The sequence below is a fragment of the Geobacter anodireducens genome (assembly GCA_001628815.1).
Lineage (GTDB): Bacteria > Desulfobacterota > Desulfuromonadia > Geobacterales > Geobacteraceae > Geobacter > Geobacter anodireducens.
The window spans coordinates 1755586-1986271 of record CP014963.1; the positions used below are offsets into that span (position 1 = coordinate 1755586).

Annotated in this window: 175 protein-coding genes, 4 tRNA genes, 1 other RNA gene, 37 pseudogenes and 1 other annotated feature (2 of these 218 running past the window's edge); of the genes and pseudogenes, 96 read left to right on the plus strand and 121 right to left on the minus strand. The window is 58.7% G+C overall.

Annotation, left to right across the window (positions count from 1 at the left end; all coding sequences use genetic code 11):
* The 26 genes and pseudogenes from A2G06_07980 to A2G06_08105 form a co-directional block, all read left to right on the plus strand.
* Window positions 1-1046: pseudogene (locus A2G06_07980) on the plus strand (ATP-dependent Clp protease ATP-binding subunit ClpX) (it extends 207 nt beyond the left edge of the window).
* Window positions 1047-1060: 14 nt separating this feature from the next.
* On the plus strand, window positions 1061-3484 hold the full coding sequence (locus A2G06_07985; protein ID ANA40252.1) for an endopeptidase La: 2424 nt from the start codon (window positions 1061-1063) through the stop codon (window positions 3482-3484).
* A 137-nt stretch (window positions 3485-3621) separates the two neighbouring features.
* Window positions 3622-3698: transfer RNA gene (locus tag A2G06_07990), tRNA-Asp, on the plus strand.
* 11 nt (window positions 3699-3709) lie between these two features.
* Window positions 3710-3785: transfer RNA gene (locus A2G06_07995), tRNA-Val, on the plus strand.
* A gap of 59 nt (window positions 3786-3844) precedes the next feature.
* A tRNA-Asp gene (locus A2G06_08000) sits at window positions 3845-3921 on the plus strand.
* 225 nt (window positions 3922-4146) lie between these two features.
* The gene (locus A2G06_08005; GenBank protein ID ANA40253.1) at window positions 4147-4866 is read left to right on the plus strand and encodes a dolichyl-phosphate beta-D-mannosyltransferase; all 720 of its coding nucleotides are present in this window, start codon (window positions 4147-4149) and stop codon (window positions 4864-4866) included.
* Window positions 4867-5058: 192 nt separating this feature from the next.
* Complete coding sequence (locus A2G06_08010) at window positions 5059-6123, plus strand: hypothetical protein (GenBank protein ANA41632.1); 1065 nt, start codon at window positions 5059-5061, stop codon at window positions 6121-6123.
* A complete protein-coding gene (locus A2G06_08015) occupies window positions 6120-6959 on the plus strand; it encodes a cytochrome C (GenBank protein ID ANA40254.1) in 840 nt (279 codons plus the stop codon). Before A2G06_08010 ends, A2G06_08015 begins: the two co-directional genes overlap by 4 nt.
* Window positions 6960-6967: 8 nt before the next feature.
* Entirely contained in the window at window positions 6968-8059 is a 1092-nt protein-coding gene (locus A2G06_08020; protein ID ANA40255.1) for a cytochrome C, read from the plus strand.
* Window positions 8060-8062: 3 nt separating this feature from the next.
* A complete protein-coding gene (locus A2G06_08025) occupies window positions 8063-8506 on the plus strand; it encodes a cytochrome C (GenBank protein ANA40256.1) in 444 nt (147 codons plus the stop codon).
* Between the two features lie 101 nt (window positions 8507-8607).
* Window positions 8608-9816 (plus strand): type II secretion system protein, encoded by a 1209-nt coding sequence (locus tag A2G06_08030; protein ID ANA40257.1) that lies wholly within the window; start codon window positions 8608-8610, stop codon window positions 9814-9816.
* A gap of 44 nt (window positions 9817-9860) precedes the next feature.
* Window positions 9861-11584: pseudogene (locus A2G06_08035) on the plus strand (pilus assembly protein PilB).
* Between the two features lie 2 nt (window positions 11585-11586).
* A complete protein-coding gene (locus A2G06_08040; protein ANA40258.1) occupies window positions 11587-12513 on the plus strand; it encodes a pilus assembly protein PilM in 927 nt (308 codons plus the stop codon).
* Entirely contained in the window at window positions 12513-13052 is a 540-nt protein-coding gene (locus A2G06_08045) for a fimbrial protein (GenBank protein ANA40259.1), read from the plus strand. The genes A2G06_08040 and A2G06_08045 overlap by 1 nt, the downstream gene beginning before the upstream one ends.
* Window positions 13049-13594: a pilus assembly protein PilO gene (locus tag A2G06_08050; GenBank protein ID ANA40260.1), complete on the plus strand. Its 546-nt coding sequence runs from the start codon at window positions 13049-13051 to the stop codon at window positions 13592-13594. The genes A2G06_08045 and A2G06_08050 overlap by 4 nt, the downstream gene beginning before the upstream one ends.
* Window positions 13594-14199 (plus strand): annotated as a pseudogene (locus A2G06_08055) (type II secretion system protein PulP). Before A2G06_08050 ends, A2G06_08055 begins: the two are co-directional and overlap by 1 nt.
* 36 nt (window positions 14200-14235) lie before the next feature.
* Window positions 14236-16717: pseudogene (locus A2G06_08060) on the plus strand (type II secretion system protein).
* A gap of 16 nt (window positions 16718-16733) precedes the next feature.
* On the plus strand, window positions 16734-17237 hold the full coding sequence (locus A2G06_08065; protein ANA41633.1) for a general secretion pathway protein GspG: 504 nt from the start codon (window positions 16734-16736) through the stop codon (window positions 17235-17237).
* 6 nt (window positions 17238-17243) lie between these two features.
* Window positions 17244-17657: a general secretion pathway protein GspG gene (locus A2G06_08070; GenBank protein ANA40261.1), complete on the plus strand. Its 414-nt coding sequence runs from the start codon at window positions 17244-17246 to the stop codon at window positions 17655-17657.
* 54 nt (window positions 17658-17711) lie between these two features.
* Complete coding sequence (locus A2G06_08075; GenBank protein ID ANA40262.1) at window positions 17712-18392, plus strand: cell division ATP-binding protein FtsE; 681 nt, start codon at window positions 17712-17714, stop codon at window positions 18390-18392.
* Window positions 18370-19320 (plus strand): cell division protein, encoded by a 951-nt coding sequence (locus A2G06_08080; GenBank protein ANA40263.1) that lies wholly within the window; start codon window positions 18370-18372, stop codon window positions 19318-19320. Before A2G06_08075 ends, A2G06_08080 begins: the two co-directional genes overlap by 23 nt.
* A complete protein-coding gene (locus A2G06_08085; protein ID ANA40264.1) occupies window positions 19317-20492 on the plus strand; it encodes a peptidase M23 in 1176 nt (391 codons plus the stop codon). Before A2G06_08080 ends, A2G06_08085 begins: the two co-directional genes overlap by 4 nt.
* 26 nt (window positions 20493-20518) lie before the next feature.
* A pseudogene (locus A2G06_08090) lies at window positions 20519-21849 on the plus strand (peptidase S41).
* A 142-nt stretch (window positions 21850-21991) separates the two neighbouring features.
* Window positions 21992-22639: a DNA-binding protein gene (locus A2G06_08095; protein ID ANA40265.1), complete on the plus strand. Its 648-nt coding sequence runs from the start codon at window positions 21992-21994 to the stop codon at window positions 22637-22639.
* A gap of 286 nt (window positions 22640-22925) precedes the next feature.
* Complete coding sequence (locus A2G06_08100) at window positions 22926-24290, plus strand: hypothetical protein (GenBank protein ID ANA40266.1); 1365 nt, start codon at window positions 22926-22928, stop codon at window positions 24288-24290.
* 133 nt (window positions 24291-24423) lie between these two features.
* Window positions 24424-25367, plus strand: a pseudogene (locus A2G06_08105) (hypothetical protein).
* 8 nt (window positions 25368-25375) lie between these two features.
* Here the strand turns inward: A2G06_08105 and A2G06_08110 are convergent.
* On the minus strand, window positions 25376-26776 hold the full coding sequence (locus A2G06_08110) for a chromosome partitioning protein ParA (protein ID ANA40267.1): 1401 nt from the start codon (window positions 26774-26776) through the stop codon (window positions 25376-25378).
* A 97-nt stretch (window positions 26777-26873) separates the two neighbouring features.
* Here A2G06_08110 and A2G06_08115 point away from each other — a divergent pair, with 97 nt between their 5' ends.
* The 6 genes from A2G06_08115 to A2G06_08140 all read left to right on the plus strand — a co-directional run bounded on the left by A2G06_08115 (window position 26874) and on the right by A2G06_08140 (window position 32985).
* A complete protein-coding gene (locus A2G06_08115; GenBank protein ID ANA40268.1) occupies window positions 26874-28217 on the plus strand; it encodes an exodeoxyribonuclease VII large subunit in 1344 nt (447 codons plus the stop codon).
* A gap of 66 nt (window positions 28218-28283) precedes the next feature.
* Complete coding sequence (locus tag A2G06_08120) at window positions 28284-28514, plus strand: exodeoxyribonuclease VII small subunit (GenBank protein ANA40269.1); 231 nt, start codon at window positions 28284-28286, stop codon at window positions 28512-28514.
* 43 nt (window positions 28515-28557) lie between these two features.
* Window positions 28558-29451, plus strand: coding sequence for a polyprenyl synthetase (locus A2G06_08125; protein ID ANA40270.1), 894 nt, complete (start codon window positions 28558-28560; stop codon window positions 29449-29451).
* Window positions 29451-31331 carry a 1-deoxy-D-xylulose-5-phosphate synthase gene (locus tag A2G06_08130; protein ANA40271.1) on the plus strand — a complete coding sequence of 627 codons (1881 nt, stop codon included), beginning with the start codon at window positions 29451-29453 and terminating at the stop codon, window positions 31329-31331. The genes A2G06_08125 and A2G06_08130 overlap by 1 nt, the downstream gene beginning before the upstream one ends.
* 77 nt (window positions 31332-31408) lie before the next feature.
* Complete coding sequence (locus A2G06_08135; GenBank protein ANA40272.1) at window positions 31409-31699, plus strand: molecular chaperone DnaJ; 291 nt, start codon at window positions 31409-31411, stop codon at window positions 31697-31699.
* 56 nt (window positions 31700-31755) lie between these two features.
* The gene (locus A2G06_08140; GenBank protein ID ANA41634.1) at window positions 31756-32985 is read left to right on the plus strand and encodes a hypothetical protein; all 1230 of its coding nucleotides are present in this window, start codon (window positions 31756-31758) and stop codon (window positions 32983-32985) included.
* Between the two features lie 68 nt (window positions 32986-33053).
* Here the strand turns inward: A2G06_08140 and A2G06_08145 are convergent, their stop codons facing one another.
* The 4 genes from A2G06_08145 to A2G06_08160 form a co-directional block, all read right to left on the minus strand.
* A complete protein-coding gene (locus A2G06_08145; GenBank protein ANA40273.1) occupies window positions 33054-34514 on the minus strand; it encodes a cytochrome C in 1461 nt (486 codons plus the stop codon).
* A gap of 94 nt (window positions 34515-34608) precedes the next feature.
* Window positions 34609-34684, minus strand: a binding site (cyclic di-GMP riboswitch class I).
* A 237-nt stretch (window positions 34685-34921) separates the two neighbouring features.
* Complete coding sequence (locus A2G06_08150; protein ANA40274.1) at window positions 34922-35194, minus strand: cytochrome C; 273 nt, start codon at window positions 35192-35194, stop codon at window positions 34922-34924.
* Between the two features lie 46 nt (window positions 35195-35240).
* Window positions 35241-35864, minus strand: coding sequence for a phosphoribosylglycinamide formyltransferase (locus tag A2G06_08155; GenBank protein ANA40275.1), 624 nt, complete (start codon window positions 35862-35864; stop codon window positions 35241-35243).
* 27 nt (window positions 35865-35891) lie between these two features.
* A complete protein-coding gene (locus A2G06_08160; GenBank protein ID ANA40276.1) occupies window positions 35892-36938 on the minus strand; it encodes a phosphoribosylformylglycinamidine cyclo-ligase in 1047 nt (348 codons plus the stop codon).
* Window positions 36939-37071: 133 nt separating this feature from the next.
* Between A2G06_08160 and A2G06_08165 the strand changes: the two genes are divergently transcribed.
* From A2G06_08165 to A2G06_08180, 4 genes are all read left to right on the plus strand, one after another.
* Complete coding sequence (locus A2G06_08165; GenBank protein ID ANA40277.1) at window positions 37072-37554, plus strand: ribosomal-protein-alanine N-acetyltransferase RimI; 483 nt, start codon at window positions 37072-37074, stop codon at window positions 37552-37554.
* Entirely contained in the window at window positions 37544-38359 is an 816-nt protein-coding gene (locus tag A2G06_08170) for a dihydroorotate dehydrogenase (protein ANA40278.1), read from the plus strand. Before A2G06_08165 ends, A2G06_08170 begins: the two co-directional genes overlap by 11 nt.
* A 22-nt stretch (window positions 38360-38381) precedes the next feature.
* Window positions 38382-39299: a dihydroorotate dehydrogenase gene (locus tag A2G06_08175; GenBank protein ID ANA40279.1), complete on the plus strand. Its 918-nt coding sequence runs from the start codon at window positions 38382-38384 to the stop codon at window positions 39297-39299.
* An 83-nt stretch (window positions 39300-39382) separates the two neighbouring features.
* Window positions 39383-40444: a lysine 2,3-aminomutase gene (locus A2G06_08180; protein ANA40280.1), complete on the plus strand. Its 1062-nt coding sequence runs from the start codon at window positions 39383-39385 to the stop codon at window positions 40442-40444.
* Here A2G06_08180 and A2G06_08185 read toward each other — a convergent pair.
* The 3 genes from A2G06_08185 to infA form a co-directional block, all read right to left on the minus strand.
* Window positions 40425-41348: an EF-P lysine aminoacylase GenX gene (locus tag A2G06_08185; protein ID ANA40281.1), complete on the minus strand. Its 924-nt coding sequence runs from the start codon at window positions 41346-41348 to the stop codon at window positions 40425-40427. The two genes, A2G06_08180 and A2G06_08185, sit on opposite strands and share 20 nt — an antisense overlap.
* Window positions 41349-41353: 5 nt before the next feature.
* Window positions 41354-41917: an elongation factor P gene (locus A2G06_08190; protein ANA40282.1), complete on the minus strand. Its 564-nt coding sequence runs from the start codon at window positions 41915-41917 to the stop codon at window positions 41354-41356.
* Window positions 41918-42202: 285 nt separating this feature from the next.
* Window positions 42203-42421 (minus strand): translation initiation factor IF-1, encoded by a 219-nt coding sequence (gene infA, locus A2G06_08195; GenBank protein ANA40283.1) that lies wholly within the window; start codon window positions 42419-42421, stop codon window positions 42203-42205.
* 286 nt (window positions 42422-42707) lie between these two features.
* Between infA and A2G06_08200 the strand changes: the two genes are divergently transcribed.
* The 9 genes and pseudogenes from A2G06_08200 (at window position 42708) to A2G06_08240 (ending at window position 51435) form a co-directional block, all read left to right on the plus strand.
* Window positions 42708-43106: a hypothetical protein gene (locus A2G06_08200; protein ANA40284.1), complete on the plus strand. Its 399-nt coding sequence runs from the start codon at window positions 42708-42710 to the stop codon at window positions 43104-43106.
* A complete protein-coding gene (locus tag A2G06_08205; protein ANA40285.1) occupies window positions 43099-44415 on the plus strand; it encodes an RNA methyltransferase in 1317 nt (438 codons plus the stop codon). The genes A2G06_08200 and A2G06_08205 overlap by 8 nt, the downstream gene beginning before the upstream one ends.
* A gap of 191 nt (window positions 44416-44606) precedes the next feature.
* A complete protein-coding gene (locus A2G06_08210; GenBank protein ANA40286.1) occupies window positions 44607-45620 on the plus strand; it encodes a hypothetical protein in 1014 nt (337 codons plus the stop codon).
* A 121-nt stretch (window positions 45621-45741) separates the two neighbouring features.
* Complete coding sequence (locus A2G06_08215) at window positions 45742-46020, plus strand: integration host factor subunit beta (protein ANA40287.1); 279 nt, start codon at window positions 45742-45744, stop codon at window positions 46018-46020.
* 71 nt (window positions 46021-46091) lie between these two features.
* Window positions 46092-47665, plus strand: a pseudogene (locus A2G06_08220) (hypothetical protein).
* 3 nt (window positions 47666-47668) lie between these two features.
* Complete coding sequence (locus A2G06_08225; protein ID ANA40288.1) at window positions 47669-48109, plus strand: hypothetical protein; 441 nt, start codon at window positions 47669-47671, stop codon at window positions 48107-48109.
* Between the two features lie 109 nt (window positions 48110-48218).
* Window positions 48219-48860 carry a hypothetical protein gene (locus A2G06_08230; GenBank protein ID ANA40289.1) on the plus strand — a complete coding sequence of 214 codons (642 nt, stop codon included), beginning with the start codon at window positions 48219-48221 and terminating at the stop codon, window positions 48858-48860.
* Between the two features lie 21 nt (window positions 48861-48881).
* Window positions 48882-50512, plus strand: a pseudogene (locus A2G06_08235) (sodium:phosphate symporter).
* Window positions 50512-51435 carry an exopolyphosphatase gene (locus tag A2G06_08240; protein ID ANA40290.1) on the plus strand — a complete coding sequence of 308 codons (924 nt, stop codon included), beginning with the start codon at window positions 50512-50514 and terminating at the stop codon, window positions 51433-51435. The pseudogene A2G06_08235 and the gene A2G06_08240 overlap by 1 nt, the downstream one beginning before the upstream one ends.
* Here A2G06_08240 and A2G06_08245 read toward each other — a convergent pair whose 3' ends face one another.
* Window positions 51436-51759, minus strand: coding sequence for a cytochrome C (locus tag A2G06_08245; protein ID ANA40291.1), 324 nt, complete (start codon window positions 51757-51759; stop codon window positions 51436-51438).
* Between the two features lie 219 nt (window positions 51760-51978).
* On the opposite strand from A2G06_08245, the gene A2G06_08250 reads away from it, so the two are divergent.
* The 11 genes and pseudogenes from A2G06_08250 (at window position 51979) to A2G06_08300 (ending at window position 63210) form a co-directional block, all read left to right on the plus strand.
* Window positions 51979-53736 (plus strand): indolepyruvate ferredoxin oxidoreductase subunit alpha, encoded by a 1758-nt coding sequence (locus A2G06_08250; GenBank protein ID ANA40292.1) that lies wholly within the window; start codon window positions 51979-51981, stop codon window positions 53734-53736.
* A pseudogene (locus A2G06_08255) lies at window positions 53733-54310 on the plus strand (indolepyruvate oxidoreductase subunit beta). The gene A2G06_08250 and the pseudogene A2G06_08255 overlap by 4 nt, the downstream one beginning before the upstream one ends.
* Before the next feature lie 14 nt (window positions 54311-54324).
* On the plus strand, window positions 54325-55632 hold the full coding sequence (locus A2G06_08260) for a phenylacetate--CoA ligase (protein ANA40293.1): 1308 nt from the start codon (window positions 54325-54327) through the stop codon (window positions 55630-55632).
* 42 nt (window positions 55633-55674) lie between these two features.
* Window positions 55675-56106 (plus strand): amino acid-binding protein, encoded by a 432-nt coding sequence (locus A2G06_08265; protein ANA40294.1) that lies wholly within the window; start codon window positions 55675-55677, stop codon window positions 56104-56106.
* Between the two features lie 24 nt (window positions 56107-56130).
* Window positions 56131-57267 (plus strand): ABC transporter substrate-binding protein, encoded by a 1137-nt coding sequence (locus A2G06_08270; protein ID ANA40295.1) that lies wholly within the window; start codon window positions 56131-56133, stop codon window positions 57265-57267.
* A gap of 18 nt (window positions 57268-57285) precedes the next feature.
* A complete protein-coding gene (locus tag A2G06_08275) occupies window positions 57286-58428 on the plus strand; it encodes an ABC transporter substrate-binding protein (protein ID ANA40296.1) in 1143 nt (380 codons plus the stop codon).
* Window positions 58429-58515: 87 nt separating this feature from the next.
* Window positions 58516-59400, plus strand: a complete 885-nt coding sequence (locus A2G06_08280; protein ID ANA40297.1) for an ABC transporter permease — start codon at window positions 58516-58518, stop codon at window positions 59398-59400.
* Between the two features lie 20 nt (window positions 59401-59420).
* Window positions 59421-60400 (plus strand): annotated as a pseudogene (locus tag A2G06_08285) (branched-chain amino acid ABC transporter permease).
* Window positions 60393-61145 (plus strand): ABC transporter ATP-binding protein, encoded by a 753-nt coding sequence (gene livG / locus A2G06_08290; protein ANA40298.1) that lies wholly within the window; start codon window positions 60393-60395, stop codon window positions 61143-61145. Before A2G06_08285 ends, livG begins: the two are co-directional and overlap by 8 nt.
* Window positions 61146-61161: 16 nt before the next feature.
* Window positions 61162-61905 (plus strand): ABC transporter ATP-binding protein, encoded by a 744-nt coding sequence (gene livF / locus A2G06_08295; protein ID ANA40299.1) that lies wholly within the window; start codon window positions 61162-61164, stop codon window positions 61903-61905.
* Between the two features lie 4 nt (window positions 61906-61909).
* Window positions 61910-63210, plus strand: a pseudogene (locus tag A2G06_08300) (phenylacetate--CoA ligase).
* 6 nt (window positions 63211-63216) lie between these two features.
* Here A2G06_08300 and A2G06_08305 read toward each other — a convergent pair.
* A pseudogene (locus tag A2G06_08305) lies at window positions 63217-64226 on the minus strand (radical SAM protein).
* A gap of 386 nt (window positions 64227-64612) precedes the next feature.
* Between A2G06_08305 and A2G06_08310 the strand changes: the two are divergent.
* A complete protein-coding gene (locus tag A2G06_08310; GenBank protein ANA41635.1) occupies window positions 64613-65245 on the plus strand; it encodes a hypothetical protein in 633 nt (210 codons plus the stop codon).
* 292 nt (window positions 65246-65537) lie between these two features.
* Here A2G06_08310 and A2G06_08315 read toward each other — a convergent pair whose 3' ends face one another.
* From A2G06_08315 to A2G06_08350, 8 genes and pseudogenes are all read right to left on the minus strand, one after another.
* Window positions 65538-66023 (minus strand): hypothetical protein, encoded by a 486-nt coding sequence (locus A2G06_08315; GenBank protein ID ANA40300.1) that lies wholly within the window; start codon window positions 66021-66023, stop codon window positions 65538-65540.
* Window positions 66020-66235 carry a hypothetical protein gene (locus A2G06_08320; GenBank protein ANA40301.1) on the minus strand — a complete coding sequence of 72 codons (216 nt, stop codon included), beginning with the start codon at window positions 66233-66235 and terminating at the stop codon, window positions 66020-66022. Before A2G06_08320 ends, A2G06_08315 begins: the two co-directional genes overlap by 4 nt.
* Before the next feature lie 418 nt (window positions 66236-66653).
* Window positions 66654-66857, minus strand: a complete 204-nt coding sequence (locus A2G06_08325; GenBank protein ANA40302.1) for a hypothetical protein — start codon at window positions 66855-66857, stop codon at window positions 66654-66656.
* 149 nt (window positions 66858-67006) lie between these two features.
* A complete protein-coding gene (locus tag A2G06_08330; protein ANA40303.1) occupies window positions 67007-67489 on the minus strand; it encodes a hypothetical protein in 483 nt (160 codons plus the stop codon).
* A complete protein-coding gene (locus A2G06_08335; GenBank protein ANA40304.1) occupies window positions 67486-67695 on the minus strand; it encodes a hypothetical protein in 210 nt (69 codons plus the stop codon). Before A2G06_08335 ends, A2G06_08330 begins: the two co-directional genes overlap by 4 nt.
* Window positions 67696-68098: 403 nt before the next feature.
* Complete coding sequence (locus tag A2G06_08340) at window positions 68099-68293, minus strand: hypothetical protein (protein ID ANA40305.1); 195 nt, start codon at window positions 68291-68293, stop codon at window positions 68099-68101.
* A 168-nt stretch (window positions 68294-68461) separates the two neighbouring features.
* A complete protein-coding gene (locus A2G06_08345; GenBank protein ANA40306.1) occupies window positions 68462-70903 on the minus strand; it encodes a nuclease SbcCD subunit C in 2442 nt (813 codons plus the stop codon).
* Window positions 70903-72158: pseudogene (locus A2G06_08350) on the minus strand (nuclease SbcCD subunit D). The gene A2G06_08345 and the pseudogene A2G06_08350 overlap by 1 nt, the downstream one beginning before the upstream one ends.
* A gap of 312 nt (window positions 72159-72470) precedes the next feature.
* On the opposite strand from A2G06_08350, the gene A2G06_08355 reads away from it, so the two are divergent.
* Window positions 72471-74108: a mechanosensitive ion channel protein gene (locus A2G06_08355; GenBank protein ID ANA40307.1), complete on the plus strand. Its 1638-nt coding sequence runs from the start codon at window positions 72471-72473 to the stop codon at window positions 74106-74108.
* A gap of 54 nt (window positions 74109-74162) precedes the next feature.
* Here the strand turns inward: A2G06_08355 and A2G06_08360 are convergent, their stop codons facing one another.
* The 3 genes and pseudogenes from A2G06_08360 to A2G06_08370 form a co-directional block, all read right to left on the minus strand.
* Window positions 74163-74882 carry a creatinine amidohydrolase gene (locus A2G06_08360; GenBank protein ID ANA40308.1) on the minus strand — a complete coding sequence of 240 codons (720 nt, stop codon included), beginning with the start codon at window positions 74880-74882 and terminating at the stop codon, window positions 74163-74165.
* A gap of 22 nt (window positions 74883-74904) precedes the next feature.
* A pseudogene (locus tag A2G06_08365) lies at window positions 74905-75656 on the minus strand (radical SAM protein).
* Window positions 75649-76017, minus strand: a complete 369-nt coding sequence (locus A2G06_08370; GenBank protein ID ANA40309.1) for a 6-pyruvoyl tetrahydrobiopterin synthase — start codon at window positions 76015-76017, stop codon at window positions 75649-75651. The pseudogene A2G06_08365 and the gene A2G06_08370 overlap by 8 nt, the downstream one beginning before the upstream one ends.
* Before the next feature lie 176 nt (window positions 76018-76193).
* Here A2G06_08370 and A2G06_08375 point away from each other — a divergent pair.
* A pseudogene (locus A2G06_08375) lies at window positions 76194-76567 on the plus strand (hypothetical protein).
* A gap of 53 nt (window positions 76568-76620) precedes the next feature.
* Here the strand turns inward: A2G06_08375 and A2G06_08380 are convergent.
* The 3 genes and pseudogenes from A2G06_08380 to A2G06_08390 form a co-directional block, all read right to left on the minus strand.
* Window positions 76621-78171 carry an elongation factor Tu gene (locus A2G06_08380; protein ANA40310.1) on the minus strand — a complete coding sequence of 517 codons (1551 nt, stop codon included), beginning with the start codon at window positions 78169-78171 and terminating at the stop codon, window positions 76621-76623.
* Window positions 78172-78190: 19 nt separating this feature from the next.
* Window positions 78191-78994: a sulfate adenylyltransferase gene (locus A2G06_08385; GenBank protein ANA40311.1), complete on the minus strand. Its 804-nt coding sequence runs from the start codon at window positions 78992-78994 to the stop codon at window positions 78191-78193.
* A 34-nt stretch (window positions 78995-79028) separates the two neighbouring features.
* Window positions 79029-79735, minus strand: a pseudogene (locus A2G06_08390) (phosphoadenosine phosphosulfate reductase).
* A 154-nt stretch (window positions 79736-79889) separates the two neighbouring features.
* On the opposite strand from A2G06_08390, the pseudogene A2G06_08395 reads away from it, so the two are divergent.
* A pseudogene (locus tag A2G06_08395) lies at window positions 79890-80119 on the plus strand (hypothetical protein).
* A 390-nt stretch (window positions 80120-80509) separates the two neighbouring features.
* Here A2G06_08395 and A2G06_08400 read toward each other — a convergent pair.
* The 27 genes and pseudogenes from A2G06_08400 to A2G06_08530 all read right to left on the minus strand — a co-directional run bounded on the left by A2G06_08400 (window position 80510) and on the right by A2G06_08530 (window position 120821).
* Complete coding sequence (locus A2G06_08400) at window positions 80510-81691, minus strand: hypothetical protein (protein ANA40312.1); 1182 nt, start codon at window positions 81689-81691, stop codon at window positions 80510-80512.
* Window positions 81688-85052 (minus strand): annotated as a pseudogene (locus A2G06_08405) (ATP-dependent exonuclease SbcCD, C subunit-like protein). The gene A2G06_08400 and the pseudogene A2G06_08405 overlap by 4 nt, the downstream one beginning before the upstream one ends.
* Window positions 85045-85683, minus strand: a complete 639-nt coding sequence (locus A2G06_08410; GenBank protein ANA40313.1) for a hypothetical protein — start codon at window positions 85681-85683, stop codon at window positions 85045-85047. Before A2G06_08410 ends, A2G06_08405 begins: the two are co-directional and overlap by 8 nt.
* On the minus strand, window positions 85680-87128 hold the full coding sequence (locus A2G06_08415) for a hypothetical protein (GenBank protein ANA40314.1): 1449 nt from the start codon (window positions 87126-87128) through the stop codon (window positions 85680-85682). The genes A2G06_08410 and A2G06_08415 overlap by 4 nt, the downstream gene beginning before the upstream one ends.
* Window positions 87129-87169: 41 nt before the next feature.
* Entirely contained in the window at window positions 87170-88483 is a 1314-nt protein-coding gene (locus A2G06_08420) for a hypothetical protein (protein ANA40315.1), read from the minus strand.
* A 64-nt stretch (window positions 88484-88547) separates the two neighbouring features.
* Entirely contained in the window at window positions 88548-88733 is a 186-nt protein-coding gene (locus A2G06_08425) for a hypothetical protein (GenBank protein ID ANA40316.1), read from the minus strand.
* Complete coding sequence (locus A2G06_08430; protein ID ANA40317.1) at window positions 88730-89302, minus strand: hypothetical protein; 573 nt, start codon at window positions 89300-89302, stop codon at window positions 88730-88732. Before A2G06_08430 ends, A2G06_08425 begins: the two co-directional genes overlap by 4 nt.
* 838 nt (window positions 89303-90140) lie before the next feature.
* Complete coding sequence (locus A2G06_08435; protein ID ANA40318.1) at window positions 90141-96668, minus strand: hypothetical protein; 6528 nt, start codon at window positions 96666-96668, stop codon at window positions 90141-90143.
* Between the two features lie 113 nt (window positions 96669-96781).
* Window positions 96782-97393 carry a hypothetical protein gene (locus tag A2G06_08440; protein ID ANA40319.1) on the minus strand — a complete coding sequence of 204 codons (612 nt, stop codon included), beginning with the start codon at window positions 97391-97393 and terminating at the stop codon, window positions 96782-96784.
* Window positions 97390-98238, minus strand: coding sequence for a hypothetical protein (locus A2G06_08445; GenBank protein ANA40320.1), 849 nt, complete (start codon window positions 98236-98238; stop codon window positions 97390-97392). Before A2G06_08445 ends, A2G06_08440 begins: the two co-directional genes overlap by 4 nt.
* On the minus strand, window positions 98235-99617 hold the full coding sequence (locus A2G06_08450; protein ANA40321.1) for a hypothetical protein: 1383 nt from the start codon (window positions 99615-99617) through the stop codon (window positions 98235-98237). The genes A2G06_08445 and A2G06_08450 overlap by 4 nt, the downstream gene beginning before the upstream one ends.
* An 8-nt stretch (window positions 99618-99625) precedes the next feature.
* Window positions 99626-103231 carry a hypothetical protein gene (locus A2G06_08455; GenBank protein ANA40322.1) on the minus strand — a complete coding sequence of 1202 codons (3606 nt, stop codon included), beginning with the start codon at window positions 103229-103231 and terminating at the stop codon, window positions 99626-99628.
* Between the two features lie 3 nt (window positions 103232-103234).
* Window positions 103235-106483 (minus strand): helicase, encoded by a 3249-nt coding sequence (locus A2G06_08460; GenBank protein ID ANA40323.1) that lies wholly within the window; start codon window positions 106481-106483, stop codon window positions 103235-103237.
* Window positions 106483-106707: a transcriptional regulator gene (locus tag A2G06_08465; GenBank protein ANA40324.1), complete on the minus strand. Its 225-nt coding sequence runs from the start codon at window positions 106705-106707 to the stop codon at window positions 106483-106485. The genes A2G06_08460 and A2G06_08465 overlap by 1 nt, the downstream gene beginning before the upstream one ends.
* Before the next feature lie 258 nt (window positions 106708-106965).
* Window positions 106966-107376: a hypothetical protein gene (locus A2G06_08470; protein ANA40325.1), complete on the minus strand. Its 411-nt coding sequence runs from the start codon at window positions 107374-107376 to the stop codon at window positions 106966-106968.
* The gene (locus A2G06_08475; protein ANA40326.1) at window positions 107369-108346 is read right to left on the minus strand and encodes a hypothetical protein; all 978 of its coding nucleotides are present in this window, start codon (window positions 108344-108346) and stop codon (window positions 107369-107371) included. Before A2G06_08475 ends, A2G06_08470 begins: the two co-directional genes overlap by 8 nt.
* A 523-nt stretch (window positions 108347-108869) precedes the next feature.
* A pseudogene (locus tag A2G06_08480) lies at window positions 108870-110071 on the minus strand (integrase).
* 179 nt (window positions 110072-110250) lie between these two features.
* Window positions 110251-110607, minus strand: a transfer-messenger RNA (tmRNA) gene (gene ssrA, locus A2G06_08485).
* 13 nt (window positions 110608-110620) lie between these two features.
* Entirely contained in the window at window positions 110621-111082 is a 462-nt protein-coding gene (locus tag A2G06_08490; protein ANA40327.1) for an SsrA-binding protein, read from the minus strand.
* Window positions 111083-111159: 77 nt separating this feature from the next.
* Complete coding sequence (locus tag A2G06_08495) at window positions 111160-112422, minus strand: metal-dependent hydrolase (protein ID ANA40328.1); 1263 nt, start codon at window positions 112420-112422, stop codon at window positions 111160-111162.
* Between the two features lie 60 nt (window positions 112423-112482).
* Window positions 112483-114141 carry a glutamate decarboxylase gene (locus A2G06_08500; GenBank protein ID ANA40329.1) on the minus strand — a complete coding sequence of 553 codons (1659 nt, stop codon included), beginning with the start codon at window positions 114139-114141 and terminating at the stop codon, window positions 112483-112485.
* A gap of 55 nt (window positions 114142-114196) precedes the next feature.
* A complete protein-coding gene (locus A2G06_08505; protein ID ANA41636.1) occupies window positions 114197-115048 on the minus strand; it encodes a pantoate--beta-alanine ligase in 852 nt (283 codons plus the stop codon).
* 6 nt (window positions 115049-115054) lie between these two features.
* Window positions 115055-115852, minus strand: a pseudogene (locus A2G06_08510) (3-methyl-2-oxobutanoate hydroxymethyltransferase).
* Window positions 115853-116094: 242 nt separating this feature from the next.
* Window positions 116095-118086, minus strand: a complete 1992-nt coding sequence (locus A2G06_08515; GenBank protein ID ANA40330.1) for a chemotaxis protein — start codon at window positions 118084-118086, stop codon at window positions 116095-116097.
* Between the two features lie 163 nt (window positions 118087-118249).
* On the minus strand, window positions 118250-119341 hold the full coding sequence (locus A2G06_08520) for a 6-phosphofructokinase (protein ID ANA40331.1): 1092 nt from the start codon (window positions 119339-119341) through the stop codon (window positions 118250-118252).
* Window positions 119342-119379: 38 nt separating this feature from the next.
* A complete protein-coding gene (locus A2G06_08525) occupies window positions 119380-120336 on the minus strand; it encodes a sugar kinase (protein ID ANA40332.1) in 957 nt (318 codons plus the stop codon).
* On the minus strand, window positions 120333-120821 hold the full coding sequence (locus A2G06_08530) for an HIT family hydrolase (GenBank protein ID ANA40333.1): 489 nt from the start codon (window positions 120819-120821) through the stop codon (window positions 120333-120335). Before A2G06_08530 ends, A2G06_08525 begins: the two co-directional genes overlap by 4 nt.
* A gap of 290 nt (window positions 120822-121111) precedes the next feature.
* On the opposite strand from A2G06_08530, the gene A2G06_08535 reads away from it, so the two are divergent.
* Window positions 121112-123370 carry a malic enzyme gene (locus A2G06_08535; GenBank protein ANA40334.1) on the plus strand — a complete coding sequence of 753 codons (2259 nt, stop codon included), beginning with the start codon at window positions 121112-121114 and terminating at the stop codon, window positions 123368-123370.
* A gap of 150 nt (window positions 123371-123520) precedes the next feature.
* On the plus strand, window positions 123521-124234 hold the full coding sequence (locus A2G06_08540; protein ANA40335.1) for a TonB-dependent receptor: 714 nt from the start codon (window positions 123521-123523) through the stop codon (window positions 124232-124234).
* A 6-nt stretch (window positions 124235-124240) separates the two neighbouring features.
* Here A2G06_08540 and A2G06_08545 read toward each other — a convergent pair.
* From A2G06_08545 to A2G06_08560, 4 genes and pseudogenes are all read right to left on the minus strand, one after another.
* Window positions 124241-126093 (minus strand): annotated as a pseudogene (locus tag A2G06_08545) (hypothetical protein).
* 107 nt (window positions 126094-126200) lie between these two features.
* Window positions 126201-128129 carry a hypothetical protein gene (locus A2G06_08550; protein ID ANA40336.1) on the minus strand — a complete coding sequence of 643 codons (1929 nt, stop codon included), beginning with the start codon at window positions 128127-128129 and terminating at the stop codon, window positions 126201-126203.
* On the minus strand, window positions 128116-128985 hold the full coding sequence (locus tag A2G06_08555; protein ANA40337.1) for a hypothetical protein: 870 nt from the start codon (window positions 128983-128985) through the stop codon (window positions 128116-128118). The genes A2G06_08550 and A2G06_08555 overlap by 14 nt, the downstream gene beginning before the upstream one ends.
* Window positions 128982-129923 carry an AAA family ATPase gene (locus A2G06_08560; GenBank protein ANA40338.1) on the minus strand — a complete coding sequence of 314 codons (942 nt, stop codon included), beginning with the start codon at window positions 129921-129923 and terminating at the stop codon, window positions 128982-128984. Before A2G06_08560 ends, A2G06_08555 begins: the two co-directional genes overlap by 4 nt.
* A gap of 162 nt (window positions 129924-130085) precedes the next feature.
* Here A2G06_08560 and A2G06_08565 point away from each other — a divergent pair, with 162 nt between their 5' ends.
* Together A2G06_08565 and A2G06_08570 are read left to right on the plus strand one after the other, a co-directional pair.
* Window positions 130086-131471, plus strand: coding sequence for a threonine synthase (locus A2G06_08565; protein ID ANA40339.1), 1386 nt, complete (start codon window positions 130086-130088; stop codon window positions 131469-131471).
* 23 nt (window positions 131472-131494) lie between these two features.
* The gene (locus A2G06_08570) at window positions 131495-132181 is read left to right on the plus strand and encodes a haloacid dehalogenase (GenBank protein ID ANA40340.1); all 687 of its coding nucleotides are present in this window, start codon (window positions 131495-131497) and stop codon (window positions 132179-132181) included.
* Window positions 132182-132238: 57 nt separating this feature from the next.
* On the opposite strand, the gene A2G06_08575 is transcribed toward A2G06_08570, so the two are convergent.
* From A2G06_08575 to A2G06_08610, 8 genes and pseudogenes are all read right to left on the minus strand, one after another.
* Window positions 132239-133549, minus strand: coding sequence for a homoserine dehydrogenase (locus A2G06_08575; protein ANA40341.1), 1311 nt, complete (start codon window positions 133547-133549; stop codon window positions 132239-132241).
* A 40-nt stretch (window positions 133550-133589) separates the two neighbouring features.
* A complete protein-coding gene (locus A2G06_08580; protein ANA40342.1) occupies window positions 133590-134006 on the minus strand; it encodes a N utilization substance protein B in 417 nt (138 codons plus the stop codon).
* A pseudogene (gene ribH / locus A2G06_08585) lies at window positions 134006-134472 on the minus strand (6,7-dimethyl-8-ribityllumazine synthase). Before ribH ends, A2G06_08580 begins: the two are co-directional and overlap by 1 nt.
* 10 nt (window positions 134473-134482) lie before the next feature.
* Window positions 134483-135684, minus strand: a pseudogene (locus tag A2G06_08590) (bifunctional 3,4-dihydroxy-2-butanone 4-phosphate synthase/GTP cyclohydrolase II).
* Between the two features lie 39 nt (window positions 135685-135723).
* The gene (locus A2G06_08595; GenBank protein ID ANA40343.1) at window positions 135724-136377 is read right to left on the minus strand and encodes a riboflavin synthase subunit alpha; all 654 of its coding nucleotides are present in this window, start codon (window positions 136375-136377) and stop codon (window positions 135724-135726) included.
* On the minus strand, window positions 136362-137471 hold the full coding sequence (locus tag A2G06_08600; GenBank protein ANA40344.1) for a riboflavin biosynthesis protein RibD: 1110 nt from the start codon (window positions 137469-137471) through the stop codon (window positions 136362-136364). Before A2G06_08600 ends, A2G06_08595 begins: the two co-directional genes overlap by 16 nt.
* A gap of 13 nt (window positions 137472-137484) precedes the next feature.
* Entirely contained in the window at window positions 137485-137937 is a 453-nt protein-coding gene (locus A2G06_08605; GenBank protein ANA40345.1) for a transcriptional regulator NrdR, read from the minus strand.
* Window positions 137934-138398 carry a cytidine deaminase gene (locus A2G06_08610; GenBank protein ID ANA40346.1) on the minus strand — a complete coding sequence of 155 codons (465 nt, stop codon included), beginning with the start codon at window positions 138396-138398 and terminating at the stop codon, window positions 137934-137936. Before A2G06_08610 ends, A2G06_08605 begins: the two co-directional genes overlap by 4 nt.
* 166 nt (window positions 138399-138564) lie before the next feature.
* Between A2G06_08610 and A2G06_08615 the strand changes: the two genes are divergently transcribed.
* On the plus strand, window positions 138565-139110 hold the full coding sequence (locus A2G06_08615) for a phosphohydrolase (protein ID ANA40347.1): 546 nt from the start codon (window positions 138565-138567) through the stop codon (window positions 139108-139110).
* A gap of 43 nt (window positions 139111-139153) precedes the next feature.
* Window positions 139154-140611: an RNA-splicing ligase RtcB gene (locus A2G06_08620; GenBank protein ID ANA40348.1), complete on the plus strand. Its 1458-nt coding sequence runs from the start codon at window positions 139154-139156 to the stop codon at window positions 140609-140611.
* A gap of 44 nt (window positions 140612-140655) precedes the next feature.
* Here A2G06_08620 and A2G06_08625 read toward each other — a convergent pair whose 3' ends face one another.
* Entirely contained in the window at window positions 140656-141105 is a 450-nt protein-coding gene (locus A2G06_08625; GenBank protein ID ANA40349.1) for a hypothetical protein, read from the minus strand.
* The gene (locus A2G06_08630; protein ID ANA40350.1) at window positions 141102-141455 is read right to left on the minus strand and encodes a hypothetical protein; all 354 of its coding nucleotides are present in this window, start codon (window positions 141453-141455) and stop codon (window positions 141102-141104) included. The genes A2G06_08625 and A2G06_08630 overlap by 4 nt, the downstream gene beginning before the upstream one ends.
* Window positions 141456-141703: 248 nt before the next feature.
* Between A2G06_08630 and A2G06_08635 the strand changes: the two are divergent.
* The 3 genes and pseudogenes from A2G06_08635 (at window position 141704) to A2G06_08645 (ending at window position 144608) form a co-directional block, all read left to right on the plus strand.
* Window positions 141704-142794 (plus strand): annotated as a pseudogene (locus A2G06_08635) (cobyrinic acid a,c-diamide synthase).
* An 11-nt stretch (window positions 142795-142805) separates the two neighbouring features.
* Window positions 142806-143237, plus strand: coding sequence for a hypothetical protein (locus A2G06_08640; protein ID ANA40351.1), 432 nt, complete (start codon window positions 142806-142808; stop codon window positions 143235-143237).
* Between the two features lie 39 nt (window positions 143238-143276).
* On the plus strand, window positions 143277-144608 hold the full coding sequence (locus A2G06_08645; GenBank protein ANA41637.1) for a hypothetical protein: 1332 nt from the start codon (window positions 143277-143279) through the stop codon (window positions 144606-144608).
* Here the strand turns inward: A2G06_08645 and A2G06_08650 are convergent.
* The 4 genes and pseudogenes from A2G06_08650 to A2G06_08665 all read right to left on the minus strand — a co-directional run bounded on the left by A2G06_08650 (window position 144523) and on the right by A2G06_08665 (window position 150649).
* A pseudogene (locus tag A2G06_08650) lies at window positions 144523-147145 on the minus strand (ATPase). The gene A2G06_08645 and the pseudogene A2G06_08650 sit on opposite strands and share 86 nt — an antisense overlap.
* Complete coding sequence (locus A2G06_08655) at window positions 147146-149620, minus strand: AMP-binding protein (protein ANA40352.1); 2475 nt, start codon at window positions 149618-149620, stop codon at window positions 147146-147148. It lies immediately after the preceding pseudogene.
* 168 nt (window positions 149621-149788) lie between these two features.
* Window positions 149789-150253, minus strand: a complete 465-nt coding sequence (locus A2G06_08660) for a hypothetical protein (GenBank protein ID ANA40353.1) — start codon at window positions 150251-150253, stop codon at window positions 149789-149791.
* Window positions 150254-150355: 102 nt separating this feature from the next.
* Window positions 150356-150649 (minus strand): hypothetical protein, encoded by a 294-nt coding sequence (locus A2G06_08665; protein ID ANA40354.1) that lies wholly within the window; start codon window positions 150647-150649, stop codon window positions 150356-150358.
* Window positions 150650-150750: 101 nt separating this feature from the next.
* On the opposite strand from A2G06_08665, the gene A2G06_08670 reads away from it, so the two are divergent.
* Entirely contained in the window at window positions 150751-150897 is a 147-nt protein-coding gene (locus A2G06_08670) for a hypothetical protein (protein ID ANA40355.1), read from the plus strand.
* 190 nt (window positions 150898-151087) lie between these two features.
* Here A2G06_08670 and A2G06_08675 read toward each other — a convergent pair whose 3' ends face one another.
* Both A2G06_08675 and A2G06_08680 read right to left on the minus strand, forming a co-directional pair.
* Window positions 151088-151444: a hypothetical protein gene (locus tag A2G06_08675; GenBank protein ANA40356.1), complete on the minus strand. Its 357-nt coding sequence runs from the start codon at window positions 151442-151444 to the stop codon at window positions 151088-151090.
* A gap of 6 nt (window positions 151445-151450) precedes the next feature.
* Window positions 151451-151636, minus strand: coding sequence for a hypothetical protein (locus A2G06_08680; GenBank protein ANA40357.1), 186 nt, complete (start codon window positions 151634-151636; stop codon window positions 151451-151453).
* 241 nt (window positions 151637-151877) lie between these two features.
* On the opposite strand from A2G06_08680, the gene A2G06_08685 reads away from it, so the two are divergent.
* Entirely contained in the window at window positions 151878-152138 is a 261-nt protein-coding gene (locus A2G06_08685) for a hypothetical protein (GenBank protein ANA40358.1), read from the plus strand.
* A 19-nt stretch (window positions 152139-152157) separates the two neighbouring features.
* On the opposite strand, the gene A2G06_08690 is transcribed toward A2G06_08685, so the two are convergent.
* Both A2G06_08690 and A2G06_08695 read right to left on the minus strand, forming a co-directional pair.
* Complete coding sequence (locus A2G06_08690) at window positions 152158-152463, minus strand: hypothetical protein (protein ID ANA40359.1); 306 nt, start codon at window positions 152461-152463, stop codon at window positions 152158-152160.
* Window positions 152464-152466: 3 nt separating this feature from the next.
* Window positions 152467-152685 (minus strand): FeS-binding protein, encoded by a 219-nt coding sequence (locus tag A2G06_08695; protein ANA40360.1) that lies wholly within the window; start codon window positions 152683-152685, stop codon window positions 152467-152469.
* 135 nt (window positions 152686-152820) lie between these two features.
* Between A2G06_08695 and A2G06_08700 the strand changes: the two genes are divergently transcribed.
* Window positions 152821-153777: a rhomboid family intramembrane serine protease gene (locus tag A2G06_08700; GenBank protein ID ANA40361.1), complete on the plus strand. Its 957-nt coding sequence runs from the start codon at window positions 152821-152823 to the stop codon at window positions 153775-153777.
* A gap of 1 nt (window position 153778) precedes the next feature.
* Here the strand turns inward: A2G06_08700 and A2G06_08705 are convergent, their stop codons facing one another.
* From A2G06_08705 to A2G06_08715, 3 genes are all read right to left on the minus strand, one after another.
* Window positions 153779-154192, minus strand: a complete 414-nt coding sequence (locus A2G06_08705) for a hypothetical protein (GenBank protein ANA40362.1) — start codon at window positions 154190-154192, stop codon at window positions 153779-153781.
* Window positions 154193-154214: 22 nt separating this feature from the next.
* A complete protein-coding gene (locus tag A2G06_08710; GenBank protein ID ANA40363.1) occupies window positions 154215-154682 on the minus strand; it encodes a bacterioferritin in 468 nt (155 codons plus the stop codon).
* Window positions 154683-154773: 91 nt separating this feature from the next.
* Window positions 154774-155721 (minus strand): uridine phosphorylase, encoded by a 948-nt coding sequence (locus A2G06_08715; protein ID ANA41638.1) that lies wholly within the window; start codon window positions 155719-155721, stop codon window positions 154774-154776.
* 373 nt (window positions 155722-156094) lie between these two features.
* Here A2G06_08715 and A2G06_08720 point away from each other — a divergent pair, with 373 nt between their 5' ends.
* The gene (locus A2G06_08720) at window positions 156095-156721 is read left to right on the plus strand and encodes a hypothetical protein (protein ANA40364.1); all 627 of its coding nucleotides are present in this window, start codon (window positions 156095-156097) and stop codon (window positions 156719-156721) included.
* A gap of 112 nt (window positions 156722-156833) precedes the next feature.
* On the opposite strand, the gene A2G06_08725 is transcribed toward A2G06_08720, so the two are convergent.
* From A2G06_08725 to A2G06_08740, 4 genes are all read right to left on the minus strand, one after another.
* Window positions 156834-159377: an aconitate hydratase B gene (locus A2G06_08725; GenBank protein ANA40365.1), complete on the minus strand. Its 2544-nt coding sequence runs from the start codon at window positions 159375-159377 to the stop codon at window positions 156834-156836.
* A gap of 229 nt (window positions 159378-159606) precedes the next feature.
* The gene (locus A2G06_08730) at window positions 159607-160857 is read right to left on the minus strand and encodes a histidine--tRNA ligase (protein ANA40366.1); all 1251 of its coding nucleotides are present in this window, start codon (window positions 160855-160857) and stop codon (window positions 159607-159609) included.
* A gap of 42 nt (window positions 160858-160899) precedes the next feature.
* Window positions 160900-162276 carry a diguanylate cyclase response regulator gene (locus A2G06_08735; GenBank protein ID ANA40367.1) on the minus strand — a complete coding sequence of 459 codons (1377 nt, stop codon included), beginning with the start codon at window positions 162274-162276 and terminating at the stop codon, window positions 160900-160902.
* 60 nt (window positions 162277-162336) lie between these two features.
* Window positions 162337-164727, minus strand: a complete 2391-nt coding sequence (locus A2G06_08740; GenBank protein ANA40368.1) for a competence protein ComEC — start codon at window positions 164725-164727, stop codon at window positions 162337-162339.
* A 325-nt stretch (window positions 164728-165052) separates the two neighbouring features.
* Here A2G06_08740 and A2G06_08745 point away from each other — a divergent pair, with 325 nt between their 5' ends.
* The 5 genes and pseudogenes from A2G06_08745 (at window position 165053) to A2G06_08765 (ending at window position 171614) form a co-directional block, all read left to right on the plus strand.
* Entirely contained in the window at window positions 165053-166315 is a 1263-nt protein-coding gene (locus A2G06_08745) for a diguanylate cyclase (protein ID ANA40369.1), read from the plus strand.
* A gap of 158 nt (window positions 166316-166473) precedes the next feature.
* Window positions 166474-168948, plus strand: coding sequence for a hybrid sensor histidine kinase/response regulator (locus A2G06_08750; GenBank protein ID ANA40370.1), 2475 nt, complete (start codon window positions 166474-166476; stop codon window positions 168946-168948).
* A 28-nt stretch (window positions 168949-168976) separates the two neighbouring features.
* On the plus strand, window positions 168977-170026 hold the full coding sequence (locus A2G06_08755; protein ID ANA40371.1) for a two-component system response regulator: 1050 nt from the start codon (window positions 168977-168979) through the stop codon (window positions 170024-170026).
* Between the two features lie 546 nt (window positions 170027-170572).
* A pseudogene (locus A2G06_08760) lies at window positions 170573-171091 on the plus strand (YeeE/YedE family protein).
* Window positions 171088-171614, plus strand: a pseudogene (locus A2G06_08765) (YeeE/YedE family protein). Before A2G06_08760 ends, A2G06_08765 begins: the two co-directional pseudogenes overlap by 4 nt.
* Before the next feature lie 801 nt (window positions 171615-172415).
* On the opposite strand, the gene A2G06_08770 reads toward A2G06_08765, so the two are convergent.
* Window positions 172416-172685 carry a hypothetical protein gene (locus A2G06_08770; GenBank protein ID ANA41639.1) on the minus strand — a complete coding sequence of 90 codons (270 nt, stop codon included), beginning with the start codon at window positions 172683-172685 and terminating at the stop codon, window positions 172416-172418.
* Window positions 172686-172721: 36 nt separating this feature from the next.
* Complete coding sequence (locus A2G06_08775; protein ANA40372.1) at window positions 172722-173663, minus strand: fructose 1,6-bisphosphatase; 942 nt, start codon at window positions 173661-173663, stop codon at window positions 172722-172724.
* Between the two features lie 365 nt (window positions 173664-174028).
* On the opposite strand from A2G06_08775, the gene A2G06_08780 reads away from it, so the two are divergent.
* The 5 genes and pseudogenes from A2G06_08780 to A2G06_08800 all read left to right on the plus strand — a co-directional run bounded on the left by A2G06_08780 (window position 174029) and on the right by A2G06_08800 (window position 178080).
* The gene (locus tag A2G06_08780) at window positions 174029-174448 is read left to right on the plus strand and encodes a cytochrome B6 (GenBank protein ID ANA40373.1); all 420 of its coding nucleotides are present in this window, start codon (window positions 174029-174031) and stop codon (window positions 174446-174448) included.
* 8 nt (window positions 174449-174456) lie between these two features.
* On the plus strand, window positions 174457-175560 hold the full coding sequence (locus A2G06_08785) for a cytochrome B6 (protein ANA40374.1): 1104 nt from the start codon (window positions 174457-174459) through the stop codon (window positions 175558-175560).
* Window positions 175557-176367, plus strand: a pseudogene (locus A2G06_08790) (cytochrome C). The gene A2G06_08785 and the pseudogene A2G06_08790 overlap by 4 nt, the downstream one beginning before the upstream one ends.
* Window positions 176368-176647: 280 nt before the next feature.
* Complete coding sequence (locus A2G06_08795) at window positions 176648-176848, plus strand: hypothetical protein (GenBank protein ANA40375.1); 201 nt, start codon at window positions 176648-176650, stop codon at window positions 176846-176848.
* 209 nt (window positions 176849-177057) lie between these two features.
* Window positions 177058-178080, plus strand: a complete 1023-nt coding sequence (locus tag A2G06_08800) for a hypothetical protein (protein ANA40376.1) — start codon at window positions 177058-177060, stop codon at window positions 178078-178080.
* A 101-nt stretch (window positions 178081-178181) separates the two neighbouring features.
* On the opposite strand, the gene A2G06_08805 is transcribed toward A2G06_08800, so the two are convergent.
* Both A2G06_08805 and A2G06_08810 read right to left on the minus strand, forming a co-directional pair.
* On the minus strand, window positions 178182-179861 hold the full coding sequence (locus tag A2G06_08805; GenBank protein ANA40377.1) for an energy-dependent translational throttle protein EttA: 1680 nt from the start codon (window positions 179859-179861) through the stop codon (window positions 178182-178184).
* A gap of 39 nt (window positions 179862-179900) precedes the next feature.
* Complete coding sequence (locus A2G06_08810; protein ID ANA40378.1) at window positions 179901-180182, minus strand: hypothetical protein; 282 nt, start codon at window positions 180180-180182, stop codon at window positions 179901-179903.
* A gap of 74 nt (window positions 180183-180256) precedes the next feature.
* On the opposite strand from A2G06_08810, the pseudogene A2G06_08815 reads away from it, so the two are divergent.
* Window positions 180257-180750, plus strand: a pseudogene (locus A2G06_08815) (ferritin).
* A gap of 335 nt (window positions 180751-181085) precedes the next feature.
* Here A2G06_08815 and A2G06_08820 read toward each other — a convergent pair.
* The 12 genes and pseudogenes from A2G06_08820 to A2G06_08875 form a co-directional block, all read right to left on the minus strand.
* On the minus strand, window positions 181086-182114 hold the full coding sequence (locus tag A2G06_08820; protein ID ANA40379.1) for a cytochrome C oxidase assembly protein: 1029 nt from the start codon (window positions 182112-182114) through the stop codon (window positions 181086-181088).
* A gap of 1 nt (window position 182115) precedes the next feature.
* On the minus strand, window positions 182116-183468 hold the full coding sequence (locus tag A2G06_08825; protein ID ANA40380.1) for a cytochrome D ubiquinol oxidase subunit I: 1353 nt from the start codon (window positions 183466-183468) through the stop codon (window positions 182116-182118).
* A gap of 144 nt (window positions 183469-183612) precedes the next feature.
* Window positions 183613-184025, minus strand: a pseudogene (locus tag A2G06_08830) (Rrf2 family transcriptional regulator).
* 83 nt (window positions 184026-184108) lie between these two features.
* Window positions 184109-184807, minus strand: coding sequence for a hypothetical protein (locus A2G06_08835; GenBank protein ID ANA40381.1), 699 nt, complete (start codon window positions 184805-184807; stop codon window positions 184109-184111).
* A 73-nt stretch (window positions 184808-184880) separates the two neighbouring features.
* Window positions 184881-185429, minus strand: a complete 549-nt coding sequence (locus A2G06_08840) for an orotate phosphoribosyltransferase (GenBank protein ID ANA40382.1) — start codon at window positions 185427-185429, stop codon at window positions 184881-184883.
* 17 nt (window positions 185430-185446) lie between these two features.
* Window positions 185447-186847 (minus strand): amidophosphoribosyltransferase, encoded by a 1401-nt coding sequence (locus tag A2G06_08845; GenBank protein ID ANA40383.1) that lies wholly within the window; start codon window positions 186845-186847, stop codon window positions 185447-185449.
* A gap of 34 nt (window positions 186848-186881) precedes the next feature.
* Window positions 186882-187709, minus strand: coding sequence for a phosphoribosylformylglycinamidine synthase (locus A2G06_08850; protein ANA40384.1), 828 nt, complete (start codon window positions 187707-187709; stop codon window positions 186882-186884).
* 3 nt (window positions 187710-187712) lie between these two features.
* Entirely contained in the window at window positions 187713-190703 is a 2991-nt protein-coding gene (locus tag A2G06_08855) for a phosphoribosylformylglycinamidine synthase (GenBank protein ANA40385.1), read from the minus strand.
* Window positions 190704-191798 (minus strand): mechanosensitive ion channel protein MscS, encoded by a 1095-nt coding sequence (locus tag A2G06_08860; GenBank protein ID ANA40386.1) that lies wholly within the window; start codon window positions 191796-191798, stop codon window positions 190704-190706. It lies immediately after the preceding gene.
* Window positions 191791-193086, minus strand: a complete 1296-nt coding sequence (locus tag A2G06_08865) for an adenylosuccinate lyase (GenBank protein ID ANA40387.1) — start codon at window positions 193084-193086, stop codon at window positions 191791-191793. Before A2G06_08865 ends, A2G06_08860 begins: the two co-directional genes overlap by 8 nt.
* 121 nt (window positions 193087-193207) lie before the next feature.
* Window positions 193208-193978 carry an MBL fold metallo-hydrolase gene (locus tag A2G06_08870; GenBank protein ID ANA40388.1) on the minus strand — a complete coding sequence of 257 codons (771 nt, stop codon included), beginning with the start codon at window positions 193976-193978 and terminating at the stop codon, window positions 193208-193210.
* Between the two features lie 156 nt (window positions 193979-194134).
* Entirely contained in the window at window positions 194135-196207 is a 2073-nt protein-coding gene (locus tag A2G06_08875) for a PAS domain-containing sensor histidine kinase (GenBank protein ID ANA40389.1), read from the minus strand.
* A gap of 230 nt (window positions 196208-196437) precedes the next feature.
* On the opposite strand from A2G06_08875, the gene A2G06_08880 reads away from it, so the two are divergent.
* The 12 genes and pseudogenes from A2G06_08880 (at window position 196438) to A2G06_08935 (ending at window position 206729) form a co-directional block, all read left to right on the plus strand.
* A complete protein-coding gene (locus tag A2G06_08880; protein ID ANA40390.1) occupies window positions 196438-197439 on the plus strand; it encodes a type I glyceraldehyde-3-phosphate dehydrogenase in 1002 nt (333 codons plus the stop codon).
* 107 nt (window positions 197440-197546) lie between these two features.
* On the plus strand, window positions 197547-198743 hold the full coding sequence (gene pgk / locus A2G06_08885; GenBank protein ANA40391.1) for a phosphoglycerate kinase: 1197 nt from the start codon (window positions 197547-197549) through the stop codon (window positions 198741-198743).
* A gap of 11 nt (window positions 198744-198754) precedes the next feature.
* Window positions 198755-199510, plus strand: coding sequence for a triose-phosphate isomerase (gene tpiA / locus A2G06_08890; GenBank protein ANA40392.1), 756 nt, complete (start codon window positions 198755-198757; stop codon window positions 199508-199510).
* An 88-nt stretch (window positions 199511-199598) separates the two neighbouring features.
* On the plus strand, window positions 199599-199973 hold the full coding sequence (locus tag A2G06_08895) for a preprotein translocase subunit SecG (protein ID ANA40393.1): 375 nt from the start codon (window positions 199599-199601) through the stop codon (window positions 199971-199973).
* Window positions 199974-200082: 109 nt separating this feature from the next.
* Window positions 200083-200169 (plus strand) — tRNA-Leu (locus A2G06_08900).
* A 344-nt stretch (window positions 200170-200513) separates the two neighbouring features.
* On the plus strand, window positions 200514-200873 hold the full coding sequence (locus A2G06_08905; protein ID ANA40394.1) for a two-component system response regulator: 360 nt from the start codon (window positions 200514-200516) through the stop codon (window positions 200871-200873).
* A gap of 48 nt (window positions 200874-200921) precedes the next feature.
* A pseudogene (locus A2G06_08910) lies at window positions 200922-201784 on the plus strand (chemotaxis protein CheX).
* 221 nt (window positions 201785-202005) lie between these two features.
* Window positions 202006-202617, plus strand: a complete 612-nt coding sequence (locus A2G06_08915; protein ANA40395.1) for a LexA family transcriptional regulator — start codon at window positions 202006-202008, stop codon at window positions 202615-202617.
* A gap of 49 nt (window positions 202618-202666) precedes the next feature.
* Entirely contained in the window at window positions 202667-203896 is a 1230-nt protein-coding gene (locus A2G06_08920) for a DNA polymerase IV (protein ID ANA40396.1), read from the plus strand.
* 216 nt (window positions 203897-204112) lie between these two features.
* The gene (locus A2G06_08925) at window positions 204113-205390 is read left to right on the plus strand and encodes a hypothetical protein (GenBank protein ID ANA40397.1); all 1278 of its coding nucleotides are present in this window, start codon (window positions 204113-204115) and stop codon (window positions 205388-205390) included.
* 81 nt (window positions 205391-205471) lie between these two features.
* Window positions 205472-205875 (plus strand): annotated as a pseudogene (locus A2G06_08930) (CoA-binding protein).
* Entirely contained in the window at window positions 205872-206729 is an 858-nt protein-coding gene (locus A2G06_08935; GenBank protein ANA40398.1) for an endonuclease III, read from the plus strand. The pseudogene A2G06_08930 and the gene A2G06_08935 overlap by 4 nt, the downstream one beginning before the upstream one ends.
* Window positions 206730-206747: 18 nt before the next feature.
* On the opposite strand, the gene gpmA is transcribed toward A2G06_08935, so the two are convergent.
* From gpmA to A2G06_09060, 25 genes and pseudogenes are all read right to left on the minus strand, one after another.
* The gene (gene gpmA, locus A2G06_08940; GenBank protein ID ANA40399.1) at window positions 206748-207491 is read right to left on the minus strand and encodes a phosphoglyceromutase; all 744 of its coding nucleotides are present in this window, start codon (window positions 207489-207491) and stop codon (window positions 206748-206750) included.
* The gene (locus tag A2G06_08945) at window positions 207488-210586 is read right to left on the minus strand and encodes an acriflavine resistance protein B (protein ANA40400.1); all 3099 of its coding nucleotides are present in this window, start codon (window positions 210584-210586) and stop codon (window positions 207488-207490) included. The genes gpmA and A2G06_08945 overlap by 4 nt, the downstream gene beginning before the upstream one ends.
* Window positions 210583-211767 (minus strand): efflux transporter periplasmic adaptor subunit, encoded by a 1185-nt coding sequence (locus A2G06_08950; GenBank protein ANA40401.1) that lies wholly within the window; start codon window positions 211765-211767, stop codon window positions 210583-210585. Before A2G06_08950 ends, A2G06_08945 begins: the two co-directional genes overlap by 4 nt.
* Before the next feature lie 28 nt (window positions 211768-211795).
* The gene (locus A2G06_08955) at window positions 211796-213295 is read right to left on the minus strand and encodes an RND transporter (GenBank protein ANA40402.1); all 1500 of its coding nucleotides are present in this window, start codon (window positions 213293-213295) and stop codon (window positions 211796-211798) included.
* A gap of 186 nt (window positions 213296-213481) precedes the next feature.
* Window positions 213482-214255: a hypothetical protein gene (locus A2G06_08960; protein ANA40403.1), complete on the minus strand. Its 774-nt coding sequence runs from the start codon at window positions 214253-214255 to the stop codon at window positions 213482-213484.
* Between the two features lie 122 nt (window positions 214256-214377).
* Window positions 214378-215625, minus strand: a complete 1248-nt coding sequence (glyA, locus tag A2G06_08965; GenBank protein ANA40404.1) for a serine hydroxymethyltransferase — start codon at window positions 215623-215625, stop codon at window positions 214378-214380.
* Window positions 215626-215717: 92 nt separating this feature from the next.
* Window positions 215718-216164, minus strand: coding sequence for a ribose-5-phosphate isomerase (locus tag A2G06_08970; GenBank protein ID ANA40405.1), 447 nt, complete (start codon window positions 216162-216164; stop codon window positions 215718-215720).
* Between the two features lie 11 nt (window positions 216165-216175).
* Window positions 216176-217406: pseudogene (locus tag A2G06_08975) on the minus strand (beta-ketoacyl-[acyl-carrier-protein] synthase II).
* Between the two features lie 138 nt (window positions 217407-217544).
* A complete protein-coding gene (locus A2G06_08980) occupies window positions 217545-217778 on the minus strand; it encodes an acyl carrier protein (protein ID ANA40406.1) in 234 nt (77 codons plus the stop codon).
* A gap of 86 nt (window positions 217779-217864) precedes the next feature.
* Window positions 217865-218605 (minus strand): beta-ketoacyl-ACP reductase, encoded by a 741-nt coding sequence (locus tag A2G06_08985; GenBank protein ID ANA41640.1) that lies wholly within the window; start codon window positions 218603-218605, stop codon window positions 217865-217867.
* A 15-nt stretch (window positions 218606-218620) separates the two neighbouring features.
* Window positions 218621-219536: pseudogene (locus tag A2G06_08990) on the minus strand (malonyl CoA-acyl carrier protein transacylase).
* Between the two features lie 22 nt (window positions 219537-219558).
* On the minus strand, window positions 219559-220539 hold the full coding sequence (locus A2G06_08995; GenBank protein ANA40407.1) for a 3-oxoacyl-ACP synthase: 981 nt from the start codon (window positions 220537-220539) through the stop codon (window positions 219559-219561).
* Window positions 220540-220550: 11 nt separating this feature from the next.
* Window positions 220551-221590, minus strand: a pseudogene (locus tag A2G06_09000) (phosphate acyltransferase).
* Window positions 221591-221635: 45 nt separating this feature from the next.
* Window positions 221636-221818, minus strand: a complete 183-nt coding sequence (locus tag A2G06_09005; protein ANA40408.1) for a 50S ribosomal protein L32 — start codon at window positions 221816-221818, stop codon at window positions 221636-221638.
* Window positions 221819-221839: 21 nt separating this feature from the next.
* A pseudogene (locus tag A2G06_09010) lies at window positions 221840-222378 on the minus strand (hypothetical protein).
* A 183-nt stretch (window positions 222379-222561) separates the two neighbouring features.
* A complete protein-coding gene (locus A2G06_09015; GenBank protein ID ANA40409.1) occupies window positions 222562-222924 on the minus strand; it encodes a hypothetical protein in 363 nt (120 codons plus the stop codon).
* A 1-nt stretch (window position 222925) separates the two neighbouring features.
* Entirely contained in the window at window positions 222926-223537 is a 612-nt protein-coding gene (locus A2G06_09020) for a threonylcarbamoyl-AMP synthase (GenBank protein ANA40410.1), read from the minus strand.
* Window positions 223538-223581: 44 nt separating this feature from the next.
* Window positions 223582-224031 (minus strand): deoxyuridine 5'-triphosphate nucleotidohydrolase, encoded by a 450-nt coding sequence (locus tag A2G06_09025; protein ID ANA40411.1) that lies wholly within the window; start codon window positions 224029-224031, stop codon window positions 223582-223584.
* A gap of 11 nt (window positions 224032-224042) precedes the next feature.
* The gene (locus tag A2G06_09030) at window positions 224043-225299 is read right to left on the minus strand and encodes a zinc protease (protein ID ANA40412.1); all 1257 of its coding nucleotides are present in this window, start codon (window positions 225297-225299) and stop codon (window positions 224043-224045) included.
* Window positions 225300-225343: 44 nt separating this feature from the next.
* A pseudogene (locus A2G06_09035) lies at window positions 225344-227436 on the minus strand (polyribonucleotide nucleotidyltransferase).
* Between the two features lie 278 nt (window positions 227437-227714).
* Window positions 227715-227981 carry a 30S ribosomal protein S15 gene (locus A2G06_09040; protein ANA40413.1) on the minus strand — a complete coding sequence of 89 codons (267 nt, stop codon included), beginning with the start codon at window positions 227979-227981 and terminating at the stop codon, window positions 227715-227717.
* A 123-nt stretch (window positions 227982-228104) separates the two neighbouring features.
* Window positions 228105-229019, minus strand: a complete 915-nt coding sequence (locus A2G06_09045) for a pseudouridine synthase (protein ID ANA40414.1) — start codon at window positions 229017-229019, stop codon at window positions 228105-228107.
* Between the two features lie 5 nt (window positions 229020-229024).
* Window positions 229025-229975: a phosphoesterase gene (locus A2G06_09050; GenBank protein ANA40415.1), complete on the minus strand. Its 951-nt coding sequence runs from the start codon at window positions 229973-229975 to the stop codon at window positions 229025-229027.
* Window positions 229968-230324, minus strand: a complete 357-nt coding sequence (locus tag A2G06_09055) for a ribosome-binding factor A (GenBank protein ANA40416.1) — start codon at window positions 230322-230324, stop codon at window positions 229968-229970. The genes A2G06_09050 and A2G06_09055 overlap by 8 nt, the downstream gene beginning before the upstream one ends.
* Window positions 230325-230392: 68 nt before the next feature.
* Window positions 230393-230686, minus strand: partial view of a translation initiation factor IF-2 gene (locus tag A2G06_09060; protein ANA40417.1) — the 3' portion only. The gene runs 2358 nt beyond the window's last position; only the last 294 of its 2652 coding nucleotides appear in the window; its start codon lies off the right edge, out of view; its stop codon occupies window positions 230393-230395.

Here is a 230686-nt window from a genome sequence, read left to right on the forward strand (position 1 = left end):
AAGGATGTACTCGATGAATACGTGATTGGCCAGGACCAGGCAAAAAAAGTCCTCGCCGTTGCGGTTTACAATCACTACAAGCGCATCGAATCCATGGGCAAGCCGAGCGATGTGGAGATGCAGAAGAGCAACATACTTCTGCTGGGGCCCACCGGGTCCGGCAAGACCCTGTTGGCCCAGACCCTGGCCCGGATCCTCAAGGTTCCGTTCGCCATGGCCGATGCCACTAACCTCACTGAAGCTGGCTATGTGGGGGAAGATGTCGAGAACATCATTCTCAACCTCCTTCAGGCTGCCGACTATGACGTGGAACGTGCCCAGAAGGGCATCATCTACATTGATGAAATTGACAAGATAGCGCGTAAATCCGATTCTCCTTCCATTACCCGGGATGTGTCGGGGGAGGGGGTGCAGCAGGCACTGCTGAAAATTATTGAAGGAACCGTTGCCAGTGTTCCTCCCAAGGGAGGACGCAAGCACCCGCAGCAAGAGTTTTTGAAGGTCGACACGACGAATATTCTGTTTATCTGCGGCGGCGCGTTCGCGGGGCTCGACAGCATTATTCAGCAGCGTATCGGTGTGAAAAAGCTCGGTTTCGGTGCTGACGTGAAGAGCAAAGTCGAGAAGAGGGCAGGAGAGCTTCTCACGGAAGTCACCCCTGAAGACCTTCTCAAGTTCGGTTTCATCCCGGAATTCATCGGCCGTCTGCCCGTACTCGCCACCCTGCGCGAACTGGATGAGACTGCCATGGTTCAGATCCTGAAGGAGCCGAAAAACGCGCTTATCAAGCAATACCAGAAGCTGTTCGAAATGGAGCACGTGAAGCTCAAGTTTACCGACGGCTCTCTGGTCGCCATATCCCGGGAGGCGCTCAAGCGTAAGACGGCGCCCGCGGACTCCGGTCGATCCTTGAGAACGCCATGCTCGACATCATGTACGAAATCCCTTCGCAAACCATGGTGAAAGAGGTGGTCATTAATGAGGATGTCATCTACAACAAGGAAAAGCCGATCATCGTCTATGAAAATGTGGCTGAATCAGCCTGACCGCAAAGGACCCAATGAACGTTGACCATAGTATGGAAAGTCTGGAAAGAGGGGATCTGCAAAGATTCCCTCTTTTACCGTTAAGGGACATTGTTGTTTTCCCGCACATGGTAGTTCCTCTTTTTGTGGGGCGGGAGCGTTCGATCTCCGCCCTTGAGGCGGCCATGAACGGCAACAGGATGATCTTTCTCGCCGCCCAGAGAAATGCCAAAACGGAAGATCCCCGGCAGGAAGACATCTACACGACCGGTACCATCTCACAGATCATACAGCTCCTGAAGCTCCCCGACGGTACAGTCAAGGTGTTGGTTGAGGGCAAACAGCGGGGCAGTCTTGTTTCGTTCCTGCCTAACCCCGACTACTTCATGGCTGAAATACAGCCGCACCTTGAGTCCCTGGAAGCAAACACCGAGGTTGAAGCCCTAATCCGGAGCACAAAATCGGTGTTTGAAGGGTATGTGAAGCTGACCAAAGGCATTCCCCAAGAGGTGGTCAGTGCCGTAGGAGGGATTGTTGAGTCCGGCAAGCTTGCCGACACACTGGCGCCCCATTTGAATCTCAAGCTCGCCGACAAGCAGCAGCTTCTTGACATAGTGAATCCCCATGAACGGCTGGAGAAGCTCTTGTCTTTCATTGAGGCCGAGTTGGAGCTCCTCCAGTTGGAGAATAAGATCCGGACCCGCGTCAAGAAGCAGATGGAGAAGAACCAGAAGGAATATTATCTGAACGAGCAAATGCGAGCCATCCAGAAGGAGTTGGGAGCAAAAGACGATTTCCGACAAGAGCTTCTGGAACTGGAAGACAAGGCAACCAAAGGGAAGTTGTCCAAGGAAGCCCGTCAAAAGGCCCTCGCAGAACTTAAAAAACTGAAGCTCATGTCGCCGGCGTCTGCCGAAGCTGCCGTGGTGAGAAACTACGTTGACTGGCTTGTGTCGCTTCCGTGGGCAAAGATGACTCGTGAAAAACACGACATCCTCGGTGCTGAAGAGGTGTTGAACGCCGACCATTATGGTCTTGAAAAGGTCAAGGAGCGCATTTTGGAGTACCTCTCCGTCCAGGCGCTCGTTAAGAAGTTGAAGGGACCAATCCTCTGTCTGGTTGGTCCGCCCGGGGTGGGCAAGACCTCTCTTGCCCGGTCAATCGCCACGGCGACCGGTCGTCATTTTGTCAAAATGTCGCTCGGCGGGATGCGTGACGAAGCGGAGGTCCGTGGCCATCGCCGCACCTATGTGGGAGCCATGCCCGGCAAGATCATCCAGAATCTCAAAAAGGCGGGAAGTAACAACCCTGTCTTTCTGTTGGACGAGATTGACAAGATGAGCTCCGATTTCAGGGGTGATCCGGCTTCGGCACTGCTTGAAGTTCTCGATCCGGAGCAGAATGCCCATTTCAGCGATCATTTTCTCGACGTAGAGTATGATCTTTCCCACGTCATGTTCATTGCCACGGCCAACTCGACGCATTCGATTCCCCGTCCCCTGCTCGACCGGATGGAGGTGATTCGCCTGGAAGGCTACACTGAGCATGAAAAACTTGCCATTGCCGAACGCTATCTCATCGGCAAACAGATGGCAGCCAATGGCCTGTCCGAGCAACGGGTCAGCATTTCCGGGAAGGCTGTCAGTGAAATAATCCGCTATTACACGCGTGAAGCCGGTGTGCGCAACCTGGAGCGCGATATTGCGACGCTCTGTCGCAAGGCTGCTCATCGTGTGGTCAAGGGTGAGAAAAAGAAGATCGTAATTCAACCCAAGAATCTGCCCGGGTTCCTTGGACCTCGCAAGTACCGGATCGGGACGGCAGAGGACAAAGATGCTCCCGGCTATGCCACGGGTCTTGCCTGGACCGAAGTGGGCGGGGACCTGCTTACCATTGAGGTGGCAGTGGTGCCCGGCACCGGAAAGCTCCTCATTACCGGAAAGCTGGGGGAGGTCATGCAGGAGTCGGCACAGGCGGCCATGACCTATGTGCGCTCACGGGCGCAGATACTGGGTATTGACAAAGGGTTTCACCAGAAAGCGGATATACATATTCATGTGCCGGAAGGGGCAATCCCCAAGGATGGTCCATCGGCCGGCATTACCATGGCTACGGCAATAGTTTCGGCGCTGACCGGCAGGCCGGTGCGCCATGATCTTGCCATGACGGGTGAAATTACCCTCCGCGGCAACGTGCTTGTCATCGGGGGACTCAAGGAAAAGCTTCTGGCCGCAGGGCGAGGAGGGATTTCCACGGTTGTCATCCCAGAGGAAAACAGGAAGGATCTGGCGGAAATCCCACGGGAGGTTACGGTGGGGCTCACTATTGTTCCAGTACGCCATATGGACGAAGTGCTTTCCCACGCACTTCTGGCTGAAGGGGTTGCCGGCGGAGCTCCCTACCGTACCTCGGAGGGGCATCCGTTGATACCCGAAAAGGAAACAGTTACTGCTCACTGATGCACGAAAAAAGCGCTTGACACCTTTGTGAGGTCTCTGTTATAAGTTATGTCTCGCTTCAAGGCGGCAATAAATCAATATTTGTTGTAAAATTGATAGGTTGCTGTTCAAGTGTAGGTACAATTCATGCTGAAAACGGGGTCGTAGTTAAGTTGGTTATAACGCCGGCCTGTCACGCCGGAGGCCGCGGGTTCGAGCCCCGTCGACCCCGCCATTAATTAGTAAGGGCGAATAGCTCAGCTGGGAGAGCGCCAGCCTTACAAGCTGGATGTCGGGGGTTCGATCCCCTCTTCGCCCACCATATATGCTTCAAGGTAGTCGTTCTCTGAGTGGTGGCTACCCTAACTGAATATAACGAATGGGGTCGTAGTTAAGTTGGTTATAACGCCGGCCTGTCACGCCGGAGGCCGCGGGTTCGAGCCCCGTCGACCCCGCCATTAACAAAAAGGTCATGCTATGCATGGCCTTTTTGTTTTGAATAGGTGTAAGATCTGCGATGGTTCGCGGCAGACAGGCCTTCGGAAGGGTGTTTTCCTTGACGGGCGTGTGAATTGGCCGCTATTATCCATTAGTTATTAAGAGAATGTGAGCGCGCCGTTCATGAATGCCGATGACGCGCGTTTGCCTCACCTGGTTTCCACTCAATTCTCTGGAGGCACAACTTGAGAACCGTTGTCGTCATTCCGACGTACAATGAGCGTGATACGATCGAGCGACTGATCAACGACGTGCTGGCGCAGGACAAAGACATTCACGTACTGGTCGTGGACGACAACTCGCCGGACGGCACCGGAGAGATTGTGGACCGGTTGTCCGAGGGGATGGGACGGGTTCATGTGCTGCATCGTCCCGGCAAGATGGGCCTTGGCTCGGCGTATCGTCAGGGCTTCGCCGCGGCGCTTGCCATGGGGGCCGATTTCATTGTCGAAATGGATGCCGATTATTCCCATGACCCGGCAACACTGCCACGGTTCCTGGAGGCCATGGAGGGATGCGACCTGGTTATCGGCTCTCGATACCTGAATGGCATCAGCGTGGTCAACTGGCCCCTCCGGCGACTCATGCTGAGTTATTTCGCCAACTGGTACACGAGATTGATCACCGGTTTGCGCATTATGGATTGCACGAGCGGGTTCAAATGTTTTCGCCGTAGGGCGATCGAATCGATCGATATGAGGACTATTCGCTCTGATGGTTACTCGTTTCAGATTGAAATGAACTATCGGTGCGTGGAAAAGGGTTTTCAGGTGAAGGAAATCCCCATTATCTTCATCGACCGGCGCTCGGGCAGCTCCAAAATGTCCAAGAAAATCGTACGCGAAGCCGTGTTCATGGTGTGGAAACTCAAGCTCGGCTCTGTTTTCGGGGCATTGTTCCGCTAGGAGGGCGATATGCTCGACGTAACATGGGCGCTTGCCGCTCAGGTGGGTTTGTGGGGATGGATCGGTTCCATGGTAGGGTTCATTATGCGAGCCTTTCCCGCGGAGGGCGTGTTCGATCGCAGGGCTGCGAGTATCTGGGGGGGGGAGCGTAGTGCTCCTCTTCGCGTTATGGGTAGCAGGGATGATGATGGCATGAGACGAAGCCGCTGCGCGTCAGTTATACTTTTGTTGCTCGTGCTATCGTCACTCTTGCCGATCATGGGGTGCGGCGGGCCGTCAGCCTTGTCCGTCGCCTCCTTGCGGGACCCATCGGTGGATATGACATGGCCTCCTGCTCCTCATCCGGCCCGGATACGATTTCTCCGCGAAATTTCCGGGCCGGAACAGATCAAGGCTGAGCCGGGAGCACTTGCCCGCTTTCTGGAGTTTGTCACCGGTGAGCAGTTCCAGCCCGTCCCCTTTGTGACCCCCTACGGGGTTGTCTCGGATGGCGGGGCGCTTTTGTTTGTCTCCGATTCCTCGTCTGGTGTTGTTCATCGCATCGACCTGGCGCGACAAAAGGTTTCCTATATTGTTCAGGCAGGGGAGGAGTTCCTCTCAAGCCCGGTCGGTCTCGCCCTTTCTCCTTCGGGAGAAGTGTACGTCAGCGATTCGGTCAATGCCAAGGTGTACGTATTTTCACATCGAGGTGAGTTCTTGCACGTACTGGCCGATGGCCAGGTCGGCTTCAGGAGGCCGGCCGGCTTGGCCGTGAACAGTAAAGGTGTTCTTTTTGTGGTTGATGTTTTGGCACACAAATTGAAAGTCTTCGACAAGAATGAGCGTTACATGGGAGAATTTCCCGCCGACGATGGCGGAGGGGAATTGAACCTGCCCTCCCATGTTGCCGTTGATAAGGACGATAAAGTCTATGTTACCGATGCCCTGAATTTTACGGTAAAGATTTATGATGAAACCGGTCGTTACCTCCGAAGTATCGGTGAAATAGGAGATGCTCCTGGTTCTTTCGCGAGACCCCGTGGCGTCGCGGTCGACAGTGATCTCAATGTGTATGTGATCGATGCCGCGTTTGACAACTTTCAAATTTTCAACCAAGAGGGGCAGTTGCTCCTTTTCGTCGGAAAGCCCGGTAAAAAAACCGGAGAGTTTTATATGCCGAGCGGCATCCATATCGATCGAAACGACCGGATTTTCATCTCTGATTCGTACAACCGGCGGGTCCAGGTGTTCGAATACCTGAAAGAGGAAAACCGATGATGACGAGGATCTTTTTGGTCATGGGCGTGACGGCGCTCGTCATGGGCAGCGTCCGCCCGAATTACGGAGCCCCTGGGCCGAAATTCACCGATCCCGGTGGCGGAAACAAGCATAACCTTTCGTATTCCAACACCAATGTCAACTTCAAGGCCACCAATTCAACCGATATGCGTGCCAAGCAGATCTGTATTTTTTGTCACACGCCCCATAATGCACGTCCGCAGACAACGCTTTGGAACCGTAGCGACACTACTCAGAGTTTCGGGCACTATTCATCAAGCAGCCTGTCTCTTCACCTGGATGCAACCGCCCGCACGGCCAGCGATTATAAGGCGGAGCCCAATGGCTCGTCCCGGCTTTGCCTCAGTTGCCATGACGGGGTCACGGCTCTTGGTGCCGTGCTTTCAGGGGTGCCCATTGAGGTCAACGGCAGCATGTTCACAAAGATGACCGGCGACCATGTCTTTGATCGTGCCAAGATAACCAATTCCCATCATCCGGTTTCGTTCAAGTACACCGCAGAAGTGGTTGCACGTCTCAAGACCCTGGAAGGTCCGGTATCCGATTACTGGCTGCCGGCCGAAGCGCCGTCCCAGGAAAGTCCGGGCGCACCCGGCACCAACAAGGCCAGGCAATTCGTCCGGCTTGACAAGGAAAAGCGGATGCAGTGCACCACCTGTCATGATCCCCACCAGAGTCAGTATCACGACACGAATACCCCTCCGCTGACACCGTTCTGGGCCTATGACGGACGGGGCCTTTCTACCGTGAACGCCGATACCGTTCATGATGAAGTCTGTTACGCATGCCACAGCTTCAAGACGCCAAATCCTTAGGAGATGCAATGCCGGTAGCCGCAGCTCTTCTTTGTCTGGTGCTGTTCTCGGTCATGCCGGCCGTCGCGGCTGATTACACGGGGGGAGTCCATCTTGATCGGAGTAAAGTGCCCCGGGGATGTTCAACCTGTCACCTCAAGTTCAATTTCAAGGACGGCGGCGGCCCCGAAACCTGCATTGTCTGTCACGGTGATCCTTCCCGGCTGACACGCCAGTATGCCGGCATGCCCCGAGGTTTCGCTCCCCGTGAAGCCGATATGAAAAACGTTGAGGAAGAATTCCGCAAGCCTTTCCGTCATCCCACGTTTGATGCCCGCGGCGTCCATCGGGGCGGGGAGACCCTGCCGGAGAGGGATCCCCGCATGCCCCGCCACGCCGACTGCGTGGACTGCCACAATCCCCATCATGTTTCTTCAACAAATAAATTTGCGGGCATTAAAGGGCGCAGGGTCGGTAACCTGGTTTCGACCGTTACGACGGAATTCGAGCTTTGCTACCGGTGCCACGCCGAAAGCGCGAACCTTCCCGGCCGCTTCGGCAATAAAAGGGCCGAGTTTGCCGCCACCAACCCGTCGTTTCATCCGATCGAGGCTGAGGGAAAAAACGCGGCGGTTGTCAGTCTCATTCGTCCGTATAAAGAAAGGAAGGAAAGTCCGGGCGATGTCTCAACCATTTCCTGCGGCGACTGCCACGGCAGCGAGTCTTCTTCCGGCCCCCGCGGTCCCCATGGCTCTCTCAACGAGCACATCCTCGTGGAGAACTACTCGACACGAGACAACCAGCCGGAAAGCCCCCACGCCTACGCACTTTGTTACCGGTGCCACGATCGCAGCAGTATCCTCGGCAATGAAAGCTTCAAATTCCATGCAAGGCACATCCAGGGTACTGGCGGCATTGCCGGCTCAAATGGCACCTCCTGCTATACCTGTCACAATTCCCACGGCAGCGTTGAGTACAAGTACCTGATCCAGTTCAACAGGTCAGTGGTTTCTCCTAATTCCCAGGGCCAGCTCAAGTTCGTGGAAAAGGGGATCTCCACATTCAGGGGAGAGTGCTATCTTTCCTGTCACGGCGCAGACCACAATCCAAAGGTATATTGAGCCATGACCTCACCTGCGACGGGCTGTCAGATGCGATTGTTTTTCACCGCGGTTATGGTTGCGTTACTGTGGGGAACGTCAGGTGGGCAGTCAGTCCTGGCGGCCGAACACGTATCACCGCACGATGCACAAGGGGCATGCCTCTCGTGTCACATTGCCCCGGAACGTGATTTGAATGCCGACCGTTTTCCTTTCAGTGGGAAAAAGCAGTTAAAATACGGTGTTAACGGGGCATGTCTCCAGTGTCACGGTATTGATTTCGGCCATGGTGTCGGCAAAAAGCCGGAAATGAACCGCACGGGGCTGCCGCTCGACGGAGACGGGTTGATTGCCTGTGCCATCACGTGTCACGACATGCACGTGGTTGCCGCGGAAAATCCTCACCAGAAGGCATACCATCTGCGTGTGCCCGTGGAGGATCTCTGCTTTTCCTGCCATGACCGATAAGGTCGGCCATGTGGCGTGACGTATATGACGTTATCGTGCTACGAGTTTGTTTCTACCTGTTTTTATTTTTAATTTCGCCCATTTTGTGCTAAGAAAATCTAATGGCCCTATACCACTGTAAGCTCGGCTCCTCCGAGGGGCGAATCATAACCAGGGATCTGGAAGCCGCAAACCCTGAGATGCTTCGCGTCAGTTTGGAAGAGCAGGGTTTTTTTGTTTTCGAGATAAAAAAAAAGCCCCTGCAGTTTCTCTGGAACAAAGGGGGAGGGCGGCGCAAGGTAGACAACAAGGCCCTCCTTACCCTTAACCAGGAACTTCTCGTTCTGATCAAGGCCGGACTGCCGATTATCCAGGCGCTTGACACGGTACTGGAGCGGGTTGAGCGGGGAACTCTCTTTGACGTGCTGGCGGTTGTGCGCGAGGACGTCAAGGGTGGGATGGCTCTCTCTGATGCCTTGGAAAAGCACGCCAAGGTTTTTCCTCATCTTTACGTAGCTTCGGTGCGGGCCGGCGAGCGGACCGGAGACCTGCCGCTTACCATCCGGCGCTACATCGCGTTTCTCAAACGGGTAGAAGAGGTACGGAAACGATTCGTTTCCGCGCTGGTCTATCCTGCAATCCTCGTTACTGTGGCGACGTTGGCCATAACGTTTCTTCTGGTCTATGTGGTTCCGACCTTCAGCCAGGTTTATGCGGATGCCGGCTCCCAGCTTCCGCTTCCCACCAGGATGCTCATAGCGTTTTCCACATCCCTGAAACAGCTTTTCCCCCTGGTTATTGCGGCAGTTTTTGGCACTGTATTCATTTTTAGGCGATGGGCCGCCACCGAGGGGGGGCGGTATCGGGTCGATGATATAAAGATACGAATTCCCTTTATCGGTGATATTTTTTCCAAGTTTGCCGTAACCTCGTTCACTCGGACGCTGGCAACAGTCATCGGCAGCGGCATACCTATTGTCGAATCGCTCAAGATGTCGGTCGGCACGTTAAACAATCGCGTCCTCGAAAGGCGCATGCTTGAAGCCGTGGTCAAGATCGAGGAGGGAATGAGCCTGTCGGGCGCCATCGAATCGGCGAGGATCATGCCGCCTCTCGCGCTCCGGATGCTCGGCGTGGGTGAGACTACCGGTTCTCTTGAAGAGATGCTGGGTGATATTGCCGAATACTTCGAGGGAGAAATCGATGCCCGCCTCCACCTGCTGACAACCGCCATTGAACCCGCGATCATGATCGTCATGGGGCTGGTGGTCGGCGTCATTATCGTAACCATGTATCTGCCGGTGTTCAAGATTGCCGGTACCGTGGGGTGATTGTCGCTGCGCAGCCCATTACCGGCCCGGCTTGGAATGAAACAATGGAAAAGCAATCTTTCAGACGGAAAACCATCGGCCAGATTCTGGTTGAGCAAGGTAGCCTCAATCCTGATCAGATTCCCTATCTGGTCGAGAAGAGAAATGCGTCCACAAGGCGCTTCGGGGAAATCTGCGTCGCGGAGGGGCTCATTACCGAGGAGAACCTGGCACGGGCTCTTGCCGAGCAGTTCGGCCTCGATTATGTTGACGCCCGCGGCGTAAGGCTCAACGAGTCGCTCCTGACAACACTGCCGCCCGATGCCGTCTATCGCTACCAGTTTATCCCCCTGGAAGAGGACGACGAGACTCTGGTGGTTCTTATTGCCGATCCGACGGACGTTCTGAAGCTGGACGAGCTGGAGCTTCTGCTGGACCGGTCGTTCACCGTCAAACTGACCACTGAAACGGCCATCGCCACCATCCTCAAAAAGGGGGAAGCCACCAGCAGGGTCCTCAAGGAAGTCTCCGAGGACTTCATGCTCCAGTTGGTCAAGGAGAATGAAAAAGGCGAAGAGATCCTCTCCATGGAGAAGATCTCGGCCGACACGAGTCCCATCATCAAGCTCGTCAACTCCACCGTCATGGACGCGCTGACCCGCCGGGCAAGCGATATTCACATCGAAACCGCCCTGGAAGGGGTTATCATCAAATACCGGATCGACGGGGTCCTGTACCGGGCCACAGAACCCCTCGACATCCACTTCCAGGCACCGATCATTTCTCGCCTCAAGGTCATGAGCGAACTCGACATTTCCGAACGGCGCATCCCCCAGGACGGCCGTTTCAAGGTCCGGCTCAATGACAAGGCCATCGATTTCCGCGTATCGATCATGCCAAGCGCCTTTGGTGAGGACGCGGTTATCCGTATCCTTGACAAGGAGAGCATCGCTTCCGACCTGAAGGGGCTTACGCTTGAGACGCTCGGCATGCATCCGCGGGAAATGAAGCGTCTGAGAAGGAAAATTCGCGAACCTTACGGCATGGTCCTCGTAACGGGGCCGACCGGTTCGGGCAAGACGACCACCCTCTACGCCGCTCTCACCGAGATCCATACGGGCGAAGAGAAGATCATCACCATTGAAGACCCGGTCGAATACGTTCTGCGCGGGATTGTCCAGATCCCGGTGAACGAGAAAAAGGGTCTCACCTTTGCCCGCGGACTCCGCTCGATTCTTCGGCACGACCCGGACAAGATCATGGTCGGCGAGATCCGGGACCCCGAAACGGCACAAATCGCCGTCCAATCGGCCCTCACCGGGCACTTGGTCTTTACGACGGTCCACGCGAACAATGCCTTTGACGTTCTTGGCCGCTTCATTCACATGGGGATCGATCCCTACAACTTCGTGTCGTGCCTCAACTGCGTCATGGCCCAGCGTCTGGTGCGCAAGGCGTGCCCTCACTGCAAATACCCGGTGGAGCACCCGGACTCGGCCTTATCGAATCGGGACTTGACCCGGAGGAGTGTCGCGACGTAACGTTCTATGAATGCCGTGGCTGCGAGGAGTGCAATGGGACGGGGTATCGCGGACGGTCAGCCATCATTGAGCTTCTTGATCTGAATGACCAGATGCGGGAGTTGATCATGGCAAAGGCCCCTGCAGCCCAGCTCAAGGCGGCCGCCCGTGAGGCCGGCACGGTATTTCTGCGCGAATCGGCCATTGAAAAGGTCTTTGCCGGGGAAACGACCTTGCGCGAAATCAACCGGGTCACCTTTGTGGAGTAAGCATGTTTTTCACCCATAACGCCATAGGTATGGAGGTGTCGCAGCACGGGATCCGCTTCGCCGTGCTGGCTGGCGGCAAGGGGGCGCCGCGTCTCGTGACGCATGGCGGTGCCTCCTTTGCATCGGGGATCGTGCGGATTCTCCACCGCGAGCCCAATGTCGCCGATCCAAAGGCGTTTGTCGGCACGGTGCGCGAGGAATTTTGCAAACTGCTCGCCCGGACGAACCTCGTATCGGTTACACTGCCCGACGCGGTCGGCCGCATAATGATCATGGATTTCGACACGCGCTTCAAAAACAGGGAAGAGGGGCGCGACATGATCCGCTGGAAGCTCAAGAAGAGCCTTCCCCTTGACTCAGGGGACATGCATCTGGACTACCAGACCCTGCGTGAGCGTGACAATGGCAGCCTTTCGGTGCTGATTGCCGTTGTGGCGCGACAGGTCGTGACCCAGTACGAGGATTTGCTCCTTGAGGCGGGCATTCAGCCGAACCGGATCGATTTCAACACGTTTAATCTCTATCGCGTGGCGGCCAAGCGTGTTCCGTCTGAGGATACCGCGCTCTTTGTGGCCTTTCACCGGGGCATGCTGAGCATGCTCGTTCTAACCGACGGAGTCATCGATTTCTATCGAGCAAAAGAGATGGGCAGAGATGGTGTTGATCCGAACCGGATTTTCATGGAGGTCAACAGCTCACTCCTTGTCTATCGCGACAAAAACCCCGGCCGTGAGGTCAAGAGCGTGCTCTGTCTGGCTCCTCCGGATGGGGGGGAGTCCTTCTCCGGCATCGTTGCGGAAGCGAGCGGCGTCGATCCGGTCCTGTTCGCTCCGCAGACGTTCATAGCCAGTAACGGCTCAACTGCGGCGGCTCCCGCGTCACTTCATGACCTGGCAGCAGCCCTTGGTGCGGCCACGAGGAACCTCTGATGGATATCCGGATCAACCTTGCCACCCGTTATTTCTATAACACGAGGAAGGTGAACACGGGGATTGCCGCAGTGGTCCTGGTGCTTCTTCTCCTGCTGGCGTACAACATCGCATCGCTTGTGGCGAATGTTTCCACGGAGCGCGCGCTCAAGAAGGACATGGGGATTTTGCAGGCCCGTTTTGATGAGTCTGCCAAGGGAATTACCGAAAAGCAGTATCGGGATCTGCTCAAGAAGATTGCCGAAGCCAACGCCGTAATCGGCAAAAAGGCCTTTGACTGGTTGCTTCTTCTGAACCGTCTTGAGGAAGTAGTGCCCGAGGGGGTTGCACTCGGGGCCATAGATCCCAGCCTGAAGGACGGGACCCTTAAGCTTTCCGGTGCTGCCCGCTCGTTCGGCGCACTCAGATCGCTGATGGAGAACCTGGAGTCGTCAACCCACTTTACCGATGTTCTCCTGTTGAATCAGGGACAGCTGAGTGTCGGAGAAAAGCAGAAGGGTATTTCCTTTACCGTCACCTGCAAGGTCGACTTTACATGACGAAGCAGCAACTCATACAACTTATCACGTCCAGGAAGCGGACTGTGGTCGTCCTTCTTGTCTTGGCAACGGTGAATATCATCCTGACGATGTTCAAAGGCGTGTATCAAGAGCCGCGCATTGCCGAGCTGAGGGATGAGTGGACATCCAAGAGGTCGCTCAATACGGGTGCCAGACATGATGTGTCCTCCATCTACCGGCAAGGGACTGAGGATCTGAAGGCGTACCGGGAGCGCCTTACCCCCAAGCGGGGGTTCACCGCCCTCATGATGGAAGTGTTCGAGACCGCTGCTGACAACGGACTCACGGTCAAGGGGGTTACGTACAAGCCGAAGCAGGTGCCGGATCAAAAGCTCGTGGTCTATGATGTGGTTCTTTCGCTTGACGGAACCTACGCCGGGATCAAGAGCTTCCTCTCCGATCTCCAGTGTCACAGGTCAATGCTCGTGGTTGAATCTCTCTCACTCAACAGCGGCAGTGCCGTGGAGGAGGCGGTTGCACTGAAAGTGCAGCTTTCGGCCTACCTCCGGACGGAGGAATGATGAACCGTCAACGGCTCATTCTGGCTATTCTCCTGGTGCTGCTGGGCTTGTCGCTGATTTACAGCTACGTCAGAACACCCCGCCAGCAAACCGTTGCCTCGTCTCCGGCGACAAAGGCCAAGGCCCCGGCCCGCGACAAGAAGACGGCACCTGCCAAGCCTGTGGCAGATGAGACGCGGGTAAGGCTTGATCTTTTGGAATGCGGCAAGGGGCGTTTTGCCGGCTTCCGCCGGAATATCTTCCGGCCCATTTTCCATGACGAAACAAAGGTGCCGCCCGCACCGCCGGTTCTGCCGAAACCCATACCGCCACCAGTGCCGCCACGGCCGGTTCCGCCTCCGGTTCCGCCTGTGGCGCCTCCCCAACCGCCACCGGTAGTCCGCGACATGGCGCGTTTTACCTTCCTGGGCTTTCTCAAAAAAGAAAACCGGAAGACCATTTTTCTGGCCAAGGATAAAGAGATCATCCTCGTACGCCAGGGCGACAAGATCGCCGGGATCTACGAGGCTGTCAACATAACGGATGAGGCATTGTCGATCCGCTCGACCACAGACGGCAGCGAGATCGTCATCCCGCTTGTTGAAAATCGCCCGCTGAGCGGCAGATTCGCTGAATGCAACGATAACTCGAGGAGCAGTTCCATGAGAACCATAGCGAACATGGCCATTGCCGCGGTAGTACTGACTTTCCTCGCCGGGTGTACTGCCGGCCTGACCGCGTTCAACAAGGCTGAAAAGCTCGAAGAGGAAGGGAAGCTTGACGAGGCGGTCATGAAGTTTGCCGAGGCTGCTTCAACCAACCCTCAACAGACCGAGTACCGCATGAGGCTTCTCAAGGCGAGCGAAAAAGCCGCGTTCGAGCATCTCAAAAAAGGGGATACGGCCTATGAGCAGCAACTGCTAGACGAAGCCCTGCGGGAATATCAGGCGGCAGTTTCGCTCAACCCCGCCCTGGCGCGGGCAAAACAGCGCAGCGACGAACTGATTCGGGTGCGTAATTCACTGACCTACTATCGCGAAGGACTCGAGTTTGAAAAATCGAACAAGCCCCGCGAAGCCCTTCAGGCCTATCGCAAGGCTCTGGACCTCAACCCCGAGAACAAGGAAATAAAGGAAGCCCTTGAAAAGCTGCTCCAGACCAGGCGAACCAAGCTGGAAGGCTTTGAACTCAACCTCAAATCGACAAAGCCGATAACCCTCAAGTTCAAGGAAGCAAAGCTCAAGGACGTCTTCTATATCCTGTCCCAGCTTTCCGGAATCAATTTCATTTTCGATGAGGGAGTCAAGGAGCAAAACGTCACCATTTTGCTTGAAAATGCATCATTCAATCAGGCTTTTGATCTTCTTACGAGCATGAACAAGCTGGGGCGCAAAGTCCTCAATGAGGCACTATCCTCATTTTCCCCAAAACGCCGGAAAAGGCCAAACAGTATGAAGATCTGATGGTGAAGACTTTCTATCTGAACAGCCTTGATGCCAAGAAGGCCGTCAATCTTCTGCGTACGATGCTTCAGGTCAAGAAGATCTATGTGAACGAGGAACTCAACGCCCTCGTCATCAGGGATAATCCGGAACTGATCGATGTGGCGGGGAAGATTCTCGAAGCCAATGATGTGCCCGATGCCGAGGTATTGTTGGAAGTGGAGGTTATTCAGGTCTCCAAGAACAATTCCGAGTTGTTCGGCCTGGGGCTGAGCCGGTATGCCGTATCACTCAATGCCCGTACCCCCGGTTCGGGGGGCGATTTCTTTTCAGACACCTTTGATCCGAAGGTAACCACAACATCGAACGACACGACCACGGTGACCACTACGCAGGTGAAGAATCTCCTCAACCTCTTCAACTGGAACGGTTACCAGGGGTTCCTGACCGTTCCCAGCGCCACGTACAATTTCAGCAAGCAATTGTCCAACGCCGAGGTCCTGTCCAATCCCAAAATTCGCGTCAAGAACCGGGAAAAGTCCAAGTTTACCGTGGGTACGAGGGTGCCTATCACCACTACGTCCAGTACCGGCTCAGTGGGAGGGGTTACCGTCAACGTCCAGTATGTGGACGTGGGGGTCAAGCTCAATGCGGAGCCGGTGATTCAGTTGAACAACGAGGTCACCATAAAGCTTGGAGTCGAGGTCAGTTCCATCATCGGCGAGAAAACAGTCGGCAGCGGCGATGCCATTAGTTCGGTCGTGACCATCGGTACCCGCAACGTGGATACGGTTCTCAACTTGAAAGACGGGGAGACGAGCATCATCGGCGGCCTCATCGAGGACTCGAAGAGCAAGAGCAAGCAGAAGATATGGCTCCTTGGCGATATTCCCCTCATCGGCAGCCTGCTTTCCAGCCACAACGACAAGTATGACAAAAGCGAGCTGGTGCTTGCCATTACGCCACGCATTGTCCGGGCGGTATCCGTTCCCGAGGCGGATGTGGCGGCCTTCTGGTCGGGCAAGGAAGATGACCCGACAGCCGTAAGACCCTTTTCTTCCTTCGAACTGGAGCCGGAGTTCGCGGTCCAGCCGGCTGCCACGCCGGCTGCCAAAGGGGCGCCCGCTGCACCGGCGGCCAAGCCTGGCCCGGCGACACCCGCCGGGCAGCCGGCGGCTCCGGCTGCCGCTCCAGCCGCCGGTGGCCAACCGGCAGGGACCCCGGCGACCCCGGTGGCCGCTTCAACTGCCGCCGGAGCCCAGGCTGTTGCGGCACCGGTTCAGCCGCCATGCGTGGAAGCCTCAATATCGCCGCGCCGGCCGGTGTCGATCTCGGCGGTCAGTTCAAGGTGGAGGTCAAGGTGTCGGATGTCAAAGGTCTTGCCAAGGCACCGTTCATTCTACTCTATGACCCCATTTTCATCGAGTATGTCGGGGCGGCGGAAGGGAACTTCCTGAACCGGGACGGCAAGCCGACGACCTTCAACGCATTGGCTGACAAGGCGGCAGGTCGGGTGGTCGTCACGATGGATCGCAGTGCCGCCGGTGAGGGGGTCGACGGTTCGGGAACGCTCCTGACCGCTACCTTTACGGCAAAAAACAAGGGACCGGCCAGCCTCGGACTTCAGAATGTGAAATTCGCTGACCAGGCGAACAGGCCTCTGGACATTATCCCATACAACACGGTGGTTGAAGTCAAGTAGCATGGCGGCCCTGACTGTGCGCATCGGCAGGCGGTTCCGGGGAGACAGCCGGGGCCTGAGCCTCATTGAACTCGTTTTTACCGTGGCCATTCTCGGAATCCTGGCCATGGCCGTTGTCCCATTCACCCAGATGGCGGCTAAGCGCACCAAGGAGATTGAGCTGAGACGGGATTTGAGGGTAATACGCACCGCCATCGACGACTACAAGAAGGATTACGACAAGGCGATCAAGGACAAGAAAATTTTAGATGTTGCCAACAGGTCCGGTTATCCCGAGTCATTTGAAAAACTGATTGAGGGAGAGGATTTCGGCGGCCTCTATGCCTACAAGAAAAAGTACCTTCGCCGGATTCCCGTTGACCCGTTTCATTCTCCCGAGGCAGGGGAGCCGCCCATGTGGGGGATGCGCTCTTCTGTGGATGACCCCGAAAGCGATATCTGGGGAGGGGAAGACCTCTACGACGTGTATTCCTTGAGCGACGGGATCGCCATCGACGGAAGCAAATACAAGGACTGGTAGAAGCGGATGCTGAAATATCTTCGTAACCGCAAGGGATTCACCCTTATCGAACTGATGATCGTCGTGACCATCATCGGCATTCTCGCGGCCATTGCCGTACCCAACTACCGGTGGGGGCTCATCAGGGCCCGCGAGGCTGTCCTGCAGGAAAACCTCTACACCATGCGCAGTGCCATAGATCAGTACTATGCGGATCAGGGGAAATATCCCGATACCCTTGACGAGATGGCGGAAAAGCGGTATCTCAAATCGATTCCCTATGATCCCTTTACCGGTAAGAACGACACATGGGTTACAGTCAAGCCCATAGAACCCACCGGCGAAATCCATGCTGCCGAGGAGATCAAGGGTAACGTAGCTGATGTGCACAGCGGCTCAGACCTTGTCAGTTCAAAAGGAACTCCATACAAGGACTGGTAACAGAGGATACGGACAATAACAAACGGGTGTCAGCCGGTAGGAAGAAGGGAAACAATGATCCAGTTCCACAATGTATCCATGTCATACCAGCGCGACATGGCTGCCCTTAACGACGTAACTCTCAAGGTCCCCAAAGGGGACTTTGTTTTTGTGACCGGCCCGTCAGGGGCGGGGAAGTCGACCCTCCTGAAACTTGTCTATGCAGCCCTCAGTCCAAGCAAGGGGCAGGTGATCGTCGATGGTCAGAACGTCACGCGAATGACCCGCTCGCAGATCCCCTTGCTGAGGCGCTCCATCGGGGTGGTTTTCCAGGATTTCAAGCTTCTTCCCAACCGGACGGTGCTGGAAAACGTGGCGATTACCCTTGAGGTTCTCGGCTGGGGGAAACGGGATATCGGCAAGAAGGTGCACCATATTCTCAGGCTCATGGGGATAGAGCACAAGATCAACGCTACCCCCCTCAGGCTGTCGGGCGGCGAGCAGCAAAGAGTTGCCCTTGCCCGGGCGTTGGTGAACGATCCGAAGATTCTGCTGGCCGACGAACCGACTGGAAACCTTGATGATGAGAACAAGGAGCAGATCCTGACCATTTTCCGGGAGGCCAACATTCGTGGTACGACCGTCATGGTTGCGACTCATGACCGTCGTGTGATCGAAAACAGCCACAAGCGGGTGATTATCCTGGACAAGGGCCGCCTGGTGGAGGATAACGATGTCCCGAAACAAGAACTCTAAACGGCCCACCCTTTCCGGCGATGCTCCCGGAGGGCGGCTCGGCTATTTTCTCGGCAGGGCGATCCTCAATCTTCGCCAGAATGTCATGGTGAACGTGCTGACCATCGGCACCATATCGCTGGCGCTGCTCATCGTCTCACTGTTTCTGCTGGTGTTCGTAAACCTTGAGTCGACTGCCGAGGAGTGGAGCGGCAAAATCCAGGTGACCGCCTACTTTGACCAGGAGTTGCCCCCCCAGGAACTCAACCAGGTAATGAATCGCATCAAAGCCATTGAAGGGACTTCACAGGTTTCCTATGTGAACAAGAACGAGGCGATGAAGCGGTTCAGGTCCAGACTGAAGGGACAGGAAACCCTTCTGGACGGCGTGCCCGCCGACGTGTTGCCTGCGTCGGTGGAGATTGCCCTTAAACGGTCCAGCCGCCAGGAGGGCGCAATAGAACACTACGTTGCCCAGCTTAAAAAGATTCCGGGAATCAATGAGGTGCAATACGGGGAAGAGTGGGTCCGCCGGTTCAATGCCTTTATGAATTTCCTTCGTTTCCTCGGGGCGCTTTTGGGGGCGTTCCTTGTCCTGGCGGTGCTGTTTATCGTTTCTAATACCATCAGGCTCACCATTTACGCCCGGAAGGATGAACTGGAGGTTATGGAACTGGTTGGTGCCACGCGGTTTTTCATCAAGGCACCATTTCTCGTGGAGGGGATGATTCAGGGCGCGATCGGCTCAATCTGCACACTTATCATTCTTGTTGCCGCCTACTTCGGCTTCCTGCAGGGTGTACCCAATTTTATCCCCATATCAGGCACCTTTACCGGGTTCTCTTTCCTGCCGCCAGAGCATATTGCCGGTATTTTCATCGGCGGTATCGTGCTCGGACTTCTCGGAAGCCTCACCTCGCTCAGGCGTTTCAGTGATAGCCAATCATGAAACGAAGGTCTTGGATTTCCATAGTATTTCTCTTGGCCTGCGTTTCCGGAACGCTTGCCGCTGATGTGCACGATCAACTCAAGGGGGTGAGGAAGGAGATCAGCGAAAAGAAACGTCTTCTTCGAAAAACCGCTAAAGTAGAAAAACAGGTCACCGGTGAGTTGCTGGTGATCGACCGAAGTCTGAAGGAGAAACAATCCCAACTCGCGTCATTGAACAACGAACTCCACGGCGTTGAAGGAAATCTGTCCCGCACGACCGACGAGATCGAGCGCGTCAAGGATGAAACCGAGCGGAAAAAACAGGAGATCCAGAAGAGGCTTGTGTCGGTATATAAAGCCGGCGAGATTGGAAACCTTCGGGTCGTGTTTTCCTCCGAATCGTTTCCCCAGATGGTTGAGAGCCTGCGTTACATGAGCGCTGTCATCGGGAACGATCGTCGCCTCTTCAACGAATACTCGGACAAGATTGCCGAATTGTCGAACCTCAAACATAAACTGGAAAATGAGGTGCGGCGAAAAGAACGGATCGTTGCCGGAATCGCGAACAAGAAACGTGAGATTGAGGCGGAAAAAGACAAAAAGGCTGCCTACCTCACTAAAGTCAAACAAGATAAGAACGAATATCTCGCCTCGATCAGGGACCTCCAGGCTAACGCTCGCAGGCTGCAGTCCATGGTGGAAAAACTTGAAGCACAGAGTAGAAAGAGCTATACTCAGTCACGCGAAAAGAAAGGACTTCCGCCGGGTCTCCCCCCTTTGCCCGATTCAGGATTCGGTTCCCAGCGAGGGAGACTTTCCTTGCCGGTTTTCGGTGAAGTCATCGGAAGATTCGGGCGGCACAAGCATCCCGAATTCAACTCCTATACGGTCAGCAATGGTATTTCTATTGCTGCACCGGCTGGTTCCGATATCAGATCGGTCTATGAGGGCAAAGTCCTGTTTGCGGATTATTTCAAAGGTTATGGCAATATGGTCATTATTGATCATGGGGGCGGATTTTTCAGCCTCTACGCCCACGCATCACGAATCACAAAACGAGTTGGCGCACAGGTTTCCCGCAATGACGTAGTGGCCAGCGTCGGTGACGTTGATTCGACCCGCGGCCCGATGCTGTACTTCGAGTTACGTTACCAGGGACGACCGGTTGATCCGTCTCCGTGGTTCAGGTAGTCTGTTTCTCAACTCTGGGAGGAGTAATGTTCAAGATCATCAAAGGTAAACGCGTCGCACTGTTGCTTGCATCGCTTTGTGTTGTTGCCGTGCTCGGTGTCGTTGCCGTTCAGAAGCAGTGCGCAGCTGAAGGGGGAAACGATTACGAGTCCATCGAACTCTTCACGGATGTGTTGGCGATTGTCAAGAAAAGCTATGTTGAAGAGGTGGACACCAAGAAGCTCATTTACGGAGCCATCAACGGCATGCTCGCTTCCCTTGATCCTCACAGCTCCTTCATGCCTCCGGACATGTACAAGGAGATGAAGATCGATACGAAGGGGTCTTTCGGTGGTCTGGGAATCGAGATCACGATCAAGGATGGACTCCTCACGGTGATCTCTCCCATTGAGGATACCCCCGCCTTCAGGGCCGGCATCAAGGCAGGAGACCAGATCCTTAAGATCGAGGACCGCTTCACGAAGGATATGACCATCATGGATGCGGTCAAGAGAATGCGCGGCCCCAAGGGGACGAAAGTGACCCTTACCATCATGCGCGAAGGCTTCGACAAGCCGAAGGAATTCACGCTCGTTCGCGACACCATTCAGGTTAAGAGCGTGCGGTTCAGATCAATGGATCAGGGATATGGGTATATAAGAATCGCACAGTTCCAGGAAAAAACCGATGATGACCTGGTTAAGGCGCTCAAGGCGCTCAAAGAAGAGAACGGCGGAGAATTACGAGGGCTCGTACTCGACCTCCGCAACGATCCGGGCGGACTTCTCGATCAGGCTGTCAAGGTTGCCGACCACTTTATCGAGGATGGGCTCATTGTGTATACGGAGGGGCGGGAGAGGGAGTCGCGAATGCAGTTCAGCGCCCGCAAGTTAGGCACCGAGCCCAACTATCCGATGGTTGTGCTGATCAACAGCGGGAGCGCCAGTGCTTCCGAAATCGTTGCGGGTGCGTTGCAGGATCATAAACGTGCCGTTGTCATGGGGACCCAGAGTTTCGGAAAAGGGTCGGTTCAGACAATCATCCCGCTTTCCGACGAGTCTGGTCTCCGGCTCACCACGCGCGATATTTCACGCCAGGCGGTCGCTCCATACAAGCCAAAGGCATAACGCCGGACATCGTTGTCGAGCGCGCTGAAATTCAGTCCACGGAGAAGATGGAAGGCCATATTCGCGAAAAGGATCTGGAGAATCATTTCGATTCCGGCGCCCAGGACGGGTCGGACAAAAAACAAAAAGGGACTGATAAGAGCGCTTCAACAGCTTCCAAGGCCGATGAGCAACTGAAGAGCGATTACCAGGTAATGCGTGCACTGGATCTCCTTAAAGGATGGGAAATTCTGAAAACAATAAGTAAATGAAATGGTGCATCTCTCGGGAAAAGGGGGCGTATGCCCCCTTTTTCTTTTAAATCTGCTTAGTTCTATATTTATATTGACACTCCCGTAACGATGTAGTATTCAGTAAGTAGATTAACTATAGTTAAGGTAAGGGTCTATCGTAATGGTTGCACAGAGAAAAATAGCGATGACAGAGGAGAGGGGAGAAGAGGGGCCTGCTCTACACATCAATTCGTTTGGTGGCCTTTCCATTTCCTATCAGGTGACTCCCATAAGCATCGTTTGGGAAAGCCAGAAGGCCAGGATTCTTTTCTGTTATCTCCTTATTTCCTACGATCAGTGGCTGCACAGGGACAAACTCATTGAAATGATCTGGCCCGGCTGTGATCTTTCCTCCGGCGCAAAAAATTTCAAGACTACCCTCAGCAGGCTGCGCAAGTCATTTTCCGGCCCTCGCACCGTAAATCCCGTCTTAAGCCTGGGAGAAGCCATCAGGCTCGATTATTCCGTTTTTTCTCTTGATTCCAGCCAGTTTAAATATCATGCCTCTTCTGGCATAAAAATGCTGGCCCGGGGTGAGATCTCGCTGGCAAGGAAGTATCTGGAAACTGCTCAGGACCTTTACCGTGGGCCCTTTTTACCCGAAGAACCATTTGATCCCTATATTTCCGCGGAGCGCAACGAACTGGAGAAACTGCACACGTCCGTGCTGTCATCACTTGAGAAGGTATACCAAATTGAAGGCAATCAGGATGCTGTTGAGGCTATAACTCTCCTTAGGAATGTTGCGGGGATGGCTCACCAGTCCTGATGAGCCGTCTCATGCAGCAAATCTGTAAGTATTGACTGAAATATTCAGCACAACAGGTCTCGCCAACTCCTTTCCCTCTCCTCACTCTGTGACTGCTGCGCCTTTTTATCTTCCATTCGTACGAACTTTCTTTCGATTCACTTTGGTGGCACATCTAACCGTAATCCGTTACATTTTCCTTCGGGGATGTGAGCATCCGCGCTGTGTAGATTTTCTGCAAAGTTGCAGGGCTGTTTTGTGGTACGATGGCTCATATGAGCTTACCCGGTGATTGTGAGGAGTCGCAATGAATAAGTCCGCGATACGTGGCGCTCTGGCCTGTGCGTTTTTTATCCTTGCTGTCAAGACGCTTGCGTTCGGCGCCGGTGGCAGCCTTTCGGCGTACCCATCGGGGAGCGATGTGCTGATCTCCGCCACAGGGTTGTCCAATGTCAGTGGCATTGAAATCGATGCAACGTATGAACCTTCCTCGATAGGCAATGCCCAAGTGACGAAGCTGAGCGGTTTCCAATGGATGATTTTCGTCCCGAATACAACTGTTCAAGGTAAGTTTTACATTGCTATGCTGAGTGAGCCACCGCTGTCCGGGTCGGGTCCTCTTGTCAGAATCAGCTTTCCCACAACATTCAGTGGGGCGGTCATTATGACGATTAATTACAGGATAACCTTTAGCGATTATAGTATTCAGAGGAAGACTCTCAAGGTTACCCTTAATAGGGGGACAACACAGTCCAGTGACACCTCCACGACGCAATCGACCGACTCCCTCGTAACATCTGACCAGAGACAAAACCCTGCAGGCGATCCCGGTACCTCCGTAACGGATGGAACTGCTCAGGTGCCTTCGGCAGGCGCAACGTCGGGCGACGCTGCTCATCGAGGAGGAACCGTCGTATTGCCGGGGATGATAACGTCTGGGGCTGTTGATAACGATGCGCGTGTTTCCGCAGGGAAGCCGTCTGCTGCGGAACAGACCGCGCCGCCTGAAGAGCCTCCACAGGCGCAAGCGGACGGCGCGAATGAGAGCGGAGAACAGCACGCTTCGCCCCCAGAGGCCGAGCTGCCAGTGTCAGAGCCGGAAGTGAAACCTGCACCTGTGACCCAGGAGGGGTATGCCGTCCTCGGCAGCGTGGTTGCCCGCTTCCGCAACTACACGGGTGCGAGAGCCCCCAAGGCGCTCATGGCACTGTTCAAGGAACCCGTGGCAGATACCATCAGTCAGGAACCTGCAATCTGCCTCACTGACGGCAAAACCGCCGTTCGCATCACTGTGGATCTCACGGGGGGAGAAAAGGCCGCGCCCAACTTCGCATTGAGAGGAGCGGCGCTCAAGTCACTCAAAAAGGGGGGCGAGAACCGCTGGCTGGTGGAGGCGCTGCCGGAGGCCGGTGCTGTGGAGGCGACTCTCATCATCGTGACTGGCCGAAAGATGGTGGAGTATCCCCTCACCGTCGCGCCGCGGGCAGACGTCGACATGGACGGCAAAGGGCGCGTGACCGAGGCGGATTTCCTGCTCTTCCTTGCCCGGAAACCGGCGGGCTCGTCCCGCTCTTTTGATCTGAACGGCGATGGCAAGGTCGACTATCTCGATGATTACATTTATACAGCCAATTATCTTGTGGCCACGGAAGAACAAACGATGCGAAACTAGGCCGTATCCTCCATAGTCCATGAAAGCCCGCCTGCAGCCCACGGCGGGCTTTCATGTCTCGTCAGGATACGGTTTCACCCCTCGCTGAGCTATGGTATTATTATGGGCCGAATCTCCCAACCAAGGAGCCTCTGTGGCCTCACCACGTAAAACTGTCAGAACGAACCGCAGAAAACGGAATTCTTACCGCGTGCCACTTATTGGCATGGCTCTGGTCGTCATAGCGGTCATCGCCGCTGTTGTCTTCCTTGACCGTACGCACCGCAGACAGCCGGCCGTGCAGCAGGCTCCGCCTCCTGCGGTGGAGCGCCACAAGCTTCCCCCCCGCGGACCGGACCGGCCCGTTGTCCACGAGGATTACACAGGGGTCATTCACCACCCGGCCGAACCACAGCGCACACAACGCCCAACGGGACCGGGAACCTTGCCGTCGTCATCGACGACATGGGAAAGGGGCTCCCTGAAGCGCGCGCCCTGATGGATATCGGCATCCCGCTCACCTTTGCCATCATACCTGGCCTGCCGAAGGTCAGGCGGGTTGCAGAGGAGGCCCGGCAGCGGGGAATCGAGGTAATGGTGCACCTGCCTATGGAGCCCAAGGGATATCCCGAAAGGCGCCTTGAGGCGAACGGACTCCTCCTCTCCCTGGGCGACGATGAGATTGTCGGCCGGGTGAACGGTTACCTGAACGAGATCCCCCAGGCAGTCGGGGCGAATAATCACATGGGCTCGGAGTTCACGGAGAATCGTCAGAAAATGGCCGTGGTGATGGGGGTGCTGAAGGAGAGGGGGCTGTTCTTTGTGGACAGCAAGACGTCTCCGGTTTCGGTGGGGGATGCCGTGGCACGGGAAATGGGGGTGCGCACGGCGGTGCGGAACGTATTTCTCGACAATATCCAGGAGCCGGGTTACATCGCGAAACAACTTCGCCAGGCCGCTTCGATCGCCCGGAAGCGGGGCAGCGCCATAGCGATCTGCCATCCGCACCCGGCCACTATCCAGACCCTTGCCGCCGAGTTGCCGCGCCTGCGGGACGAGGGGATCACCTTTGTGTCGGTGTCGAGGCTGGTCAGGTAGCTGATACGCTATGACGAGGCGATCTGGGCCGCGATGTGCTGCTTGAGCCTGGTAAGGCCCCGGTAGCTCTCGTCCCGCAGAATCCCCTGGGGATTGTCCCGCATTACCGGGTGGACGAGGATGAAACGATCGGAGCTTCCTGCACCGGCTGTTCCCAACGCTTCGGTCATGAGGGTGTAAAGCCTGCTGCGTTCCCGCCGCAGCAACCCTCCTTCGTATTCCCTGAGGGGGTAATTCTTCTTGATCAGGAGCGTGCCGTCGAGACTGAACCGATGGAACTCCACGGCGCCACCGTTCGACGCCGGCCGGAAGACAAAGGCCGACTCCCGGGACGAATCGCGCATGAGATGAACCGTCGGGGCGTCATCCACCATGCTTACGTCCATGTTGTAGATGTTGGTCATGAGCATGGTGAGGAAGCACTCTTCCTCAAAGAATCCGGCCGCGCTGCCGTCGGACACCTCGAAGTAGAACGAGTGCCGGCCTTTTCCATCGTCGCTGGCCGGTTTGCCGCAAAGCAGGCACTGGCTCTTGATCCCTGAAAGCCGCGCGAAAAACTCTTCCTTCTTGCGACTTTCCTCGGTCTGGAGCCACTTGTGGAAGAGGAGAGAACGGGGCTCCGTGGTGGCGTGGTACTCGTTGATGAGAATCTGGGCCAACTGGGCGAACTGGCCGTGGACTTCGGTCCACTTGGCATGGGTCAGAATCGGATAGATTTTGCCGTCCGGGTTGGTAGTGAGGCTTTCCACCTTGGGACTCTTGGATATGTACACGTCGAGGCAACGGTACCCGCGGTTGATGGCGTAGGCCTTGAGCAGCGTTTTCTGGTCGTTGAAGGGACCGTCGAACTTGATCCGTTCGTCCACGAGGCAGGGGATGAGGCTGAGACTCTTGCGGTCGAGCCCCCGCTGTTCGAACAGCGCGAAGATGTTGCGGCAATTCTCCAGGCTCGGCATGTCCTTGACCGGGATGATGGCCCGATCCGCCGCGAACAGGGCATTCTGGGTGAACATGTCCAGGTCGGGCCTCGTGTCGATGATGAGAACACCGGGGATGCGCGAGGCGGCCAGGAGCCGCGCCAGGACCATGGGCCCCCGGATGGAGCCTTTCAGGTCGTTGAGACTGGATGACGAAGGGATGTAGCCGACTCCGTACTGACCGGTGTGGATCAGGTCGCGGGGCGGAGATTCCATGAGCAGGTCGGCCACGCTGCCGGTCAGCCTCTGCCCCTTGATCTCGAACATCCGGTCTACGGTGAAGTGGTTGTCGAAGGAAAAGATGGTAACCGGCAGATTCTCGTCGAGGGCCTTCAGATAGATTGCCAGGTTTGTGGCAAGAGTGGTCTTGCCGACCCCTCCCTTTTCCGAGGAGACAGTGATAACATAAGGGTAATTCTGCATGGGGCACATACTACACTGTCCGCCTGACAACGGTCAACCCGGTTTGACAGGCCATTGCCCCTGAATTGTATCTCTTTGATACTAAATGATTTTACTCGGGACGACCGTGGATATTTTTTCTGAAAAACGAATTTTGACCGTGTCCCAGCTCACCTCGCTCATCCGCGGGGTGCTCGAGGAAAACTTCGAGCACGTGTGGGTGGAAGGGGAGGTTTCCAATCTCGCCACGCCGGCTTCCGGCCACCTCTACTTCACTCTGAAGGACGGGGCGGCCCAGATCCGCTGCGTCATGTTCAGGGCATCATCCAGGGCACTGAAATTTCGCCCCCGGGACGGGATGGGCCTTATCGTCCGCGGGAGAGTCACGGTGTACGATCAGCGGGGAGAGTACCAACTGCTGGTGGAATACCTAGAACCTCGCGGCATCGGGGCCTTGCAACTGGCTTTCATCCAGTTGAAGGAACAGTTGGCCCGGGAGGGGCTGTTCGCTGACGAGCACAAGAAGCCCATTCCATCGCTGCCCCAGAAAATCGGAGTGGTCACCTCGGCCACGGGGGCGGCCATCCATGACATCCTCACCGTGCTGAACCGCCGTTTCGCCAACGTAGAGATCCTCATCCGCCCGGTCAAGGTCCAGGGGGAGGGGGCTGCGGAAGAAATCGCCGGGGCCATCGACGACTTCAACCGCTACGGCGCCATCGACGTGATGATCGTCGGGCGGGGGGGCGGATCGCTCGAAGATCTGTGGGCATTCAACGAGGAAACGGTGGCGCGGGCCATCCATCGCTCGCGTATCCCGGTGATCTCCGCCGTTGGGCACGAAGTGGACTTCACCATCGCCGACTTTGTCGCCGATCTGCGTGCCCCCACGCCGTCGGCGGCGGCCGAACTGGTGGTGAAGAGCAAAGAGGAGCTTGCCGCCCGTCTCGAATTCCTCAGGCACCGGCTTGTCCAGGGGGTGCGGCAGGTGCTGGCCGAGGGAAGAGCCGGGATCGACGGTCTCAGCCGCTCCCTGCGTGACCCGTCCATGCTGGTGGGACACCTGTCGCAGCGAATCGACGACCTGTCGGCCCGGCTTGAGCGCGGGGCAGCGAACAGTGTCCGCCGTCACCGCGGCAGTCTCGATCTGCTGACCACCAATCTGCGCCTCACCAACCCAGCCGTCAGGATCGAGCGGGCCCGTGAAAGGGCCATGGTCCTTGCCGGGCAAAACGAGGCGCTGCTCCGCCGCTTTCTGGACCATCTCAGGGAGGAGTCGCTCGTGGCGGCTGCGCGGCTCGATACGCTTTCGCCCCTGGCCACCATGGCCCGGGGATACAGTATCGTGCTGAAGCTTCCCGAGCGGCGCCTTGTTACCGACAGTGCCCGCCTGGCGCCGGGAGACCGGGTGGAATTGCGCCTTCGCCGCGGCCGGGTCGGCTGTTGCGTGGAATCCAGCAACGACACGTGACAAACCTTGACTCACCCTGTCCGGGCGCTATAATGACCCCTCCATTTTCATATTCGGGATAAAACAATGGCTGTTGAAAAATTCGAAACCGCGCTGAAAAAGCTGGAAGACGTGGTCAGGAAGCTGGAGGGAGGAGACCTTTCCCTCGACGATTCGCTCAAGGCCTTCGAAGAAGGGGTCAAAATGGCCTCTTTCTGCACGAAGAAACTGGACGAGGCCGAGAAAAAGGTGGAACTTCTCCTGAAAAAGAAAAACGGCACGTTCGTGCGCGAGGATTTCCGGCTGGACGACGAATAGGCCGGTTCCGCGCGCATGAACCCTCACGTGAAAGGATGGTCCGATGGATCTGAAAACGTATCTCAAAGAACGCTGTGCCCTGGTGGACGAGGCATTGGGACGCCATCTGCCGGCCGAAGACGATCTTCCATCCTCGGTGCACCGCGCCATGCGCTATTCGGTTTTTGCTGGTGGGAAGCGGGTCCGCCCGATCCTGATGCTGGCAGCCTGCGACGCCGTTGGAGGCGATACGGCGCTGGCCCTGCCGGCGGCCTGCGCCATGGAGATGATCCATACCTACTCTCTCATCCATGACGACCTGCCGGCAATGGATGACGATGATTTCCGCCGCGGGCGGCCAACGAATCACAAGGTGTTTGGCGAGGCCATTGCCATCCTTGCCGGAGACGCCCTGCTCACCGAGGCGTTTATTCTCATGAGCTCTCCCTCCTATGCTGCCGCGGTTGGAAACGATCGGCTCCTGCCAGTCATTCACGAGATTGCCCTCTGTGCCGGTTCCCGGGGAATGGTCGGCGGACAGGTGATCGACATGGAGAGCGAGGGGAACAAGGAGATCGATCTGGCAACGGTCCAGTACATTCACACCCGCAAGACCGGTGCCCTGATCAAGGCATCCATAAAGGCGGGAGCAGTGCTGGGCGGGGGCGATGCCGACGCTGTCAAGGCGATGACGCGCTATGGCGAAGCCATTGGCCTGGCGTTCCAGATTGCCGACGACATCCTCGATATCGAGGGAACCACCGAGCAGATCGGCAAGGACGCGGGCAGCGACGAAGCTCGGGGGAAAGCCACCTATCCGGCCGTGCTGGGCCTGTCCGAATCCAAGCGGCGCGCCCAGGAACTTCTCGATCTCGCCATTGAGGCCCTTTCGCCCTTTGACCACCGGGCTGACCCTCTCAGGGAAATCGCCCGGTACATCGTGTCACGGAAATCATGATGTCACGCATTCTCGACAGGATAGATTCTCCCTCGGACCTGAAGGGACTCTCTGTGGCCGACCTGGGGATCCTTGCAGAGGAGATCCGGCAGGAAATCATAGCCGTCTGCTCCCGCAATGGCGGTCACGTAGCTCCAAGTCTCGGCGTGGTGGAACTTACCCTGGCGCTGCACCGGGTATTCGCCTCGCCCGAGGATAAAATCGTCTGGGACGTGGGCCACCAGGCCTATGCCCACAAACTCGTGACCGGTCGCCGGGACCGGTTCGCAACCCTGCGGACCCTCGGAGGGATCAGCGGCTTCCTCAAGCGTGCCGAGTCGCCCCACGACGTGTTCGACGCCGGCCATGCGTCCACCTCCATTTCCGCCGCCTTGGGGCTTGCGGCTGCCCGTGACCTCGCCGGCAGGAAGAACAAGGTGGTGGCGGTCATCGGCGACGGCTCCATGACCGGCGGCATCGCCTACGAAGGGCTCAACCATGCGGGGCACCTGAACCGCGATCTGGTCGTGGTCCTGAACGACAACGAGATGTCCATCGCCGAGAACGTGGGGGCTCTCTCCAATTTCCTGAGCCGCACCGTTACCAGCGAGTTCGTTCATACCCTGAAGAAGGATGTGGAAAGCTTTCTCGAGGGGCTCGACCGGATCGGCCGGAACGTTCTCAAGGTGGCAAAGCGGGCAGAGGAGTCTCTCAAGGGGCTCTTTACGCCGGGTATGCTCTTCGAGGCCTTCGGGTTCGAGTATATCGGCCCCATCGACGGCCACGACATCGGCCGCCTCACGGAAACCTTCGAAAAGGTCAGGCGGTTCGATGACGCGGTCCTGGTCCATGTCCTGACCAAAAAGGGGAAGGGGTTTGCCCCGGCCGAAGCCAAACCGTCGCTTTTCCACGGGGTCGGCCCCTTTGACCCGGTCAGCGGTGAAATCGTAAAAGGGAAGGGCGGGGCCGCATCCTACACGGGTGTCTTCGGCCAAGCCCTGACACGGATTGCCGACGAAGACGAGCGGGTCGTCGCCATCACTGCGGCCATGCCCGACGGTACGGGCCTCGGCTCCTTTTCGGCCCGCCACCCCGCTCGCTTCTGCGATGTGGGGATTGCGGAGCAACACGGTGTAACCTTTGCCGCCGGCCTTGCAGCCGAGGGGTTCCGGCCGGTCTTCGCCATTTACTCTTCGTTCCTGCAGCGTGCCTATGACCAGCTCTTCCACGATGTCTGCCTCATGAACCTGCCGTTGACCTTTGCCATCGACCGCTCCGGCGTCGTGGGGAGCGACGGTCCGACCCACCACGGCCTTTTTGACCTGTCCTACCTGCGCACCCTGCCCAACATGGTCATCATGGCCCCCAAGGACGAAAACGAGCTGCAGCACATGCTCAAGACCGCCATCGCCCACGATGGCCCTGCAGCGGTCCGCTATCCCCGCGGCAATGGCCTGGGCGTTCCCCTTGACCAGTCACTGGTTCCGATCCCTCTGGGCACGTCGGAAGTGCTCCGTGCCGGCAACGGCACCTGCGTTGTGTTGGCGGTGGGCACCATGGTCGGGCCTGCCCTCGAAGCGGCCGCCACCCTTGAAGGTGAGGGCATTGACCTGACCGTGGTCAACGTCCGGTTTGTGAAGCCCCTCGACCGGGAACTCATTCTGTCGTATGCCGACCGGGCAGGAGTGCTGGTGACCATTGAGGAAAACGTCCTTCAGGGGGGGTTCGGCTCAGCCGTGCTCGAACTGCTTGCCGACGAAGGCGCAGAAGGCGTTGCCGTGCATCGGCTCGGTTTCCCGGACCGTTACGTGGAGCAGGGTGAGCAGCATGAACTGCGGTCACGCTACGGCCTCGATGCCGAGGGGATCGCCGGACGGATCAGGGTGTTGTCCACGCGCTAGCTGTGGATCCATACCTCCTGCCGGGCGCAATGGTTGGACTGACATGCGCTCCGGGCCATCATCGATGGGGGCAGCCGATGCACTATGCAGATCTCGTCAAGTCTCTGGAAATATTCGGACTATCCGACCGGGTGACGCTACGGGAGATCAAGGCCCGTCACCGGGAACTCGTGCGGCGCCATCATCCCGACACGGGAGAAGAGGGCGACCCTGAGCGAATCCGGCTCATCAACGGGGCCTATGCCCTGCTTCGCAAGTACGCCGACGGTTACCGCCTCTCTTTCTCCGAAGATGAGTTCTACGAGCAAAACCCCGATGAACGGCTTCGGATGCAGTTTGAAGATGCTCCTCTCTGGGGCATGCGTTGAACGCCATCCAGAAACACCGCCTGCGGTTTACCCTTCCCCTGCTGCTCGGTGGCTTTATGGCCGCCGTCCCGCCGGCAACCGGCGCCGACCCGATCGCCCAGAACAACTACGGTGTCCAACTCATTGAGCGCGGCGAGGTGGAAAAGGCCATAGAGCAACTGGAACAGGCCTTTTCTCTCTTTTCCCTGGACCCGACGCTGAGGGATAACCTTGCCGCGGCCCACGCCCTTCTCGGGCGGAAACTGCTGGAGAGCAAATCCTACGGGGAGGCGGCACGGCATTTCGGCCGCGGCAGCGAGCTCTATCCCGACGAACCCCGTTTTCATCTTTTGAGGGGAATCGCCTTTTCCCTGGCCAAGAATGGAGAAATGGCCCGTTACGAGCTTTCCCTGGCCCGGTCCCTCGGCGGAGATACGGCAGAAGGTCTGTATTTTCTGGGCAAAACATATTACGACACGGGTGAGACCGATCAGGCCATGGCTTTGTGGGAAAAAGCCGCGAACCTTGCGCCCTCCGAGTCCTTCCTGGCCGGACTGCTGGAAAAGGTGCGGCGTGAGCAGTCGGTCGAGGAACGGATGGAGCGGGGGCATAGTTCACGCTTCATTGTTTCTTACGACAGCGGAACGAAGACCGGCAGCGCCCTGGCAATTCTTGATCTGCTTGAGGAATTCTATAATTCGGTCGGCACCGATGTGGGGTATTTCCCCGCCTCACGGATTCCGGTCATACTCTATACCCGCCAGGACTACCGGGAGGTCACCCGGTCGCCCCACTGGTCGGGCGGATTGTATGACGGCAAAATCCGTCTCCCTGTCGGCGGCATAACCGAGATCACACCGGATATCCGGGCAACCCTGCGCCATGAATATGCTCATGCCGTCGTCATCGACCTGACCCGCGGCAATTGCCCCACCTGGCTGAACGAGGGGATTGCCGAAATCCAAGGGCGTCTGGAGTATAGCCCACCACTCGGCGAGTTGGGAAAGGCGGCTAAGCGTGGTGAGTTCTTGCCGCTGAAACGCCTCGAAGGATCATTTGCCGGACTTGAAGGTAACGAGGTGCGTCTTGCCTACGAGCAAAGCTATTCCCTTGTCAACTTTATCGTTTCCGCCCACGGATGGCATCGGGTTCGGATGGTCCTCGAATACCTGGGGAACGGCTTGCCGCTCGGCAAGGCCATGAACCGAGCGTTTGCCGACGTGGGGCTCGATTATGACGGTCTGTTTGCCCAATGGCGCGATCATGCGCTGAGAGAGTTTGGTGGCGGAGACGCTCCGGAGCGATAAGCCGGATTCCGGTAAAATAGAAAACGGCCTGCAAAAGCAGGCCGTTTTCTATTGGAGGTCAGTGCTGATCAGTTTGCGTTGACAAAGGTCTTAAGATTCGCAAGATCCGCGGCGGTGAGCGTAATTCCCTTGTGCCCCGAAACGCCGGCGGTGAACTTTCCGTCAATTTTCGTCCCGGCTTGGGAGAGGCTCGGAGCACTGCCGGAAGCGTCATAGGTGCCCAGGCGGTGACAGGATGCGCACCGGCTGTCGTAGACGGTCTTGCCCGGGTCGACGGTGGGCGTCGGAGTCGGCGTAGGGGTGGGCGTCGGTGTAGGTGTGACAGCCGATGCCAGCGAGGTGGCTATCGCCTGAACTTCAGCGGAAGTGAGGGTGGAAAGGAACCCCATGCCGCCACGATTGCCGGAGATGGCCGACTGGATTGCCGATACGGTTTTTGTCTGGATGTCAGAGTTCGCGAGTGAGCCATGGCATGCCTGACAGTTGCTTCCGTAGAGGGCCGACCCATCGGGCGCCGGAGTGGGCGTAGGCGTAGGGGTGGGTGTCGGGGTCGGCGTGGGAGCAGGAGCAGGCGCCAAGACGTCGACGATTGCCTGGAGCTGAGTTGCGGTCAGGGGAGAGAGGAACCCCATGCCTCCGGCATTCGCGCTTACGGCACTCTGGAGGCGCGCAAGCGTTGTGCCTTTTTTCTCAGAGGTGGCCAGGGCACCGTGACAGGCCGCACAATTGGCTGCGTAAAGTCCTTGTCCGTCTGTCGCCGGAGTGGGGGGAGCCGGCATGTTGCCCATGGTGAAGGTTCCGCCGTTAATGTTCGTCAGGGGAGCGCTGAAGATCGGCGCATTGGTGGACCTGTTGGCGACTACCATGGTGCCGGCACCGAGCTGAACCCGGATCACGTCCAGAACAGCGTCGAGACCGGTGTGGTTGGCCGTGAAGGGGGCGGTGATCGGGTGCACATTGGCACCGTATTGGTCGAGCAGGGGTTTGAGTTGGGTGCGCAGGGCAGCTACGGCAGCCGGCAGGTTGGCACTGATGATTTCGAGCATCGCAGGGGATGGGGATGCATAGACTGTCGCGGCCGGGTCGCTTACGCCGGCGGCGCTGGCCAGTGCCGCATTGGATAGCGGATTGATGTTCGCGGTGCCGGGGCCGGATGCAAACGAACAGATGGTTACGGCAGTCCCGCCGGAGGTGCCGTCCGCCTTCAGGATATACGGCGGCGTCAAACCGGTAACGTCGATGGTGAAGGAGCCGTCTGCGGAGGAAGTGGTGGTTTTTTCCACCGCCGGTGATGAAGAGTCCTTGAGGCGGATCGTGCCCACGAGGGGGGCTCCGGTGGCTGCCACCCCCGATACCGTAGCAGTTGTCGGCGTGGCCGTCGAGGTAGCAGTGGTGGAACCGCCTCCGCCGCCACAGCCGCCAAGTGCCATAAGTGCCGTGATCATGAGCATGATCAGGCTGGTGAACGTTTTCCGGGGCAGCGTGCCCTGTCGTGTCTGGAGCGAAATAAGCCCGTTACGTGCGGTCATTCAGTTTCCTCCCTGAGCGCGTGGTAGTGTACCGGACCAGAACGATCCGGCAGCCCGAGCACACAAAAGCCGGGGCCTGATATCGTTCAGATATTTCGGCGACCCGGCTGTCTCAGGGAGACCCTTAGGCTTTCCGCCCCATCCTCGCGGATGGTTTAGTATTGTCGTGTATCTGATTCGGTTGGTGAATTGCTGACTATAGAACTAACAAACCTCGTATTTGAATGTCAACACAAAATGTTTTTTGAATGTTACCTTATTGAAATGACAAGTGATTGTAAGGTGTTGAATGGCTGAGTTTTGTGCCGTTTTGCGCTGGACGAATCGAGGTTTTCCTTTTTTGCAATGAAAAAGCCGGTCACCCAAAGGATAACCGGCTTCACGTTTCTCTTCTCTTGCGGGCGGGGCTAGCCCCTGTGGCAGAGCTTGCACTTCGTGGGCCCCGCCCCCCGTACCTCGTGGCACCCCTTGCAGGTCTTGTGGGCGTATTCTTTGCCGAAATTTGTTATTTTGCCAGGGGTTTTCTCGTGACAGTTCCTGCATTCCCTGATGAATTCCGAGTGTCGTTTGTGGGTGAAGGTGACGGCGCCGCTTTTGGACGGGAACAGGATGACATCAGCCGCGAGGCCGGCAGAGGCGGTTAGAAGCATGGCAGCGAAGAGAATGACCGTTCGTTTCATGGCACCGTTCCTCAATGGCGGAGTATCCGGAGGACATGTTGCGTGATCAGGCCCCCGGCGGAAGCATGGACACCTTTCTCCCCTCGATCCTGAGGCGTCTCTCAGCAAAGAGCCGGACAGCCTCGGGATAGGTCCGGTGCTCTTCGACCTGGATACGGGCCGAAAGGGAGGCTTCATCGTCATCATCCAGAACCGGAACAACCGCCTGGATGATGATCGGTCCCGTGTCGGTGCCTTCGTCGACAAAGTGCACGGTGCATCCGGAGAACTTGACTCCGTACCGGAGCGCCTGGGCCTGGGCGTGGAGCCCGGGAAAGGCGGGCAGAAGGGCGGGATGGATATTCATGACCGCATTGGGGAAGGCGTCAAGCAGCACCGAAGTAACGATACGCATGAATCCCGCCAGGACGACGAGTTGGACCCCGTGGCCGCGCAGGGTCTCCACCAGGGCCGCGTCATAGGATTCACGGCCGCCATGGGCCCTGTGATCGATATGGATGGCGGGTATGCCGTGCTTTCTTGCCCGTTCGAGGCCAAAGGCGTCAGCCTTGTTGCTGATGACGCAGGCAATTCTCACCGGAAGCGAGTCAGCCTCGATCCGGTCGATGATCGCCTGGAGGTTCGAGCCATTGCCCGAAACGAGAACTCCGACTGCAAGCGGTTCGATCATAGGGCCTCCCACGATGCCACGTCTCCGTTATACGAGTTCGACCATCTCGGCGCCGGGCTCGCACTTGACGACCTCGCCGATGACGAAGGCCTTCTCCTGGAGTCCCGAAAGGCGGATGAGTATCTCGTCGGCCTCGTTTTCGGGTACGGCCAGCACCATGCCGATTCCACAGTTGAACGTGCGGTACATTTCATCCCGCTCAACGGATCCTGCTTCCTGAAGCAGGGAGAAAAGGGGCGGGAGCGGGCATCTGTCCAGATGTACCAAGGCCTTGCAGCCGTTGGGGAGCACGCGGGGAACGTTTTCCAGCAGGCCGCCGCCGGTAATGTGCGCGATGCCGTTCACGTGGAAGTCCCTCAGCAGGTTGAGGATGGACTTGACGTAGATTTTGGTTGGGGTGAGCAGGGCATCGGCCACGGAGGTGCCGAGCCCAGGCAGAATGGAGTCGATGCCGAGCCCCATGGATTCAAAGATAATCTTGCGGGCGAGCGAATAGCCGTTGCTGTGCAGGCCGCTGGAGGCGATGCCCACGAGACGGTTGCCCACCGTGATCGACGATCCGTCGATGATGTTGTCGCGCTCGACCACGCCCACGGTGAACCCGGCAAGGTCGTATTCGCCGGGCTGATAGAAACCGGGCATCTCCGCCGTCTCGCCGCCGATAAGGGCACAGCCGGCCTGGACGCATCCCTCCGAGATCCCTTTGACCACCGCGGCTCCCCGCTGGGGATCCAGTTTGCCCGTGGCGAAATAGTCGAGGAAAAAGAGCGGTTCGGCTCCCTGGACGACGATGTCGTTGACGCACATGGCCACCAGGTCGATGCCAATGGTATCATGCCGATCGGCCATCATGGCTATCTTGAGCTTGGTGCCGACGCCGTCGGTTCCCGAAACCAGGACGGGGTTGCGATACTTGTTGGTGTTCAGGGAAAAGAGCCCGCCAAAGCCGCCGATGTCCGAGATGACCTCGGGCCTGGAAGTGGCTTTCACGAACGGCTTGATGAGCCCCACAAACGTGTTGCCGGCATCGATGTCGACACCGGCGTCCTTATAGGTAAAACCTTTCTTTGTCACTACGTTTCCTCCCGTTAAAAGAAGTGAAAATCTATCGCATGAACCGGTAAATGTCAAACCCTATCTGGCGCGGTTTGAGGCCCGAAAAAAGGGTTTACAAGGGGGTATCCTTCGCCTATGATGCGTACGCTCGATGAATACCGCAGATTACCCGACAATAATGCCCATGACCGCAGGCGATCTGGACGAGGTTCTGAAGATCGAATCCGACTCGTTCCCCCGCCCCTGGACCAGGGATCACTTCGTTGCAGAACTCGCATCCCCCCGTTCTTTCCCCGTTGTCGCCCGGTCGCCGGATGGGCTCGTGGCGGGGTATATCTGTCCGTCACTCCTTTTCGACGAGGGCGAGATACTCGATGTGGCCGTGCGCCGGGATTTTCGCGGGCAGGGTATTGGCGCTCTGCTGGTGACCCATGTCCTGGCAGAGCTTGCCGGGCGGGGCGCCCGGACCGTTCACCTGGAGGTCCGCGTGTCGAATGCCGCCGCCAGGGCGCTTTACCGCCGCCTCGGATTTGCCGAAACCGGCCGACGGCCGGGATACTATGAAAACGGCGAGGATGCCGTGCTGATGACCTATTCAATTAACGAAGGAGAGGGCTCACCCCATGCAGTTTAAGGCGATGATCATCTCGAACCACGAGGTTTCTCCCGGCTACTTCCGCATGAGAGTGTCCGCGCCTCCCGAACTGGCCGATTCCAGACCGGGACAGTTCATCATGGTGCGGGTCCGGGACGCCATCGACCCCCTGTTGCGGCGCCCCTTCGGCATCTTCGACGTGGGTACCGTGGCTTCCGAGTTCTCCGGCTGCGGACCGCAGACCTATGTGGAAATGCTGTACAAGGTGGTGGGGAAGGGGACCGCAACACTCTCCACCTATCACCATGGCGACCACGTGGACCTTCTGGCCCCTCTCGGCACCGGCTTCGACCTGGGCGATCCGGACGAAGAGAAGATTCTCGTGGGCGGAGGCATCGGTATCGCCCCGCTCTACTATCTGGCCAAAAAGCTGGTGGAGCACTCGCGGGTCCGTTTCTTTCTGGGCGGCAGGACCCGGGACGACATCCTTTGCGTGACCGAGTTCGAACGGCTCGGCGTGGAAACCTACGTGGCGACCGACGACGGCACCCTCGGCGACCGGGGCTTCGTGACGGACGTCATGGAGCGCCACATCCGGGGCGCGGCGGGCAGGAGAACCATCTATGCCTGCGGCCCCATGCCCATGCTTCAGGCCGTGGCCGGCATCGCCGAGCGAACCGGCGTATCCTGTCAGGTTTCCCTTGAAGCGTATATGGCATGCGGCATGGGGGCGTGCCTTGGTTGCGTGGTGAAGGGGAAGGAGCATTCCGACGAGTCGCCGGACTACCGTTGCGTGTGCAAGGATGGCCCGGTTTTCGCCTTTGATCAGTTGAAATGGGTATAGCGCCCCGGAGCGAGGAGCACTAATGCAGAAACCTGACCTTTCCGTTGATGTTGCGGGTATCACGCTGAGAAACCCGGTCATGACCGCTTCGGGAACCTTTGGCTACGGCGAGGAGTTCTCGGAGTACGTGAACCTGGAGGCCATCGGCGCCATCATTACCAAGGGGCTGTCCCTGAGGCCCAAGGCCGGCAATCCGACCCCGCGCATCGTTGAAACCACCGGCGGAATGCTGAACGCCATCGGTTTGCAGAATGTGGGCATTGATGCCTTTATCGAAAAAAAGGTGCCTTTTTTCCGCACGGTTGCCACGCCGGTCATTGTCAACTTTTTCGGAAACACCCTTGAAGAATACGCCGAGCTCGCCGAGCGCCTGGACCGGATACCCGAAGTGGCCGCCGTTGAAATCAACATCTCGTGCCCGAACGTCAAACATGGCGGGATCGTTTTCGGCACAGACCCCAAGGCCGCCTATTCGGTGGTAAAGGCCGTGCGGGAGTCCACCATCAAGCCGGTGATCGTCAAGTTGTCGCCCAATGTGACCGACATCGTGGAGATGGCCTGGGCCTGTGCCGATGCGGAAGCCGACGCACTTTCCCTTATTAATACCCTCACCGGCATGGCCATTGATCTGGACAAGCGCCGTCCAATCCTGGCCAACGTGACCGGTGGCCTCTCCGGGCCGGCGGTGAAACCGATCGCGCTGCGCATGGTCTGGCAGGTTGCCAGGGCGGTGAAGATTCCGGTTATCGGCATCGGGGGCATCATGACCGGCATCGATGCTCTGGAGTTCATGCTTGCCGGCGCAACGGCCGTGCAGGTTGGCACCGCCAACTTCCTGGATCCGGGCGCTGCGGGCCGGATTGCGGCGGAAATGGAGCGGTACTTGGCGGATAACGGTATCGCCGATGTCAAGGAAATGATCGGCGCCCTGGAGGTCTGACGCCGGCAGCCAGCATGCATACCGATGCCAGAGGCGGGGACCGGTGTCTCCGCCTCTGGCCGTTTGCGGGAGGAGCAGAACGTATGGAAACCTGGCGGCGGCTGCTCGCCGACGCGGTCACCACAGCCGATGAGCTTGCCGGGCGGTTAGGGATCGAGGACGAACAGCTCGCGCCGGTCATCCGCCGCTACCCGATGCGGATCACTCCCGGCTACCTGCGTCTTGTTGAGGCGCCGGGAGATCCGATCTGGCGGCAATGCATCCCCGATCCGGCCGAACTGTGCGACGACCAGCAGGCCGACCCCCTACACGAGGAACGTCTCTCGCCGGTGCCGGGGCTCATCCATCGTTATCCCGATCGCGTCGTGTGGGTTGTATCGGGGGAGTGCGCGGTCTACTGCCGTTTCTGCATGCGGAAGCGTCAGGTGGGGTGCATGGTCTCCCGCCACAGCGAAGATCCCTTCAGCGAACCGTTGCGCTACATTTCCGAAACACCGGCGATTCGCGACGTGATCCTGTCGGGCGGGGATCCGCTTCTGCTGGACGATGAGCAGTTGGAGGAAATCCTTGCCCGCTTGGCTGCCATTCCCCACGTGGAAATGGTCCGCATCGGAACCCGAACCCCCGTTACGCTGCCCGAGCGAATCACGGCCAGGCTCTGTCGCATGCTCAAACGGTATCATCCCCTCTATGTGAACACCCACTTCAATCATCCCCGGGAGGTCACCGCCGAGGCGGCCAAGGCATGTGCGCGGCTTGCCGACGCAGGCATCCCCCTGGGCAACCAGTCCGTGCTCCTGGCCGGCGTCAATGACGACCCGGCAGTGATGACACGGCTCATGCAACTGCTTCTTTCCATCCGGGTCCGCCCTTACTACATCCACCAGATGGACCTTGTCCGGGGCACAGGACACTTCAGGACGCCGGTGGCAACGGGGCTGGAGATTCTCACGGCATTGCGGGGGAACACGTCGGGCATGGCCACTCCCCACTACGTAATTGATGCACCAGGGGGCAAGGGAAAGATACCGCTGCTCCCGGACTGCGTAAGCCGCCGGGGTGACCTGTGGCTGTTACGCACCTACACGGGGGAAACCATCGAATACCGTGATGTGGGGCAGCCGGCTACAGTTCTTCCGGGGTAAAGGCGACTACGTCGTCAATGGACTCAACATTGAGGAGAAGCATCACCAGGCGGTCGATGCCGAGGGCGATGCCGGCGGTGGGCGGCAGGTGGCGGAGTTCCGCGAGAAAGGGCTCGGGCAGGGGAATGACGCTTTTGCCGCGGGACTCCCGGAACCGTTTTTCCTGCTCGAAGCGGCTTCTCTGTTCAACGGGATCGGTCAGTTCCGAAAAGGCGTTGGCGAGCTCGACGCCGGCGATGTATAACTCAAACCGTTCGGCCAGTGACGGTTCATCCTGTTTCATGCGGGCGAGGGCACCGCGGTCGGCGGGATAGTCACAGATGAAGGTTGGTGTCGCGAAGCCGAGGCGCGGCTCAATGTCGTTAACCATGCACTCGTCGAAGGTATCGCTGGCCAGGGCCTCCTCCATGGTGCGGTCGCAGTGGCGTTCGAAGGCTTCTGCCACGGAGAGGCGCTCCCACGGCGCGCCGAGACGGATGTCTTTCCCCCTGACGTTCAGCACTTCCCCTATGCCGAGGGCTGCCGCCACGGCGCCGACGAGTTCCTCGCACTCGTCCATGAGCCCTTGGTAGTCTGTCCCGGCACGATACCATTCGAGCATGGTGAACTCGGGCAGATGCATGCTCCCCCGCTCGCCATCTCGCCAGCACCGCGAAATCTGGAACACCCTCTCGTACCCCGCTGCCACCAGCCGTTTCATGCACAGTTCGGGCGAAGTCTGGAGAAACCACGGACCGGAAGACACCGGATCGATGTGGGACTCGGGCGCAGGTGCCGGAATGCGAAGGGGGGTCTCGACTTCGAGATACCCCCCTTCAGTAAAAAAACGTCTGATTCCCGCAAGAATGCGGGCCCTGGCCCAGAGCGCTGAGCGCCTGCGGGCCAGGTTCCAGTTGCCGGTCATGGAGCCTATCCTTTGACCCGTGTTGAATATTCGCCTGAACGGGTATCGATGACGATCATCTCACCCTCCTCGATGAACGGGGGGACGCGGAGAGCATAGCCCGTCTCGACGGTGGCGGGCTTGGAATCGCTGCCCGAGGTATCGCCCTTGACCCATGGGTCGGTCTGGACAACGCGGAGATTGACGAAGTTGGGAAGCGTTACGCCGATTGCTTTCTCGCCGAAGAGAAGGATATCCACTTCAAGGTTGTCGATGAGGAAGTTTTTGGCATCGCCCACGGCATCTTCGTCCATCTGTACCTGTTCGAAGGTCTGGTTGTCCATGAAGGTGTAGTGGGTGTCTTCCTTGTACAGGTACTGCATCCGGCGCTCTTCGAGGCGCGCCGGCTCGAAGGTTTCCCCGGAACGGTAGGTGCGGTCGAGAATGACGCCGGTAATCATGTTACGCATCTTGGTGCGGTAGAGGGCCTGACCCTTGCCCGGCTTGGAGAATTCGAACGCAATGACCAGGTAGGGATCTCCGTCGAGGGTAAGCTTGAGTCCCTTCTTCAGATCGGCAACTGTGTACATAGATACTATCCTCTTTTCATGGGGGTATGTATTCCGAAACGGTATTTTTTATCCTAAAACCCAGCGGTTGTTAAGAAAAAAATACGGTGTCCGGCACCGGTCCATCACCTTTGTGCATTGATTCCCGTTATGAGTACGGACAGAACAGATAGCAGCAGGGCAGGAGAGGGGGCTCTGTTATCCGACGCCTGCGATACCACCGTGGCAGGAGGTCATCGGAAAAGACGGCGCGGTGAAAGAGGAGCGGACACGTGAGGGGGCCTGACGCCCCCTGGCGGGCTGCCGTTATTTGGCGCGATAGGTTATGCGACCACGGGTAAGGTCATAGGGGGAAAGCTCTACCGTGACCTTGTCGCCCGGAAGTATCTTGATGAAATACTTGCGCATCTTCCCCGAAATATGGGCAAGCACCACGTGTCCGTTTTCGAGCTCTACCCTGAACATGGCGTTCGGGAGGGGTTCGATGACGGTGCCTTCTACTTCAATTGCTTCTTCTTTGCTCATGGGGTGACCACTGCTCCTTAGCGCGGATGAATGATTGATTCGTATCAAACTTTGCTAAAGTACCCGCTGCTGCATTAAAATGCAAGCCGTTTTTCCAGCCGGCGGGGGCTTTGCGGCATCGTCGACCGGCCGGGAAAGCCCATGCGTAACCTCTGTCCTGGTCTGTTGCCGGAAGCGCCAACGGGGGAGATTGGCGGAGGATTATCACCTTTACTTCCATGGGGCAGGCGTATTATGCTCAATGCGTCATCACGAGATCCCCCAGCGAAGGTCAACTTAATACACTATGGCTACGGTATTGCGCGAAGTTCCCCTCCAGAACGGCCTCACGGTTCGTTTTTTGGACCATACGCGTCATTATTTCGGTGATTTTCACCTGGTGCGGCTGGAAATTGCCTGTGACATCCGGCTCGATGCCGCTCATTTCGACAATGCCGCCGCCTTCGAGGAGGCCCGCCGCCTTCTGGGCGATCACGTAAGCTACCGTCGTTTCGTCGAGCAGATGGGGGTTCCCACCTCCTCTACGGACGATGTGAAGCAGCAACTGATGGCGCATTTTACGAGCCATTCGCTCAGGTATGTTTCGTCTCACGCCTTCCCGGCACGGTTCGTTCACTCGGAGTTGGAACGCGCCCGCGGCAAACGGCTGAAAGCACCGGTGTTCCTTGTTTCCGGCCATGACTGAGGCGCGTGTCCGCATTGAATCCCTCGCCTTTGGCGGGGCCGGTTTCGGGCGGCTTGAAGGCAAGGCCTGCTTCGTGCCGTTTACCGCTCCGGGCGACCTCGTCCGCATCCGGGTTGCCGTGGACAAGCCGTCCTATCTGGAGGGCGAGGCACTGGAGATTCTTGAACCGTCCGCCGACCGCACCGCACCGCCGTGCCCGGTCTTCGGAATCTGTGGCGGGTGCTCGTGGCAGCACCTGCGCTACGATGCCCAGACGGAAGCCAAGGAACGCATCTTCGCAGATGCTCTGTGGCGTTTCGGACGGGTCGAGCGGGATGCCGTCGCCCCCTTTGCCGTTGCGAACAATCCCTTTGGCTATCGGTGCCGGGCCCAGTTCAAGGTGCGGTGGAGCGGCGGGCGCCTGCACATGGGCTTCTATCGCAGGGGATCCCACTATGTAATCGATGCGCCCGACGAATGCGCCATCTGTGCCCCTGCCATCAATCAGTCCCTGCGGGACCTGAGATCGGTTCTGCCGGATTTTCCCGAGCCGGACAAGATTCCCCAGATCGACGCTGCAACCGGCGAAGACGGGCAGGTTCTTCTGGTCGTACACTATATCGGAGACGATCCCGGTCGAACCAATGACTTTTTCCGCTCGATCCGGCCCAACCTGGCTTCGGTGACCGGCATTCATCTCCAGTGCGGACGCAAGGACTCCATCATGCCCGTCTGGGGAGCCGATTCGCTATCGTACGCCGTCCCCGGCCTGGGCGACAAGGGGCGCCCCCTGTCCCTGTCGTTCAGAAGGGGAGGGTTCTCCCAGGTTAACTATCGCCAGAATCGGGTGCTGGTGAGCAAAGCCCTGCAACTGGCAGGAGTGGAGCGTGGTCGGCGGGTGCTCGATCTGTTTTGCGGCAACGGCAATTTTTCGCTTCCCCTGGCATCCGGCGGAGCGCGGCTCGTCGGAATCGAGGACTACGGGCCATCAATCGACGACGCACGGAAAAACGCGGACTTCAACGGGATCAATGACGTGGAGTTTGTCGTAATCGACGCCGCAGACGGCACCCGCCGCCTGAGAGCGGCGGGTGAGCATTTCGACACGGTGCTCCTGGATCCTCCCCGGACCGGTGCCCGGAATGCGGTCGGCGAAGTGGCGATGCTGGCCCCGGAACGCATCGTGTATGTCTCCTGCGATCCGCCGACGCTCGGGCGCGATCTCGGGACGCTGCGCAAGGCGGGATACCGCGTGGTCGGCAGTCATGGCGTCGACATGTTTCCCCAGACCTACCACATAGAGAGCGTGACACTTCTGGTCCGCTCCTGACGTTACGCAGCAATGGCCCGACCCCGGTCGGCCAGATATTTGTTACTTTGGTGGCTAACCACATAAACGGCAAGCGCTTGCTTCGTTCTATCGGGGCGCGGAACGCAGCGAGCTGCCGCAGTGATTGAATGGTTAGTCACGGGATCAATAGTCATTAAGTACACCAAGTTAAGATTTTTCGGGAGGTAGTCATGTTTTTCAGGAAGCTGTTTCGCAAAGACCCCGCCAAATGTATGGAAAAGGGGGACAAGTTTCTTGCTGCCGGACGCTACGCCGATGCACGGGTAGCATTTGATGACGCGCTGGAAGCTCTTGACGCATCCGATCCGTCATCTGCGGGCCTGTCGGCTGCCATCAGGGAAAAGATGGCCATGGCCGGCAACCGCCTGGCGGAAGCCAATATCGAGGAGGCCGAGGCCTGCATCCGGGGGGGTGACATGCACAAGGCCGAGGATCACCTTAAATTGTCACTGGAGTTGGCAGATGACGTAACCATACGGGAAAAGACGGGAAAACTTCTCTCGTCACTGGAATCAGCTCCCCAGCCAGCCACGCATGTCCATTCAAAGAACTGTGGCGGGGGATGCTCGTCCTCAAGTTGCCATCCTAGCGATTCTGCGGAGATTTCAGAAGACGGCCTCTCTGAGTCGGACCGGTTTGAGCTCCTGGTTCGCCCCTTGCCGGGTGATTTGCCGGAGCGATATCTCGGTTTGGGAAAGGAATTTGCAGAAGGCTATTTGGCCGCTCACGACGGAGACCTCGGCACGGCATGGGTCATCTTTGAGCGTCTGCTTGCCCAGGGCGAAAACGATGTGCTCCTCTACGAGCTTTCACTCCTCTCGCACCGCGAGGGAGACCGTAGACGGTGTGAAGCGCTTCTGCGCCGCTGTTTGCAGCTCAACGAGGGAAATCCCCTCGGCAACCTGGGGCTTGTCCAGTTCCTGGCCGAGAGCAACCGCTTTGACGAGGCGATCGCTCTGCTGGAAAGCATGGTCGAACGGGACATTCTCCCTGAACAGGCAGAATTGTTCCTGGGAGACCTTCGGCAGGCCCGGGGAGAGCATGACGCGGCCATTGAGCATTACTCCCGGCTCCTTGGCGGCGCACTGAAAAAGGAGGCCGCACAACGGCTCGTACCAATGCTTGAGGCGAGCGGGCGCCACGCTGATGCTGCGTACGTGGCGAAACAACTGCGATGTTGTTGAAATTATTTGGACTTCATCGGTAAAGTTTCGCTCCTGCCCGCCGAAAAGATAGTAACGGATACTGTTCTCGCTTTCATGCGATGCAGATCGTAGTCTATTCACTTTATTGAGGAGGACGGGAATGAACAAATCCGAACTGATTGAGGCATTGGCGGCGGAGAAGGGCCTCACCTACAAAAAGGCTGAGGAAGTCGTCAATATTGTATTCGACGCCATGAGTAGTGCGATGATCCGCAATGAGCGAATTGAGATTCGCGGTTTCGGGAGTTTTGTCGTCAAGGATTACAAGTCCTATACGGGGCGCAATCCCAAAACCGGCGAACCCATAGAGGTCAAACCCAAGAAACTTCCATTTTTCAAGGTCGGCAAGGAGCTGAAGGAGCGCGTAGATAGTAACTGATTCCTGCTTGCACATCTGGTGAGTCGGTGGTCAAACTTCTATCTAGTCAGCGTTCCGGATGACACCTCTTAATGCAGAGACTTCGGGTAATTCTTACAATCTTCCTCTCGCTGCTCGCCACAGAGGTTTTTGCTAACCCATCCATCAGCGGCGAGACGGGACTCGTTGTGGTCCCGTCGGCCGAAACCCTCGATGCGGGCAACATCTGCGTCGGATTGTGGGGGATAGGCACCGGTACGCAGACTGATAACGCCCTGACCCTCCCCGCTTCGCTCACGCTCGGCATTGGTTCGTTCTGGGAAATATACGGCAGCTATCCGAACCTGTTGTTCAACGGCGATGAGGACAGGTCCGGCCGAGGCTATGCCGAAATCGGGACCAAACTCCGTTTTCTCGGCACGAGAAGCTCCCCCCTGAAGGCCGCAGTCGATCTCTTTGTGCAACGAGAGATATCCGAAGACCCCGATGTGGATGGAACGACCCACGGCGGCGGCCGGATCATTACCTCCTATTCCACTGAACAGCTCGGCGTGCACGGCAACCTGGGCTACCTCTTCACAGGCTCTCCCGCCAACAGGCCGGTTGACGATGAAATACTCTACGGCTTCGGCATCGACTATACGCCTGCAACCCGCATGAGGTTCACGGCGGAGCTGACGGGAAGCACCGGGCGCTTCGCAGATCAAGACGCTCCCCTGGAGGGGCTCCTCGGGCTCCAGTACTATATCTCGCCGCACCTCACCCTCAACCTTGCCGGCGGGCTCGGTCTTTCCGATGCCAGCCAGATTGGCGCGCCGTGGCCGGTCTCACCGCCTGTCAAGGCGTCGGTACCTATATCAAGCCCGTCCCTCGCCTGGGGGGCGGTGACTTCGAAGGTGAAAAGCAAAAGAAGCAAGAACCTGCGAAGATCAGAAAGATCATTCCGATCTCACCCCTCCTGATCAGCTCCCTTTCCCAGCCGGCTCCGGTCAGCACGCTTGAGGTCCCCCTCGGCCAGGACAGGGAAGATATCGTTATCAAGCCATACGGAAAGGTGACCCTTGCCGCCCAGGCCGCAAATGCCCCCGTTGCGGTGGCAGCCGCCTCCGAAGAGGTGGCGCTGGGGCAGGGGGGCGAGGAGGTGCGCCTGGCCACCCGATCCGTTGACGGTCACGAGAATGTGGCCCTTGAATACACCCTGAGCAGGCTGGAAGGGGTTACCCCCCTGTACAGCGTCGATGTCAAGGGCCAGAATTTCCAGGTGGCATCCGCCGCGCACGAGAATATTCCGGAAGCAATGACCGTTTACCGGAAATTCCGCTTTCCCGACGTTTCCTTCGATTTCGATCAGTGGAACCTTTCCGCTGAAGGGAAAAAGGCTCTTTCCGAGGTCGCCGAGCAGATCCGCAGGGACAAGCGGTGGGTCTATCTCCGGATCGACGGCCATACGGACAACATCGGCTCGGCCGGCTACAACATGGATCTGTCGCTCAAACGTGCCATTTCCGTGGCCAGCTATCTCATTGCCCGAGAGGGGATCGACCCGACCCGCCTTTTTGTGAAGGGGCTCGGCAAATCCAGGCCCATTGGCGACAACAAGACTGCCGAAGGGAGAAAGTTCAACCGCCGGGGCGAGATCCTATTTCTGATTGCCAAGGAAGAGTAGGCCGTGAGACACGTACTTACATTTCTGGCCATCGCCTTCGGTGTCCTGGCCGGCATTGCTGCTTTCGCTGCCGAGAGACAGCCGCGGGAAGAGGTGGCATTCATACGCCCCTCGGGCGAAACGTTCTGCCTTGACCGCTCGGTCCGCAAGCAACTGGACGCGGCGGCAGCCAGGGTAGCAGTCCTTGACGGCCGGCGCATCGTCATGATCGAAGGGTTTGCTTCCCGTGGAGCCGACGGTGAGGAGCGGGTGCGCAATTCCCTCAGCCTTGCCCTGCTGGCTGAAAAATACCTCAGGAGCAGCCACTCCCTCACCCAAGAGATCTTTCTTGCCGCGGCACCGGAATCAGCGGGCAATGGACGCGAATTCATCCGGATTCTGACGCTCTCCGACGATTTTGCGGCAGTGCATGTATCGCGGGCCGGTACGCCGTCCCGGCCATAATCCGCACGGATGAGCGGGGCTTCATTTCTATCCGGCAATCTCGCAGGGACAGCCGGGTCGAAACATGCTACACTCTTTCCTGTTCGCCAGCCATTCAGGGGGTCCTGCCATGAAAGCCCACATGTTAGCCTTTTTCATCGCGGTGCTGCTTCTCGCCGGTTGCAGCGGCATCAAGGTCATTCCCCAGCAGGTACCGCAGGGAGTCGTGAACCTCTCCGACAACTCCCAGACCGTCGCCAAAGACGGTGTATCCATCACTGTGGCAAATTCCAACACGGAGATGGTGTCCTACAATCTTGATGGGACAGTGACTGCCTTCGTGGTCACCATCGACAACCAGTCCCCGCGGGAAATCGGGTTCGATGCGGGTTCTTTCGTGCTGCTTGACGACCAGAATCGCCAGTACCTCCCCCTGACTCCCGAAAAGGTCAAAGAGCTGATGAGCCGGGATTCCTACTATCTCATTCCCTATCCCTACGTCGGGTTCTATTATCTGGAAGACTACGAGCGGACCTCCTTCTACAACACCACTGAGTCGCAGCTTCCCTACTACTACGAGGTGTATCCCCAGGACATCCAGACCCGCGCGCTGGCGGCCGACCCGGTGATCCCCGGAGCAAAGACGACCGGACTCGTCTACTTCCGGATCGATCTCGGCGCCGTCAAGGAAGTGAAGCTTTTCATCTACCGCAGCGGCAGCTCAAAGTCGGCGGCGCCCGACTTCCTCTTCCCCTTCGTGGTCGGCAAGTAGCTTCCGCCCGTAACCGGACCCATGCAGTACCTCTCCATCCTAGAAGCCCTGGGCGGGCTCGGCGTTTTCATCCTCGGCATGAAGACCATGTCCGAGGGGCTCCAGAAGATTGCCGGCGACCGGTTTCGGCGCCACCTGGAGCGCATTGCCGGAAACCGCCTGACCGCAGCCCTTCTCGGCAGCACCCTGTCGTCGCTCCTCCAGTCGTCCAGCGCCGCGTGCATCATCACGGTCGGGTTCATCAATGCGGGGCTCATCTCTCTCTACCAGGCCCTGGGCATCCTCCTGGGAACCGGCATCGGCACGACCCTTGCCGTCCAGTTCATCGCCTTCAAGATCAGCTCCTTTGCCCTGCCGGCCGTTTTCGTGGGGGTCTGTCTGCGTTGTTTCCTCCGCCGGCGGAGGTGGGTGAATGCCGGTGAACTCATTCTGGGCGCCGGGCTCCTGTTCCTTGGACTTCGCATCATGGAGTCGAATCTCCAGCCGCTCCAGGAATATGCCATTGTGTTCACCCACCAGGGTTTGTTCATCCCCAAACGGCTGCCGCCGTTCTGTTCGGTGCGACGCTCACCTTGCTCGTCCAGTCGGGAAGCACCGCCATCGCCGTGATCATGGCCCTGGCGGGGAGCAGCCTGGTCTCCTTCGAAACCGGAGCCGCCATGGTGATCGGCGAACTCCTCGGGACTTCTGTAATCACGGCCTTTGCCTCGATCGGCGGAACACTTGAGGCGAAGCGGACGGTCTTTTTCTACTTCATGGTAAACGTCCTTGCCGTCGTGGTGGTGATGCTGGTATTTCCCTCGTACCTTTCCTTTGTCACCTACATCTCTCCGGAGGATATCGCATCATCCGCCGGCATCTCCCGGGTCCTGGCCAATACCCACACCCTGTTCAGCATCATGAGCGCGGTTATTTTCCTGCCGCTCATCGGCTTTTTCGCACGCACCGCGCCGCGCATCATTCCCGGCAGCGAGCGGGCATCCAGCGTGGAGGCCCGCACCGTGTTCATCGATCCGCGGGTGCTCAATACACCGACGATTGCACTGCTGCAGGCGCGCAGCGAGTTGAGGCGCATGGCAGGCATCTCCCGGACCATGTATTGTGAAATGGTCGAGCAGTTTTTCCGCTACGATGCCCGAAAGGCCGTGGGCATCCGCCAGAAGGAGATCGCGGTCGATATCCTCCAGCGGGACCTGACCGATTTTCTCGTCTCACTGTCGCGGCGTGAGCTCGCGCCCGAGGAATCAATGGAAATCCCGGTCATGCTCCAGTTGATCGGCGAACTGGAACATGTGGCGGACCAGAGCGAGGCGGTCCTCGACTATCTGAGGCGCAAGAAGGAGGAAAAGCTCCTCTTTTCCAACGCTGCCATGACCGAGATCAGGCACCTCGCCCGGACAGTGGAGAAGCTCGTTGACCTGGCGGTCGAGACTATGGATAATCCGCCGCCCGATGCCGTCGAGCAGGGCCGGACGCTGCGCAACGAAGTGGGCCGGCAGCGCGAGGCAATGCTTGATGGACACATCAAGCGCCTCTCGGCAGGCAAGTGCTCTGTTCGCGCTGGCATAATCTACGCTGACATGATCACTGCCTTTGTGAAGGCCGCCGACTCGAGCGTCACCATCATCGAAACCAGGAAGGAGTTCACCTGATGTCGTTCCCGGCAGCCTCCATCGACCTTGGCACCAATACGGCCCGCCTCCTGATCGGGAAAGTAGAGGAGGGCCGGATTGAGCACCTGCTCGTAAGGCGTCACATAACCCGACTTGGTGGAGGGTTTACAGATGAGCGGGGGATTTCGCGGGTGGCGTGGGACCGCTCACTGGCCGCTCTTGTCGACTTTGCGGACGAGATGCGCCGCGCGGGCGTCGTCCGTGTGCGGGCCGTGGCGACCAGCGCGGTTCGGGACGCCGTGAACGGCGCGGATTTTTGCGCCCACGTGGTCGAGCGGACCGGCATCAGCCTGGAAGTGATCGACGGGGAAGAGGAGGGGCTTCTGACTCTGGCGGGGGTCCTGTCGGGCCTCGACCGGAAGGAGGGACGATTCTTCGTTTTTGACGTGGGGGGAGGGAGCACCGAATACACCCTTGCCAACGGGAACGCTCCCCTGTACACCGAGAGTCTTCCCCTGGGGGTGGTGAGGTTGACGGAAGGCAAGCCCGACCTGCCGGCCATGGAGGAGAAGGTCGGGCGCGAACTCGCCGGGCTCAGGGAACGGCTGGCCGGCAGGGCACTCGATGGACAGCTTGCGGGAGCGACGCTGGTGGGCACTGCCGGCACGGCAACGACCCTGGCCGCCATCAGCCTGGGAATGACCGATTACGATTATCGGCGAGTCAACAACCACCTGCTGTCCCGTGATGAAATCGCGCGTATTCTGGCCCTGCTTCTTCCCCTTTCCCCGGCCGAACGCCTGACGGTGCCCGGCCTGGAAAAGGGGAGGGAAGATCTTATCGTGGCCGGAACGCTCATAACACTTGCCACTATGGACCTGTTCGGCTTCGAAACCATGACCGTCAGCGACTTCGGCTTGCTGGAAGGTGCCCTGATCGGCCTTGCCCGCACCGTTGAATAGTTAGCCCCCGGGATTCCCAAAGCTCCTGATGTGCTGCATAAGGGCCTTCATGTCTTCTCCGTCCGGGTCGAGCGGTTTCCCCTTGAGGGCCTTTTCAATGCAACGGTTTACAATTGCGGCAAGCTTCGCGTCATCGTAGCTGGAGCCGGCCCATTCGAGCTTTTTCCCGCCGGGATGACAACTGCTGCAGCTTGTGCCGCTCGTTCCCAGTTGTGTACTTTCAAAAAGCTCCCTGCCCCTGTCCGCCGGCCCAGCGGCATCAGCAGACAATGCAAGCGCACACAGGCCCAGTCCCACTGCTGCTTCCCGAATAACCCGCTTCATAGTGACCTCCCCATTGCTGAATTACTTCGTTTTCTTCACATGGTACGGGAGTATGCCGCACTGTCAACAGGTCGGGCGAGTTTGGTCCGACCAAACAGTTCTTTGGCAGTAAAAACCCGTTTTACAAAGCAGTTGACTTACAATCCCCTTATTTGTATAGTCTTTGCACCTTTTTAGGGGGGCATGCCCCTTATTTTATTTTTCAGGAACCAGACAACCATGAAGGAAATTCTATCCGGCAACGAAGCCATCGCCCGAGGAGCCTTCGAGGCGGGGGTGAAGGTTGCCAGTGCCTATCCGGGTACCCCCTCCACCGAAATTCTCGAAACCATCGTCAACTACAAGGAAATTGACGCTTCATGGGCACCCAACGAAAAGGTTGCCCTGGAGGTCGCGATCGGCGCCTCGTTCGGCGGCGGCCGTTCCATCGCCTGCATGAAGCACGTGGGAGTCAACGTGGCGGCCGACCCGCTCTTCACCCTGTCGTACACCGGGGTGGGTGGCGGATTGGTGCTGGTCGTGGCGGATGACCCCGAGATGCATTCGTCCCAGGACGAGCAGGACAGCCGCAACTATGCACGGTTCGCCAAGGTCCCGATGCTGGAGCCGGCTGATTCCCAGGAGTGCAAGGATTTCACCAGGCTTGCATTCGAGATTTCGGAGCAATTCGATACCCCGGTCATGCTCCGCAGTTGCACCCGGATATCCCACGGCAAATCGATCGTGGAGCTGGGTGAACCGGCAACCGGCCTCCCCACGCCGAAGCTCGTCAAGAATCCCGCCAAGCTCGTCATGCTCCCCGGCAATGCCCGGGTGCGGCACCCCTTTGTGGAAGAGCGGCTCCTGAAGCTTGCGGACTATGGTCGCACCGCTGCCGTCAACCGGGTGGAGATGCGCGACACGGAACTCGGCATCATAACCGCGGGGGTGTCTTACCAGTATGTTCGCGAGGTGTTCCCCAACGCCTCGGTGCTCAAGCTCGGCATGGTGTATCCTCTCCCCATGGAGCTTGTCAGGGAGTTTGCCTCGAAGGTCTCGAAGCTTATCGTGGTGGAGGAGCTGGACGCGTTTATCGAGGATCAGGTGAAGGCTGCCGGCATCAGCGTCACCGGCAAGGACGTCATCCCCCTGTGCGGAGAACTGACACCGGGTCGGCTGCGTGCCGCCTTCGGCATCCCCGGTGCCCCCCAGGTGACGGTGGAGAATCTTCCGGGCCGTCCGCCGAACATGTGCCCCGGCTGTCCCCATCGCGGCGTCTTTTTCACACTCAACCAGTTGAAGGCCTATGTGACCGGTGACATAGGCTGCTACACACTCGGCTTCATGCCGCCCCTCAACGCCATGGATACCTGTGTCTGCATGGGGGCGAGCATCAGCAGCGCCAGCGGCATCGTGCGCGTCCTTTCGGACGAGGAGAAGAAAAAGGTCGTGGCAGTGATCGGCGACTCGACCTTCCTCCACACGGGCGTCAACAGCCTCATGGAGATGGCCTACAATAAAGCCCCCGCAACGGTGGTGATTCTCGACAACAGGATCACGGCCATGACGGGGCGCCAGGACAATCCGGCGTCCGGCTGGACCCTGATGAACGATTCCACCAACGCGGTGGATCTGGTCCAGCTCTGCACGGCCCTCGGCATCCAGCACGTGCGGGTGGTGGACCCCCTGGACCTCGACCAGACCCGCGCGGCTCTTCAGGAGGAGATGAACCGTCCCGAGCCGTCGGTGATCATCACCAACCGTCCCTGCGTGCTGGTGAAGCGGGAAGGGGTCTTCCAGAAGGGGCTCGTCCTGTCCGTCGACCAGGACCACTGCACCGGCTGCAAGGCGTGCCTGAAGATCGGTTGCCCGGCAATTGAATGGATTCCCGCGCCGGACGGCAAAAAGGGGAAGGCCAAGATCGACCCCCTGCTCTGCAACGGCTGCGATGTCTGCCGCCAGCTCTGTAAGTTCGATGCCATCGGGAGGGCCCAATGAGCGACACCATCACCAACATCCTCCTGGTGGGCGTGGGCGGGCAGGGAATCCTGCTCGCGTCCGAAATCCTCTCCGAGGCATTCATGCTGGCCGGGTTCGACGTGAAAAAGAGCGAGATCCACGGCATGTCCCAGCGGGGAGGGAGCGTTGTCTCCCATGTCCGCTACGGCAAGGAAGTCCATTCGCCCATCGTGCCCGAAGGGAGGGGGACATCCTCTTCGGCTTCGAGCTGATGGAAACCTATCGCTATCTGCCCCTGCTCAGGAAGGGGGGTACCGTGGTGGCCAACGACCTGCGCATTTCGCCGCCGTCGGTGCTCCTGGGGCAGGCGAGCTACCCCGATGATCTGCCGGACAGGATTCGGACGCTGTTCCCCGATTTTCTTCTTGTGGACGGACAGCACCTCGCCGCCGAGGCCGGCAATGTCAGGGCCGCCAACACGGTGCTCCTGGGTGCCGTGGCCAAGCGACTCGACATCCCTGACGAATGCTGGCACAAGGCCCTGGAGCGGATGGTTCCCCCCAAGGCGCTCGATGTGAACCGTAAGGCCTTCCAGTTGGGCAGAGCCCTGTAACAGTCGAGGTTGCCATGAGTTACCACAACGAAGAGTTTGAAACGCTTCCCCGCAAGGCACTGGAAGCCGTGCAGCTCAAGCGCCTCCAGGCGGCCGTTGCCCGCGTTCAGACAGCCGTGCCGTTCTACCGCCAGAGCTTCGAGCGCGCCGGCATTACCTCCGGCTGTATCAAATCCCTTGACGATCTCCGGCGGCTTCCCTTTACCGTGAAGCAGGACATGCGCGACAGTTACCCCTACGGCCTGTTTGCCGCCTCCATGGACGACATCGTGCGGATCCATGCGTCGAGCGGGACCACCGGCAAGCCGACCGTGGTCGGTTACACACGGAAAGACATCGAAATCTGGTCGGAACTCATGGCGCGCTCCTTTGCCGCCGCCGGCGTCCACAAGGGTGACATCATTCACAACGCCTACGGCTACGGACTCTTTACCGGCGGCCTCGGCGCCCACTACGGTGCCGAGCGACTGGGAGCCTCGGTCATTCCCATGTCCGGCGGCAACACCAAGAAGCAGATCATGATCATGAAGGACTTCGGCTCGACGGTCCTTACCTGCACCCCTTCCTACTCTCTGTTCATGGCCGAGGCTGCCCGGGAGGAAGGGGTTGACTTCCGCCAGCTCAAGCTTCACGTGGGCATCTTCGGCGCCGAGCCGTGGTCCGAATCGATGCGCACCGAGATCGAACAGAAGCTCAACCTCTGTGCCATTGACATCTACGGCCTGTCGGAGATCATGGGGCCCGGCGTGGCCATCGAGTGCCGCGAAGCCAAGAAGGGCCTCCATATCTGGGAGGACCACTTCATTCCCGAGATCATCAATCCCGACACGGGCGAGGTGCTGCCCGAGGGGGAGCGGGGCGAACTGGTCATCACCACCATCACCAAGGAAGGCATCCCTCTTATCCGCTACCGCACCCGGGACATCACGAGCCTCACCTACGAGCCGTGCAGTTGCGGACGCACCCATGCCCGCCTCTCGCGCATGACGGGGCGCAGCGACGATATGCTCATCATCCGCGGGGTCAACGTGTTCCCGTCCCAGATCGAATCGATCCTCATGCGGATCGAAGGGGTCGAGCCCCACTACCTCCTCATCATCGATCGCAAGGACAACCTGGACACTCTTGAAGTGCAGGTCGAGGTGGACGAGCAGCTCTTCTCGGACGAGATCAAGGTGCTCCAGGCCCTTTCGCACAGCATCGAGAAGGAGATCAAGGACCTGCTCGGCGTCACCTGCAAGGTGAGGCTGGTGGAGCCCCAGACCATCGCCCGGAGCGAGGGTAAGGCAAAAAGGGTCATCGACAACCGGCTGATCAGTTGACAATGCATCACGCAACCATTCCGGCCTCACGGGGAGGAAGCCATGAAAGTAGAGCAGATTTCGATCTTCATAGAAAACAAGTCGGGCCGCCTGGCGGAAGTGACGCGCATCCTCGGCGAGGCAGGGGTCAACATCAGGGCCCTGTCCCTGGCCGACACCTCGGATTTCGGCATCCTTCGACTCATCGTCAATGACCGGGAGAAGGCCAAGCAGGTCCTAAAAGACAGGGGGTTCACGGTCAGCAAGACCGAAGTTGTGGCCGTCGAAGTCCCGGACCGGCCCGGCGGGCTGTCCCAGATCCTCCAGTCGCTGGACCGGGAGAGTATCAATGTGGAATACATGTATGCTTTCGTGGAGCGGTGCGGCGAGAACGCGGTGATCATCTTCCGTTTCGATGAGACCGAGAAGGCCATCACGGCCCTCATCAGCAGCGGATTCACTGTCCTTGAGGGAGAGCGCCTGTACGCGATGTAATCGCATCAGGGAGGAGGGGGGAGCATGAACAGAATCTTCGCCGTTATCGTCGGTATCGTCGGCCTGCTGGTGGCCGGCATGGCCTCGGCAGCCGAGCCGTTCAGGATCGGGGCGCTTTTTTCCATAACCGGCCCCGCCTCGTTTCTGGGTGAGCCCGAGAAAAACACCCTGGAGATGCTGGTGAAGGACGCCAATGCCAGGGGTGGGGTCGGCGGCCGCAAGCTCGAACTGGTGGTCTACGACACCCAGGGAGACGTGACCAAGGCGGTTCAGCTGGCCAACAAACTGATCAAGAACGACAAGGTGAGCGTCATCGTGGGGCCGAGCACCACCGGCGAAACAATGGCGGTCATACCCCTGGCGGAAAAGGAGAGAATTCCGCTCATTTCCTGCGCCGCCGGCATCAAGATTACCGAACCGGTCAAGAAGTGGGTGTTCAAGACCCCGGCCAATGACCATGTGGCTGCCGAAAAGATCCTGATCCAGGCGGCCAGGCTGAAGCAGAAGTCTCTTGCCATTATTACCGTTTCCGACGGCTTCGGCTCCTCGGGGCGCGAACAGCTCAAGGCCCTGGCCGGCCAGAAGGGCTTCAGGATTGTGGCCGATGAAGTGTACGGCCCCAAGGATACCGACATGACCGCCCAGCTCACCAAGATCAAGGCTGCCAAGCCCGACGCGGTTATCTGCTGGGGAACCAATCCGGGGCCTGCGCTCATTGCCCGCAACATGAAGCAGCTCGGGATCAAGGTTCCGCTCTACATGAGCCACGGTGTCGCGTCCAAAAAGTTCATCGAACTGGCCGGGGCTGACGCCGCCGAGGGAATCATGTTGCCGGCGGGCAAGCTTGCCATTTTCGACAAGCTTCCCAAGAACGATCACCAGTACAAGCTGCTCAAGTCCTATGATGAATCCTATCGCAAGGCGTACGGCGTGGAGGCTTCGACCTTCGGCGGCTATGCCTATGATGCGTTCCTCCTGATTAGCGGTGCCATGAAAAAGGGAACCGCTCCCCAGCAGATCAGGGACGGCCTTGAGCAGACCCGGAAACTGGTCAGCGTCTCGGGGATCTTCACCATGTCTCCCGCGGATCATAACGGTCTGGATCTCTCGGCCTTTGAGATGGTCCGTGTGACCAAAGGCGACTGGGAACTGGTCAAATAACACATGGGGAGGGGTGTGATGCTGAAAAGAGGATCCTTTATCCTGACGCTCGCCGCATCGTTCATGGTGCTGGCTGCCAACGTGTTTGCCGCGTCTCCCATCCGGATCGGCGCACTCTTCGCCGTGACCGGACCAGCATCGTTCCTGGGGGAGCCGGAACGGAACACCGCCCAGATGATGGTCAACAAGATCAACGCCTCCGGCGGCATCAAGGGAAGAAAAGTCGAACTGATCGTCTATGACACGCAGGGCGACGCCACCAAGGCCGTGCAAGCGGCCAACCGGCTCATCAAGGATGACAAGGTGGTTGCCATCATCGGCCCCAGCACGACCGGGGACACCATGGCGGTCATCCCCATCGTTGAAAAGGCGCAGATTCCCCTCATTTCCTGCGCTGCCGGCAGCAAGATCACCGAACCAGCGAAAAAATGGGTCTTCAAGACCGCCCAGAACGACGGGCTTGCGGTGGCAAAGATCTATGAGAACCTCAACCGCCTCAGGATGAGCAAGGTGGCGATCCTGACGGTGTCCGACGGGTTCGGCTCTTCCGGGCGCGAGCAGCTCAAGGCCCAGGCGGCGCAACACGGCATCCAGATCGTTTCCGATGACACGTATGGGCCCAAGGACACGGATATGACGGCCCAGCTCACCAAGATCCGCGGCAGCGGCGCCCAGGCAGTGATCTGCTGGGGCACCAACCCCGGCCCCGCCGTCATTGCCCGCAACGCCAGGCAGCTTGGGCTCGCCATTCCCGTCTACATGAGCCATGGCGTCTCATCCAAGAAGTTCATCGAGCTTGCCGGCGAAGCTGCCGAAGGAATCATGCTGCCGTCGGGACGGGTCATCGTCGCCGACCTGCTCCCCGCCGCGGACAAGCAGAAGAAGTCGCTCATGGCATACGTCAAGGACTACCAGAAGCAATTCAGGGCCGAGGGTGACCATTTCGGCGGCCATGCCTGGGATGCGGTGATGCTGCTGAAGGGAGCCCTGGAGCGCGGAGGCGACAGGCCTGCCGCCATCCGTGACCAACTGGAGAAGACCAGAAACTTCGCGGGCATTGGAGGCATCTTTACCTACTCTGCCGCCGACCATGCCGGTCTCGGCAAGGATGCCTTTGTCCTCGTGACCATCCACAACAAGGACTTTGCCCTCGTCAAGTAGCGCACGTTCCACGCCCTATCGACCGAATCATGGGAGCGCAGGCTGTCCCGGCCTGCGCTCCCTCATTGTGAGCCGGATGCAAACACCATGAATTTAGGCCATCAGCTAGCACAGTATCTCCTTTCCGGACTTTCCACGGGGGCCATTTATTCCCTGATCGGGGTGGGATTCGCCATTATTCATAACGCCACCGGCATCATCAATTTCGCCCAGGGCGAACTCGTGATGCTCGGCGGCATGTTTACGCTCTTCTTTCTGACGGCCCTGAATCTGCCGCTGCTGGCAGCCATAATCCTGGCAATCGGCGCCACCACCCTCGTGGGAGTGGTGTTCGAACGCCTCGCCATCCGTCCCATGAAGAATGCCTCGCCCATCAGCCTCGTCATCATCACCATCGGCGGCAGCATTCTCATCCGCGGTATTGCCATGATCATCTGGGGCAAGGACACCCACGCCATTCCCACATTCTCGGGCAATGAGCCGATCCATCTGGGGGAGGCGACCATCCTGCCTCAGCACCTCTGGATCTTTACGGTGACCATCGTTGTCATGATCTGCAGCAAGCTCTACTTCAACTACACCATCAGCGGCAAGGCTATGCGGGCTTGCGCCTATAACCGCCGGGCCGCCGGCCTGGTGGGGATCGATGTGCGGCGCATGGTGCTCTTTTCCTTTGCCATCAGCTCGGCAATGGGTTCCCTGGCCGGCATCATCATCGCTCCGCTCACCATGACCTCCTACGATGTGGGCATCATGCTCGGCCTCAAAGGATTCTGCGCCGCCATCATCGGCGGCATGAGCAGCGGCCTCGGCACCATCCTGGGTGGCATTCTCCTCGGCATCCTGGAATCGCTTGGCGCGGGACTCTTTTCCTCCGGCTACAAGGACGCCATTGCCTTTATCATCCTGTTGCTGATTCTCTTTGTCCGTCCCCAGGGATTGTTCCGCAAGGGCGAGACCGAGCGCGTGTAACTGAACGGAAAATCAACATGATGCATGTATTATCTCTAGCAAAACTTCAGAGTGCGAGATTCATCGCCTTCTCACTGTTGATCATGGCGCTGCCGGTACTGATCTCTGAGGGCTACCTGCTTAATGTTTTTGTCTTTGTCGGCATCCACACCATGCTCGCCGTTGCACTCAACCTGCTTCTGGGCTATGCCGGGCAGATATCTCTGGGGCAGGCCGCATTCTTCGGGCTCGGCGCCTATGCCTCGGGCATCCTCACCGCGACCTATGGCTGGAATCCATGGCTTGCCATGGTGGCAGTCGCGGGCGCGGTCGGCATTCTTGCATTTGCCATCGGCTTCCCGATCCTGAAACTCAAGGGACACTACCTGGCCATGGCCACCCTCGGCTTCGGGATCATCGTCTACATCATCTTCAACGAGGCAGTGGAGTTGACGGGCGGCCCCTCGGGGTTCCCCGGGATCCCGAATCTGGAGGTCGGCTCCGTGACCTTTGACTCGGACCTGAAAAACTACTATCTCATCTGGGGCATCGCCCTGGTAACCATTCTTCTCTCCGTCAACCTGGTCAATTCGCGTATCGGCAGGGGGCTGCGCGCCATTCACGACTCCGAAGTGGCTGCCCGGGTCATGGGGGTCAACGTGCGCCTCCTGAAGGTACAGGTGTTCGCCCTGTCGGCGGTCATCTCCTCGGTGGCCGGGAGCCTCTATGCCCATACCATGACCTTTGTCTCGCCCACGTCGTTCGGGTTCAATTTTTCAGTGGAACTGGTCACCATGGTAATCATCGGCGGGCTCGGAAGCATCTATGGCTCATTCCTCGGCGCCACGCTCCTGACCCTTCTCCCCGAACTGCTCAGGGCGTTCCAGGACTATGATATCGTGGTGTACGGCCTGCTCCTCATCTTCATGACCATGTTCATGCCCGGCGGCTCGTGCGCGGCATCCCGGATCTGCTGCACCGGTTCCGCTCCCGCGTGGATAAGGGGACTGCCGATGCTTGAGGTCCGTGGAATCACCCAGCGCTTCGGCGGCGTTACGGCTCTTGACGATGTTTCCTTTACCATTCAGGGTGGAGGCATCACCGGTATCATCGGGCCCAACGGGGCCGGCAAGACCACGCTGTTCAATATCGTGACCGGCATCTACACCCCCACTGCCGGAACAGTCCTGCTGGACGGCAGAAACGTGACCCGCCTGGCGCCGGAGAAACTCGCCACCCTCGGCATGGTCCGCACCTTTCAGAACATCGAGCTCTTCGGCAAGATGACGGTGCTTGAAAACGTCATGGTGGGACTCCATACAAAGGGGAAAAGCGGCATCTTCGCCTCGGCGCTTCGCGCTCCCTGGCAGATGGCCGAAGAGCGGCGGCTGCGCGAACGGGCGCTGCACTGGCTCGAATTCACCGGCATTGCCGACCTGGCCGACGTGGATGCCGCCAATCTTCCCTTCGGCAAGGGGCGACTCCTTGAAATTGCACGCTCCATGGCGTTGGAGCCGAAGCTCATCCTCATGGATGAGCCTGCCGCGGGCCTCAACAGTCGTGAAACCCTGGAGTTGGCGCGCCTGATTCAGAAGATCCGCGAGTCGGGCGTTACCGTGGCCCTGGTCGAGCACGACATGGAGCTTGTGATGGACATCTGCGAGGCGATAGTGGTACTGAACCTGGGACGCACGCTTGCCCAGGGGACGCCGCGTGAGATCCAGGAAAATCCCGACGTCATAGCGGCCTATCTGGGCGAAGGCTAGGCATACCCGGTCATTTATGTTAACGATCAAGAACGTCAATACCTACTACGGCAAGGTCCATGCGCTCAAGAATATCTCCCTGCATCTCAACAGGGGGGAGATCGTTACGCTGATCGGCGCCAACGGCGCCGGCAAGACCACCATGCTCAACTCCATTTCCGCGGTCACGCCGCCGGCAGCGGGCAAGATCCTCTTCGAGGACCAGGACCTGGCCGGACTCGGGCCGGACCGGATCGTGAAACTCGGCATCTGCCAGGTCCCCGAAGGGCGCCAGGTGTTCAAGCCCCTGTCGGTGGAGGACAACCTTGAGCTGGGCGCTTATCTCCGGTATCGCGGCAGGGAAGGGCGGGGCAACATCCGCAAAGACCTGGATGACATTTACGCGCTGTTCCCCCGTCTGCACGAACGCCGCAAGCAGGCTGCCGGCACCCTTTCCGGCGGCGAACAGCAGATGCTCGCCATGGGCAGGGCCCTCATGGCACGGCCCAAGCTGCTGCTGCTGGATGAACCGTCCATGGGGTTGGCTCCCCTGGTAGTGCAAGAGATTTTCAAGGTTATCGAGCAGCTGCGACGTGATCGGGGGACAACCGTGCTTCTGGTCGAGCAGAACGCCAAGGCAGCCCTCAAGATGGCCGACCGGGGCTACGTCATAGAGACAGGTAAAGTGATACTTGAAGGGATGGCCCCTGACCTATTGGAAAACAAAGAGGTTCAGCGCGCATACTTAGGCAAGGACAAAAAGGAGATCTGGGAGAGATAAGCGTATGCAGATCTGGGATCAACAGTACGAATGCATGCAGAGGGAGGAGCTTGAGCAACTCCAGCTTGAACGGCTCCAGGCAACACTCAACAGGGCGTTCAAGAACGTAACCTGTTACCGCAACAAGTTCACCGAACGTGGCATTGTTCCCGAAGACATCCAGTCGCTGGAGGATCTGAAGAAACTCCCGTTCACCACCAAGGAAGATCTGCGCCTGAACTACCCCTACGGCATGTTCGCGGTCCCCCTGCGGGAAGTGGTGCGGATCCACTCGTCATCCGGGACCACCGGCAAACCGACCGTGGTCGGCTACACCAAGCACGACATCAAGGTCTGGTCCAACCTGGTGGCCCGCTTCATGACCGCCGCAGGCGTCACCCACGATGACGTGGTCCAGATCGCCTTCGGCTACGGCCTGTTCACCGGCGCTTCGGTCTCCACTACGGCGCGGAGGCCATCGGCGCGTCGGTCATCCCCATGAGCGCCGGCAATACCGAAAAGCAGATTATGATCATGCAGGACTACAAGACCACGGCCCTTGTCTGCACCCCCAGCTATGCCATCACCATTGCCGACCGGATGGAAAAGATGGGGATCGATCCGAAAAGCCTTTCGCTGAAGGTTGGTCTCTTCGGGGCAGAGCCTTGGTCCGAGGCCATGCGCAGAGAGATCGAAAACCGCCTTTTCGTCAGCGCCACCGACAACTATGGCCTGTCCGAGATCATCGGCCCGGGCGTGGCCGGCGACTGCGAGTACAAGTGTGGCATGCACATCTCCGAGGATGCCTTTATCGCGGAAATCATCGACCCGGAAACAGGGGAAGTGCTGCCGCCTGGAAGCATCGGAGAGCTGGTGCTGACCACCCTCACCAAAGAAGCGTTCCCCATGATCCGTTACCGGACCCGCGACATCACGAGCCTGGACTATGCCCCCTGCGCGTGCGGCAGAACCAATGTGCGGATGAAGAAGACCATGGGCCGAAGCGACGACATGCTCATCGTCAAAGGGGTCAACGTCTTCCCCTCCCAGATCGAAGAGATCCTCTTCGCCATCGAAGGATGCGAGCCCCATTACCAGATCGTCCTGGAGCGTCACGGAGCTCAGGATGTGCTCGAAGTGCACATCGAGGTGACCGAGAACATCTTCTTCGACGAGATGAAGAAGCAGAAGGCCTTCCTGGAGATGGTGGAAAAGCGGATAGACTCGGTCCTCGGCGTGGGGGCAACAGTGAAGCTCGTGGAGCCCAACAGCATCCCGCGTCACGAGGGCAAGGCCCAGCGGGTCATCGACAACCGGAAGATCTGACAGCGGTCACATGCCGATGCCGGCGATGACCGCGCCGCAGTCGGGACAGGCTCCGTTTTCGATCCTGTTCCTTTCAATGAGATATCCGTGGCGGCCGATCAGCAGGGCGGCACAGGAAGGGCAAAAAGTATTCTCTCCCCCTCACCGGGGACATTTCCTTCGTACACATAGCGCAACCCTGCCGCCTTGCCGATGTCCCGTGCCCGGCGCAGGGTTGCCACCGGGGTCCGGGGCCGGTCGGTCAACTGGTAGGTGGGGTAGAACTGGGTCACATGCCAGGGGGTATCCACCCCCAGATTGCCCGCTATGAACGAGGCGATACCCTGCAGTTCCTCATCGGAATCATTCAATCCCGGGATGACGAGCGTGGTCAGTTCAAGCCAGATACCGAGCTTCCGGTGCTCCACGATCGAGTCGAGCACTTCGGAAAGGCGGGCATGGATGTAGTCGCGGTAGAATCCCTCGCTGAACCCCTTCAGGTCGATATTCGCCGCATCCAGGTACGGCGCCGCTGTAGTCAGCGCCTTTTTCGTGATATAGCCGTTGGTGACGAACGTATTCAGCAGCTCGGCCTCCTTGGCGAGGCGGGCGGTGTCATAGGCAAACTCGAAGAAAATGGTTGGTTCGGTGTAGGTGTAAGCAATGGAGCGGCAGCCCGTGGCTTGAGCCTTCCGGATCACGGACTGGGGCGAGTGATCCTCGCCCAGGATGGGAGCTTTGGGGGGCACCTGAGAAATCGAGTAGTTCTGACAATGGCGGCAGCGGAAATTGCATCCCACCGTAGCTATGGAAAAGGATCTGCTCCCCGGCAGCACGTGAAACAGAGGTTTTTTCTCGATGGGGTCAACGTTTTCCGCCACCAGCTTGCCGTAGACGAGAGAATAGAGGGTTCCTCCCCGATTTTCCCGCACCGCGCAGATGCCACGGGCACCGTCGCCGATCTGGCAACGATGCCGGCAGAGACCGCAACGGACAAGGTTATCGTTCAGCCGCTCGTAGAACATCGCTTCCCGCATGGTCGCCTCCCGCGCCGTACTCGTCAGAGGGTCACGCCCGATCCATGGGGCGGACCTTTCTGCCGGGCCTGACAACTGACGCAATGCGTCGCATACGAAACCACCCGCAGCCGCTCCTCCACGATCTCAGCACCACACTCCTCGCAAACCGTTTCGCAAGACGCTCATGGCACTCTCTTGGCAATCGCACCATGATCCCCTCCGGAATCGTACCGCCCCACCCTGTACCGACTCAGAACGGGGAGGGCGGCAACTGGGGAAAACATCATGAGTATCTGGATACAATAGAGTATACCACCATCCGGCGTCGACTCCGGGTTTCGTAAACCGAACCATGGGGTGCCCGTGTGTAACTCTGCCAACGCCTTGATATACTGTAAATGTATATGAGAGAAGACAGAATTCGGCAACTCATTGCGCAGGAAGCGGCCCGCCTCATGTATGCCGAGGGGGTGAGCGAATACCGCGACGCCAAACGAAAGGCGGCGAGACGTTTCGGGCCGGAAAAGAGCCTCTCGCTCGGTTCGCATCTGCCCAGCAATGCTGAGATCCATAAGGAGCTCCAGCGACTCATCGCAATCCATGAAGAGAAGACTCTCCCGGAGCGGCTGCACCAGATGCGCTGCACAGCCCTGCGCTGTATGGAAATGCTGGCGCTGTTCCGTCCGTTTCTGGTCGGGTCGGTGCTCACTGGGGCAGTAACCGCTGCAAGCGACATCGACCTGCATCTGTTTGCTGAGTCAAGCGAAGAGGTGGAGGAGTTTCTGCGCAGTAGGAACATTGCCTATGAAACAGATGTCGTAACTATTCGACGAGGAGGCTCGTTTGTCGATTATTCACATATATACTTAAAAGAAGGTAAAGTGATAATCGAATGTACCATCTATGCGCTTGGCGACATTTACCGGGTACCCAAAAGCAGCATCACCGGCAAACCAATGGAGCGCGCCACCATAACGAAGCTGAGAAAGCTGATTGCCGACACGGCCAGGGCCGAAGCCAACCCTGCAAATGTCTAGGACGTCTGCCACCGACAGAGCGAATGACCAACGGAGGGGGACCCTGGCGTTTTTCATGGTGTCACATCCGGACGTTGTTAACGTCCCATAAGATATAATCTATGTAACTGATTTTGTTGGTTAATGCAGCTTTCCCTTACCTGAAATGACAGCGGTTACTTGTCTGCCTTTTTAGGACGTTTGTCTGTCATTGTCTATCGGTTTTTTCGATACGCCTGTTGTTCCTGTTTCTTCAGCCAGACGAGCCAGTCGAGCCATTGAAATGGCCGATAGCTCAAGGGAGGTTCACGAATCATCGTTTCACCCCCTTCCGCCGCCGAAATCGTCCCGCAGATCGGAGAACGCTCGAAATGGTCTCATAGGTCGCCCAAGGGGAGCCGGAAGCCTTCAGGGCGGAATTCGTGCGCCTGACTGCCTCTTTCACTTCCACGCCGTCAGCGGTGAGTTGGTCGAAGATCTCGCAGACCTCTTTGTGGAAGTCTTTCTGCATCACTTCCACTTTCTCAAGCTCAGCCGGATCGTGAGCCTTGACGATGGCGGAAGCGGAACGGGCCTTGATGTCCACGAAGCGGAAGAAACCGGCCATGGACTGAAGGAACGAGACGAAAAGCCGGGTCATGCCTTCCGGGAGGGCAAAGGAGACGTAGACGAGGCCGTCCTGGGCGCCGGAGACGTGGAAGTCCAGCAGGAACTCAGGGCGTAACGGGTTGAACTGGGTGTTCACGTCCAAGAGCAGCCGGTCGATATCAACCGGGAGAGCAGGGCGGGCCTCGATCATGGCATACCTCTGAGACGCGCAACGGACGTGGGGTTATTGCGCCGCTGATCTTCCAGGAAGCGGACCACGAGGTGTCGGACAAGGAACGAGACCGAGGCGTGAAGGGTATCGGCGCAAGACTCAAGCTCCTGGTGGTGTTTTGCATCGAGGCGAAAGGTAACCTTGTGGGTCATCCCCCCCCTCTTTACGTCGCTGAACTGTGACTTTTCCACATTTCCCCTCCGAATTTTGTCCGACATTTTAACTGTCGGTTATTATTAGTGAATATGGCTTCCGATATATTCCCGTGTTTTGCCGTAAACCCTTGTGTGGTGCCCTCTCCGACCGAATCTGAATGAAGTGCCAATTTGGCAGTAAAGTGACGTGTTACTATACCCGTCACTTTCCGGGAGCCTTCCCGATCCGGGGCAGCGGTCGGGGTTGTTGAAGGGGTCGGTACCCTCCCAGACCCCGAGGCTGTTGACCGGGGGGACACGTCCCCCCGCTGGCCCCCCTTGAAACCCCATGGGGTTTCATATGCCGTGGCCGGCACAACCGGCCCCGGCTGTTGCCGATCCGTCGCCCCCGCTGGAGCCGCTGGGAGCGACGGTACGACACAGGAGAAAGGGCGGTGATTCACCGCATTGCTGTTCATTCGGCGAACTCAGGAGGCATGCGGATAGCACCGTTGGCATCAAGGAAAGCATGGAAGCTACAGCGTTGTTCCGGAGACCAATGCGTGATGTCGTAGGTTTCGACGTTGTTGCCGCAGTCGTGAGCATAGGGCCACTCGACAAGCTCGACGGTGATCCGTTCGGGGGAGTGATCGACGGGGGATGTTGCGGTGCTTTTCATGGTGTCACCTCCAGACGTTATTTACGTCCCATAAGATATAGTTTATGTCACTTAAATCGTTGAAGAATACAGCTTGCCCCTACCCAAGAAGTCAGCACGACTTTGTCTGACTTTTTAGGTCGATTGTCGGTCAATGTCTATCGTTTTTTTCAATACCCCCCTTTCTGGCGCCGAAATCGCCCCTCAGAGCGTAAGACCTTCTGGACCGTCTCGAATGTCGCCCAAGGGTGCTGTCTTGCCTTCAAGGTCGAATTCGTGCGTTTGGTGGCCTCTTTCAGGTCGAGTCCCTGACCCCGGAAGCCGTCAAAGATCTCGCAGACCTCTTTGTGGAAGTCTTTCCGGATCACTTCCACCTTTTCCCGTTCAGCCGGATCATGGGCCTTGGTGATCGCGGAAGCGGAACGGGCCTTGATGTCCACGAAGCGGAAGAACCCCGCCATGGACTGGAGGAAGGAGACGAAAAGGCGCGTCATGCCTTCGGGCAGGGAGAAGGAGACGTAGACGAGGCCGTCCCTGGCCCCGGAGACGTGGAAGTCAAGAAGGAACTCGGAGCGCAGGGGGTTGAACTGAGTGTTCACGTCCAGGAGCAGCCGGTCCATGTCGATCGGGAGAGCAGGGCGAGGGTCGATCATGGCATCCCCCCGAGACGCGCAACGGAAGAGGGGTTATTGCGCCGCTGATCTTCCAGGAACCGGACCACCAAGTGCCGGACCAGGAACGAGACCGAGGCCCCGAAGTTAAGGGAACAGGTTTCCAGTTCTTCGAGGTGTTTTTCGTCAAGCCGGAAGGTGATCTTGCGGGCCATCCTCCCGCCTTTGATGTCGTTGAACCGAGCCATAAAACCTCCAAAATTTGTCGGACACGGTAACGTGCCGGAATTGTTAAGTATCTTCAAAACGCCATTTTCGGTAAATCTGCCGTAAACCCGCGCGGTGTCTGCCTCTCCGTTGTCGAGGGGGTGAGTCTCAGAAATGAGACTAAAGGACCGTGTTACTAGGCCGGTCCTTCCCTGATCCGGGGCAGCGGTCGGGGCTGTTGAAGGGGGTCGTTTCACTCCCAAAAAACTGAGCTGTTGACCGGGGGGGCTGGCCCCCCCGCTGGCCCCCCTCGAAACCCCATGGGGTTTCGTATGCCGGGGCCGGCACAACCGGCCCCGGCAGTGGCCGAGCCGTCGCCCCCGCTGGAGCCGCTGGGTCGACGGCACGTCACCGAGAAAGGGCGGTGATTCACCGCATTGCTGTTCACTCGGCGATCTCCGATGGAATGCGGACAGCGCCGTTGGTTTCGAGGAAGGCATGGAGATCACGCCGTTGATCAGGAGACCAGTGGGTGATGTCATAGGAGTCGCTGGTGGTGCCGCAATCGTTAACGAAGTGCCAGTCAACGAATTCAATCGTGATCTTTTCGACGGGGAGTGTTGCGGTGGGATTTTTCATAATAGACCTCCGGGATTTTACGTCCCATAAGATATATTATGTAAAGTTTATGATGTGCGTTGAAGGATAGCCTGAGACCCGCCATTTCACCGCTGTCGGACTAAAGGCATTGATCGGGGCCGTATGCCGTTACACTGGTATGTGGTTACGCTTGCATGATCACCGAGATCACTCGCCCAGTTGAATCATCTGATCCGTAATCTCGGTAAAGGCCACATCATGGCTGATGAGGAATAGCTGGTCGTACCAGTGCTCGGTAACCTCTTCCCGACCGACGTCGATGGCGCGGAAGGCAGTGGCGAGGTTTTCCCGCCTGGAAGCGTCAAGATTCGACGTTGGCTCGTCGAAGAACGCGATCCGGGCGCCGATGGTCTGAAGCAGCGCCAACCGCAGTGCTACCACGGCGCTCATGGTCTGGCCGCCGGAGAGCTGGTCGTCACTCCGTTCGCGGACAACGCCGTCCGCCATGTCCCGAAGGACGATCTGGTAGTTCTCGCCCCAGACCAGTTCCTCATCGGTCTCGGCAATGGTGCGGTAGATCCGGTCGGCGCGGAGGCTGATTTCCTCCCGGAACCGCTCCGAGAGTTGGGCTGAGACGTTCTTGAAGACCTGGTTGCGGAGGAACTTGACGAGTTTCTCTTTCAGCTCGAAGGAATTCCGTTCGGACTGTTTCCGTGCGATCTCGTCTTTAAGCAGCTTCAGTTTGCCGATTTCATCCTCAAGGCGCTTTTGGTCCTTCTCCAGATTCTCGATCTGCTGGGCCAGCGAGGCGACTTGCGCTACCAGGCGGTCTTTCTGGTCACGGGCATCCTTGTGCCGGTCCGGGTTATAGATTTCCTGAAGCCGGGCAAGTTCTTCTTTCTTCCCGATGAGGTGCTTCTGCAACTCTTCCAGGAGTCGGAGCATCTTTTCCAGGGTCTGGCGCCGGTTATCCAGATCCAGGGCATCCTTTTCGTGGGCATGGTAGGCATCGCGGTCGGCCTGGAACCGGCCCCGCTCCGCAGTTGCATTTTCAATCTCGCGGTCGAGGCCGACAAAAACCTGAAGATCTTCCTTGCGAACTTTTGCCCGGGCGGCCGCTTCGGCCTGTTGCGTTGACAGTGCCAACAACGTCGCGGCGCGCTTCTCATTTCTGGCGCGGCGTTCAGCCAGGGCCGTCGCCTGCTTGTCCAGTTCCCGGCTCCGGACTGCCAGGGCGGCAAGCTGCTTCTCGGCCGCCTCGGCGTCAGCCACCTCTACGGACAGTTTGCCCAAGGCCTCGGTGAGTGCCTGCATCTTCCGGTCAAGCGCGGCAATCCTCGTGGTGAACACGTCTTTCGGCGTGGTTCCGGCCACGTTCCGGCAAGGCTCCTTGAAAAAGGGGCACGACCCTTCGCCGAGCTTCTCCTGCCCCTCCAGAAGTCCGATACGGCGCCCTTCCAAGAGTCCCTTTTCCGAGCGAACGCCATTGACCTCGTCGCGAAGTCCTGACAGTCGGCCAGCCGTGTCCACCACCATCCGGTCCGGCTTGAGTTCGCTCCGGGCCTTGGCAAGGGCGTCCTCTTCCTCATTGAGGCGGCGCCCCTCCCCTTCTATCTCCTTCTGCTCATGTTCGACTGCCTGGGTCAGGCGCTGGGTCTCATTTTCAAGGCGGGCAACGTCCTTCTCGATTTCTCGACGCTGTTTGTCCTTACTCACCAACTCCGCCAGCCGCGACTCGGCCCGTTCGAAAGCCTCCTTGCCTGGACGCGTCTGATCCAGAACCCCGCTGGCCTTCTCCGCCTCCCCTACCCGTTGCCTCTGATCCCTGATCTTGCCCTCGCCATCAGTGATGCGGTTGGCAAGGATCTGGATCTCGGCCTGGAGCGCGGCGATTCCTTTTTCCTGGCCATCGAGCTCGATAAGCTGTTTCTCCACGTCCCGCAGGGCATCCGTTTGTGATGAAAGGACTTTCCGGAGTGCCTCGGCATCGGTCTTTATTTTTGCCAGCTCATCTTCACGCTCGGGCAGGACCACAACCTGGGCTTCTTTCGCCTCGATCTCCACGGCGATAATCTTGATCTTTTCCTGCACAGCGGAGAGGAGCGCGCTGGTGCTCTTGTAGGTCTTACGCCAGGCATCGATGCCGAGGATCTCGTCGAATGCCTCCTGGCGTTTGGTGGGCTGTTTGATGACGAAGGGGCCGAGGAATTCGTTCTGGAACGGGCCGATTACCAGCTTGAACTGCTCCGCCAGGGGCCGGCCGTTATTGAGCCCGAGGAGTTCGGCAATGCGGGCTTCGGTCTCTTCGAGCCGGGCGTGCTCCTCCACCTCGAAGGCTCCACCCTGCGCTTTGGCCAGAAGCCACTTGGTCGGGGTGCCGACGGTGCGGGTCACCCGCCAGGTCTCGTTGGCGTCGGTGCTGAAGGTGACGGCGATCTCTCCCTTCTTGGTACCGATGGAGAGAAACCGGTCCACGTTGGAGACGAAGTCCCGGGCGTCCACCCCGAACAGGGCGTAGCCGATCGCCTCGAACACCGTGCTCTTGCCGACGCCGTTGGGGCCGGAAAGGACGTTGATCCCGGCGGAGAAGGTAAGCTCCGTGTCGCGGTGGGATTTTATGTTCTTCAGATGGATGGAGAGTATCCGCATCAGGCAGGCTCCCGCATCAGAAGACCCAGCAACTCTTCGCCGTCCGTCTCCCCCTTGAGCACCTGGTCGCGGATCGCCAGGGAAAGCCGCACCAGTTCATCCTCCCGCCCCTTGTACTCGCTCTTGGCGGATATCAACTCCCTGAGCACCTCCCGCTCGATCTCGGCGAGGCTCTTCTTCTCGGATTCTGCGCCACCGCCGGCAGTGACCAGGGAGAGGTGGTTCTTGATCTCCACATGGAGAGGGTTGCAGATCTCCTCAAGGGCCAGACGAAGCCGTTCCCGCCCCAGTTCGAAGGGGTGGAAGCCGACCCGGCCGGTGAGCTTGACCTCCAGGAGCGGCTGGCGGTCATCGCTGAACGATGCGATCTTTGCGGCAACCTCGTTGCGGAACCGTGCCAGGGCTGCTTCCGCATCTCCGGCACCATCCAGGTCAATGGTGGTCACCAGCATGGGGCGGGGACTGGTCGGGCGGAACTCGTGGGTGAAGACACCATCCTCCACGGTAACCAGGTAATACCCCTTGTCGTATTTTTCCTCGCCGAAGTTGACGCATTCGGGGGAGCCGGGATTGAAGGCGTAGGGACGGCCTCGGGGGTGGCGATGATATAGGGTTTATGGCCGTGGCCCAGGGCCACGTAGTCGAAGACATCGGCCAGGGGGATCGCTTCTTCCGGTTTCATGTTGCCGATCTCCACCGGTGAGTAGGTCCAGACCCCCACATGGAAGAGGAGGATGTTGTTCGTGGTGGTGATAGCATCGCAGATGCGTGCTACATGGGCGCCGGCCTGGGTGCCGATGTAGCCAAGGCCGTAGATGTTGAGCCCGTTGACCTCGATGTGGCCACCCATCCCCTGCTCGTAATCGAAGGTATCAAAGCGGTAGCCGCCGGTCTCGGTGCGGCTGGGGCGCAGCAGGTGGATGTACCCCATCTGCGACAGGGCCTCCATCCAGGAGATGCTGTCGCGGCGGTGAATCCAGTCGTGGTTGCCCTCCACGGCAATGCAAGGGATGCGGGCGTCTTTGAGCGGCTGAAGTATCTCGATGGTGCGGGCGAAGGTTCGGGGGAGGATCTGGCCGGTGTGGAACAGGTCGCCGGCGATGAGGACGAAATTGACCCTCTCCGTGATGGCGCCGGACACAATGCTGCCGAGCATGCGGAAGAAGTCTTCGTAGCGTTCAGCCTCACCGGTGGAGGTGCGGTAGGTTTTGCCGAGGTGGATGTCGGCGGTGTGGAGGAAACGGCATCTTGTCATGCTGCTTGTGTCCTTTTAGCGTCAACATACAGTTAACCGACGGCATTGTTCAAGGGCAAAGTCGGGTTGAGTCTTTCCGGTTCAGAAGCCGCTCCCTTGAACATTGAACCAGACTTCGTTGATCGACTGCCACTCCAGCTTAGGACACGAATCAGGCAGGAGGCGGTAAGGATAGCTCTCCCAGCTTATGGTAAGCTTAAAACGATTCACTCCAGCTTCAGGCCCAGAGCTTCGACTCGTACCCACACCTGAAATTGTTTCAATACAGTTGGCTGGTCCCCTGCTCACAGCCTCTACCCCGTCAGAGGAACAATGCGCTTCGTGATCGTGATAGTCGCCCTGCTGGCTGGCTTGCTGGCGACCCCACTGTATTCGGCAGACATGCCGGTGGTGAGCGAGCATTCCCTGGCCCAGGCTCCGGCGGCCGTGACATTGAATGGAAAGCCCCTCTTTTACGTGCGGCACCGCGCTCTGTCGCTGATGCCCCGGGAGCGGGCCGCGCTCATCTCCGAGCGGTTGGTGCGCCTTGCGCGTTCGCCTCTGGTGTCTCCGGCAGATGTTCATGCCGTTGAGGCCGAGACGGTTACCGATATCATCGCGGGTGACACGTTGATCCTGACCGTAACCGATGACGATGCCCGCGCCGAAGGGAAGACAAGGCACGAGCTGGTGCAATCGTATCTTGACGTCATTCGCAAGGCATTGGAGGACTATCACAATGACTATTCGGTCCAGAGCCTGATCAAGGGGGCCGGCTTGACCATTGCTGCCACGATCCTGCTGGCTCTGCTGCTCCTGATCATCAAGCGGTCGTACCCCGTGGTGCGAAACACCATCGAGTCATGGAGCGGTACCAGGATCCGGGATCTGAAAATCCAGTCCTTCGAGATTGTCTCAGCCGGTCGGATAACTCAGGTCATCCTCAGCGCGGTCCGGTGGATCAGGATCCTGGCTGTTTTCCTGCTCGTGTGCGTCTACCTCCTGTCGGTGCTGAGCTTTTTCCCCTGGACCAGGCGGTTTGCCCCTCTGCTCCTGCATTACCTGACCAACCCGCTGGTTACCGCGGTTAAAGCCGTGGCCGATTATCTGCCCAACCTGTTCTTCATCGCGGTCATCGTTGTGATTGCCTACTTCATCAGCCGATTGATGAAGGTTATCATCGGCGAAATTGGCAAGGGTACCATATCCATTCCCGGCTTTTACCCCGAATGGGCGGAACCGACCTACAAAATCTGCCGCTTTCTGGTCATCGCATTCGCGGTTACCGTGGCGTTCCCCTATCTGCCCGGCTCGGAATCCCCGGCATTCAAGGGGATATCCATCTTTCTCGGGGTTCTCTTTTCACTGGGGTCGACGTCGGCGGTAGCCAATGTGGTGGCGGGGATCATCATTACCTACATGCGGGCATACCATATCGGGGACCGGATCAAGGTGGGTGATACGGTAGGAGACGTGGTGGAGAAAAATCTGCTCATAACACGGCTGAGAACGATCAAAAACGTGGACGTGACCATACCCAACTCGCTGCTGCTTTCCAGCCACGTGCTCAACTACAGTTCTTCGGCCCAGGAATACGGGCTGATCCTCAATACCAGCGTCACCATCGGGTATGACACACCTTGGCGGCAGGTCCACGAGCTGCTGATCAGTGCCGCCCGCCGTACCGAGCACGTGCTTGAGCTGCCCGAGCCGTTCATTCTCCAGACAGCGCTCAACGATTTCTATGTGACCTATGAACTGAACGCTTACACGGACAAGCCGAACCGGATGGCAAACCTGTATTCGCAGCTTCACCAGAATATTCAGGATACGTTCAATGAGGCCGGGGTCGAGATCATGTCGCCCCACTACTCCCAGCTGCGCGACGGCAACACGGTTACGGTTCCGGAGCAGTTCCGGCCGGCCGGCTACGTGCCGCCATCGTTCCGGGTGAGCAAGACGGATGACTGACGGGCAGCATGCCCTGGTTCGATGGGAGGGATGCTCGTACTGCGGCGGGAGAAGCTATTCCTCAAACGCCTCCAGGGTCCGGGCGAGCTGGACGACTTTGGCAACCACCAGGTCTTCGATCAGACGGCCTTTTTCCACGCTGGCCTTGGAAGGATCGCCCCACACGCCGCCGGGCCAGTATTTCCGTTTGTTGCGCACCAGCAGGCCCGGCGGAAAGCTGGGGAATTCCCGCTCGGCACAGCCCTTAACCAGGTCCGGATGGGAGTGCATGATGCGGGAGGTTTCAATCTCGCCGGCATGGGAGTCGTCCACGGTTTCGATGATGCTTTTCCCCTCGCGGTACGCCAGTTCGTATTCGGTGACAACGGCGATGTTCAGCTCCGGCAGTTCGGGCAGGAGCTCCTCACCCGCGTCCTGGAGAGCCATCCGGTGAGAACCGCCGGCATGGCCGGTCAGGATGATGACGTTGCGCAGCCCCTGCTGGTAGAGCGACCGGACGATGTCCTTCATGAGGGATTTCAGGGTGGCGGTGGTGATGGAGATGGTGCCCGGATGGCATGAGGTGGAACGGCACGAGCCGTAGTGGACCGGCGGGGCCACGAACAGCGGGATGAGACGCGCAGCTTTTTTGCCCACTTCATAGGCCTGGATGGTGTCCGTGGAAAGCGGCAGGTGCGAACCGTGTTCCTCAACCGAGCCGAACGGGACCAGCACGGTCCGGGTGGCCCGGAGCCCTTCTTCGAATTCGACCATGGTCATGGTTTCGATGATCATGTGCCGCTCCTCCCGCGCAGACTTACAGCTGCCCCATGAACCGGTGGGTCTGGGGGATGATCCGGACCTCGGCCAGGTACCGGCAGGCCAGCTCCTGCAGCTCCAGCGCCTTGACCGGCTTGATGCCGAGGGTGTCGCCGGCCCGGGTGACCGGCTGGAGGATCAGGGGGATGTCCCGATTCACGCCGGCTATGATCTCGCCGGCCCGGGTGATTTCCCAGTCTTCCGTTTCCTCCCCCACGACGATTTTGATGAACGCCCGGCGAGTGTTCGCTATTTCGAGGAATTGGCGGTGGTCGTCCCAGAGGTCGGTACAGCCCGAGGTGGACGGGATTTTGATGTCCATGCCGATGATGTCGACGTGGTTGATCACCAGTCCCAGGGCCGCGTGCATGACGCCGTTGGTTTCAAGGTAGACGGAAGATGCTCTCTCAGAACCGGCAGCCACTGCATGAGAATATCGTGCCTCAGGAGCGGTTCGCCGCCGGTGATGCTGATGGAATCGTGCACCCCGGGCCAGCCCCGCTGCCACCCTTCCACCAGCGCCGCCACCCGATCGAGGGCGACCGGGTTATCCACGGGAACGAAGTCGCGCCGGCCCGGGGTCTGCTCGATACGACACGGCTCGGCCGGCGTACCCGCCGGGGTGTCGCAGTAGTCGCAGGTCAGGTTGCACCCCCGGAACCGGATGAACACCTGGCGCAGGCCGATGAGCATCCCCTCCCCCTGGACCGAGGAGAAAACCTCCTCAAGTTCGGCTCCGGGCTTACTCATAGTAGGTGGCCGCAGCGTTGTCCGACTCCCAGACGGTGATGCTTTCAACTGTCACGTTGCCGTCATTGAGGCGGCGGGACAGCTCGTGGTAGAGGTAGCAGGAGATGTTTTCGGACGACGGCGATATCTCTTTGAACGGCTCCAGTTCATTGAGGTACTTGTGGTCCAGAGTCCGCAGCAGGCCGTTGGTTTCCTGCTTGAGCACCTTGAAATCGATACCCAGTCCGGCCTTGTCCAGTTCGCGGGCCGTGACCGAAACTTCTACGCGCCAATTGTGGCCGTGCAGATTCTCGCAGTCTCCCTGATAATTGATGAGGCAGTGTGCCGCGGCGAACGAGGTGTGAATCGTCAGTCTATACATGGCGCAATCCTTGATTCTGAAGTTGTCAACGTTGCGAATAGTACCACGGGGATGCATAAAATGCAAAAGCGACTGCCTCGCCGCACTGTTTAGATATTTACTTAGGTAAGTATGAACATGTATGATTCCGGCTTGCCGGTACGGCTCACAAACCATGTGCACAAAGGAGACCATGGATGAGTGCGGAGCTTCTCGAAGGCCAGATGCCCCTGTTCGACGTCCCTGCCCCTGTTGAAAAAAGTGAAGCACCCGCTGCCGAACCGGCAGTGAAGGAAGCGCGAAAGCCGACAAAGAAGAAGGCGGCGCCGGAGCCGGTAACGACTGCGCGGCGTGCAAAGGAAAAACCGAAAAAAGCGCCGGCCAGGAGCAGTGCGAAGGCGGTTGGCCCCCGGGGAGGCAGAGGACTGTCGGGGCTTGTGCCGAAGGGGACGTGCGGCTTACGGCCAACATGAGAGAGGATATCCACCTGAAGCTCAAGATAGCCGCGGCCCGTCAACGGACGACCATTGGCGAGATACTTGAAGAGTTGGTGGAAAAATATATTAAATAACAGCGGTTTCCTCCGGCTGGCCATGGCCTGCCAAAGGAAACCGCCCTGCCCTGTCAGGCGGCGGCACGCGCCTCCACACCCCTGTCCCGTTCCCGGTACAGCACCACGTTCACCCGGTCGCGATCGCGACTGAACACGAAGCCGAGGTTATGTTCATAGGCCAGGAGGGCCACCGGCTCGATCTGGACGGGGTCCCTCAGCCTCACGATCAGTCGGTTGCCGGCGGAGAGGTGATCAAGGAAGCCCGGCGTCACATCCAGTTCAACACCGTTTCGCTCAAGAGAGAGATCCACCACGCGCGCGCCGTCTGCGCCGACCTGGAAGTCGTCCAGGCTGAAGCGCCGGACCGCGCTGTCCGCGTCACCCTCCACAGTCTGAATGGTTCCGCCCCCGCCGATCTGGAGGCTGTCCTGAATAACGAAGCGGCCCGTTCGGACGTTCTCGCCGTACCTGTCCACTGCCAGCGGCGTCTTGAGGCTGAACAGGACGGTTCCCACCTCGGTCGGCTGCAACTCGGGCTCATGGCGGCCGATCACCTCCAGGGTCGAGGAATCGAGCCGTTCCTCGATGTCTACCGCCACTGCCTGCACCTCGGCTGTTGCGAGTTTTATGGTGTAGGTGGCTCCTGCCCTGAAGGGCGTATCGGCGAGCCAGAAGATGCTGGCCCGGAATTCCCGGGTGCGGATGGGTGCTTGCTGCGGGCGGGCTATGATCTCTCCCCGTTCCACGAACAGCTCATCCTCGGTGGTGATGCCGACGCACTCACCGGCCCCGGCCCGTTCCAGCCCCGGCTCGCGCCACTTTTCCACACTCTTGACCCGGGTAACCTTTCCCGAAGGCTGAAAGATCACCTCATCTCCCTGCCGGATCTCGCCGGTCTCGACCCGCCCCGCGTAGATCCTGCGGCCGTCCCACGTGTAGACATCCTGAACCGGCAGACGAAGGGGCAGCGTTGCGTCCCCCCGCACGTCGCCAAAGGCATCCAGTGCCTCCAGTATCGTGGGGCCCGCGTACCAGGCAGTGTGCCCCTGGCGGCCGGCCATGTTTTCCCCTTCCCTCGCAGAGATGGGGACGACGTGGGCCGGCACGATGTGGAGCGAATGGAGGAAGGCCCGGATGTCGTTCTCCACCTCTTGGAACCGTTGCCGGTCATAGTCGATCATGTCCAGCTTGTTGACCGCCACCACCACCTGGCGGATGCCGAGGAGCGACAGGACATGGGCATGGCGCTTGGTCTGCTCACGGACCCCTTCGGTGCCGTCCACCAGCAGGATTGCCGCGTCCGCGCTGGCTGCGCCGGTGATCATGTTCTTGAGGAACTGCTTGTGGCCCGGCGCATCGATAATCACGTACCGGCGGCGAGATGTGGAAAAGAAGCTGGATGCCGTATCAATGGTGATATTCTGAACCCGTTCCTCTTCCAGCGCGTCCATGAGGTAGGCGAACTCGAAGGGACGTCCCTGGGCCTTGCAGGTTGCGGCGATCTCCTGGCGGCGGGATTCGGGAATGCTGCCGGTGTCGTAGAAAAGGCGGCCGATCAGGGTTGATTTACCGTGGTCCACATGCCCCACAATGACTATCTTCAGTGTTTCGGACTGGCTCATATCGTATCTCCTTACCCGCTTACATGTAGCCCTTGGCCCGCAGCTTCTGCATGGCATAGGTGTTTTCCTGGTCCTGGGCCCGGCCGGCCCGCTCCGGTGTCTTGATGGCGCGGAGCTCCTCGATGATCTCCTCCACCGTGACGGCGTTCGACTGGATGGGGCCGGTGCAGGGCATGCAGCCGAGGGAGCGGAACCGTTTGCCGTCCCGGGCGAAGTACAGGGGGCAGAGTTCGATCCCTTCCCGCTGGATGTAGAGCCAGATGTCCAGTTCGGTCCAGTGCAGGATCGGGTGGACCCGTATGTGGGTGCCCGGCGCAAAGGTCGTGTTGAACTGGTCCCACAGTTCGGGCGGCTGGTCCTTATAGGACCACTCGAAGTTCTTGTCCCGGGGCGAAAAGACCCGCTCCTTGGCCCGGCTTCCCTCCTCGTCCCGGCGGATGCCGAGAAAGAGGCCGTTGAAACCGTGACGCTCGATGGTCTGGCTCAGCCCGTCGGTCTTGAGCTTGGCGCAGCAGTCGAGTCTCCCCTGTTCGGGCCCCGTGCCGGCGGCAATGGCCGCTTCGTTGCGCCCGACGATCAGATCCGCGCCCCACTCCCGTGCCATGCGGTCCCGATATTCGATCATTTCCGGATACTTGTAGGTGGTGTCGATGTGCACCAGCGGAAAGGGAATCCGTCCGAAAAAGGCCTTGCGGGCCAGATGGATCATGGTGGTGGAGTCTTTGCCCACCGAATAGAGCATGGCGAGATTCTCGAACTTCCGGTATGCCTCGCGAAAGATGTAGATGGATTGCGCTTCGAGTTCATCAAGATGGCTGTTCATGGTTCATTCTCTCCGATTTGATGCCTTGTTCGCCTCACCGGCGGTGCAGCCCACATTCCTTGTGTTCAGGATCTTCCCACCACCAGCGCCCCGACCGGGGGGGCTGGCCCGGGGTAACGGCCCGGGTGCAGGGGGCGCAGCCGATGGACGGATACCCCTGATGATGGAGGCGATTCACCGGCAGTTGCCTGGCCTCCGCATATTCCCATACCTGGCGTCGGTCCAATCCAGGAGGGGGTTGATCTTCACGATTCCGCCGTTGGTGCCGTCGATCTCAAGAGGAGCGAGGTTCGCCCGTGTCACACCGTGAGCCCGCCGCACGCCCGTCACCCAGCCGGCCAGCCCCGCCAGGGCGCGCTCAAGCGGCTCCACTTTGCGGATATGACAACACTGGAGGCGATTGGCAAGGCTTTCACGGAACGAAAACGGCCCTTTCTCCCGCAGCAGCCGCTCCACCTCGTCGTGGCGGGGGAAATACCAATCAATGCCCACCCCGTACCGGGAGACGATAGCCTCGGCGACCTCATGGGTTTCCTCGGGAAGCCGCCCGGTGTCTATGGCGAAGATTCCCACCGGAAGATCATGGGACGTGATCAGGTCGATGATGATCACGTCCTCGACTGAAAAGGAGCAGGCAAGGCTCACGGCACCGCCCGCCGCTTCGATGCCAATTATGAGTATCTCCAGCGGAGTGGCGTCTCCAGGGACCCGGGGCGGTGATGAAAGCTTCTCTGTGGCCATGAACTATTCCCTTCTTGATCTTGGTTCCGGCTAAACACGAACAACAAAATAAACAAACTTGCAAACACAAACCAGTAAACTTGATATATTTGATAATAAAATACCCACTAAAAGTCAACAAGCAAAATAACAAATAAAACTAAAATCGCGTAAAATTCTCGACAAAATATGCATAAATTGTGCACAAATGCAATATAACATATTTAAATATTTAAACAATTGCCCTACCATACAAAGTATTGGTCACAGGCGGGCGTTACTGAGGGGCTTATTGGTACCTCCATGGATTTACATGGTATTTCGTCTCAGTTATCCACTTTTCTTCCTCGTTGGGATATTGACCGGTTCCGCCAGATTCGGCATGCTGGCAAAAATAGTTATTGACACGTAGATTCAGACGGTTACAGCCTGTGCCCATAAGTTATGCATGATGTAAAAGTGCCCAATGATACGTAACAATTTTGTGACTTATCCACAGATGCACCGGGGTTATCCACATCACCCGTGGATAGCTGCCGGTGCCTGTGAAAACCGTCTGCACACCGCCCGTGCAACCGGATAAAGCACAAAAGAAAAGGCCACGATTTCTCGTGGCCTTTCGCTCCTGTCCGACCTTGGCCGGACATTTAAATGGGGTGGCGTCAATCGAACTGATTGTCTATATGGTTATTTTTAAGTATCTTTCCAGAACATAATTTTTAACTTTACCCCCATTTCTACCCCCCCAGGGGAGAGGCTTTGGACCGTCAGAGCTCTCATTGAAGCCGGCCACCACTACTCAGCCAGCTTTTTCAGCGCTTCAACCACCCAATCAAACCCGATTTTCTCCTGTTCAAGGCGCACCCGGTCGCCCAGCCGATTCCGGCGCAGGTCATCGTATAGGGCGTTTTCCTCATGGGTCAATCGCAACAGGTCGCGGGTCTCGGGCTGCAGTTCGGAACCCCAGTGCGGCCGGTGGGCCAGCACGGTCTCCCGGTCCATCAGAAAGGAAGCGGTCCGGGGAAAATGGGCCCGCAGTTGGTCGAGGATGGCAAAGCCGTGGGTGTCGAGGTCGCCCCAGTAGTGGATTTCCCTCTCCCGCAGCCAGCCGGCTTCGGCCAGGGTCTCGAACCCGTAGCCGGCGCCGAAGAGGACCAGGCTCAGGGATGCCGGGGGAAAGGCGAGAAAGTTGATTTCGTTCTCGGTGATGAAGACCCTTTTCACCGGCAGATCCAGGCTGGCAAAGGTGTCGTGGGTGACGGCGAGGTCCTGGTCGGTTCCGGTGGAAAGCAGGGCAAGGCTCGGATCGAGGATGCGAAACCTCAGGCGCAGGGGTTTGTCCCGGAATCCGTACCGGCGGCAGAACCCGCCGACGCCACCGGCAGTGGTATCGATGACATCTGGCTCCAGCACCAGGTCGAGAAGCTCCGCCAGCACAGCCCGGTGCCCCTCGATGAACTTGCTGTGCACTCCGGGAATGTCCACTTGGCGCAGATAGATCCCGGGTCGGGGATGATTCTGCAGCCAGACCACGATGTCGAGAAGGCGTGCCCAGTCTTCGGCCAGCTCCAGAGCGCGCAGCGGCCGTCTGGCCAGCCAGGCCATCAGCTCGGAGCGACGTTCCCGCGTCAGCGAGACCTGCGCGGCAAACCGTTCGGCATCCCGGCGTCGGCCGATCAGCCCGAGGGCATCGTCTAGGGAGTCGATCCAGACCTCGTCCGGTACCCGGTTTTCGCCCAGGATACGGTGATTGACGCTTCGCCATGCTACCCTGTAGTGCTTCGCCTCGCCGTCGAGCCGAGCGATCCAGTCGCGCACCTCGGAGAAGCGCTCGGCCAGTTCCCGGGAGGTCGGCCCTTTCAGGTTCAGGCGCCGGGGGAAGAGCTCCTCGCCGCCGGCCAGACCGGCCAGCAGGCTCCCCCTGTCCCACAGTCTCTGCACCTGGGCGCGAAGGTCGACGGGAGTCGTCCAGGTCATGCCAGCTGCCTCGCTTTCTCAGCCCGGTACTCCTCGATGGTGAGGTTGCGCAGGACCGAAGCTCGACCGTCCTCGTTGTGGACGAAACCGACGCCGGCGACGAAGGGCTCGATGATGTGAATCTTCTGCAGCGGGGTGACGATCAGCAGTTGCAGGTTGAGCTGGGCGAAGAGCCGCAGACCGTACTGGGCCGATTCGTCCGAGCCGCGCCCGAAGGCCTCGTCGATGACCACGAAGCGGAAGGAGCGCGACCGGACCGCCCCCCATTCCAGGCCGAACTGGTAGGCCAAGCTGGCCGCCAGGACGGTGTAGGCGAGCTTTTCCTTCTGCCCTCCGGATTTGCCGCCCGAATCGACGTAGTGCTCATGTTCGCTGTCGTCCTCGCGCCAGCGCTCGCTGGCGGCGAAGACGAACCAGTTGCGCACGTCGGTCACCTTGGCCGTCCAGCGCCGGTCGGCTTCCGACTGTCCCTCGCGACCGCGGAACCGTTCGATGATGCGCCGCACCTGAAGAAACTTGGCCTCCGAATACTGCGCGTCATCCGAGCCGGTGAGCGCTCCTTCGGTACAGGCGCGCAGTTCGGTCTGAAAGTCGCGGATGTCGGCATCAACGGCGGCCTGCGCCTCTAATACGATATAGCGTCCGGGGTTGTAATCGATCTGGGTAAGCGACTCGTTGATGTGGGCAATGCGTTCCCGAATGGTCTCCCTCTCTCGCGCCAGCTGCGACTGGAAATTGGCCACCTCGCGGATGGTGTTCTCGTTGAGCAGCTCCTTGAAGCGCGCCTCGAACCGCGGCAGATCGTCGGCCCGCAACTGCTCCAGCATGGCTCGGTATTCAAAACCGGCCTCGATACTGATGTCGACATCTTGAGTCTCGAGCTTCCATTCTTCCTTATACTCGGTCATCGCCTTGACGATCTTTTCCCTCAACCGACCAAGCTTCTTGTCCTCCGCGTCGATCCTGGTCTGGATCCAGTCGCGCATCTCCCGCTCCCGGTTGTCGCAGGATTCGACGGTGAGCTGATGTTCGCCGAGCGCCTCGTCGCGAAGCACTGCAAGCCGCCCGAAATGCCCGGCATGGCTCGGACCGGATTCTTCCACCAGGGTCCGGGTCTGCTGCATCAACTCCTCGGCGTCGCTTTTCCTTTGTTCAGCCTTGGAACGCTTGTCGTTGCGTTCTTTAAGCTGGCGTTCGGTCTCGGTCAGCGCGGCTTCCACCTCCCTGAGCTGGCCGGAGAGGGCCTGGAGAAGGTCGGAGGCGGCCTCCAGCTGGCGTTTTTCCTCCTCGAGCCTGGCGATCTCCACCGCCAGCGGCCGCCAGTCCAGGTCGCGGAAGTCCCGGTATTCGTCCAGCTTGGAGAGGGTTGCCAGCCGCTCCTTGAGGGTTTTCTGCTGCTCCTGAAGCGTACTGATACGGGTCCCGATTTCCCCCAGATGCGCCTCCAAGCGTCGGGCCTTCTCCTCGAGCACGGCGATCTTGGCCGCATTGCTCCAGCCCAGAACGTAACGGCTGCGGTCGTCGATACGGTGGCGGTCGTCCTTTTCGTGTCGCTCGCCGGTTGCCTTGATCTGACCGGCCCTGGTGATGGCCTTCGTTTCGCGCCGGAACTGCTCTTGCGTGACGCAGCAGGCCACATCGAAACGGTGAGCGACCTCCCGCTCCAGCCAGTCGTAACAGGGCGAATCGGGCTTGAGGGCCAGCTTGCGCACCAGGGAATCGGGATGGAGGGAGGGAAGATCCGTCCGGATGCCGGCGCGCACCCGGAAGTAGACCAGCCGCCCCTTGAGGTGGGTCCTGTCCACCCAGTCGGCGACCCGGGCGTAATGGCAATCCGGCACCAGCAGAGAGAGACCGAAATTGCGCAGCAGCCGTTCGATGGCCCCTTCCCAGTCGCGCTCATCCTCGCGCACCTGAAGCAGCTCCCCGGCAAAGGGAGATCCTCTTCAAGGATCTCCAGGGCGCCGCACAGGGCACGGCGCAGGGCGATCTGCTTCTCGTCGATATTGCTGCGCCGAGCCCTCAAACCGTTGATTTCGGCCAGCAACTGGCCATGCTCACGGCGCCCCTGGGCGAAGAAGACCCCGGCCTCGTTGAGCTCGTTCTGCACCCCGGCTTCCTCTTCCGCCGTCTGCTCCCGAAGCTCTGCGCACTGCCGGCGCTGGGCAAGGAAGGGCTCCTCGGCCTCGGCCGCAGGAATTCCCAGAGGGCGCACCAGATCGGCATAGCGCCCGGCCTTCTGTCTGCGGCGCCCCTGCTCCTCTTCCTTTTGCCGGATCGCCTCGCCGATGCTCTCGATCCGGTCGCCGCCGTTTTCGGCGATGGTGCGACGCAGCTCCCGTTCCCGCCCCTGCTGCGCCCGGCGCTGCTCCTCCAGGCGTTCGATATGGACATGGTGGCGGGCCAGTTCCTCCCCGAGGGTGGCGAGGCGCTTTTCCAGAAGTTCCTGTTTGAGACCGGCAAACCAGGGGCGAAGGGCTTCCCGGCAGGCGCGCAGCTCCTCGGTCGCCTTGACCAGTTCCCCGTGCCGGTCGCAATCGGCCACCAGGGGCTGAAGCATCTCCACCTGGCGCTTGGCCTTGAGCACGGCCTCGTGGGCCCTGTTGAGGTCGTCGAAGTGGTGGAGAAGCGCGGCGATGCGCGGCGCGACGTCGAAGGGCTCGAGCATGTGGCTGCGCACGAAATCGGTGAGATTCCCCACCGACTTGAGGGAAACGGTCTGATGAAAGAGATCCAGGGCCTGTTCGTTGTCGATGCCAAAGCGCCGGCGGAACCATGCCCCGTAGGGCGGAAAGCTGTCGAAGAGCTCCGCCCCGGCCCCGCGCAGGCGCTTGCGCAGAGCGCCGATCTCGGTGCCGAAGCGGGAAAAGTCGGAGGCGATGGAGAGATCTCGCTCGCAGGCCGCATAGAGGCGGGCCGGCTGACCGGCGGCGTCCTTCATCCAGAAGACCTGGGCCAGGGTCACCGTCTTGTTGTAGCCGGCGTTGTGGAAAACCCCGAGGACCACCGAATAGCTGTTGTGGTCGCGCAGGGCGACCGGCTTGGCGCTGCCGAGCGTGTCGTGGCGCTCCGACTTGTAGTACCCCAGGGTGTAGGAACGCAAGGTGCGCTCACGGGTGTCGGCCCCGGCCGCCTTGTTGTAGGCGATGCGATGGCTCGGCACCAGCAGCGTGGTAACGGCATCGACCAGGGTCGACTTGCCGGAGCCGATATCCCCCGTCAGCAGGGCATTCCTGCCGCCCAACTGCAGCGTCCAAACCCTGCCGTCGAAGGTCCCCCAGTTGAACACCTCAAGTCGCTGCAGACGGAAGCCGGCCAGTCTGTCGTCGCCGATGAATTCAAGCTCCAGGGTCTCAGCCATCGGCCGCCTCATCGCTCTGTCCCAACTGACTCTGATAGGCCGCCAGCCGCTGATCGAATTCGGCCAGCCACTGGGCATCGACAAAAGCCTTTAGTATGCGCCGGACCTCGAACATCCGCTCCTGCCCGCGCAGCCGGCGCACGAAACCGAGGTCGACGATCCTGTTCAGATGACCGTCGACCTGGTCGATCAACTTCGTCTCGTTGCTCCCGGCGGGGAGAAAGACCCGGACCAGTTCCACCACCTCGTCCCGGGAGAGGATCAGGCGCGTCTCCCCTCCGCCGGCGTCGAACTCCGCCAGCTTCTTGCGCAGAAGCGCCAGCAGCAGGCTGACCGGGAAGGAGAGCTGTCGACGGGCCACCAGACGCGGCAGGTTGCCTGCGGCACTCTCGTCCTCCTGCTCGGGTTTCGAGCGCAGGAACGCATACCCCTCGGCTTCGTCCAGCATCAGCTCCAGGCCGAGCACGGCCACATAGTCGCGCACCCTGGCCTGCAGGTTCAGCAGCGAATTCCACAGGCCGGGGCTGTCCTCCAGGTAGAGAACGCCCTTCAGAAGCGGCACGACAACCACCGAAAGGTCGTGCGTGGCGCCGGAGGGTGCATCCATTTGTGGATTTGAAGCGTCCATCATCCGTTCCTTACGAAAATAACGCGCGGCATCCGTGCGCGTCGGACCGTTCCGTCGTCGGTTTGCCACTCCACCAGGTCCTGCTGTTCCTCATCCGCAGCGGCATGGGGCCACTCACCGGCCAGTTGCAGATAGGCCACGAGTTCCGCCAGCCCGTGGCGCAGAGGATGCCGGGAGATCACCTCGCCCAGGCTGATCTGGGAGCGCGCTTGCAACGCCTGGCGGATGTGCCGGGAGAGCTCCGCCCGGTCGACCACCACCTGGGCATAGAGCGCCGCCGTGTCGACATCGGCATCGCCTTCTTCCAGTTCCACATCGGCGATCATCGGCTTGACCGGCGGGCGGTAGAGGGGCCGCTCCAGCGGCAGTTCAATGCTCGCGGCGGTATCGGCCAGCTGCATGAAGTCGCCGGCAGGAGGCGCCTCGCGCACCGCCAGGGCCCGGGCCTCAATATCATGGAGGATATCCATGATGCGGCGGTTCTCCAACCAGGCCTGATCGTCGAGGAAACGCCGGAGTTGCTGGGAGAGGCGGGCCACGGTGCGCTGGGTGTGTTCGCCGGCTTCCAGCCAGTCGTAGTGCACGCGCTGCAACCGGGCTTCCGGGCGCATCGCGACGACCGGCGGCAGGGACAGCACCTGTTCCAGCAGGCGGCTGAGTTCCTCCTGCCGGGTCTGGGACATGAGAAAATCCCAGAAGGCGCGGAAGCTTTTCCCCTGATCCGAATCGGCGATGGCGTCGCGTTCGCCCATGATCTCTTCGAGCAACGCGCCCTTGGCCCCCTCCCAGAGGGCGATGCGCTCGCGCACCCGCCGGTCGAGGGTGCGAAAGTTATGCTCGACCTCGCGGAAGTCAGTCAAAAGGTCCCGCGCCAGCTGCAGAAACTGCTGGAAACGATCCTTCAGCGCCGTGTCGTCCAGCAGGGGGATATCCCCGGCAAGGATCCGGGAGATTTCGGCGTCGATCTCGTCCCGGCGTTTGTGCAGCTCGGCGATCCGCGCCTGGGGATCGGTCTGGCTCCCTTCGCTCATCTGCCGCAACAGCTCGAAGAGCGTCAACAGTCGCGACTCGGTGCCGACAAACGCCCGCTCGGTCAGGCTCGCCAGCCAGGCCAGCGCCTTTTCCGTGGCCGGTGTCAGGTCGAAATGGGGCTCGTCCGACCCGGCCGGATAATACTTGCGCAGCCACCCCTTGTTGTTGTCCGCCCAGTCGTTGAGATAGCTCTGGGCCGAGCCGGGAAACGCCTCGGGACCGTGTTGCTCGCGCAGGGCGAAGAGTTCGTCCTCCAGCGCCTCGGCCAGATCGGCCTGGGCCATAAACCGCACATTCGGGGCGATAAATACCCGGTGCAGAAAACTCGCCACCAGGGGGGCATGTTTGGCGCACAGCAGCCTCCAGGCCGGATGGCTCTGGCGCAGCAATTCCAGTGTGCCGTAATCGAGGGTCATGTGCTGGGGAACCTCAGCTTAAGCGTAAACAGAAGACAGGGTCACCGCTCATCGGGTGATCTCCATTCCATGAAATGGTCAAGAGCATCTACGCTGCCGACCAATTCGCGCGCCAGTTTCAGCCTCTCCAACATCTTGAGCTTTTCGTCGCCGCACAACTCAGCCGCTCGTCGCTCAGCATCTTGGAAAAATTGCTCGATGCGGTTTGCTTCTGCCCATCCGGCGATGATTTGCAGAAGTTCTTCCTTGCTCTTTTGGAGCGCCTCGGCGGCCCGGCGCTCAGCCTCTTGCCGGCGCCGCTCCTCTTGCTGTGCCTCCCATTCTCGGCGCTCGATCTCAGCTTGACGCTCCCCTTCCTCGACAAGACGGGCAATCTCCACCGTTGCCCGCTCGAGCTCTTTGACAATCGCCTTCGTTTGACTAACCAGGTCACGATTGTTGGTTTCCTGCCACCGGCAGACCCACCCAGCCCTCGGATAAGGTGAATAGGCCTGCAACCTCAGTCTGCCCGTGGGGAAATCTTTTTTCGTCGTCCAGCCGCGATCGAATCCGTAGCCTCTCCGCTTGGACGGAACGTAATCCTTTTCCCGAATGTATTTACCATCGACGTAGCGGACTTCAACTTCCTCCACCATCTCGATTATGGTCAAACCGATCGCAACGGTTCCGACATATACAACGGTACATCTATAAGGGCACCAGAGATTGTTAAAGTCATAGCCGCCCCGCTTCCTGGGAACTTCGTACTCATCAACTTTCGCCCTGTGAAAAGACTCTGTTTTTGGCGAAAGAACAACCCGATGGCCCCGCTCTTCAAGAAGAAGGAACAACTGGTTGGCAAATGTCAGTGCTTTGTCGAGAGCTGTCTTGGTAACAATCAGATCAACCAGCAACCTCTTGGCGGGCTTCAGATAGCCCACCTCATAAGACAAGCGTCCGGATTCGAAAAGCGCCTTTGCCCCGTTGAGCAATGGATGTTGATCAGATCGAACTACTGTTGGCTTTGCTTTCCGTTTTGGCCTTTTGGATGGCGGGCGAGGGAGCGGCCTGTCTACTTTGACGGTTTCGCCATCCCGTGACCACACCAGCTCATCGCCCGGCTGTGCATCAGGCAAAGGAGGTTTCGGCGGAGCCTTGCCGACCGCCAGCTTGGCCCAATAGCCGCGTTCTGGCCTTGGAACGTTGAGGAGGGTGCAGATTCTAGCCATGTAGCTCGATGAGACACCGAACCTTGCGGCGACCTTGAGCATGGGCTCCGACCAGACGAGAGCGTACAGGTCCTCACGCGTCAGCGGAGTGGATGGCGTCGTATCGTTTACATCGTGGTTGGAAGAGCCAGTATCTTCTTTTCCCATGATATGGAAGGTCCAGATCTGGGTTCATCTTGCCAACGTGGAGGAGCGACCCCGAGCCCCAACCCTAGGAATGTTTCCTGTCGACTTCGGGGGCGTCTTCACCAACCATGACCGGCTTGCCGTTCTGCCAGATCACGGCGTACTGGCCGAGACGTCTTTTCTTTTCAAGCGCCTGCGCCACCGCGCTCTTCAATGTTGCCAGCTCTATCTGGCCCTTCTCCGAAGGAACAGCCTTCCGGGTTGCATTCATAGTCCAGCCCCTTGCAGCAATTGGTTGTAATGGAAATCGTCAATAATATTCAGATCTTCACCCCGTTGCTCGAACACCAACACCGGGTTTTCGCCATCGTTCATGAAACAGATACAGCGATCAACCGCATGGCTGAACGCATGAAGCAGATTTTTCAGACTGCGGGGAAAACGCCGCTCGATATCCTTTTGCGGAATGTTGTGTCCGCCGTGGGCCACCCGCTCGACGACGCGGAGTTTCGACATCTCTACGCTGGGCAGGGCCAGATAGATCAACTCCACCTGCCAACCGCCGCTTTGCAGGCGTTCGATCAGCCGCAGATAGGTGCGCCCCGCGAGGGTCGTCTCAAAGGCAAAGTCGTCTCGGCGGGCGATGTACTCCTCGATCTCGCGCAAGAAGATCCGGCTTGCAGCAATCAATTCCCGTTCAGGAGCCAGGGGAGACAACCCCGCGGCGATAAGGTCGGCGTTGATGAAGTTGGTGCAGCCCGCCACCTTGGGCAGATATTCCAGGGCAAAGGTGGTTTTGCCCGCGCCGTTGGGGCCGGCGATGATCCAGCAGGTGGGCACTACCTTCCCTCCTTCTTTTGTCGCATTTCCTCGCGGGTCATACCGCTATCGTTCTCTCTTTGCCGAACATGATCAAAGTCAAGATGGCAAACCTGACACCGAGTATCTGAAACCTGGGTAATCGAGGCCGAGGTAGACGGGTTAAAAGTTGGGGCTCGCTCCCAATTGGGTAGATACGTAGCCAAGTGGTAGTTGTCATTTCTTTCGGTGGTCCTTTGAATCTACTGCGTCTATTTGGGATTGCATAAGTAATTTTCTCAGATTCGACGCGAGCGCTTCAGCCCTTGCCTTAAAATCATCAAGCCGCTTAACTCGATCCTCAAGTTGCTTTCTCTGCTTTGCTTCTGGGTTAGATTGCATAAGCTTATTTTCATCGTAAATAATTCGAAGAACTGTAAAATCAAGGCCATCGTCTAAACCTGCGGCCTCGGCAAGTGCAACCCAATCCCTTGAACTGTCCAAGGCAGTATGAGAGGCCTGTGTTAAGCAATAGGATATTAGTAATTTCGCTGAGTAATCCAAGGCATCTGCAAGTTCAAGCCACTTTCTAGTTTCTGGGCTCTCCTCGGATTCGTCGACAGCGTTTCTTACTGCCCGAAAATATCGGGGCGTTTTGTCGGAAGGATCAAGACTCTTAAGAGCCCTCAGGATAGGCCCCAAATCCTCAAAAGGACGATTGCCGTTTGGCAATTGGTGGCGGTGTTTCCAAAGGGCGAGAATAGCATCGGCGCATTTAGCCAACTTTTCTGGTCGGTCTTCTACACTGGCGGTCTCCGCATCCTTAATCAGTTCCGCAATATAGTGAGCCATCCAGCGACTTAGCGTATCTTCGCCCGGATCAAGACCCAGCTCTTTGACTAATGCCCGACCAAGTGCCAATACGTCCTTTGGCATCTGCGATGGAGCCGTCTGCTTTGAGGAGGAGGATTTTGTTGTGCGTCTTCTCTTTTTCGGCTGATTCATATGCCCGTCCATATTCTTTGCGGAGCTCGCGCTCGATTTGCACTTCGCTGATTAAATCCCATCCACCTTCAGCAAGGAAATTCTGTATTTTTTCAACGTTGGCCCACAAACGCCAGCCACTCGAGCGAATCCGTCGGGGGTAATAGTCGTCCTCTGGGGCCGGTTCGTCACACCAAGCTTCGTATATGAATACGGCTTCACCAGTGTCATTGCATATCCATGCTCGATTGCAATTGGCCAGGGATACCAGTGGTACGAGTCCAAGAGCCTCTTCCGGCTTGCGCCCTGGTGTAGCCCTTATCTGGCCAACGTCATATCTGAAGGGATCGTTATCATCGAAGCGCAAATCCCCTCCCATATGCGAAAGCCAGCCCAGAAGACAATAAGGATACGAATTGATCTGTAGGTCGTCGTTCTCATTCGGAAGTCTAAGACCCCAAATGTTTCGTTCCGATTGAAGCGCACGAGCAAGTGCGGAGCCAGATTCAGGTGATACAAGGGCTGAACCAATCCGAATGGTTGTCTCTCGTTTAGCGAAATACACGCTATAGTCACCTTTGACAACGATCCATCCCTCGCGGTAAGGCGTGGAGACTCCGGCCTCGGCAAGGAATTCCTGCCTGCTTACATTGTTAACCCAGCCCTTATCGGAACGTGGGTCTTCTTGCCACATCCGAGGTTCAAGTGGCGTTGCGCCCCGATTATCGACGAGCCATTCAGATATTTCCGTAGGTAGAACTTTTTCAAGCCAGTAGTCGAAACGGTCAAAGTAGTCCTCTTCATTGCTGGAAATTGGATGAGTATTAAGCAATTCACCCACAACACAATACACTGCATTCCACTCCAGATGTCGGCCGTAGCGTTCAACTATTGGAAAGGACCCGTGGCGGTGCGACCATAAGGCGTACCCCCGCTCACTGTAGCGACCTTTTCTTGGCTCCATGTCCCAATAATTGGCCTTCGGGTGGGCCTCCCATTCGTCAATAATCCACCTCTCGGCCATATCAAGAATATCATCCTGAGATGCCGTGGGGAAAATACGGAGGATGGGATTAAACCAGTAGGGGATTGTATCTGTGTCATCAAATTTGAACCTGCGGCTTTCACTTCGTGTGCGACTGAATGTCCGAGAATGACTCTGTTTCCCAGCTGACTCCCCCTTGAGGGCAGTGTTAACTCGGTTGATTTTATCTCTCTCTTTGGATGTCAGCGAAATTACACCTGCTGATTCCAATTGAATCAAGGTGCGTTTGGCATATTCCCGAATTCCAACATGAGGTAATTCGGAAGAGGTCGCAAGGTCGAAGATCTGATCTTTGCAAGCGCTCAGCGCTTCAGGCGTTTCGGAGCTGATTCGATGCAGTGATATCGCCAGCCAAAGTTTTGCCGCCAGAAAGTAGAAGGGTGCGGTAGGGTCACGGAAAGCAACATCCTTGACACGGCTCGATTGCAGGATCGTTGCCTCAACGACATCGTAACAACCGAGGTTTGCCATGCAGCGCAATGCATGAGCAGATTTCCATCGAACTCGTGTGTCGATATCACTCATGAGCGCAAACAGAAAGCGGGCAACCGCTTCCATTGGGTCTTGAGGTATATCGGAAAGAATACACAAGGCATGATCTACAGCCGGAAGCCGATTCCGAAGGCGCTCTGTATACCAAGACAATTGCTCGCCTGCTTCTCCTTCATCAAGAGCACGCGCAATTTCTTCGGCAATGGCGAACAAAGCACGGCTGTTCAGAGCTTCGCCAGCTTTCGCGACTCCTGCGAGAAAGATGCGAAGGCGACCCTCGACATCCAAGCCGGTGTGATCCAATAGCTTATGCAGGGCGGCGTCTCCCTCTTTAAGCCATCGTGTAGCACCATAGAAATGTGTGACTAATACTGACGGCAGAGTCTCGATGCACCAACGATCAACTGCGGGGGTGCCTTTCCAGGCATCCAATGTGTCACGAAGCAAATCAATCCGGGTGCTCTCCCAAATTGCGTCATCAGGCACATTCGCAAGCGCGCTCAGGAAGGAAACTCTGTCTCTGATGTGCGAAGAGGCATCCCTCATTCTTCTAAGAAGGTCACCATCATGATGGCGTAGACCAGAGGTTTCCGCTTCTTGCAAGACTTCCGCAATAGACTCCGGGGTAGTGAAAGATCTCCCTTGTGGATCAAACTCGAACTCCTTGGGATAATCACGACCGTTGTCCAGCGAAAGCACATTGTCCTGCAAATCCGTTGCTGACTCTTCAGACTTATTGAAATTGGGTTGTTTCAGTAATTCGACTGTCTTCCTAAGGAGCTCAAGCCAATCACCGTCTCGGCTTATATCTGTAGATATTTTTTCAACAATCTCTTCCCCTGAATTAAGCCTCCCGTGTTGGGGTAAGAAAAGAAGCGTTTCCTTTGCCAGTTCTTCGATAATTCCTCTGTAATGTAAAGGATTCTCCGCTGCTCTGGCGACAAGATCCTTCCGAAGATCACCGGCAGCCCCTCCAATTATCAAGGCCAGGGATGTTGCCATTTCAGGGTTAATAATGCCTCTTTGCAAGGCAGTCAGAAGATATCGATCTAAAGTATTTTCGAGCCTTACAGTTCCATCGTCGGCCCATCGACAGAGCGCCGCTAGTGCAGCTGCGTCATCCACACTAGTAAGGGCGTGTATAGCGGATCTCCATGGAAAGCCATCTCGACCCGAAAGACGCTCAGCTGCGCCAGTGACAAAGGCAAAGATATCTCCTGCTACCGTCTTGCGGTTGTGTTGCCCCGGTATGCGGGCACGTTCAGCCAGAACCGATACGAAATCTATTTGGTCAATGGCTTCCTGATCGATCTCCTTTGCAATACTGACGGCATCATTAAAGACTGACGCAGCATCGTCCCGGCTTACTGGCAGTATGAGCCTGGACAAACGGATCAGCGCATCAAGTTTATCTGACGAAGCCTCGCGAAGGTTTTTTATGCTTTCCGCGGTTTGTGCGACCAGCTTTACAAGTTCTACAGTCTCTGTGGTGCGAAGCCTCATCAGGGACAGAAATTTTTGGAGATTACTTGCGAACAAGTCACTGTATCGCCCCTTGGCCAGAGTGTTCGCATGCTCGACGAGTTCGGAGGCTTTGATGCTATCTACAATCAACAAACCCATTATGCTTTGAGCGGCCATTACACGCAGTTTAGAGCTATCGTGATCATGATCGAAGTCGTATGCATGTGAGGCAAGTTTTTCGAGCCTATTCAATTGCGATTTTTCAATATGCTGTTTCTCTCTTGCGCGCGAAAGAACTTCAAGACGTTCAGAGTAAATTGGAAACAAGGCTCGCATTTTCTTGTTGAGCCGTTCGATCTCCCTATCATCCCTCTGTTGATCTTGAGCTGATTTTTTTGACTTTTTCCCACTACCCTGTTTTTCTTCGTTGGGCTCTGGACTGAGAGAATGAACATAGGAAATGAAATTTTCAACTTTTGCAGACCTCTCGACAAGCTTCTCCCTGAGGAGCCAGCAGCGGAAAAGGCCGTCAATTCGACTTACGTCAAAGAGATACAGACGTCGCTTCTGCTCCCCTTCGAGAGAAAGCAGAATTTGGTTTACGGCAGAAAGAATGATCTGGCTATCCAAAGCCATCTTAAAGGCTAACTCGCAAGCGGAGATGAAGGTGTCGAGAAGGGACTTTTGCCAGTGTTCTTGGCTGTGTGAGACACCAAAGGCATTGACGTCGGGAACGAAACGTCGCCGGAGCTTTTTAAGTGATTTTTGGATCGCCGGGCCAGAAACGGATTCCCCCGCCATCGCTAGTGGTACCCACAAAAGCAAGTCCCATGGACTGGGAGGCGAGCATTCCGTTAGGAGAGCCCTGAGATGATGAATTTTATCGGCTGCGATAAGTTGAGGCACAAGAATAAAAGCGACGCGTAGCGAAACATCGCGTGGGCTCCATCGCATTAGCTCGGTAAATGCTGCTTCCGGACCAGCAAGTTCCAGAATCGTCTCGACACGTGCCGAAACATCACGATCCGTTACGGCCCAGTTATTAAGCTTCTCTTTCTCGATCTCGCGACGACGATTAAGCCATGCGTCGTGAAAGTGTAGCTGCTCTATGGCCGTTATACGGTCGCCCGATCGGATTGCCCGTACAGCGTCTTGGGCAAGAAATGATCCCTGTTCCTCGATGCGATCAGGGTCCATAAGGATCGTTCGGCGCAGCGATGGGCCGGCGAATTCCACCGACAGGTCCAGCTCTTTTTCGAGTACTTCACATAATGTGCTGTCATCACGCTCGGCCTCAGCGCTGATCAGAACGGTCCTAAGGGCATCCGCCGCTGATCCCGCTTCTCGGCACGCGGCGAGCGAAAGCTTAAGCCGTCTGACCTGGACCTGACGGCGCAAAATTGGGTCGCTAATCGCTATCACCTGTGGGTCGCGCTCAACAATGGATAAAACATCGCGCGCCCTATCGGCATTTATCAGCGCATCAGCAACATGAAGCGCGCAGTAGGGGTCGGTTTGGAAAAATGCCATGAAGTCTTCAGCAATATTTGAAATTATGGCACTTCGATTGGCTGAAGCACTGCTGGCAATGAAAGCCTCGAAGTCTTCGTCAGCAATAGTTATAGAGGCTTGGTGAAGTCGAAGTCCGGGAGTAAGTTCGAGAACGAAGTCACGAACAGTGTCCTCGCTACAGCCTGAAATGCGAGCCACTGAGGACACGGAAACGGGAGCAGGTAAAAATGCCAATGAGCCGATGAGTTTTTCAAATAGATCAGGCTGACCGAGTTTCTTTAGCGCAGTTTTGAAGCTTGCACTGAGGATGTCAGGCAGGTTTTTACCCCCCGGACGGAGTGCATCGAGGAGCTGAGCTGGGTCGCCTTTGGCAGAGGCAATTGCATAAGCCTGAACACGCGGATTTTGATTCGACAGATGATGAAATTGCTCAACAAAGCTGTCAGGCAAACAAGGGAATATAGTTTCAAGATGCTGATTGGTTTCCCCCAAAGTAAATGGCGGGCAAATGACCTCTGGTGTATCTGGTGGTAACCGGAGTGAAGCACGACGTGTTGGGTCGGTTCTGCATGAAATTATGAAATGCACGTTTTTCGGCAAATCCGACAAATTGGCGTCGATAAGGTCGTGAACGAAAGCCTTTTCAGGTGGGTTGGCGTTGTTGGCTGCTGCAACTGCATTATCTGCTGCATCGACAATGATCAGAAGCATTCCGTTTGGGATAATATGCCCGAGTGCTTCACCCGCCGACCGAAGCTTTTGCATGAGCAACTTTATGTTGGCCGGATATTTTGTGTTTCGCGGGATGAACAAAGGGAGACGGAGTGTTACGGCGAGTTCGTTGGTTAGTTGAAGAAAGGCATTTTCTGCCAGGTGTCTCTTGTCATCGGCATGAATATAGCGACCTCCACCGAAACAGTCGAAAAAGATCGTCGCTGATCCATCGGGCAAACGGTCGGCAATCTGTCGCATGAGCGTCGTTTTTCCACAGCCTCCAGCGCCATGAACCAAAACAAGGCGCTCCCCTTTTTTCAGCAAGCTGACAGCTTCTTCAGCAGCAGAGCGCTTCACCGCCTTGTCGGGTATGCGAACATCTGGAGCGCATGGGAACAAACCATCGCGGCCACATAGGCCGAACCAAAGAAAAAGATCCTTTTCGGTGACGGTCTCCCTGCTGCGCTCCGGTATCATCAATTCGCGAACTCGGACTTGGAGTTCTCGCACTTCTGAAGACACATCATTGCCTAGAAGCTCTGCAACCGAGGCCACCACTTTTTCCCTCACAGCGAAGCGAGAGTGATAGCCGCACTCCTTGAGATCCAGTGTTTCGAGAAAACTCTGAAACTCTTTTTCAACGATGCCGGACGCAGTAATCAGGCGTTTGAGGTTGTCCTTAATAGTTTGATCGATATCGGCCTTTTTAAGTGACCCCGACCAGCGGGTACCAAGCGCCTCCTTGAGCTCTTCTGCTACTTCTTGATTACTGACAAGCCGAATGGTCAGCGGTGCGCCTGACTTCATGCGCAATTTAGCGCTTTTGAAATCATCAGCCATCTTGCGGATGACAGAGTTATTTGCTTTTTTTGCAGTATTTTCCGTCAGCCGCGCAACCGACCAATTCTTTTCAGGATTGGCAGAGGAATATTTGAGCTGGGCGAACTCTACCCGATCTGCGGTTTCAAGCGACGTTCCTCCGTAGTACAGTGCACAATCGACACCGTCCCAGGTGGGATTGTCGGCAGCCTGTGCAGGAGTGTCCGTCCTGACCCCTTCAACACCGATAGCCTTTAACTCAGTTTCCGGGCGCAGAAGTTCGAGCACCTGCTGTAATGCCCACAGTTCGTGAAACTGGTCACCAGTGTTGGAACCGCGAGCGCCACGGTAATCGACGCTTGAAGAAATACTCGTCACTTACTTCTCTCCCAACCCTTCGGCGTCAATCTCAAACAGCTGCACCGATCCGCCGCCGCGCCATGAGGTCGAAAAACGCGGGCACGGCTGCTGCACAGAGATGCACCCGGAAATCATAGCTTTGCCAACTCGCCCTTAAGATTTTTCACCGCCTGGATGGCGCTGATCAGTTCGGTTTTGATCTCATGCCGCTCTGTGTTGTAGTGGCTGAAGGCATTGAGTACCAACGGGCGATAGGTTTCGATATCATTTCGGGTTGGCACGGGAATATCGTCCTTGATGACATCCCAAAAATCTTCCGTTGTGTAATCCTTCAGGCGGGATTTGAAGACCACAGCTTTTTTCTTCTTCTCGCAGTGTTTGCGGATCAGCTTTTCGAAAGCGGAACGCGTATAGACAGCCGCCGCCTTGTAGTCGCACTGAGACAGGTGTGTTTCAGCTTTCGAAATGAAGTCTTTATCGTCAACGATCATGGGCGTCTCGGTGCCATCCACACAGGGCTGGGCATAGAACTCCATGGTCTTCCAGTCGGCCTTCTGCTCCAGAAATCCGCGGGCATGCTCGAACCAAGGCTTGTCGTAGGTTGTGATGAAGATCTGGTAATCGGGGAATTCGGTTTCGAGGATAGTCAGCAGCGGCAGGCGGTTGGCGATATCGAGGCCGATAAAGATGTCGTCAAGGAACAGAATTTTGCAGGGGATCCCCTGGACGTGGCGTTTGATCATGCCAGATAAATCGAGATGGCGATTGCCGACAGCCGTGCCTCGTTCAGGAAGAGATGGGGTTTGTCGATCGGTTTGCCGGCATAGGTGAGTTCGACATGAACCTGGTCCCCTTCCAGACCCACGTAATCACCGGTCGGGCGTACCTGGGGAAAGCGCAGACGCAGATCGACATTGTGGCTGAAGTAATCGAGGAACGGTCGGGCATGTTTGAGAATGTATTCGGGGCTTTCAGGCTTGAACAATTCCCCGAATGCTCCGTTAAACGCCTTGATGGCGGCATTGACGACCGCCTTTTTCATATTGATGGGATACTCTTTACCGGTGTCGCGGGCAATAGCCTCTTGAACTTCCGCCCAGAGCTCCCCCAGCTCCTTGCCACCGGTCAGGGAGTATCTGAAGTGCTTGAGCACCCCCTTGACCAACAGGTCGAACAGATTGATGGCCTCGTCTTTTTTCAGATGATGGATGGCCAGCAGGTGCTTGTATGTGAGAAAACTCTTGAGCTTGTTGCCGTCTCGGATGCTGGTATCGCCTGCGGTGCGGGAATCGTTCCTGCCGGCGTTAAACAGATAGGATTTCTTCCGGTTTTGGCCCTGGCTGTCGGGCTTGAAGGTCACCTTGATGGAGGTTTTCCCCTTGTCGGCCGCCAGCACAAAGGCGTTTTCCAGCTCCGCGAGGTCGATATCCTCGATGGAGGCCTGGAAGAAATCCTTCAGAGCGTAATAGAGCGAACTCTTGCCGCTGCCATTCTCGCCGTAGATGAAGAGATTCTTGCCGCCCACGTTGAGCTGGTGAGTGCCGAGAAAGGCCTTGTAGTTGGTGATTTCGATGGCCTGGATTTTCATTCGAGCACCTCCCAACGGCCACCTTTTTTGGGACCGACATAGCGAAGTTTTCCGGCCTTGATCAGTTTGGCGCTGGCCCGTTCAACGGCCCTTATCGACTTCCCGATGGCGTCTGCTACCTCGGCTAGTGTCCGCTGTGGGTCTTCCCGGAATGCCGACAAAACCAAGTCTGGCGTTTTTACCGTCGTTTCTACCGGCGTTTTTACCGTCGTTTCTACCGGCGTTTTCCCGACGCTTTCCCGACGCTTTCCCGACAAAACCTCTCCAACGCCGGTTGCCGCGCGTTGAAACACGATCCGGAACCAGTCCTGATCCGCCTGGATTTCGGGAGGCGCTGTCTGCTGCTCACGGCACATGTCGGCGATGCGCTTGAGGCCGGAGCCGATCTTCTCGACCAAGCCCATGCGGTGCATCATGCCAAATAGCAGCGGATTGCGCGGCAGGCTGACGCTCCCCAATTTTTCGAGAGTCATACCTCCCACCAATCCGCCGGGATTGATGATCTCGACCCGGTCCTGAAAAATGTGCACCTGTAGATCGCCTGGTTTGCGGTAATCGCGATGGGCCATGGCGTTGAGCAGAGCCTCGCGCAAGGCTCCCTCGGGAATTTCGAGCTGTTCCTTGCGCTCCACCCCGATTTCGTAGCGGGTGTTCAGATGGGAAAGAAGATAATTGATCGCGGAACGGTAATTGGACAGCAGGTCGGCGTCGAAAACCTTCTGGTCGAGCACACGGGTCGTGGCGCGCCCCTGGAAGAGCGAGCAGTTTACCGCCGCGCCGGGCACAAACCGTGAGACGTGCCGGGAAAAGAGCAGCGAGCCGGCATAGCTCATGCCGTCCGGCTTGAGCAGGCCGAGGTTGCGCAGGATGGTCTCGGCCGGCAGCGCCGGGGTGATGCGCCCAGCCTCCAGGAAAGCGGCAAATGCCTCTTCGTAAAAATCGTCCGGCCAACGGAAACGGTCATTCGCCTTTTCGTCAAAATAGATCAGCCCTTCGCGGTAGAAAAACTCGCGAATCTCGTCACGGTTCATCTGTTGGCTGCTGGCACCTTCGCGCAGGTAAAACTTGCCGGCAGTGCTGTGCGGCTTGTGGCGGCTCTCCGGCACCCTGACCACCAGAATCCCGGCCACCTCGTCGCACTCGACCATGAGTGGAGGTTCCAGGTTTCTGGCGATGGTCTGGATTTCTGAGCGCAGGGCGTTGAGGTGTTGCAAAGGATGCGGCTGGCCGGAATCGTCAACACCGATGAGGATGCGCCCGCCCAGAGTATTGGCGAAGGCGCAGATCTCCCGGCCGAGATGAGCTGTGCCTGAGCGCTTGAACTCCAACATCGTCCCTTCACCCACGGCAATCAGTGCCTCCAGTTCGCCAGGCGTCATCCTCCCGCTCATCGCTTCAGCGCCTCACGGATAGTGCGAACCACCTCTACGCTGTCGAGAGTTTCCAGGTGGTTGCGCACTGGGTGGCGGGGGTCGTAGAGGCGTTCAAACTCACGATGGATGATGGCGAGCTTTTCTTCTTCATTCATTGGGTCTGTGATGGGGGATAATTCGCCGAGGTGAGATAGGATTTCCTTGCCGGCCGCTTTGATCTCGCTGGGGAAATAGAGTTCATAAACCACGCCGTCGATGAGTTGTTCGAAGTAGGCAATTGCAATTTTATGATGGGCAGTAGAGGCGTTTAATTCCAACAGATAATGAGACAGTTGTGAGATATTTCTCTCATCGGGTTTATTGACTTCCGGGACAGGGAAATTTTCCAAGTATGCCGGTTTGTAGCGGTAATAGCCATTGGCTAAAACACTTCCAGAATTCTTCAGATAAAACCATAAAAGTGTTGAATTCAGAATGGCCAGCCAATATTCGTAGCTCTCCCAGCTACCGTCCTGCTTCAGGTACCCGTAAAGCGTTGTCGTTGTATAGTAGATACCTTCAGGGTCATAGGAAAAGTTTCCCCCAAGGGAGATATCAGGGGCCAAAAGTTTCTTGTTTGATCCAAAATCAATCCCCTGCTTTCTGCCGAACTGGAACCACTCAGTGTTGTCAAAGCGCCCATTTTCTCGCCCTCGAAGAGCAGCTTCACATTCTTTCAAGTAGGCCCAACCTAAAGGGAATTTTTGCTGAATGTGCTTTGCCGACATTAGCCTGGCTTTGCCGTCTTTTTCTGCAAGGAGATAGGGGAATACAACAAGATTGGTCGAATCAAGCGGCTGGTACCGGTGAACCTGATCGCCAAGCAGCAGTGGCTTTACCAAACCATCTTCTATTCGAATTCGTTTGCCCAATTCTAGCGAATCCGCCGTGTAGCAAGTTCCGTTTCTCTCCGCATTTCTCAAAAAATAAACAGAATCTTTGCTTGTTTGGAGTCCAACAAAAATCTTAAGTTTGTGTTTAATAAACCACTCCATTGAAGAAAGGTGGTTCATAACCTTCGCGCTGTTTCCATGCGTTAATATCCATGGTTCACTTCCAAGATTTTCATAGCAATTTTTAGTGAACGAATGGTGCGCGATTTTCCCCAGTTCATTACCAAGGTCAATTTTAGTAGAGGTATCAGGATCGAATTTCATGTAATTCAAGGCATCCACTTTAGTCTTACCAATCCAAACCAAAGACGAGTAGGTGCAGGCTGAAAAAACTTGGTGTGCTCCGAAAGATATTAATCGGATAGCATTCTGTTTTTTTGAAACAAGCGAACGAATCCCCTTGCCAAATGAGGCGTTTACCCATTTATCAGGGTTGATATAATTCAGAACCCCACGTTCATGGATAAGCTCGCAACCTCTCTCCATGAACAACACATAAAGGTCAAACGATCCGGTCGCAGCTTTATATACACGCTTATATGTTTCAGCTATTTCAGGGTTGGCTTGGCGTATACCCTGAATTCTCAGGTACGGCGGATTGCCAATAACGACATCAAACCCACCCTTTTGGTGCCAGACCTCCGAAAAAAACAGGCGAAAATCGAAATTGACCTGATAGCCGAAGGAGTCTTTCGACCCAGCCATCCGCTTGCTAATTTCATCATCAATCTGTGCTTTCAGCTCCGCCTTGCGGTCGTGGTCCGTCTCGGCGAAGAACTTATTTTTCAAAACCTCAACTTTATCTGCCGCCGGACTCTGCCAATTCTCCGGGAACCCAATCAGCGAATCCCCGCGCACAATCTTGTAATCCAGATTCGGCAACGCCTTATCTTCGCGGTAATCTTCCTCATCCACGATCAACGACAGCCACAACCGCAGCCGGGCGATGTCGATGGCCGAAGCGTCGATATCCACGCCGTAAATGGATTCAGCAATGGCATGACGCTTAAGATTGTAGGCGCTCTGGTTATTTCCGCTGTGCGGCGACAAGGCCAGACGGGCGTTCACGATCTCATGCAACAACCCCACCGGGAAGGCACCGGAACCGATGGCCGGGTCGCAGACCTTGATGTCAGCCAGGGCGGCGTCGATCTCCCTGGCGTGGCTTCGCACCGCTTCAGGGAGTTGGAATTTGTAGGTTTCGGTCTCCTTCCCCTTGCTGAGCACCCGCGTGTCGTTCTCAAGCGCCAGATGCCCCTTGCGAATCAGGGTCTCCAAATCCTCCTTCGGCACCTTGATATTCTGGTGCTCGGCGGTCAGCTTCAATTGCCCCTTACGTCCGGTATTTCCGAAAAGGCTAGTCTGCGGCGAATCGACATCCTCGTAGCTGGTGGCGTAACTGTTGAGCCGATTGTCCAGATAATGGATCAGGCTCTCCTGGCACATGTAGTGGACGATCTCACGCGGGGTGTAGAACGCCCCCTTGCTCTTGCGCTCGGTAATCTCCAGCATATTCTCGAAGACCTTGCCGAGCATTTCGGGATCGACGGCGACCTCTTTATCTAAAGGTTCGTCTTCCTTGATGGTGAAGTTGTAGCGGTCAAAGACATCGAGAATGCCGGTGCCGGTATCGCCCGCCTTGGTCTTCTCATCGTTGTTGAACAGGCTGTTGGGAATGTCGATGGTTTCGTTTTGCCAGTCGTATTCGGCCTCGAACAAGCCGCCGTTCAGAAACGGCACCCGGCAGGCGAAGCGCGGGTAGTAGCCGGCATCGTCCTGGTCCTTGCGCTCGCTGGCCAGGGCCTCGTAGAACAGGTATTGGAGAAAATCACGGTAATAATTGCCGCCGGCTTTGGCTACCCGGTCATAGCGTTCGCGCAGGAAACGCTTGGACCCCTCGCCCCACTTCTGACCCTTTGCCGCCCCCAGCCAGCCCTTTTTCTGAAGAAAATATAGAAAGACGATCTGACCGAGCAGCTTCTTGGCAAAGCGGCTAACGGCCTGATCGGTCTCCTCCTCATTGGACTGCATGAAATAGCGCTGTTTTTTCAGGTGCTCGGCCAGCTTCTGGAACAGGGCCTTGTACTGGTCGAAGAATTCGTCGGTGATCTTTTCGATGGAAAAGGCCGCCTCGATCTCCTCGATGCGCGGGTCCGCATAGTCCATCGTCAGCACCGGCAAGAGCTGCTTGCAGGCGGTGTGGCTGTTTTCGTGCACGCCGACCAGATAGGAATAGCGCCGCGCCGGCGTCAGCTCCTGCTTGAGCTTGACCTTCCCCTTGTCGTCCTTGTACGCCTCGTGCTCGATCTTGACGAAGGAGAAGCGCCAGTCGGCCCCGGCATCGTCCTGGGCGTAAAAGGCGATCAACGAGGCCTCTTTTTCGAACTGCTTGAGACGATTGACGGCAAAATTGCGCAGTGCCGAGCGGGCGCGCTCCAGCTTGGATAGGGACTTGACCTCGACCACCAGCAAGTCCAGCTCGTCACCCTCGGGGTCGACGTACTTGCCGATGCGCCAGTACTGGTTGACGTGCTGCTTGAAGGCGTCGGGTATGTAATTGCCGGTGTAGTGTCCGTCCCGCGGCTCGAAATGATTGAGCAGGTTGCGCAGGAAATGCTGATAGCGGTCGGAGTCGAAAGCCTGGGTGAAAAGCTGGTGGATCAGCTGCTGCGCCTGTTTCTTATCCATGAATTACTCCCCGCCTCCCGCAATCTGATACCCGGAAAGGATGATCTCCCTCCGTGCACCGGAAGAGCGCCCCGATTGACGATTGTTTCCTTCATCCACCGAGCGGATATGCTTGCGCAGGATGGCGAGCAGCTCCAGCGGATCGAGGGTCTTCTCGAAAGCCTTCTTGATGGTTTGGGCGATCTTCTTGGCCATCAACCCCTGGGCGATCATCTTGCGCACCCCTTCGAGGAATTCTTCATCGGCGTCGGTGAACTTCTTACAGTTGCGGAACACCTTGTCCTTCAGGCGCTTCTCGATATAGGCGGCATTGGAGCGCCCGCCAGCGGAACCGGCCGGCTCATCGTCCTGAAGGGTGTCCTGGGCAAAGCGTTGCTTGTTGGTCTCCAGCCAGTGGTAATAATCCTTCGGAATCGCTTGCCGGGGCGTCTCGGGAGAACATTCCAGCAGGTTGACCGCCTCGAAGAAGGTGATCTCGGCACTCTCGCCGGCCTGGTTGCAGTAGAATTTTTTCAGCGGACCGATTCGGAAGAAGGTCACCAGTTGGTCAGCAGCGAGGTCGTCCACCCGGCGACCGGACCGGGCTTTTTTCGGCAGACGCTTGATCCTCTCGAACAGCTCCGGCGCTTCGTCGCGCAGCACCCGCATCATCTCCAGATATTTCAGCTCGGAATCCCCCTCCTGCTCCTCACCGGTATAGGCCTGTTTGCGGTTCAAGGTATCGAACAGCTCCTGGCTGCCGATCTCTTCGCCGTCGGAAAGATACTTGGCATCCTCCCCGAGAATGTCGTGGAACATCTGGATCTTGTTGGTGATGTTGGCCTCCAGCCCGAGATGCGAGTCGGCTTGGGTGGTCGGAAAGAAGTTGTAGATGTAGATGTCTGGATGCTCGGTCCCCAGGCGGTTGACCCGCCCGGCCCGCTGCAGCACCCGGGTCGGATTCCAGGGCAGATCATAGTTGATCAGCACGTTGCCCCGATGCAGGTTGATCCCCTCGGAGAGCACATCCGTGGTGATCAGGATGCGCAGCTTGTCGTCGCTTTCCTTCTGGTTGGGATCGAAGGCGGCCTTGATCAGATCACGGGCGAAAGCCGGGTTGTGGGTCACGGCCGGGCTGCCGGCCCGCCCTCCCTGGCTGCTGAAGAACATGACGCGGCCGGGGTAGAGCTGATTGATTCGCTCGAAAAGATAATCGCCGGTCTCCTTCGATTCGGTGAAAACAACCAGACGGCGGTCTTTCAGCACCCGATCCTTGTCGAGCTGAGCACTGAAGGCGTCAAGCTTCGGATCCTGATCGACGCCCTTCCAGAACTTCTCCACTTGGCGAAGGAGCTGCAGGTCGTGCCGAAGGTCAGAAATGAAGTCGCTTCGGAAATCCTCGGAGGGATATTTCTGCGCCTTTTCCTCCTCGACGTAGTGCTCAAGGGCATCGACATCGTCGTTATCGAGCAGGTCGTAAACATCGATGTCCTTGCTGATATAGACCGTCCCGCCATCGTACATGGCGACAAACCGCTCGTAGGATTCGATGAAGCGGCGGACACTCTTGCGGAACGCATAAAAGCTGCTCTCCAGGCGCTTGATCAGAATCCCCTTCATGAACCCGCCGACGTTGCGCTGCTGCTGGCGTTCAAATTCGGAGAGCTGCCTGCTGCCGGTGTAATAAAGCAGGGGGATGTAGCGGGCGTAACGGAATTCGTGAAGCAGGCCGATGGTCTGGTTGAATATGGTCTCCAGGCGTCCTTCAAACTCGTAAACGATCCGGCGCGGGTCCTGCACTTCGGGGAAAAAGAGCCTCTGGTTTTCCGTATCTTTCTTGAAGTAGGTCATGACGTCGGAACGGGTGCGCCGGACCATGACATGTTTGAGGATGCGTTCGCGAATCTCGCGGGAGACCTCCTTGATGGTCTCCTTGTAAGCCGGATCGGTACGGTCCAGCCCTTTGAAGCGCCCTCGCAAGGCAGCAAAAAACCGCTCCAGGTTGGGGATTCCGGGGATGGTGGAATTTTTCGGCGTCTGGAACAGCTTGAGCTGGGCGAAAATGTCGTCGATGGTATTGTTGAGCGGCGTGGCTGTCACCAGAATGACTTTTTTGCCACGGCAGATATCGAGCAGGTCGGCATAGGACCGTGTGGTCTCGTTGCGGAAACGATGCGCTTCATCCACAACCACGTAGTCGAAGCGATCGAGACCGAACCGAATGACCTTTTCCAACTTGCCCAGGGATTCGACCCGGGCCGGCACACGGAAATCGTGGAGACTTTCCTCCCAGTAGCTCTTGAGGACCGGCGGGCAGATGACCAGAATCCGCCCTTTGATCTGCTGCAGCAATTGTGCGGCGATGAAGGTTTTACCCAGACCCACGACGTCGGCGAGGAAGACGCCGTTATGCTCGTTGAGCCTCTTCATGGCCTGCTGCACCGCCTGCTGCTGGTACTGCAGCGACATGAATCCTTCCGGGAGGAATATTTCGATGTTGTCCTGCAGATTGATATCTTCCTGCAGATATTCATAAATGAGCTTCAGATAGAGCTCGTAAGGGGTGATGGAATCATTCAGCCAGGTTTTTTTCAGTACGGCATCGACAAACTCTTCGGAGATATCGACCGACTGCTGCCAGAGCTCCTCAAATTGCGCGAGTGCGAATTCGACATCTCGCCGCTGTCTCAGTTCGACATTGAACTCCCTGTTCGCTACCAGGCCGGAATAAGAGAAATTGCTCGATCCGGTGATGACAAAGCCGTAGTCCCGGTCATCCGGGGCAAACCGACCGATATAAACCTTGGCGTGGATATTTCTGGATGGGAAGGCACGGATTTCAAGCTTCTTGCCATTACCCCCACGGGCAAGGTCGGCACTCGGTTCGGAACTATCGGCCTGCAAAAATTCAATGAATTTTCTCAGGCCTAATTCCAGTCGGTCATCCGGCTCTTCGGCCCGCTCGATCTCCTCGATCAGATTGTCCTGGAACTGGGTCTTGGCACCCTTGTGCGATTCGAAATCGAGAACCGCCTGGGAGCGGTAGGCATCCAGCGCCCGGGAGGATTCCTCGTCGATACCCAGACCGACCAGGATGCGTGTCTTCCCGACAGGTTCGATGCTGTCATGTAGCTGGTAAAAACCGCTGGATCGAAAATACCCTACCAGAACATCGAACAGCCGCGTATCGGCAAGGGTTGCCTTGAAACGATCCAGAAGGGTCTGGTGCTGATCGTTGGTGAAGAAGGTGAGATCCGTATGTTGTCTGGTCATTACTTGTTCCCGCTCATTTCAAGCTTGCCCTGCATTGCCTGGTCCTCACAAAAGCTGGCAAATTGACGCCTCGCCAACTTCGACGGCACCGTCTTCGCATTCTCCCAGCGGTTCACGGTGGCAAAGCTCACCCCCAGGGCATGGGCCAGTTCTTCCTGGGAGAGCCCCAGTTGGCGCCGCACGTCTTTGACCCGTTCCGGAAAGTCCTCGGGTTGTTGGTTCATTCTCAACCTCAGCCGTTTGGGAGTAGGAAGACCTGCGCCGGGCGCGCATCACCCTCTTAAAGCCACTCGGGAATATAACATGTGCTATGCGATGGGCAAAGACGAATGTTGTTGAAATCTTCGGTAAAATTCGCGAACCTGTACCGAAAAGGGGGACCAAAAATCCCAAAGACAATATCAACCTTTATTGATTGTCGTTTTTCCAGACAAGAATTTTCACTTTTTCCAGAGACCGATGGGGCCTGCCGCGCCCCTTCCCTACCCGCCCGTCGGATCAAGCCGCCGGCCGCGTCGGATCTCGTAGGCCATGGAGCGGATGCGCTTGACCTGCTGCGGGGTGACCTTGACCGAAAGGTAATGGTCGACCAGGCCGATGATGTCCTTGGTGTGGATCCGCTTCCCCTCGGCCGCATTGAGGTAGCACTTCAGGATGTAGCGCTCGACCCGGTTCAGCTCCGGCTTCAGAAAAAGCTCCATGCGGCGGGCGTGGGAAAACCCCGAAAGGGCCATGCGCAGGAACCAGGCGGAGCGCCAGATGTAGCTGATCATCCTCAGGGCGGCGAGCTCCTGATCCTGCAGGGGGTTGGCGACGAGTCCCATGCGGTGCATCTTCCAGATCATTTTTTCCGGCACGCCCGCCAGTTGCGCGCCGTTCTTAAAGTCAGTCATGAGTTCCTCCTGTGATCGATTCAAGGGGTGCTTGCTGTTCCCAGGCCAATGATTTTGCCGTGGCCGTGATGGCGACCGCCGGCAATTGCAGATTCGGATAGGCCGATGTCACAAGGGCCAGGAACCGGTTGCGCTCCTGGGCGGTGAGGGAGCGCCAGTAGTCCTCCCTTCGCCTGGCCTGTTGGTCGGCCTCTTTCTTCTCCTTTTGAATAGTCTGCAGATCTCTCCTCTTCTTCTCCCGGAAGGCCATGGCCTTGGCCTGACGCTCCGCGGCCGGCTCATACCAGCCTGGGATGACGAGGGAGGAGCAAAGGGATTGCAGGTATCCGCCGGGATTACCAATCTCCCCGCGATCGCGGCGCCAGGTTTCGGCGGCGACATCGGCGGCCAGTTGCAGCAGCTGCTGGCCGTGCCGGCGCGCCAAGGCCAGCAGCTCCCGATCGGCGAGGCCATCCAGCGGCGTTCCGGCCAACAGCGGGCGGATGGCTTCTGTTGTTGTCTCTTCAATAGCTGGTTCTTTTGTCTGAATCTCTTTGGGTGTCTTTGCCTGCACCACATGGTGTCCGGATCGACACCGGGGAGTAGTTTCCGAAACGACACCACCCCTGGTGTCCTTTTGAACACCAGGGGGGCATGCCTCCAGCTGCTCCTGAAAAATGCTGTGCCAGAGGAAAACGTAGACATTGGAGGAAGGTGCCCCATCATTCCGCCAGCGGCTGACTGTCCGGATCAACCCGAAATCTTCCAGCTCCCGGACGGCGCTGATTGCCCGCCGCCGTTCGACCCCGACCTCCTGAGCGAGAGCACGGTAACTCGGGAAGGCCTCGCCGTTCTCGCCGGCATATTGACAGAGCCGGCCAAAGACCAGTTTTGCCCTGGCGGACAGGTCCCGGCACCTCAGAACCGCGTTGGGGATGAAGCAGCCATTGAACATCCGCCAGGGGTTGTAGATATCCCCGGGTGCCGGCATCTACTCCTCCGTCGATTGCGGACCAGCACCGCCTGCGGAACGATATGTGCCCTCGATGAGTGCCCGGATATCCCTCACGTGCCAGACCGTGGTCCGGGGCCCCAATTTCACTGGCGCTGGAAATCGGCGGCTTTTTACCCCTGCCCACCACGTGCTTTTGGATACAGGGATGATGGGTGGAATCGGCGGATCGGATTTGGGCGAACCGATGATCTGGCTCAGGCGCAGGTAACCGGTTTCCGGGAGCGGATTTCTAGACACTTCATTCCTCCTTGTTGTTCACCTTCGACTGGATGCGGTTTTTCTTGCACTTGTCACAAAGATGGGGGGAGGGGGAAGGAATTCCTGGTCGAAGACGGACACTATGATTCTTGTCCGTCCGAAACGCACCAGGTTTCGGGGGCAGGACGGCACAGGTGGTGCACCGGGGAATGATCGCGGGCAACTCAGGAAAGGACTGTGTTGCGCCCCAGAGGGGAAAGGAAGGGATTATTTTCGGGACGAGCGAAAATCAGGGCTACTCTCAGCCCAGAGACTTTTCTTTCGGAGCCCTCAAATCGTCCAAGTAATCGGCCCAGCTCTGCATCATCTTCTTCCGTTCGGACAGGTGTGCCGTCCGATTGTAGGCACGACCATTCGGGTCGCGCACGGCATGGGCCAACTGGTGTTCGATGAAATCGGGACGGAATTGCAGCACCTCGTCAAGAATGGTGCGCGCCATGGCCCGAAAACCGTGGCCGGTCATCTCGTCTTTGTCATATCCCATGCGCCGCAGGGCGGCATTGACGGCGTTATTGCTCAGAGGCCGCGCATTTGAGCGGGCACTGGGAAACAGGTAGCGACTGGGACTGGTCAGGGCATGAAGCTCACGAAGAATATTGAGGGCCTGAGTCGACAGGGGAACGAGATGTGCCTCCTTCATCTTCATCCGTTCGGCCGGAATGTTCCATTCGGCGGCGTCAAAATCGATTTCGGACCACTCGGCCAGCCGCAATTCACCGGGACGAACAAAGACCAGGGGAGCCAGTTGCATGGCGCTCCTCACCACGAAGGACCCCTGATAACCGTCGATCGCCCGCAAAAGCTCCCCGACCTTGGCCGGCTCGGTAATCGCTGCCAGGTGGGTTTTCTTGGCCGGTGGCAACGCACCCTTCAGATCGGCGGCCGGATCGCGCTCGGCACGGCCGGTGGCGACGGCATAGCGGAAGACCTGCCCGCAGATGGTCTTGACCCGGTGGGCTGTCTCCAGAGCTCCCCGTGCCTCGACGCGACGCAGCACCGCCAGCACGTCCGGCGCCTTGATGTCGCCGATGGGACGACCACCCAGCCAGGGGAAAACGTCCCGCTCCAGGCGACGCAGTGTCGTATCGGCGTGGGTCTGCGCCCAGGTTGGGCTAAACTTGCCGTGCCATTCCCGGGCCACGACTTCAAAGCTGTCCAGTTCCTGAGCGGCCGACTCCTTCTGCGCCTTGCGTACCTCGCCGGATCGATCCCCGCTGCAACCTGCTTCCTGGCCGCCAATCTCTTTTCCCTGGCCTCGCCCAGGCTCACCTCGGGATAGGTTCCGAAGGAGAGAAGCTTCTCCTTCCCGCCGAAACGATACTTGAAGCGCCAGCCTTTTTTCCCGTTCGGCATCACCAGCAAGAAAAGACCGTCGCCGTCAAACAGCTTGAACTGCTTCTCGCGCGGTTTGGCGTTGCGGGCCTTGACATCGGTAAGGGCCATGGGACTTCCTCCATTTTGGGGGTAGAGAAAATAGAATGGGGGTAGAACTGCTCCTTTTCTACCCCCACTACCCCTAGATGTCAATACCCCAAATCGGACCTCTACGGACACAGAACAAACAAAAAACCCGCCTTTTGAGCGGGTTTCCTGACCATCTTGGATTGCGATGGATTTTTAATTGGTGGAGGTGGCGGGAATCGAACCCGCGTCCGAAGATCATACACTGAAGGCGTCTACATGCTTATGCCAGGATTTAATTTAGCCGCCCGACTCTCCCCTGGCAGGGATTTCCGGGAAGCGATTCCACTAAGGTTTCGCCTTGGGGCCGTGGACCCTCCCCTCAACTATCCCACTAAAAATGACGATCCATCTTCACCCGTGGGAGAGGCTCAGCGGATCGGTAGCAGGTTATTAAGCTGCTACAGCGTAGTCGTAATTATCGGCGTGTAATTCGCCCCGGGCTTTTTAACGAGGCCAGCCCGGACCTCGGCATGCAACCATCAGCTTCCTATCCCCGTCGAAACCTGTACACCCCCTTGTAAACTCTGTTCAGTGACTCTTGCTCTTTTCTCTGAGGGCCTGGGCCATCTCCCTCGACTGGTCTTTCTTCTTCATGTCTTCCCGCTTGTCATAGAGCTTCTTGCCCTTGGCAAGTCCCAACTCGACCTTGGCGAGGCCATTCTTGAAGTAGAGGCGCAACGGAACAACCGAGTATCCCTTTTCGCGGATCTTGCCGAAGAGCTTTTCGATCTCTTTCTTATGCATCAGGAGCTTGCGCAGCCTGTCAGGATCGTGGTTCTCCCGGTTGCCGAACGCGTAGGGATTGATGTGGAGATTGTGCAGAAAGATTTCACCATTACGGATCAAGGCAAAGGAGTCGTTGAGGTTTGCCTTGCCGTCGCGCAGGGATTTCACCTCGGTCCCCTTCAGCACCATTCCCGCTTCAAAACGCTCTTCTATGAAGAAATCGTGAAACGCTTTCTTGTTATTGCAGATCAGCTTTTCTCCCATGCAAATGATACTAGCAGATATGGTGAAATCATTGCAAGGAGTAAAAAGGACTGTGATTGTCCGTTACTTGATGGGGTTTAGCGGTGCTCTGGCCGGTCGGTGAATCTGCCGGACAGAATCACATGGATAAGCTCCCCGTTGCCGATAACGGCTTCGTGGAGCCCCTCGCCGGTGCTCTGTGGATCCGGGAGTTTAATGACGAGCAGGTCGGCACGCTTGCCCTTCTCAAGGGACCCTGCCCAGTCGGCAAGAGCGAGTTGTCGCGCCGGACCGAGGGTCGCCATGGCAAGGACCTCCGACGGGGTGAAGACGTCCGGGAAGAGATCGAGGAGGTAGCGCATTTCGTCCCACAGGGAGAGGGAATCGTTGCTGGCCAGCGAGTCGGTGCCCAAGGAAAGAGGAATGCCGAGCTTTTTCAAAAAGGCGACAGGTGCGCGCCCCACGGCAAGCTTCTCATTGCTCCGGGGGCAAAGCACAATGCCGATGCCGCGCTTGGCAAGGGTTTCGGCATCCGACGGCGTAAGATGAACGCAATGGACCGCCGACATGTCGCCACCGAGCACGCCGAGGCCGTCGAGCCAGGCGGTTGCGGTAGCACGTCTCGGGGCGGGGAGGTACGACTCCCACCTGACGTGGGGATAGAGCAGCTCAGCGATATTCCCGGTCGAATCGAAGAAGAAATCACTCTCCTCCCGGGATTCGGCCAGATGGATGATGCGCGGCACGTTGTGTTTTTCCGCAAGCCGGCGGACATCCTGATGGAGCTGTTCGGAAACGGTGTGGGGGGCATGGGGCGAGAGGCCCGGCAGAAAGTCTCCGGCGGGAAAAGAAGCCACGGCAGTGCCAAGCTCCGAGATGAGCTCGGCGCTGCGGACCGGATCGTGGCCGATGGCCTCGAAGAAGAGCCGCCCCGCCAGGCCGGAGCCGGCATACAGAGGGAGGAGCGACCGGTCGGTGAGAATTTCGCCGATGGCCGTGGTCCCCGCTTCAAGGCAGATACGCAGCCCTTCCCGTACGGAAAGTTCCAGTTCCTGCCGCGTCAGGGCCCGGCGGATTTTGATTACCTGGATGATCCAGTCCACGTACGTCCGGGGCGAGTAGTCGATTCCCTTGCGGATTTTCCATGACGGGAAGTGGGTAAGCTCCAGATGGGTATGGGCGTTGACGAGGCCGGGAAGAATGGCGCAGCCCGGAAAGTCGTGAACAGGACAGCCGTACCGGGCGCGGAGCTCGGCGAGCGTGCCCGTATCAACTATCCGGCCATTGTCCACGGCTAGCGCGCCGCCGGCGACGGGGGGCGATGAAATGGGCACAAGGTATGAGGCGGCGTAGAGCTCCATCGGACTGATCCTCGCTTAGTCAATCATCCCGCTCGGCAGCACAAACAGAACGTCATGCTTCTACCATGAGGCGGCTTTTGCCAGACCGGTACAGAGCTCTTCCACCTGCTGCAGCACTGCCTGAATCTCCGGCAATTGCACGAGTTCACACTGCTCCGCCAGTACGGACTCCAGAATCTCGTTGGTTGTCAGCGGGTTGGCCAGGACGACGCGCAACACGGTGAGTTCCCGGTCATGGTGCGCCACATGCAGCCGTGTCCGGGAGACAAAGGTTTTCCCGGCTTCGCGCTGGAATTTCTGCAGCAACTGGCAGACCTGATCGAGGAGCGCATTGATATCGGCGCGTTCCCGGTCCGTCACGTCGTGCAAGGTCTGCTGAACGGCGGCCGGGCAGTAGCGGTACGTGAGGATATTCAGTTCCGGTTCGCTGATCAGTTCGAAATCGGGATGCTGCCTGATCATGTCGGCAAAGGTGCGAGCACGTTCGATCCCCATGTCGATCAGCAGTTCGTACCCTTTGCGTCCAATGATCGAGAAACCGGCATGTACCAGCATCGCCTTCCCCGGCCGTGATCCCTCCAGGGTATGGCTGCCCAGATCCTTGGAACCGTGGCGCAGGATGTAGTTGGCGTGATGCTCGATGGCTGACAGGGCGGTGGGATCCTTGAAGACGACCATTCCCGCCCCCATGGGCACATAGAGCTGCTTGTGCCCGTCAATGGTGACCGAGTCGGCCCGCTCGATACCCTTGAGCAGGGAGCGGTGGCGATCGGAAAAAAGGGTCGGTCCACCCCAGGCGGCGTCCACATGGAAATGACAGCCAAGTTCCTGGGCAAGATCGGCCATCGCCTCCAGAGGGTCCACGTTGCCGGTTTCGGTGGTTCCGGCGATGCCGACCAGCGCCAGCGGGAGCGTGTTCCGGTCTTGGAGGCGCCGGCACTCTTCTCTCAGTGCCTTGAGGTCGATGCGGTTGTTCGCTTCGGTTTTCACCTTGACCAGATCGTCCCGGCCGATGCCGAGCAGGTCGGCCGCCTTTCCCAGGGAGTAGTGCCCCCGTTCGGAGACGAGCACGGCAATGCCGTCCGCGCCGCGATGCTTGAGCGCACGGGCCAGCCCCTCCCGGGCAATGCCGCGAAATGCTCCGTTCGGGGCAAACAGACGGTTGCGTGCCACCCACAGGGCCGTGATATTGGCGATGGTACCGCCGGAGCAGAAGGCACCCAGGGCATGCCGGCTGTTATGAATCCATGATGGGTAGAAGTCTTCGTCGCGGCGATACACCAGATGATGGAGCATGGCGAGGACCTGCCGTTCCATCGGCGTAAAGGCCTTGGATGTCTCCACCTTGACCACGTTCTGGTTGAGGGCGGTCATAAGACGCGCCAGCGGCAGCATGAAGTACGGGAGCGCCGAGGTCATGTGCCCGACGAACGCCGGCGAGGCGGTATGAACCGAGTGGGCGACGAGGTTCTCTTTGACGAATTCGGTGTATTCGGAAACGTAGGTAGGTTCTTCCGGAATGGCGAAGGAGGAAAAATTCGCTTCGATATCTTCCAGATCGCGCTCGATGGCAACGATATGGGTCTGCAGGAAGCCGGTGACATCGCCGGATATGGCCTGATCGATGGCACCGAGGGTCGAATCGGGTGCTTCAGGCACGGTGAAGATCCGGTAGAGGTTCTCAAGGCTGGCACGAGCTGCGTCACGATTTTTCGGCATGGTTCGCTTCATCCTCTGGGCAGGCAGTGGTCAGGCTGCCCGCAGGCACAGACAACTACTGCTCCTCACCCAGAACGCAGTTGTCGATCAGCCTCGTTGTTCCCATCTTCACGGCCAGGGCGAGAAGTGTCTTTTCATTGGCCGTTTCCACCGCCTCAAGGGTTTCACTGTCACGGAAATCAGCATAGTCGATGGCGGCGCCAGGTACTTCGGTGATTATCCGCAGCACCTTTTCGCGCAGGCGCGCGACGCTCCGCTCGCCATGGGTGAACAGGTTTCGTGCGGCGGCAAGGGACCGATTGAGGCAGAGGGCGTTGGTGCGCTCCTGCGGCCCCAGGTAGGCGTTGCGGGAGCTCATTGCCAATCCGTCCGGCTCGCGGATAATGGGCATGCCCACGATGCTCAGATCCATGTTCAGATCCGCAACCATCCGGCGGATTACGGCCAGTTGTTGGAAGTCCTTCTTGCCGAAAAACGCCGTGTGGGGCATGACGATATTGAAGAGCTTGGCCACGACGGTGGTCACCCCGCGGAAGTGTCCCGGACGGCTCGCTCCGCAGAGAGGAAGCGTCACCTTTTCCACATCGACATAGGTCTGGAATCCGGCAGGGTACATGTCATCGGCCCGGGGGGCGAAGATCACGTCCGCCCCGGCCGCTGCGGCAACCTGCCGGTCCCGCTCCAGGTCGCGGGGGTACGTGGTGAAATCCTCGCTGGGGCCGAACTGGGTCGGGTTGACAAAGATGCTCACCACCAGGATGTCCGCGCGGGTGCGCCCCTCGCGCATGAGCGAGGCGTGACCGTCGTGGAGATAGCCCATGGTGGGGACCAGGGCAATGGTTTTCCCCGACCGCCGGGCGTTGCGGGAAAACGCCTGCATGTCGGCAACAGAATCTATGATGCGCATGTCAGTTGAATGAATGCCCCTCGGTGGGAATTCCCCTTTCTTGACTTCGGAGATGTAGGACGCGACCGCGTCGGAAATGAGCGTACGGGCGTCGCCATAGCGTTTGACGAATTTGGGAGAGTATTTCTCGCACAGGCCGAGGATGTCGTGGATGACGAGGACCTGGCCGTCGCAGTGGGGACCGGCACCGATGCCGATGGTGGGAATAGAGAGTTCTGCGGTGATGCGGCCGGCGAGCGTGAGCGGAATCCCTTCCAGGACCACGGCAAAGGCTCCCGCTTCCTGGACCGCGAGGGCGTCTTCCAGCAATCGCTGGGCCTGCTCCTCCTTCTTGCCCTGCACCTTGTAGCCCCCCATCCGGTGAATCGATTGGGGGGTAAGTCCGATGTGGGCCATGACCGGGATGTCCATGTCGGCGATGGCCCTGATGGTGTCCGTCACGTGGGCTCCGCCCTCCAGCTTCACCGCTTCGGCTCCCCCCTCCTTGACCAGGCGTCCGGCGTTGATGCGGGCATCTCGCAGATCGGTCTGGTAGGAGAGAAACGGCATATCCGTAACCACCAGTGCCTTGGGTCTGGCCCGGGTAACGGCGCGGGTGTGATAGAGCATGTCGTCCACGGTAACCGGCAGGGTGTTGTCGTGGCCGGCAAAGACGACGCCGACCGAATCTCCCACCAGGATCATGTCGATGCCGCATTCATCCATGATGCGGGTAAAGGGATAGTCGTAGCTGGTGAGGACGGTTATCTTCTCGCCCGTCGCCTTCATTTTCTGGATATCGAGGATGGTTTTCGCGCGGTTCACCGTGGTTGTCCCCTGTCAAATAACAAATGCGCCACCGGGGTCCGGAGGCGCACGAAAACGACCATGGAAGGGAATGCTCACCCATCCTCGTCGGTGCGGCTATCGCCTTCCGTCCCGGTTCAGTCGTGAATCCAGGCAGTATATCCGTAAAAAAGGATGACGGCTCCACCTGGGTTGCGGGCCGTCATCAGAATACTGCACGAATACTACAAATAACGTGGTTTTGTCCAGAACTATTTAAATCAACTGGCGATCTTCTTCATCAATTCGAGCTCTTTTACCACCTCGCCGCTCTCCTCGCGCCGGACTTCCATGTCCTCGAAGATTCGCGTTACCATCTCGCCGACCGCCTCCACCGATTTCTTGATCTCCGACCCGTCCTCGACCTGCTTGACCGTTGCCCTCACCATCTCCTGGGCCATCTCCTTGATGGTGTCAACGGAGCGGACAATGCTCATGGCGGCATCGGATTGTTCCTTGGAGGCCTTGTAGATCTGCGTGCTCATGCTGCTCACGTTCTCGATGGAGTTGGTGACCAACTGGACGCTGCGCGCCTGCTCCTCGGTGGCGGTCTTGATCTCGTGGGTCATGTCCATGGAGCGGGTGGAGCTCTCGTGAATGACCTGAAGCGACTGCCCCATGATGCCGCCCAACTCGACCCCTCGCTGGACCAAGTCTTTGGAGGCGGTTATGTTCTGGGCCGCGGAGCGGGATTCCCGCATGATTTCCTCGATAATGCCGGTAATCTCCCCGGTGGACTGGCCGGTCTGGAGCGACAGGTTGCGGATCTCGTCGGCCACGACGCCGAAGCTCTTGCCGTACTCTCCCGCCTGGGCCGCGATGATGGACGCGTTCAGTGCCAGGAGGTTGGTTCGCTTGGTGATGTCGTTGATCACGCCGACAATGCTTTCGATCTTGCCGCTGTTCTCGGAAAGGCGCTTCATGGCCTCGAAGGACTGGTCAACCGAACGCTGGATCTCGTCCAGGGCCTGGATGGTCTCATCCACCACGGCCCGGCCGCTGTCGGCCTTTTCCTTGACCGTGCTCGATACCTGGTGCGAGATGGCGGCGCTCTGCTCCACGTTCTTGATGGAAGAGTTCAGCTCCTCCATGGCCGACACCGACTTGTCGATGGACTCCGACAGGTAGTCGATGTTCCGCGTTACCTGCTCAATGGCCACATAGATATTGCTCACGGCGGAACTCGTCTCATCCACCGCCGAGAGAACGCTCTCGGACGCTGAAGCGATGTGGGCGGTGCCGTCGGCCACGGAGTTGACCGCTTCCTTCAGGTTGACCACGTAGCGGGAGTAATGATCGCGGTTCTTGAGCAGATCGGCAAAGGTGGTTTCCAGTTCCGACGTCAGCGTCCCGATAGCCTTGAGCAGGTTGATGCGGACAATCGCCGACGAGGCTTGGTCGGCAAAGAGCTTGATGGTGTCCACGTCCGTATCGTTGAGCGAACGGCGGCTCGAACGGTTGTCCACGGCGAAAACACCGATGGCTTCCCCCTTGACGACGATGGGGCAGATCACGAAGCTTTTGGATCTGAGGGCCCTGATGGCGTCAAAGGGGGGCTGGAGCCGGAAATCCGTCGGATAGGCGCTGATGTCGTCGATCATGTAGAGCTGGCGGTCGGTAAAACACTTGCTGATCACCCCACCCCGTTGATCCAGGGGCAGCGAAACGCCGGCGAGGTTGAAGTCAGAGGTGCCCACGGCTGCCACGAACGAAAGCGAGGCCCGCGCGGCATCCGCCATGAGAATGTTGACCCGCTCGTAGCCGAGAACATCGTGGAGTCCCTCGGCGCACAGCCGCAGGACCTCGTCCACGTCAATGGATTTCTGAATCTTGCTGCTGATCTGGTGAAAATTCTTGATGTTGTTGTCGAGAATCCGATAGCGGTTTTCAAATATTTCCTTTTGCGACGCGACTTCCTGATGCAGCAGGTTCAGTTCGGCGGCGCGCTTGTGCAGTTCGTCGCTCGTCTTTCCGATATGGTGCCCCACCACGGCCAGGACAAGGGCAGTGCCCATTCCCATGTACGTATAGAGGGCTACTTGGTAGGTTGACCGGGTAATATCGGAGAATACCTGCCCCAGGAGGGGCTGGCCGGGGTCGGAAAAGAAAATGAGGCGGATAAAGGTCCAGGCAATGGGAGCGCCGATTCCCAGCGCACAGCCGAGAACCCCGTACAGGCTGCTCCTGTTTTTGAATACAGCACCGGATTCCATGTGGATATCCCTCCATTGTGCGCATTACCCGGCAACGGGCGGCATCGAGCCGGCCATGCCGATGGTTCGGCTCGGATGCATTACGTATTACATCGGCGGTAAAAAGGATTTCTTAAGAAAAAACGAGTGCACTCTATATCGCGGTCCGGTCGATGTCAACTCCCTACCGCCGCCCCACCACGATGCCGAGCTCTTCTGCCGCAGTCACCATCTGGCCGCCGGGGTTCACCAGTTTCAGCTTCCGCACCGCCCTTTCGATGGATACCGATTTGATGTCGCGGCCGCGCAGGCAGACCATCCGTCCATACTGTTCCTGTTCGATGAGCTCTACGGCGGCAACGCCGAAGCGGCTTCCGAGGCAGCGATCAAAGGTAGATGGCGAACCGCCCCGCTGAAGATGGCCCAGGACCATGACGCGAACATCCATGTCGAGACAGTCCCCCAGTTGCCGGGCCACGTATTGGCCGACCCCTCCGAGCCGCTCAATGGTGTTCGTTTCATCGGCCCGTTTCTGCACGACCCGGCTGCCGCCGCGCGGGAACGCCCCCTCAGCCACCACGATGATGCTGAAAGCACTTCCCCGTCTACGCCGCTCGTCGACCGCACGGCAGACCGTGCTGATATCGTAGGGTATCTCGGGAATGAGAATCACGTCCGCGCCGCCGCTGATGCCCGATTCGAGCGCGATCCAGCCGGCATAGCGTCCCATGACCTCCATGATCATGACCCGGTGGTGGCTCTCGGCCGTGGAGTGAAGCTTGTCCAGGGCATCGGTTGCGGTTTCCAGGGCGGTGTTGTAACCGAAGGTGACATCGGTCTCCATCAGATCGTTGTCAATGGTCTTCGGCACGCCCACAACGGGAATTCCTTTGTTCATGAGCTCTAGGGCGATCTTGAGCGAGCCGTCCCCCCCAACTGCCACAAGTGCGTCGATCCCCTGATTTTTGATGTTCGCGACCACCTCGTCCGACACGTCGGTTAAAACGATTTTACCATTCACTTCAACAGGATATGAAAAAGGATTGCCACGGTTCGACGTGCCGAGGATGGTTCCGCCGCGGGGAAGTATCCCGCGTACCTCATTGAGGCCGAGCGGTACGATTCTGTTGTTGTAGAGCAGGCCGTCGAATCCGTCCCTGATACCGACCACTTCCCAGCCGCGCCGGATAATGGAGCTCTTGACAACTCCCCTGATCACCGCATTGAGCCCCGGGCAGTCTCCGCCTCCGGTCAGTATGCCTATTTTACGCGCCATGATTCCTCCCCGTCGTTGATCACTATGCAAACGCACTCTCAGATATCGAATTCATCCCGCGCCAGCGCAGCGCTTCCCAGAAGCCCTCCGTCATCGCCCAACGCGCCACGGACCACCGCGAGCCGCTCGGCCGGAATCGGAAAGGCCCGGGCACGAACCTCCCGCTCAATGGAGTTCCTGATCAGATCAAAGCTTGCCGCGACACCTCCCCCAACGATCAGTGCCTCCAGGTTGAGTACGTTGGCCATTGATGCCGTTGCCATGCCCACATAGCGTCCCGCCTCGGCGAAAAATTCCGCTGCTGCCCCATCCCCTTCCTGGGCGAGGCGGGCAAGGTCCTGGGTCGTGAGCCGCGCCGCAGACCCGTCGGCCGGCATATATAGCCCCGCAATCATGGCGTTTCGCGCGGCTGAGGCTATGGCCGTGGCAGAGGCATATTGCTCGAGGCAACCCCGGTTGCCGCAGGGACAAGGCGTACCCTGGGGCTCGACCGTCACATGGCCGAACTCGCCGGCCACGCCGTCGATACCGGTCCACAGCCGTCCGTTCAGGACGAGCCCTCCCCCGACGCCCGTGCCGAGGGTAACCATCAGGAACGAGTCGAACTCGCGGCCTGCGCCGAAGGATTTCTCGCCGTACGCGGTGGCATTGACATCGTTGGCTATCGTTGCCGGCAGGCCGCTGATGCGTTCCAGGTCGTGGCGGAGATTGATGCTGTCAATGGCTGGAAGATTCACCGATACGTGAATATGCCCGTCATTGGCCACAAGCCCCGGCACGCCGGCACCCACGGCCACGATGCGAAATCCCGCCTGAACCGCATGCTCTCTGAGAATGCCTACCCCTTGGGCGAGTTTGTCGTAAAAGGCGGCTCTCCCCTCATGGATATCGGTCTTCTGCCTGTAGCGGAAATGAATCGTTCCCGCTGCATCCACGAGCCCCATCCGCAGATTGGTCCCGCCGATATCCATGCCGATGAACGCCGGGCGGATCATGGAGTCTCCCGGGGAAACAGGGGTGCCAAGCGATCCCAGGCAGCCAGAAGCCCTTCCGGCACTATCCGCAGATCCGCTACGACCCCCATGAAATTCGTGTCGCCGTTCCAGCGGGGCACCACGTGGATGTGGAGATGGTCGTCAACTCCGGCCCCGGCCGCTTTCCCCAGATTGATGCCGATATTGTAGCCATTGGGGCTGGCCGCATCCTGGAGGATGGAGCGACAAAGCCGGACCGTGCGGAACAGATCGAGCATTTCCGCTTCGGACAGGGAATCCATGTCTGCGGTATGGCGCAGAGGGGCCACCATGAGATGACCATTGGTGTAGGGGTAGCGATTCAGCATCACGAGAGATAACGGTGTTCTGTGAAGGATGAGCCGATCCCGGTCGCTGGCCTGTCCGTTAGTGGGACAGAAAATGCATCCGGCGGGTTTTTCATCCACGAGGTATTCCATGCGCCAGGGCGCCCAGACACGTTCCACGACGGGTCCTCCCTTTGGGAGCCTGAAGCTCCCGGTCGATTTTCCCCGGGATTATCCGTGAAAATGCTCTAAATTACAAGCATGCCACGCCTCTTCAGTGTCCACACAGAAATAGAATGATTTTTTAGTATAGCTGTAATTATCCCTTGACAAAGCATTGAACCTAAGAATAAGGTTGTTTAATTTCAATAAAAACGCGGGCGATAAAACCGTGTTGGTCTCGCAGCGACATACCAGAACAAATTTTAGCATTACTAAAACGTACCTATCGCGAAAGGAGCGAACACCACATGAGAAAAAAGCAGGACGCCCTTGATTATCACTCCATAGGAAGAAAAGGCAAGATCGAGGTAATTCCGTCAAAACCATGCCTTACCCAGCGCGATCTCTCCCTTGCCTACTCACCCGGCGTAGCCGAGCCTTGTCTTGAAATCGAAAAGAACCCCGAAGATGTCTATACATATACCGCCAAGGGAAACCTGGTGGCTGTGCTGTCAAACGGCACGGCCGTGCTCGGTCTCGGTGACATCGGCGCCTTGGCCGGCAAGCCGGTCATGGAGGGTAAAGGTGTTCTCTTCAAGCGTTTTGCCGATATAGATGTCTTCGACATCGAAGTGGACACCAAGGACGCTGACGAAATAATCAGAGTCTGCCAGTTGCTGGAACCGACCTTCGGCGGCATCAACCTTGAGGACATCAAGGCCCCGGAATGCTTTTACATCGAGGAAAAGCTCAAGGAGACCATGAACATTCCGGTCTTCCACGATGATCAGCACGGCACCGCCATCATCTCCGGCGCAGCCCTCATCAATGCCCTTGAACTGGTCGGAAAGAAGATCGAAAACATCAAGATCGTGGTCAACGGCGCCGGTGCCTCCGGCATCGCCTGCGCCCAGATGGCGGTTGAACTTGGTGCGCGGAAGGAAAACATCATCCTCTGCGACACCAAGGGTGTCATCTACAAGGGACGTACCGCCGGCATGAACGAGTACAAGGAGCGCTTCGCCGTTGAAACCGAAGACCGCACCCTGGAAGATGCCTTCAAAAACGCCGACGTGGCCTACGGCCTCTCCAGCAAGGGTGCCTTCACCCCCGAAATGGTCCGGGACATGGCGCCCAACCCGATTATCTTCGCCATGGCCAATCCCGATCCAGAAATCACCCCCGAGGAGGTGGCGGCAGTCCGTGCCGACGCCATCATGGCAACCGGTCGTTCCGACTATCCCAACCAGGTGAACAACGTTCTGGGTTTCCCCTTCATCTTCCGTGGCGCACTCGATGTGAGGGCCACCACCATCAACGAGACCATGAAGAAGGCGTGCGTGCTCGCCCTGGCCGAACTTGCCAAGGAAGACTGCCCGGACTCGGTCTGTCGGGCGTACGGCAACAAAAAATTCGCCTACGGACGCGAGTACATCATTCCGAAACCCTTTGACCCCCGGGCGCTCCTGAGGGTGGCGCCTGCCGTTGCCAGGGCTGCCATGGAATCGGGGGTTGCCCGCCAGCCCATCGCCGACATGGAAAAGTATGTGGAGCACCTGGAAACGCTCCAGGGCAAGGCCAAGGAGACTCTACGCCTCATCATCAACAAGGCGAAGACCGATCCCAAGCGGGTCGTTCTCCCCGAGGGAGAGAATGAAAAGATCCTCCGGGCCGCACAGGTGATGATCGAGGAGGGGATCGCCTATCCGATCCTTCTGGGCAATCGGGAGGAGATCCGCAAAAAGATCGAGGAGCTCAACCTTGACCTTAATGGCGGCGTCACCATCATTGACCCGGACGACAGCCCCGACACCGAGCGCTACTCCCAGGCCCTGTTCGAGCAGCGGCAGCGGAAAGGGATCACCCTGTCCGAGGCCCGCCGCATGATCCGGCGCCGGGGCCGCACCTATTTCGGCTGCGAGATGGTCTGCCACGGCGATGCGGACGCCCTGCTCTCGGGGATCGATGCCCATTACCCAGACATCATTCGCCCTGCCCTTGAAGTGATCGGCAAGCAGGAAGGGCTTTCCAGCGTCCACGGGCTGTATCTGATGGTCTTCAAGCGGGGAATCTTCCTGCTGGCCGATACCACGGTCTGCATCGAGCCCACCGCGGAGGAACTGGCCGAAACCGCCATACTGGCGGCCGAGAAGGCGCGGCTTCTGGATCTCGACCCGCGCATCGCCATGCTTTCCTTCTCCAACTTCGGTTCCGTCAATCATCCCCAGGCGCTCAAGTGCAAGCGGGCGGTGGAGATCGTCAAGCAGCGGGCGCCCGAACTGATGATCGACGGCGAGATGCAGGCCGACACCGCCGTGGTGCCCGACATTCTGGAGGCCCACTATCCTTTTGCCACTCTCAAGGGGGGGGCAAATGTCCTTATTTTCCCCGACCTGAACTCGGGCAACATCAGCTACAAGCTTCTTACCCGCCTCGGCGGCGCCGATGCGATCGGGCCGATTCTCATGGGGATGAAAAAACCGGTACACGTGCTGCAGCGCGGCGACGACGTCATGGATATCGTCAACATGGCAGCCATTGCCGTTGTCGACGCGCAAAACAACTAAGCGCCAACATATGGAAATGACAAAGGGGGCCCTCGGCCCCCTTTTTTTGTCGCAAAATCCGAAAGGTAAACGAGAAATCGGGTTGTCACGGCCTTAGGGAAAAAGGTAGAATGACCACGTACCACATCCATTCCGCCTGGGAGCCAGCCCATGGACCAGTTGACACAGACAAGACGAAGCGATGCGCCGATGCTCTGGACCATCGCCCTCTCTCTTGCATTGCACGGAGCGCTCTATTCCGTGACGTCACTCCTGCCGCGCCACGTGGCTGGCGTGGAAGGGATGCAGGTTGTTTCCGTGGACCTGTCCGGCAGCGAGATTCGCCCTGTTGCACCATCACCGCCGGACAGCCTGCCAGCTCCCGTACCCGAACCTGTTGTTGCCAGCGACATGAGCCTGCCGGTGGAAAACGAGCAACCGCCCGCCGAAGAAGCTGCGCCGCCGCCCCGGGCGGTTGAGCCGCCGCCATCGCCGGTGGTGCAGGCGCCTCCCTCGCCCCTTTCGCTGGGCATGTCCCGCGGCTTTTTCCGCGGCATAGCCGAAGGCGAGTCCCTGAGAAGCGATGTCCGTGAATATTACTTCACGCTTCTGGAAACCATAAACGAACGGTGGTGGACGGTTGCGAGCGCGTCGGGAATGGAACTGGGCCGCTCGGAGGCGATGCTGACCATTGTGATGAAGAAAAGCGGTGAGATGGTTGACGTGCAGTTGGTGAAGAGTACGGGGAGCCCGGCCTATGACCGGTTGATTCTCCAGGCGGTTCAGGCGGCCAACCCCTTGCCTCCCCTGCCTGACAGCTATACCAGCGAGCTGTTTCTGGCGCCGGTTCGCCTTGTGGCGCCCCGGGGACTGCTCTTTTCGTAACCAGCGTTACGGGGGTTCCTCAAGGTCCACGAGATCCACATCGGCAAAACCGTCGTGGTCCAGGTGCTCCAGCTTGCCGGCCGTGTCACGGAAAGCGGGGTCGATGTCGGCAATCTTGCGATATTCGGCAAGGGCCTTATCCACGTCCCCTTTCTGCTCGTGGGTAAGGGCCAATTCATAGGTCAGACAGAGAAACTCCTCCGGCGAAAGCTCCGACAGCATCAGCCCCGAACTGAACAGCTCCTCAGCCCTTCCCGGTTCACCCTTGTCCCGGTAACATATCCCCTGAAGCGTGATGCAATCCACGAGGCGGCGAGGGTCTTGCGACGCGGCCTTGAACTCGGCAATAGCATCGTCGTACAGCCCCATTTCCTTGTAGGCGATGCCAAGGTTGTACCGGGTTTCGGTGTCACCCTGTTCGAGCTGCTCACCCACCCCTTTCTTGAATGCCGAAAAAAAGCCGTCAAGACCATATTTGTCCCCCTTAGAACCGGAGGGCGGCGATACGAACGGTGGAGACGGCACAAGATCGTTCAGTTCATCCTCAGTGAAATCAAGGGACGAGCCGTCCGGTAATGAAGCTGCCTCGTTTTCGGGGCCGGCAAGCCAATCGGTCGATTCGTCCGGCACGGAAACTTCGAGCTCGATCTCTTCAAGGTCGGCATCGCCGTCGACTTCAAGCCCGATCTCAACCTCTTCTTCCCACAAGGATTCATCGGAATCGAAGTCGACTTCCGCCGCACAGGCAACGGGAGATTCAGGGACAGCGGGCGAGCCATCCGGCGAGGGTGCCGAATTTTCAGAAAACGATGCGGGTTCCTGCTCCTGTTCTCCGGCAACCGCACCATCCTCGTCGGCTGTCCCGCGAACCCTGCGCAGCCCTTCGGTAATGGCCCCGTTATCGGGAGCGATCTCCTGGAGCGACAGGTAGAACTGTTCAAGGGTCTCGGGCTCCTGGCTGAGGAATTCGGCCTCAAAGCGCTTCAGGAGTCCGAGCGCCTCATCCACATCACCCCGATGACGCAGACAGAACAGGAGCCCTTTGCAGGCGGTAAGCTCTCCGGGGTAGTTGAGCACGATGCGGTTGTATGCATCCGAAGCGGTTTTCAGGTCGCCCGCTGCCCGGGAAGCGTCGGCCAGGAGGTAGAGTGCGCGCGGATTGAAGCGCTCGTCGTCCACGAACTGCTTCAACAGGGGGAGAGCGGCCCCATGGTTGCCGGCGGCCAGTTCATCTTCGGCCACCATGAGGAGAAACTCCTTCCGTTGCGGAAAGAGCTGCCCGATCCGTTCGCAGATGCGTCCGTAGGCAGCGGCATCGCCCCGCGCTCTGATTTCGCGGGCCAGGGTGGTAAACTCCTGATAGGCTTCATCTGTCTGGCCGATCTTGTTCCGGGTGTCGGCCAGCTTCAGGCGGATAGTGATGTTCTCCCGGTCCAGGGAGTGCATGCGCTCCAGGACCTTCACCCCTTCACGGAGTTGCCCGCTCTTTTCGTAGACCTCGTAGACTGCCTTGTATTCGGCCAGGGCATTGCCGACAAGTCCCTGCTTTTCATTGAGGGTGGCAAGGGTGAGGGATGTGCCGAATTGGCGGGATCAATCTTCTGGATCTGCTTGTAGACTGCGATCGCCTTAAGGAAGAAACCGTTGTCGGCGTAAAACTTGCCGATGACTTCGAACTCCCGCAAAGCCTCGCCCTTCCTGTTGGTGCGGACCAGCAGTTCGGCGTACTTCTGCCGAACCCGCACATCCTTGGGGTCAAGTGTTACCGCTTGCTCGTATTCACGGATAGCCCGGTCGACCTGTCCCTTGATAAGGAACTTCTGGGCACTGTCGAGATGTTTATCTTTCTTGGAGCTCACCGTCCATCCGTTGTCTGGGAAGGTCAAAAAACATGTACTTGTAACCTAAAGGAAAGAGTGTACCTTGTCAAGCCCGGACGCCCCGTGAAATGGCGTAATTGCATGCACTATGGGCTGCTTTCATGCTTTCCGCCGATGTCTTTGATCAATCGCTCAAGGCGTCGGATCTCATCCGGGGTGAGACGCCGGTCGTGGTAGACCGCTCCACTGTAAACGGCAACGAACTCCGTTGCCGCCGGATCGTCCAGCTCCGCGACGATTTCAGACAGTCCCTGCGAGGGATCCGGGCTCCGGGGAAGGCCGTGGCAGCGGGCAAGCCTGGTCAGGAAGCGCTTCATGAGCCGCTTCTCCCTGCCGGCAGGCCTGTGACGGCGAGTAACCAAGACGCCACCCAACGCCGCCAGGGCCGTGATTGTCACCGCCGTGACCAGGCGTGCATCCCTCGGCATGCGCAGCCCTTTGAACCGGCTGTTTGCCGTCCGGACAAGCTCGACCTGTTTCTGGAGATCATAGGTGATGACCACCTGAATCCAGAGATAGGAGAGCGAGTCGACCATGCGGGTCATTCTGCCGAGCATGCCGGGCCTGGAGGCTTCACCCACCCGGTCGAAGTTGACGGCAAAGGCGCTCGGGTCGATCATGACCCAGCCGCGGCCGTCTATGAACGCTTCCACCCAGACATGGGCGCGGTCTTCAGTGACCAGATAATAGCCGGCCAGTTCGTTATATTCCCCGCCGTAGTAGCCTCCCACCAGCCTCGCCGGCACGCCCGCCACCCGTAAGAGCCGTGCGAACGATGATGCAAAAAACTCGCAGTGCCCTTTTTTACTGCCAAAGAGAAAGGCATCGACCGGATCGTCCGCGACCGGAAGCCCTGTGGTGGCGTAAGAGAATCCGGCATCACGAAACCACGCCTCGATCCTGTCGAGCCTGGCCGCATCGTCCGCTGCACCAACGGCCAACCGGCGCGCCAGGTCAACGGTTCGGCCGGAGATCCGCTCGGGCAGCTTCAGGTAGTGATTTCGGTCCACCGTCCCCCTGACGGCGATAGTGTCGGACACCACCGACTGCACCTCATACCTGATCCGTCCCCCCGGACGTCCCCGATTGACAAAGGTACCATCGTTGGCCTGCCTGCTCCGGACTCCGTCCATGCGAATCGGCATGTTGAGTCCCACCAGGTAGGTGGTGCGCGAGGGCTCGGGATAGATCACCTGCCGCACGGCCCTTCCTTGCGGCTGGGCGGGTGAATCCGCAGTCGGGGTCGCCCCGCGCACCCATCCGGTGGGGGTCGCCGTATCCAGGACCAGCCCCCGCCAATACAGCGCATTCCGCTCCAGCCTCTCGCATTCGGCCCTGAACGCGACGGTGTGGGCAGCGGCGACGCTGGAGGACGTGCCCGGCTCCACGCGCTCGCTGAGCCCCGTTGTTATCTCGCCCGGGGCATTCAGAAAACTGAGGAGCGGAAACTGGGGCCGCGGCAGGATGGCGAAAAAAACGAGCAGAAGCGGCAGCGACGCGGCGGGCATGGCAAGGGCCGCCGCGACCACGCGCCTGAGCGCGCGGGAGGTGAGGCTGATGCCTTCGTCGACGCTATGAAAGGCCAGAAGAACGAGCGCGATAGCGATAAGGGCCAGCAGGAGCGTCAGATAGAGCAGAAACAGGGCGCTCAGACTGAAGAGCGATGACCCTGCCAGGAGGAAAAGGGCAAGCGCGAATATCTGGAGAAGGTTTCGCGGACTCTTTTCGTTGACCAGTCGCACCGCCAGCAGCATGACGAGGAAGTTCACGACCGGCGCTGCCGGATTGGAGCGGCTCCACTGGAGTAAGTACGCCGCAAAGGCGACGACTGTGAACAGTGTCGCCGGAATGCCGGCCAGAGGATGCCGTCCCCGGCGATCAAATGCGATGCCCAGCGCCAGGGCCAGCGGGGCCGCGAGTCGCGCTGGCCAGTCCGCATGGAGCACGACGGGGAGATACCCGAGAACCGCCACGAGGTAGGCGAGAATGGTGATAACGGTCTTAACGGAAACCATGGAGTGCCAGTTCCGTGAGCAGTCTGAGCCGATGGGCGCGCGAAGTATCAGGGGGTATGGTCCGTCCGCCGACCGAGAGACCAACGGGACGGTTTGCCCGGATGGCCCGGTTTACGAGCCAGACCCCGCACCGGAGGCGCTCCTCGCGGTCACTGCCCGGCAAGCGGTCCGGATCGAGGATGATCGGCTCGTCCGCAACAGCGGTCATCCCTTTCACCTTCAGAGAACCGTGGCGTGCCGAAAGGCGCCAATGGATCAACCTGAACGGCTCCGTGCCCGTATAGTCGGAAATCCGGTCCACTTCCCCTTCGTAACCGGGGGAAAGGCTCTCGCGCCCCCCTCTTCCCGCCTGCTCCGGCAGAACGGGAAAACCGGCGCATGGAAGGGGCGAGGGGAAAACAACGCCGCGAACATCCAGGGGGAGGACCGTTGATCGGACAAAAAAATTAATGGGAAAGGGAGAGCTCACCACGGCTCGCCCCAGGGTAACGATCCCTCTGCGGGAAAACCTGATCGCGGCAGAACCGGCTTCGTCGGACTGCCGTTCCACCAGGCTGAAGTCGGCCCAGCCGCCCCCCTCCACTGCCACGCGCAACAGGAACGAGGGCACGAAACGCTTCCGGTTGGCAATGACCAGATAGGCAAAGGTCTCCTGGCTGGCATAGATCTCGTCGGGCAGGCGCACCTGGAGCGCGAGGCCGCGGATATTGAGCCATCCCGCAACTCCGGAAACAGTCATGAAACCGAGCAGCGCCGAAACGATGAGATACAGGAGGTTGTTGCCGGTGTTGACCGCAGCGAACCCGATCAGGAGCGTTATGGCGATATAGGCGATGCCGGGCCGGGTCAGCCTCAGGCCAGCGGAACGGGTATGGTGGCGAGGATGGCGTGTAATAGCTCCCCCTTGTCCAGGTTCTCGTTGTCAAAGCCGAGGATCAGGCGGTGCGCACCAACCGGCGCCGCAATCGCCTTCACATCCTCGGGAATGACGTAGTCGCGCCCCTCCAGATAGGCGTGGGCCTTGGCGGTTTCGGCCATGGCAATGGCCCCCCTGGTGGAAACGCCCGACGTCACGGCATGGTGGCTGCGGGTGGCCGCAACGATGGCATGGATGTAGTCAACAACCTTGTCGGACAGGTAGATGGATTCGCGGACCGTCCGCTGGGCCTCGGTGATGTCGTCAACCGTCACGAGCGGCTCCAGGTGGCGGATGCCGTCACGGATGCTCCCTCCCTTGATGATGGCCTTTTCGATGGCCTCGGGCGGGTAGCCGATGCCGCTGCGGACCACGAAGCGGTCCAGTTGCGATTCGGGGAGCGGATAGGTCCCCACCTGCTCCACCGGGTTCTGGGTGGCGATGACCAGGAAAGGCTCGGGCAGCGGGTGGGTGGTGCCTTCCACCGTGACCCGCCGCTCCTCCATTGCCTCCAGAAGCGCGCTCTGGGTCTTGGGCATGACGCGGTTGATCTCGTCCACCAGCACCACGTTGTTGAAGATGGGGCCAGGCATGAAGGTAAAGCGGTTTTCGTCCCTGTTGAGGATGGAGAGGCCTGTGATATCCGAGGGCAGAAGGTCGCTCGTGCACTGGACCCGGCCGAAGGAGAGCCCCAGGGCCCGTGCCAGGGCGAGGGCCAGGGTCGTCTTGCCCAGGCCCGGTATGTCTTCCAGCAGGATGTGCCCGCCGGAAAGGAGCGCGATCACCGACAGACGGATCGCCCGGACCTTGCCCTTGAGGTAGTCGGTGGCCAGCGTGTCGATGACGTTGAGCATTTCAGCGCGCTTCAAGAGGTGCATGAACAGAGCCTTTCAGGAGACGTGGGTCGGAATGCCGCCTTTAATAGTACCACAGGAACAGCGGGAGCGACCGCTTCACTTTTCACACGTTTGCTGCTAAGATACCAACGCCGTCTGCTCAGGGGCAGGGAGCGCGGCAATCCCTTCAAGAACGGACCAGTCATGCGCTACATCAGCACCAGAGGAACCATTCAGCCCATTCGCTTCAAAGACGCGGTCATGATGGGGCTCGCCACCGATGGGGGGCTTCTCCTGCCGGAAACGATACCGGCCATCGACCGGGACACGCTCGCGACATGGAGGACGCTGCCGTTCCAGGAACTCGCCTTCCGGATCATCTCCCGCTACGCCGACGACATCCCGGCCGATGACCTGCGCAGTCTCATCGACCGCTCCTATGCCACCTTCGATCATCCCGACGTGACGCCGGTCGTGGAGCGGGGCGGTCTCCACATCCTCGAGCTCTTCCACGGCCCCACCCTCGCATTCAAGGACGTGGCGCTTCAATTCCTGGGCAACCTCTTCGAATATCTGCTGCAGGAGCGGCACGAACGGATGAACATCGTCGGCGCCACGTCCGGCGACACGGGAAGTGCCGCCATTTACGGCGTGCGGGGCAAGGAGAACATCAACATCTTCATCCTCCATCCCCACGGCAAGACCTCGCCGGTCCAGGCGCTGCAGATGACCACGGTGCTCGATCCCAACGTGCACAACATTGCCGTGCGCGGCACCTTCGACGATTGCCAGAACATCGTCAAAAGCCTGTTCAACGACCTCCCCTTCAAGGAACGCTACGCTCTCGGCGCCGTAAACTCCATCAACTGGGCCCGGGTACTGGCCCAGGTGGTCTATTACTTCCACTCTTACTTCCGCGTGGCAAAGACCATTGGCGACGAAGTTGTCTTCTCGGTCCCCACGGGCAACTTCGGCGACATTTTCGCCGGCTACGTGGCCAAGCGGATGGGACTGCCCATTGCCAGACTGCTCCTGGCCACCAACGAGAACAACATTCTTGCCCGCTTCATCAATGACGGAGACTATTCGCTGAGCGCCGTGGTGCCCACTGTGTCGCCGTCCATGGACATCCAGTTGGCCTCCAATTTCGAACGCTATGCCTACTATCTCTTCGGAGAAGATCCCGCCAGAGTCCGTGAGGCTTTTACCACGCTTCCCGACCGGGGCCGGATCGACTTCTCCGATGCCGAAATGGCGCACGTGCGCACCGAATTCCTCGCCTATTCGGTCAACCAGGAAGAGACCGTCGACACCATCGCCTCCTTCCACCGTGAAACCGGCTACCTCCTTGATCCCCACACGGCAGTGGGCGTGCGGGCTGCCCGGCACCTGGTGACCGACGGCACGCCAGTCATCTGCCTGGCCACCGCCCACCCGGCAAAATTCGCCGATGCCGTGGTGCGCGCGGTAGGGTTCGAACCGCCGCGCCCCCCGTCGCTCAAAGGGATTGAAGACCTGCCGAGCCGGTGCGAGGTGCTTGACTCACGTATCGAGCAGATCAGAACCTTCATCGAGGAAAAGGCCCGCTAAGGTCTTTCCCGCTAGGATACGCCATGAAATTTGACTGGAACGGCATCGACACCGTACTGTTGGACATGGACGGGACACTGCTCGACCGCCATTTCGACGACCATTTCTGGCTCGAACACGTACCCAAACGCTATGCCGCCCGGAACAGCATTCCCCTGGACGAAGCGAAAATCCTTCTCTATGCCCTGTTCCGCTCCCAGGAGCGGACCCTGAACTGGACCGACCTGGATTACTGGTCGGAGCGGCTCGGACTCGACATCCCCGTTCTCAAGCAGGAAGTCGATCACCTCATCGCTGTCCACCCCGGCGTGGTGGAGTTCCTGCTCTTTCTTCGCCAGCACGGCAAACAGGCCTGGCTCGTGACCAACGCCCACGGCAAGACCCTCTCCCTGAAGATGCGCAAAACCCGGCTCGGGCACTATTTCACCGGCATCATTTCCGCCCACGACCTTGGACTGCCCAAGGAGGACGTGCAGTTTTGGGGAAAACTGAGGGAACGGATTCCCTACGAACCATCGCGGACGATGCTCGGAGAAGACAGCGAAACAAACCTCGGCACCGCCGAGGAGTACGGCATCGCTCATCTCGTCTATGTGAGCCGTTACAGCTCCGCGGTTACTCCCATAGCATCGGGCCGTTACGCCTCCATCCACTATTTTACCCAACTCATCCCAACCGCCGACACCGACGTAACTGTCCTTCCGCCATGAAAAAAGGCAGCCTGCGATGGCTGCCTTTCTCCGGCATCAATGTGCGGGAAGACGTTTCTATTCCAGATTATCCTCGATCCTGATGAATCTGCTCTTTTCGCTGATGAGCTCAAAGGTGTCGATCTCTTCCAGGGCCGCACGAATGTCCCTTTCCCGGGCTTCATGGGTCATGATCACGATGGGTACCGATTCACCGGCGCTTCTCCCCTTCTGGATCATTGATTCAATGCTGATGTCGTACCTGCCGAGGGCACCCGAAATTTTTGCCAGCACACCGGGCTTGTCAACGGCGCCGAAACGGAGATAGTACTTGCCCTCGATCTCGCCCATGGGCTTGAGGGCAAGGGTCGTGACTGCCTCGTCCCGATAGCCGAGGGGCGCGCACCGGCGGCCCACGCCGGCAAGGATGTTCCGGGCGATTTCGATGACGTCGCCCACCACGGCACTGGCAGTGGGCTCCATGCCGGCGCCGCGGCCATAGAACATGACGGGACCGATAAAATCGCCGGTGAAGCGGATGGCGTTGAAGACCCCGTCCACATCGGCAAGCGGGTAGTTGACCGGGATCATGGTCGGATGGACGCGGGCTTCCACGGTATCACCGGTGCGCTTGCCAATGGCCAGCAGCTTGATCTTGTACCCGAAATCCCGGGCAAAACCAATATCCACGGACGAGATGGAACTGATCCCCTCGGTGTGGATGGCGTTGAAATCAACCTTTGTCCCGAAGCAGAGGGAGACCAGCAGCGCCAGCTTGTGGGCGGTATCGACCCCCTCGATGTCAAAGGTCGGATCGGCCTCGGCATAGCCAAGCTCCTGGGCGGTCTTGAGAACATCGGCAAAATCGGCCCCTTCCTGGGTCATGCGGGTGAGGATGTAGTTGCATGTGCCGTTGAGAATGCCGAACACCGTGGTGAAGTTGTTCGCCGCCATGTTCCCCAGGATGGCCGAGATGACCGGGATGCCGCCGCCGACCGCCGCTTCGAAGAGGACTTCGACCCCCTTGGCCGCGGCCGCCGGATAGATCTCCTCGCCGTGCAGGGCAAGCAGGGCCTTGTTGGCGGTGACCACGTGCTTGCCGTTGTTGATGGCCCGCAGCACGAAACTCTTGGCCGGCTCGTAGCCGCCGATCAGCTCGATCACCACGCTGATCTCCGGGTCATCGAGTACCTCGGCCACGTTGCTGGTGAGCGTTCCCGGAGGGAGCTCGATGCCCCTGTCGGTGGTTATGTCCAGATCGGCGATCTTTTTAAGGGTAACCGCGGCGCCGACCTTGTCGGCAATGAGGCCGGCGTTGGCCTGGAGGAGCTTGGCGACACCCGTGCCGATGGTGCCGAAGCCGATGAGTCCGATCTTGATCTCTTTCATGTTTCCTCGTTCTGGTGCCTGTCGGGATGAGTTGGGGCCGCTACCCCTTGTCGGGGAGCGTTGAGGCGATCTCGTCCAGAATGCCGTTGATGAATGCCGGCGAGTCCTCGGTGCCGAACTTTTTAGCCACCTCGATGGCTTCGTTGATGGTGACGTTTTTGGGAATGTCGGGCCGGAACAGCAACTCGTACATGGCCATTCGCAGAATGCTCAGGTCAACCCGGGCCATGCGGCCGATGGACCAGTTCTTCGATGCGCCGGTGATGGCAGTATCGATCTCCTGGCGGTGCTCCAGGACCCCGCGGACCAGGTCGTCGGCAAAGCTTCGCCCCGCCGCCGCTCCGGGCTCTGATTCGTCCAGTGCGAGCTCCAGGAGCGGCGCAGCCTCGCCGGCAGCGTAATCCCGTGAGTACAGCAGTTGCAGGGCCAGCTCCCTGCCGAGGCGGCGGGCGCCCACTAGCGGAGCTCCCGGTAGAGGCGCGCCGTTTCGATGGCGGTCACGGCCGCATCGAAGCCCTTGTTCCCCGCCTTGGTTCCGGCCCGCTCAATGGCCTGCTCGATGGTGTCGGTGGTAAGCACGCCAAAGACGACCGGCACGCCGGTGGCCAGGGAAACATGCGCGACCCCCTTGGAAACCTCGGCGGCCACGTAATCGAAGTGGGGCGTGGAGCCGCGGATCACGGCGCCGAGGCAGATTACGGCATCGTAGTTCCCCTTCTGGACCAGTTTCTGGGCCGTGAGCGGGATCTCAAAGGCCCCGGGAACCCTGACGACGTCGATGTCGCCATCATCACCACCATGGCGGACCAGGCGTCCACAGCACCCTCAAGAAGCCTCTCGCCGATGAAGCTGTTGAAGCGGCTCACGATAATGCCGAATCGAAGCCCGGTGGCGTCGAGCTTGCCTTCGATGAATCGGGGCATGGTATCCTCCTCAGATGTTTTCCAGCAAATGACCGAGCTTTTCGCGCTTGGCCTTGAGATAGTCGAGATTCGTCGTGGTGGGCGGGATTTCGATGGGAACCCGCTCCAGGATATTGATGCCGTAGCCCTGGAGGCCGATCAGTTTGCGAGGGTTGTTGGTCAGCAGCCTGATGTTCCGCACCCCCAGGTTCACGAGAATCTGGCACCGATGCCATAGTCACGCAGGTCGGGCTTGAAGCCAAGGGCCAGGTTCGCCTCCACCGTGTCTTTCCCCTCGTCCTGCAAGGCGTAGGCCTTCAGCTTGTTGAACAGGCCGATGCCGCGTCCTTCCTGGCGCATGTAGAGGATGACCCCGCGCCCTTCGGCCTCGATCATCTCCATGGCCCGATGGAGCTGGCTGCCGCAGTCGCAGCGCAGGCTGCCGAAAACGTCGCCGGTCATGCACTCGGAATGCACCCGGACGAGCACCGGCTCATCCCCCCTGATCTCTCCCTTGACCAGCGCCAAGTGCTCCAGCCGGTCAACGTCGTTCTCAAAGGCAATGGCCCGGAATTCCCCGAAATCCGTGGGCAGAAGCACGTCTGCCGCACGCCTCACCAGGGACTCGTGCTTGAGCCGATAGGCCACCAGGTCCGCGATGGTGCAGATCTTGATTCCGTGCTCCCTGGCAAAAACCTTGAGTTGCGGCATTCGCGCCATGGTGCCGTCGTCGTTCATGATCTCACAAATGACGCCAGCGGACTTGAGCCCGGCAAGACGAGCCAGATCGACCGAGCCTTCGGTCTGGCCAGCACGAACGAGCACTCCGCCCGGCTTGGCCCGCAGCGGGAACACGTGGCCCGGACGGGCGAGGTCATCTGCCTTTGCGTCATCGGCAACAGCGGTCAGAATGGTGTGGGCCCGGTCCGCCGCTGAGATGCCGGTGGTCACCCCCCGTTTTGCCTCGATGGATACGGTGAAGGCCGTGCCGAAGGAGGAAGTGTTTGCCGAAACCATGAGTGGCAGTTGGAGATGATCGCACCGTTCGGTCGTCATGGTGAGGCAGATGAGCCCCCGCCCGAACCGGGCCATGAAGTTGATCGCCTCGGGGGTTACCATTTCCGCGGCCATGGTCAGGTCGCCTTCGTTCTCACGGTCCTCGTCGTCCACCAGGATCACCATCTTGCCCTGACGGATGTCTTCAATTGCTTCCTCAATACGTGCAACCGGCATTGGTCTCTCCGTCCCTTACATAGGTAATCATTTCATATCTCACAAAAATCCGTTCTTTGCAAGAAGCTCAAGGGTTACCCCGTTATCCCCCTTTCGGGGTTCCCCACCGCCTCCCAGGAGCCGTTCGATGTACTTGCCGAGAATGTCCGTCTCTATATTGACCCGGTCGCCCGGTCGACGGTGCTCCAGGGTCGTTTTCGCAGCGGTATGGGGAATGACGTTGACCGAAAACGAGTCGGCGTCAACCGTGTTTACCGTCAGGCTGATGCCGTCCACGGCCACCGAGCCCTTGGCCACCAGGTAACGGCTGAATCCGGAAGCCATCCGGAAGGTGAACAGGATGTTGCCGGACACCTCGCGACGTCCCTCGATTGTTGCCACCAAGTCCACATGCCCCGTCACCAGGTGGCCGCCGAGACGGTCTCCAAGGCGGAGAGCCCGCTCCAGGTTGACCGGAGCCCCCGTTGCCAGACTGCCGATCGTGGTGCGCTCCAATGACTCGGGGGAAACGTCGAAGGTAAGCTCGCCGCCCCCCTTTGCCACCACCGTGAGACAGGCCCCGTTCACTGCGACCGAGTCGCCCAGATTCACGGACTCAAGCGGCAGCGCCGTGGCCACGGCAAGGCGTGCCGCCTCTCCCCGGCGCTCCAACCGCCGCGCGGTACCCACATCTTCAATCAATCCCGTGAACATGCTTCCTCCGGATAGGCCTCGATCATGATGTCGCCGCCGAAACGCCGCACCCGCGCCGTTTCAAGGCGGAATGCCCGCTCCATGCGCTCCACCGATGCCCCGCCGAACAACCCGATGCCGTCGGCACCGCCCAGAAATAGGGGGGCGTAAAAGAGAATGAACTTGTCGATGAGTCCCTGACGGAGAGCCGCACCGGCAAGCTCGCTTCCCCCCTCCAGCAGGATCGACTGGATTCCCCTGGCGCCAAGGCGCTCCATGAGATCGCGCAGGTCCACGCGACCTTTGTCGGATGCGCAACGGATGACCTGCGCTCCCCGCGTCTCCAGAGAAGCTATTCGATCCCGATCATCTGACGTGGTCGCGATGATGGTGCCGCGGGCCAGGTCATCTCCCAGAACCCGTGCCTGATGTGGTATCCTGAGGCTGCTGTCCACTATGATCCTGAGAGGATTTTTCCCCTTCACGTGGCGCACGGTGAGTTCGGGGTCATCGGCCAGCAGGGTTCCGGCCCCCACCATAACGGCATCAACCATCGCTCGAAGTCGATGCACGTACCGCCTTGATTTATCGTTAGTTATCCAGCGCGAATCACCAGACAGAGTGGCTGTCTTCCCATCAAGGGTCAGGGCGCTCTTGAGGGTGAGGAAAGGAAGCCCTGTGGACACGTGTTTCGCAAAGGGTTCATTAATCAGCCGGCACTCCCCATTCAGTACGCCGGTAATTACCCGGATACCTGCCGCTTCGAGACGGGCGACCCCTGTGCCGCAGACCTTGGGGTTCGGATCAACCATTCCCACGAAGACACGTGCTACTCCCGCAGCAACCAGGGCATCTGCGCACGGGGGGGTGCGGCCGAAGTGGGAGCACGGCTCGAGCGTTACATAAACGTCAGCCCCGCGGGCCAGCGGACCGGCCTCGCGCAACGCGTGGACCTCCGCATGGGGTGTGCCGGCCTTGCGGTGCCACCCCTCGCCGACCACGGTGCCCTCACGCACGATCACGCACCCCACCGCAGGGTTGGGGGACGTCTTGCCAATGCCTTTTCGGGCAAGGGAAAGGGCACGCCGCATCATGTTTTCATGGACAGATGTCATGGGAGTGGGGCTGCTACTTCTTGAGAAGATCCTGGAGCTCGGACATGAACTCGTTGACATCCTTGAAGGAGCGATAGACCGAGGCAAAGCGGACGTACGCCACCTCATCGATGTCATGGAGCTCGGTCATGACCCATTCGCCGATGGTGGTACTCGGCACTTCCTTTTCCCCGAGCTCCGGCAGGCGGGCCTCCAGCCGGTCCACGAGCCGTTCGATGGTTTCCCGGGACACCTGCCGCTTTTCACAGGCCTTCTGAATGCCCGCGATGAGCTTGAGCCGGTCGAATGGCTCGCGGCGCCCGTCCTTCTTGAGCACCAGAGGAAGGACTTCCTCGATCCGTTCGTGGGTGGTGAACCGCTTGCCGCACGACTCGCATTCGCGCCGGCGGCGGATGGCCGCCCCACCCTTGTCGGGGCGCGAGTCCACCACCTTGCTGTCGAGTTGACCGCAGAACGGACATTTCATGACGCTCTTCCTTTCAGGTCGGAAAATCGCTCCACTGCTACGCCGGATTCGCCGATCATCTCGCGGGCAAGGTCGTCCGAGTATCCCTCTTCGTACACGATGCGCCGGATGCCGGCATTGATGAGCATCTTCGAACAGATGATGCACGGCATGGTGGTGCAGTAAAGGGTGCCCCCGTCGATATTGGTGCCGTGCTTGGCCGCCTGGATGATGGCGTTCTGCTCCGCGTGGAGGCCCCGGCAGAGTTCATGGCGCTCGCCGGACGGGATGCCGAGTTTCTCTCTCAGGCATCCCACGTCGAGACAGTGGGCCACACCTGAGGGCGCGCCATTGTAACCGGTGGCAAGGATGTTCTTGTCCTTGACGATGACCGCACCCACCTGACGCCGCAGACAGGTCGAGCGCTTGGCCACCAGGTGTGTGATCTCCATGAAATATTCGTCCCAGGTGGGTCGGGCCATGAGGTCTCCAGTGCGGGAAATACGCGCCAGAATACACCGAAGACTCCTGAAAGGTCAAGAAATTAGCCCATTGACGCGGGGTTGCACCGGGTAAATGCATGATTGACAGAGCAGCGCCAAGGTCCGGATAATGAGACATCACTTCCAGCGCGAAAGAGGTTTGCCCATGACCCCCGAAAATCTGCTCGCACGGCATTTCGGCCCAGCCACTACGGCCTGCGGCATTGTGCTTGCCCACAGCCGCCACGTGGCGGCCAAGGCCCTGGCCGTGGCTCGCCGGCTCCGGGATCCGTCGCTCGATCTGCGGTTCCTAGAAGAAGCGGCCCTGCTCCACGACATCGGCGTCTGCCGGACCAATTCCACGGGCATCGGCTGCACCGGCGAGGCCCCCTATATCCTCCACGGCATCATCGGCCGGGAGATTCTGGAGGCCGAAGGACTACCCCGGCATGCTCTCGTCTGCGAGCGCCATATCGGTGTCGGCCTCACCGTGGAGGACATCGAACGTCAGAGCCTGCCCCTGCCCCGGCGCGACATGGTTCCCCTCAGCCGGGAAGAGCGAATCGTCTGCTTTGCCGACCTGTTCTTTTCAAAAAAACCCCGCTCCCTCGACCACGAAAAGCACCCCGACGAAGTGAGGGCGAATCTGCTGCGTTATGGCGATCACAAGGTTGCCATCTTCGAGGAATGGCTGGCTGAATTTGAGGTATAGTTGGAACATCGGAGAATTAGCTTACAGGAGAGGTGAACGAGCCATGACGGCACCGGCAGCGCTGAAGAGAATATCTGCAACGATCTGGGAGCTTCCCGTATCCTACAAGCAGGGAATGCTCGTTCCCGCCCGCATCATTGCCACGGAAAAACTCATCAACGCCATGGACGCAGGCGTTTTCGAGCAGGTATCCAACGTGGCCTGCCTGCCGGGCATCCAGAAATACGCCTTCTGCATGCCTGACGGCCACTGGGGATACGGCTTTCCCATCGGCGGGCTGGCGGCCATGGACCCGGATACGGGGGTCATTTCCCCCGGCGGCATCGGCTTCGATATCAACTGCGGCATGCGGCTGGTTCTGACCACCCTCACCTATGAAGAGGTAAAGCCGCGCCTGCGTGAGCTGGTGGACGCCCTCTTCTACCGGGTGCCGGCCGGGGTCGGGAGCCACGGCTTTGTGCGGTTGTCCCACGACGAGTTCTGCCGCGTGGCCGAGCAGGGCTCCTCCTGGTGCCTGAAACACGGTTACGCCTGGCCCGAAGACCTGGAGATGACCGAAGAGCACGGCTGCTTTACCGGAGCCGATGCCACGAAGGTCAGCCAGAGAGCCGTTGACCGTGGATACAACCAGATCGGGACCCTCGGCTCGGGCAACCACTACCTGGAAATCCAGGTGGCCCGCCCCGAGAACATTTTCGACGAGGATACCGCCCGGGCATTCGGCATTACCGTACCGAACCAGGTGGTGATCATGTTCCACTGCGGCAGCCGCGGCTTCGGCCACCAGGTGGCCACCGACTATCTCCAGCTTTTCCTGTCGGTCATGGAGAAAAAGTACGGCATCCGCACCAATGACCGCGAACTTGCCTGCGCCCCCTTCCGCTCCCGCGAGGGGCAGGACTACTTTGCCGCCATGAAGTGCGCGGTGAACATGGCCTTTGCCAATCGCCAGGTCATCCTCCATCGCATCCGCGAGGTCTTTTCGGACGTATTCGGTCGCGACCCGCGCGATCTGGGCATGGATATGGTCTATGACGTGGCCCACAACACCGCCAAGCTGGAGACCCACCTGGTGGACGGGAAAAAACGCGAACTGCTGGTTCATCGCAAGGGCGCCACCCGGGCCTTTGGCCCCGGCATGGAGGGGATTCCCGCCCGCTACCGGGAAACGGGCCAGCCGGTCATTATCGGCGGCAGCATGGAAACCGGCTCCTATCTGCTGGCAGGCGACCCGGGAGGCGGCGACACCTTCTTCACCACCGCGCACGGCAGCGGCCGGACCATGAGCCGCCATCAGGCGAAAAAGCTGGTCAAGGGGCAGAAACTGCAGCGGGATATGGAGGAGCGCGGCATCTACGTGCGGACCGCGTCCTGGGGAGGACTGGCCGAAGAGGCGGGGCATGCCTACAAAAACATTGACGACGTGGCCGAGGCCACCGAACTGTCGCATCTGAGCCGGCGGGTCGCACGGCTCGTGCCCATCGGAAATGTCAAAGGTTGAGGAGGTGATGCTGAAATTTTGACGCGGGCAATGGGCCCGCGCATTCAGATTTTCAGATCAATGACGAGCCCCTTGAGTTCAAGTATCTTGTTGGTGATGGCGAGACGATCCTTGTTCTCGGTCATGATGAGGCGATAGAGATTGTCGGCCTCTCGGTCGATCACGGTGATGATTTCGAAGCAACGTGGGTTGAGGGTCGTCCCCCCCACCCGCTGGAGCCGGTAGGCATGGGATGTGACGTTTTTCGTGATGCGGCCGATGAGATCGCGAAACGTGCGAAAATTGGCAATGGTCGGCTCCCGTTCCAGCTCGTTGCCGGCCTTGTCCAACTCGCCCTTGAGGACCTGCAATTCCTGCTCATGGTTTTCGAACTCCGACCGGTTGCGGGCAAGAGTCCGGACAAACGGCGATCCGGCAATGTCCGACCGGCCGAGAGATTCCTGTTTCCCCTTTTTATCCACGTCGCGCGAAGAAAGACGGTCACTGATCTTCATTGGCTGACTCCTATGCTCTGCGTATCGTTGGTGCGCGCCCAGGGCGAATCGACAGGCGCGATGCAGTTGCCGCGCCAGTCGACCGAGATGATGAAGTCGTCGTCATCCACGCCGATGGTCCGGTCGCAGCTCAGGTTCACCATACCGCCATAGGTGTAGACCGCGCCGCGGTCTTCATACCAGTGGTACAGCCGGTACCCCCCCCTGTCGGCCGACACTGACGAGGGAGCTCCCACCCGGTTTATCAATTCGTTCAGAGGGGCGCCTTTCCATGCCCTCATCTGCGTGCCCACCGGGGAGCACCCCCCCAAAACCGTGAGTGATGCCAAAATGATCAGGGAATATTTCACGTTCCACCCGCACAAGAGTAATGTTCCCATTGCTGATGCAGGAACAGTGCCTTAGCTGACAACACGGTCCTGACAGCGGGATAATCGCGTCGGACATGGGAGGATAAGGCTCTTTTTTCGCCCCGTTGGACGTGCAATTGTGTATACTGTATGCGGAAAAACACCAACGAGAGCTGGCCGCACCGTTTTTCCGCGCAGCAGTCAGCCTTCATGTTTCTGAATGAATTTCATACGCAACCGGGGGGACCATGGCCAAAAAAGTCTTTATCGGCGCAACGGGACAAAACTGCGGAAAGACAACCATGAGCGTCTCGCTCATGCACCTGGCACAACAGAAATACCGGCGGGTCGGCTTCATCAAGCCCATTGGTCCCAAAATCGAGATGTACAACGGCCTCACCGTCGACATGGACGCCATCCTCATGGCACGGACCTTCGGCCTGGAAGAAGACCTGGCCCTCATGAACCCCGTGCCTCTCCCCAAGAACTTCACCCGCGACTACCTAAGCGGCAGGTTCGACTGCCTCGCCCTTAAAAAAAAGATCGTCGAAGCATTCGAAATCCTCGACCAGAGCTATGACTTCCTGATCATCGAAGGCGCGGGCCACTGCGGTGTCGGTTCGGTCATCGGCCTCAGCAATGCCTGTGTAGCCCATACGCTCGGGGCACCGGTCATCGTGGTGACCGACAGTGGCATCGGCAGCACCATCGATGCCGTGCACCTTAACCTGGCCCTCTACGAAAAGGAAGGGGCCGACGTCCGGATGGTCATCGTCAACAAACTCCGGTCAGACAAGCGTGACTCGATCCTCGGCTTCCTCCGGCGGGGGTTCCCGGGGCGCTCGCTCCAGGTTTCCGGCGGCTTCAACTATTCCCCCGTCCTGGCAAACCCGACCCTGTCCCATATCGGAAAACTGCTCAATCTTCCCGTGCACGGCGACGCTGACAGGCACAGCCGGATCATTCACCACATCCACCTGGGAGCAGCATCGTCCCAACGGGTGGTTGACGCCCTGGAGGATGCCACTCTGCTGGTTCTCACCAGCTCACGGGACGAGTTGATCGTCACCCTGTCCTCCCTGTATCATATCCCATCCTACCGGGACAAGATCGCCGGTCTCGTCATCGCGGGCCACATGCCGGTTTCGGAAATAACCCAGCAGATTCTGGACGACAGCATGATTCCCTACATCCGGGTTCATGACTCCACGGCACGAGTGTTCACGACGCTTATGGAGGATGTCTCCAAGATCACTGCCGAGGACCGGGAAAAGCTCAACTGGATCAGGCAAATGCCGAGAACGAGATCGATTTCGAGGCAATAGACGCCCTGCTCTGAGTGTCCGCCCCATGCCCTATCGCTATCTGCCCGATATTGCCACGGCCGACGTTGCCTTTGAAGCGTGGGGGGAGACGCGCGAGGAGATGTTCTGCGCCGCTGCCGATGCCCTCACCAATGTCATGGTCGACGACCTCGCATCGGTCGCCCCGGCTGATGAAATCGTCATTTCCCTTGCAAGCGAAGAATTGGACCTTCTTCTGTTCTCGTTTCTCCAGGAACTGATCTTTCTGAAAGACGCCCGGTGTCTCCTGCTCAGGGTTCCCCGGGTTATGATCACCGAGGCTGAGGGAGGCCTGCACCTCGATGCCGTTGCCCGCGGCGAGCGGATCGATAATGAGCGTCATCCCATGATGGTCGATGTAAAGGCGGTAACGCTGCATCTTTTTTCGGTCCGGCGGCAAGAAAATGGTTGGTGGGCCCGGGTGGTGCTTGATATATAAGGGAGAACAAACCCAAGCCATCCGCGGAGGATGTTTTTAATGAAGATTAGCGCGATCACGGCAGTTTCGGTATGCCTTCTTCTCTGTTGTCTGACCATTTCAGCGGCCTTTGGCGGCACATGTAACCTCATGAGCCTGACCTACGCCGGCGGAAACGACTATGTCATCAGGACCAACGGTTCAATCTCCAATGTCCAGTCGATTATCCTGAAGGTCGGTTACGGCGACGAAAATAAGCTTGCAAGCAAGCAACCGGTTGTGCAAGAGGGAACCGCCCAGTGGACTTTTTTCAATGCCACATCCCGCACGGACGGGCTTCTGATTTACGCTTCGGCACAACAGCCCTTCCTTCTTTCCGGTGCAGTGGCGCGCATCCGCTTTGCCCGCATAACGACGCCCCCTACCCTTGCATGTACCATTACCGCGGACTATGTTAAGAACGAAAACAACTCTCCCCCACCGGGCGCCCCGTCGGATCAGGACAAGCAGTACGAGAAGGACAGGTTGCCGGAGAAGGACAGGTTGCCGGAGAAGGACAGGTTGCCGGAAAAGGACAGGTTGCCGGAAAAGGACGGGTCGCCGGAAAAGGGCGAAGCCGCCCCCCCATCGGGACCCGCAACGATGTCGGTTCATAGAAACGCAACAGAAGACAGGGAAACCAGTGACGTACCAGCCGAGGAACAACCCCCTTCGGAAACACGAGAAGAGGAAGCCGGACCGTTGGAGCACGAGGAACCGCCTACGCCACCCGAACCTGAAGCCACGCCCCAACGCTCACCCGACAAGCAGCCCGAGCACATCGTTTACCGGAGCATCCGGAGTCGTTTTCAGGAACTGACCGGGGAAAGGACTCCTGCCACGCTCACGGCGCTGTTCAGCGAACCCGTTGCGCAGGGTATTACCCAGGCACCGCCGATCGGATTCAGTGACGGTGAATCCGTTGTGACCCTCACCCTGAAGGGTGCCGGAGACGACACGGCAACCCCCCTCTTCATTCTTAAGGGAGCGCGCCTGCTGACCCTGACACGGGAACCGGACGGACTCTGGGCCGTGAAGGCCCTGCCCGACAGGGGCGTCAGCGAGGCAATCCTGACCGTGGTGTCAGGTGAGGACAGTGTGGTCTACCCCTTGACGGTGGTTCCCCGTATCATCATCAGACCGGCAGGAACAGGTCCGGCATCGGAGGCCGACTTTACGGCATTTCTCGCTCAACGGGACGGAGAGCAGGGGCAGGCAGGCGATCTGAACGGTGACGGCAGGCGCGATTATCTGGACGACTACATCTTTACCGCGAACTACCTTGCCGCCACCTCAACACCCCCTTCTGGATCTCGGACAAAAGAACCATCCCCATCGCCAGCACAACCGTAGCGGCAAGGGCTGGGGCCGATAGCGGCTCCGTATGGAACAGGGGATTGAGCGTCGGCACAAAGACGACGGCGAGTTGAAGACAGAACGTAATCGCGATGGCACCGACAAGGGGCCGGTTGGACATGATGCCGATACGCAGCAGCGAGGTCCGGTCTGAGCGGACCGCAAGCACGACTGCCATGCGGTTCAGAACCAGAAACGTGAAGACCATGGTCTGCCACGGCAGCCCCATCCGCAGGGCAGCGGCCTGGAACGCCAATGCCGCGGCACCGATCACCAGGCCGTAGCCGGCCGCGTAGTACCCTCTCCCTCCAGCAAAAATACCTTCCTTCGGGTCGACGGGCGGTCGACTCATCACATCCCGCTCAGCGGGTTCTCCTGCCAGGGCAAGTCCCGGCAGGCTGTCGCACAGCAGGTTCAGCCAGAGTATCTGAATGGGGAGCAACGGCAGGGGCAACCCCCAAAAAGGCGCAAGGGTTATGGCCACGAGGTCCCGATATTCGACGTGATCGAGTAGGTAATGAACTTGAGGATATTGGCGTAGATCCGGCGCCCCTCCCGCACGGCCCTGACAATGGTGGCGAAATTATCGTCCAGCAGCACCATGGCCGCTGCTTCCTTGGAGACATCCGTGCCGGTGATTCCCATGGCAATGCCGATGTCCGCACGCTTGAGCGCCGGCGCATCGTTGATCCCGTCGCCGGTCATGGCCACGAAATGGCCGCGGTCCTGAAGCGCCTTGACGATCGTGAGCTTCTGCTCGGGCGCCACCCGGGCGTAGACCCGAATCTGCTCCACCTGTGCCTCAAACTCTTCCTGACTCAGTTCAGCCAGTTCCTGTCCGGTCAGCACCGCGTCGCCGTCATCTTCGAGGATTGCCAGCCGCCGGGCAATGATCCGGGCCGTGAGCGGGTGGTCGCCGGTTATCATCACGGGGGTGATGCCCGCGTTCCGGCACTGGGCAACCGCCTCGGCAGCCTCCTCGCGCGGGGGATCCATCATGCCGGCAAGGCCGAGGAAAATCAGGTCGCTCTCAATCCCGTCACTTTCCAGCCGGTCGGGTACCCGCGGCCAGCGGCGCATGGCCAGGGCAAGCACCCGGAGGCCGCGGGCTGCCATTTCATCCGTTACGCGCTCGATCTCTCGCCGGTCCAGGGGGATCTCCCTGCCGGAGACACGCATCGCCACCGACCGGGCCGCGAGCACTTCGACCGCACCCTTGGTAAAGGCCAGGATGGTATCGCCATCCCGGTGAAAGGTGGTCATGCATTTGCGTTCCGAATCAAAGGGAAGTTCGGCCATCCGCGGATGACGGGCCTCGATTTCGACGCGGGTCACGCCACAAGTCCGCCCGTAGGCCAGAAGGGCCGTTTCGGTGGGGTCGCCGACCAGCCCTCCTTCCGAGTCCTCATGCGCATCGTTGCACAGGACCAGGGCCGTTGTGAAGAGGTCGACGGGCGAGCGAGGGGAACTGGTGCAGGCAGCCCCATCGCCCGGGTCCAGGCCGTTCGGCCAGACGTCCTCCACGGTCATTCTGTTGAGGGTCAGGGTGCCGGTCTTGTCGGAACAGACATAGCTGACCGAGCCGAGGGTTTCCACGGCGGGAAGCCGGCGGATAAGGGCATTCTGGCGGACCATCCTGCGCGCGCCCAGGGCAAGCGTGATGGTCACCACTGCCGGCAGCGCCTCCGGAATGGCGGCTACTGCAAGGGATATGGAGGTGAGGAGCATGAGGAGGAGGGGCTCTCCCCGCAGCAGTCCAAGGGTGAACACCACCGCGCAGATGGCGAGCACCGCCAGCGCGAGGCGCTTGCCAAAGGCGGCGAGACGCCGCTGGAGCGGGGTTTTATTTTCGGCCTCCTGTTGCAGCATCGCGGCAATCCGGCCAAGCTCGGTTCCCATCCCCGTGGCGACTGCGACGCCGATGCCGCGACCGTAGGCGACCACCGTCCCCTTGTATGCCATGTTGCGCCGGTCGCCCAACGGCACATTCGGGTCGGGAAGTGGTTCCGAGAGCTTCTCCACGGGAAGCGACTCCCCGGTAAGGGCCGCTTCCACGGTTTTCAGGTGCACCGCTTCCACAAGGCGCACGTCGGCCGGCACCACGTTTCCCGCTTCCAGCAGGACAAGGTCGCCGGGGACGATCTCTCGGGCGGGCACGCTCAGATGCTCGCCGCTGCGCAGCACTGCGGCATAGTTGCCTGACATCTCCCGAAGGGCGGCCATGGCGCGCTCGGCGCGGTATTCCTGGGCAAAGCGATAACGGCGTTAAGCACGACAATGATAATGATTGGCGCCGCATCCCCCGGCTCGCCGATGGCGCCGGCCACCACTGCCGCGCCGATCAGCACCAGGATCATGAAGTCCGTGAACTGGCCGAGGAGCATGGCAAGGGGCGTCCGCCGGACCTGTTCTTCCAGTTCATTGGGGCCGCATTCAGCCAGGCGCCGGCGGGCCTCATCGCGGCCAAGCCCGGCAAGGGACGTTGCGAGCCTGGTCAGGGCCTCATCGATGGGTATACGGTGCCATTCCGCCACTTAAAGTTCCTCCACGGCCGCACGCGCCGCAGCGACTATTTCAGCAGGTGACTCCAGGGTAAAGCGGATGGCCGTGCCGAAGGTCACCCGCACTTCGCCCCTGACGGGCCAGGAGGCACCGCGGGGGAATACCTGTTCGAGCCCGCGTATCCGCACCGGAACCACCGGAATGGCCAGTTCCCGCACCATCACTCCGAGCCCCGGTTGAAACGGCAGCAAGCTCCCGTCCCGCGAACGTTCACCCTCGGGGAACACAAGTATGCTCATGTCCCTGTCCGCAAGTGCCCCCATGAAACGAAGCGCGCCCCGGAAACCGCGGCTCTGGGGAAGCGGAAACACCGTGAAGGCTACCGATGCGTACTCGTAGGCAAGGCGCTTCCAGATCTTCTGCGGGAGGCTCTTGTAGTTGCGGAAGAAAAACTCCTCCCAGGCAGCAGTGGCGGTTTTGTAGCGCCATTCACCGGGGAGAGCGGACATGATGACGGGATGATCGAAATAGCTGAGATGATTGGAAACGAACAGGATCGGGCCGTCCAGGCCGTCCAGATGTTCCCCGCCCTCCACCTTCAGGCGGACGTAGTGCCGGATCAAGGGGCCATGGAGAATCATATCCAGCACTCGCCGCACCGCCAGTGCCGCGGGTCGGGCGGTCCATGGCCGGAACCGCTCGCGGCTGTGGACCTTGGCCCGGAGGCGGATGACCTCCCGAAGTTCGGCCACCCGGGTGCGGGGGCCGATGACCGTGTCCTCCAGATCGAGACGGAACTCCATCTCGATGGCGTTGACCAGCTCCAGCCTGCCGATGGAGGTGAGCCCCAGATCGGTCGTCAGCACCGCGTCGTCCGTCACCGTTGCGACCGGGTTCCCGGTGATCCGGGCGATCATCAATGCCAGCCTGTCACTGGACCCCCCTGTCACGCCAGTGCCACCTCCCTGGGCAACCCGCTCCTTGACGAGAAATTTCCGGATCTTGAGGGTGGTGGTCTTGGGGAACTCCGCGTCAGACCAGATGGACCAGCCGGTAATCCGGTGGAGATCGTCAAGCCGCCCATTCACCTCGTTGATGATCTCCTCTGCCGGACGGCCGCTCCCATCGGGGATCAGCACGGCGTGGACCTCTTCCCCCTTCCCGCGGTCCAGACCGATGACACAGGATTCGCGCACCCCGGCGGCCCGGTCGAGCATGGACTCGATCTCGTCGGGGAACACATTGACACCCGCCCCCGTGACGATCAGCTCTTTTCCTCTGCCCAGGATCCGGAGCCAGCCCGAGCCGTCGAATTCTCCCAGATCGCCCGTGCGGAACCAGCCATCGGCAAAGGCATCACGGCTGGCCGATTCATTGCGGTAGTAGCCGGGAAAGACGTTGTCTCCCCGGGCCAGCACTTCGCCGTTAACGAGTTTCAACTCGACCCCCGGCAGTGCCGGCCCCACGGAACCGGCCACCTGGCGCTCAAGCGTGTTGGCCGCAAGGACCGGAGCACACTCGGTGAGGCCATATCCCTCTAATATGGTAAACCCGAGGCCGGCCCAGAAGCGGAACACCTCCGGGTCCAGGGGCGCTCCCCCTGACACGAACAGGGAAAAGTTGCGCCCGAATTTCCGGTGGACCGGAGCAAACAGCAGCTTGCGCCGCTCAACCGGCAAGTGCCCGGCAACAGCCAGCAGTCGGGCCAGCACAGATCCCAGCCCCCGGGCATCAAGCTCCCGCTCGATGGAGTCCTTGAGCAGTTGAAGCAGGCGCGGCACGGCGATCAGCGCGTGCACATTCTCCTCCCCCAGGGCTTCCATGATGGCCGACGGCTTGAGGGTACGGATATAGGCCACTGATGCGCCCCGGTACAGGGGGGTCAGAAATCCGCCCATCTGCTCGAACATGTGCGACAGGGGCAAGAGTGAAAGAAACACGTAGTCGCTGGTGACGATGGGGATGTGGCGGTTCACCTGGAGCAGGTTGGCAATCAGGTTACGATGGGTGAGCATGACCCCTTTCGGGGCTCCGGTGGTGCCGGAGGTGTAGATCAACTCGGCGATGTCGTCCGGATCGGGCACGTGGCGGGCAGTGAGCGGTGGGCACAACTCAAGAAGGAAGGGCAGTTCCTCAAAAAGTACCGTCGGCCGGCCGGTGAGCCGCTCAAGCTTATCCCGGCTCTGGATCACAAGCCGGGCCTCGGTGAGGCCCGCAATGACATCCGCCCGCTCGGCCCCGGACATGAAATCGACTGGCACCACGATTGCGCCGCGGGCAATGATACCCCAGAAGGCGATGCCCCACCAGGGCGAATTAGGCCCCCAGAGCACGACACGATCCCCGGGACCGACCCCCCGGTCGGCCAGCCACGCGTTCATCCTGAGCGCGTGGTCATGGAGGAATGCATAGGTATAGCGGTACCGCCGGACGCCGGTCCGAAACACGAACGCCGTATCAAGGCTTCTGCCGCTGAATGAAGTGAAAAGATCTGCCAGGGTTTCCATGCCGTGCCCGATCCTATTAAGGACGCTAACAAACGAATACTAGTATAGGGACGAAACCCTGTCATGCAACTATATACGTGATACAGGTGCATCCGGCGGGATAATGGGCGGACAAGGCGATCAATGCCTGGGGGAAAAGACCGGGGCTGGCCGGCAGCAGTCCGCTGGTCAGCGGGAGATACACTCGGCAATGCGGGCGGAATGTTCCACCACGTCGCGCACGAAGTCGTCACGGCGCTGGCGGCGTGTTCTCCCCAGATACGAGATATACCCCTTGAGGGAGGAATCCAGCAGGTAAGCGCGACGGACGAGCCTGATCTCACTGTAGAGCAGGAGAGCGAAAACGGGCACGGCTATGAAGGCGGCGCTATTCCTGACCAGCATGGCTGTTCCGCCCACGATGATCAGGCAACCGAGCCGCATGAGACTACGGGACAGGGCACTTTCGAAGATATCGCCCCTTATTTCAATGAGGTGGGAAACGAGGCGTGCCTCGTGATGGTCGAAGAAGCGGGCGGCATTGTAGTGGACGGCAGGTCGATCCCCCCTCCTGGCCTTGGTTTGCACGAGGAAGTGAATGCCGGTCAACTGTTCATCGGCCGCAATGAATGCTTTGAGCGAGGCACAGACCATAAGCCGTCCGGGTAACACAGGTGTCGTTGCACCACAAGCCGCTGATAAGCAGATGTTAATAGTGTATCTCAGCCTCTTCCAAACACGCAATCACAATTTACGTCATCGTTTCCAGTCACTGCGGGTACGGTGAGCGAGAACGGCGTTTTCGAAATCGATCTCCTCCAGAATGCGCTCGGCCTCTCCCCGGGTAAGCCCGACGCTTGGCCTGTTGCCCATCCAGTGAGTCAGGTCGTCCGTCGGAGGGTTGAGGGGGTGCGGTTTCGATGGCCCCGGAATCAGTTTCCCGTTGATGAAGAGAGCAGCCTCGTAGGCCCCCTCCTTCCTTACCAGCAGAAATTCGGCGAGACCGCCGGAGCTGAGGTGTTTTTTCAGGATCAGTTTCTTTATGATCATGCATAGCTCCGTGAACAGCGATCAGCTTGATATTCTGCGAGATTTTGGATACAGTTTACCACTAGGGCGAACGGCCGCCAGCGGTGGCGTCGGGAGGTTTCATGGGCAGATACATACGGGAAGAACGTACGGCCAAGGAGAAGATCCAGGACACGGTCAACACCATAATCGCCTTTTTCCTCATGATCGTTGCTTCAGCGCTCGTGGTCCTGCTGGTCTTTCTGTTCTACGAAAATTCCAAGGGTTGATTCACGACGCTTTGTGCGGAGCCAGGCCGTCATCCTTTTGGGTGACGGCTTTTTCCATTTCAGGGACCGGCTGTCCACCACGTTCCGGTGCTCTCCCGCCAGAAACATTGCCACATTGACCGCCAGGAAACCCGGAAAGAAGGGGGCGACATGCTCAAGGGCGCCCAACTCCATTGAGAGGCACAACCATCTACTCGCCCGTGAAGAACCGCTTGATGCTCCTGCCCATTTCCCTGAAGGCCTCTCCGGTTTTCCTGCCCGTCTCCCGGAACCACTCTCCCACACCCTTGCCGGTCTTCTTAGCCTCCTGGCCGGCCTCCTTGCCCATCTGTTTTACGCCCTGACCGATCTCCTTGCCCCCCTCCTTGAACGCCTGGCCCGTCTCCTTGCCAATGGTCTTGAAGCCCTCTCCGACCTTTTTGCCCCCTTCCTTAATTCCATCATCGGCACCTGCCACTCCCCCCAGCAGCAACGCAGCAGCAACCACTACCACTGAAAACGCTCCTCGAATCCTCATTCCTCGTGGAAAACCGTTTCTTGCTCGCACTATTCGCTACCTCCCTCTTCCCTGAGTAAGAAGCTCTTCCGCTCGGGGTACATCCTCTTCGGCCACATGGATTTCCATCATGCCAGTACCACGTCTTTCTTGACGGAGGAAGTACTCGATGCCGCCTTTCCTCAGGATTGCTTCCACCCTGCAACAATCCGTTTCATCTTTGGGGTCATAGAACCGTGCCATGATCAGGACCTCCCTTCCCGTGAGCCCGACGGCCGGCTGGAGCCGGTCTGTCCGTGGGATGCGTATTGTTGTCTAGTTAAATAATAGCATGAAACCGCCGGATGGATTGCGCCTTTCATCATGAGCCGCAACGGTGAAAATAATGGACGCATGACCTTTCATGCAGTATGCTGAGGATGCCGTAACGACGGATGCACACTGCAGCGCCAAGGCCGGCAGCGGCTGAAAGGAGCGGGATATCATGTTGCTTGAGGATGTGGGTAACGATGTCTACAAGTCGTGGAGCACTACCAAGCGCCGGGCGGAAATAGCCAAGCTTGTCGAGGGGTACCGGTCAGGACTGCCTGCGTTCATTCTGTGCAGAATGACGGAGACCATTGCCGGCAGCCGCAAGCGAGCCAGGAGATTCCTGCACGAAATGATGCCCACTGCGGAACGGCAGGAGGCGGCAGCGCGGGAAAGCGGCCCGACGGCGGAATTTGTGAGGGATTGCCTACTCTGATCGGGGCGTTTTGCATGCGCTACAGAAGCTGAATCTCGCTCACCCGCACGATCAGCACATCCTGCCGGAACCGGCCGGCGAGCTCCTCGCGAAACCGGCGCCACCACGGCCGATCCAAATGTTCGGCCATCACCTCGTAGATTACGATGTCATCGTGGACGGTGGTGGCTGACCCCTTCCACAACCCTTTTGCCGGCGACCTCACATAGGTGGTGATTCCACCGTAGCGCTCTGTCAGCTCGTCCCTGACCCGGACGAATTCCTCCTGGGGGAAGTTAGTGCCGTCATTGTCGTAGAGCGGCAGCAGTATCTGAAAGAGATACATGGCCTACCCTCCTTCCGCCAGGCCGGACATGCAGGCAGTGCCGCCGCGAATCGCCTCGAAGGGGCACTCGGTCACGCATCGGCCACAGGCATCGCATCGTTCGGGGCGGCCGAGCACCACTGTTTTTCTCCCATCCTTCGTTTCGAGGCTCAACAGCCGGTCCGGGCAGGCTGCCACGCACCTGCCGCACCCTTTGCACCGCCCCCCATCAATCCCGATCATGGTGTGTTTCCATCTCCTCGGCGCCCTCTTGTTTTTCTCGTGCGACCCCATGCTATTCCGACGTGTTTATGACTGCTTCAAGTTTTTTTCGCAACGGGTGTCGCAATAGCGGGTGGTAATGGTTACCATGGAAGCATGAATATCTCCCCTGAACACCTGTTGCCCTTGCCCGAACTGTGGCTCCCCTTGCCCGCCGACCCGGGAACCGGCCCCTCCACCGACATTCTGACCGCACAGGATGCGCGGCTCTGGGCGTTGGTCCTGGAGGCGCGGTATGTGCCCGTTCGGGTAGAGCAGAACGGCGCCGGTTGGCGAGTGCTCGTTCCGGCACCGGCTTTTGCCCGGGCTCTCAGGGAGGTGCGTCTCTTTGAAGAGGAGAACAGCAACTGGCCCCCTCCCCTGCCGCCCGTACGCCCATTGGAAGAGAACACCCTCTCCACCCTGTCAGTGCTGCTCCTGCTGGCGATGTTCCACAATCTCACCCGGTTCGGCGTCACCCTGCCCGGTCACGCATCCACCGACTGGTTCGACCTCGGCAATGCCAATGCAGCGTCCATTCTCGATGGGCAGTGGTGGCGGGCCGTGACTGCGCTGACACTTCATGCCGATGTTTCGCACCTGGCGGGCAACCTCGCCATCGGCGGTTTCATTGCCGTCCTCCTTTGCCGCGAGCTCGGGGCCGGCTTGTCATGGGCGCTCCTGCTCGGCTCCGGCATCCTCGGCAACCTCACCAACGCCTATCTCCAACTCCCTGCCCATCGCTCGGTGGGGGCATCGACCGCGGTTTTCGGCGCAGTCGGCATCTTCGCCGCTCTCAGCGCAATGCGCTACATCCATCATCCGAACCGGCGGGGTTTGATTCCCGCCGCAGCAGGGCTGGCCCTGCTGGCGGCGTTGGGCACGGAAGGCGAGCACACCGACCTGGGCGCGCACCTCTTCGGATTTCTCTGGGGAATCGGATTCGGCATTGCAGCGGAGTTCCGGCTGGCAACAAGCGGCAGACCGGGGCGGATGGTCAACGCGGTGCTGGCACTGGCCAGCGCTCTCGTTGTGGCATCTGCGTGGTGGATGGCATTCACCGCAGGAGGGTGAGTCATTCAACCCGATGTTCTTCCCCGGCCGTGACAGCCACGAGCACCATCCGGGGAAACAGACCGCGATCCGCCTCGGCCATCCGTTCCGGGCCCAACCGGGTCAACTCGTCACGCAGGCGGTCCGCGGCGGATACCAGCCCGATCACGTCCACCCGTTGGCAGACCGGTCGTACCCGCCGCAGATAGCCTGCTCCTCCATTCAGGAGACTCACTGCCCCGCTAAAATTGCCGTTGCGCCAGTGGTGGAGGGCAACGGCCAGTTGCAGCGCCCCCTGGTAAAAATCCCGGATCTCTCCCTCGCTGCCGATCCAGAGATCTTCCAGGGTTTCGTGGCATTCGAACCAATCGCCCCGGTTGAACTCACCGAGCGCCTGGAGCAGCTTGCCTGAAATAGAGTGCTCACACAGATCCATGGGGTACCATGATCGCCTCTGCCTAGTCGACCTGCTCTGCCAGATAGTTCTGCGCTCCCATCTGGGAAATCTGGTCGAGTTGTGACTCCAGCAGGTCGATGTGCTCTTCCTCTTCCTTCAAAATCGACTCAAGCAGTTCGCGCGTGCCGTTGTCATCCACCTCAACCGCCAGCCGGATGCTCTCGTTATATCCCCTGATGGCCGTTTCCTCGGCAAACCGGTCGTTTTCATGCATCCCGGGCACTTCCGAACCGATATGGATCTTGTTCAGGTTGCTTACGATCGGCTTTCCCTCAAGAAAGAGAATCCGGGCAATCAGTTTCTCCGCGTGCTTCATTTCGTCGATGGAGCGCTTGCGGGCCATGGCGTGGAGCCGCTCATAGCCCCAGTTCTCGCACATCTCCGCATGTACGAAATATTGGTTGACAGCAGTAAGTTCTTCGGCCAACCGTGCGTTCAGGTGCTCGATAATCCGTTCGTTCCCTTTCATGCCCGCCTCCCTTTCGTCCGCTGTTGTATACTGCACACTGACAAGTGAAACAGCCTTCGGCCAAAGGTCAAGCCGTCGCTCCCGACCTGACTCACACGGTTTCGCATTCCTTGAATGCCCGGAGAATGAGCCGGGCGCCGTCCAACACCTGACGACGGTAATCAGCCATGAAAACGCCGCTCGTGCGTTGATTGATCACCACACACACCGCAGCGGCGCGGTACCCCAGCCCGCCGAGAAAATGGAGGAAAAACCCTGCTTCCATCTCCATGTTCTGGAGTTCGAACCCCGGCCAGGGACTGGCAAGGTGCTCAAGGGCGTCGAGCAGATTCACGTGGGTCGTGCCGACACGTGCCACACCTCGCCCCTGTTCCGCAAAAAAACCGGCACTGGAGATGGTGAGGCCCCGGATCCAGGGCAACCCCAGGGTGCCCGCAGCGGCAGTGAGCGAAGCCAGCAGGCCCCGGTCGGACCTGGCGGCATAGGGGGCTATTCTGCCGGCAAAACGCGCACCCGGCAGTTCAGCGCCGGTCATGATGGAGCGTACCCTCTCTTCCAGCAGGGCACAGGCTTCATCGGGCAACGGGATGTCGTAGTACAGGGCGGTGTTGTCCAGCCCCACAACATAGTCGGTCAGGACCAGTGTCCCCACGGGTGTGGCCGGATTGAGCCCGCCGGATGTGCCGAGACGCACCAGGGTCAATGGTTGCCACTGCTCACGCCGGGTCATGGTGGTAAAATCCACCTCATTGAGGGCGGCCAGCTCGTTGAGGACGATTTCCGTTGATGGAGCGCCGATCCCCGACGTGACGAAAGAAACCCGTTGGCCGGTTTCGGCGGTCACACCGGTAATGGTGCGAAAGCCGCGGTGGAAACGATCCACCTCCCGTGTTGCCAGGAACGCCTCGGCCAGCACGGGGACCCGATCGGGATCCCCCACCACGATCACGTGCCGCGCCAACTCTTCAGGCGCCAGATCGAGATGATACACTCTCCCGTCGGCGACCGGCAGGTCATCCGGGTTCAGCCGATTGCCCATGCCCACCCCTTTCTTCGCGAACCTTGAGGTTACTGTATCGGCGAATTGCACAAAGGCAAGCCCCCTGCCGGCAGATTTCCGGTTCATGGGAGACGAATCCACCCCCGGTTCCTTGACTTGTACTTAAACAGCGATACGTTACACGTTACCAGTTATTGACACGATGGAATTCCGGGACAGCCGGGAAATCTATCACGAGGCCTGACCCGCAGCCCGCGCGTGTGGCTTGCCGCTTCGGGGTGTGCTTGCGGAAAATCGAGAGGAAAGACAAAAGACCGTACTGTCCATGCAACGATATTATCAGGTTATATCGAAGGATATTCCGAAGGGAACCCCCTTTGGTGAGGCTCTGCTATCACATCATGGAGGTTTCATGCGCTACCGTATCCTGTCCATTGCGATGGTGTACCTGCTCATTGCGCAGCCTGCCGCAGGCGCAGACGTGGGCGCCCTGGCCACATGCACCACCAGGGTCTTCAGCGAGATCAACCTGACCCGGAAGTGGTCCGGCAAGGCTCCTGCCGGGTGCACGGCCACAGTTGCCGTTGAAAAGCGGACGGACGGAATCTTCGTGACTGCCTGGGCCGTCGAGGCCACTGCCGGCGGATGGGTGCGGACCGCTTTGTCATCAGCAGCCGGCTATGCCGAGCTGGCCGACAAGAAGACGCTTGCCAGGGCCAACAGCGACATTATCAGCCGGGCCGCACGTCTCGGCAGGTGCCTTGATTCGATCAAGGCTGTCAATGACCCGCTGGAGTGCCGCACCCATGCCACCAAGTCCTATCTGGTGGACGAGGTGACCGGCACCGAGCACAACCGTCTCATCTGGCTCGACGACAATGGAAGGCACACCGTTGTCGAGTACAGTTTCGGCGACACGGAAGCAACGCCGACGCCTCCGGCCGATCTGTTCGAAGGCACTCCTCTCCAACCGGGAGTGATCATCCACCTGTACCGGGAAGTGAAGGCACTGCCTCCCCCGACACCTGATTTCACCTAATAAGACCCATGGCACGGTACATGAAAAGACCCCCGTTCGGGCATGTCTGAACGGGGGTCTTTTCATGTTATCCCCTCAGCCTTTCAGCCGCGGGTCCTTCTGAGTTGATGAACTACCGGTACTCGGGCATTTCGTCGAACTGCAGGTATTTGTAAATCGCATCCTTCTTCGGCTCCACCTTCTCCTTGATGGCGGCGAAATACTCCTCCTTGGTCGGAATGCGGCCGAGGTTGGTGCAAATGGCGCCGAGTTCGGCGGAGCCGAGGAATACCTGCGCCCCGTCGCCCATCCGGTCGTCGAAGTTACGGGTGGAGGTGGAGAAGACGTTGGACTTGTCGGGCACGCGGGCCTGGTTCCCCATGCAAAGGGAGCAGCCTGCGATTTCGATCCGGCAGCCCACGGCGCTGTAGATGGAGAAAAGTGCCTCGTCCTTGAGTTGCTGCTGATCCATGCGGGTCGGCGGGCAGATCCAGGTACGGACGCTCGGGTTGAACTTCTGGCCGCGCCAGATCTCGGCAGCGGCGCGGAAGTGGCCGATATTGGTCATGCAGGAGCCGAGGAACACGTCGTTGATCGGGGTGCCGGCCACGTCGGAGAGGAGCTTAACGTCATCCGGGTCGTTAGGGCAGGCCAGAATCGGCTCGGTGATTTCAGCCAGATCGATCTCGATCACATCGGCATAGGCGCCGGTCTCCGCGGCGTTTTTGTCGGCTTCGAGAAGCTGCGGGTTCTTCAGCCACTCGTTGACCGCATCGATACGGTTTTGGAGGGTCTGGGCATCCTGGTAGCCGTCAGCAATCATCTTCTTCATGAGGGCAACGTTGGAGCGCAGATAGGTGGCAACCGACTCCTTGGAGAGTTGGATGCAACCGGCAGCGGCTGAACGCTCGGCAGCGGCATCGGTCAGCTCGAATGCCTGCTCCACGGAAAGATCGGGCAGACCTTCCATCTCAAGGATGCGGCCGTTGAAGATATTGATCTTGTTCTTCTTGGGCACGGTCAGCTTGCCCTGCTTGATGGCCCAGTAAGGAATGGCGTTGACCACGTCGCGCAGGGTGATGCCCGGGTTCAGTTTGCCTTTGAACCGGACCAGGACCGATTCGGGCATATCCAGCGGCATGAAGCCCATGGCGCCGGCAAAGGCCACGAGGCCGGAACCGGCCGGGAAGCTGATGCCGATGGGGAAGCGGGTGTGGGAGTCACCGCCGGTACCGACGGTGTCCGGAAGCAGCAGGCGGTTCAGCCAGGAGTGGATGACGCCGTCCCCGGGCTTGAGGGGTACGCCGCCACGCTCGATGATGAACTCCGGCAGGGTCTTGTGCATCTTCACGTCCGCCGGTTTCGGATAGGCTGCGGTGTGACAGAAGGACTGCATGAACATGGGCGAGAGGAACTTGAGGCAGGCCAGTTCCTTGAGCTCGTCGGCCGTCATGGGGCCGGTGGTGTCCTGGGATCCGACCGTGGTCATCTTGGGCTCGCAGGCGGTGCCCGGCAGCACGCCGGTCACGCCGCAGGCCTTGCCGACCATCTTCTGGGCGAGGGAGTAGCCCTGACCAGGCTTCGGCTCAGGGTTCACCGGCTTGGTGAAGACATCGGTGTCGCCAAGGCCGAGGGCCTTGCGGGCTTTCTCGGTAATGGCGCGGCCGATGATGAGCGGGATGCGGCCGCCGGCGCGGAACTCGTCGGCCAGGGTGTTGGGGTTCAGTTTGAAGGTGGAGATGACCTCGCCGGCAGCGTTGGCAATTTCACCCTTCTTGGTGTTGATGGTGATCACGTCGCCGTCATTCATCTTGGTGACGTCGGCCTTGAGGGGCAGTGCGCCGGAGTCCTGGGCGGTATTGAAGAAGATCGGGGCGATGACGCCGCCGATGATGACGCCTGCGGTTTTTTTGTTGGGCACGCAGGGGATATCCTGGCCCATGTGCCAGAGGACCGAGTTGCAGGCCGACTTGCGGGAGGAACCGGTACCGACCACGTCGCCGACAAAGGCAACCTGGTGACCGGCGGCACGCCAGTCGGCAATATCCTTCAGGCGACCGGGGAAACGGGTCTTGCCCATGGCAAGGGCATGCAGCGGGATGTCGGGGCGGCTCCATGCGTCGCCCGCCGGAGAGAAGTCGTCGGTATTGATTTCGCCTTCAACCTTGAAGACCTTGACCGAGATGGTTTCGGGTACGCCGGGACGGTTGGTGAACCACTCGGCATTGGCCCAGGATTCCAGCACCTTCTTGGCGGCTGCGTTGCTCTTGCTGAGCTCAACTACCTGATCGAAACCGTCATAGACAAGGGTCATGCCGGAAAGGGCGCAGGCGGCCTCGTCGGCCAGGTCGGAGCTGTTCAGGGCCTCTACCAGGGGAGAAACGTTGTAGCCGCCGATCATGGTGCCCAGGATGCGGACCGCGTCAACCTTGGAGACGAGGGGGGATGTCTTGGTTCCGGCAAGGATCTCGGCCAGGAAGGCGGCCTTGACTTTGGCAGCGGGGTCGACGCCCGGGGAAACGCGCTCCTTCAGGAGGTGGAGCAGGAATTCTTCTTTGCCTGCCGGCGGGTTTTCCAGCAGGTTGCACAGACCTGCGGTCTGCTCGGGGTTCAGCGGCAGGGGGGGGATTCCCTGGGCCTTGCGTTCGGCTTCGTGGGCGAGATAAGCTTCGATCATAGTCCATTCCTCCTGTGGTTTTACTTCTTGAATAGGTCGTTATTTCGGGATGTTGATACGCTCTTGCCCCAAGGGGGAAATGGATACTGTATACAATTTTTACGCTGGGTTGTCAATTGCTTAAGTGGATTTAAGGAGTAATCATCCCGGGCTACCGGATGAGAAAAAAGAGCCGGGACAACGCGTATCGTCGCCCGGCTCCCTTTCCGCCCGATGCAGGTTTTCGTTCTTACGCCGTAATTGTTATGCGTGCGGCAATCTCTTCCGGCGTCAACGGGACTTCCGCCTGGACACCGGTGTCCATTGCCTTGAGCACGGCCGCCCCTTTTGCCAGCTCGTCGCCGCCGATGATCAGGGTAAAACGCGCATTGAACTTGTCCGAACGGCGCATCTGACTCTTGAGGCTCTTGCCTTCGTAGTCCATTTCCACGGCCACCCCGCTGCGCTGAAGGCCGCACATGAGCCGAAACGCCTCATTCTGGGCCTCCTCGCCAAGGGCGGCTATGAAGAGATCCGGGCGACGGGTGAAGTGCTGGTCCCCCAGCAGGAGGGCAATCCGTTCCACCCCCATGGCAAATCCGATACCGGGAATGGCGGGTCCGCCGAGGTCGGAGATAAGGCCGTCGTACCGGCCGCCTGCGGCAACGGCGCTCTGGGCGCCGAGCAGGCCGGTCACCAATTCGAAGGTAGTGCGGGTATAGTAATCAAGCCCCCGGACCATCCGGTTGTTGATGCTGTAGGCGGTGCCCGCCCGCTCCAGATGGCGCCGGGTGACGGCGAAGTGATCGTCGCAGCCTGCACAGAGGCTGTCGAGCATGGCCGGGGCGGTCGCGGTCGCCTCCTTGCAGTGGGCCGACTTGCAGTCCAGCGCCCGCAGGGGATTGGTTTGATAGCGGCGCTTGCAGTCGTCGCAGAGGCTGTCGAGCCGTTCCCGGAGAAAGTCGATCAGGGCCTGGCGGTAGGCGGGGCGGCATTCGGGGCACCCGAGAGAGTTGATCTGGAGTGTCGGTTCCGTCAGTCCCAGCTCTGCGAAATAGTGGCAGAGCATGGTGAGTACCTGGGCATCGACCTTGGGGTCGGTAACTCCGGTCACCTCGGCGCCGATCTGGTGGAACTGGCGGTAGCGCCCTTTCTGGGGCCGCTCGTAGCGGAACATGGGGCCCATGTAGTAGAGCTTTGCCACCGGATCCTGGGCATAGAGCTTGTGCTCGATGTATGACCTCATTACGCTTGCGGTCCCTTCAGGACGCATGGTTACGGCGTTCTCTCCCTTGTCCACAAAGGAGTACATCTCTTTTTCCACGATATCGGTGGTGTCGCCGATGGACCGTCGGAACAGTTCGGTTTTTTCAAGAATCGGGATACGGATCTCCGAAAAGCCGTAGAGACTGAAAACCCGGCGCGCCGTGGCTTCGATGTGCTGCCACCGCTCCACGTCCCCGGGAAGAATGTCGTTGAATCCCTTGATACCAGTGATCATGTACGCACCTACTCCTTTGATTGCATTGAAACACTCTCAAGGTCAACGGATTGCCGTTGCCCGGAATACACGGTTTTTGCCCTCTTCCTTGCCCCGGTACATGGCCTTGTCCGCCAGTTCGAGAAGCTCCATTTTGGACTGGGTATCGATGGGATAGCAGGCATAGCCGAGGCTTGCGGTGAGCCGTACATCGAGCCCTTCAGAGGCCAGGAAGTGGTGGTCCTCAATGGAACGGCGTATCCTTTCGGCCACGGTTGCAGCGCCCTTTTCACCGGTTTCCACCAGAATTATGGTGAACTCGTCGCCGCCGTAGCGGATGATGACATCGACCTCCCGGACCGACTTTTTGAGCAATTGCCCCACTTCATGGAGGACCTGGCTCCCGAAGAGGTGGCCGTGGGTATCGTTGACCCCCTTGAAGTGATCCATGTCGATGAAGATCATGGAAACAACCGAGCCGAACCGGTCCGCCCGCTTGAGTTCACGGTCCAGCGAGATATCGAGATAACGGTAGTTGAAGAGCCCCGTGAGTTCGTCGACATAGAGCATGTCGCGGGCGCTGGAGTAACGCAGGGCATTGTCAAAGGCAAGAGATGCCTGCTCCAGCAAAAACTGGATGCTTTTATGCTTGAACACGGCAGGAAACGGCTTGCCCTGGTCGTTGACCAGCAGAAGCACCCCCTGCAGAAGTGTCCGCTGGCAAATACTAACCACAAGGGCGCCATTGATTCCCGCCGCGCGCAGGGTACTGTCGGTAAAATAAGAGCCATCGAGCCGACGGAAGCCTCCTGCCGTCTCTGTCGCGTCACTGTAAAGGGCAAGGGCTTTTTCGGCAAGGGTCGATGCAACTTCAGGGTCAAGGCCCCTCAGCTCCTTGAGGGCGTGGGGTTCACTCTTTTCGGGAAACAGGCCGATGGCCCGCGAAACCCCGACCTCCTTGCAGAATGCATCGACCACCACGGCAGAGAGCCGCTCCAGATCAATGCAGTTTGCTATGTTCTGACCGACCTGAAAAAGATTCAGCAGTTCCTTTAGCTCGTAGTTCTCGTTGATGAGCCGCCGCTGCTCGAAGCAGAGGGCCACGGTATGCTTGAACTCATCATGATTGAACGGCTTGAGGATATAATCGCGGGCGCCGTTCTTGAGGGCGTAGACGGCCGATTCAAGATTGGCATGACCGGTAACGAGGATGACATCAACGTTCGGGGCTTTCTGCTTGACGCGGGACAACACCTCGATACCGCTCATCCCCGGCATGACCAGATCGGTGATAACGAGGTGATATTCATGCCTTTCAAGCCGCTTCAACCCCTCGGTGCCCGATGCCACGGTATCGACCTCGTATCCCTCCTCTTTCAGGAGATCGACGTACATCTGACGAAAAAAACGGTCATCTTCGACAACGAGAATCCGTTCCATGCACAGCTCCCGGGATAGTGGCAAATCTTTTCAAGACTATCAGATAATGCGGTCCACTTGTCAACGAAAATGCCCGTTCGCGAAGGTACCCACGTCCCACGTTTTCCCGGTGCAGATAACCTGCACCGTCCCATCCCGGTCAGTGCGATAGACATCGATCCCGCGTGTCTCCAGGCGGCCGAGCGTTTCCGGAGCCGGCAGGCCGAAGCTGTTCCTGCGCCCGGCGGAAATCAGGGCCACGTGAGGCGATGCTGCGTCGAGAAAGGAAGGTGATGACGAATAACGGCTTCCATGGTGCGGCACCTTCAGCACCGTGCAGCGCAGACGCGCCGGATCGTTCGCCAGGATGCCTTCGGCCGGTGCGCCGATGTCGCCGGTAAACAGGATGGATGTGTCGCCATGGACGAGTCTGAAGACCAGCGAATCATCGTTGTCGCCCCCCGTCCCCGTTCCGTTCCCGGGCGGCCAGAGCGGCTCGACCCGAGCTCCACCCACGGTGAACGGCGATGTTGCGGCGGACAGGTGCTTGACGGGAACTCCCCGTTGGGCCAGTCGATCCCGCAACTCTGCCAGGGACGCACTTTCCGTCGGCAGCCCCGTTTCCCAGAACTCGCCCACAGGCATTGCCGCTGCCAGATAGATGAGGCCTTCCAGGTGGTCGGGGTGAGGGTGGGTCAGGACAAGGTAATCGATGGACTCCACCCCCATGCTCCGGAGAGCAGGGACAAGGAGCCGTTCCCCCACATCGGTGCCGCCTCCATGAAGGGCTCCGCCCCCGTCCACCAGCATGGTCTTGCCGTGGGGAAGCGAAACGAGCGTCGACTCCCCCTGCCCCACGCTCAGAAAGGTAAGCACAAGCATGGCATCGCCTCCCGCCACGGCAGGCAAATGAAGGGTTGAAAGCACCACGGCGGCGATTCCTGCGGTCAGCATCCGCGCCCGCCGGCCGGGCAGCAGAGTCAATCCCAGCAGCAGGAGGAATGACACGAGCAGATCAGTCCTGGTGACGCTGTGAAGGGGGAGCGGGGGAATCCGTGCCAGAAGATCTATGATCCGGTTGGAAAGCGCTACGAGCCAGGACGCCGCCGTAATGAGCGGTCCGGCCGCAGCCGGGGCAACCGCAATGAGCGGCAGCGCGGCGAATCCGGCCACCACCGCTCCGTACCCCATCAGCGGGACGATGAAAACGTTGCTGATAATTCCCGCCGCAGAAGCCCGATGAAAGGCATATCCCACGGGAAGGATCGTTGCGAGGGTCGCCGCAGCCGAAGCGGCCAGCAGGAGGATGACGTTCTTTACGGCTCTGTTATCCAGCGTGCGCAACGGATGAATGAAAACGGGCGTCAGGACTACAAGTCCCCACAGGGCGAGAAACGACAACTGGAAGGAAATATCGAACAGCGACGGGGGATTGGCAGCGAGCATCGCCAGGGCCGCCATGATCAATACGTTGGCCGGGTCTGTTTCGCGTTCCAGCCAGAGAGCCACGGTGACAACGGCTATCATCAGCACCGAGCGGACCGTGGCTGGGGCGGCACCGGAGAGAAACAGGTAGAAGGTGACCGGAGGCAGTGTTGCCAGCAGTGCTGTCCGGCGCAGGTTGAGATGCAGGGCGAGGCGCTCGAAGCGACTGAGCAGCATGAGCAGGGACCGGTAGATGACCAGAGCAATAATCCCCACGTGGAAGCCGGAGATCGAGAGGATATGATTCACACCGGCCCGCGTGTAGGCCTCTTCCAGCTCTTTGGAGACGAATCCCCGCTCCCCCAGCAGGAGTGCCCTGAGTACGCCTCCCTCGCGGGGGGAATACCGGCCGATGACATCGCCGAGCATGGCTGCCGATCGGTCGAAAAAACGTTGCACCGGAAAGGCCACGGCCTGTCGCATCAGCAGAATATCATCGGCATGCCTGACAAACGCCGTGGCATGGATGTCCCGATACGCCAGATGACGCCGATAGTCGTATTCGCCCGGAATGCCGTAATTGAAGGGCTCCGCAACCGTGGCCCTGAACCGAACCCGATCACCGGTGAGAAATGGTACCATCCCTTCCTTCACATAGACCATGAGCCGTCCGCTGGCGGGCCGTGCCGAACCGTCAGCCATGACGGATTCGGCGGCAAGACGGAATTTCCCCTCACCGGGGCGGATGTCGGGCCGCGAATCGACAATGCCTTCGATGATTACCGCTCCGCGGCCGGCTGATCTGACTATATGGGTCGACAACAGCTCCGGGTGGAGAAAAGGGGCAAGAGACGAGGCTCCCCAGGCGAAAAAGGTGAGCCCAACAGCAATGGCCAGAGGAACTGCGCTCCTGAAGAAAATGAGCGCCGATGAGCCTGCCAGGCACAGCCAGGCAAGCCAGTAAGGGAGCGTCAGGTCAAAATGGTGCGTGGCGCAAAGCCCCCCCATCAGGCCGAGCAGCGGAATGAGAAAGGGGTGCTGACGCACTTGGCAGGCCAATCGTCAGTACCGCGCCGCGCCGAGAGGGTGCGCGGGGAGAGAGACAGGCCAGGCAACGGCAAGCGCCGCTGCTGTCCACGCAGTTGCTGCGCCATTCATCCCGGAATTCAGGTGCCAGGCGAGATCCATTGCACGCAACATGGGCTACCCCCCTGAAAGTTTTAGGTAATTTGGGCACCTTATAGCACAGCTTCCCCAATTTGCCAATTGGCATCGGGATGTTATTACTATATACATAGAGACAATGTCCGGGATATCAGAAGACGTTTGCAGCGTGTCGCCAGTGCCGAAGCCCGGCACCGTGGAGCTATTCTTGTCACCTCCACTTCGCGTACTCATCATTGAAGACTCGGAAGACGATTATTTCTTGCTCGTGAGGGCTCTCAAGCGCGAGTTTGATATCGTCACCGAGCGGGTTGATTCGGAAGAGTCGCTCCGCGCCAATCTTCACGACAAAAGATGGGACATTGCGCTGTCGGATTATTTCATGCCCCAGTTCGATGCCTTGGCAGCCTTGACCCTTATTCAGGACATGAACCTGGATATCCCCTTTATCATCGTCTCGGGCAAAATCGGCGAATTTGAAGCGGTCAAAGCAATGAAAGCGGGCGCCCACGACTACATCATGAAGGGCGATTACACCCGCCTGATTCCCGCTATCCGCCGGGAACTCCGCGAAGCCGTGATCCGGGAGGAACAACGTCGGACCGACCACGAACTCCGCGAACAGCTCCACTTCCGGCAGGCACTCATCGACGCCATTCCCGCTCCGATCTATTTCATGGATACCTCGGGAATTTTTCTTGGCTGCAACAAGGCGTTCGAGACATTTTCAGGGCACACTCAGGACGAAATCATCGGGAAGACAATCTATAGCCTGATGCCGCCCTCACTTGCAAAGCACACTGACAGTGCGGACAAGGAACTGTTCGAGCACGGCGGCATCCAGATCTACGAGAGCGCCATTTCCTTTGCCGACGGCGCGCTCCATGACGTGATCTTCTATAAGGCCACGTTCACCACAACTGAAAAAAAAATCGGCGGTCTCGTTGGAACCATCCTCGATATCACCGAAAGGAAGCAGACCGAGGAGAGGCTGCGGTACATGAGTACCCACGACCCGCTGACGGGGCTCTACAACCGGGCCTATTTTCAGGAAGAGATGGAGCGGCTCGAGCAGGGGCGGCAGTTCCCGGTCAGCGTGGTCGTATTCGACGTGGATCGTCTGAAATTCGTCAACGACAGCCAGGGACACGCTGCAGGGGATGAATTGCTGATTCGGGCCGCCTTGGTGCTCAAAGGCGCCTTCCGTGCCGAGGATGTGGTGGCAAGGATAGGAGGAGATGAATTCGCCGTTCTCCTCCCCTCCGCAGACGCCGATGTAGTGCAGGAAGCGCTGCGGAGAGTGGTCGGCAAAATAGAGCAGGGCCAGACAGAGAACCATCCTGTCGCCCTCAGTATCTCATTCGGCGCTGCAACGGCCAGCAAGGGAGACCGCCTCGAAGAAACGCTCAGGCTTGCCGACCACAGGATGTATGAAAACAAGTTCAAAAAAAGCTGCATGCTGCCTGCATGAATCAGTCTCATGCAGCCCCCCCTTTCACTGTCCTGCCATATAACCAGCTACCGGGCCATGCAAAGGGACCGACAGTGCTAAACGTATCCCGTTTTTTGCCGATGAGACATTAAGAAACAGTCCATTCCGGGACTGTTTACCGAAACGGAGCACGAATTATGGAGTTGCCACCCCTGCGCGTGGTGATTGTTGATGACTCTTCCCTTGACGCCGAACTGATCCTCAGGGAACTTAATCGCGGTTTTGCGACTGATTTCGTGCGCGTGGACACCCCCGGCGGCATGAGCGCCGTCCTTGAGGCCGAGCCATGGGACCTGATAGTCTCAGATTATTTCATGCCCCAGTTCAGTGGACTCGATGCCATCGCCCTGCTGAAGAAGCTCAACAAGGACATCCCGATCATCATCGTCTCCGGCAAACTGGGTGAAGATGCTGCGGTTGAGACCATGCGCGCCGGGGCAAGCGACTACATACTGAAGGATAATCTTGCCCGCCTGGTGCCGGCCATCCGCCGGGAAATGAATGAATTATCGGTCCGTCGGCAGAAAAAGAGGGCAGAAGAAGAACTCCGCAAACTTTACCACGCCGTTGAGCAGAGCCCTGTTTCGATTGTCATTACCGACCGGGAAGGCACCATCGAATATGTTAACCCGAAATTCAGCAAACTGACCGGATACGAATCCCATGAGGCCATTGGCCAGAATCCCCGCATCCTTAAATCGGGAGAAACTCCGGCCGAGGAATATCAACGCCTCTGGGAGGCCATCACAGCGGGGCATGAATGGCATGGCGAATTCCTCAATAAAAAGAAAAACAGCCAGCTTTTCTGGGAACGGGCATCCATTTCCGCCATAAAAGACGAAACCGGAACGATAACCCATTTCGTCGGGGTCAAGGAAGACATCACTGAACAGCGCAGGATAAAAGAAGCGGAGCGCCGCAGTTGGAAGCTCTCCGAGGCCATGGCATCTGCGAGCCTTTGCTTTCTGGAAACCGAGAACATCAGCAAGATGGCCCAGATACTGGTTGACCGCTGCGTCGAAATCACGAATGCGTCCTTCGGCTTTTTGTATGAACTGGTATTCGGTGGCGATGCGCGGATCCTCGCCGTGTCGTCCAGGACGGCCATGGCTGCCGGAGGCCTCTGCGCCCAGGTAAAGGGACATATCGAGCGGGAAGGTTTTTTTCTCGTCGCCCCCGGCGACGGCCTCATGTTTGAGCCGGTCAGGGCCGGCGCGACCGTTCTCACCAACAATCCCGCGACCCTGGATCACCTCATTTGCCGCGACAGCGGAAACTTCGGCCGGATCAATTCGTTTCTCGGCACCCCGCTCAAGGTGGGCAGCCGGGTCGTCGGCATGATCGGGCTCACTGACCGGCCGGATGGCTTTACTGAAATGGAGCGCCGGGAAATCGAGGCATTTGCTCAGACTGCAGCGCTTGCACTGCACAGCGCCAGGGCCGAGATCGAGCACAAAAAGGCCATGGACCAGCTTCGCCAGGCTCAAAAAATGGAGGCCATCGGCCAGCTCGCCGGGGGCATTGCCCATGACTTCAACAACCTGCTGACCGTCATCAACGGCTACAGTACCCTGCTGATCCATGAAATGCCCAACGACTCGCCGTTCAGGGGAGAGGTCGAGCATATCCTGCAGGCCGGCGAACGGGCGGCGGACCTCACGCATCAGCTCCTTGCCTTCAGTCGGCGCCAAATCCTGGAGCCCAAGCACATCGACATCAACCACCTCGTGAAAAATGTCGAAAAGATGCTGAAGCGGCTCATACGAGAGAATATCCTCCTCACGGCCCGCCTCGCCGAACAGCTTGGCACCGTAAAGGCGGACCCGGGCCAGGTAGAACAGATCATCATGAACCTCGTGGTCAATGCCCGCGACGCCATGGAGGAGGGTGGCATCCTCACCATAGAAACAGCGAACGAGGAACTGGACGGCACGTTCGCCATGAACAACCCCGGGGCGGTACCGGGGTGCTACGTCATGCTTGCCGTAACAGATACCGGCGTCGGCATGTCGGAGGAAGTGCGCCGCAAGGTTTTCGAGCCGTTCTTCACCACCAAGGCGCAGGGCAAGGGAACCGGCTTGGGCCTCGCCACGGTCTACGGCATCGTTAAGCAAAGCGACGGATACATCCAGGTGTTGAGTCAGCCGGGCAAAGGATCGTCGTTCCGGGTTTTCCTGCCTCGCGTCCAAGGCAAAAACGAGGGGGACGACCTGCTGGACGATGCGCCTGAGACATTGGGGTCGGAAACCGTGCTTGTGGTCGAAGATGAGGAGGGGGTCCTCAATCTCGTGGTACACACCCTCTCTGCCCGTGGCTACCGGGTGTTCAGTACGGCGTCCCCCGCCGAAGCCATGGAGATATTCAGCCGCGACCGGGAACGGATCTGTCTCCTTGTGACCGACGTGATCATGCCGGGAATGAGCGGCCCCCTCCTGGCAGACAATCTCAGGGAACAGCGAGAAGACCTCAAAATATTGTTCATGTCGGGGTATACTGATGACACCGCAATCCCGAGCGAGGCATCGGATGAACACACATCCTTCATTATGAAGCCGTTCACCCCGGATGCGCTGGCCGGCAAGGTCCGCGAACTGCTCGGCACGGTATCGTGATCATACCGGCGTACAGGAGGAAAACCACATGAAAGCCACAATCCTGACGGTCGACGATGAGGAGATGATCAGGGATCTGCTGGTGACGGCGCTGTCCCGCGAGGACTATAACTGCTTCCAAGCCGGAAGTGCCGAAGAGGCACGGGAGGTGCTGCTGAACAACCGGGTGGAACTCGCCCTGTTGGACATCATGATGCCTGGCACATCCGGGGTCGATTTGCTCAAGGAAATAAAGAAGATCAGCGCTGACACGGTCGTACTGATGGTAACCGCCATCAGCGACATGGAAACGGCCATGCGCTGCATTCATCTTGGCGCCGATGACTACATCCTGAAACCCTTCGACATCGAGCGGGTTCTGCTCACCATCAAAAACTCACTGGAAAAACAGCGACTGCTGATCGAGAACCGGGAGTACCAGGCAAACCTTGAGAAAAAGGTCCTGGAGCAGACGGGGCAAATCCGCTCGGCCATGGAGGAGCTCAACCTCACCTACGACCACACGCTCACAACGCTCGTGCGTGCGCTGGATGCCCGCGAAAAGGAAACCGGATCCCACTCGGAACGAGTCATGAACTACACGACTCTCCTCGCGGAAACCATAGGGATTCGTGCGGCAGAGGTGGCGATCATGGCCCGGGGCGCGCTCCTGCACGACATCGGCAAGATCGGTGTTTCCGACAACATACTGCTCAAGCCGACAAAGCTCGACGAGGCTGAATGGCGCCACATGAAACAGCACCCGCAGATGGGATATGACATCCTCTCCGGGATCAAGTTCCTCAAGGCTCCGGCGGAGGTGGTCTACGCCCATCACGAGCGCTACGACGGAACCGGTTACCCCAAGGGGCTACGGGGAAGCGAAATCCCGCTCGGTGCCCGGATATTCTCTCTGGTAGACACCCTTGACGCCATGACGTCGGACAGGCCCTACCGCAAAGCTCTGCCGTTTGCCGCAGTGCTGGCCGAAGTGGAGCGCTGCATCGGCAGCCAGTTCGATCCCTCGATTGCCGCGACGTTCCTGTCCATTCCAAAGGAAGAATGGGAAAAAGCGGGCAAGCGGCAGTTTCTGGACTAGGGGATGCCCGGTACGCTCTGCCCAGATCATCCCGGAATCCGTAACAGGGCTCCCTTTAAGGCGGCGGACCGCAAGTACGATTCACAACCAACCGCACGGGGCACCGGCTACCGCACTTCCGAGCGGGCCAACCTGTCGCGCAGGGTATTGCCGCTGATGCCGAGCAGTCGGGCCGCCACTACCCGATTGTTGCCGCATCGCTCAAGGGCCAGCCGGATCAATGCTCCCTGCTCTTCCGGCACAGGGTGTCAAGCTCCTGCTCAAAAACCTTCCTGAAAAACCCGAAGCAATCGTCACCAACACCTCCCTCGCCCTTTCGCGGCAGCACGGCAGCGGGCAGCGCGGCGCAAAGTCCTCGGCATGAGAAACTCTCCCTTGCAGCGGACCGTTGCCGATCTTGCATATCAGAGAAATTCACCTTGCGAATTATGGGTGTCCCCTTTACGTTCCCCTTCTCCGGCCGGTTGCACTGTGCCTTTCTTCTGCTATACTGACACACACTCAAACATTAAAATTTCTAATGAAATAACGCGAAGGAGGGACATCGTGGCCAATGACGGAAGACCCTGGAGCCCCTATCTGGCAGGAGCGTTGGCGGGGGTGGTAAGCATCGGCTCGGCCTGGTTTGCCGGCAGGCTGTTCGGCGCCTCAAGTACCTTTGTCCGTACCGTCGGTCTTATTGAACAAGTGATCAGCCCGGAACGGGTGGCGCAGATGGAGTACTTTCACAAAGTGGTTCCCAAAGTCGATTGGCAAACCCTGTTTGTGGTCGGCATCTTTATCGGATCGTTGATCGCTTCCATCGGAGACGCGTCGTTCCGCTACCGGGGGGTTCCGCCACTCTGGGAGCGCAGGTTCGGGCCAAGCGCCCTCAAACGGGGGGTCGTCGCCTTTTTGGGAGGGACGGTCGCCATGTTCGGCGCCCGCCTGGCCGATGGCTGACCGAGCGGCCATGGGCTGAGCGGTTCGCTCCAGCTAGCAATAAGCGGCTACATCTCACTGGCCTTTTTCTTCATCGGCGGCATCATTATGGCGCGGTTGCTGTACGGTGGAGGTGACCAATGAACGACTTACTCTACGGCCTGATTACCGGCCTGCTGTTCGGCTTTTTGCTTCAGAAAGGACGGGTGCTGCGCTACGACAAACAACTGGGCGGCTTGCTGCTGAAGGACATGACCATCGTCAAGTTCATGCTGTCCAGCATCCTGGTAGCCATGGTGGGCACCCATCTGCTGGTGGATCTTGGCGTGATCCGGCTATCGATCAAGGCCACCATCCTGGGCGCCAACATCGGCGGCGGCATCATCTTCGGCCTGGGCTGGGGGATGTTGGGCTACTGCCCTGGCACCTCGGCCGGTGCTTGGGGGAAGGGCGCTGGGACGCCCTGTTCGGCATCTCCGGCATGCTGCTGGGGGCGGCGCTGTATGCCGAGGCCTTCCCGGGTCTGAAGGATACCGTGCTGACGTGGGGCAATCTGGGCGAAATCACGTTGCCGCAGGTTCTGGGGGTCAACCACTGGCTGGTCATTATTCCTCTGTCAGTGCTTATTTTGCTGCTGTTCCGCTGGTTTGAAAAAAAAGGGCTCTAGCCCCGCAGCCGTCCTGCAGGAACAGGGCGGCAAGGTTTGAGGTAAACCGCGCAGGATCACGACGATCAATCGGTGCAATGGCAGGTGCCGCGTAAACTTCTGAAACCGTAAACGTCGCACCACTCTGCCAATCTCCCAACCAACGGGGTACGGGAACGAGGTGTAGAGCTGCAAGTCGCCTTCGTAGAACGGTTTCTGCCACCTCGTCGCCAAAGACCGGCAGAATAGCCCAGAGGAGCTTTCTGATAGTGAAGCCGCACCCCGCAAGGAGGGCGTTGATGCTATCGCCTTCTTTGCCCTTGAGGCAGTTGCGATCCATCCGGTGATCCTTCTTGGCGTGGCCGATGATCGATTCGATGCCGCTACGTCTTCGACACCATTTCCATCCGCCGGTCTTCGTGATCTTCTTTTTCTTTTTGCCCAGTACTGTCGAGACTCCCTTGTACCCCTTGTCACAGTAAACATGCGTGGGGCGCCAACCGCTGACTGCCTGGACTTGATTTTGAGGGTGTGCCCGTCACACGGATTACTCAACCAACTGAGCCTGATTGCGGTTGTATGAAATCATCGGATTTTGAGCGTATTGATTCAATTCCCGGCGATTCCACCACACAACAACTACAAGTCATGTCAATAACCTCATTTGGTTACGCTTTCCCGTGACGACTGCAAGGTACCATTGGCTTTGTATTTACAATCCAATTGCAATATTCAGCAATCATAATAAGTTACACATATCATTAAAAAAGGGGCCTCCGATATCGGTAGGCCCCTCTTGCTGCATACAGGTGCGCCAGCACACTACTCTTCATCCTCTTCGCCATATTCGTCGACGCCGAACGCTTCGTCATAGCCGAGGTCATCGGCCCCTTCAGCATCGTCGAGCTCCTCGGCGAAATACTGCTCGGGCGAGCGGTCATCATCCGCAATGGCCTCGAACCGTGCCAGCAGGTCCCCCTTGGTGCAGTAGCGTCCATCGCGATGACCGCACACATCGGCGGCACCCTCCTCGCAGAGGTCGAACAGTTGGATTTCCGAGCAGAGTCTGGGCTGCTTTTGGTTCTCTTCCATGGTCATCACCCTCCTGGTTGAAAACTGCGGCATGGGTTAGCCGCCCATGAACTCCATGGCCGTGGCCACGTCATTGGAGCATCCGATGAAGATGGGAGCCCGCTGGTCAAGAGATTGCGGCTCGATGTCGAGTATGGGGGTCCTGCCGTCAGTGGCCGCCCCCCCCGCATTTTCGATAAGGTAAGCCATGGGGTTCAGCTCGAACAGTACGCGCAGTTTGCCGTTGGGCGAACCGTTGAGGGCAGGGTACATGAAAATCCCCTTCCCCTTCATCAGCACCTGGTTGATGTCGGGGACAAAACCGCCCGAATAGCGAAGCTTGGATCCCTTGCCTTCCAGGTGCTGCACGAATTTTTCCGTTTCAGGCAGGTATTTTTTGCGCAGTCCGCCAGGGGAGTAGATGTCTCCGTCCGGCTTCATGGTGACGTTCTCCCGGCTCAGGGTGTACTCCATGAGATGGTTCATGGTGAACTCGTGAACGCCTTTGCCCACGGAATACACCAGCGACACACGGGGGCCGTAGAGTATGTACATGGCTGCCACCTGGTTGCGCCCCTTCTGGAGCAGGTTGCACCCTTCGTAAATGGACACGATGGTTCCCACGGCAAGGTTCACATCAACGAGCGACGAGCCGTCGAGGGGGTCATACGCCACCGAGTAGAGACCGTCGGCGTCGGCCTGGGCCTGGAAGATCTCGTCCATCTCCTCGGATGCAATGTTGCAGACAACCCCCGAATGGATGAGCCGTTTTCTGATGATCCGGTCCGAAAGCACATCCAGGGCCAGTTGCTCCTCGCCGTAGAGGTTAGAAGTACCGGCCACGCCGAGATCACCGGTGCGTACCGCGTTGATCACATACTTGCTTGCCTCGGCAATCTCGCAGATCAGGTGCACGAGGTTATCGCTGATATCCTGATTGCGCAGATGACGGCGTAGGTCTACCTGGAATTTCGTCTTGCCCGGCTCGCTGAACGACATTCGCATCCTCCTGTAAGTATCGAATAGGTGAAAACGCTCAAAGATTACATGTAAACATGGCGTAGAATCAAGCGAAATGTAACCTCTCCGAGCCGTGTCGCCATGGGGCAGGCAGGTACATGCGATTGCAAAGCGGGGCTCAGCCGCTATACTAAGAGCTTGTTCGCAACTAATTCATTGCATGGAATCGCTCCCGCTGCGAGGTAGATGCTGCCGGGCCGTTTGAGTGCAACCGCAGGCGCAGCAGGGTTGCCGCAAGGGGTGCGAGGATCAACATGCTGTGACCGCGGGAGGCGCGCCGTGAGAGCCCTGGTTGCGGACACGATCTAAAGTATAAAGCGCGAAACCGATCTGATGGAGGTTCCATGCAGACCAGCACGAGACGGACGTTTCTCGGATATTGCCTTGGCGCCATCGCCATTGCGGGGGGTGCAGCGGCCACTTATCCCGTGTTCCGCTATCTCGCCCCTCAGGGAGAGAGCGACAGCGGCTACAGAGTGACCTTTCCCGAAACGGAAATTCCGCCCGATGGGGCAAAATTCTTCGACTACCGCGGCACGACCGGTGTCATCGTAAAGACGCGGGCAGGCGGGCTGGTGGCCCTGTCCGCCGTCTGCACCCACCTGGGGTGCATCGTCCAGTGGGAAAAGGAGAAGCAGGACTTTCTCTGCCCCTGTCATGGCGGCCGTTTCAGTGCTGATGGATCAGTCCTTTCGGGACCTCCACCCAAGCCGCTCGCCCGGCTTCCTCTCGCCGTGGAAAACGGCATCGTTACCATCGGATAGGAGGCCACATGTCGCTGCCGGACAAACTCCGAGAATGGTTCGAAGTGCGCCTCGGTATCGCAGAACTGGTTGAGAAACGCCTGACCGGCTATCTGCTGCCCCGCAACATCAATGCCTGGTACTCACTGGGAAGCGTCCTGCTGGTAATCTTCGGCATCCAGGTGGTCACCGGCATCCTGCTTCTCATCTACTACGTTCCTGACGCGGACAAGGCATTTCGCAGCGTCACCGCCATAATGAACGACGTTCCTTTCGGGTGGCTCATCCGGATGTGCCATGCGGTCGGCTCAAACATGATGGTGGCGGTGCTGCTGCTCCACATGCTGTCGGTCCTGTTCATGGGGAGCTACAAGCGGCCGCGGGAGTTGAACTGGCTCACTGGATTCATCCTTTTCAACCTGGTATTGGGAATATCCCTGACCGGCTACCTCCTCCCCTGGAGCCAACTCTCATTCTGGGCAACCACCGTGGCCACCAACAGCGCCGGCGCCATACCGGTCATCGGCGGCTACCTGGTGGAGTTCCTGCGGGGCGGCAAGCTCGTCGGACCGCCGACCCTCGGCCGATTCTTCGCCGTCCACGTGGCGCTGTTGCCGCTTCTTATCGCCGCGCTCATCGGAGCACACCTCTTTTTGCTTGAGCGGATCGGCGTTTCCACGCCTCCCTTCGGCCTCGCCGATACGCGCACCCGCTGGGCCGGGGACCGGTTCCGCCATGAATCCCATCCGGACGGCATCCCGTTCTACCCCACCTACCTGCTACAGGATGCGACCTCTATTTTCATCTATCTTGCGATATTCTTCGGGGTGGTATTCTTCAACCCCTACCTGTTCTTCCCCCCAACCGCCTTCATTCCGGCCGACCCATTCAAGACCCCGCCCCACATCAAGCCGGAATGGTACTTCCTGGCAAACTATCAGACCCTCAAGGTCTTTCCCAACGAGTTGCTCGGCCTCATGGTTCAGGGGGCTGCCATGAGCTTTCTGGCCCTGCTCCCCTTTATCGACCGCAGCGCAGAGCGGCACCCTCTCAAGCGGCCGCTTTTTCTCGCCTGCTTTATCGGCGGCATCTGCGTTTATCTTGCCATGGCCATCTGGGGGCACTACTCATGAGATTCGCGTTCTGTTCACGAACCGGAGTCCCTTTCACGCTTTCGATCCTTGCGCTCTTGGTTGCGCTCCTGGGACCACCGTGCGCCCATGCCCTTGAGACGGTCTGCATTCAGTGCCACGGCAGCCAGCCGGGCAAAGGCGGCGTGCCGGTGGGACAGTGGCGCGGCAGCATCCATGAGGAAAACGGCATATCGTGCCATGACTGTCACGGTGGAGATCCCCGCGATGCGGTCAATGCCATGAGCTGCCCGGGGTTTCATCGGTGCCCCGACAGAAAAGCAGACTCCGGCATTCTGTGGTCGATGCCATGTGGGAATCGCGGAAGATTATCTGAAGAGTGCCCACGGCAAAGCGCTCGGTACCGGCGGTCCCACCTGTGTCACCTGCCACGGCTCACACAGCGTGACGGCTGCCACCCTCGACATCATCAATGAGAACCGCTGCGGCATGTGTCATTCCTATGAACGGGCCGCGGCAATCAAGGATGCCATGACCCGGACCGAGGCCATGATTGCGGGCATAGATGCGAAGATCCGCCTGCTCAAAGGGGAAGGAGTCGACACGGACAGCAGGGAAAAAAGCCTGTTCGCCCTCCGCAACACCTTCCGCCGCCTCTTTCACGAGATCGACACTACCCACGTCGAGCAGGAATCGGGACGGATCCGCACTGAACTCAGTGCCATCGACCAGTCCCTGGCACAATACGACCAGGCAAAGCAACAACGCAAATTCATTGGTGCCCTCGTGGTCGGGGCACTCCTACTGGCGGCGCTTTTTTCCCACCTTCTCAAGAAAACCTGGAACTGATCCTCATCAATAGCAGATCTGTCCGGACCATGCGCCCTGCAGTCCGGGCCGGGCAGATCTGCTTTTCCGCACACTTCTTGCTACTCATGATGCACAGTTAATTCGCACTAATTTTTCCCTTTACTCCCGAATTCTTTTTATGTATACATAGCTCCGTCGTTCAATGAAGTTGGGAAATGGAGGTGACGTAACGTTCAGCACCATGCAAGCCGGATGACGCTCCGCATGGAGTGCACGACATCAACCTACCCCTCGAGCCGATACGCTAAAGGAGGAACACATGGTTGTACTTGTACGCTGTATTGACGACACCATCACCGTTGCACTGGAAGCACATCTGAAGCAGTTGATCCGGGAGGGAAGCATCACGTCGTTTCTCCGGGCCGGAGAATGGGTCGACGCAGTGGCTTCGCCTGAAAGAAAAAAGCGCCCCGCCGCCCTCAACAAAGCACGCTACGTTACTCTCATCTCGGGATTTTGAGCAGCTCCTGCCCTCCACACACCGGGTACGGGCAGTTATTCATACGGACGGCCGCGAGGTCGTCCGTTTTTTATGGTGAAACAGGAACCGATCCTTTACTATCTCTATCCAGGATCACATCTCAATGGTTCGGATTTGACCGGGTTGTTCAACTGAGAGTCGCCCACTCTACCGGCGCGCTGTGCTATTCCTTTGAAAAAGGGGGGCCTATGACCTTGCGCTTACTGCCGCTTCTGCTGCTTGCTCTCACCCTTGCCGGGTGCGGGGATTTTGAGTGGTTCCCGGATACCCGGACGAACCAGGAGAATTTAGGCACAGTGACCGATGCGGAACGCAATGCTCCGGTGGTCTCGCAGTCTTTCACCGTCACGGGTGGGTCAGCGGCCATCAGCATCGCCAATGGAGAATATTCGATCAACGGCGGTCCCTATACCTCTGCCAGCGGCAACGTGCAAACGGGCCAGAGCGTGACCGTGCGCCACATCACCTCAAGCGCCTACGGCACCAGCAAGACGACGATCCTGACCATCGCCAACGAGAACATCCCCTTTACCAGCATGACCATGGGCAAGCCCCCCGTTTTTGTGAACAGCTCAACGGCCACAGACTTCACGTTTGACCCCAAACTCGATGTGGAACCGAACACCGTGATTGTATCGGACAGCAGGACGGTTACGGGCAATACGTCGCCGGCGCCCATAAGCATCACCGATGGTGAATACTCAACCAACGGCACCTCCTTCACCAGTTCGGCCGGCACCATCAATGCCGGTCAGCCATTGCTCGTGCGGCATACCTCCCCAGCCACATACCAGACCATCAAGACAACCCGCCTGACGGTGGGCGGCGTGCGAACCAACTTCTCGACCATGACCAAGGCGGCACCGTTTGTGAACTATTCGACGGTGAGTTCGGTCGACGCCGATCCGACCAATGTGATCTCGGTGGCTCAAGCGCTCAGCGCGACCAAGGATTTCACAACTTCTACCCATGTGAGCTTTTCCATCCGTTACTTCTTGAACAACTCCTCCAGCGCGCAGAAAAACGTCGGGTTGACGATCGCCGGCGCCGATGCCCAGAACCGGCGTATTTTTTCCGGAACCATCGATGCCGCTGTCCCGGCCAAAGCCAGCCCTTATACCAGCACGCACAGTTTCGGAGCAGTCCTCACCATTTCCCAGTACAACAGCATTACCCAGTGGCTCGTGACGAAAATCGTCATCTATCCGTAGGGAGCAGTGGTGGCCCGCTCCCCCGCTACGGGCTGCAAGGACGCACAAAGGGCCGGCGGTTTCCCGTCGGCCCTTTGTGCGTGTAACTACTGTCGCCGGCCCTATGCCCTCGTCAGCTGCCGGTATTTGATCCGGTGCGGCATGTCGGCGGCGGCACCGAGACGCTTCTTGCGATCCTCTTCGTATTCCGAGTAGTTCCCGTCGAACCAGATGGCCTGGCTGTCCCCTTCGAAGGCGAGGATGTGGGTGGCGATACGGTCGAGGAACCACCGGTCGTGGGAGATGACCACGGCGCAACCGGCGAAGTTTTCCAGCGCCTCCTCCAGTGCCCGCATGGTGTTCACGTCCAGGTCGTTGGTCGGCTCGTCCAGAAGGATGACGTTTCCTCCCTCCTTGAGCATTTTTGCGATATGGACCCGGTTCCGCTCGCCGCCTGAGAGCATCCCCACCTTTTTTTGCTGGTCACTTCCCGAAAAGTTGAAGCGCGAGACATAGGCTCGGGAATTGACGCTCACCTTGCCGAGCTGGAGCGTTTCCTGACCGCCGGAGATCTCTTCCCAGATGCTCTTGTTCGGATCAAGGGCGTCGCGGCTCTGGTCCACACAGGCGATTTTCACGGTTTCACCGGTGCGTATGGTGCCGGCATCGGGTTCTTCCTGGCCGGTGATCATTCGGAAAAGGGTCGTCTTGCCCGCTCCGTTGGGGCCGATGACACCGACAATGCCGCCGGGCGGCAGACGGAAGCTCATCCCTTCCACCAGGAGGCGGTCCCCGTAGGCCTTGGAAACATTGTCCGCCTCGATGACGATATCGCCGAGCCGGGGACCGGGCGGGATATAGATTTCCAGGTCCTTGGCCCGCCTCTCGCTCTCCTGGGACAGGAGCTGCTCGTAGGAACTGATGCGCGCCTTGCTTTTTGCGTGGCGTCCCTTGGGACTCATCCTGATCCATTCCAGCTCGCGCCGCAGGGTCTTCTGGCGTTCGCTCTCCGCCTTCTCCTCCTGGGCCAGGCGGTTCTGCTTCTGGTCAAGCCACGAGGAGTAATTGCCCTTCCAGGGTATCCCCTCGCCCCGGTCGAGCTCAAGAATCCAGCCGGCCACGTTGTCGAGAAAGTACCGGTCGTGGGTGACTGCGATAATGGTCCCGGGGTAGCTTTGCAGATGATGTTCCAGCCAGGCGACGGTTTCGGCGTCCAGGTGGTTGGTTGGTTCGTCCAGCAAAAGAATGTCGGGCTTTTGGAGGAGCAGGCGGCACAGGGCAACCCGGCGTTTCTCGCCGCCGGACAGAACGTTCACCGGCGTGTCGCCGGGGGGACAGCGCAGGGCATCCATGGCCATTTCGAGGCGTGAGTCCAGATCCCAGGCATCCAGATGATCGAGCTTCTCCTGCACTTCGGCCTGGCGCTCGAGCAGCTTGTCCATATCAGCGTCGGGATCGGCAAAGGCTGCAGTGATTTCGTTGAATTCGTTCAGGAGATTGACGGTTTCCTGGCACCCTTCCTCGACGATTTCACGGACGGTTTTCGACTCGTCGAGCGTGGGCTCCTGCTCCAGATAGCCGACAGTGTAACCGGGCGAAAGCACGGCCTGGCCGTTGAAGTCCTTGTCAACCCCGGCCATGATCCGCAGTAGCGTTGACTTGCCCGAGCCGTTGAGACCCAGGACACCGATCTTTGCCCCATAAAAGTAGGAAAGGGAGATGTCCTTGATGACGGGCTTCTTGTCGTAGTACTTGGACACCCTCATCATGGTGTAGATGATTTTCGTGCTGTCGGTGCTCATGCGTGCGTGCAACCTCCTCGGAGTAAATGACCTATCCTTTTACCCCGGCGCCCCGTGGCATGTCAACGGCGGAGTCGCCAACGCACGAGGCCGCCGGCATGAGCGGCTGCCCCGGAAATCCGGAGAGAACCAGTTGGCCGTTTCAGAGTTGTACCCGCACGCCCGGTTTCTCCCCTTCCCCTTGGCCGGGCAGAGGCAGCGGTCGACCCGGCAGAACTCGGTCCCGGCCACGGCAGACATGACCCGGTTGATAATGACCAGAGTAGAATAGCCGCAGTGGATACGCGTGGGCGCATCCTTGCCGTCAACGGCAGCCGCCATATTTGACATCGCTCCATTCTTCGCTACGGTTTAACCGGAAGCAGCTACTCACATCGTCCCCAAGGAGGCAACACATGTTCGACATCGACGTTCAGGAGGCCATCTTCAAATCCATTCAGACAGAAAAAAATGCCATGAATTTCTATCAGTTCGGTGCCGGCAGGATGAAAAACCCGGACGCCGTAAGAGTTTTCGAGCTTCTTGCCCGTGAAGAGCGCGAGCATGCCGGGCACTTCCACAAAATCTACCAGAGAAACGACATCCCCGATCTGGAGGCGTTTCTGAACACTCCCCCCGACCATGCCTCCGACTGGATGGCATCCCTGGCAAAGACCGTAGATGCCGACTTTACCGAGCAGAAGGCAATGGAATTGGCCATGGAGAAAGAGCTGGGACTGGAAAAAGCCCTGCGGGAGACCGCAGCCCGTATTGCCGACCCCCAGGTGCGGGCCGTGTTCGAACTGACGCCCGGGAGACCCGCAACCATTACGAAATGATAGAGTCCGAGTACGCACGGCTCATGGCCATGGTCCACGAATCCGACATGGACACCTACGTTCGGGAATAGCGTCCATCAACAATCGGGCACGAGGGGGACGGTCGCCGTCCCCCTTCCCGCCCCCCGCTGCAGATCTCTCCGATGGTTCCCACCCCGTACATTCCAAGGGGCTGCAATACAAATCGCAACTGCTCGAATCTCTCCACGAAAACCGTTTGCAAAGCGTCTATCCACGGCCTTGTCGTGCCGATGCGGTGAGGCCACAGCAGAGCTGACGTCTCTAAACGTATCGGCGGATTTGAGGGTGGCAGCATCAGGAAAAACAGCACGGCAAAGGGGCTACCACCGGAAAGAGCCCACGGTCAATGGGCTCTTTCCGGTGGCGGAAGGCGGGAACGGATGTATCAGTAGGCGTGTGTATCGTTGAGAACGTCTGCCTCCGTGACCGGAGCCCGGAATATCCGGTACACCCAGATCTTGTAGGCGATGACGATGGGAACGAAGATAAAGGCAACCGCGGTCATGATTTTGAGCGTATAGGGGCTCGACGATGAATTGAAGATGGTCAGGCTGTAGGCCGGGTCGAGGCTCGACGGGATCAGGTTCGGGAAGAGCCCTGCCACGCCGGTCGCAGCCACCATGAGCACTGTCACGCACGAGGCGGCAAAGGCAGCCAGGGTCGCCCCCTTGGCCGAGAAGAGACGCGTGCCGACCAGCCCGGCCACGGCAAGCAGAGGAACAATGAACAGAACCGGCTGGGACAGGTAGTTATCGTACAGTTTCGTGGCAAATTTCGTGTACGCGAGAAACGCCACCGCAACCACCAGGAGCGCCGGCCAGACCTTGTCGGCAACGCCCTTTGCCCGGGCACTCAGGTCGCCAACCGACTTGACCGACAGGTAAAGGGCTCCGTGCACCGTGAAAAGGAGCACGAAGAGCACTCCCGTGAGCAGTCCGTAGGGATTCAGCAGGCCGATGAGGCTGCCGTGGTAGCCGTCGGCGTCCATGGGAAGGCCGGCGAAGATATTGCCGAAGGCCACCCCGAACAGGAGCGCGGGCAGAAAGCTCGACACCTGAATAGCCACGTCCCATGCCTTTTTCCAACTGGCGCTCTCAATCTTGCCCCTGAACTCGAAGGCCACCCCGCGGATGATGAGCGAGAAGAGCAACAACAGGAGCGCCGTGTAGAGATAACTGAACATGAGCGCATAGGTGGTCGGAAATGCGGCAAAGGTTGCTCCGCCGGCGGTGAGCAGCCAGACCTCGTTGCCGTCCCAGACCGGTCCCACGGCGTTGATGAGCACCCGTTTCTCGCCGTCGGTCTTCGCTATTACGTTGTGCAGGATGCCCGTGCCGAGCACAAATCCGTCGAGCATGAAGTAGACCGCCCAGAGTACACCCCAGAGAACGAACCAAGTAATCTGCAGTTCCATGTCAGGCCCCCTTTGCCGTCGCAGGCTTAATGATGCCGGAAAGATCGTCGTCGGGTCCCTTGCGGGCATACTTGGCCAGCAGGTAGATATCGATGGCACCCAGCAGGCTGTAGATGAGCGTGAACCCCACCAGCGAACCGACCACCTGGGGCGTTGTCACGGCCTTTGAGACACCGTCGGCCGTCTTGAGCACTCCATAGACGATCCAGGGCTGACGACCCAGTTCCGCCACGATCCAGCCCAATTGCGCCGCAATGTATGGGAGCGGCAGTGCAAGCAGCATCACTCGCAGGAAAAGGGTCCGGTTTTCGAAGTGCTTCATGCGCGAAAGGATCACGCCGGCCAAGGCGGCCAGGGCCATGAACGTACCCAGGCCCACCATGAGTCGGAAACTCCAGAAGGTGGGCTGCACCGGCGGGCGCAGCTCCTTGGGAAAGTCCTTGAGCCCCTTGATCTCGGCATCGGGGGTGTGGAAGGCGAGCATGCTCACCATGTTCGGAATACAGAGCCGCTCCACGGCGTTGCACTCATTCTTCGGGTCGGGGAGCAGAATCAGGTTCATGCCGACCCCCTTCCGGGTCTCCCAGACTGACTCCATGGCAGCGAACTTGGTGGGCTGAGTCTTGGCTATCTCAACGGCGTGGAAGTCACCGGAGAGGAATACCAGGATGGCGGCGACGAAGCCGAAGGTGGCTGCCATTCTGAACGAACGGACGAAGAAGTCGATGCGGTTCTTTCTGAGCAGGTGCCAGGCGGAGATCCCCATCACGAAGAAGGCCGCCACCATGTAGCCGGACGTCAGCGTGTGAACGAATTTGATGATGCCGTAGGGATTGGTGACCACGGCCAGAAAGTCGACCATTTCGGCCCGGCCGTTGCGCAGCACGTAGCCGACCGGCTTCTGCATCCAGCCGTTGGCCAGCAGGATCCAGAGAGCCGAGAGATTGGTACCGATGGCCACGAGCCAGATGGCAACCGCATGGGTCACCTTCGACACCTTGTTCCACCCGAAGATCCAGACACCGATAAAGACCGACTCCAGGAAGAATGCCACCGTGGCCTCGATGGCCAGCGGAGCGCCGAAGATATCGCCCACGTAGCGGGAATACTCGGCCCAGTTCATGCCGAACTGGAACTCCTGGGTAATGCCGGTGACCACGCCGAGGGCGAAGTTGATCAGGAAGAGCTTGCCCCAGAACTTGGCCATTTTCAGATAGGTTTCATCACCCGTACGCACGTACCTGGTTTCCATGTACGCCGTGAGAACGGAGAGGCCGAGGGTGAGCGGCACGAAAATGAAGTGGAACATCGTCGTTGCCGCGAACTGGAGCCTGCTCAGGGTTAGTACGTCCATTCGCCGTTACCTCCTTTGAGAATGTACTTCAGATCGTTCATGCGGTTGTCTGCGCCGCACATGTAACGCGCCCATGAATGGGCGCGGCTTTATTAAGAGTACCATACAGGACTAATTTTATCCTGTATACGGGCAAAAAAATTTTCAGAGTTTCGTTGTGGCGGCCAGTTCTTCGAGGGTCACCGCATCAAGGGTTTCGGCGACTCGTTGCTGCACCTTCCGCCATACGGGGTGAACGCCGCAGATGTTATCCCGCTCGCAGGTGCCGCTCCCCAGGAGGCAACGGTTGGGCATGATGGGTCCTTCCACCGCCTCCACCACTTCGCGCAGGGTAATGTGCGACGGGTGACGCCCGAGAATAAACCCGCCCCCGGCACCCCGGAATGATTTTACAATGCCGATTTTGGCAAAACTCTGCAGAATCTTGGCGAGAAACGTCTGGGGGACGTCCGTTGCTCGGCGATCTCGCTGATGAGCGCCACCCTGCCCGGTGGAATCTGGGCAAGATAGATGACGCCGCGAATTGCGTATTCACCCTTTCGGGTTAGTTCCATCATAACAATCCCTAAAAGACCGAATTTGTCTTTTTTATACCAGAGCTCATCGAAGCTGTCAAAAAGAAAATGTGCCTCAGCGAAAGTTATTTACTGCCAGCGTCGGGGAGAGACAATGCGGCGAGGCGGTTGCCCCAGGAGAGCCAATCAATGCTGTCGAACGCAATGACAAGGGCGGTCGGGATGAAGGTGTCCACTTCGCTCAGGGGATGGCCGAGAAGGCGGCCTGCAAAGGTCCGGATGAGCCGGACTTCCTCGGTGAATATCCGGTTGAAATCGCCACGCAGGGCTGGATCGGCCAGAGGGTCGGCATCCATGTAGTTGAGGGTGCACCACTCATCGTGCATGATCTCGCCCGACACATCGATAAGGGGAAGCCCGTGCAGGCGGCAGGTCATGGGGCGATACCCGTAGACGAGACAGCGGCCACGTTGATCCAGAAGCGGACAGGGAGTCTCGTCGTCATCTGGCATGAGCGCTTCCCACTCATCCTCGGGGCGCATGTTGAGGATGAAGGGCTGATCGAATTCGGGCCACACCAGTCCGAGTCCTGCGATACGCTCCCGGCATCGGTCAAGGACCTGCCCGCGCACCTCCGGGTCGAGCCGGTCAAAGCCCCGGCGCAGAAAGGCCGCGTCCAGGAGCGTTATGTCGAAGAGCCCCCGGCAGCAGTCCGAACAGCCGTCGGCACAGCGGATGCGGTCGCCCGAACTGCCGAGGCAGGCGCGGAACCAGTCGTCGATGCGGGAGAGCAGGCTGCCGTAGTGGTCGAGAATTTCTTCCATGGTTCCATTAAAAAGGCAGGCGGGAGCGCACCCGCCTGCCTTCTCCTCATGCTTTCGAAGCCTCCGGCCCTTGTCAGGCCAGCAGTTCGGACTTGGTAAAGATGGTTCGGAGCTCGTACCCTTCCTGCTCGATATTCTCGCGGCCCCCCTCCTCGCGGTCAACCAGGGAAACGATGCAGAGCACCTGGAGCCCTTCCTCTTCAGCCCGCTTGACCGCCTTCATGGAGGAACCGCCAGTGGTAACCACGTCTTCGACAATGACCACCTTTGATCCAGGAGGGAGGTTCTTGCGTCCTTCAAGCCACTGGCCCGTGCCGTGCCCCTTGGGTTCTTTGCGGATAATGAACGCGTGCATGGGGCGACCGTCCAGAAATGCGGCAATGGAGGTTGCCGTGGCAATGGGGTCGGCGCCGAGGGTGATCCCCCCTACCCCCTGGACCCCTTGCACATCCTTGATGGTCTCATAGAAAAGCTTGCCCACCAGCAGTCCCCCTTCGGCATGGAGGGTGGTCTGCTTGCCGTCGAAATAGAAGTCGCTTTCGCGGCCCGAGGCGAGAATTACCCTCCGCTTCTCGTAGGACAGCTCCAGAATGATCTGCTTCAGTCGTTCCTTGTCGGTCATTGGTCGGTTCACTCCTTTCAGAAAAGGTCCAGTTGGGGTTCGGCCATGAGGCGCGGAAATGTAATCGGGTAGCCGCCGGAGAAACAGGCCTTGCAGAAGGGGTTGCTGCCGGCGCCCACGGCCTGGAGCAGCCCTTCCTCCGAAAGGTAGCCCAGCGAATCGGCGGTTATGTACTTGCGGATTTCCTCGATGGTGTGTGACGAGGAGATGAGTTCTTTGCGGGTAGGGGTGTCGATGCCGTAGTAGCAGGGATAGCTCGTGGGAGGTGATGAGATGCGAACGTGAACCTCGGATGCGCCGGCATTGCGTACCATTTTCACGATCTTGCGGGAAGTGGTGCCGCGGACGATGGAATCATCGATGACCACCACCCGCTTTCCCTTGAGCACCTCCCGCACCGGGTTGAGCTTGATCTTCACGCCGAAGTGCCGGATCGACTGCTGTGGCTCGATGAAGGTGCGCCCCACGTAGTGGTTGCGGATCAACCCCAACTCGAAGGGAAGGCCCGCCTCCTGGGCATAGCCCAGGGCCGCGGGGACCCCCGAATCGGGAACCGGGATAACGATATCGGCATCGATGCCGTGCTCGCGACAGAGCTGGCGCCCGAACTCCTTGCGGACCTGGTAGACGTTCTTGCCGAAGATGTAGGAATCGGGGCGGGCAAAGTAGACGAACTCGAAGATGCAGGGTGCCGGCTCGATCTTCTTGTGGGGGAAATGGGAGGTGAGCCCGTCCTTGGTAATGACCACGATCTCGCCCGGCTCGATTTCACGGACAAACTCGGCCTCGATCAGGTCAAGGGCACAGCTCTCGGACGCAACCACCCAGGCATCGCCGAGCCTGCCGAGACAAAGGGGGCGGAAGCCATGTGGATCGCGGGCCGCCACCATGCGGGTCTCAGTGAGAAACAGAAGACAGTAGGCACCCTTGATCCGGCCGAGGGTATCGATGATCCGATCCTCCAGGGAACTATGCTTGGAGGTGGCCAGCAGGTGGAGAATCACCTCCGTGTCCATGGTGGTCTGGAAAATGGAACCCCAGGCCTCCAACTCGTCCTTGATGTATTGGGCGTTCACCAGGTTACCGTTGTGGGCAACGGCAATGGAACCCCGGGAGTAGTCGACCTTGATGGGTTGTACGTTCTTGAGGACCGAGTCCCCGGTGGTGGAGTAGCGCACATGCCCGATGGCGGATTCGCCGGGGAGATTGCCGAAGATCTCCTGGTTGCCGAAGACATCCGCCACGAGCCCCATGCTCCGGTGGGTATAGAGACTGCGACCGTCCGAGGAAACAATGCCGCAGGCCTCCTGCCCCCGGTGCTGCAGGGCATAGAGCCCCAGATAAGTCAGGTTGGCCGCCTCGGGATGGCCGTGGATACCGAAAATGCCGCACTCTTCCGTTGGTCTGTAGAGCTTCATCATCTCTCCAAAATGGTTTGGCGGACACCCGCCCCTACAGCAGGTTTGCCTTGACGTAGGCGGCCGCGTTGCGGAACAGGACAAGTCCATCCCCCTCTTCGGGAAGTTCTTCGCGGGTCCAGCGGGGATGATTGGTCCGGTGAAGGAACGCCTCGGGATGAGGCATCATCCCCATGAGCCGGCCGGATTCGTTGCAGACCGCAGCGATGGCATTGACCGACCCGTTGGGGTTCAGCGGAAACTCCATGGTGGGTGCCGAATATGTCGCGTCTGAATAGGTGAAGACCGCCAGGTGCTTCCCTTCGATGGCGGCAAGGGTTGCCGGGCCGTCCACAACGAACTTGCCTTCGCCGTGGCGGATTGGCAGATAGAGCCCCCTGTCCACTCCCCTCGTGTAGATCGACGGCGATGCCGGGTCGACTTTCAGGTAGACCCAGCGATCCTGGAATCTGCCGCAGTCATTGAAGGTGAGAGTTGCCGTCTGGGTCAGATAGGCGCCGTCAATGGCAGCCAGCAGTCCCATCTTGGTCATGAGCTGGAACCCGTTGCAGACGCCGAGGATCAGCTTGCCCGCATCAATGAAACGCATGATCTGGTCGATCAGGTGTTCTTTCAGGTCGTTGATCCGGGCATATCTGAAGCGGTTTGCCTGGGCCTTGGCGCTCCCCAGGTCGTCCCCATCCAGGAACCCGCCGGTGAGATTGAGGAAATGGAACTCGTCGAGCCGGACCTCGCCGGTGAGAATATCGGAAATGTGGGCGATGACGGTTTCGTCGAAGCCGCCGAGGCGGCAGGCGTGGGCCGCTTCCATTTCGCAGTTTGTGCCGTTGCCGGTAATGACTATCGCTCGTGCCTTTGCCATTGATTACAGCTCCCTCAGCGGGCTCTGCCACGCTTGCTTGAGTTCGTCGATCCCCGCGTCGATGACCCCGGTGCCCGAAAGACCGGCAATGGTCACCCTACCCTCTTCCGTCACCACTCCGATGGAGGAGAAGCAGTTCCCTGCCATGACCGACTCGAAGGCATCCCGGTTTTCGGGACGAACCGTGACCAAGTGCCGCGACGCAGACTCGGAGAACAGGAGAGCTGCGTCGCTCTTCCGGGATTCATCGCCGCTCCAGAGGACCCGTGCCAGTTCGGCGGCAATGCCGAATCCGCCGGCAAAGGCCGTTTCGGCCAGGGCCACGGCGAGGCCGCCGTCGGAAAGGTCGTGACATGAAGCAACCAGCCCTTGGCTGATGGCCCGGTGCAAGGCACGGTAACGCGGCAGCGCCTCGGCCGTATTCACCTGCGGCACGCTGTTGCCCACGTATCCCTTGAGGGCCAGGTACTCGGAGCCGCCCAGTTCATAGCCGGTCTTGCCCAGGAGGTAGACGATGTCGCCCGGACGCTTGGCATCCATGGTGACTGCAGTGCGGATGTCGTCGATCTTGCCGATCACCGAGAACAGGAGGGTCGGCGGGATGGATATCTTCACGTTGCCGTCCCAGAAGTCGTTCTTCATGGAGTCCTTGCCCGAGATGAGAGGGATGCCGAAGGCAACGCAATAGTCATAGAGGGCCTTGTTGGAGCGAACCAGTTGGGCCATCTTGTACTCGCCGTCAGGGGTCTTGTCGGACTGGACCGGGTCGCACCAGCAGAAGTTGTCGAGCCCCGCCACCAGATCCAGGGAGCCGCCCACGGCCACATAGTTGCGCAGGGCCTCGTCAATGGCGTTGGCGGTCATGTGGTAGGTATCGATGTCGCTGTACCGCGGGCAGATGCCGTGGCTCACCACGACCCCCTCGAAGGAGTCGAGCACCGGCCGGATCACCGCCGCATCCGAGGGGCCGTCGTTGGCAACGCCCGTGAACGGCTTCACCACGCTCCCCCCCTGCACCTCGTGGTCATAGCGCCGGACCACCGACTCCTTGGAGCAGATATTGAGCGAACCGAGCAGTTGCTTCAGGTCGGCAGCATAGTCTTCCTTCACCTCCGGCGCCGGCTCCTCGTGACGCTTCACTTCCCATACTCCCCGCATCTGCATGGGAGGAAGCCCTTCGTGGAGGAAGTCCATGGGAAGGTACGCGACGGTTCTGTCCCCGTACATGATGTGGAAATAGCCTGAATCGGTGAACTCGCCGAGTATGGTCGCCTCAACGCCGAAACGGCGGGCCATGGCCATGAACTCGTCGATGTGCTCGGGCGGCACCGCGAGGCTCATCCGCTCCTGGGCCTCCGAGATCAGGATTTCCCAGGGATCGAGCCCCGGATACTTGAGAGGCGCCTTGGACAGATCCATGCGGCAGCCGCCGCACTCGCCCGACATCTCGCCGATGGACGAGGAAAGCCCGCCGGCGCCGTTGTCGGTGATGAAGTTGTAGAGCCCCTTGTCCCGCGCGCGGATGAGGAAATCGGTCATCCGCTTCTGGGTGATGGGGTCGCCGATCTGCACCGCCGTCACCGGAGAGCCTTCGTGGAGCTCTTCGGATGAAAAGGTGGCGCCGTGGATGCCGTCCTTGCCGATGCGACCGCCGGTCATGACGATCAGATCGCCGGGACGGATGAACTTCTCGTGGGCCGGGACCCCGTTGATGGTGGCGGGCATGAGCCCTGCCGTGCCGCAGAAGACCAGGGGCTTGCCGGCGAAACGGTCGTCAAAGACGATGGAGCCATTCACCGTGGGGATGCCGCTCTTGTTGCCACCGTGCTCCACCCCTTCCACGACGCCCTCATAGATGCGGCGCGGGTGCAGCAGCCGGCTCGGAAGGGGCTTGTCGTAGAACGGCGATGCAAAGCAGAAGACATCGGTATTGAAGATGAGTTTGGACCCTTTGCCGGTGCCGAAGGGGTCGCGGTTCACGCCGACGATGCCGGTGAGCGCTCCGCCATAGGGGTCCAGGGCCGACGGAGAGTTGTGGGTCTCCACCTTGAACACCAGGGACCAGTCGTCGTTCCAGCGGATGACCCCGGCATTGTCCTTGAAGACCGAAAGGCAGAAGTCCCGCTCGCCGAGCTGCTCCCGTACCTTCCTGGTGGTTCCCTGAATAAAGGTCTTGAACAGGGAGCGGATCTCCTCGCGGTTGCCGTTTTCGTCGACATATTCGATGTTACCGGAGAAAATCTTGTGCTTGCAGTGCTCCGACCAGGTCTGGGCGAGGGCCTCCAGCTCCGCGTCGGTGGGTCTGGCCGCAAGCCCGACCTTGGCCCGTTCCGCTATCACGGCGGGGTCGCGGTAATGGCCCTGGATCACCTTCATTTCGTCGAGCGTGAGGGCAAGAACCCCTTCGCGGCTGATCCGCATCAGCTCCTCGTCGGAAACGTTCAGGTCGATCTCCCGAACCTGGGCGCGGGTTTCTCCCGTCACTTTGGGGACAACGACTGCAACCCCGCCGGAAGCGGTGAATTCCGCCCGATCCAGGACAATGTAGCGCTGGATGAGCGTGTTGCAGAGGAGGTCGCGGGCAATCCGTTCCACATCGGTCCGCGACAGGGCTCCGGAAAGCAGGTACTGCACCGAGGTGTAGACCCCCTCTCCTGCGGCAAAGGGACGGCCGGTGATGTATTCGATGGCCTCCCGGGCCGTGCGGCCCACGTTGTCGGTAACGCCGGGTCGGAACCCGACCTCCACCAGGTAGTCGAACCCGTCGGCAAGAGGCCGGTCCAGGCTCCAGGTCTGGATGACCGGGTCGCTGAACGGCTCCGAGGCGGCTTTCACCAGCTCTTCCTGCGAAATGCCGGCATCCACCGTATAGACGTCGATGGTGCGCACCTCGCGCACCGGCAGGTGGAAAAAATGCTCGATCTCCCGCCGAACCCGCTCGCCGCGGGCATCGCGAACTCCCTCTTTCAGGGCGATTTCGATTCGTTGCGCCATTTACTGTTCCTTTTCCATGATGACCGTCCGTATCGGATAGGGAATGGTGATCCCCTCCTCGCGGAACCGTGCGATGATCCGTTCATTGATTTTATCGGCAGTGGCGAAGACAGAGCCGTATTCACTCACCCAGAAGAAGAGCGACATATTGAGGGCGCTTTCGCCGAACGACACGAAAAACGCCTCTGGCGCCGGCTCCCGCAGCACCGCGGGGACATCCAGAGCCGTTTCCACCAGCAGCGACTTGGCCCGTTCGACGTCGCTGTCATAGGAAATGCCGATGTTGATCCGCCCCTTGGCGCGGACGTCGGGAAACGCCAGATTGATGATGGTGGTGTTGCAAAGCTCCGAGTTGGGAATGATGAGCAGCGTATTGTCCACGGTCTTGATCTTGGTGGTTCTCAACCCGATATCGGCCACGTCGCCCCATTGGCCGGAGGCAAGCTGAATCCGGTCGCCGATGCGGAAGGGACGGTCCACCATGAGGGTAAAACCGGAGATCATGTTTGCCAGCGTTTCCTTTGCCGCCATACCGATGGCAAGGGAGCCGATGCCCAGTGCCGTCACCACCGATATGATGTCGTAGTTGAAGTGCTGCAGCACCACCATCAGGGCGATGCCCGAGAGGAAAATGGTAATGAGCTTTTCAAGGGGAGGGATGATCTGCCGGTCCACTCCGGCCCCGTGACGCTCGGCAAGCCGGCTTCCATACCACACCAACAGCTCGTTTGTGACCCGCCAGGCAATATTGGTCACAACGATGGTGTTAATGATAAAGATGGCCCCGGCACTGAGCACGTGGGCCTTCTCCGGAAACGGCAGCGACTTGACCGCATAGTAGAGCCCGGCCAACACCACCAGCAGACAGGCAGGCGGCGTCACGCGCGTCAGAATGCGGTCGTCCAGGTCGGTGCTCGTGAACGCGGTGAACCGGGGGACCCATCTGCTAAGCAGAGTCCGGAGCAACAGAGACAACCCCCAGAAAAAACTGAAGATGATCAGGGCGATGAGGGCTTCCTTCAGCCAGAAGAGCAGCAGATGATCCCCTGCCTCCAACCGGTAGAAGCTGCTGAGAAACGCTATGATGTCAGCCACCGAAGACCCTCGTGAAGATGGTGTCCACATGCTTCAGGTGGTAGTTGAGGTCAAAGGCCTCACGGACTTCATCCTCCGGGAGGAAACCGCGCACTTCACTGTCGGCCAGGAGCTCCTCCTGGAAATCCTTGCCCTGCTCCCACACCTTCATGGCATTGCGCTGGACCAGTTCATAGGCCTTCTCGCGTGACGCACCGGCAGTGGCCAGCTTAAGGAGTACCCGTTGGGAGAAGATGAGGCCGCGCATGAGGTTCAGGTTCCGCATCATGTTCTCGGGGTAGACCACGAGATTGTCGATGAGCCCGATGGCCCGGTTGAGCATGAAATCGAGACAGATGGTGGCGTCCGGGCCGATGACCCGCTCGACGGACGAGTGGGAGATATCCCGCTCGTGCCAGAGGGGCACGTTTTCGAGGGCGGATACCGCGTAGCCCCGCATGAGCCGTGCAAGGCCGGTCAGGTTCTCCGAAAGGACGGGATTGCGCTTGTGGGGCATGGCCGACGACCCCTTTTGCCCCTTGCTGAAAAACTCCTCGGCCTCAAGCACTTCGGTTCGCTGGAGATGACGGATCTCCACGGCGAACTTCTCGATGGAGGCGGCGATGATCGCCAGGGTGGAGAAGAACTCCGCGTGGCGGTCCCGCTGGATCACCTGGGTCGAGCAGGGAGCCGGTTTGAGCCCTGCCTTGGCGCAGACATATTCCTCCACCTGCGGATCGATATTGGCAAAGGTGCCGACCGCGCCGGATATCTTGCCGTAGGCAACGGTTTCCCGGGCAGCCTCCATCCGGCGGAGATTGCGCTTCATCTCGTCGTACCAGAGGGCCATCTTGATGCCGAAGGTGACCGGTTCGGCGTGAATGCCGTGGGAACGCCCCATCATCGGCGTATCCTTGTGTTCGTAAGCGCGGCGCTTGATGACCTCCATGAGGCGTTTGATGTCATCGATGATGAGATCGGATGCCTCGGTCAGGAGCATGGCGAACGATGTGTCGAGCACGTCCGACGACGTGAGTCCCAGGTGGACGAAGCGCGAATCATCTCCGATGTAGTCGGCAACGGAGGTGAGAAAGGCGATGACGTCGTGCTTCACGGTCCGCTCGATCTCGTCGATGCGGTCCACGTCGAAGTCAGCCTTTGCCTTGATGCGCTCCACCGCGTCGCGGGGCACGTTGCCCAGGCCGGCGTGGGCCTCGCAGGCGTAAATCTCGATGTCGAGCCACTTCTGGTAGCGGTTGCGCGGCTCCCAGATACGGGCCATTTCGGGACGGCTGTAACGTTCGATCACGGGCGGGTCCTTCCTTTCGTTCAATGAAGTATGTGCAGCCCCTGACAGGAGTCGGAACACACGAAGCATCCATCCTGTGCGGGTCGGTCGGCAGGCTGCAGAAAACGACGCCAGCAGCCTGTCAGATATTCAAAAACTCGCTGGGCCGATACTGATCACCCATAATGAGACGTGGGGAGCAGATGTTCTGCCCGGCCAGGAAGCTGGCGGTTACCTGGCGGGCCATGACGGGATCGTTGTTTACCTCCGAGAGGTGGGCAAGAAAAAGCCCCTCCAGTCCGGGGTTGATCACCTCGGCCAGGAGGGCCGCTGTATCGTTGTTGGATAGGTGTCCGTGACGGGACTTGATCCGCTGTTTCAGGTGCCAGGGATAGGGCCCGTCCATCAGCATCCCTTCGTCGTGATTCGACTCCACGACCAAGGTCCGGCAGCCCGCGAGCTTGTCAGTCACGAGACGGGTTGCGGTTCCCAGATCAGTCGCGACCCCGACCTTTCCCTCCCTGCTTTCAATGGAGAACCCCACCGGATCGCAGGCGTCATGGGTGATCCGGAACGGATCCACGAGCACATCCCGAAACGTGAAGGAATAGCCCGACTCGAACTCGATCACATCGGCGCCATGGAGCTGACCGCTGATCTCCCGGTGTGTCGGATAGCTCACGTGAACCGGTATCCGGTACTTCCTGGCCAGAACTCCGGCACCCCGCACATGGTCCGTGTGCTCGTGGCTGATGAACAGCGCATCGAGATCAGCGGCCTCAACCCCGACAAGAGCAAGCCTGCGGACCAGTTCCCGGGCCGAGAGGCCCGCATCAACAAGAATCCTGCTCTCGCCGGTCTCGATGAACAGGGAATTGCCCTTGCTCCCGCTGGCGAGGAGACAAACCCTCACACACCCTCCATTCATGGCCTTTCGGTCTACCGGCAACCGGACAGCTCAACCTATCTTATATACAGGAAACAGGGGGGATGATTCAAGGCGAAAGGCGGAAAAATTTTCTAACGATCAACGGTTGCCGGATGCCGGCTTCGGTCAGGATCGCGAAGGTCACTCAAGCAGATTGAGGTAATCGATGCTTCCATCTCCGGTGATGGGATTCAGGGGCAGCACGATATGGAAGGTGGAGCCGGGAAATTGCTCGGGATTGTAGCCGGGCGACTCGACCCATATCTCGCCGCCATGCATCTCGACGATTCCCTTGGCAATGGAAAGCCCGAGCCCCGCGCCGCGCGCCTTGAATGCCACCTTGCCCGAACTGTGCTCTTCGATATTTCCCACCTCGTAGAATTTGTCGAATATTCGGAGCTGATCATCCATATCGATGCCGATGCCGGTGTCTGTGATAGTGATTTCAACGTAAAGGTGCTGTTCCTTGCCGATATTGACCACCGGCTTGGCCAGTTCCGGAATCGGCGCCTGCTTGGAGCGGAGCAGGTACTTGGTCCGGGTGGAAACGGTGATCCGGCCGCCATCGGGGGTAAACTTGATGGCGTTGCCGATGACGTTCGACATGAGCTGCATGAGCCGCACAGGGTCTCCCTTGATCCGGGGGACCGTCTCATCCAGTTCGCCGATCAATTTCTGCTTGCGCATGGAGACGAAAAAGCGGAGCTCGTTCATGGAGTCTTCGATCAGCCGGTTCACATCGACATCGTCGAGCTTGAGCCGGAGCCGCCTTTCGTCGATCATGGAGATATCGACCATATCCTTGACGATATTGTCGAGCCGAGCAGCGGCATTGGAGATGTTCTGCACCATGTCGACCACATTCCGGTCAACCTTGCCGCTCATGTCGGAAAGGATCAGCTCCGCATACCCCATGATCACGGTGAGCGGCGTTTTGAGCTCGTGGGAGGCTATCCCCAGGAACGAGTCCTTCATCTTGTTGAGCCGGGCCAGGTCGGTGGCGCTTTTTTCCAGGTTGAAAAGGATCTCACGTTCGCGGGTTACGTCGCGGATGATTGCCTGAATGAGGCGTTCGGACCCGATGGTAACGGTGTTGGCGTGGATGAGCCCCACAACCTGTTCACCCTCCACCCGCGAGAAGCGGATCTCCTCTGCCACATGCCTCCCCTTCCCCACCTCCTGGAAAAAGTTGTAGACAATGGGGATATTGTGGGTCTTGACCAGGACAAGCATTCTGCTCAGGGGCAAGCCGACGACCTCCTCTGAGCTGTGGCCGAAAAATTCCTCCGCCATCTTGTTAACCATCTTGACGATCTCGTTCTCATCCACGACAACGATGGCGTCACTGGCGTCCTCCAGCAGAGACTTGTACAACTCTTCGCTCTTCTCCAGCTCGAGACTCAGGCTTTCCAGCTTGAGGTACGACGAATGGAGATCGTTGTGGATATTCTCAAGTTCCTGGTAATTGCGCTTGATCTCCTCCTCGCGGTTTCCCAGGGCTTCGGACATGACGTTCACATTCCGGGCGAGTTCGTTGAACTCATACACGGATAGTTCGTCGATCCGGTGATCGAAGTTCCCTTCCCTGATCTTTTTCACCCCGCCCAAAAGGGCGGAAATGGGCTGCACAATGCTCTTCTTGACAAAAATGACCACCAGCGAAAACGAGATCAGGAAAAAAAGCCCCAGCACCATGACGGAGCGGAGGATGATCCCTCCAACCTTCTGATCAACCACCTTTTGCGAGAAACCGATATGAACGAGCGCCACCTGCTTGCCATCCGATGAACGGACCGGCGTCACCGTATCGTAATAGGCACCATCTTCCCCGATCAAATGGATACTCTGGTCGAGCCGGGTGGTAAAAGCCTTCTTGATGATGTCGAAGCGTAGGGAACGATAGACGGGATCGTTGAGAAACAGAACGGAACTTTCACTGTCCGTGATGACGCAATAGGCGATTTCAGGGCTGGAGTTGACCAGCTCCCGACACTTTTCGCTCAGACCCTCGATATCCCTGATGTCGATGCCGAGGCCGACAACCTTCTCGATACTCCCGCGCAAAGAGGTCCCGAGGCTTTGCGATCGCAGGATCAGCGCCTGGATATAATCACGCCTGAACCCCACGACATCCATGCCGGAATTGGCGGCAATCGTGAGAAACAGGATGATGAATGAAAAAAGGATTATTCGTTTTTCAAGGGTATTTTTCATGGAACCGTATGAACAAGGACGGAGAAAACGCTCCTTCTTGACGGGCCTATAGTAGCACAACTTTCATAACCTTCTCATCATTTTTATACATGCGGCGCCTCGCCCGATGCAGCGTGAGACCGTCCCTGACGGCACAAAACGGTTGACGCTCGGCCCGCAACCCTATATGATTGCGGGGTTTGTATACTACAGGCTCGCCGAGCTCTCACATCACGCGACAGGAGGTTTCAATGGCTCTCAGGGTTGCAATCAACGGTTTCGGCAGGATCGGACGCTCCGTGCTCCGCGCGGCTACCAAGGAGAAGGGTATTGAGATCGTTGCCATCAACGACCTCACCGACGCCAAGACCCTGGCTCACCTTCTTAAATATGATTCGGTCCATGGCCCGTTCCCCGGCAAGGTTGAGGTAGGCGACGGCGCAATCATCGTGAATGGCAAGCCCATCACCATCATAGCCGAGAGAAATCCCGAGCTTCTCCCGTGGAAAAAGATGAAGATCGACGTGGTCCTGGAAGCGACGGGCCTGTTCACGGCGCGCGAAAAGGCCGAACTCCACCTGAAGGCCGGCGCCAAGAAAGTCATCATCTCGGCTCCTGCCACCAACGAAGACATCACCATCGTCATGGGGGTCAACCATGACGCCTATGATCCTAAGAAGCACAACATCATTTCCAACGCCTCCTGCACCACGAACTGCCTCGCCCCCGTGGCAAAGGTTCTCCATGAAACCTTCGGCATCGAAAAAGGACTGGTCACCACGGTTCACTCCTACACCAACGACCAGCAGATTCTCGACCTTCCCCACAAGGACCTGCGTCGCGCCCGGGCCGCGGCCATGTCCATGATCCCGACCACCACCGGCGCCGCCAAGGCGGTCTCTCTCGTTCTTCCGGAGCTGAAAGGCAAACTTGACGGCATGGCCATTCGCGTCCCGACCCCCAACGTCTCGGTGGTCGACCTCGTGGTCACCCTCAAGAAGAAGACCGATGCCGAAAAAGTGAACGCAGCCCTCAAAAAAGCAGCCAAAGGAAGCCTCAAGGGAATCCTCAGATTCGAGGAAGAGCCCCTGGTCTCCATCGACTTCAACGGCACCACTCACTCCTCCATCGTTGACGCTCCGAGCACCAAGGTCATTGACGGCACCATGGTAAAGGTCCTTTCGTGGTATGACAACGAAACCGGTTTCTCCAACCGGGTCGTGGACCTGATGAAACTCATCGCGTCCAAGTAAACCGGATACACGCAAGGGGGGGGATCAATCCCCCCTTTTCTTTTGCCCGCCAGTCAGACCACCCCTGCCCCCTGCATTACTGACAACCATCTACTCGGGAGGAAACCATGGCAATCCGCTATATTGACGAAATACCTGAACTTAAAGGCAAAAAGGTCTTCATCAGGGTCGACTTCAACGTTCCCCTGGACGAACATCAGAATATCACCGAAGACACGCGCATCAGGGCGGTCCTCCCCACCATCAACTTCGCCCTCGATGCCGGCGCGAAAGTGATTCTCGCTTCCCACCTGGGACGCCCCAAGGGGGAGCGCAAGCCCAAGTACTCCATGACCCCGGCGGCAAAGCGTCTCTCGCGGCTCCTGGGTAAAGAGGTACTCCTGGCGCCCGACTGCATCGGCAGCGAAGTTCGGCAGATGATCGACGCCATGAAATCCGGCGACATCATCATGCTGGAAAACGTACGCTTCTATGAGGGCGAGGAGAAAAACGACGAAAACTTTGCCCGCGAACTGGCCAACGGCTGCGAGATCTACGTGAACGACGCCTTTGCCGTCTCGCACCGGGCCCATGCGTCAGTTGAAGCGATAACAGCGTTCTTTCCGGTAGTTGCGGCCGGATTTCTCATGAAGAACGAAATGAACTACTTCGAAAAGGCAATGCAAAAGCCGATCCGCCCGCTGGTCGCCATCCTGGGCGGGGCAAAGGTTTCGGGCAAGCTGGAAGTTCTCGAAAGCCTGCTCAACAAGGTGGACAAAATCATCATCGGCGGAGGCATGGCATTCACTTTCCTGAAGGCCCTCGGCTACAACGTGGGCAAGTCGCTGGTGGAGGAGGATTTGATCGAAACGGCCCGCTCGACCTACGCCAAAGCCCGAGAAAAGGGGATCAAGTTCTACCTCCCCGTTGACTGCGTGGCTGCCGACCGGTTCAACCCCGAGGCCGAGACCAAGGTGACCACCATTCAGGAAATCCCCGAAGAGTGGATGGCGCTTGATATCGGTCCCGCCACGGTGGCCCTCTTCACCGAGGCGCTCCAGAACGCCAAGACCATCATCTGGAACGGCCCCATGGGGGTTTTCGAGATGGATGCCTTTTCCCGCGGGACCTTTGCCATGGTGACAGCCGTGGCCAACTCCTACGCCCTTACCATTGTCGGCGGCGGCGACACCGACTCGGCGGTCCACCGCGCCGGTGAATATGCCAAGATCAGCTACATCTCCACCGGCGGCGGCGCCTTTCTTGAGCTCCTCGAAGGCAAGAAACTCCCCGGCATCAAGGTGCTCGAAGAAAACGGAAAATAGGAGGAGCGTCCATGAGAACACCCGTCATTGCAGGAAACTGGAAGCTGTTCAAAAAGCGCGCCGAGGCCCGTGAACTGGTCAATGGGCTTGCTCCGCTGGTGAAGGATGTGCAGGGGGTCGAAATCATCGTGGCTCCGGTTTTTACCGTGCTGGCCGCCGTAAAGGGCGCCCTGGACGGCTCAGCCATCAAGCTCGCTGGCCAGGACTGCTTCTGGGAAGAGGAAGGGGCTTACACCGGCGAGATTTCGCCGGGCATGCTCGTGGATGCCGGATGCAGCCATGTCATCATCGGCCATTCAGAGCGCCGCCAGTATTTCGGCGAAACCGATGAAACCGTGAATCGCAAGATCAAGGCCGCCCTCAAGGCAGGACTCACGGCCATTGCCTGCATCGGAGAATCCCTGGTAGAGCGCGAGGCGGGCACAACGTTCGACGTGCTGCGGGCACAGTTGAACGGCGGACTGGCCGGGCTTTCCGCCGGCGACCTCAAAGACGTCATCATTGCCTATGAGCCGGTATGGGCCATAGGCACCGGAAAAACCGCCACGGACGCCCAGGCCCAGGAAGCTCACGCCTTCATCAGGGGCGTAGTGTCCGAACTTCTCGGCAAACCGGCGGCAGAGGCGGTTCGCATCCTTTACGGAGGCAGCGTGAAGCCCGAGAACATCAAAGGGCTCATGACCCAACCCGATATCGACGGCGCACTGGTGGGAGGGGCCAGCCTCAAGGCGGACTCTTTTGCGGCCATTGCTTCATTCAGCATGTAAACACGAAAGAACGCCAAGTTAGGACTTGGCATTTCAATTAACCTGTGGTATGGATTTCAGGTTACTAACATACAGTGGAGTTGGCATTATGATGATCTTTTTGACGTTTCTTCACATTCTCGTCTGTCTCGCGCTGATCGGCATCGTTTTGCTCCAGTCTGGCAAGGGAGCCGAAATGGGCGCATCGTTCGGTGCGGGCGGCAGCCAGTCGGTCTTCGGCGCCAGCGGAGGAACAACCTTCCTCAGCAAACTCACCACTGCCGCAGCCGTCATCTTCATGCTGACATCCCTTACCCTCGCGTACCTGTCCGGCCGCGCGGAAACCTCGTCCATCATGCCTGCCAAGGGTGTGTCGGCTCCGGCTCCCCAACCGGCTGCGCCGCCGGCGCAGCCTCAACAGAGCCAGCCAGCTCCCGCGCAACCGGCGGTCCCCACGCCGACACCGGCAGCACCGGCAAAATAGAGGTTCCGGAAAAAAGCAGTTGACACCCACACAGAGATAATGCTACAAAGTGGGTCCCTGATGACGAAGAAGCCTGATGCCATCAGGGTTCAGACAAAAACAAAGGTTTGCGGTAGTGGCGGAATTGGTAGACGCACCAGCTTGAGGGGCTGGCGGGGGTTACCCCGTGATGGTTCGAGTCCATTCTACCGCACCAACAACAAAGGCCCATCAACTAGATTGATGGGCCTTTTCTTTTGCCCACAAATTATGCAACACCTGATATGCCAATCTTACCCTTGCTCACAATAAAGAGGCGCGCCACATGAAACGGCGCGCCCCTTTCTTCTTTATCGAAAGCCGGAAAGGCGAGTAACGATCCTGGTAAGACGCCTCGGTAACTCTTAAATTAAACAGGCATAATCTCACCGTCACCCGCCAATGACAGCCGGAGCCCGTCTCCGGCTGTTTTTTTGCTAAACGAAACGGGCAACCTGCCGATATGAAATTATGTATGGAGAAATCAAACGCGTTCGGCGTGACCATAGGAAGGAGGAATGCATGAAAAAGGTTCTCATTGTGGACGACAGCATCTCGGTGGCCCGTCAGCTTGACAAGATTCTTTCGGAAAGCGGCGAATTCCAGGTGGTCGGACACGGCAAGAACGGCATGGAGGCCATCCGCATGCACCAGACCGAGCACCCGGATATCATCTGCATGGACATGAACATGCCGGGCATGGATGGACTCACGGCCCTGCGAACCCTGGTGGCCCTTGACAAGAACATCAAGGTGGTGATGGTCACCTCCCTGGGTGGAGTCGGCGACAAGTTCACCGAAGCCCTGCGGCTCGGCGCCCGGACAGTCATCTCCAAGCCCTTCGAGGCTGACAATGTACTGAAGATCCTCCGCGAGCTCTAACCCGGCTCGCCCCCCCCTTATTCATCAATCTCGCAGGGAGGACCGGACATGGCGGTCAAGTTTTTCGGACAGTTTCTCGTTGAAAAAGGAGTGGTAACGCGGGAAGTTCTCCTGCAGGCCATAGAATTGCAAGAATCGGTAAACCTGAGCTTCGGCGCCACGGCCATGGCCATGGGGCTTCTGACCGAAGCCGACATCGAAAAAGTCCACAACGCCCAGCGGTGCGAAGACCTGCGCTTCGGCGACATGGCCGTCAAGCTGGAGCTTCTCACTGCCGACCAGATGCAGCAGGTGCTCACCCGCCAAAAGAACGGCCACCTTTACATCGGCGAAGCCCTGGTCAAGGTCGGCGGGCTTTCCGCCGACGACCTTCCCCGCTATCTGGACGAATTCAAGGTGGATCAGGCTCAGTACGCCACTGACACGGTAAGCATCCCGGCCGGCCTTGCAAACCCGAACATCTGGGAAATGGTAGTCGACCTCTCCCGCAAGATGCTTACCCGGGTGGCGCTTCTCACGTTTCGTCCCGAACCGTGCTTTGTGGCGAATCGGCTGCCCAGGAAGGATGTCTACGCGGCCATGGATTTCTCCGGCGACGTCTCCGGGTGCTACCTGATGGGAGTGTCCACGGATGCCCAGGCCAGAATCGCCAGGCAATCCTCAAGGAAGCCAATGTGGACGAAGAGCCCAAGGAGGTTCTGGACGACACGGTGATGGAATTCATCAACGTGGTATGCGGCAACATAGCCGCCAAGGCGGCTCAACTCGGCAAATCAATCGAAATCGCGCCTCCCAGGATCGTTGAGGCATCCGGCGGCATCGTTCCGCCGGCCGATCACCTCTGCCTGTGCTTCCCCGCATGCCTGGCCGAGGGGGATCACGTGGAACTGGCAGTCTTTATCAAGGAATAACCGATCGTTACCCCCGTGCGTTGAATCCGGGCGCACGGGGGATGCCCCGCACCGCTTCTCCCGATTCGCGCCATTACACACCATCCTTCCCGAATCTCTTCCCCCTGCCCTGTTGCCTGACTCTATCCTAAGGCAATTCCCGCTCACTGTTTCCCATCCTTGACACCTTTGTTTTTTTCATGTTAGGTTGACATATGACAACCAACAAGGGAGCCGTCCCCATGGAAACACTTACCCCCCGCCAGCGCACCGTGCTTGAGTTCATAACCTCCCACGTGGATCGTTACGGCTATCCTCCTACCATTCGGGAAATAGCCCACCACCTGAACGTGAGCGGCACACTGGGCATTGCAAAGCACCTGGAGGCTCTTGCCCGGAAAGGCTACCTCCAGCGGGAACCGGGGAACTCGCGCGGCATAACTCTGACTGGGCGGGCACGGCGCGCCCCTGCCGTTTCGTTACCCGTGATCGGGGTTGTGCGGGCCGGAGTCCCCCAGATCGCCACAGAGGAAATCGAGGAGCACATCTCGATTGATCAGTCCCTGGTCAAAGGCGGCGCCTTTTTTCTCAGAGTCAAGGGCGACTCCATGATCAATGCCGCGATCATCGAAGGGGACCTGGCCCTGGTCCGCCCCCAGCAGACAGCGGAGAACCGCGACATCGTGGTAGCCATGATCGACGGCGAAGCAACGCTCAAGCGTTTCTACCAGGGAGCGGACCATATCCGGCTTCAGCCCGAAAATCCCAATATGGCCCCCATCATAGTTCGGAGCGGGGGACAGGAGGCATGGATAATCGGCAAGGTAGTAGGTATTTACCGGCGCATGTGCTGACAGCAGGCACAATTAATACATAGGTAAGCAGGTGCGCTGATACTTAATTATGAACGCCCATCGAACCATCCTCCATCTGGACATGAACGCCTTTTTTGCCTCTGTCGAGCAACAAGCAGACCCATCCCTCCAGGGAAAGCCGGTTGCGGTTATCGGGTCAGGCGCGCGCACCATCATCACCACCGCATCCTACGAGGCCCGCGCCCACGGGGTCAGGACAGGCATGACAACTCACGAGGCAAAACGGCTCTGCCCGGAATTGATCCTCGTTATCGGCAACAACCGGGAATACACCCGCATTTCAAAACTGATCTTCGAAATGCTCGGGCAATTTACCCCCCTTGTGGAAGTCTTTTCCATTGACGAAGCCTTTCTCGACCTGAGCGGTTCGCTTCGACTTTTCGGCAGCGCCGACGTGATTGCCCGCGAGATTAAAGCCCGCATCCTGGACCGATTCGGCCTCACCTGCTCCATCGGCATCGCTCCAAACAAGCTTTTGGCAAAACTCGCCTCTGACATGCAAAAGCCTGACGGCCTCACCATCATCCCACCCGAAAACGTGGCTTCACTCATGAAAACGACCCCGATCCGCAGCCTCTGCGGAATAGGCCCATCCACTGAACAACGACTGAAATACCTTGGCATTTCCACCTGCAACGACCTGGGACACTTCAGCCCGGGGATACTTAGCCGACATTTCGGTGTCATGGGAGCACGACTCACACAGATGGGACAGGGCATTGACGACTCCCCCGTAATACCGACCACAACGGAAGAAGAAGTGAAAAGCATCAGCCACAGCACAACCCTGGACCACGACCTCACCAGCAAGGAAGACGTACATAAGTACCTGCTTATGTTGTCAGAGATGGTTGGACGCCGCGCGCGCCGCTACAAAACCAAAGGAAAAACAGTTACCCTGACAATACGGTATGCCGATTTCACCACGTTCAGCCGCCAGGAAACCCTCCCCTCCCCATTGAATCGAAGCAGCGACATTTATCGAGCCGCCACTGCACTGCTCGACACACTCCACTTAACGCAACCAATACGACTCCTGGGCGTGGCCATCAGCAACCTTGTACATGCCTCGGAACAGCTCCCCCTCTTCCCGGAAGAACAGCGGCTCACAACCCTCTCGCAAGCCATGGACCAGGTTAACGACCGGTTCGGAGACACTGCCGTCACCTTTGGCACCCTGCTGGGACAAGACAACTGCTCACACGTTATCGCCCCTGCCTGGAGACCCGCTGGCATACGTGACGTAGAAGTAAAGTAATTACGATAGTAAAGCCACATAGACAACCATATCTCGCCTACCAACTCAACGCACACCAAACTTACATACATACCTAATCACCCGAGACCATTGGTCTCAGGATTCTGCCGCAAAGATGAATGCTCGCTCCAGAGTGGTACACTTGCTACAGATATCAAGTTCGGGCCGGGTGAAGACACAAGAAGAAATACCCGGCGCCCGAGCGGGAGACGAGCGATGATCAGGGCAAGAACGAGATGGGCGCCTTTCCCCGCTGTTGCCGCACTCCTGCTCTGCCTGACAATGCTTCTTGCCTCATGGGCAGAGACGACATCCCGGGCACCGGCTGTTACCCTTTACTTTTTCTGGGGTGAAGGCTGCCCCCATTGCGAACGGGCCAAGACCTACCTCGCTGACGCCCACCACCGCTTTCCCGGCCTGGAAATCCGCTCCTACGAAGTGCTGCACAATGAAAACAACCTCAATCTCCTCATGACCATGTCCCGCAAACTGGGAACAGAGGCTAAAGGGGTCCCAACCTTTATTATTGCCAACAAGATGCTCGACGGTTTTTCAGATGAAACCCGTCGTGAGCTGGAACAGGAGATCGTCAGACGCACCGCGACATCCCACCCAGCCGGCGAAAACGACACACAAGGCAGAGCCGGCAATGCGGCCCCGCTCACCCTTCCTCTCCTCGGAACCATTTCGGCCGAGAGACTGTCCCTGCCCTTTTTCACCCTCGCCGTTGCAACGCTCGACAGCTTTAACCCCTGCGCGTTCTTTGTGCTCCTCTTTCTCCTGAGTCTCATGGTTCATGCCCATTCCCGCCACAAAATGGCACTAATCGGCGGGGTGTTCGTCTTTTTCTCCGGCTTGGTCTATTTTCTCTTCATGGCGGCCTGGCTGAATCTCTTTCTGGTAACCGGACACCTGACCTGGATTACCGTGCTGGCTGCCGTCGCGGCTTTGATCATCGCAACCATGAACGTGAAGGACTTTTTTCTGTTCGAAAGGGGAGTGTCGCTCGTCATCCCCGAAGAGGCAAAACCCAGGCTCTTCGAACGAATGAGAAACCTTGTCAGGGCAGGAACCCTACCAGCCATGCTGGCGGGTACCGTAGTGCTCGCCTTGGCCGCCAACAGTTACGAACTCCTCTGCACCGCCGGCTTTCCCATGGTATTCACACGGGTTCTGACCCTGCGCGAACTGCCGTCATCGGCCTATTACCTCTATCTGGGGTTTTACAATGTCGTCTATGTGATTCCCCTGGCGATTATCGTGGGAATCTTTACGATCACCCTTGGCAGCCGGAAGTTGACCGAATGGCAGGGACGGGTTCTCAAGCTCGTGTCAGGTATCATGATGCTCAGCCTCGGATTCGTGCTGCTGCTCAGGCCAACGCTTTTGAATAACGCCTTCATCTCACTGGGGATCATGGCCGCATCCCTTGCGGTTTCATGGGTGATAGTAACCATAGTCAAGCAAATAAAGCCCGACTGGACCCGGCATTGAACGCACAGAAACGGATTCCGGCTGGTGATTTTCGCAAAAGGATATACAATCAATCTCGTCACAACACGAGAGGAGGACACCATGAGCACGAAAGAGCAGATCGACGCCTTTTTCGCCGCCAAGGCGTTCGGGTGGTGGGAGCCTCGGCCGACCGGCACAAATACGGCAACAAGGTCCTGAGGGTCTATCAGCAGAAAAACCTGAAGGTCGTCCCGGTGAACCCCAGGGAACAGGAAATTGAAGGAGTGGCCTGCGTGGCCAGCGTGATGGACCTGCCGGATGAGGTAACGAGCATCTCGGTCATTACGCCGCCGAAGATCACTGAAGAGGTGGTGGAAATGGCTGCCCGCAAGGGCATCCGCACTATCTGGATGCAACCGGGAGCCGAAAGCGACAAGGCGGTGGAGCTTTGCCGTCAAAATGGCATCGCTGTCATCGCTGACGGGAGCTGCATCCTTGTTGTCCTGGGGTACCGCGACCATTGAACAGGGGACAGGAGCTGACGCATCTCTTCCGCCAGGAAGGGCTCACGCCGGCCGTGGCAGACCTCTTCCGGCGGATCGTGTATGACTGGTACGTACCCCAGCGTCGCGAACTCCCCTGGCGGGAGACCTTTGATCCATACGCCATCCTCGTGTCAGAGATCATGCTCCAGCAGACGCAGGTGGAGCGCGTCAGGGAAAAGTACGCAACGTTCCTGGCCGAGTTTCCTGACCTGAGGGCCCTGGCTGCGGCGCCACTGGAACGGGTTCTTGCGGCATGGCAGGGGCTTGGCTACAACCGGCGCGCCGTGAACCTCAAGCGCTGCGCCGAGGCGGTTGTCGCAAGCCTGGGAGGAGAGGTCCCCGCCGATCCGAACGAATTGGTCCGGCTGCCGGGCATTGGAACGTACACGTCCCGGGCAGTGGTCGTCTTTGCCTTCAACACCCCCCTGCCCTTCATCGAGACCAATATCCGCAGCGTGTATATCCACCATTTCTTCGCGGACCAAAGCGGCATTCACGACCGCGATCTCATGCCTCTGATCGAACAGACCCTGGACCGCGATAATCCCCGCGAATGGTATTACGCTCTCATGGATTACGGATCGCACCTGAAGCGACTGCATGGCAATCCGTCGCGCCGCAGTTCACATCATACGCGACAGACGCCGTTCAAGGGATCCAACCGGGAGGTGCGCAGCCGCATCCTCCGGGCCGTGCTGGAAAATCCGGGTATCAGCCGCGATGCGCTTGAAAAGGCAGTGGGAGCGAGCAGCGAAATCGTGGGGAAAAACCTGGAACAGCTTGCCGCGGAAGGATTTATCGTGTCGCGGGGCCCAGGGTATCGCATCCTATAGCCCCTGACACACACATACTTACCTCTTCACCTGATCCGCCACCGACTGGGTGGCCCGGGCAACCTCGTCAGGATCACCCAGGTAATAGCTTCGTATGGGGCGCAGGTCATCTTCCAGTTCATAGACAAGGGGAATACCGGTGGGAATGTTCAGGCCGGCAATGGCGTCGTCCCCGATACCGTCCAGGTGTTTCACCAGGGCCCGCAGACTGTTGCCATGGGCTGCGATGAGCAGCCGACGGCCTGCCAGGATGCGTGGCGCGATTGCCTCATGCCAGTAGGGAAGGAAACGGGCTACGGTATCCTTGAGCGACTCGGTCAGGGGGATATCTGCGGGATCAAGCTCCGCATAGCGCGGGTCCCGTGCGGGGTTGCGCGGATCGCCGGCGGCCAGGGGCGGCGGCGGAACATCATAGCTGCGACGCCAGACATGAACCTGTTCCATACCGTGCTTTTCGGCGATTTCGGCCTTGTTGAGCCCCTGGAGCGCGCCGTAGTGGCGCTCATTGAGCCGCCAATGACGGTGCTCCGGAATCCACATCTGATCCATCTCCTCCAAAATGATCCAGAGGGTTTTGATGGCCCGCTTGAGCACTGAGGTGAACGCCTCGTCAAAGGCAAACCCCTCGTTTTTCAAGGTACGACCGGCACGCAGGGCCTCTGCCGCGCCCGTATCGGTCAGACCCACGTCAGTCCAGCCGGTAAAACGGTTTTCCCTGTTCCAGACACTTTCCCCATGACGAATCAGAACGAGCGTTCTCATGCGCTGACCCTCCGGCGGCCCGGCAGTTTCCCGACGAACCATTCCTGCATGCGGTCCATGTAGTAATAAATAACCGGTGTTATGTAAAGGGTCAGCAACTGGGACACCAGAAGCCCCCCCACCACAGCCAGCCCCAGGGTACGCCTGGCCTCGGCCCCGGCACCGATCCCCAGGGCAATGGGGAGCGTTCCCATCAGCGCCGCCATAGTGGTCATCATGATGGGGCGGAAACGGACGAGAGCCCCCTGATGGATTGCCTCCAGTGGTGGTTTCCCCTCGGTGCGCTGGGCCTCCAGGGCGAAGTCGATCATCATGATCGCGTTTTTCTTAACAATGCCAATCAGCATGATGAGACCGACAAAGCCGTAGAGATTCAGTTCCTTGCCGAAGATCATCAGGGTAATGAGTGCCCCGAACCCGGCTGACGGAAGACCCGACAGGATGGTGAGGGGATGGATATAGCTCTCATAGAGAATGCCGAGGACAATGTAGATTACCACGATCGCCATGATGATCAGGACAATTAGCCCCGTGGTCGACTGCTGGTAGGCCTGGGCAACTCCCTGGAAACTGGTGGTGAATGAAGCTGGAAGCGTATCGCGGCTCACCTGCTCGATGGCTGACACGGCCTCGCTGAGAGGGGTGTCCGGCCGCAGGTTGAAGGAGATGGTCACCGCCGGGATCTGCCCCAGATGGTTCACGGAAAGGGGACCGAGAGTCCGCCGCAGGGTAGCGAGGGTGTTGAGAGGAACAAGGTCGCCCTGCTGAGAACGGATGTAAAGCATGGACAGGGCTGCCGGGTCGGTCTGGTAGCGGGGCTCCAGTTCCAGGATAACCTTGAACTGGTTGTTTGGAGCGAAGATGGTGGAAACCTGGCGGGAGCCGTAAGCGTAATAGAGGGCATCCTCCACCTGGTGGGCGGTGATGCCGAGGGCCGACGCCTTGTCCCGGTCTATGTCGAGTTGCACCTGGGGATTATTGAGTTGGAGGTCGCTGGTCACGTCCAGCAGGAGCGGCACCTGCTTCAGCCTGGCCTCCAGGTCGGCTGCGCGCCGGTAGAGTTCATCCGTATCGGGACTCTGGAGCACGAACTGATACTGGCTCTTGGCCAACTGAGCCTCCAGTCGAATCGGCGGCGGATTCTGGAGGAACATGAGAATCCCGGGCACAGCCATGACTTTCGGCCGGAGCTGCTGGATGACCTGATCCGCGTTAAGCTTCCGCTCGTGGCGGGGCTTGAGCCGAATGAACATGAACCCCGAATTGGAGGACACCCGGCTCCCGGCGGCGCCCGCCGAAGACATGAATCCTTCAACGTTCGGGTCCTGGAGCACAATGGCCGCCAACTGCTGCTGCTTGGCCTTCATTTCCTCGAAGGAAATCCCCTGGGCACCCTCGGTAATAGCGAAGATGGCCCCGATGTCGTCGCTGGGCAGCAGCCCTGTGGGGATTCTCGTGAAGAGCCAGATGGTGAGCAGGGTCATGGCAAGGGTGCCGGCCAACACGGTCCGGCGGAGCCTCAGAACCTTTGCCAGAGTCACTTCGTAGAGGCGGTACATGCCGTCGAAAAACCGCTCCATGACCGTATAAAACCTGCCGTGGCCCTTTTCACCACTGTGCGGACGAAGGAAGCGGCTGCACAGCATGGGGGTCAGCGAGAGCGATACGAAGCCGGAAATGAGAATGGCCAGGCTGATGGTGACGGCGAATTCGTGGAGCAGCCGGCCAAGCATCCCTTTCATGAAAAGAACCGGGATAAAGACCGCCACCAATGAAATGGTCATGGAGACAATGGTGAATCCGATCTCGCGGGAGCCACGGAGGGACGCCTCCATGGGGCTCTCCCCCTTCTCCAGGTGACGGACGATGTTCTCCAGCATGACAATGGCGTCGTCCACCACGAAGCCCACCGACAGGGTAAGAGCCAACAATGAGATGTTGTTGACCGAAAACCCCATCAGGTACATGGCCGAAAAGGCGCCGACAATGGAGAGCGGTAGCGCCAGGCTCGGAATTACCGTTGCCGGCAGGTTGCGCAGGAAGAGAAAAATCACCATGATGACCAGGCAGATGGTGAGCACCATGGTGAACTTCACATCGGCGACCGACTCCTTGATCCCCTCGGTCCGGTCAAAGTGGATGCTCAGATCCACCGAGCCGGGGAGTTGGGAGCGGAACTGGGGAAGCAGCTCCTTGATCCTGCTTACCACTTCGATGGTATTGGTGCCCGGCTGGCGCTGGATGGCAAGGACAATGGCACGGGTCTGTTTGTACCAGCCGGCCACCTTGTCGTTCTCCACGCTGTCAATCACCCGGCCGATCTCTCCGAGACGGACCGGCGAGCCGTTGCGGTAGGCGACGATGAGCGGCTCATACTCCTTTGCGCTGTAAAGCTGGCCACTGGTCTGGATCGTCAGGGCCTCGTGCTTTCCCTGGAGGGTGCCGGTTGGAAGGTTCACGTTCCCCCGCTCCAGGGCCTGGGCCACCTCGTCAATGCCGATCTTGCGGGCCGCCAAGGCCTTGGGGTCCACCTGAACCCGTACCGCATACTTCTGGGAGCCGTAGATCTGTACCGAGGCCACGCCGTTGACCATGGAAATCCGTTGGGCGATCATGGTATCGGCGTATTCGTGGACCGTGGAGAGGGGAAGCGTCGGCGAACTGAGAACCAGATAGAGGATCGGCTGATCGGCCGGATTCACCTTCTGGAACGATGGGGGGGCCGGCATATCCTGTGGAAGCTGGCGCTGGGCCCGGGAAATGGCGGCCTGGACATCCTGGGCCGCGGCATCGATGTCCCGCTCCAGGGTGAACTTGATGGTAATGCGGGATATGCCGATGCCGTTGGTGGAGGTCATGGAGTCGACACCGGCAATGGTGGAAAACTCGCGCTCCAGGGGGAGCGCCACCGATGAGGCCATGGTGTCGGGGTTGGCGCCCGGCAGAGTGGCGGAAACCTGGATGGTCGGGTAGTCGACGGTGGGCAGGTCGTTGACCGGCAGCTTGTCGTAGGCGATGAGGCCGAAAAGCATGACCGCCAGCATGATGAGGCTCGTCATGACCGGCCGGCGGATGAAGATTTCGGCAATGTTCATGGGTGCTTACCCGGCTCAGGGGGGGAAGCGCCGGCACCTCCGGGTCGTTTTTCCGTTACCTTGGCACTGGGGGTCAGCCGCATCTGGCCGTCGGTCACAACCGTTTCACCCGGAGCGACGCCCTGCTCGATGACAGTGAGTCCTTCATGGGTGATACCCGGCGTTACGGGGCGGACCTCCACGGAGGAGTCGGCCTTTACCACAAAGAGATAAGGGCCGCTCTGTCCGGTCTGGAGAGCCTGGGACGGCACCACGACGGCATCGGCGCGGGACGCGAGGGTCACGACCACGTTGACGAATTGACCGGGCCAGAGCCGCCGCCCCTTGTTCTCAAAGATTCCCTTGAGTTTGATGGTACCGGTGGCAGCGTCGACCGCATTGTCGAGAAAGCTGATGGTCCCCTGCTCCGCCGGTCCCTGATCATTGGGAATGATCGCCGCCACCGCGAGCCGTCCGGACGCCAACCGGTGCTTGATCTCGGCAAGGTCTTTCTCAGGAATGGCAAAGGTTACGTAGATCGGAGTTATCTGGTTGATCGTAACCAGCGGCGGATTCTCGTTTGCCTTGACGATGTTCCCCGCATGCACCGCCAGGTTGCCGGTTCGGCCCGAAAGGGGCGAGCGTATGGTGCAGTAGGAGAGTTCGACCCTGGCGTTCTCCACGGCGGCCCGGTCGGCGGCAACATCCGCCGCGAATGCCTCCGCCTTGGTGCGGTACTGCTCATACTGCTCCTGGGTCACGATCCCTTCTGTCAGCAGTTGGGCATAGCGTTCCGCGTCCTGGCGGGCATTGCGCGCCTGGACCAGATTTCGGGAAAGATTTGCTTCCGCTTTTTTCAGGGCGGCGGCATAGGTACGCGGATCTATGGCAAACAGGAGATCGCCCTTTTTCACGTCCTGCCCTTCGGTAAAGTGAACGCTCACCACCTCACCGCTCACCTGGGCCTTGACCGCCACCGTGGCATAGGGCTCCACATTGCCGATGGCCTTGATCTGAACCGGAATCGTCTTCCGCTCCACCTTTGCGAGCACGACCGGCACCGGCGGCTTTACCGTTGGTTTCTGCTCCTTGGGGGAGCAGGCGCACAGCGCGAGAGCAGGCACGACCGCAGACGCCGCAACGGCATGCCGTCCCCAACGGCGAAGCGCGCGAAAGGCTGTCATCACATTCATCAAGGCCATTCAGAACTCCATCATCAGTCCGGACGTGTCAGTCTCGCGCACTTTGCTCGTAAAGGGAGTCCCCTTCTTTTTCCGTTACGGTGATTCCCTCCCGATCCAGAAGCTCTCCCGTGGCCCGCAGCAATTGGGTAACGGCATCGCCATATCCTGTCAAGGCTTTGATCTGGTTGCTCTTTGCCGTGGCCAGTTCACTCTCAACTTCGAGAACGTCCTTAATAGTGGCAAGCCCCACCTCGCTCCTCTTGATGAAAGAGCGGAGCCGCTCCTCGGCAAAGGCGCGGCCGCGGTCGGTCACGTCGAGCTGCTTGTAGCCCGAATCAACGCCCCTGATGGCCGTCTTGACCTCATTTTCCACATTGGCCTCAAGGCTCCTGATCTGGGTGCGTCCCTGCTCCACCTTCAATTTACTGCGGCGATACTCGTTCTCGGCGGCATTGTTCCCCAGGGGGTACTGGAATACGAGCCCAACGCCCCAAACCGGGTAATCGGCTGAGCCGACTTTTTCCAGATTGCGGTTGTAGTGACGGTCTAAGCCCGTCACGGCGGCACTGGCAGTAAGATTCAGATCCGGGAGGGTCCGGTTCCGGGCCACGCGCGTCTCCAGTTCGCTCGTCTTGAGGTTCGCCTTCTGCTCTCGCAGTTCTGGCCGCAAATCCAGCGCCTTGCGGATCAGTGCATTTTCCTCGGCCTCATATGGCTCGCGGGTCGGGATATCGACCGGAATGAACTCATCTTTGCCGGGTAGCTGAAGCAGCACGTGGAGCACATCATTCTGATCCCGTACCGCTTTTTCCGCATCGATGAGATCCTTTTCCCGGCTTGCCACACCGAACTCGGCATTGAGAATCTCCATGGCCGGCAGAACGCCCGCCTTCACCCGTGCCTGGGTATCGGTGAGTATTTTACGGGCCAGTTCCAGGGACGTCTTCTTGACCTCAAGATCCTCGCGCAGGCTGTAAAGCCGGTTATACTCGGTCCTGACCCTGGCCACCGTGTCCAGGAGCAGGGTCCGGAACCGCTCCAGGGAACCATCCTTGGCCGTCCGCGCCACCATGATGCCGAGTTCGGTGGGGTCCTTGCCGAAATTTTTCAACAGCGGCTGGGAAAGGCTCAGCGTCAGATCCGAGTTCCAGTATTCGCTCGGGCTTCGGGTGGAATTGGTGTAGTTGTAGGCATTATTGAACGTGAGCCCCACTGTCCCGCCAAGGGGCGTCAACTGGTTCACGCCGGGATTCAGAGTCAGCGTCCGGGTCCGGCTGGTATTGGTTCCTGAAAGAAACGAGCTGACCGGTTCGGTGACGGCATACTGAAAATCGGTTGAAACAATGAGTTGCGTATCATAAATACCGAGATTTTTGCGGATATCAGCCTCCGCCATGGCCGGATTGTACAGTTCTGCCCGCACATCCAGGTTTTTCTGCACTGCAGACTGGATTGCCTCCTTGAGGCTCAGCCGAACGCCGCCGTCAGCGGCGTGGACGGTGAGCGGAGCCATTACCAGAAGCAGGGCAGTCGTTATCCGTTTCATCAATCATTCCTCCTCAGCAGGCCGTTGGATGCTAATGTGAGAGATCCCCGCAGGTGGGCAGGGGCTCCGTTGATCATAATCATCGTAACGAGGAACCCCGTCAACGGTTGAACACGATCTGTGCATTTGTTCAAAAAAATGGACGTGCGTCAAGCGCAAATGCGTCCGGAGCGTGCCGAAACGAGCCTATTGGGCGATGAAGGTCGTCCGGTCGAGGCCGGTATTGCCGTTGGCCGGATCAAATGCATAGACCGTTACCTCGTATACTCCCGGCTGTCTGACCGTAAGCTCTCCCATAACCAGGCTCGACTCCCCGGCAAAATGGAGCGGCACCTCTTCCGCGGCTGAGCCGTCCCGCCTTACCATTGCACGGATCTCGTAGCCGTCGGCATTCCAGAGCCCTCCCGGCGAAACCGGACAGCCGCACATCATCATGACGCTGGCCCGCACGGTCACGGTGGCCAATCCATCCGCAAGAGTAACGGTATGATTGGCCGGCGGATCGAGTACATCAACGGCAAACCCCGGCAACTCCAAGACAAGACCGTCCCCGCCGGTCACGTGCCTGCCGGGAATCAGCCACTGGGTCACCGAAGCCTCTCCCATCCCCTGCCTCTGGCTTAATGGGCCTGCCGCCCGCACTTCAATCCGGGTGGGCACATCGATATCCAGAACAGCCCTGAACCGGGCGGATTGTGCGTCCGACAACACGCCCCCCCTCACATGCGGGTTGACCATAATGGTAGCGGTATTGCCAGTGGTTCCCGCCGTAACACCCGTGGCGAGCAACTCGCCGGTGTCGGTATTGCGGATGGTTATCAAAGCCCCTCCCATGCTCGTTCCGAGAAACTTTGCATCCTTGGTCCTCACCCGCACATCGACACGGGTTTCCAGGGCCTGGACGGTACCGGCCGAAACAAGAAACGCCATCAGTGCAACGCCGGTCAGAATTCTTGCCATTGTTGACCTCCCGTTCGCGAAGGGTCCGCGCCCCACTCGACCGCATAACCATAGAAGCATAGCAAAGAAAAAGGGGGATGCCGCGCGGCATCCCCCTTTTCAGGCGAATCAGACCAATACCTTTAAGAAAGCCGGTGGGCGTAGAGGGGAAAACGCTTCATGAGTGCATTGACCCTCCCCTTGATCTCAACAAGCTTGGCATCATTGTCCACGTTGGCCAGTGCCTCTGCGATGAAGCCCGCCACATTAGCCATTTCAGCTTCCTTGAGACCGTGGGTAGTGGCTGCGGGAGTGCCGATCCGGAAACCGGAGGTGACAAAGGGCGAACGGGTCTCGAAGGGCACCGTGTTCTTGTTCACCGTGATGCCGGCCTTATCCAGAGACTCCTCCGCCACCTTGCCGGTCAGTTCGGTGCCGGTCAGGTTAACCAGCATCAGATGGTTATCGGTGCCGCCGGACACAAGCCGGAACCCGCGCTTCACCAGCTCGTCGGCAAGGGCCTTGGCGTTTTTCACGATCTGGGCCTGATACGCTTTGAACTCGGGCTGGAGGGCTTCCTTGAGGGCAACGGCCTTGGCCGCAATGACATGCATGAGCGGCCCTCCCTGGATACCTGGGAAAATATTGGAATTGAGCGTCTTGGCGTATTCCTCGCGGCACAGGATCATCCCACCGCGGGGCCCCCTGAGGGTCTTATGGGTGGTGGTGGTCACGAATTCCGCGTAGGGAACGGGGTTCGGATGGAGACCGGCCGCAACCAGGCCCGCGATGTGAGCCATATCAACCATGATAACCGCGCCGACCTTATCGGCAATGGTGCGGAAGGCGGTGAAGTCGATGGTCCGGGGATAGGCGCTGGCCCCCACAACAATCATCTTCGGCTTATGCTCCAGGGCAAGACGCTCCACCTCATTGAAGTCGATCGTTTCGGTTTCCTGGGACACGCCGTAGGGAACCACGTTGAAGAAACGGCCCGAAAAGTTCACGGGGCTGCCGTGGGTCAGGTGGCCGCCGTGGGACAGGTTCATCCCGAGAATGGTGTCGCCGGGCTTGAGCACCGAAAAGTAGACCGCCATATTTGCCTGGGAGCCCGAATGGGGCTGGACGTTGGCATGATCGGCACCGAAAAGCTCCTTGGCCCGCTCGATAGCGAGATTTTCCACCACGTCCACGTGGTGGCATCCACCATAGTAGCGCTTGCCGGGGTATCCCTCGGCATACTTATTGGTCATTACCGAGCCCTGGGCTTCCAGTACCGCCTCGGAAACGAAGTTTTCGGAAGCGATCAACTCCAGGTTGTACTCCTGCCGCTCGGTTTCATGGCGGATCGCCTCAGCTACCTGCGGGTCAAAGGTTTCGAGAATCGACATGTCAGGTCTCCTTGTAAAAGTGGGAAAAAGGAAAACGGGACCGTATCCAGTCCCGTATCAGACTTCATGCAACCGCCGATCAGGCGCGATGTCTACTTCATCAGTTCCCGCTCCAGGGCCGCAATCTTGTCGAGCCGTCCCTGATGACGGCCGCCTTCATACACCCCGTCGAGCCAGGCGATGACCATCTCCCGGGCCGCGGCCTCCTCGAGCACCCGGCCACCGAGGACCAGGATGTTTGCGTTATTATGCTCCTTGGCCATGCGTGCCATGAAGGCATCGGTGGCAAGGGCCGCACGCACCCGGGGAAACTTGTTGGCAACGATCGACATGCCGATGCCGGTGCCGCAGAAGAGAATCCCCTTCTCCGCGTCGCCATTGGATACCCTTCGGGCCACCTTGATGCCGAAGTCCGGGTAATCAACCGAGTTGCCGTTATCGGTTCCGCAGTCTTCGAAGGGTTCCCCCCGCTCGGCAAGGAGCCGCTTAACCGCTTCCTTCAGTTCCAGACCACCGTGATCGCTCCCGACGACTATCACCCCGTGCCCCCCTATACTTTCTTGAAGAGCAGCGTCGCGTTCGTGCCCCCAAAGCCGAAGTTGTTGCTGAGGGCGTATGTGATCGACTTCTCCCGGGCGGTGTTGGGAACGTAGTCAAGATCGCACTCGGGGTCCTGCTCCAGGTAGTTGATAGTCGGCGGAATCACACCCTTGTCCATGGCCATGAGGGTAAAGACAGCTTCAACGCCGCCGGCTGCGCCGAGCAGGTGACCGGTCATGGACTTGGTGGAGGACACCATAACCTTTTTCGCATGGTCACCGAACACGCTCTTGACGGCAAGGGTCTCGTAGTAGTCATTGAAGGGGGTGGAGGTGCCATGGGCGTTGATGTAGTCCACCTCTTCCGGACGGACCCCGGCGTTGTTGAGAGCCATTTTCATGCACCGCGCAGCACCTTCTCCCTCCGGTGCCGGAGCGGTGAGATGGTAGCGTCGCCCGTGAGACCATAGCCGACGATCTCGGCATAAATTTTGGCCCCGCGCTTCTTGGCAGCCTCATACTCCTCAAGAACGACGATGCCTGCCCCCTCTGCGAGAACGAAACCATCGCGATTCTTTTCAAAGGGACGCGACGCAGCGGCTGGATCGTCGTTACGCGTGGAAAGAGCCTTCATGACCGCAAAACCGCCAATTCCGAGGGGAGTCACCGTGGACTCGGTACCGCCGGCAATCATGGCGTCCGCATCGCCGCGCCTGATCATGTGGTATGCATCGCCGATGGAGTGTGTACCGGTGGCGCAGGCGGATACCGACGACAGGTTGGGTCCCTTGGCCCCGTACTTGATTGAAATGTGGCCGGGTGCAAGGTTGATGATCAGCATTGGAATGAAGAAGGGGGAAATTTTCTTGTGCCCGCCTTCGAGCATGGCGGCGTGGTACTTTTCGATGGTCGGCAAACCGCCCAGCCCCGCGCCGACCAGGACACCCGTACGCTCCGCGTTCTCCTCGGTGATCTTGAGGCCGGAATCTTCCATGGCGTAATGGGCAGCAGCATGGCGTACTGAATGAAGAGGTCCATCTTCTTGACCTCTTTCTTGTCGATGTACTGCTCGGGATCAAAGCCCTTAACCTCGCCGGCAATCCTTACCGGCAGGTCGGAGGCGTCAAAGCGGGTTATGTGCCCAATGCCCGACGTTCCTGAAACGAGCGCATCCCAGTTGGCGGCGTTGCCGACTCCGAGCGGAGATACGGCGCCGACTCCCGTCACCACTACTCTTCTCATAGATATGTGCTCCCGATGGTCGTGAATCTGAACGCATCCGCCACGGAGCCGTTGAAGCTCACATGCGGATGCACGCGGACGCGGCCCAAAGGCCGCGTGCTGTGAAAAAGGGGAAGGTTCTCCTTCCCCTCCTGTGTGCTAGGTGTGCTCGGTGATGTAATCGATGGCATCCTGAACGTTCTGGATTTTCTCGGCGTCCTCGTCGGAAATCTCGATATCGAACTCTTCCTCGAGAGCCATCACCAGTTCGACAGTGTCAAGAGAGTCCGCCCCCAGATCATCCATAAAGGAGGCATCGTTCGTAACCTGCGCCTCATCGACGCCGAGTTGTTCGGCTACGATCTCTTTGACTCTTTTTTCTATTGACGACATGCTTGTTCACCTCCGTTTGGTTTGAGTCTTCGGGTAATGTTTCTAGCTACATACCACGAAACGCCTAAATTTCAAAAGATATTTTTCTACATGTACATCCCGCCGTTAACGGACAGGACGTGACCGGTAATATAACTCCCCATGTCGGACACGAGGAAATGGACCGCGTTGGCAATATCCTCGGGGGCACCGAACCGCTCCAGCGGAATCTGCTGCATGAGCGACTCACGTACCTTTTCGGAAAGAACCGCCGTCATATCCGTTTCGATGAAACCGGGGGTGACGGCATTGACGGTAATGCCGCGCTTGGCCAGTTCCCGGGCGGCAGCCTTGGTCATTCCGATCATCCCTGCCTTGCTGGCGCAATAGTTGACCTGCCCCGCATTCCCCATCTCGCCTACCACAGAGCCGATATTGACGATGCGGCCACTACGGGCCTTGGCCATGAGTTTTGCCGCCTCCCGCGTGCAATTGAAGGCGCCCTTGAGGTTCACGTCGAGCACGGCATCCCAATCGGCATCTTTCATCCGCAACAGCAGGCCATCCCGGGTAATGCCGGCATTGTTGACAAGGATATCCACCTTGCCGAAAGCGGCTACCACCGAGGCGAACAGCGCTTCCACAGCCGCCGCGTCCGCCACGTCCACAGCCAGCGCGAGGGCTCTCCGGCCGATCTGCTCTATCTCGTCCGCGGTTTTCCGGGCACTGTCGAGGGTTGTAGCGGTCACTGCAACGTCAGCGCCCTCGCGGGCGAGCCGGAGGGCGATCTCCCTGCCGATGCCACGAGAAGCTCCTGTAACCACTGCGACTTTTCCAGCAAGACTCATTCTCGTCTCCTTAGGCAAGAGCCTGATACCGGCCGTATCCTCGACGTTGGCGGTACCCGCTTCCTTCTCGATCCGCTTGACCAGCCCCGACAGAACTTTGCCCGGCCCGATCTCCACAAACCGGGTGACGCCGAGCGAAACCATTTCCCTCACCGAGGCATCCCAGAGCACCGGAGCGCTTACCTGCCTGACCAGGAGTTCTTTTACCCTTCCCTTGTCGGAGTTGGGCGTTGCCTCCACGTTGGTCACCACGGGAGCGACCAGATCGCCGACCGCAACCGCTGCCAGAACCTCGGCAAGCCGTTCACCGGCAGGCACCATGAGGCTCGAATGGAAGGGAGCACTCACCGGCAGGAGCATCGCCTTGCGGAACCCCTTTGCTTGGCAATCTCAATGGCACGGTTGACCGCACCGGTGTTTCCGGCAATGACGATCTGGCCGGGCGAATTGAAGTTTGCGGGAGAAACGACCTCACCCTGGGCCGCTTCGGCGCATATTTCGGCAAGAACAGCCGGTTCGATTCCGAGCATCGCGGCCATTGCCCCCTCTCCAACCGGCACAGCTCCTGCATGAAGGTGCCGCGGGCTCGAACCGTCCGGACAGCATCCGCAAAGCCAAGTGCCCCGGCAGCCACAAGCGCCGAGTACTCGCCGAGAGAGTGTCCTGCCAGGAAGTCTGCGGTGAGTCCCGTTTCAGCCTGAAGCACCCTGAATGCAGCAACACTTGTGGTCAGGATGGCGGGCTGAGTATTGGCGGTGAGCTTCAACTGCTCTTCGGGACCTTCAAAGCAGAGTCGGGAAAGGGAGCTGCCGAGGGCATCATCAGCTTCCTCGAAGACCTGACGGGCAACCGGAAAGGTATCGGCCAGATCCTTGCCCATTCCGGCATACTGGGACCCTTGGCCGGGGAATATGAATGCACGCTTGCTCATTGATAGCTCCTTGCTTGGTCCGTTACCAGCGCACCAGTGCCGATCCCCAGGTAAGCCCGCCACCGAAGGCATCGAATACCACTACATCGTTGGGCTTGATCCGGCCCGAGCGGTTAGCTTCGTCCAGTGCCAGCGGAATGGATGCCGCCGAGGTATTGCCGAACCGGTCGAGATTGACGTAGACCTTTTCGCCCGGCAGGCCGAGGCGTTTGCCGATGGCATCAATGATGCGGCGATTGGCCTGATGGGGGATGAACAACGAAATGTCTGCAGGCGTGAGCCCGTTTGCATCAAGGGCTTCAAGGGCGGCATCCTCCATGGCCCTCACGGCGAGTTTGAAAACCTCGTTCCCCTGCATCATGAGATAGATACGACGGTCGTCAAGAGTCTTCTGGACGGCGGGATTTCTGTTGCCGCAACCGGGTTGATAGAGCAATTCCCAGTATGAGCCGTCACTGTGAAGATGGGTTGACAGGACACCGCGGCCATCATCGCATGCCTCGAGAACCACGGCACCGGCGCCGTCGCCGAAAAGGAGACAGGTGTTGCGATCTGTCCAGTCGATGATCCGCGACAGGGCTTCTGCACCAATGACCAGAGCCTTGCGGACGGAACCCGCCCTGATTGCATTGGATGCCTGAGCCAATGCATAGATAAAGCCGGAACAGGCGGCGGACAGGTCAAAGGCAGCCGCCTTGGCGGCCTTGAGATTGCTCTGGACCACGCAGGCAGTGGCGGGAAATGGGAAATCGGGCGTAATTGTCGCAACAATCAAAAGATCAATATCAGCGGCAGCGACTCCGGCCATCTCAAGCGCCCGCTCCGCTGCCTGCGTTGCAAAGGTGGAGGTATACTCTCCATCAGCGGCGATGCGGCGCTCTTTGATCCCGGTGCGCGTAGTTATCCACTCGTCAGAGGTATCGACCATCTTCTCCAGATCGAAATTGGTAAGCACCTTGGAGGGAACGGCAGAACCGGTCCCGACAATCCTTGCTTTCATCATCCGTGACCTTTCTAACCCGCTGCTGCTTCCTTCACAGCGTCGCACTGCTGCATGTAGGCCGTAAACTCGGTTTCCATCTTCTCGGCGAGCCGTTGGTTGACCCCTTTGCACACATATTGATGAGCGAAGAGAATCGCGTTCTTGATGGCCTTCACGTTCGAACCGCCGTGGCAGATCATGCGACGCCGTTGATGCCGATCAGGGGTGCACCGCCGTATTCGGCGTAATCAACCTTTTTCTTGAAGTTCTTGAATGCCTTGCGGACAAACAGATAGCCAAGCTTGGACAGCAGACTGCCTGCTATTTCCTCGCGCAACATCTTCCCGACCGTTTCTGCAAGCCCTTCAGAAAGCTTCAGCACAACATTGCCCACAAAACCGTCGCAGACGACCACATCGACCATGCCGTTGAAGATGTCGCGCCCTTCCACGTAGCCTTCATAGTCAAAGGAAATATTTTTCAGGATTGCATTGGTTTCGCGAGTGAGTTCATTCCCCTTGCTGTCCTCTTCCCCATTGGAAAGGAGTCCGATGCGGGGATGCTCCACACCCATGACGTGGCGGGCATACACTTCGCCCATTATGGCGAACTGCACGAGGTGAATCGGCTTGCAGTCAACATTACCCCCCACGTCAAGAACAAGGGTCTTGCCGCGCAGGGTGGGAAATATCTGTGCGATGGCCGGACGGTCAATCCCTTTGAGCCGCTTGAGGACAAACATGCCTGCCGCCATGGTGGCGCCGGAATTGCCGGCACTCACCACGGCCTCTGCCTCGCCGCTTTTCACGAGATCAAAGGCGACGCGGATCGAGGAATCCTTCTTGCGCCGCACGGCGTCGGATGCAGCATCGTGCATGCCGACCACCTCGCTGGCGTGGTGAATGGCTATATCAAGCCCCTGTACATTGTGCTTGGCAAGCTCCTGACGAAGCTTTTCCGTATCACCGACCAAGGTGATGGGTATGCCGAATTCACGTGCTGCTACGACAGAACCTTCAACCTCGACGGTAGGGGCATTGTCGCCTCCCATCGCATCAACAGCAACTCTCATGGTACTCCCAGACAAGAATGAATCAGACCTACACGCGCAGGCAGGTTAGATCTCTTCGGTCTTGACCACTTCTCTCCCTTTATAGGTGCCGCAGGAAGCGCAGGCGCGGTGGGAAAGCTTGGGGCTCTTGCACTGGGGACAAACGGAAGCTGCCGGAGCGGTAAGGGAATCGTGGGATCTCCTCATGTTTTTACGGGACTTGGATGTCTTTTTCTTGGGTACAGCCATGGAATGTCTCCTTTTGTGGTTCTACTTGTCGACCTTAAAATCCTTGAGTGCACTGAATTTCAGACTGAATGACGAACCGGCGCACGTGCACTCCGCTTCATTCAAATCAACTCCGCATGTGGGGCACAGCCCCCGGCAGGACTCTTGGCACAGGGGTTTGAGCGGCAACTCCATGATCACCTGCTCGGCGATCTCCGGAGCGAAATCAATCTCGTCCCCCTGATAGGCAATCGAGATCAGATCTTCCTCTGCCAGTTCAACCTCTTCCTCGTCGAATGCGACGCGGTCTTCTTTACGATAGAACATCGTGAAAACGGAAGCGAGGTCGGCTTCAAAATCACCGAGACACCGGGAGCAATTCAGCCGAATCCGGGTCTTCAGGTTCCCTTTGACCCTGATGTGATCATATTCCCTGGCGACTGCCAACTCCACCGTCACCGGTGAGAGAAATCCGCACTCACCCGCATCCTGAACGGCAACAAGCCAGGGAACGTTTCAAGCGGCTCCTCGGAGCGGAGAACCCTTGGCTGCTCTTTTATGTCGTCGACTCTTATTTTCACCGCGACCTGCTGTTCATGGTGGCAACAGAAGCCACTCAGTATAAGGAACGGGTTCCGATTGTCAAGAAAAATGAGGCAAAAGCAAAACCGCCCTTTCAGGCGGTTGATTCTGCTAGTTCTATCCGATTCCATCCATTATTGCAAGCAATTTCGGTCTATCGCATCCACGAAAGGTGGAATCTCTCACATGGTGATGGTTTCACCCGGTCGGAGCGGAGGAGGACTCTCTGCCCCGCGGAAATGCGCCACCAGCAGCAGGATAAAGATAAAAGTAACAGCACAGAGAATGACGAGGCTCGGAGCAATGCGACAGGAGCGCTCGCGTACCGGACCGGCCCTGAGAAACAGACCGGTAACAGCCAGCACAACTCCGCAGCCACCGGCGATTCCCCCTCCCAAAAAACCGAGAGATACAAAGAGACCGGCAGCGGAAGGAGAAAGGCCGAATCCCCCTGCTATCTGCTCGTGGAAAAAAGTAGCCACCGTAACGAGGGCTACCGCCAGCGAAAGGGCGTATATCCCCACCCGGAGCGTCCGCCTTCTCATGCTATTCGCCGCACCAACTCACATCGCCGATCCCACGGCGCAGCACCTGGGGATAATCGCCGATAAGACTCACCACCGAGCTGACATCGGCGGTGAGATTCCCACCATCCACAACGAGATCGAGCTGTTTTCCAAGGGTTCTCTCGACTTCAAGCGGATCACCGATGGGCTCTTCCCCCGAGAGGTTCGCACTGGTTGTAACGATCGGGTGCCCCAGCTCCTTGACGAGCGCTATGCAGATGCGATTGTCGGGAATTCGGATGCCAACCGTCTTCTGCTTGGTTACTAAAAGATCGGGGACCACGCTCGTCGCATCGATCACAAAGGTGTAGGGCCCCGGCAGATAACGCTTCAAAATTCTATAGGCGTAATTGCTGACCTTGGCGTAGCGGGCCACCTCTGAGAGCTCAGAACAGATAAAGGAAAAGGGCTTTTTCTTCTCCCTTTGCTTGAGAAGGTAGATTCGTTCGATCCCCTTCTTACTGAAAATGCTGCAACCGATCCCATAGGTCGTGTCGGTCGGATACGCGATGACCCCGCCACGACCAAGAACTTGAGCCACATGGGAGACAAGTCGTGCCTGCGGATTGTCGGGATTAATGGAGAGAAGCATGGCATATCTCCGTCAGTGGCAGCAGTACACTTTATTTTCCGGGATTATTGCCCGGTGTGACCGAACCCGCCGTCACCCCGGGCGGTCTCATCCAGTTCGTCCACGTCCTGAAATTCGGCCCGGGCGAAGGGCGCAAATACCATCTGGGCGATCCGTTCGCCCCGCTTTACGACAAAGGTGTCAGCACCGTGATTAATGATGATTACGCCGATCTCGCCCCGATAGTCGGGGTCAATGGTGCCCGGCGAGTTGACGAGAGCAATTCCGTGCTTGAGGGCAAGACCGCTTCTGGGCCGGACCTGCGCCTCAAAGCCATCAGGCAGGGCTATGGCAATGCCGGTGGGAACAAGCGCCCGCTCTCCGGGTTTAAGCACCAGATCGGCATCCACATCGGCGCAGAGATCCATCCCCGCGGCATGGGGGGTCATGTAGCGGGGATGGGGGAGAGCCGAACCGGGCCGAACCCGGCGAATCTTTACCAAGCAAGGCTGCATGGACCGGCCACCTAAAGCGCAAGCCGCGAGACATCAAACGCAGCACTGTCAACCTTGCCCATGAGGGCAAGAGTCAGATAACGCTCGTCAAAAATCTCGCCGGCAAGTTCGAGAACACCCTGACTTGTTACGGAGTCGAATCCATCCGTCAGTTCATGAATAGGAATATAGCGTCCGAAATAAATTTCGTTTTTAGCGAGCTTAGTCATCCTGTTGTCGGAGCTTTCCAGGGAAAGATAGATGTTACCTTTTATCTGCTCCTTGGCCGACTCTAACTCAGTGAACGGAACAAGTTCCGTTTTCAGACGCTTCAGCTCAGCAAAGGCGATGTCGAGCACATCGTCGAGCTTTGCCGGACTTGTACCGGCGTACACAACAAGCGAGCCCGCATCCGTGTGGGAAACCACGTAGGAATAGACCGAATAGGCAAGACCCAGCCGCTCGCGGATCTCCTGGAACAGTCGGGAGCTCATGCTGCCACCGAGAAGCGTATTGACCAGATAGACTTCGAACCGACGCGGGTGATTCTGAGGAAATGCCTTGGTGCCGAGACAGATGTGAACCTGTTCCAAATCCTTTTCCACTACCTCAACCTGCTTTTCGTAAGCGGGCAGATGGCAGATATCCCGGCCCGAGCCGGTGGGAACCTGTCCAAAGAGACCGTCCACCAGGCTCAGGAGTTCGTCGTGGCGTACGTTGCCGGCCACAGCAATGATAATGTCGTCAGAGCGGTATTTTTCTCTCAGATGGGTAATGATCGCATCCCGCGAAAGCCCTTCGATGCTCTCTACGCTGCCGAGAATCGACAGGCCGAGGGGATGTCCCCGCCAGAAGCTCCGGTGGAACAGATCGTGAACGTAATCATCCGGCGTGTCCTCCAGCATGTTGATTTCCTGGAGGATCACCTTCCGCTCTTTCTCGATCTCTTCGGAGTCGAAGACTGAGTTGAGAAAGATGTCGGCAAGAAGATCAATTGTCTTTGGAAGGAATTTGTCGAGTACCTTAGCGTAATAGCAGACGTACTCGCGGCTCGTGAACGCATTGAGCACGCCGCCCACCGAATCGATTTCACGTGCAATATCAAGGGCACTGCGCTGCTCCGTTCCCTTGAACATCAGGTGTTCGATAAAGTGAGCGACGCCATTGTGCTCCCGCCGTTCATGGCGGGAGCCGTTGGCTACCCAGATACCAATGGAGACGGAATGGACGTGGGGCATGTATTCGGAGATGATCCGCACGCCATTGTCAAGGATTGTTTTATTGACCATGGATAAAACTATACCCGGACTGGAGCATTATGCCAGCGCCTGCCCTATTCGGGCAGCACGGCGCCGAGCGCCTCTTTCCGCGACAGCTTTATCTTGCCCTGCTTGTCAATGCCGATGCACTTTACCAGCACCTTGTCGCCCTCATTCAGCACATCGGTAACGTTCTTTACCCGCTCGGTATCCAGTTCGGAAATATGGACAAGTCCGTCGGTACCGGGGAAGATTTCCACGAATGCACCGAAATCCATGACTTTCTTGACGGTGCCCATGTAGAGTTTGCCCTCTTCCGCCTCGGCCGTGAGGTCGCGAATCATCTTGATAGCCTTATCGCAGGCCTCCTTGCTGGTGCTGGCAATATTGATACGGCCACTGTCCTCGATGTCGATGGATACGCCGGTCGCCTCGGTGATGCCACGGATGTTCTTGCCGCCGGACCCGATAACGTCGCGGATTTTATCGGTCTTGACCCAGATGGTGGTGATGCGGGGAGCATGGGGAGAGAGATCGGCCCGCGGAGCGGCAATAGCCTGATTCATCTTGCCCAGGATGTGGAGCCTGCCGTCACGGGCCTGCAGCAGGGCCTTCTCCATGATCTCACGGGTGACGCCGGTAATCTTGATGTCCATCTGGATGGCGGTTACCCCTGCTTCGGTGCCGGCCACCTTGAAATCCATATCGCCCAGATGATCCTCATCACCGAGGATGTCGGAAAGAATGGCGACGCCCTCCCCTTCCTTGATGAGGCCCATGGCAATACCCGCCACCGGGGCCTTGATCGGCACGCCCGCATCCATCATCGCCAGTGCGCCGCCGCACACGCTTGCCATGGAGGAGGAACCGTTGCTTTCGAGGATATCGGAGACAATGCGGATGGTGTAGGGAAAGTCCTCGTGCTTGGGCATAACGCGCTCGAGGGCCCTTTCAGCCAGCATGCCGTGACCGATTTCGCGCCGGCCCGGAGCAAGGCGAAAGCTCGTCTCCCCAACCGAGAACGGCGGGAAGTTGTAATGCAGGAGGAAACGCTTGCGGGTCTCGCCGTACAGTGAATCAATCCGCTGCTCATCAATGGAGGTACCGAGAGTCGATGCCACGAGGGCCTGGGTTTCACCGCGGGTAAAGAGGGCGGAACCATGGGCGCGCGGCAGCATGCCGACCTCGATGCTGATGGGACGGATGGTTGTGGTGTCACGGCCGTCAATGCGGTAGCCGTCCTTGATGATGTGCTCGCGGACGAGTTCATACTCGAAGTCGCCGAGGAACCCCTTAATTTCCGATTCGCGGCCTTCATACTCGGGCAGAAGTGCTTCAAGGGTTTGCGCGCTGATCTCGCCGATGCGGTTGTGACGCTCCTGCTTGGCCACAATCCGGACGGCTTCCTTGATCCCGGCATAGGCAAGCTCTTTCACCCGCGCCTTCAGGGCCTCATCAACGGACGTGGCCGCAACCTCGCGTTTGGGAACGCCAGCCAGCTTCCGGAGTTCGGTCTGGGCCTCGATAATCGGCTGAACAGCGGCGTGACCGAAGAAAATGGCTTCCAGGACATCCTTTTCGGACGCCTCTGCAGCCCCCCCCTCGACCATGATGACCGCATCACGGCTTGCCGCGACAACGATCTCAAGATCGCTTTTCTCCACCTGCTCTACCGTGGGATTGCACACGAACTGACCGTCCACGCGCCCGACCTTGACGCCGGCGATGGGGCCGAGGAACGGAATATCGGAGACCTCAAGGGCAGCAGACGCGCCGATCATGGCGAGGATGCCGGGATCGTTATCCTGGTCCGCCGAGACAACAGTCGCCATAATCTGGGTATCATTCAGGAAACTCTCGGGGAAAAGCGGGCGGATCGGGCGATCGATAAAGCGGGACGTGAGAGTCTCGTTGTCGGAGGGACGCCCTTCACGCTTGAAGAAGCCGCCGGGAATCTTGCCGCCGGCATACGCTTTTTCCTGATAATTCACCGTCAGAGGAAAAAAGTCCTGCCTTCGCGGGCCGTTTTTGTCGCCACAGCAGTCACGAGAACCACCGTGTCCCCACAGCTCACCACCACGGCACCACTGGCCTGCTTGGCCCACTTGCCCGTTGCGATCGTTATGGTCCGTCCGCCGAATTCTACGTTAACCCTGTGTTCAGTCATGGTGTGTTCCATCATGTTCGTTGGCCTCCCAGCCTGTGTAAATAGGTGCGTTGGGGCCGTCGATGGAGCGACCGAAGAACAATGCGGTCGGTCACTCCATCCACGCCCCCAACAGACAAAATAAATGGGCCATCAGGCCCATCTCCAGAAACCGGTTGCGCCACAGTGCCCACACTGCTTACCCCCGGATGCGATAACAACCACAGGGCACGACAGTGAAGACAAAGGGCAGAAAAAGGAGAGGCAATATACCCCGGCGCGGAGTATACTGCCTCATCTTAGCGACGAATGCCGAGCTTCTCGATGATCGAGCGATACCTCTCGACGTCTTTCTTCTTGAGATAATCGAGGAGCCTTCTTCTCTGGCCGACGATCTTCAGAAGTCCGCGACGGCTGTGGTGATCCTTCTTGTGCACCTTGAAGTGCTCGGTAAGGTAGATGATCCGCTCGGTAAGAAGCGCGATCTGCACCTCGGGCGAGCCCGTATCACTGTCGTGAAGCTTGTGGGTCGTGATAATCTCTTTCTTTTTGTCAGTTACCAGCACGTTTGCAACACCTCCTTTGCTAAGAGATTGTGAGTATGTGATGCATGGCGGCGCACTGCTGCGCCAGAATGATCAGTAACGTGTGTTTGTATCACAAAGGGTGCTTCCTGTAAAGGGGAAAACCTAGTTAAACACCCTTAAAAGCCTTAGGTTTTTGGTATCATTGGCCCACAGGCCGGTAAGGGCAACCGCCACAGCAACAACGATTCCGTCCCTCTGCAATCGCAGGCGAGTCCCCGCCGGAACTCCCGTGCCCGCCCCATGCTCAACGTCCTCGCAGCCAGGGGTGATGCCACGCCTGACACGTTCCGCGCCCTGGGCGGTGAGCGGCAATGCCTGAAGATGTCCCAGTGCTTCGGAGGGTGACATAAGGACATCAGCAAGACTGCCGGCCTCGGCCAGCGCGCTAAGCCGTTCAAGGGATATGGCCCGGTCCAGATCGAAGAGACCGCTGCTCAACCGGCGCAACTCAGTCAGATGAGCACCGCAGCCGAGGCGCTCGCCCATGTCGTGGGCCAGCGTCCTGACATAAGTCCCGCGCGAACAGGACAGGGTAAACGTCACCAGCGGCAGATCGATCGCGTCAATGACCAGTGAGAAGATCTCTATCTCACGGGGTTCACGCTCGACTTCCCTGCCGGTGCGGGCGAGTTTGTAAAGGGGGACGCCATCGCGCTTGAGGGCCGAGAACATGGGGGGCAGTTGGCTGAGTTTGCCCGTGAACGAGGAGATGACATCACGAACTGTCTGGGACTCCAGGTGCTGCCAGTCGCCGGCATGAACAACCTGGCCGGTGTGGTCCTGGGTATCAGTGGCAGCGCCGAGCATCAGCGTGGCTCGGTACACCTTGGTTGATTCATCCAGGTAGGGGATCGCCTTTGTCCCCTCGCCGACTGCAACGGGCAGAACACCGGTGGCGAATGGATCGAGCGTGCCGGTGTGGCCGGCCTTCTTCTGCCGAAGGGTCCGCCTGACTCTCGCAACCACATCATGGGAGGTGAGACCGGCCGGTTTGTCGATGACGATAAAGCCGTCCATGAAAATCAGAGAGCGGTCTCCAGATGATCGAAGACCCGCTTTCTGACTTCAGCCAGACCACCGGTCAGGGTACAGCCGGCCGCGTTGTGGTGCCCGCCGCCACCAAAGGCTGCGGCAAGGCTCGCCACATCGATCTTGCCCTTGGAACGGAATCCGACCTTGAACAACTGCGGCTGGATCTCGCGGAAGAAGACCGCGACTTCCACCCCTCTGATGGAACGGGGGTAATTGACGAAACCGTCGGTCAGTTCGGCGCAGGCTCCAACCTTCTCGTACATGTCGAGAGTCACGGTGATTGAGGCGCAATCCCCGTTCGCGGAAAAGGAAAGCGTCGAGAGAGCAAGCGCAAGAAGTTCCAGACGCTGACGCGGCTGGCTTTCATAGAGCTTCTCGGCAATGGACCACGTATTGATGCCTGTGGCGACCAACTCGCCCGCAATGGCAAAGGCCTCGGGGTTTGCGTTCGAGTAGCGGAAAGAGCCGGTATCGGTGATTATGGAAGTATAGAGTGCCAGGGCCGTGTCGTAATCGATGTCGTGGCCGGCAGCCTTGATAATCCGGTAGACCAGCACCCCGCTGGCCGCGGCTGCGGAATCAATGTAATTGATGGTGCCGAAGCGGTCACAGGTGAGGTGGTGGTCAATATTGATAAACATGCCGATGCGGCGGCACTCGTTCACAAGTGTGCCGGCACGGCGAAATTCCCCCACATCGAGAACGAAGCACACGTCGAAATCCTGATCCGGCAGGTCATGCCGGACACTGCCCGCCAAGGGGAGAAACCGGTACAACTCGGGCACGGGGTCGCAGAAATGGATGGTAACATCCTTGCCCAAGCCCTTGAGGTATCCGGCAAGGGCAAGGGATGACCCGACCGCATCGCCGTCAGGGTTCTCGTGGGTAGTGATCAGGAAACTACGGTGAGTCCGAATTTCGCGGAGGATGCTTTCAATCATCGGAACCTTTCTCAGTCTCGATTTCTTTCAGCAGTTGATCGATCCGGTTGCCGTACTCGATTGACCGGTCGTATTTGAAGTGAAGCTCCGGTGCGAATTTGAGCCTGAGCTGCTTTCCGATCTCCCGGCGCAGGAAACCGGTTGCGCTCGCAAGCCCCTGGGCCGTGGAGGCCCTGGCCTCATCATCGCCCATGACCGTGTAATAGATGGTCGCCTGGCGGATATCATCGGTAACCTTCACGCCGGTAATGGTGATGAACCCGATGCGGGGATCCTTCATGCCCTTGACGATGAGGCCCGAAACGAGCTCATGGATCGCCTCGGCTACTTTTTCTGAACGATTGAACATAAGGCACGGCACAGAACGACCGGCGGTCGCAGGACTACGGAACCGCACGTGCGCTCAGCACTCCCTTTCTACAGAGTGGTGGCGATTTTCTCGATCTCGAAGTCCTCGATAACGTCACCAATCTTGATGTCATTGTAGTTCTCAAGGCCGATACCGCACTCGTAGCCGGTGGCAACCTCTTTGACGTCGTCCTTGAAGCGGCGCAGACTGGACATCTTGCCTTCATAGATGACCACGTTGTCCCGCAGCAGCCGCACCTGGGCGTTGCGGATCATCTTGCCGTCCTGGACGTAGCAGCCCGCCACGTTGCCGATCTTGGGCACCGAGAAGACCTCCCGGACCTCGGCCCGGCCCAGGTACTT

Excerpts from the sequence above, each read along its gene's own strand:
- A2G06_08560 (ANA40338.1), bottom strand. The coding sequence starts at position 129,923 with ATGCACCTCTTGAAGCGCGCTGAAATGCTCAACGTCATCGACACGCTG.
- A2G06_08190 (ANA40282.1), bottom strand. The coding sequence starts at position 41,917 with ATGTACACAGTTGCCGATCTGAAGAAGGGACTCAAGCTTACCCTCGAC.
- A2G06_08925 (ANA40397.1), top strand. The coding sequence starts at position 204,113 with ATGATCAGGGCAAGAACGAGATGGGCGCCTTTCCCCGCTGTTGCCGCA.
- A2G06_08640 (ANA40351.1), top strand. The coding sequence starts at position 142,806 with ATGCCCTATCGCTATCTGCCCGATATTGCCACGGCCGACGTTGCCTTT.
- A2G06_07985 (ANA40252.1), top strand. The coding sequence starts at position 1,061 with ATGAACGTTGACCATAGTATGGAAAGTCTGGAAAGAGGGGATCTGCAA.
- A2G06_08895 (ANA40393.1), top strand. The coding sequence starts at position 199,599 with ATGATGATCTTTTTGACGTTTCTTCACATTCTCGTCTGTCTCGCGCTG.
- A2G06_08685 (ANA40358.1), top strand. The coding sequence starts at position 151,878 with ATGTTGCTTGAGGATGTGGGTAACGATGTCTACAAGTCGTGGAGCACT.
- A2G06_08475 (ANA40326.1), bottom strand. The coding sequence starts at position 108,346 with ATGCCGGCACCCGGGGATATCTACAACCCCTGGCGGATGTTCAATGGC.
- A2G06_08720 (ANA40364.1), top strand. The coding sequence starts at position 156,095 with ATGCGCTACCGTATCCTGTCCATTGCGATGGTGTACCTGCTCATTGCG.
- A2G06_08315 (ANA40300.1), bottom strand. The coding sequence starts at position 66,023 with ATGATCGAGGCCCGCCCTGCTCTCCCGGTTGATATCGACCGGCTGCTC.
- A2G06_08960 (ANA40403.1), bottom strand. The coding sequence starts at position 214,255 with ATGGCAAGAATTCTGACCGGCGTTGCACTGATGGCGTTTCTTGTTTCG.
- A2G06_09005 (ANA40408.1), bottom strand. The coding sequence starts at position 221,818 with ATGGCTGTACCCAAGAAAAAGACATCCAAGTCCCGTAAAAACATGAGG.
- tpiA (ANA40392.1), top strand. The coding sequence starts at position 198,755 with ATGAGAACACCCGTCATTGCAGGAAACTGGAAGCTGTTCAAAAAGCGC.
- A2G06_08565 (ANA40339.1), top strand. The coding sequence starts at position 130,086 with ATGCGCTACATCAGCACCAGAGGAACCATTCAGCCCATTCGCTTCAAA.
- A2G06_08150 (ANA40274.1), bottom strand. The coding sequence starts at position 35,194 with ATGAAACGAACGGTCATTCTCTTCGCTGCCATGCTTCTAACCGCCTCT.
- A2G06_08465 (ANA40324.1), bottom strand. The coding sequence starts at position 106,707 with ATGAACCAACAACCCGAGGACTTTCCGGAACGGGTCAAAGACGTGCGG.
- A2G06_08915 (ANA40395.1), top strand. The coding sequence starts at position 202,006 with ATGGAAACACTTACCCCCCGCCAGCGCACCGTGCTTGAGTTCATAACC.
- A2G06_08110 (ANA40267.1), bottom strand. The coding sequence starts at position 26,776 with ATGTGCCCCATGCAGAATTACCCTTATGTTATCACTGTCTCCTCGGAA.
- A2G06_08165 (ANA40277.1), top strand. The coding sequence starts at position 37,072 with ATGAATACCGCAGATTACCCGACAATAATGCCCATGACCGCAGGCGAT.
- A2G06_08335 (ANA40304.1), bottom strand. The coding sequence starts at position 67,695 with ATGGCTCGGTTCAACGACATCAAAGGCGGGAGGATGGCCCGCAAGATC.
- A2G06_08440 (ANA40319.1), bottom strand. The coding sequence starts at position 97,393 with ATGATCAAACGCCACGTCCAGGGGATCCCCTGCAAAATTCTGTTCCTT.
- A2G06_09015 (ANA40409.1), bottom strand. The coding sequence starts at position 222,924 with ATGAGAAGGCGGACGCTCCGGGTGGGGATATACGCCCTTTCGCTGGCG.
- A2G06_08535 (ANA40334.1), top strand. The coding sequence starts at position 121,112 with ATGAGAAAAAAGCAGGACGCCCTTGATTATCACTCCATAGGAAGAAAA.
- A2G06_08840 (ANA40382.1), bottom strand. The coding sequence starts at position 185,429 with ATGACCGACAAGGAACGACTGAAGCAGATCATTCTGGAGCTGTCCTAC.
- A2G06_08645 (ANA41637.1), top strand. The coding sequence starts at position 143,277 with ATGAAGATTAGCGCGATCACGGCAGTTTCGGTATGCCTTCTTCTCTGT.
- A2G06_08050 (ANA40260.1), top strand. The coding sequence starts at position 13,049 with ATGACGAAGCAGCAACTCATACAACTTATCACGTCCAGGAAGCGGACT.
- A2G06_08260 (ANA40293.1), top strand. The coding sequence starts at position 54,325 with ATGAGTTACCACAACGAAGAGTTTGAAACGCTTCCCCGCAAGGCACTG.
- A2G06_08805 (ANA40377.1), bottom strand. The coding sequence starts at position 179,861 with ATGAGCACCGACAGCACGAAAATCATCTACACCATGATGAGGGTGTCC.
- A2G06_08505 (ANA41636.1), bottom strand. The coding sequence starts at position 115,048 with ATGCGCATCATAGATTCTGTTGCCGACATGCAGGCGTTTTCCCGCAAC.
- A2G06_08120 (ANA40269.1), top strand. The coding sequence starts at position 28,284 with ATGGCTGTTGAAAAATTCGAAACCGCGCTGAAAAAGCTGGAAGACGTG.
- A2G06_08820 (ANA40379.1), bottom strand. The coding sequence starts at position 182,114 with ATGGAACTGCAGATTACTTGGTTCGTTCTCTGGGGTGTACTCTGGGCG.
- A2G06_08205 (ANA40285.1), top strand. The coding sequence starts at position 43,099 with ATGACTGAGGCGCGTGTCCGCATTGAATCCCTCGCCTTTGGCGGGGCC.
- A2G06_08125 (ANA40270.1), top strand. The coding sequence starts at position 28,558 with ATGGATCTGAAAACGTATCTCAAAGAACGCTGTGCCCTGGTGGACGAG.
- A2G06_08130 (ANA40271.1), top strand. The coding sequence starts at position 29,451 with ATGTCACGCATTCTCGACAGGATAGATTCTCCCTCGGACCTGAAGGGA.
- A2G06_08540 (ANA40335.1), top strand. The coding sequence starts at position 123,521 with ATGGACCAGTTGACACAGACAAGACGAAGCGATGCGCCGATGCTCTGG.
- A2G06_08995 (ANA40407.1), bottom strand. The coding sequence starts at position 220,539 with ATGATGAAAGCAAGGATTGTCGGGACCGGTTCTGCCGTTCCCTCCAAG.
- gpmA (ANA40399.1), bottom strand. The coding sequence starts at position 207,491 with ATGAGAACGCTCGTTCTGATTCGTCATGGGGAAAGTGTCTGGAACAGG.
- A2G06_08700 (ANA40361.1), top strand. The coding sequence starts at position 152,821 with ATGAATATCTCCCCTGAACACCTGTTGCCCTTGCCCGAACTGTGGCTC.
- A2G06_08415 (ANA40314.1), bottom strand. The coding sequence starts at position 87,128 with ATGACCCTCGATTACGGCACACTGGAATTGCTGCGCCAGAGCCATCCG.
- A2G06_08245 (ANA40291.1), bottom strand. The coding sequence starts at position 51,759 with ATGAAGCGGGTTATTCGGGAAGCAGCAGTGGGACTGGGCCTGTGTGCG.
- A2G06_08280 (ANA40297.1), top strand. The coding sequence starts at position 58,516 with ATGAATTTAGGCCATCAGCTAGCACAGTATCTCCTTTCCGGACTTTCC.
- A2G06_08605 (ANA40345.1), bottom strand. The coding sequence starts at position 137,937 with ATGAAATGTCCGTTCTGCGGTCAACTCGACAGCAAGGTGGTGGACTCG.
- A2G06_09020 (ANA40410.1), bottom strand. The coding sequence starts at position 223,537 with ATGCTTCTCTCCATTAATCCCGACAATCCGCAGGCACGACTTGTCTCC.
- A2G06_08330 (ANA40303.1), bottom strand. The coding sequence starts at position 67,489 with ATGATCGACCCTCGCCCTGCTCTCCCGATCGACATGGACCGGCTGCTC.
- A2G06_08425 (ANA40316.1), bottom strand. The coding sequence starts at position 88,733 with ATGAATGCAACCCGGAAGGCTGTTCCTTCGGAGAAGGGCCAGATAGAG.
- A2G06_08070 (ANA40261.1), top strand. The coding sequence starts at position 17,244 with ATGCTGAAATATCTTCGTAACCGCAAGGGATTCACCCTTATCGAACTG.
- A2G06_08755 (ANA40371.1), top strand. The coding sequence starts at position 168,977 with ATGAAAGCCACAATCCTGACGGTCGACGATGAGGAGATGATCAGGGAT.
- A2G06_08785 (ANA40374.1), top strand. The coding sequence starts at position 174,457 with ATGTCGCTGCCGGACAAACTCCGAGAATGGTTCGAAGTGCGCCTCGGT.
- A2G06_08750 (ANA40370.1), top strand. The coding sequence starts at position 166,474 with ATGGAGTTGCCACCCCTGCGCGTGGTGATTGTTGATGACTCTTCCCTT.
- A2G06_08140 (ANA41634.1), top strand. The coding sequence starts at position 31,756 with ATGGCCGCCGTCCCGCCGGCAACCGGCGCCGACCCGATCGCCCAGAAC.
- A2G06_08490 (ANA40327.1), bottom strand. The coding sequence starts at position 111,082 with ATGGGAGAAAAGCTGATCTGCAATAACAAGAAAGCGTTTCACGATTTC.
- A2G06_08385 (ANA40311.1), bottom strand. The coding sequence starts at position 78,994 with ATGAACAGCCATCTTGATGAACTCGAAGCGCAATCCATCTACATCTTT.
- A2G06_08370 (ANA40309.1), bottom strand. The coding sequence starts at position 76,017 with ATGTATAGACTGACGATTCACACCTCGTTCGCCGCGGCACACTGCCTC.
- A2G06_08600 (ANA40344.1), bottom strand. The coding sequence starts at position 137,471 with ATGACATCTGTCCATGAAAACATGATGCGGCGTGCCCTTTCCCTTGCC.
- A2G06_08725 (ANA40365.1), bottom strand. The coding sequence starts at position 159,377 with ATGATCGAAGCTTATCTCGCCCACGAAGCCGAACGCAAGGCCCAGGGA.
- A2G06_08135 (ANA40272.1), top strand. The coding sequence starts at position 31,409 with ATGCACTATGCAGATCTCGTCAAGTCTCTGGAAATATTCGGACTATCC.
- A2G06_08310 (ANA41635.1), top strand. The coding sequence starts at position 64,613 with ATGAGAGAAGACAGAATTCGGCAACTCATTGCGCAGGAAGCGGCCCGC.
- A2G06_08810 (ANA40378.1), bottom strand. The coding sequence starts at position 180,182 with ATGGCGGCTGCCGTTGACGGCAAGGATGCGCCCACGCGTATCCACTGC.
- A2G06_08880 (ANA40390.1), top strand. The coding sequence starts at position 196,438 with ATGGCTCTCAGGGTTGCAATCAACGGTTTCGGCAGGATCGGACGCTCC.
- A2G06_08230 (ANA40289.1), top strand. The coding sequence starts at position 48,219 with ATGAAAGCCCACATGTTAGCCTTTTTCATCGCGGTGCTGCTTCTCGCC.
- A2G06_08455 (ANA40322.1), bottom strand. The coding sequence starts at position 103,231 with ATGGATAAGAAACAGGCGCAGCAGCTGATCCACCAGCTTTTCACCCAG.
- A2G06_08800 (ANA40376.1), top strand. The coding sequence starts at position 177,058 with ATGACCTTGCGCTTACTGCCGCTTCTGCTGCTTGCTCTCACCCTTGCC.
- A2G06_08015 (ANA40254.1), top strand. The coding sequence starts at position 6,120 with ATGATGACGAGGATCTTTTTGGTCATGGGCGTGACGGCGCTCGTCATG.
- A2G06_08085 (ANA40264.1), top strand. The coding sequence starts at position 19,317 with ATGAAACGAAGGTCTTGGATTTCCATAGTATTTCTCTTGGCCTGCGTT.
- A2G06_08570 (ANA40340.1), top strand. The coding sequence starts at position 131,495 with ATGAAATTTGACTGGAACGGCATCGACACCGTACTGTTGGACATGGAC.
- A2G06_08695 (ANA40360.1), bottom strand. The coding sequence starts at position 152,685 with ATGATCGGGATTGATGGGGGGCGGTGCAAAGGGTGCGGCAGGTGCGTG.
- A2G06_08325 (ANA40302.1), bottom strand. The coding sequence starts at position 66,857 with ATGAAAAGCACCGCAACATCCCCCGTCGATCACTCCCCCGAACGGATC.
- A2G06_08730 (ANA40366.1), bottom strand. The coding sequence starts at position 160,857 with ATGATCACTGGTATCAAGGGATTCAACGACATTCTTCCCGGGGACGTG.
- A2G06_09030 (ANA40412.1), bottom strand. The coding sequence starts at position 225,299 with ATGGTCAATAAAACAATCCTTGACAATGGCGTGCGGATCATCTCCGAA.
- A2G06_08045 (ANA40259.1), top strand. The coding sequence starts at position 12,513 with ATGGATATCCGGATCAACCTTGCCACCCGTTATTTCTATAACACGAGG.
- A2G06_08875 (ANA40389.1), bottom strand. The coding sequence starts at position 196,207 with ATGAAAAATACCCTTGAAAAACGAATAATCCTTTTTTCATTCATCATC.
- A2G06_08400 (ANA40312.1), bottom strand. The coding sequence starts at position 81,691 with ATGACCTGGACGACTCCCGTCGACCTTCGCGCCCAGGTGCAGAGACTG.
- A2G06_08950 (ANA40401.1), bottom strand. The coding sequence starts at position 211,767 with ATGGCCTTGATGAATGTGATGACAGCCTTTCGCGCGCTTCGCCGTTGG.
- A2G06_08625 (ANA40349.1), bottom strand. The coding sequence starts at position 141,105 with ATGAAGATCAGTGACCGTCTTTCTTCGCGCGACGTGGATAAAAAGGGG.
- A2G06_08735 (ANA40367.1), bottom strand. The coding sequence starts at position 162,276 with ATGGAACGGATTCTCGTTGTCGAAGATGACCGTTTTTTTCGTCAGATG.
- A2G06_08500 (ANA40329.1), bottom strand. The coding sequence starts at position 114,141 with ATGCCGAAAAATCGTGACGCAGCTCGTGCCAGCCTTGAGAACCTCTAC.
- A2G06_08845 (ANA40383.1), bottom strand. The coding sequence starts at position 186,847 with ATGAAGCTCTACAGACCAACGGAAGAGTGCGGCATTTTCGGTATCCAC.
- infA (ANA40283.1), bottom strand. The coding sequence starts at position 42,421 with ATGAGCAAAGAAGAAGCAATTGAAGTAGAAGGCACCGTCATCGAACCC.
- A2G06_08020 (ANA40255.1), top strand. The coding sequence starts at position 6,968 with ATGCCGGTAGCCGCAGCTCTTCTTTGTCTGGTGCTGTTCTCGGTCATG.
- A2G06_08665 (ANA40354.1), bottom strand. The coding sequence starts at position 150,649 with ATGATCATAAAGAAACTGATCCTGAAAAAACACCTCAGCTCCGGCGGT.
- A2G06_08620 (ANA40348.1), top strand. The coding sequence starts at position 139,154 with ATGACGGCACCGGCAGCGCTGAAGAGAATATCTGCAACGATCTGGGAG.
- A2G06_08710 (ANA40363.1), bottom strand. The coding sequence starts at position 154,682 with ATGAAAGGGAACGAACGGATTATCGAGCACCTGAACGCACGGTTGGCC.
- A2G06_08215 (ANA40287.1), top strand. The coding sequence starts at position 45,742 with ATGAACAAATCCGAACTGATTGAGGCATTGGCGGCGGAGAAGGGCCTC.
- A2G06_08550 (ANA40336.1), bottom strand. The coding sequence starts at position 128,129 with ATGGTTTCCGTTAAGACCGTTATCACCATTCTCGCCTACCTCGTGGCG.
- A2G06_08855 (ANA40385.1), bottom strand. The coding sequence starts at position 190,703 with ATGGCGCAACGAATCGAAATCGCCCTGAAAGAGGGAGTTCGCGATGCC.
- A2G06_08495 (ANA40328.1), bottom strand. The coding sequence starts at position 112,422 with ATGGAGCTCTACGCCGCCTCATACCTTGTGCCCATTTCATCGCCCCCC.
- A2G06_08200 (ANA40284.1), top strand. The coding sequence starts at position 42,708 with ATGGCTACGGTATTGCGCGAAGTTCCCCTCCAGAACGGCCTCACGGTT.
- A2G06_08715 (ANA41638.1), bottom strand. The coding sequence starts at position 155,721 with ATGGGCAATCGGCTGAACCCGGATGACCTGCCGGTCGCCGACGGGAGA.
- livG (ANA40298.1), top strand. The coding sequence starts at position 60,393 with ATGCTTGAGGTCCGTGGAATCACCCAGCGCTTCGGCGGCGTTACGGCT.
- A2G06_08240 (ANA40290.1), top strand. The coding sequence starts at position 50,512 with ATGTCGTTCCCGGCAGCCTCCATCGACCTTGGCACCAATACGGCCCGC.
- A2G06_08040 (ANA40258.1), top strand. The coding sequence starts at position 11,587 with ATGTTTTTCACCCATAACGCCATAGGTATGGAGGTGTCGCAGCACGGG.
- A2G06_08270 (ANA40295.1), top strand. The coding sequence starts at position 56,131 with ATGAACAGAATCTTCGCCGTTATCGTCGGTATCGTCGGCCTGCTGGTG.
- glyA (ANA40404.1), bottom strand. The coding sequence starts at position 215,625 with ATGTCGATTCTCGAAACCTTTGACCCGCAGGTAGCTGAGGCGATCCGC.
- A2G06_08825 (ANA40380.1), bottom strand. The coding sequence starts at position 183,468 with ATGGACGTACTAACCCTGAGCAGGCTCCAGTTCGCGGCAACGACGATG.
- pgk (ANA40391.1), top strand. The coding sequence starts at position 197,547 with ATGGCAATCCGCTATATTGACGAAATACCTGAACTTAAAGGCAAAAAG.
- A2G06_08690 (ANA40359.1), bottom strand. The coding sequence starts at position 152,463 with ATGTATCTCTTTCAGATACTGCTGCCGCTCTACGACAATGACGGCACT.
- A2G06_08025 (ANA40256.1), top strand. The coding sequence starts at position 8,063 with ATGACCTCACCTGCGACGGGCTGTCAGATGCGATTGTTTTTCACCGCG.
- A2G06_08955 (ANA40402.1), bottom strand. The coding sequence starts at position 213,295 with ATGAAACGGATAACGACTGCCCTGCTTCTGGTAATGGCTCCGCTCACC.
- A2G06_08775 (ANA40372.1), bottom strand. The coding sequence starts at position 173,663 with ATGTCGTTCAGCGAGCCGGGCAAGACGAAATTCCAGGTAGACCTACGC.
- A2G06_08095 (ANA40265.1), top strand. The coding sequence starts at position 21,992 with ATGGTTGCACAGAGAAAAATAGCGATGACAGAGGAGAGGGGAGAAGAG.
- A2G06_08265 (ANA40294.1), top strand. The coding sequence starts at position 55,675 with ATGAAAGTAGAGCAGATTTCGATCTTCATAGAAAACAAGTCGGGCCGC.
- A2G06_08355 (ANA40307.1), top strand. The coding sequence starts at position 72,471 with ATGCGCTTCGTGATCGTGATAGTCGCCCTGCTGGCTGGCTTGCTGGCG.
- A2G06_09045 (ANA40414.1), bottom strand. The coding sequence starts at position 229,019 with ATGGACGGCTTTATCGTCATCGACAAACCGGCCGGTCTCACCTCCCAT.
- A2G06_08100 (ANA40266.1), top strand. The coding sequence starts at position 22,926 with ATGAATAAGTCCGCGATACGTGGCGCTCTGGCCTGTGCGTTTTTTATC.
- A2G06_08615 (ANA40347.1), top strand. The coding sequence starts at position 138,565 with ATGACCCCCGAAAATCTGCTCGCACGGCATTTCGGCCCAGCCACTACG.
- A2G06_08515 (ANA40330.1), bottom strand. The coding sequence starts at position 118,086 with ATGGAATCCGGTGCTGTATTCAAAAACAGGAGCAGCCTGTACGGGGTT.
- A2G06_08080 (ANA40263.1), top strand. The coding sequence starts at position 18,370 with ATGTCCCGAAACAAGAACTCTAAACGGCCCACCCTTTCCGGCGATGCT.
- A2G06_08145 (ANA40273.1), bottom strand. The coding sequence starts at position 34,514 with ATGACCGCACGTAACGGGCTTATTTCGCTCCAGACACGACAGGGCACG.
- A2G06_08835 (ANA40381.1), bottom strand. The coding sequence starts at position 184,807 with ATGGAAGAAATTCTCGACCACTACGGCAGCCTGCTCTCCCGCATCGAC.
- A2G06_08380 (ANA40310.1), bottom strand. The coding sequence starts at position 78,171 with ATGAGCCAGTCCGAAACACTGAAGATAGTCATTGTGGGGCATGTGGAC.
- A2G06_09050 (ANA40415.1), bottom strand. The coding sequence starts at position 229,975 with ATGATTGAAAGCATCCTCCGCGAAATTCGGACTCACCGTAGTTTCCTG.
- A2G06_08770 (ANA41639.1), bottom strand. The coding sequence starts at position 172,685 with ATGGAAGAGAACCAAAAGCAGCCCAGACTCTGCTCGGAAATCCAACTG.
- A2G06_08175 (ANA40279.1), top strand. The coding sequence starts at position 38,382 with ATGCAGAAACCTGACCTTTCCGTTGATGTTGCGGGTATCACGCTGAGA.
- A2G06_08575 (ANA40341.1), bottom strand. The coding sequence starts at position 133,549 with ATGAAAGAGATCAAGATCGGACTCATCGGCTTCGGCACCATCGGCACG.
- A2G06_08795 (ANA40375.1), top strand. The coding sequence starts at position 176,648 with ATGGTTGTACTTGTACGCTGTATTGACGACACCATCACCGTTGCACTG.
- A2G06_08525 (ANA40332.1), bottom strand. The coding sequence starts at position 120,336 with ATGATCCGCCCGGCGTTCATCGGCATGGATATCGGCGGGACCAATCTG.
- livF (ANA40299.1), top strand. The coding sequence starts at position 61,162 with ATGTTAACGATCAAGAACGTCAATACCTACTACGGCAAGGTCCATGCG.
- A2G06_08410 (ANA40313.1), bottom strand. The coding sequence starts at position 85,683 with ATGATGGACGCTTCAAATCCACAAATGGATGCACCCTCCGGCGCCACG.
- A2G06_08075 (ANA40262.1), top strand. The coding sequence starts at position 17,712 with ATGATCCAGTTCCACAATGTATCCATGTCATACCAGCGCGACATGGCT.
- A2G06_08660 (ANA40353.1), bottom strand. The coding sequence starts at position 150,253 with ATGGTCTGTGCCTCGCTCAAAGCATTCATTGCGGCCGATGAACAGTTG.
- A2G06_08520 (ANA40331.1), bottom strand. The coding sequence starts at position 119,341 with ATGGCGCGTAAAATAGGCATACTGACCGGAGGCGGAGACTGCCCGGGG.
- A2G06_08180 (ANA40280.1), top strand. The coding sequence starts at position 39,383 with ATGGAAACCTGGCGGCGGCTGCTCGCCGACGCGGTCACCACAGCCGAT.
- A2G06_08460 (ANA40323.1), bottom strand. The coding sequence starts at position 106,483 with ATGACCAGACAACATACGGATCTCACCTTCTTCACCAACGATCAGCAC.
- A2G06_08905 (ANA40394.1), top strand. The coding sequence starts at position 200,514 with ATGAAAAAGGTTCTCATTGTGGACGACAGCATCTCGGTGGCCCGTCAG.
- A2G06_09055 (ANA40416.1), bottom strand. The coding sequence starts at position 230,324 with ATGTTCAATCGTTCAGAAAAAGTAGCCGAGGCGATCCATGAGCTCGTT.
- A2G06_08705 (ANA40362.1), bottom strand. The coding sequence starts at position 154,192 with ATGGATCTGTGTGAGCACTCTATTTCAGGCAAGCTGCTCCAGGCGCTC.
- A2G06_08655 (ANA40352.1), bottom strand. The coding sequence starts at position 149,620 with ATGGAAACCCTGGCAGATCTTTTCACTTCATTCAGCGGCAGAAGCCTT.
- A2G06_08680 (ANA40357.1), bottom strand. The coding sequence starts at position 151,636 with ATGGCACGGTTCTATGACCCCAAAGATGAAACGGATTGTTGCAGGGTG.
- A2G06_08250 (ANA40292.1), top strand. The coding sequence starts at position 51,979 with ATGAAGGAAATTCTATCCGGCAACGAAGCCATCGCCCGAGGAGCCTTC.
- A2G06_08030 (ANA40257.1), top strand. The coding sequence starts at position 8,608 with ATGGCCCTATACCACTGTAAGCTCGGCTCCTCCGAGGGGCGAATCATA.
- A2G06_09025 (ANA40411.1), bottom strand. The coding sequence starts at position 224,031 with ATGCAGCCTTGCTTGGTAAAGATTCGCCGGGTTCGGCCCGGTTCGGCT.
- A2G06_08185 (ANA40281.1), bottom strand. The coding sequence starts at position 41,348 with ATGACCGGCAACTGGAACCTGGCCCGCAGGCGCTCAGCGCTCTGGGCC.
- A2G06_08470 (ANA40325.1), bottom strand. The coding sequence starts at position 107,376 with ATGACTGACTTTAAGAACGGCGCGCAACTGGCGGGCGTGCCGGAAAAA.
- A2G06_08945 (ANA40400.1), bottom strand. The coding sequence starts at position 210,586 with ATGAACATTGCCGAAATCTTCATCCGCCGGCCGGTCATGACGAGCCTC.
- A2G06_08420 (ANA40315.1), bottom strand. The coding sequence starts at position 88,483 with ATGGGAAAAGAAGATACTGGCTCTTCCAACCACGATGTAAACGATACG.
- A2G06_08275 (ANA40296.1), top strand. The coding sequence starts at position 57,286 with ATGCTGAAAAGAGGATCCTTTATCCTGACGCTCGCCGCATCGTTCATG.
- A2G06_08595 (ANA40343.1), bottom strand. The coding sequence starts at position 136,377 with ATGTTCACGGGATTGATTGAAGATGTGGGTACCGCGCGGCGGTTGGAG.
- A2G06_08360 (ANA40308.1), bottom strand. The coding sequence starts at position 74,882 with ATGATCATCGAAACCATGACCATGGTCGAATTCGAAGAAGGGCTCCGG.
- A2G06_08985 (ANA41640.1), bottom strand. The coding sequence starts at position 218,605 with ATGAGTCTTGCTGGAAAAGTCGCAGTGGTTACAGGAGCTTCTCGTGGC.
- A2G06_08610 (ANA40346.1), bottom strand. The coding sequence starts at position 138,398 with ATGGCCCGACCCACCTGGGACGAATATTTCATGGAGATCACACACCTG.
- A2G06_08920 (ANA40396.1), top strand. The coding sequence starts at position 202,667 with ATGAACGCCCATCGAACCATCCTCCATCTGGACATGAACGCCTTTTTT.
- A2G06_08210 (ANA40286.1), top strand. The coding sequence starts at position 44,607 with ATGTTTTTCAGGAAGCTGTTTCGCAAAGACCCCGCCAAATGTATGGAA.
- A2G06_08670 (ANA40355.1), top strand. The coding sequence starts at position 150,751 with ATGGGCAGATACATACGGGAAGAACGTACGGCCAAGGAGAAGATCCAG.
- A2G06_08345 (ANA40306.1), bottom strand. The coding sequence starts at position 70,903 with ATGCGGATACTCTCCATCCATCTGAAGAACATAAAATCCCACCGCGAC.
- A2G06_08850 (ANA40384.1), bottom strand. The coding sequence starts at position 187,709 with ATGGCAAAGGCACGAGCGATAGTCATTACCGGCAACGGCACAAACTGC.
- A2G06_08010 (ANA41632.1), top strand. The coding sequence starts at position 5,059 with ATGAGACGAAGCCGCTGCGCGTCAGTTATACTTTTGTTGCTCGTGCTA.
- A2G06_08980 (ANA40406.1), bottom strand. The coding sequence starts at position 217,778 with ATGTCGTCAATAGAAAAAAGAGTCAAAGAGATCGTAGCCGAACAACTC.
- A2G06_08170 (ANA40278.1), top strand. The coding sequence starts at position 37,544 with ATGCAGTTTAAGGCGATGATCATCTCGAACCACGAGGTTTCTCCCGGC.
- A2G06_08155 (ANA40275.1), bottom strand. The coding sequence starts at position 35,864 with ATGATCGAACCGCTTGCAGTCGGAGTTCTCGTTTCGGGCAATGGCTCG.
- A2G06_08780 (ANA40373.1), top strand. The coding sequence starts at position 174,029 with ATGCAGACCAGCACGAGACGGACGTTTCTCGGATATTGCCTTGGCGCC.
- A2G06_08450 (ANA40321.1), bottom strand. The coding sequence starts at position 99,617 with ATGACGCCTGGCGAACTGGAGGCACTGATTGCCGTGGGTGAAGGGACG.
- A2G06_08445 (ANA40320.1), bottom strand. The coding sequence starts at position 98,238 with ATGAAAATCCAGGCCATCGAAATCACCAACTACAAGGCCTTTCTCGGC.
- A2G06_08340 (ANA40305.1), bottom strand. The coding sequence starts at position 68,293 with ATGAAAAATCCCACCGCAACACTCCCCGTCGAAAAGATCACGATTGAA.